At 71.4% G+C, this 223,965-nt stretch carries 207 protein-coding genes, 1 tRNA gene, 1 pseudogene and 1 riboswitch (1 of these 210 cut by a window edge); of the genes and pseudogenes, 114 read left to right on the top strand and 95 right to left on the bottom strand.

Annotated features, from left to right (window positions below; translation table 11 throughout):
• Positions 1–18 precede the first annotated feature (18 nt).
• The 3 genes from ACWD3E_RS15365 to ACWD3E_RS15355 all read right to left on the bottom strand — a co-directional run bounded on the left by ACWD3E_RS15365 (position 19) and on the right by ACWD3E_RS15355 (position 2,663).
• Positions 19–750 carry a nucleotidyltransferase family protein gene (locus ACWD3E_RS15365; RefSeq protein WP_451388025.1) on the bottom strand — a complete coding sequence of 244 codons (732 nt, stop codon included), beginning with the start codon at positions 748–750 and terminating at the stop codon, positions 19–21.
• Between the two features lie 133 nt (positions 751–883).
• Positions 884–1,345: a hypothetical protein gene (locus tag ACWD3E_RS15360; RefSeq protein WP_451388024.1), complete on the bottom strand. Its 462-nt coding sequence runs from the start codon at positions 1,343–1,345 to the stop codon at positions 884–886.
• Between the two features lie 181 nt (positions 1,346–1,526).
• Positions 1,527–2,663, bottom strand: coding sequence for an ABC transporter ATP-binding protein (locus ACWD3E_RS15355; protein ID WP_451388023.1), 1,137 nt, complete (start codon positions 2,661–2,663; stop codon positions 1,527–1,529).
• Between the two features lie 216 nt (positions 2,664–2,879).
• Here ACWD3E_RS15355 and ACWD3E_RS15350 point away from each other — a divergent pair.
• Positions 2,880–2,953, top strand: a tRNA-Thr gene (locus ACWD3E_RS15350).
• A 68-nt stretch (positions 2,954–3,021) separates the two neighbouring features.
• Here the strand turns inward: ACWD3E_RS15350 and ACWD3E_RS15345 are convergent.
• Complete coding sequence (locus ACWD3E_RS15345; RefSeq protein WP_451388022.1) at positions 3,022–5,436, bottom strand: N-acetylmuramoyl-L-alanine amidase; 2,415 nt, start codon at positions 5,434–5,436, stop codon at positions 3,022–3,024.
• A 277-nt stretch (positions 5,437–5,713) separates the two neighbouring features.
• On the opposite strand from ACWD3E_RS15345, the gene ACWD3E_RS15340 reads away from it, so the two are divergent.
• Genes ACWD3E_RS15340 through ACWD3E_RS15320 form a run of 5 tightly spaced genes read left to right on the top strand, consistent with a single transcriptional unit; the run spans position 5,714 to position 9,674 of the window.
• On the top strand, positions 5,714–5,926 hold the full coding sequence (locus tag ACWD3E_RS15340; protein WP_451350535.1) for a hypothetical protein: 213 nt from the start codon (positions 5,714–5,716) through the stop codon (positions 5,924–5,926).
• Positions 5,927–5,950: 24 nt separating this feature from the next.
• Positions 5,951–7,105, top strand: a complete 1,155-nt coding sequence (locus tag ACWD3E_RS15335; RefSeq protein WP_451388021.1) for a site-2 protease family protein — start codon at positions 5,951–5,953, stop codon at positions 7,103–7,105.
• A 16-nt stretch (positions 7,106–7,121) separates the two neighbouring features.
• Entirely contained in the window at positions 7,122–7,595 is a 474-nt protein-coding gene (locus tag ACWD3E_RS15330) for a hypothetical protein (protein ID WP_451388020.1), read from the top strand.
• 8 nt (positions 7,596–7,603) lie between these two features.
• Complete coding sequence (locus ACWD3E_RS15325) at positions 7,604–8,257, top strand: rhomboid-like protein (protein ID WP_451388019.1); 654 nt, start codon at positions 7,604–7,606, stop codon at positions 8,255–8,257.
• A gap of 10 nt (positions 8,258–8,267) precedes the next feature.
• Positions 8,268–9,674 carry an NAD(P)/FAD-dependent oxidoreductase gene (locus ACWD3E_RS15320; protein ID WP_451388018.1) on the top strand — a complete coding sequence of 469 codons (1,407 nt, stop codon included), beginning with the start codon at positions 8,268–8,270 and terminating at the stop codon, positions 9,672–9,674.
• 19 nt (positions 9,675–9,693) lie between these two features.
• On the opposite strand, the gene ACWD3E_RS15315 is transcribed toward ACWD3E_RS15320, so the two are convergent.
• Complete coding sequence (locus tag ACWD3E_RS15315) at positions 9,694–11,244, bottom strand: MFS transporter (protein WP_451388017.1); 1,551 nt, start codon at positions 11,242–11,244, stop codon at positions 9,694–9,696.
• Positions 11,241–12,239 carry a zinc-binding dehydrogenase gene (locus tag ACWD3E_RS15310; RefSeq protein ID WP_451388016.1) on the bottom strand — a complete coding sequence of 333 codons (999 nt, stop codon included), beginning with the start codon at positions 12,237–12,239 and terminating at the stop codon, positions 11,241–11,243. Before ACWD3E_RS15310 ends, ACWD3E_RS15315 begins: the two co-directional genes overlap by 4 nt.
• A gap of 157 nt (positions 12,240–12,396) precedes the next feature.
• Here ACWD3E_RS15310 and ACWD3E_RS15305 point away from each other — a divergent pair, with 157 nt between their 5' ends.
• Positions 12,397–13,074, top strand: coding sequence for a pentapeptide repeat-containing protein (locus ACWD3E_RS15305; RefSeq protein ID WP_451388015.1), 678 nt, complete (start codon positions 12,397–12,399; stop codon positions 13,072–13,074).
• Positions 13,075–13,096: 22 nt separating this feature from the next.
• On the opposite strand, the gene ACWD3E_RS15300 is transcribed toward ACWD3E_RS15305, so the two are convergent.
• Positions 13,097–13,597 carry a hypothetical protein gene (locus tag ACWD3E_RS15300; RefSeq protein WP_451388014.1) on the bottom strand — a complete coding sequence of 167 codons (501 nt, stop codon included), beginning with the start codon at positions 13,595–13,597 and terminating at the stop codon, positions 13,097–13,099.
• A gap of 53 nt (positions 13,598–13,650) precedes the next feature.
• Here ACWD3E_RS15300 and ACWD3E_RS15295 point away from each other — a divergent pair, with 53 nt between their 5' ends.
• Positions 13,651–15,042 carry a M1 family metallopeptidase gene (locus ACWD3E_RS15295; protein WP_451388013.1) on the top strand — a complete coding sequence of 464 codons (1,392 nt, stop codon included), beginning with the start codon at positions 13,651–13,653 and terminating at the stop codon, positions 15,040–15,042.
• A gap of 50 nt (positions 15,043–15,092) precedes the next feature.
• Here the strand turns inward: ACWD3E_RS15295 and ACWD3E_RS15290 are convergent, their stop codons facing one another.
• The 3 genes from ACWD3E_RS15290 to ACWD3E_RS15280 form a co-directional block, all read right to left on the bottom strand.
• A complete protein-coding gene (locus tag ACWD3E_RS15290) occupies positions 15,093–16,649 on the bottom strand; it encodes a M4 family metallopeptidase (protein WP_451388157.1) in 1,557 nt (518 codons plus the stop codon).
• A gap of 256 nt (positions 16,650–16,905) precedes the next feature.
• Positions 16,906–17,454 (bottom strand): GNAT family N-acetyltransferase, encoded by a 549-nt coding sequence (locus ACWD3E_RS15285; RefSeq protein ID WP_451388012.1) that lies wholly within the window; start codon positions 17,452–17,454, stop codon positions 16,906–16,908.
• Positions 17,455–17,547: 93 nt separating this feature from the next.
• Positions 17,548–18,123: a TerD family protein gene (locus tag ACWD3E_RS15280; RefSeq protein ID WP_451388011.1), complete on the bottom strand. Its 576-nt coding sequence runs from the start codon at positions 18,121–18,123 to the stop codon at positions 17,548–17,550.
• 187 nt (positions 18,124–18,310) lie between these two features.
• Between ACWD3E_RS15280 and arfB the strand changes: the two genes are divergently transcribed.
• Both arfB and ACWD3E_RS15270 read left to right on the top strand, forming a co-directional pair.
• The gene (gene arfB, locus ACWD3E_RS15275) at positions 18,311–18,739 is read left to right on the top strand and encodes an alternative ribosome rescue aminoacyl-tRNA hydrolase ArfB (protein ID WP_451388010.1); all 429 of its coding nucleotides are present in this window, start codon (positions 18,311–18,313) and stop codon (positions 18,737–18,739) included.
• 97 nt (positions 18,740–18,836) lie between these two features.
• Positions 18,837–19,676, top strand: coding sequence for a sigma-70 family RNA polymerase sigma factor (locus ACWD3E_RS15270; RefSeq protein WP_451388009.1), 840 nt, complete (start codon positions 18,837–18,839; stop codon positions 19,674–19,676).
• A gap of 120 nt (positions 19,677–19,796) precedes the next feature.
• Here the strand turns inward: ACWD3E_RS15270 and ACWD3E_RS15265 are convergent, their stop codons facing one another.
• Complete coding sequence (locus ACWD3E_RS15265) at positions 19,797–20,276, bottom strand: GNAT family N-acetyltransferase (RefSeq protein ID WP_451388008.1); 480 nt, start codon at positions 20,274–20,276, stop codon at positions 19,797–19,799.
• A 57-nt stretch (positions 20,277–20,333) separates the two neighbouring features.
• Positions 20,334–20,906: a flavin reductase family protein gene (locus ACWD3E_RS15260; RefSeq protein ID WP_451388007.1), complete on the bottom strand. Its 573-nt coding sequence runs from the start codon at positions 20,904–20,906 to the stop codon at positions 20,334–20,336.
• 306 nt (positions 20,907–21,212) lie between these two features.
• Here ACWD3E_RS15260 and cdgB point away from each other — a divergent pair, with 306 nt between their 5' ends.
• On the top strand, positions 21,213–22,862 hold the full coding sequence (cdgB, locus tag ACWD3E_RS15255) for a diguanylate cyclase CdgB (protein WP_451388006.1): 1,650 nt from the start codon (positions 21,213–21,215) through the stop codon (positions 22,860–22,862).
• 118 nt (positions 22,863–22,980) lie between these two features.
• Positions 22,981–23,913, top strand: a complete 933-nt coding sequence (locus ACWD3E_RS15250) for a carbohydrate-binding protein (RefSeq protein ID WP_451388005.1) — start codon at positions 22,981–22,983, stop codon at positions 23,911–23,913.
• Here ACWD3E_RS15250 and ACWD3E_RS15245 read toward each other — a convergent pair.
• The 3 genes from ACWD3E_RS15245 to ACWD3E_RS15235 all read right to left on the bottom strand — a co-directional run bounded on the left by ACWD3E_RS15245 (position 23,910) and on the right by ACWD3E_RS15235 (position 27,069).
• Positions 23,910–24,839, bottom strand: coding sequence for a 1-phosphofructokinase family hexose kinase (locus tag ACWD3E_RS15245; protein WP_451388156.1), 930 nt, complete (start codon positions 24,837–24,839; stop codon positions 23,910–23,912). The two genes, ACWD3E_RS15250 and ACWD3E_RS15245, sit on opposite strands and share 4 nt — an antisense overlap.
• Before the next feature lie 143 nt (positions 24,840–24,982).
• Positions 24,983–26,125, bottom strand: a complete 1,143-nt coding sequence (gene nagA, locus ACWD3E_RS15240) for an N-acetylglucosamine-6-phosphate deacetylase (protein ID WP_451388004.1) — start codon at positions 26,123–26,125, stop codon at positions 24,983–24,985.
• Positions 26,125–27,069, bottom strand: a complete 945-nt coding sequence (locus tag ACWD3E_RS15235) for an ROK family protein (RefSeq protein ID WP_451388003.1) — start codon at positions 27,067–27,069, stop codon at positions 26,125–26,127. Before ACWD3E_RS15235 ends, nagA begins: the two co-directional genes overlap by 1 nt.
• A 245-nt stretch (positions 27,070–27,314) precedes the next feature.
• On the opposite strand from ACWD3E_RS15235, the gene ACWD3E_RS15230 reads away from it, so the two are divergent.
• Together ACWD3E_RS15230 and otsB are read left to right on the top strand one after the other, a co-directional pair.
• Positions 27,315–27,539, top strand: coding sequence for a DUF3263 domain-containing protein (locus ACWD3E_RS15230; RefSeq protein WP_451388155.1), 225 nt, complete (start codon positions 27,315–27,317; stop codon positions 27,537–27,539).
• A 73-nt stretch (positions 27,540–27,612) separates the two neighbouring features.
• Positions 27,613–28,446, top strand: coding sequence for a trehalose-phosphatase (otsB, locus tag ACWD3E_RS15225; RefSeq protein WP_451388002.1), 834 nt, complete (start codon positions 27,613–27,615; stop codon positions 28,444–28,446).
• Here otsB and ACWD3E_RS15220 read toward each other — a convergent pair.
• Both ACWD3E_RS15220 and ACWD3E_RS15215 read right to left on the bottom strand, forming a co-directional pair.
• The gene (locus ACWD3E_RS15220) at positions 28,434–29,870 is read right to left on the bottom strand and encodes an alpha,alpha-trehalose-phosphate synthase (UDP-forming) (protein ID WP_451388001.1); all 1,437 of its coding nucleotides are present in this window, start codon (positions 29,868–29,870) and stop codon (positions 28,434–28,436) included. The genes otsB and ACWD3E_RS15220 overlap by 13 nt on opposite strands.
• Positions 29,871–29,969: 99 nt before the next feature.
• Positions 29,970–30,914, bottom strand: coding sequence for a glucosyl-3-phosphoglycerate synthase (locus ACWD3E_RS15215; protein ID WP_451388000.1), 945 nt, complete (start codon positions 30,912–30,914; stop codon positions 29,970–29,972).
• Positions 30,915–31,086: 172 nt separating this feature from the next.
• Positions 31,087–31,228, top strand: a riboswitch (SAM riboswitch).
• Positions 31,229–31,246: 18 nt separating this feature from the next.
• On the opposite strand from ACWD3E_RS15215, the gene thrC reads away from it, so the two are divergent.
• The 5 genes from thrC (at position 31,247) to ACWD3E_RS15190 (ending at position 36,725) form a co-directional block, all read left to right on the top strand.
• On the top strand, positions 31,247–32,542 hold the full coding sequence (gene thrC, locus ACWD3E_RS15210; RefSeq protein ID WP_451387999.1) for a threonine synthase: 1,296 nt from the start codon (positions 31,247–31,249) through the stop codon (positions 32,540–32,542).
• Positions 32,539–32,817, top strand: a complete 279-nt coding sequence (locus tag ACWD3E_RS15205) for a MoaD/ThiS family protein (protein WP_451387998.1) — start codon at positions 32,539–32,541, stop codon at positions 32,815–32,817. The genes thrC and ACWD3E_RS15205 overlap by 4 nt, the downstream gene beginning before the upstream one ends.
• Before the next feature lie 419 nt (positions 32,818–33,236).
• Positions 33,237–33,440, top strand: a complete 204-nt coding sequence (locus ACWD3E_RS15200; RefSeq protein WP_004929928.1) for a cold-shock protein — start codon at positions 33,237–33,239, stop codon at positions 33,438–33,440.
• A gap of 308 nt (positions 33,441–33,748) precedes the next feature.
• The gene (gene groL / locus ACWD3E_RS15195) at positions 33,749–35,371 is read left to right on the top strand and encodes a chaperonin GroEL (RefSeq protein WP_451387997.1); all 1,623 of its coding nucleotides are present in this window, start codon (positions 33,749–33,751) and stop codon (positions 35,369–35,371) included.
• 226 nt (positions 35,372–35,597) lie between these two features.
• The gene (locus ACWD3E_RS15190; protein ID WP_451387996.1) at positions 35,598–36,725 is read left to right on the top strand and encodes an NADH:flavin oxidoreductase; all 1,128 of its coding nucleotides are present in this window, start codon (positions 35,598–35,600) and stop codon (positions 36,723–36,725) included.
• A 10-nt stretch (positions 36,726–36,735) separates the two neighbouring features.
• Here ACWD3E_RS15190 and ACWD3E_RS15185 read toward each other — a convergent pair whose 3' ends face one another.
• The 7 genes from ACWD3E_RS15185 to ACWD3E_RS15155 all read right to left on the bottom strand — a co-directional run bounded on the left by ACWD3E_RS15185 (position 36,736) and on the right by ACWD3E_RS15155 (position 43,107).
• Positions 36,736–37,311 carry a hypothetical protein gene (locus ACWD3E_RS15185; RefSeq protein WP_451387995.1) on the bottom strand — a complete coding sequence of 192 codons (576 nt, stop codon included), beginning with the start codon at positions 37,309–37,311 and terminating at the stop codon, positions 36,736–36,738.
• Positions 37,312–37,331: 20 nt separating this feature from the next.
• Positions 37,332–37,691, bottom strand: a complete 360-nt coding sequence (locus tag ACWD3E_RS15180) for a Uma2 family endonuclease (RefSeq protein ID WP_451387994.1) — start codon at positions 37,689–37,691, stop codon at positions 37,332–37,334.
• Positions 37,692–38,189: 498 nt separating this feature from the next.
• Positions 38,190–38,480: a hypothetical protein gene (locus ACWD3E_RS15175; RefSeq protein ID WP_451387993.1), complete on the bottom strand. Its 291-nt coding sequence runs from the start codon at positions 38,478–38,480 to the stop codon at positions 38,190–38,192.
• Between the two features lie 1,092 nt (positions 38,481–39,572).
• Positions 39,573–39,788 (bottom strand): hypothetical protein, encoded by a 216-nt coding sequence (locus tag ACWD3E_RS15170; RefSeq protein WP_451387992.1) that lies wholly within the window; start codon positions 39,786–39,788, stop codon positions 39,573–39,575.
• Between the two features lie 31 nt (positions 39,789–39,819).
• Positions 39,820–41,226 (bottom strand): PTS transporter subunit EIIC, encoded by a 1,407-nt coding sequence (locus tag ACWD3E_RS15165; RefSeq protein ID WP_451387991.1) that lies wholly within the window; start codon positions 41,224–41,226, stop codon positions 39,820–39,822.
• Between the two features lie 16 nt (positions 41,227–41,242).
• On the bottom strand, positions 41,243–42,166 hold the full coding sequence (gene murQ / locus ACWD3E_RS15160; protein WP_451387990.1) for an N-acetylmuramic acid 6-phosphate etherase: 924 nt from the start codon (positions 42,164–42,166) through the stop codon (positions 41,243–41,245).
• A 35-nt stretch (positions 42,167–42,201) separates the two neighbouring features.
• Complete coding sequence (locus tag ACWD3E_RS15155) at positions 42,202–43,107, bottom strand: MurR/RpiR family transcriptional regulator (RefSeq protein WP_451387989.1); 906 nt, start codon at positions 43,105–43,107, stop codon at positions 42,202–42,204.
• Between the two features lie 55 nt (positions 43,108–43,162).
• On the opposite strand from ACWD3E_RS15155, the gene ACWD3E_RS15150 reads away from it, so the two are divergent.
• Positions 43,163–43,558 (top strand): hypothetical protein, encoded by a 396-nt coding sequence (locus ACWD3E_RS15150; protein ID WP_451387988.1) that lies wholly within the window; start codon positions 43,163–43,165, stop codon positions 43,556–43,558.
• Positions 43,559–43,568: 10 nt separating this feature from the next.
• Positions 43,569–43,847, top strand: coding sequence for a DUF4031 domain-containing protein (locus ACWD3E_RS15145; RefSeq protein ID WP_451387987.1), 279 nt, complete (start codon positions 43,569–43,571; stop codon positions 43,845–43,847).
• Here the strand turns inward: ACWD3E_RS15145 and ACWD3E_RS15140 are convergent.
• Positions 43,829–44,896, bottom strand: coding sequence for a GNAT family N-acetyltransferase (locus ACWD3E_RS15140; protein WP_451387986.1), 1,068 nt, complete (start codon positions 44,894–44,896; stop codon positions 43,829–43,831). The two genes, ACWD3E_RS15145 and ACWD3E_RS15140, sit on opposite strands and share 19 nt — an antisense overlap.
• 74 nt (positions 44,897–44,970) lie before the next feature.
• Positions 44,971–45,621 (bottom strand): HD domain-containing protein, encoded by a 651-nt coding sequence (locus tag ACWD3E_RS15135; protein ID WP_451387985.1) that lies wholly within the window; start codon positions 45,619–45,621, stop codon positions 44,971–44,973.
• A 255-nt stretch (positions 45,622–45,876) separates the two neighbouring features.
• Here ACWD3E_RS15135 and ACWD3E_RS15130 point away from each other — a divergent pair, with 255 nt between their 5' ends.
• Positions 45,877–46,569 carry a copper homeostasis protein CutC gene (locus tag ACWD3E_RS15130; protein ID WP_451387984.1) on the top strand — a complete coding sequence of 231 codons (693 nt, stop codon included), beginning with the start codon at positions 45,877–45,879 and terminating at the stop codon, positions 46,567–46,569.
• A gap of 43 nt (positions 46,570–46,612) precedes the next feature.
• Here ACWD3E_RS15130 and ACWD3E_RS15125 read toward each other — a convergent pair whose 3' ends face one another.
• Complete coding sequence (locus tag ACWD3E_RS15125) at positions 46,613–47,242, bottom strand: LppU/SCO3897 family protein (protein WP_451387983.1); 630 nt, start codon at positions 47,240–47,242, stop codon at positions 46,613–46,615.
• A gap of 54 nt (positions 47,243–47,296) precedes the next feature.
• Positions 47,297–49,285, bottom strand: coding sequence for a HelD family protein (locus tag ACWD3E_RS15120; RefSeq protein WP_451388154.1), 1,989 nt, complete (start codon positions 49,283–49,285; stop codon positions 47,297–47,299).
• Positions 49,286–49,644: 359 nt separating this feature from the next.
• Between ACWD3E_RS15120 and ACWD3E_RS15115 the strand changes: the two genes are divergently transcribed.
• Both ACWD3E_RS15115 and ACWD3E_RS15110 read left to right on the top strand, forming a co-directional pair.
• Complete coding sequence (locus ACWD3E_RS15115; protein ID WP_451387982.1) at positions 49,645–49,827, top strand: hypothetical protein; 183 nt, start codon at positions 49,645–49,647, stop codon at positions 49,825–49,827.
• 126 nt (positions 49,828–49,953) lie between these two features.
• Positions 49,954–51,021: a glycosyltransferase 87 family protein gene (locus ACWD3E_RS15110; protein WP_451388153.1), complete on the top strand. Its 1,068-nt coding sequence runs from the start codon at positions 49,954–49,956 to the stop codon at positions 51,019–51,021.
• Here the strand turns inward: ACWD3E_RS15110 and ACWD3E_RS15105 are convergent.
• Positions 50,973–52,622, bottom strand: a complete 1,650-nt coding sequence (locus ACWD3E_RS15105; protein ID WP_451387981.1) for a DNA repair helicase XPB — start codon at positions 52,620–52,622, stop codon at positions 50,973–50,975. The genes ACWD3E_RS15110 and ACWD3E_RS15105 overlap by 49 nt on opposite strands.
• An 82-nt stretch (positions 52,623–52,704) precedes the next feature.
• Positions 52,705–55,257 carry a helicase-associated domain-containing protein gene (locus ACWD3E_RS15100; protein WP_451387980.1) on the bottom strand — a complete coding sequence of 851 codons (2,553 nt, stop codon included), beginning with the start codon at positions 55,255–55,257 and terminating at the stop codon, positions 52,705–52,707.
• A 109-nt stretch (positions 55,258–55,366) separates the two neighbouring features.
• Here ACWD3E_RS15100 and ACWD3E_RS15095 point away from each other — a divergent pair, with 109 nt between their 5' ends.
• Both ACWD3E_RS15095 and ACWD3E_RS15090 read left to right on the top strand, forming a co-directional pair.
• The gene (locus ACWD3E_RS15095) at positions 55,367–56,422 is read left to right on the top strand and encodes a hypothetical protein (RefSeq protein ID WP_451387979.1); all 1,056 of its coding nucleotides are present in this window, start codon (positions 55,367–55,369) and stop codon (positions 56,420–56,422) included.
• 13 nt (positions 56,423–56,435) lie between these two features.
• Positions 56,436–57,092, top strand: coding sequence for an HAD family hydrolase (locus tag ACWD3E_RS15090; RefSeq protein ID WP_451387978.1), 657 nt, complete (start codon positions 56,436–56,438; stop codon positions 57,090–57,092).
• Here the strand turns inward: ACWD3E_RS15090 and ACWD3E_RS15085 are convergent.
• Positions 57,065–57,319 (bottom strand): hypothetical protein, encoded by a 255-nt coding sequence (locus ACWD3E_RS15085; RefSeq protein ID WP_451387977.1) that lies wholly within the window; start codon positions 57,317–57,319, stop codon positions 57,065–57,067. The two genes, ACWD3E_RS15090 and ACWD3E_RS15085, sit on opposite strands and share 28 nt — an antisense overlap.
• Positions 57,320–57,481: 162 nt before the next feature.
• Between ACWD3E_RS15085 and ACWD3E_RS15080 the strand changes: the two genes are divergently transcribed.
• Positions 57,482–57,865: a cold-shock protein gene (locus tag ACWD3E_RS15080; protein WP_451387976.1), complete on the top strand. Its 384-nt coding sequence runs from the start codon at positions 57,482–57,484 to the stop codon at positions 57,863–57,865.
• Between the two features lie 160 nt (positions 57,866–58,025).
• On the opposite strand, the gene ACWD3E_RS15075 is transcribed toward ACWD3E_RS15080, so the two are convergent.
• The 4 genes from ACWD3E_RS15075 to ACWD3E_RS15060 form a co-directional block, all read right to left on the bottom strand.
• Positions 58,026–58,910 carry a 1,4-dihydroxy-6-naphthoate synthase gene (locus ACWD3E_RS15075; RefSeq protein WP_451387975.1) on the bottom strand — a complete coding sequence of 295 codons (885 nt, stop codon included), beginning with the start codon at positions 58,908–58,910 and terminating at the stop codon, positions 58,026–58,028.
• Positions 58,888–59,619 (bottom strand): futalosine hydrolase, encoded by a 732-nt coding sequence (locus ACWD3E_RS15070; protein WP_451388152.1) that lies wholly within the window; start codon positions 59,617–59,619, stop codon positions 58,888–58,890. Before ACWD3E_RS15070 ends, ACWD3E_RS15075 begins: the two co-directional genes overlap by 23 nt.
• 29 nt (positions 59,620–59,648) lie before the next feature.
• Positions 59,649–60,125: a DUF2771 domain-containing protein gene (locus tag ACWD3E_RS15065; RefSeq protein WP_451387974.1), complete on the bottom strand. Its 477-nt coding sequence runs from the start codon at positions 60,123–60,125 to the stop codon at positions 59,649–59,651.
• 62 nt (positions 60,126–60,187) lie between these two features.
• Positions 60,188–61,579, bottom strand: a complete 1,392-nt coding sequence (locus ACWD3E_RS15060) for an MFS transporter (protein WP_451387973.1) — start codon at positions 61,577–61,579, stop codon at positions 60,188–60,190.
• Positions 61,580–61,929: 350 nt separating this feature from the next.
• Here ACWD3E_RS15060 and ACWD3E_RS15055 point away from each other — a divergent pair, with 350 nt between their 5' ends.
• Positions 61,930–62,856, top strand: a complete 927-nt coding sequence (locus ACWD3E_RS15055; RefSeq protein ID WP_451387972.1) for a DUF3027 domain-containing protein — start codon at positions 61,930–61,932, stop codon at positions 62,854–62,856.
• On the opposite strand, the gene ACWD3E_RS15050 is transcribed toward ACWD3E_RS15055, so the two are convergent.
• Both ACWD3E_RS15050 and ACWD3E_RS15045 read right to left on the bottom strand, forming a co-directional pair.
• Positions 62,847–63,356, bottom strand: coding sequence for a Uma2 family endonuclease (locus ACWD3E_RS15050; protein WP_451387971.1), 510 nt, complete (start codon positions 63,354–63,356; stop codon positions 62,847–62,849). The genes ACWD3E_RS15055 and ACWD3E_RS15050 overlap by 10 nt on opposite strands.
• 52 nt (positions 63,357–63,408) lie before the next feature.
• Positions 63,409–64,284 (bottom strand): helix-turn-helix domain-containing protein, encoded by an 876-nt coding sequence (locus tag ACWD3E_RS15045; RefSeq protein WP_451387970.1) that lies wholly within the window; start codon positions 64,282–64,284, stop codon positions 63,409–63,411.
• A 747-nt stretch (positions 64,285–65,031) separates the two neighbouring features.
• Between ACWD3E_RS15045 and ACWD3E_RS15040 the strand changes: the two genes are divergently transcribed.
• From ACWD3E_RS15040 to ACWD3E_RS15015, 6 genes are all read left to right on the top strand, one after another.
• Positions 65,032–65,577, top strand: coding sequence for a hypothetical protein (locus ACWD3E_RS15040; RefSeq protein ID WP_451387969.1), 546 nt, complete (start codon positions 65,032–65,034; stop codon positions 65,575–65,577).
• 341 nt (positions 65,578–65,918) lie between these two features.
• Complete coding sequence (locus ACWD3E_RS15035) at positions 65,919–66,329, top strand: hypothetical protein (protein ID WP_451387968.1); 411 nt, start codon at positions 65,919–65,921, stop codon at positions 66,327–66,329.
• Between the two features lie 115 nt (positions 66,330–66,444).
• Positions 66,445–69,576, top strand: a complete 3,132-nt coding sequence (locus ACWD3E_RS15030) for a sacsin N-terminal ATP-binding-like domain-containing protein (protein WP_451387967.1) — start codon at positions 66,445–66,447, stop codon at positions 69,574–69,576.
• Between the two features lie 111 nt (positions 69,577–69,687).
• Positions 69,688–70,446 (top strand): calcium-binding protein, encoded by a 759-nt coding sequence (locus tag ACWD3E_RS15025; RefSeq protein WP_451387966.1) that lies wholly within the window; start codon positions 69,688–69,690, stop codon positions 70,444–70,446.
• Between the two features lie 116 nt (positions 70,447–70,562).
• Positions 70,563–71,501, top strand: coding sequence for a hypothetical protein (locus tag ACWD3E_RS15020; protein ID WP_451387965.1), 939 nt, complete (start codon positions 70,563–70,565; stop codon positions 71,499–71,501).
• Positions 71,502–71,715: 214 nt separating this feature from the next.
• Positions 71,716–72,546 (top strand): hypothetical protein, encoded by an 831-nt coding sequence (locus ACWD3E_RS15015; RefSeq protein ID WP_451387964.1) that lies wholly within the window; start codon positions 71,716–71,718, stop codon positions 72,544–72,546.
• A 9-nt stretch (positions 72,547–72,555) separates the two neighbouring features.
• Here the strand turns inward: ACWD3E_RS15015 and ACWD3E_RS15010 are convergent, their stop codons facing one another.
• Positions 72,556–74,952: an HAD-IC family P-type ATPase gene (locus ACWD3E_RS15010; RefSeq protein WP_451387963.1), complete on the bottom strand. Its 2,397-nt coding sequence runs from the start codon at positions 74,950–74,952 to the stop codon at positions 72,556–72,558.
• 59 nt (positions 74,953–75,011) lie between these two features.
• A complete protein-coding gene (locus ACWD3E_RS15005) occupies positions 75,012–75,275 on the bottom strand; it encodes a DUF2530 domain-containing protein (protein WP_451387962.1) in 264 nt (87 codons plus the stop codon).
• 113 nt (positions 75,276–75,388) lie between these two features.
• On the opposite strand from ACWD3E_RS15005, the gene ACWD3E_RS15000 reads away from it, so the two are divergent.
• Entirely contained in the window at positions 75,389–76,840 is a 1,452-nt protein-coding gene (locus ACWD3E_RS15000; RefSeq protein ID WP_451387961.1) for an NCS2 family permease, read from the top strand.
• A 16-nt stretch (positions 76,841–76,856) separates the two neighbouring features.
• On the opposite strand, the gene ACWD3E_RS14995 is transcribed toward ACWD3E_RS15000, so the two are convergent.
• Positions 76,857–77,039, bottom strand: a complete 183-nt coding sequence (locus ACWD3E_RS14995) for a ribbon-helix-helix protein, CopG family (RefSeq protein ID WP_451387960.1) — start codon at positions 77,037–77,039, stop codon at positions 76,857–76,859.
• A 154-nt stretch (positions 77,040–77,193) separates the two neighbouring features.
• Between ACWD3E_RS14995 and ACWD3E_RS14990 the strand changes: the two genes are divergently transcribed.
• Genes ACWD3E_RS14990 through thpR form a run of 3 tightly spaced genes read left to right on the top strand, consistent with a single transcriptional unit; the run spans position 77,194 to position 79,596 of the window.
• Positions 77,194–77,631 (top strand): MarR family winged helix-turn-helix transcriptional regulator, encoded by a 438-nt coding sequence (locus tag ACWD3E_RS14990; RefSeq protein ID WP_351543776.1) that lies wholly within the window; start codon positions 77,194–77,196, stop codon positions 77,629–77,631.
• A 27-nt stretch (positions 77,632–77,658) separates the two neighbouring features.
• Positions 77,659–78,996, top strand: coding sequence for an MFS transporter (locus tag ACWD3E_RS14985; RefSeq protein ID WP_451387959.1), 1,338 nt, complete (start codon positions 77,659–77,661; stop codon positions 78,994–78,996).
• Between the two features lie 27 nt (positions 78,997–79,023).
• Positions 79,024–79,596, top strand: coding sequence for an RNA 2',3'-cyclic phosphodiesterase (gene thpR / locus ACWD3E_RS14980; protein WP_451387958.1), 573 nt, complete (start codon positions 79,024–79,026; stop codon positions 79,594–79,596).
• A gap of 164 nt (positions 79,597–79,760) precedes the next feature.
• Here the strand turns inward: thpR and ACWD3E_RS14975 are convergent, their stop codons facing one another.
• The 3 genes from ACWD3E_RS14975 to ACWD3E_RS14965 all read right to left on the bottom strand — a co-directional run bounded on the left by ACWD3E_RS14975 (position 79,761) and on the right by ACWD3E_RS14965 (position 82,164).
• A complete protein-coding gene (locus tag ACWD3E_RS14975; protein ID WP_451387957.1) occupies positions 79,761–80,756 on the bottom strand; it encodes an aldo/keto reductase in 996 nt (331 codons plus the stop codon).
• 43 nt (positions 80,757–80,799) lie between these two features.
• Positions 80,800–81,393 carry a Uma2 family endonuclease gene (locus ACWD3E_RS14970; protein WP_451387956.1) on the bottom strand — a complete coding sequence of 198 codons (594 nt, stop codon included), beginning with the start codon at positions 81,391–81,393 and terminating at the stop codon, positions 80,800–80,802.
• 96 nt (positions 81,394–81,489) lie between these two features.
• A complete protein-coding gene (locus ACWD3E_RS14965) occupies positions 81,490–82,164 on the bottom strand; it encodes an SGNH/GDSL hydrolase family protein (protein WP_451387955.1) in 675 nt (224 codons plus the stop codon).
• An 88-nt stretch (positions 82,165–82,252) separates the two neighbouring features.
• On the opposite strand from ACWD3E_RS14965, the gene ACWD3E_RS14960 reads away from it, so the two are divergent.
• Positions 82,253–83,215, top strand: a complete 963-nt coding sequence (locus ACWD3E_RS14960) for a WD40 repeat domain-containing protein (protein ID WP_451387954.1) — start codon at positions 82,253–82,255, stop codon at positions 83,213–83,215.
• A gap of 4 nt (positions 83,216–83,219) precedes the next feature.
• On the opposite strand, the gene ACWD3E_RS14955 is transcribed toward ACWD3E_RS14960, so the two are convergent.
• Both ACWD3E_RS14955 and ACWD3E_RS14950 read right to left on the bottom strand, forming a co-directional pair.
• On the bottom strand, positions 83,220–83,663 hold the full coding sequence (locus tag ACWD3E_RS14955) for a PPOX class F420-dependent oxidoreductase (RefSeq protein ID WP_451387953.1): 444 nt from the start codon (positions 83,661–83,663) through the stop codon (positions 83,220–83,222).
• A 122-nt stretch (positions 83,664–83,785) separates the two neighbouring features.
• Positions 83,786–85,264: a purple acid phosphatase family protein gene (locus tag ACWD3E_RS14950; RefSeq protein ID WP_451387952.1), complete on the bottom strand. Its 1,479-nt coding sequence runs from the start codon at positions 85,262–85,264 to the stop codon at positions 83,786–83,788.
• A 385-nt stretch (positions 85,265–85,649) separates the two neighbouring features.
• Here ACWD3E_RS14950 and ACWD3E_RS14945 point away from each other — a divergent pair, with 385 nt between their 5' ends.
• Positions 85,650–86,888, top strand: coding sequence for a glycosyltransferase (locus ACWD3E_RS14945; RefSeq protein WP_451387951.1), 1,239 nt, complete (start codon positions 85,650–85,652; stop codon positions 86,886–86,888).
• 30 nt (positions 86,889–86,918) lie between these two features.
• On the top strand, positions 86,919–87,425 hold the full coding sequence (locus tag ACWD3E_RS14940) for a carboxymuconolactone decarboxylase family protein (RefSeq protein WP_451387950.1): 507 nt from the start codon (positions 86,919–86,921) through the stop codon (positions 87,423–87,425).
• A gap of 132 nt (positions 87,426–87,557) precedes the next feature.
• On the opposite strand, the gene serC is transcribed toward ACWD3E_RS14940, so the two are convergent.
• The gene (serC, locus tag ACWD3E_RS14935) at positions 87,558–88,676 is read right to left on the bottom strand and encodes a phosphoserine transaminase (protein ID WP_451387949.1); all 1,119 of its coding nucleotides are present in this window, start codon (positions 88,674–88,676) and stop codon (positions 87,558–87,560) included.
• 157 nt (positions 88,677–88,833) lie between these two features.
• Here serC and ACWD3E_RS14930 point away from each other — a divergent pair, with 157 nt between their 5' ends.
• The 4 genes from ACWD3E_RS14930 to ACWD3E_RS14915 all read left to right on the top strand — a co-directional run bounded on the left by ACWD3E_RS14930 (position 88,834) and on the right by ACWD3E_RS14915 (position 94,867).
• Positions 88,834–91,773 (top strand): FAD-binding and (Fe-S)-binding domain-containing protein, encoded by a 2,940-nt coding sequence (locus ACWD3E_RS14930; protein ID WP_451387948.1) that lies wholly within the window; start codon positions 88,834–88,836, stop codon positions 91,771–91,773.
• A gap of 1 nt (position 91,774) precedes the next feature.
• Positions 91,775–92,542 carry a metallophosphoesterase family protein gene (locus tag ACWD3E_RS14925; RefSeq protein WP_451387947.1) on the top strand — a complete coding sequence of 256 codons (768 nt, stop codon included), beginning with the start codon at positions 91,775–91,777 and terminating at the stop codon, positions 92,540–92,542.
• A 141-nt stretch (positions 92,543–92,683) separates the two neighbouring features.
• Complete coding sequence (locus ACWD3E_RS14920; protein ID WP_451387946.1) at positions 92,684–93,805, top strand: lipid II:glycine glycyltransferase FemX; 1,122 nt, start codon at positions 92,684–92,686, stop codon at positions 93,803–93,805.
• Positions 93,806–93,946: 141 nt separating this feature from the next.
• Complete coding sequence (locus ACWD3E_RS14915; RefSeq protein ID WP_451387945.1) at positions 93,947–94,867, top strand: EamA family transporter; 921 nt, start codon at positions 93,947–93,949, stop codon at positions 94,865–94,867.
• A gap of 3 nt (positions 94,868–94,870) precedes the next feature.
• Here the strand turns inward: ACWD3E_RS14915 and ACWD3E_RS14910 are convergent, their stop codons facing one another.
• Positions 94,871–95,644: a class I SAM-dependent methyltransferase gene (locus ACWD3E_RS14910; RefSeq protein ID WP_451387944.1), complete on the bottom strand. Its 774-nt coding sequence runs from the start codon at positions 95,642–95,644 to the stop codon at positions 94,871–94,873.
• Positions 95,645–95,768: 124 nt separating this feature from the next.
• Here ACWD3E_RS14910 and ACWD3E_RS14905 point away from each other — a divergent pair, with 124 nt between their 5' ends.
• The 9 genes from ACWD3E_RS14905 (at position 95,769) to ACWD3E_RS14865 (ending at position 107,249) form a co-directional block, all read left to right on the top strand.
• Positions 95,769–96,563 carry a TIGR03084 family metal-binding protein gene (locus tag ACWD3E_RS14905; RefSeq protein WP_451387943.1) on the top strand — a complete coding sequence of 265 codons (795 nt, stop codon included), beginning with the start codon at positions 95,769–95,771 and terminating at the stop codon, positions 96,561–96,563.
• Positions 96,560–98,263 (top strand): acyclic terpene utilization AtuA family protein, encoded by a 1,704-nt coding sequence (locus tag ACWD3E_RS14900; protein WP_451387942.1) that lies wholly within the window; start codon positions 96,560–96,562, stop codon positions 98,261–98,263. The genes ACWD3E_RS14905 and ACWD3E_RS14900 overlap by 4 nt, the downstream gene beginning before the upstream one ends.
• Positions 98,260–99,858 carry an acyl-CoA carboxylase subunit beta gene (locus ACWD3E_RS14895; RefSeq protein WP_451387941.1) on the top strand — a complete coding sequence of 533 codons (1,599 nt, stop codon included), beginning with the start codon at positions 98,260–98,262 and terminating at the stop codon, positions 99,856–99,858. The genes ACWD3E_RS14900 and ACWD3E_RS14895 overlap by 4 nt, the downstream gene beginning before the upstream one ends.
• A gap of 8 nt (positions 99,859–99,866) precedes the next feature.
• Complete coding sequence (locus ACWD3E_RS14890; RefSeq protein WP_451387940.1) at positions 99,867–101,777, top strand: ATP-binding protein; 1,911 nt, start codon at positions 99,867–99,869, stop codon at positions 101,775–101,777.
• 7 nt (positions 101,778–101,784) lie between these two features.
• Positions 101,785–102,945, top strand: coding sequence for an acyl-CoA dehydrogenase family protein (locus ACWD3E_RS14885; protein WP_451387939.1), 1,161 nt, complete (start codon positions 101,785–101,787; stop codon positions 102,943–102,945).
• A gap of 50 nt (positions 102,946–102,995) precedes the next feature.
• On the top strand, positions 102,996–104,570 hold the full coding sequence (locus ACWD3E_RS14880; protein ID WP_451387938.1) for a 4-coumarate--CoA ligase family protein: 1,575 nt from the start codon (positions 102,996–102,998) through the stop codon (positions 104,568–104,570).
• Positions 104,567–105,301, top strand: coding sequence for an enoyl-CoA hydratase family protein (locus tag ACWD3E_RS14875; RefSeq protein WP_451387937.1), 735 nt, complete (start codon positions 104,567–104,569; stop codon positions 105,299–105,301). Before ACWD3E_RS14880 ends, ACWD3E_RS14875 begins: the two co-directional genes overlap by 4 nt.
• Complete coding sequence (locus ACWD3E_RS14870) at positions 105,289–105,921, top strand: TetR/AcrR family transcriptional regulator (protein ID WP_451387936.1); 633 nt, start codon at positions 105,289–105,291, stop codon at positions 105,919–105,921. The genes ACWD3E_RS14875 and ACWD3E_RS14870 overlap by 13 nt, the downstream gene beginning before the upstream one ends.
• 278 nt (positions 105,922–106,199) lie before the next feature.
• The gene (locus tag ACWD3E_RS14865; RefSeq protein WP_451387935.1) at positions 106,200–107,249 is read left to right on the top strand and encodes an isopenicillin N synthase family dioxygenase; all 1,050 of its coding nucleotides are present in this window, start codon (positions 106,200–106,202) and stop codon (positions 107,247–107,249) included.
• A 22-nt stretch (positions 107,250–107,271) separates the two neighbouring features.
• Here the strand turns inward: ACWD3E_RS14865 and pdxH are convergent, their stop codons facing one another.
• A complete protein-coding gene (gene pdxH / locus ACWD3E_RS14860) occupies positions 107,272–107,958 on the bottom strand; it encodes a pyridoxamine 5'-phosphate oxidase (RefSeq protein WP_451387934.1) in 687 nt (228 codons plus the stop codon).
• Positions 107,959–108,122: 164 nt separating this feature from the next.
• On the opposite strand from pdxH, the gene ACWD3E_RS14855 reads away from it, so the two are divergent.
• Together ACWD3E_RS14855 and ACWD3E_RS14850 are read left to right on the top strand one after the other, a co-directional pair.
• Positions 108,123–109,223 (top strand): citrate synthase 2, encoded by a 1,101-nt coding sequence (locus tag ACWD3E_RS14855; protein ID WP_451387933.1) that lies wholly within the window; start codon positions 108,123–108,125, stop codon positions 109,221–109,223.
• Between the two features lie 406 nt (positions 109,224–109,629).
• Positions 109,630–110,385: an SIS domain-containing protein gene (locus ACWD3E_RS14850; RefSeq protein WP_451387932.1), complete on the top strand. Its 756-nt coding sequence runs from the start codon at positions 109,630–109,632 to the stop codon at positions 110,383–110,385.
• A gap of 18 nt (positions 110,386–110,403) precedes the next feature.
• Here ACWD3E_RS14850 and ACWD3E_RS14845 read toward each other — a convergent pair whose 3' ends face one another.
• Both ACWD3E_RS14845 and ACWD3E_RS14840 read right to left on the bottom strand, forming a co-directional pair.
• Entirely contained in the window at positions 110,404–111,864 is a 1,461-nt protein-coding gene (locus tag ACWD3E_RS14845) for a PAS domain-containing protein (RefSeq protein ID WP_451388151.1), read from the bottom strand.
• A 99-nt stretch (positions 111,865–111,963) separates the two neighbouring features.
• Positions 111,964–112,413 carry a GNAT family N-acetyltransferase gene (locus ACWD3E_RS14840; protein ID WP_451387931.1) on the bottom strand — a complete coding sequence of 150 codons (450 nt, stop codon included), beginning with the start codon at positions 112,411–112,413 and terminating at the stop codon, positions 111,964–111,966.
• 195 nt (positions 112,414–112,608) lie between these two features.
• Between ACWD3E_RS14840 and ACWD3E_RS14835 the strand changes: the two genes are divergently transcribed.
• Together ACWD3E_RS14835 and ACWD3E_RS14830 are read left to right on the top strand one after the other, a co-directional pair.
• Positions 112,609–113,301: a metal-dependent transcriptional regulator gene (locus ACWD3E_RS14835; protein ID WP_451387930.1), complete on the top strand. Its 693-nt coding sequence runs from the start codon at positions 112,609–112,611 to the stop codon at positions 113,299–113,301.
• Between the two features lie 294 nt (positions 113,302–113,595).
• Positions 113,596–114,483 carry an alpha/beta fold hydrolase gene (locus tag ACWD3E_RS14830; protein ID WP_451387929.1) on the top strand — a complete coding sequence of 296 codons (888 nt, stop codon included), beginning with the start codon at positions 113,596–113,598 and terminating at the stop codon, positions 114,481–114,483.
• A 42-nt stretch (positions 114,484–114,525) separates the two neighbouring features.
• On the opposite strand, the gene ACWD3E_RS14825 is transcribed toward ACWD3E_RS14830, so the two are convergent.
• The 3 genes from ACWD3E_RS14825 to ACWD3E_RS14815 are packed head-to-tail and all read right to left on the bottom strand — an operon-like array spanning position 114,526 to position 117,606.
• Positions 114,526–116,112, bottom strand: a complete 1,587-nt coding sequence (locus ACWD3E_RS14825) for a transporter (RefSeq protein WP_451387928.1) — start codon at positions 116,110–116,112, stop codon at positions 114,526–114,528.
• Positions 116,109–116,885, bottom strand: a complete 777-nt coding sequence (locus tag ACWD3E_RS14820) for an ABC transporter ATP-binding protein (RefSeq protein WP_451350634.1) — start codon at positions 116,883–116,885, stop codon at positions 116,109–116,111. The genes ACWD3E_RS14825 and ACWD3E_RS14820 overlap by 4 nt, the downstream gene beginning before the upstream one ends.
• 55 nt (positions 116,886–116,940) lie before the next feature.
• The gene (locus ACWD3E_RS14815; protein ID WP_451387927.1) at positions 116,941–117,606 is read right to left on the bottom strand and encodes a bifunctional DNA primase/polymerase; all 666 of its coding nucleotides are present in this window, start codon (positions 117,604–117,606) and stop codon (positions 116,941–116,943) included.
• Positions 117,607–117,905: 299 nt separating this feature from the next.
• On the opposite strand from ACWD3E_RS14815, the gene ACWD3E_RS14810 reads away from it, so the two are divergent.
• Positions 117,906–119,288, top strand: coding sequence for a transcriptional regulator (locus ACWD3E_RS14810; RefSeq protein WP_451387926.1), 1,383 nt, complete (start codon positions 117,906–117,908; stop codon positions 119,286–119,288).
• 257 nt (positions 119,289–119,545) lie between these two features.
• Positions 119,546–121,339, top strand: a complete 1,794-nt coding sequence (locus ACWD3E_RS14805) for a hypothetical protein (RefSeq protein ID WP_451387925.1) — start codon at positions 119,546–119,548, stop codon at positions 121,337–121,339.
• Between the two features lie 53 nt (positions 121,340–121,392).
• On the opposite strand, the gene ACWD3E_RS14800 is transcribed toward ACWD3E_RS14805, so the two are convergent.
• Positions 121,393–122,718, bottom strand: coding sequence for an ABC transporter substrate-binding protein (locus tag ACWD3E_RS14800; RefSeq protein WP_451387924.1), 1,326 nt, complete (start codon positions 122,716–122,718; stop codon positions 121,393–121,395).
• Positions 122,719–122,835: 117 nt separating this feature from the next.
• Here ACWD3E_RS14800 and ACWD3E_RS14795 point away from each other — a divergent pair, with 117 nt between their 5' ends.
• Both ACWD3E_RS14795 and purU read left to right on the top strand, forming a co-directional pair.
• Entirely contained in the window at positions 122,836–123,336 is a 501-nt protein-coding gene (locus ACWD3E_RS14795) for an SCO4402 family protein (protein ID WP_451387923.1), read from the top strand.
• Between the two features lie 86 nt (positions 123,337–123,422).
• A complete protein-coding gene (gene purU, locus ACWD3E_RS14790) occupies positions 123,423–124,292 on the top strand; it encodes a formyltetrahydrofolate deformylase (RefSeq protein WP_451387922.1) in 870 nt (289 codons plus the stop codon).
• A gap of 26 nt (positions 124,293–124,318) precedes the next feature.
• Here the strand turns inward: purU and ACWD3E_RS14785 are convergent, their stop codons facing one another.
• Positions 124,319–125,536, bottom strand: a complete 1,218-nt coding sequence (locus tag ACWD3E_RS14785; RefSeq protein ID WP_451387921.1) for a zf-HC2 domain-containing protein — start codon at positions 125,534–125,536, stop codon at positions 124,319–124,321.
• Positions 125,533–126,126: a sigma-70 family RNA polymerase sigma factor gene (locus ACWD3E_RS14780; protein WP_451387920.1), complete on the bottom strand. Its 594-nt coding sequence runs from the start codon at positions 126,124–126,126 to the stop codon at positions 125,533–125,535. Before ACWD3E_RS14780 ends, ACWD3E_RS14785 begins: the two co-directional genes overlap by 4 nt.
• A 344-nt stretch (positions 126,127–126,470) precedes the next feature.
• On the opposite strand from ACWD3E_RS14780, the gene ACWD3E_RS14775 reads away from it, so the two are divergent.
• The 3 genes from ACWD3E_RS14775 (at position 126,471) to ACWD3E_RS14765 (ending at position 128,116) form a co-directional block, all read left to right on the top strand.
• Positions 126,471–126,863 (top strand): STAS domain-containing protein, encoded by a 393-nt coding sequence (locus ACWD3E_RS14775; RefSeq protein ID WP_451387919.1) that lies wholly within the window; start codon positions 126,471–126,473, stop codon positions 126,861–126,863.
• Between the two features lie 158 nt (positions 126,864–127,021).
• Positions 127,022–127,534: an EF-hand domain-containing protein gene (locus tag ACWD3E_RS14770; protein WP_451387918.1), complete on the top strand. Its 513-nt coding sequence runs from the start codon at positions 127,022–127,024 to the stop codon at positions 127,532–127,534.
• Between the two features lie 138 nt (positions 127,535–127,672).
• Positions 127,673–128,116: a hypothetical protein gene (locus tag ACWD3E_RS14765; RefSeq protein WP_451387917.1), complete on the top strand. Its 444-nt coding sequence runs from the start codon at positions 127,673–127,675 to the stop codon at positions 128,114–128,116.
• A 111-nt stretch (positions 128,117–128,227) separates the two neighbouring features.
• Here the strand turns inward: ACWD3E_RS14765 and fxsT are convergent, their stop codons facing one another.
• Positions 128,228–132,082, bottom strand: a complete 3,855-nt coding sequence (fxsT, locus tag ACWD3E_RS14760; RefSeq protein ID WP_451387916.1) for an FxSxx-COOH system tetratricopeptide repeat protein — start codon at positions 132,080–132,082, stop codon at positions 128,228–128,230.
• Positions 132,083–132,329: 247 nt separating this feature from the next.
• A complete protein-coding gene (locus tag ACWD3E_RS14755) occupies positions 132,330–133,826 on the bottom strand; it encodes a class I adenylate-forming enzyme family protein (RefSeq protein WP_451387915.1) in 1,497 nt (498 codons plus the stop codon).
• Positions 133,827–133,925: 99 nt separating this feature from the next.
• Between ACWD3E_RS14755 and ACWD3E_RS14750 the strand changes: the two genes are divergently transcribed.
• The 5 genes from ACWD3E_RS14750 (at position 133,926) to ACWD3E_RS14730 (ending at position 138,079) form a co-directional block, all read left to right on the top strand.
• Positions 133,926–135,119, top strand: a complete 1,194-nt coding sequence (locus ACWD3E_RS14750; protein WP_451387914.1) for an amidohydrolase family protein — start codon at positions 133,926–133,928, stop codon at positions 135,117–135,119.
• On the top strand, positions 135,119–136,252 hold the full coding sequence (locus tag ACWD3E_RS14745; protein ID WP_451387913.1) for an acyl-CoA dehydrogenase family protein: 1,134 nt from the start codon (positions 135,119–135,121) through the stop codon (positions 136,250–136,252). The genes ACWD3E_RS14750 and ACWD3E_RS14745 overlap by 1 nt, the downstream gene beginning before the upstream one ends.
• Before the next feature lie 2 nt (positions 136,253–136,254).
• Positions 136,255–137,136 carry an acyl-CoA dehydrogenase family protein gene (locus ACWD3E_RS14740; RefSeq protein ID WP_451388150.1) on the top strand — a complete coding sequence of 294 codons (882 nt, stop codon included), beginning with the start codon at positions 136,255–136,257 and terminating at the stop codon, positions 137,134–137,136.
• Positions 137,137–137,386: 250 nt separating this feature from the next.
• The gene (locus ACWD3E_RS14735; RefSeq protein WP_451387912.1) at positions 137,387–137,524 is read left to right on the top strand and encodes a hypothetical protein; all 138 of its coding nucleotides are present in this window, start codon (positions 137,387–137,389) and stop codon (positions 137,522–137,524) included.
• 18 nt (positions 137,525–137,542) lie between these two features.
• Positions 137,543–138,079 (top strand): ATP-binding protein, encoded by a 537-nt coding sequence (locus ACWD3E_RS14730; protein ID WP_451388149.1) that lies wholly within the window; start codon positions 137,543–137,545, stop codon positions 138,077–138,079.
• 253 nt (positions 138,080–138,332) lie between these two features.
• On the opposite strand, the gene ACWD3E_RS14725 is transcribed toward ACWD3E_RS14730, so the two are convergent.
• A complete protein-coding gene (locus ACWD3E_RS14725; protein WP_451387911.1) occupies positions 138,333–139,259 on the bottom strand; it encodes a cyclase family protein in 927 nt (308 codons plus the stop codon).
• 85 nt (positions 139,260–139,344) lie between these two features.
• Here ACWD3E_RS14725 and ACWD3E_RS14720 point away from each other — a divergent pair, with 85 nt between their 5' ends.
• From ACWD3E_RS14720 to ACWD3E_RS14705, 4 genes are all read left to right on the top strand, one after another.
• Positions 139,345–140,259, top strand: a complete 915-nt coding sequence (locus ACWD3E_RS14720) for an SDR family NAD(P)-dependent oxidoreductase (RefSeq protein WP_451387910.1) — start codon at positions 139,345–139,347, stop codon at positions 140,257–140,259.
• A 13-nt stretch (positions 140,260–140,272) separates the two neighbouring features.
• Positions 140,273–141,415, top strand: a complete 1,143-nt coding sequence (locus tag ACWD3E_RS14715) for an acyl-CoA dehydrogenase family protein (RefSeq protein WP_451387909.1) — start codon at positions 140,273–140,275, stop codon at positions 141,413–141,415.
• Positions 141,415–142,464 carry a Zn-dependent alcohol dehydrogenase gene (locus ACWD3E_RS14710; RefSeq protein WP_451387908.1) on the top strand — a complete coding sequence of 350 codons (1,050 nt, stop codon included), beginning with the start codon at positions 141,415–141,417 and terminating at the stop codon, positions 142,462–142,464. The genes ACWD3E_RS14715 and ACWD3E_RS14710 overlap by 1 nt, the downstream gene beginning before the upstream one ends.
• A gap of 64 nt (positions 142,465–142,528) precedes the next feature.
• A complete protein-coding gene (locus ACWD3E_RS14705) occupies positions 142,529–143,767 on the top strand; it encodes an MFS transporter (protein WP_451387907.1) in 1,239 nt (412 codons plus the stop codon).
• Here ACWD3E_RS14705 and ACWD3E_RS14700 read toward each other — a convergent pair.
• On the bottom strand, positions 143,764–144,765 hold the full coding sequence (locus ACWD3E_RS14700) for a GlxA family transcriptional regulator (RefSeq protein ID WP_451387906.1): 1,002 nt from the start codon (positions 144,763–144,765) through the stop codon (positions 143,764–143,766). The genes ACWD3E_RS14705 and ACWD3E_RS14700 overlap by 4 nt on opposite strands.
• A gap of 88 nt (positions 144,766–144,853) precedes the next feature.
• On the opposite strand from ACWD3E_RS14700, the gene ACWD3E_RS14695 reads away from it, so the two are divergent.
• Positions 144,854–146,161 carry an MFS transporter gene (locus ACWD3E_RS14695; RefSeq protein ID WP_451387905.1) on the top strand — a complete coding sequence of 436 codons (1,308 nt, stop codon included), beginning with the start codon at positions 144,854–144,856 and terminating at the stop codon, positions 146,159–146,161.
• Here ACWD3E_RS14695 and ACWD3E_RS14690 read toward each other — a convergent pair.
• From ACWD3E_RS14690 to ACWD3E_RS14675, 4 genes are all read right to left on the bottom strand, one after another.
• Positions 146,118–146,744 (bottom strand): flavin reductase family protein, encoded by a 627-nt coding sequence (locus ACWD3E_RS14690; RefSeq protein WP_451387904.1) that lies wholly within the window; start codon positions 146,742–146,744, stop codon positions 146,118–146,120. The genes ACWD3E_RS14695 and ACWD3E_RS14690 overlap by 44 nt on opposite strands.
• 58 nt (positions 146,745–146,802) lie before the next feature.
• Positions 146,803–147,600, bottom strand: a complete 798-nt coding sequence (locus tag ACWD3E_RS14685) for an enoyl-CoA hydratase/isomerase family protein (protein WP_451387903.1) — start codon at positions 147,598–147,600, stop codon at positions 146,803–146,805.
• Positions 147,591–149,810: an acetate--CoA ligase family protein gene (locus ACWD3E_RS14680; RefSeq protein WP_451387902.1), complete on the bottom strand. Its 2,220-nt coding sequence runs from the start codon at positions 149,808–149,810 to the stop codon at positions 147,591–147,593. The genes ACWD3E_RS14685 and ACWD3E_RS14680 overlap by 10 nt, the downstream gene beginning before the upstream one ends.
• A 123-nt stretch (positions 149,811–149,933) precedes the next feature.
• Positions 149,934–151,109 (bottom strand): flavin-containing monooxygenase, encoded by a 1,176-nt coding sequence (locus ACWD3E_RS14675; protein WP_451387901.1) that lies wholly within the window; start codon positions 151,107–151,109, stop codon positions 149,934–149,936.
• A 167-nt stretch (positions 151,110–151,276) separates the two neighbouring features.
• On the opposite strand from ACWD3E_RS14675, the gene ACWD3E_RS14670 reads away from it, so the two are divergent.
• The 3 genes from ACWD3E_RS14670 to ACWD3E_RS14660 are packed head-to-tail and all read left to right on the top strand — an operon-like array spanning position 151,277 to position 153,024.
• Positions 151,277–151,726, top strand: a complete 450-nt coding sequence (locus ACWD3E_RS14670) for a DoxX family membrane protein (RefSeq protein ID WP_451387900.1) — start codon at positions 151,277–151,279, stop codon at positions 151,724–151,726.
• A gap of 22 nt (positions 151,727–151,748) precedes the next feature.
• The gene (locus tag ACWD3E_RS14665; protein WP_451387899.1) at positions 151,749–152,144 is read left to right on the top strand and encodes a Zn-ribbon domain-containing OB-fold protein; all 396 of its coding nucleotides are present in this window, start codon (positions 151,749–151,751) and stop codon (positions 152,142–152,144) included.
• Between the two features lie 16 nt (positions 152,145–152,160).
• Complete coding sequence (locus tag ACWD3E_RS14660; protein WP_451387898.1) at positions 152,161–153,024, top strand: GNAT family N-acetyltransferase; 864 nt, start codon at positions 152,161–152,163, stop codon at positions 153,022–153,024.
• Between the two features lie 10 nt (positions 153,025–153,034).
• Here ACWD3E_RS14660 and ACWD3E_RS14655 read toward each other — a convergent pair whose 3' ends face one another.
• A complete protein-coding gene (locus tag ACWD3E_RS14655) occupies positions 153,035–153,703 on the bottom strand; it encodes a pyridoxine/pyridoxamine 5'-phosphate oxidase (protein ID WP_451387897.1) in 669 nt (222 codons plus the stop codon).
• A 135-nt stretch (positions 153,704–153,838) separates the two neighbouring features.
• Between ACWD3E_RS14655 and ACWD3E_RS14650 the strand changes: the two genes are divergently transcribed.
• The gene (locus tag ACWD3E_RS14650; RefSeq protein WP_451387896.1) at positions 153,839–154,813 is read left to right on the top strand and encodes a magnesium transporter CorA family protein; all 975 of its coding nucleotides are present in this window, start codon (positions 153,839–153,841) and stop codon (positions 154,811–154,813) included.
• Between the two features lie 12 nt (positions 154,814–154,825).
• Here the strand turns inward: ACWD3E_RS14650 and ACWD3E_RS14645 are convergent, their stop codons facing one another.
• Positions 154,826–155,992 carry a thiolase C-terminal domain-containing protein gene (locus tag ACWD3E_RS14645; RefSeq protein ID WP_451387895.1) on the bottom strand — a complete coding sequence of 389 codons (1,167 nt, stop codon included), beginning with the start codon at positions 155,990–155,992 and terminating at the stop codon, positions 154,826–154,828.
• Between the two features lie 76 nt (positions 155,993–156,068).
• Between ACWD3E_RS14645 and ACWD3E_RS14640 the strand changes: the two genes are divergently transcribed.
• Together ACWD3E_RS14640 and ACWD3E_RS14635 are read left to right on the top strand one after the other, a co-directional pair.
• The gene (locus ACWD3E_RS14640) at positions 156,069–157,256 is read left to right on the top strand and encodes an acyl-CoA dehydrogenase family protein (protein ID WP_451387894.1); all 1,188 of its coding nucleotides are present in this window, start codon (positions 156,069–156,071) and stop codon (positions 157,254–157,256) included.
• Between the two features lie 20 nt (positions 157,257–157,276).
• Positions 157,277–157,792 carry a nitroreductase family deazaflavin-dependent oxidoreductase gene (locus ACWD3E_RS14635; RefSeq protein WP_451387893.1) on the top strand — a complete coding sequence of 172 codons (516 nt, stop codon included), beginning with the start codon at positions 157,277–157,279 and terminating at the stop codon, positions 157,790–157,792.
• Positions 157,793–157,818: 26 nt separating this feature from the next.
• On the opposite strand, the gene ACWD3E_RS14630 is transcribed toward ACWD3E_RS14635, so the two are convergent.
• Entirely contained in the window at positions 157,819–158,439 is a 621-nt protein-coding gene (locus tag ACWD3E_RS14630; protein WP_451387892.1) for a LysE family translocator, read from the bottom strand.
• A gap of 82 nt (positions 158,440–158,521) precedes the next feature.
• Between ACWD3E_RS14630 and ACWD3E_RS14625 the strand changes: the two genes are divergently transcribed.
• The gene (locus ACWD3E_RS14625) at positions 158,522–158,974 is read left to right on the top strand and encodes an Lrp/AsnC family transcriptional regulator (protein ID WP_451350669.1); all 453 of its coding nucleotides are present in this window, start codon (positions 158,522–158,524) and stop codon (positions 158,972–158,974) included.
• Positions 158,975–159,059: 85 nt separating this feature from the next.
• Here ACWD3E_RS14625 and ACWD3E_RS14620 read toward each other — a convergent pair whose 3' ends face one another.
• Positions 159,060–159,707, bottom strand: a complete 648-nt coding sequence (locus ACWD3E_RS14620; RefSeq protein WP_451350670.1) for a TetR family transcriptional regulator — start codon at positions 159,705–159,707, stop codon at positions 159,060–159,062.
• A 122-nt stretch (positions 159,708–159,829) separates the two neighbouring features.
• Between ACWD3E_RS14620 and ACWD3E_RS14615 the strand changes: the two genes are divergently transcribed.
• Positions 159,830–160,582: a VOC family protein gene (locus tag ACWD3E_RS14615; protein ID WP_451387891.1), complete on the top strand. Its 753-nt coding sequence runs from the start codon at positions 159,830–159,832 to the stop codon at positions 160,580–160,582.
• Between the two features lie 179 nt (positions 160,583–160,761).
• Positions 160,762–163,131 (top strand): outer membrane protein assembly factor BamB family protein, encoded by a 2,370-nt coding sequence (locus ACWD3E_RS14610; RefSeq protein ID WP_451387890.1) that lies wholly within the window; start codon positions 160,762–160,764, stop codon positions 163,129–163,131.
• Positions 163,132–163,254: 123 nt separating this feature from the next.
• Here the strand turns inward: ACWD3E_RS14610 and ACWD3E_RS14605 are convergent, their stop codons facing one another.
• The 3 genes from ACWD3E_RS14605 to ACWD3E_RS14595 are packed head-to-tail and all read right to left on the bottom strand — an operon-like array spanning position 163,255 to position 165,643.
• Complete coding sequence (locus tag ACWD3E_RS14605; RefSeq protein ID WP_451387889.1) at positions 163,255–164,028, bottom strand: enoyl-CoA hydratase/isomerase family protein; 774 nt, start codon at positions 164,026–164,028, stop codon at positions 163,255–163,257.
• Positions 164,025–164,432 carry a Zn-ribbon domain-containing OB-fold protein gene (locus ACWD3E_RS14600; RefSeq protein ID WP_451387888.1) on the bottom strand — a complete coding sequence of 136 codons (408 nt, stop codon included), beginning with the start codon at positions 164,430–164,432 and terminating at the stop codon, positions 164,025–164,027. The genes ACWD3E_RS14605 and ACWD3E_RS14600 overlap by 4 nt, the downstream gene beginning before the upstream one ends.
• A gap of 56 nt (positions 164,433–164,488) precedes the next feature.
• Positions 164,489–165,643, bottom strand: a complete 1,155-nt coding sequence (locus ACWD3E_RS14595) for a lipid-transfer protein (RefSeq protein ID WP_451387887.1) — start codon at positions 165,641–165,643, stop codon at positions 164,489–164,491.
• 83 nt (positions 165,644–165,726) lie between these two features.
• On the opposite strand from ACWD3E_RS14595, the gene ACWD3E_RS14590 reads away from it, so the two are divergent.
• On the top strand, positions 165,727–167,340 hold the full coding sequence (locus ACWD3E_RS14590; protein WP_451387886.1) for a FadD3 family acyl-CoA ligase: 1,614 nt from the start codon (positions 165,727–165,729) through the stop codon (positions 167,338–167,340).
• A gap of 105 nt (positions 167,341–167,445) precedes the next feature.
• Here the strand turns inward: ACWD3E_RS14590 and ACWD3E_RS14585 are convergent, their stop codons facing one another.
• The 3 genes from ACWD3E_RS14585 to ACWD3E_RS14575 form a co-directional block, all read right to left on the bottom strand.
• Complete coding sequence (locus ACWD3E_RS14585; RefSeq protein ID WP_451387885.1) at positions 167,446–168,381, bottom strand: hypothetical protein; 936 nt, start codon at positions 168,379–168,381, stop codon at positions 167,446–167,448.
• Between the two features lie 67 nt (positions 168,382–168,448).
• On the bottom strand, positions 168,449–168,652 hold the full coding sequence (locus ACWD3E_RS14580) for a DUF397 domain-containing protein (protein ID WP_451387884.1): 204 nt from the start codon (positions 168,650–168,652) through the stop codon (positions 168,449–168,451).
• Entirely contained in the window at positions 168,633–169,484 is an 852-nt protein-coding gene (locus ACWD3E_RS14575) for a helix-turn-helix domain-containing protein (protein WP_451387883.1), read from the bottom strand. Before ACWD3E_RS14575 ends, ACWD3E_RS14580 begins: the two co-directional genes overlap by 20 nt.
• 119 nt (positions 169,485–169,603) lie before the next feature.
• On the opposite strand from ACWD3E_RS14575, the gene ACWD3E_RS14570 reads away from it, so the two are divergent.
• A complete protein-coding gene (locus ACWD3E_RS14570) occupies positions 169,604–170,251 on the top strand; it encodes an ATP-binding protein (protein ID WP_451387882.1) in 648 nt (215 codons plus the stop codon).
• A gap of 129 nt (positions 170,252–170,380) precedes the next feature.
• On the opposite strand, the gene ACWD3E_RS14565 is transcribed toward ACWD3E_RS14570, so the two are convergent.
• Both ACWD3E_RS14565 and ACWD3E_RS14560 read right to left on the bottom strand, forming a co-directional pair.
• Complete coding sequence (locus ACWD3E_RS14565) at positions 170,381–170,599, bottom strand: hypothetical protein (RefSeq protein ID WP_451350678.1); 219 nt, start codon at positions 170,597–170,599, stop codon at positions 170,381–170,383.
• Positions 170,600–170,805: 206 nt separating this feature from the next.
• Positions 170,806–173,772, bottom strand: a complete 2,967-nt coding sequence (locus ACWD3E_RS14560) for an AfsR/SARP family transcriptional regulator (RefSeq protein WP_451387881.1) — start codon at positions 173,770–173,772, stop codon at positions 170,806–170,808.
• Positions 173,773–173,971: 199 nt separating this feature from the next.
• Between ACWD3E_RS14560 and ACWD3E_RS14555 the strand changes: the two genes are divergently transcribed.
• From ACWD3E_RS14555 to ACWD3E_RS14530, 6 genes are all read left to right on the top strand, one after another.
• Positions 173,972–175,243 carry an amidohydrolase family protein gene (locus ACWD3E_RS14555; protein ID WP_451387880.1) on the top strand — a complete coding sequence of 424 codons (1,272 nt, stop codon included), beginning with the start codon at positions 173,972–173,974 and terminating at the stop codon, positions 175,241–175,243.
• Positions 175,244–175,248: 5 nt separating this feature from the next.
• Positions 175,249–176,166: an LLM class F420-dependent oxidoreductase gene (locus ACWD3E_RS14550; RefSeq protein ID WP_451388148.1), complete on the top strand. Its 918-nt coding sequence runs from the start codon at positions 175,249–175,251 to the stop codon at positions 176,164–176,166.
• 19 nt (positions 176,167–176,185) lie between these two features.
• Positions 176,186–176,956, top strand: a complete 771-nt coding sequence (locus ACWD3E_RS14545) for an SDR family NAD(P)-dependent oxidoreductase (protein ID WP_451387879.1) — start codon at positions 176,186–176,188, stop codon at positions 176,954–176,956.
• A 94-nt stretch (positions 176,957–177,050) separates the two neighbouring features.
• Positions 177,051–178,169, top strand: a complete 1,119-nt coding sequence (locus tag ACWD3E_RS14540; RefSeq protein WP_451387878.1) for an LLM class flavin-dependent oxidoreductase — start codon at positions 177,051–177,053, stop codon at positions 178,167–178,169.
• Between the two features lie 24 nt (positions 178,170–178,193).
• Entirely contained in the window at positions 178,194–179,924 is a 1,731-nt protein-coding gene (locus ACWD3E_RS14535) for an N-acyl-D-amino-acid deacylase family protein (protein ID WP_451387877.1), read from the top strand.
• Positions 179,921–181,375 carry an aldehyde dehydrogenase family protein gene (locus tag ACWD3E_RS14530; protein ID WP_451387876.1) on the top strand — a complete coding sequence of 485 codons (1,455 nt, stop codon included), beginning with the start codon at positions 179,921–179,923 and terminating at the stop codon, positions 181,373–181,375. The genes ACWD3E_RS14535 and ACWD3E_RS14530 overlap by 4 nt, the downstream gene beginning before the upstream one ends.
• Before the next feature lie 36 nt (positions 181,376–181,411).
• On the opposite strand, the gene ACWD3E_RS14525 is transcribed toward ACWD3E_RS14530, so the two are convergent.
• Positions 181,412–181,807 carry a nitroreductase/quinone reductase family protein gene (locus tag ACWD3E_RS14525; protein WP_451350685.1) on the bottom strand — a complete coding sequence of 132 codons (396 nt, stop codon included), beginning with the start codon at positions 181,805–181,807 and terminating at the stop codon, positions 181,412–181,414.
• A gap of 114 nt (positions 181,808–181,921) precedes the next feature.
• Between ACWD3E_RS14525 and ACWD3E_RS14520 the strand changes: the two genes are divergently transcribed.
• A complete protein-coding gene (locus ACWD3E_RS14520; RefSeq protein ID WP_451387875.1) occupies positions 181,922–182,392 on the top strand; it encodes a protease inhibitor I42 family protein in 471 nt (156 codons plus the stop codon).
• 218 nt (positions 182,393–182,610) lie between these two features.
• Here ACWD3E_RS14520 and ACWD3E_RS14515 read toward each other — a convergent pair whose 3' ends face one another.
• Complete coding sequence (locus tag ACWD3E_RS14515) at positions 182,611–183,939, bottom strand: carotenoid oxygenase family protein (RefSeq protein ID WP_451387874.1); 1,329 nt, start codon at positions 183,937–183,939, stop codon at positions 182,611–182,613.
• Positions 183,936–184,505 carry a hypothetical protein gene (locus ACWD3E_RS14510; RefSeq protein WP_451387873.1) on the bottom strand — a complete coding sequence of 190 codons (570 nt, stop codon included), beginning with the start codon at positions 184,503–184,505 and terminating at the stop codon, positions 183,936–183,938. The genes ACWD3E_RS14515 and ACWD3E_RS14510 overlap by 4 nt, the downstream gene beginning before the upstream one ends.
• A 118-nt stretch (positions 184,506–184,623) precedes the next feature.
• Between ACWD3E_RS14510 and ACWD3E_RS14505 the strand changes: the two genes are divergently transcribed.
• Positions 184,624–185,136 (top strand): PadR family transcriptional regulator, encoded by a 513-nt coding sequence (locus ACWD3E_RS14505; protein WP_451387872.1) that lies wholly within the window; start codon positions 184,624–184,626, stop codon positions 185,134–185,136.
• On the opposite strand, the gene ACWD3E_RS14500 is transcribed toward ACWD3E_RS14505, so the two are convergent.
• Positions 185,129–186,514, bottom strand: a complete 1,386-nt coding sequence (locus tag ACWD3E_RS14500) for a CehA/McbA family metallohydrolase (protein ID WP_451387871.1) — start codon at positions 186,512–186,514, stop codon at positions 185,129–185,131. The genes ACWD3E_RS14505 and ACWD3E_RS14500 overlap by 8 nt on opposite strands.
• Positions 186,515–186,557: 43 nt before the next feature.
• Between ACWD3E_RS14500 and ACWD3E_RS14495 the strand changes: the two genes are divergently transcribed.
• From ACWD3E_RS14495 to ACWD3E_RS14485, 3 genes are all read left to right on the top strand, one after another.
• A complete protein-coding gene (locus tag ACWD3E_RS14495; RefSeq protein WP_451387870.1) occupies positions 186,558–187,403 on the top strand; it encodes an LLM class F420-dependent oxidoreductase in 846 nt (281 codons plus the stop codon).
• Between the two features lie 67 nt (positions 187,404–187,470).
• A complete protein-coding gene (locus ACWD3E_RS14490) occupies positions 187,471–190,056 on the top strand; it encodes a bifunctional FO biosynthesis protein CofGH (RefSeq protein ID WP_451387869.1) in 2,586 nt (861 codons plus the stop codon).
• 84 nt (positions 190,057–190,140) lie between these two features.
• On the top strand, positions 190,141–190,707 hold the full coding sequence (locus tag ACWD3E_RS14485; RefSeq protein ID WP_451387868.1) for a hypothetical protein: 567 nt from the start codon (positions 190,141–190,143) through the stop codon (positions 190,705–190,707).
• Here ACWD3E_RS14485 and ACWD3E_RS14480 read toward each other — a convergent pair.
• The gene (locus ACWD3E_RS14480) at positions 190,700–191,227 is read right to left on the bottom strand and encodes a DUF2165 domain-containing protein (protein ID WP_451387867.1); all 528 of its coding nucleotides are present in this window, start codon (positions 191,225–191,227) and stop codon (positions 190,700–190,702) included. The genes ACWD3E_RS14485 and ACWD3E_RS14480 overlap by 8 nt on opposite strands.
• A 418-nt stretch (positions 191,228–191,645) precedes the next feature.
• Positions 191,646–192,107 (bottom strand): prevent-host-death family protein, encoded by a 462-nt coding sequence (locus ACWD3E_RS14475; protein ID WP_451387866.1) that lies wholly within the window; start codon positions 192,105–192,107, stop codon positions 191,646–191,648.
• A gap of 128 nt (positions 192,108–192,235) precedes the next feature.
• Here ACWD3E_RS14475 and ACWD3E_RS14470 point away from each other — a divergent pair, with 128 nt between their 5' ends.
• From ACWD3E_RS14470 to ACWD3E_RS14450, 5 genes are all read left to right on the top strand, one after another.
• Positions 192,236–194,734: a tetratricopeptide repeat protein gene (locus ACWD3E_RS14470; protein ID WP_451387865.1), complete on the top strand. Its 2,499-nt coding sequence runs from the start codon at positions 192,236–192,238 to the stop codon at positions 194,732–194,734.
• A 366-nt stretch (positions 194,735–195,100) separates the two neighbouring features.
• Positions 195,101–195,961: an SAM hydroxide adenosyltransferase gene (locus ACWD3E_RS14465; RefSeq protein WP_451387864.1), complete on the top strand. Its 861-nt coding sequence runs from the start codon at positions 195,101–195,103 to the stop codon at positions 195,959–195,961.
• Between the two features lie 213 nt (positions 195,962–196,174).
• Entirely contained in the window at positions 196,175–197,050 is an 876-nt protein-coding gene (locus ACWD3E_RS14460) for an ABC transporter substrate-binding protein (protein ID WP_451387863.1), read from the top strand.
• An 11-nt stretch (positions 197,051–197,061) separates the two neighbouring features.
• On the top strand, positions 197,062–197,961 hold the full coding sequence (locus tag ACWD3E_RS14455; RefSeq protein ID WP_451350697.1) for an amino acid ABC transporter permease: 900 nt from the start codon (positions 197,062–197,064) through the stop codon (positions 197,959–197,961).
• On the top strand, positions 197,958–198,698 hold the full coding sequence (locus ACWD3E_RS14450; RefSeq protein WP_451350698.1) for an amino acid ABC transporter ATP-binding protein: 741 nt from the start codon (positions 197,958–197,960) through the stop codon (positions 198,696–198,698). The genes ACWD3E_RS14455 and ACWD3E_RS14450 overlap by 4 nt, the downstream gene beginning before the upstream one ends.
• On the opposite strand, the gene ACWD3E_RS14445 is transcribed toward ACWD3E_RS14450, so the two are convergent.
• The 3 genes and pseudogenes from ACWD3E_RS14445 to ACWD3E_RS14435 form a co-directional block, all read right to left on the bottom strand.
• A complete protein-coding gene (locus ACWD3E_RS14445) occupies positions 198,640–198,915 on the bottom strand; it encodes a DUF397 domain-containing protein (protein WP_451387862.1) in 276 nt (91 codons plus the stop codon). The two genes, ACWD3E_RS14450 and ACWD3E_RS14445, sit on opposite strands and share 59 nt — an antisense overlap.
• Positions 198,912–199,127: pseudogene (locus tag ACWD3E_RS14440) on the bottom strand (Scr1 family TA system antitoxin-like transcriptional regulator); the annotation flags it as partial. The gene ACWD3E_RS14445 and the pseudogene ACWD3E_RS14440, both read right to left, overlap by 4 nt.
• Before the next feature lie 53 nt (positions 199,128–199,180).
• Positions 199,181–199,633, bottom strand: a complete 453-nt coding sequence (locus tag ACWD3E_RS14435) for an SgcJ/EcaC family oxidoreductase (RefSeq protein WP_451387861.1) — start codon at positions 199,631–199,633, stop codon at positions 199,181–199,183.
• 95 nt (positions 199,634–199,728) lie between these two features.
• On the opposite strand from ACWD3E_RS14435, the gene ACWD3E_RS14430 reads away from it, so the two are divergent.
• Together ACWD3E_RS14430 and ACWD3E_RS14425 are read left to right on the top strand one after the other, a co-directional pair.
• Positions 199,729–200,229: a MarR family winged helix-turn-helix transcriptional regulator gene (locus tag ACWD3E_RS14430; RefSeq protein WP_451387860.1), complete on the top strand. Its 501-nt coding sequence runs from the start codon at positions 199,729–199,731 to the stop codon at positions 200,227–200,229.
• Between the two features lie 129 nt (positions 200,230–200,358).
• On the top strand, positions 200,359–201,474 hold the full coding sequence (locus tag ACWD3E_RS14425) for an ADP-ribosylglycohydrolase family protein (protein WP_451387859.1): 1,116 nt from the start codon (positions 200,359–200,361) through the stop codon (positions 201,472–201,474).
• A 29-nt stretch (positions 201,475–201,503) separates the two neighbouring features.
• Here ACWD3E_RS14425 and ACWD3E_RS14420 read toward each other — a convergent pair whose 3' ends face one another.
• Complete coding sequence (locus ACWD3E_RS14420) at positions 201,504–202,292, bottom strand: SDR family oxidoreductase (RefSeq protein ID WP_451387858.1); 789 nt, start codon at positions 202,290–202,292, stop codon at positions 201,504–201,506.
• 80 nt (positions 202,293–202,372) lie between these two features.
• On the opposite strand from ACWD3E_RS14420, the gene ACWD3E_RS14415 reads away from it, so the two are divergent.
• On the top strand, positions 202,373–203,215 hold the full coding sequence (locus tag ACWD3E_RS14415; protein WP_451387857.1) for a hypothetical protein: 843 nt from the start codon (positions 202,373–202,375) through the stop codon (positions 203,213–203,215).
• Between the two features lie 31 nt (positions 203,216–203,246).
• Here the strand turns inward: ACWD3E_RS14415 and ACWD3E_RS14410 are convergent, their stop codons facing one another.
• Together ACWD3E_RS14410 and ACWD3E_RS14405 are read right to left on the bottom strand one after the other, a co-directional pair.
• Positions 203,247–205,139 carry an MFS transporter gene (locus tag ACWD3E_RS14410; RefSeq protein ID WP_451387856.1) on the bottom strand — a complete coding sequence of 631 codons (1,893 nt, stop codon included), beginning with the start codon at positions 205,137–205,139 and terminating at the stop codon, positions 203,247–203,249.
• Between the two features lie 140 nt (positions 205,140–205,279).
• Positions 205,280–207,871 (bottom strand): D-alanyl-D-alanine carboxypeptidase, encoded by a 2,592-nt coding sequence (locus ACWD3E_RS14405; protein ID WP_451387855.1) that lies wholly within the window; start codon positions 207,869–207,871, stop codon positions 205,280–205,282.
• Between the two features lie 195 nt (positions 207,872–208,066).
• On the opposite strand from ACWD3E_RS14405, the gene ACWD3E_RS14400 reads away from it, so the two are divergent.
• From ACWD3E_RS14400 to ACWD3E_RS14390, 3 genes are all read left to right on the top strand, one after another.
• Positions 208,067–208,831 carry a GOLPH3/VPS74 family protein gene (locus ACWD3E_RS14400; protein WP_451387854.1) on the top strand — a complete coding sequence of 255 codons (765 nt, stop codon included), beginning with the start codon at positions 208,067–208,069 and terminating at the stop codon, positions 208,829–208,831.
• Between the two features lie 304 nt (positions 208,832–209,135).
• Entirely contained in the window at positions 209,136–209,993 is an 858-nt protein-coding gene (locus tag ACWD3E_RS14395) for a helix-turn-helix domain-containing protein (RefSeq protein WP_451350713.1), read from the top strand.
• A 200-nt stretch (positions 209,994–210,193) separates the two neighbouring features.
• Positions 210,194–210,385 carry a DUF397 domain-containing protein gene (locus ACWD3E_RS14390; RefSeq protein ID WP_451350714.1) on the top strand — a complete coding sequence of 64 codons (192 nt, stop codon included), beginning with the start codon at positions 210,194–210,196 and terminating at the stop codon, positions 210,383–210,385.
• Positions 210,386–210,524: 139 nt separating this feature from the next.
• On the opposite strand, the gene ACWD3E_RS14385 is transcribed toward ACWD3E_RS14390, so the two are convergent.
• The 3 genes from ACWD3E_RS14385 to ACWD3E_RS14375 form a co-directional block, all read right to left on the bottom strand.
• The gene (locus ACWD3E_RS14385) at positions 210,525–211,379 is read right to left on the bottom strand and encodes a MerR family transcriptional regulator (protein WP_451387853.1); all 855 of its coding nucleotides are present in this window, start codon (positions 211,377–211,379) and stop codon (positions 210,525–210,527) included.
• A 79-nt stretch (positions 211,380–211,458) separates the two neighbouring features.
• Entirely contained in the window at positions 211,459–211,965 is a 507-nt protein-coding gene (locus ACWD3E_RS14380; RefSeq protein WP_451387852.1) for a glutathione peroxidase, read from the bottom strand.
• Between the two features lie 9 nt (positions 211,966–211,974).
• Positions 211,975–213,033 carry an ArsR family transcriptional regulator gene (locus tag ACWD3E_RS14375; protein WP_451387851.1) on the bottom strand — a complete coding sequence of 353 codons (1,059 nt, stop codon included), beginning with the start codon at positions 213,031–213,033 and terminating at the stop codon, positions 211,975–211,977.
• Between the two features lie 78 nt (positions 213,034–213,111).
• Here ACWD3E_RS14375 and ACWD3E_RS14370 point away from each other — a divergent pair, with 78 nt between their 5' ends.
• Positions 213,112–214,350 carry an MFS transporter gene (locus tag ACWD3E_RS14370; protein ID WP_451387850.1) on the top strand — a complete coding sequence of 413 codons (1,239 nt, stop codon included), beginning with the start codon at positions 213,112–213,114 and terminating at the stop codon, positions 214,348–214,350.
• Here ACWD3E_RS14370 and ACWD3E_RS14365 read toward each other — a convergent pair.
• Together ACWD3E_RS14365 and ACWD3E_RS14360 are read right to left on the bottom strand one after the other, a co-directional pair.
• Positions 214,265–215,131: a slipin family protein gene (locus ACWD3E_RS14365; protein WP_451387849.1), complete on the bottom strand. Its 867-nt coding sequence runs from the start codon at positions 215,129–215,131 to the stop codon at positions 214,265–214,267. The genes ACWD3E_RS14370 and ACWD3E_RS14365 overlap by 86 nt on opposite strands.
• A 233-nt stretch (positions 215,132–215,364) precedes the next feature.
• Positions 215,365–215,940: a hypothetical protein gene (locus ACWD3E_RS14360; RefSeq protein WP_451387848.1), complete on the bottom strand. Its 576-nt coding sequence runs from the start codon at positions 215,938–215,940 to the stop codon at positions 215,365–215,367.
• Positions 215,941–215,985: 45 nt separating this feature from the next.
• On the opposite strand from ACWD3E_RS14360, the gene ACWD3E_RS14355 reads away from it, so the two are divergent.
• The 4 genes from ACWD3E_RS14355 to ACWD3E_RS14340 all read left to right on the top strand — a co-directional run bounded on the left by ACWD3E_RS14355 (position 215,986) and on the right by ACWD3E_RS14340 (position 219,707).
• Positions 215,986–216,375, top strand: coding sequence for a hypothetical protein (locus tag ACWD3E_RS14355; protein ID WP_451387847.1), 390 nt, complete (start codon positions 215,986–215,988; stop codon positions 216,373–216,375).
• Positions 216,376–216,563: 188 nt separating this feature from the next.
• Positions 216,564–217,571 carry a DUF1259 domain-containing protein gene (locus tag ACWD3E_RS14350; RefSeq protein ID WP_451387846.1) on the top strand — a complete coding sequence of 336 codons (1,008 nt, stop codon included), beginning with the start codon at positions 216,564–216,566 and terminating at the stop codon, positions 217,569–217,571.
• Positions 217,571–218,776, top strand: coding sequence for a cytochrome P450 (locus tag ACWD3E_RS14345; RefSeq protein ID WP_451387845.1), 1,206 nt, complete (start codon positions 217,571–217,573; stop codon positions 218,774–218,776). Before ACWD3E_RS14350 ends, ACWD3E_RS14345 begins: the two co-directional genes overlap by 1 nt.
• A gap of 91 nt (positions 218,777–218,867) precedes the next feature.
• The gene (locus ACWD3E_RS14340) at positions 218,868–219,707 is read left to right on the top strand and encodes an SDR family oxidoreductase (RefSeq protein ID WP_451387844.1); all 840 of its coding nucleotides are present in this window, start codon (positions 218,868–218,870) and stop codon (positions 219,705–219,707) included.
• A 37-nt stretch (positions 219,708–219,744) separates the two neighbouring features.
• Here the strand turns inward: ACWD3E_RS14340 and ACWD3E_RS14335 are convergent, their stop codons facing one another.
• Positions 219,745–221,562, bottom strand: coding sequence for a glycoside hydrolase family 15 protein (locus ACWD3E_RS14335; protein WP_451388147.1), 1,818 nt, complete (start codon positions 221,560–221,562; stop codon positions 219,745–219,747).
• 219 nt (positions 221,563–221,781) lie between these two features.
• Complete coding sequence (locus ACWD3E_RS14330) at positions 221,782–222,420, bottom strand: TetR/AcrR family transcriptional regulator (RefSeq protein WP_451387843.1); 639 nt, start codon at positions 222,418–222,420, stop codon at positions 221,782–221,784.
• Positions 222,421–222,485: 65 nt separating this feature from the next.
• On the opposite strand from ACWD3E_RS14330, the gene ACWD3E_RS14325 reads away from it, so the two are divergent.
• Positions 222,486–223,965, top strand: partial view of an FAD-binding oxidoreductase gene (locus ACWD3E_RS14325; protein ID WP_451387842.1) — the 5' portion only. Its footprint extends 125 nt past the window's final position; 1,480 of the gene's 1,605 nt are visible here — the first part of the coding sequence; the start codon lies at positions 222,486–222,488; the stop codon falls past the right edge of the window.

The raw sequence follows: 223,965 nt of genomic DNA, 5'->3' as shown, positions 1-223,965 counted from the left end.
GGGCCCTTTTGGCGTCGCTCACCGACCCAGGGCAGCCAGTTCCTTGGCCGCTTCCGTCAGATCCTTGGCCGTATCGATGGCCCGCCAGTAGGCCCCCTGCGGAAGGGGGAACCCGGCCAGCTTCCGCTCCCTGGCCAGCCGGGGAAACGTGGTCCGCTCGTGATCCCCCCGCTCCGGCAGCATCGAGGCGAACTCGGGCGAGAAGACGTACACACCGGCGTTGATCTCGAACGTCGACGGCGGCGCCTCGATGAAGTCGGTGATGTGCCCGAAGCCGTCGGTCTTCACCGCACCCCACGGAATCCGCGGACGTGCCAGCGCCAGGGTCGCGACGGCATCCCGCTCCGTGTGGAAGTCGGCCATGTCCCGCAGGGAGAAGCGGGTCCAGATGTCGCCGTTGGTGGCGAACCACGGCCGGTCGGGGTGGGGGAGATGCGCGGCGGCGTACTTGAGGCCGCCGCCGCGGCCGAGGGGCTCGGTCTCCACCACGGTGGTGACGGACACGGGCAGGTCGGCCGTGTCGAGCCACTTCTGCAGGACCTCGGCGAGGTGGCCGCAGGAGACCACCACGTCCGTCACGCCCTCCTCGGCGAGCCAGGTCAGCTGGTGACCGATGATCGGCGTGCCCGTACCGGGGATCTCGACCATCGGCTTGGGCCGGTCATCGGTGTACGGACGCAGCCGTGAGCCCTGGCCACCGGCCAGGATGACGGCTTGAGTGGGGCGGAGGGCGGCGCTCGGATGGGTCATGACCGCACTGTACGTGGCGCCCCGACCGGGTCCGGCGGCAGCGGCGTGCTCCTTAAGGTGCCGTTACCGACTTCCCAACCGCCGCTTGCCCGGTACCGGAGCGGCATCGGGCAAGCAGGCGTCGTACCTCGGCTCAGCTGTGCGCGGCCAGCACGCCCGAGGCGAAGGCCGTGTCGCACACCGGGCGGGCGTACGACTGCGCGCGCGAGGCGCCGTAGATGCGCACCGCGGTCCGGCCGAGGGTGCGGGCGATGGACGTGCAGTGCCGGGCCAGCGCGGGGTGGCCGTTGACCGCCTGCTGGAGGTGGGTGAGGACCACCCCCGGGTTCTTGTGCTGCAGCTCGGCGACCAGCTCGTCGCGGAGCACGTCCTGCGGGGCGCGGGCGGCCGACTTGGCGGGGACCACCGTCGCGGAGACGTCCGTGGCGGTGAGCACCGAGCTGGAGGGGCTGCCCGTCCAGTTGACCCGGGTGACCGCGAGGGTCCCCGAGAGCACCAGGACGACGGGCAGGACGAGGGCGAGAGTGCGGCCGATCCGGCGGGCAGGGCCGCCCCGGTGGCCGCGTCGCGTCTGAGGAGTGGTGGAGTGCTTCACGCGTGTGAGGGTAGCGCCCGGTAATGACGTGGCGACATTGAGTCACTCTAATGGGGGATGAGATCGCGCCGCATTCTGGGTAGGGGGTTGACCTTTCTCCGCCCGACGGCCGCGCTACGGCCGCCCGACGGCAAAGCAAAGGACCCCGCAGCGATCTGCGGGGCCCTTGCCGTCACTTGCGTCAGTCGGAGAGACGGGCGCCCGTGGAGGTCGAGAACACGTGGATCTCGCCCGGCCGCGGTACGACGTGCAGGGTGGAGCCCTTCTCCGGCACCTGGCGCCCGTTCACGCGGACCACCAGGTCCTTCATCTCGCCGCCGACCTCGGCGGAGCCGTAGACGTAGCCGTCGGCGCCCAGCTCCTCGACGACGTTCACGGAGACGGCCAGACCGGCCGGCTGGTCGGCGCTGTCCTTGGACAGGGAGGCCGCGGTGGAGCCGTTCAGCTCGACGACGTCGAAGTGCTCGGGGCGGACGCCGACCGTCACCGTGCGGTCACCCTTGTCGGCGGCGGCCGTCAGGGCGTCGCGGTTGACCGGCACGACGCTGTTGCCGAACTTCACGCCGCCGTCGGTGATCGGGACCTCGACCAGGTTCATGGCCGGGGAGCCGATGAAGCCGGCGACGAAGAGGTTCGCGGGCTTGTCGTACATGTTCCGCGGCGAGTCGACCTGCTGGAGCAGGCCGTCCTTCAGCACGGCCACCCGGTCGCCCATCGTCATGGCCTCGACCTGGTCGTGGGTGACGTAGACGGTGGTGATGCCGAGACGGCGCTGCAGCGAGGCGATCTGCGTACGGGTGGACACGCGGAGCTTGGCGTCCAGGTTGGACAGCGGCTCGTCCATGAGGAACACCTGCGGCTCGCGCACGATGGCGCGGCCCATCGCGACACGCTGGCGCTGACCGCCGGAGAGCGCCTTCGGCTTGCGGTCCAGGTACTCGGTGAGGTCGAGGATCTTCGCGGCCTCCTCGACCTTCTGCCGGATCTCCGCCTTGTTGACGCCGGCGATCTTGAGCGCGAAGCCCATGTTGTCGGCGACCGTCATGTGCGGGTAGAGCGCGTAGTTCTGGAACACCATGGCGATGTCCCGGTCCTTGGGCGGCAGGTGGGTGACGTCGCGGTCACCGATGCGGATGGCGCCGCCGTTGACGTCCTCCAGACCCGCGAGCATCCGCAGGGAGGTGGACTTTCCGCAGCCCGACGGGCCGACCAGGACGAGGAACTCGCCGTCCTCGATCGCGATGTCGAGCTGGTCGACGGCGGGCTTGGTGGAACCCGGGTAGATCCGGGTCGCCTTGTCGAACGTGACAGTGGCCATGGTGAATGGGCCCCCTTCTACCGGCAGGAACGTGCCGGACGATCCGTTGTAGGAAGGTGGTTGATGTAGTCCACGCGAGTGAACAGGATCAGGACGGTACCTGCCGTTCACCAGGTATGTCAGTAGCCGCGCCCCTGTGAACTTCGCGGAAATTTTCGACAGGGCCGGGCCGGGACGTGGGTACACTGCACAGGCACACACCCCGGGTGGGTGCAGGCCTCCTTAGCTCAGCTGGTCAGAGCGCCGCTCTTGTAAAGCGAAGGTCGTCGGTTCGAATCCGACAGGGGGCTCTGAAAAAAGCCCTCTGCCCGCGGACTTCCCGCGGGCAGAGGGCTTCTTCGTGGGTGCGGCCGAGCGGTCAGCCGATGGTTGCGATGCCGTCGGTCGTGATGGTCGGGCGGCCCGAGGTGCCGACCACGACGATCTTCAGGGTGTGCTTGGCGGAGCTGGACCAGGTCTTGGTCCAGATCGCCTGGCGGTAGAGGGTGGTGGAGGACTTCAGGTCCACCGTGGTGACCTTGGTGCCGTCGACGTAGACGTACGCCTGGCCGGAGGTGGAGGCCCGCGAGACGATCCAGGCCACCGAGCGTCCGGTGAAGGTCCAGCTGATCGAGGCTGCGGCGGACGAGGAACTGTAGGAGTAGCCGCCGAGGTAGCTGGTGCCGCTCCGCTGTGCCCAGGTGCCGGTCCGGGTGGTGGAGGTCTCCTGGACGATGTTCGGCGTCCGGGAGACGGAGGTGCCGCCGGCGTTGCCGGCCACGTCGTACGCCTTCAGGGCGAACAGGTCCGAGGTGCCGGGCTTGGCGCTGGTCGGCCAGGAGGTCACCGTCGGGCCGAAGGTGGCCGAGGACGGCGAGGTCGCCATGACCTTGGCGAGCGCGGCGTTGTCGGCGGCCTTCCAGGTCACCGTGACCGGGACGGCGGTGGAGTTCACCGTGCCGGTGCGCACCTGCACGCCGGGGGCGGTCGGGAAGGTGGGCGCGGTCGTGTCACCGACCAGGGTGACCGAGCCGGACAGCGTGGTCGCCCCACGGACGTGGGTGGCGCGCACCTGGACGGTGTGGCTGCCGGAGGCGACCGAGATCGAGGCGGAGCGGGCGGAGCCGGAGGCGTGCGCCACGGCCTTGCCGTCGACCAGGACGTCGAAGCCGGAGATCACCGCGGACGGCGTGGCGGTCGTCCAGCTCACCGTGGCCGCGCCCTTGGTGTAGTAGCTCGTCCCGGACTTGGCCGCCCCGCCGGACATTCCGGTGACGGAGACCGCGCCGACCGGGCCGGCCGCGTAGGAGCGGATCGTGCTCAGGGCGTTGTAGAGCTGGTTGCCGGGGCAGTCGGTGGCGAAGCCGTTGCGGTGCCCGGAGATCGCGTTGAAGTTGTAGCTGTTGCCCAGGGTGAAGCCGTAGCTGTCGGAGGCTCCCTCGGGCAGCGACGCGGTAGCGGTGCCCGGGTTCACGCCGGTCATGCCGAACTTCCAGGCCGCGATGCGGGCGATGGAGCCCAGCATCGCCTGGCTCGGCGTGGCCCCGGGGAAGGTGCTGGCCGTGGAGTCGCCGCCGCTGAGGTCGGTGTACGTGCCGATGGCGGCCACGCCCATGCTGTTGGTGTTGAAGCCGTAGGTCTGGGCGCCCACGAGCGGCAGCGCCATCCCGCCGAAGCGGCCCTCGAAGATGGTGCCGCACTTGTCGACGAGGAAGTTGTAACCGAGGTCGCGCCAGCCCTGGTTGAGGTGCTCGGCGTAGATGCCGCGCACGATCGCCGGGGAGTCGGCGCAGGAGTAGTTGTTGGTGGTGTCCGTGTGGTGGACGAACATCACCTTCACCGCCGAGCCGTACATCGGGTAACCCGATTCCCGCGCGCACTCGTCCGCGCCCCAGCCGGCCCGGGTGACCACGGTGGGCGGCGCCACCGTCGAGGTGGTCGCGGCCGGCATCGGGTCCGGCGGGGTCGGCGACGCCGACGCGGAGGGGCTGCTGGAGGAGGTCGTGCAGGACGGGTACGCCTCGGACAGCGACGGGAGCTGGCTGGGCCAGGGTGTCGGAGACGCGCTTGGCGAGGTGGAAGCGGTGGCGGAGGCGGAGGTCCCGGTGGACGGCGTGCCGGATGCCGAGTCCGTGGCCGAGGCGGAGTCCGTGGGCGAGGCGGAGTCCGTCGCGGTGGGGGAGCCCGAAGCGTCGCTGCCTGCCGTGGCCGTCGCGGTGTCGGTCGGGGCGACGCTGTCCGTCGGCGTCGCGGTGTCGGTGGCTGCCGTGCCCATGGCGTATCCCGCCAGGCCCATGCCGGAGTCCTGCGTCCCGCCGGTGGCGGGCTTGCCCGGGTCGACCAGGTCCACCCGCAGCCCGGCGGGCAGCGCGGTCGTCCTGCCCGCGCCGGTCGCGCGTACCTGGATTCCGTTCGACGGCCCGGACCACATGGGCGACATTCCGCCCCGCACACCGGGACGGTTCAGCTCGGCGGCGTCGGGGATGTCGTCAGGCTGCTGCATCTTCAGCCATGAGGTCCAGTGGCCGCTCGTGGCGGAACGGGTCCGTACCTCCACCGTGCCGCGCAGCTTGGCGTGCGCGCCGTTCCAGGTGACACCCACCATGCTGAACGGAGCCGTGGACCGGGCCCCCAGCGCCTTGAGCGACGCACTGGCCCCGGCCAGGGACAGCGAGTGGACATGCGTCTTGATCGGTCCCGGCGTGCCCGACGCTCCGGCATGGCCTCCCGACCCGGCCATCGCTACGGTTGCCAACGCCGCGCCGCCGCCGGCGACGACCGCCCCCAGCGCCACCCACGTGCGTGTCTTCAGACTGACTCGACGACGACCGCGTCGAACCCTCTGTTCAGTTCTCATGCCCCACCTTGAAGCTCCGTCGTAGTCGTCATCACGGGTATCGCAGGGCACAGCTGTCACAGGAGCACCCAGGAATACCAGCGCGCGCGAACGTTGAAGCGTCACCGATCCCGGAGGGGCTTCACATAGGTGCAACCAAATGGGTACACAGGGGATGAAACTGTTCCCTGTAGGACGCCGTACGGGGGCTCTCCGAGAGCTGTGCGGGGGCGTCATGAAAGTCGAACTGCTCCAGCAGGCCGCCGATGTGCTCTACGACGTGCCGGACGAGACGCACCAGGAGATTCTCGCGCTCATCGGCGCGGTCTCCCACGACACCACGACACAGGAAGCGGACCTGTCCGCGGTCTTCGGCGAGTGGTGCTGGCTGGTCTACACCGTGCACGGCGACGTCATCGAGGTGCTGGACGTCGGCTGCGTGCGGTGAGCGCGCGGTAGGGAGGTGTCTGCCGTGGGGGCGACCTTCTCGCTGGGACGCGTGGCGGGCATCCGCGTCGGCGTGCACTGGAGCGTCCTGGTCATCTTCCTGCTGATCGCCTTCGGGCTCGCCGAGGGGCGGCTGCCCCACGCCCATCCGGGCAGCCCCGGCTGGGCCTACTGGCTGGCGGGCGTGACGACGGCGGTGGTGTTCCTGCTGTCCCTGCTGGCCCACGAGCTCGCCCACATGCTGGTGGCCCGCCGCAACGGGGTCGCCGGCGACGAGATCACCCTGTGGCTGCTGGGCGGGGCGGCACGCCTGCGCAGCGAGGCGCCCGGTCCGGCCGCGGAGCTGCGCATCGCCGGTGTCGGGCCGCTGGTCAGCTTCCTGCTGGGCGGGGTGTTCGCCCTGCTCACCTGGTGGGCGCACGCGCTGCGCGGCCCGGCGCTGCTCGTGGAGTCGCTCGCCTGGCTGGCCGGGATCAACATCCTGCTGGCGGTGTTCAACGTGCTGCCCGCCGCGCCCCTGGACGGCGGGCGGCTGCTGCGCGCCCTGGTGTGGTGGCGCACCGGCGACCGGCTGCGGGCCACCGCGGTCGCCACGGCCGCCGGACGCATGCTGGGCTGGCTGCTGGTCGCCGCCGGCCTGTACATCGCGATGACCCGCGAGTTCGTCGACGGGCTGTGGCTGCTGCTCATCGGCTGGTTCATGGTCGCGATGGCGACGCTGGAAGGCAGCCAGGCCAAGCTCCGCGAGCTGCTGGCCTCCGTACGCGTCCGGCAGGCGATGAGCGCCGATCCGGTGACCGTGGTCGCCGGGACGACCGTGGGGGAGTTCCTCGGCGGTCCGTCGTGGCGCTACCGGCACTCGGCCTTCCCGGTCGTCGATCCGGAGGGGCATCCGCTGGGGCTGGTCAGTGTGCGGCAGGCGGGCCAGGTGCCGGAGGCCGACCGCGGCTCGACCACGCTGGAGGCGGTGATGGTGCCGCTCGCCGACATCCCGGTCGCCGGCCCCGACGACTCCCTGGCCCAGCTGCTGCCGAACCTGGAGGCCGGCCCCGCCCGCCGGGCCCTGGTCGTCACGGACGGCCGTGTCGTCGGCATCGTCTCCAGCTCCGACGTCAGCCGGATCATCACCTGGCTCTCCTCCAGTGCGCCGCCGGGCGCGGGCGTGAGGGCGGCTCACTAGCAAGGGACCAGGGGCGATGGCGTGGATGGCCGCGGACGGCGACGAGCTGGTCGTACGACTGACGTGGCGGGAGCGGCTGGCCGCGCGGCGCGGTGAGGTGCGGGTGCCGCTGGCGGCGGTGTGCCGGGTGACCGTCGAGCCGGACTGGTGGCGTGCCCTGCGCGGGGATCCGGTGCGCGGGTTGTGGATCCCCGGGTTCCGGTGCATCGGCACGCGCTGCCACCTGGGCGGCGCGGATTTCGTCGTCCTGCGGCCGGGCCGGCCCGCCGTCTGCGCAGAGCTGTGGCCCTCCGCGCCGTTCCGTCTCCTCGCCGTCTGCGTGCCGACCCGTGCGGAGGCGGAGGCGACGGCCCGCTCGCTGGCCGGAGCCGCACCGCACCTCGACCTGTCCACGCCGTGCCGGCAGCCGCTCCCGGTCCCCGGGGAGGACGCCCGCCGGCCCGCCCTCCGGGGATGTCGGTCACGCCCGGGACGGCACCGGCGTGCGTGAATCGGCTCATGCGAATCAACCGGGGCCTGAGTGCGGTGGGGGCGTTCTTCCGCAGTTCTCCCGGCACGTACGTGTGGCTGGCGGTCCTGTTCGTCACGACCGTCGCCCTGCACCGCATGTCGCCGGAGTTCGAGGAGCACTTCCTGCGGCAGCGTTCGACGAACATCCACGAGCTGTCGCGCAATCCGGTGCGGGTGCTGGTGGCGAGCGCGATGTGGGTCGACACCGGGCACTGGTTTCCGTACGCCTTCCTGTACACCGTCTTCCATGCGCAGGTGGAGCGCTGGCTGGGCACGGCCCGCTGGCTGGGGGTGTGTGCGCTGGCGCATGTGCTGGCCTCGCTGCTCAGCGAGGGCATCCTGCTGAAGGCGATCCGGGACGGGATCGCCCCGCACTCGGCGGTCAACACCCTGGACATCGGGGTGAGTTACGCGCTGGCCGGGGTGATCGGGGTGCTGGCGTACCGGATCGCGCCGCCCTGGCGGTACGGGTACGTGCTGCTGGTGCTGGCGGTCTTCGGTCTGCCGCTGACCGATGGGGCGACCTTCACCGACTTCGGGCACTTCTTCTCGGTGCTCATCGGGCTTGCGTGTCAGCCGCTGGTCAGAGGCCGTGGAAAAGCATGGAATCCGAAGGAGACACTGGCCGCCCTGAGGGGTTAACGTCCCGCGCATGAGCAGCTCGGCAAGCAGTGCCGTCAACGGCGGCATCTCCTTCTGGTACGCGGACGACGGCCTTCCGGCGATGCGGGAGCCGCTGACCGGGGACGCCTCGGCGGACGTGGTGATCGTCGGCGGCGGGTACACGGGCCTGTGGACGGCGTACTACCTGAAGAAGGCCGCCCCCTTCCTGCGGATCACCGTCCTGGAGCAGAAGTTCTGCGGTTACGGCGCCTCCGGCCGCAACGGCGGCTGGCTGTACAACGGCATCGCGGGCCGCGACCGGTACGCGAAGCTGCACGGCCACGAGGCCGCCGTACGGCTGCAGAAGGCGATGAACGACACCGTGGACGAGGTCGTCCGGGTCGCCCGGCACGAGGGCATCGAGGCCGACGTCCACCAGGGCGGGGTGCTCGAAGTGGCCACCACGCCCGCCCAGTTGGCGCGGCTCAAGGCGTTCCACGAGCACGAGCTGTCGTACGGCGAGAAGGACCGCGAGCTGTACGGCGCCCGGCAGACGGCCGAGCGGATCAGGATCGCGGACGCGGTCGGCTCGGCCTGGACCCCGCACGGGGCCCGGCTGCACCCGGTGAAGCTGGTGAAGGGGCTGGCGGCGGCCGTGGAAGCCCTCGGCGTCACCATCCACGAGGCGACTCCGGTGACGGAGCTCCGTCCCAAGCACGCCGTCACCCCGTACGGCACCGTCCGCGCGCCCTACGTCCTGCGCTGCACCGAGGGCTTCACGGCGTCCCTGAAGGGGCAGCGGCGGACCTGGCTGCCGATGAACTCCTCGATGATCGCCACCGAGCCGCTGACGGACGAGCAGTGGGCGGCGATCGGCTGGGAGGGCCGGGAGACCCTCGGCGACATGGCGCACGCCTACATGTACGCGCAGCGCACCGCCGACGGCCGGATCGCGCTCGGCGGGCGCGGGGTGCCGTACCGCTTCGGCTCGCGGACGGACAACGACGGTCGTACGCAGGAGGCGACGATCGAGGCGCTGCACGAGATCCTCGTGCGCTTCTTCCCGGCGCTGGCCGGGGTGCGGGTGGAGCACGCCTGGTCGGGTGTGCTGGGGGTGCCGCGCGACTGGTGCGCGACCGTCACCCTGGACCGTTCGACGGGCCTGGGCTGGGCGGGCGGTTACGTCGGCTCGGGCGTCGCCACCGCCAACCTGGCCGCCCGCACGCTGCGCGACCTGGTCCAGCAGGACTCGGGGCAGGCCGGCCGCACCGAGCTGACCGACCTGCCGTGGGTGAACCACAAGGTCCGCAAGTGGGAGCCGGAGCCCTTCCGCTGGCTCGGCGTGCAGGGCATGTACGCCACCTACCGCGCCGCCGACCAGCGCGAACGCCTGCGGCCGGGCACGGAGTCGTCGCGCCTTGCGCGGGTGGCGGACAAGGTGGCCGGCCGGCACTGAGGGGCTGGGCCCTGTAGGCCTAGGTGGCCGGCTCCGCGACCGGCGCGTCGGCCGGTGCCCGGTTCTTGGGGGCCTTGGCCGTCACGAACAGGCCCGCGACCACAGAAGCCATCAGCATCACGCCGACCGCCCACCAGATGGCCACGGTGTAGCCGTGCACCAGGCCCGCCCGGACCACGGCGGCCTTCTGGGCGGGGTGGTGCAGGTGGGCGGTGACGTAGCGGTCGCCGGCCGTGGTGGCGATGGTGTTGAGCAGGGCCGTACCGATCGAACCGCCCACCTGCTGCGCGGTGTTGACCGTGGCCGAGGTGACGCCTGCGTCACGCGGCGAGACGCCGGCGGTGGCGGTGGCGAAGATCGCCATGAACGTCATGCCGACGCCGACGCCCATCGGCAGCAGGGCGGGCAGGACCTCGGTGGCGTACGAGGAGTGCACGGTCAGCCGGGTCAGCAGCAGCAGGCCGGTCATGGCGAGGAGTGTGCCGGGCACCATCAGCAGGCGCGGGGCGACGTGCGTGAGCAGGCGTGCCGAGATCTGGGTGGAACCGGCGAGGATCGCGGCGGTCAGCGGCAGGAAGGCCAGGCCCGCCTTGACCGGCGAGTAGCCGAGGACGACCTGGAGGTAGTAGGTCATGAACAGGAACAGCGCGAACTGGCCGATGATCGCGAGCATCATCGTCAGGACGCTGCCCGCGCGGTTGCGGTCCTTGATGATGTGCAGCGGGAGCAGCGGGCTGGTCGCCCGCTGCTGCCACGCGACGAACAGCCCGAGCAGCAGCACCCCGCCCGCGAACAGGCCAAGGACCAGGGAGTCGGTCCAGCCGAGCGCGTCGGCCTCGCTGAAGCCGTAGACGAGCGCGACGAGCCCGCCACAGCCGAGCAGTACGCCGAGCACGTCCAGCCGGGCCCCCGCGCTCGCGGTGCCGGGGCGCTCGCGCAGGAGGGCGAAGGCGCCGAGCACCGTGACGGTGGCGATGGGCACGTTGACATACAGGCACCAGCGCCAGCTGAGGTACTCGGCGGTCAGGCCGCCCACGACGAATCCGACCGCGGTGCCGCTGCCGCCGAGGGCGCCGACGATCCCGAACGCCTTGGCGCGCTCTCGTGGGTCGGTGAACGTCGTGGTCACCAGGCTGAGCGTGGCGGGCGCGAGGATCGCGGCGAAGACGCCCTGAAGGGCGCGGGCGCAGAAGAGCATGCCGGAGGAGGCGGCCGCGCCCCCGAGCGCGGAGGCGGCAGCGAACCCGATCAGACCGATGACGAAGCTGCGTCTGCGGCCGACGAGGTCGGCGATGCGGCCGCCCAGCAGCAGGAGCCCGCCGAAGGCGAGGGCGTAGGCGGTGATGACCCATTGCCGGTTGCCGTCGGACATGTGCAGGTCGCGCTGGGCGGAGGGGAGCGCGATGTTCACGATGGTCCCGTCCAGGATCACCATGAGCTGGGCGAGGCCGACGACGACCAGGCCCCACCAGCGGTAGGGGTCGGCTTCGCCGGGTATGCCGGGAACGGCTGCGCCAGGTTCACCTGTTCGGCCGGCAGTCGAGGGGCCGGCCTTCATGGCTCTCTTCATGGTTCCAGCACCACCTTTCCGATCGTGCCGCGGTTCTCCAGCGCCCGGTGGGCGGCGGCTGCCTCGGCGAGCGGGAAACGGGTGACGGCCGGGCGCAGCCGGTCCTGGGCGGCCTCGGCGAGGGCGCGCAGTTCGAGTGCGCGCAGCCCTCCTGCCTTCTGGAGCATGGCCGGTCCGAGGACGGACTCGGAGAGGCCCTCGACGTGGTGCCCCTGGCCGGGCCCGATCCCCTCCGCCGACCAGCCGAAGACGAGGTGCCGCCCGCCCGGCCCGAGCAGCGCGACGGCTTCCCGGGCGACCTCGCCGCCGACGCCGTCGTACACGACAGTTGCCGTCCCCTCTTGATGCGCGGTTGGCCTCGCGAGTCCGCCCAGGTGGGCGCGGACCTTCGCGGGCCAGTCGGGGTCGGTGTAGTCGACGGCGAGATCGGCGCCCTCGGCCCGGACGCGGGCGGTCTTCTCGGCCCCGCCCGCGAGCCCGATCACCACCGCTCCGGCGTTCTTGGCGTACTGCACGAGCAGCGTGCCGATGCCGCCGGCCGCGGCCGGTACGACGACCACGTCGTCCGGTCCCAGCTCGGTGAACTGCACGATCCCCAGGGCGGTACGGCCCGTGCCGATCATGGCGACGGCAGCCGCGAAGTCCAGGTTCCCGGGGATCTCGTGCAGGCGCTCGACGTCGGTGACGGCGAGTTCGGCGTAGCCCCCGGGCGCGAAGCCGAGGTGGGCGACCACCCGCTTGCCCAGCCACAACGCGTCGACGCCGTCGCCGAGCGCGTCGACCACGCCCGCGACCTCCCGGCCGGGCACGGTCGGCAGGGCGGGCAGTTCGGGCAGCGGGCCCTGGTGGCCCTCCCGCAGCGCCGTGTCGAGCAGGTGCACGCCGGCCGCACGGACCGCGACACGCACCTGCCCCGGGCCGGGCACGGGATCCGCGACCTCTTCGAGGACGAGGTTCTCGGCCGGACCGAAGGCGTGCAGGCGGACGGCGTGCATGGGCTCCCCCAGGGCTGTGCTGGCTGTGTGGCTGTGTGCCTGTCGCTGTGTCTTTGTCGCGACTGGTGCCCGTCCACTCTTCAACCTCAACCAAGCTTTAGGTCAAGGGGGAATCGGCCGAGGGGGACTGTCAGTGGCGGGGTGCAGCATGGAGGCCATGACGAGGAGAGCGACGGGCGGGGCGAAGGTGAAGGGCGTGCAGCGCCCGGAGCTGCGGCTGCCGCCGCTGGAACCGTGGGCCGACGGAGAGTTGGAGCCGGACGGCGACTACGACGGGCTGGAGTTCCGGGAGGCGGATCTGGCCGGGCAGCGCGGGGCGGGCGCCCGGTTTCTGGACTGTGCGCTCAGAGACTGCGCGGTGGACGAGACGGGCCTGCGCCAGGCCCGCTTCCTCGACACCGTGCTCAGCGGCCTGCGCGGGGTCGGCACCGATCTCGCCGAGGCCACCTTCCGCGACGCCGAGCTGACCGACGCGCGCCTGGGCGGCACCCAGCTGCACGGCGCCGTCCTGGAACGGGTCGTGGTCCGCGGCGGAAAGCTCGACTACCTCAACCTCCGCGAGGCCCGCCTCAAGGACGTCGTCTTCGAGTCCTGCGTCCTGGTCGAGCCGGACTTCGCGGGCGCCCGCCTGGAGCGGGTCGAGTTCGTGGACTGCACGCTGAAGGAGGCGGACTTCAGCGGGGTCACGCTGACGGACGTGGACCTGCGCGGGGCCGCTTCGCTGGAGATCGCGCGGGGGCTGGACCGGCTGTCGGGGGCGGTGATCAGCACGGGGCAGCTGCTGGATCTGGCGCCGGTGCTGGCGGCGGAGCTGGGGATCCGGGTGGAGGGGTGAGTCGTCGTGGAGAGGTGAGGCTTCAGGGGATGCGGGGGAAGCGCGCCTGAAGGGTCCAGATCGCCGGGTTCTCCGCCAGGTCCTCGTGGAGGTCGGTCAGATCGGCGATCAGGTCGTGCAGGAAGTCGCGGGCCTCACGGCGGAGTTCGGCGTGGGAGAAGGTGAGCGGCGCCTCCTCGGCCGGCATCCAGTCGGCCTCGACGTCCACCCAGCCGAAGCGGCGCTCGAACAGCATGCGGTCGGTGGACTCGGTGAAGTCCAGCTCCGCGTGCTGGGGCCGGGAGGCCCGGGAGCCCATGGGGTCCCGGTCCAGCTGCTCCACGATGTCGCACAGCGCCCACGCGAAGTCCAGCACCGGCACCCATCCCCAGGCTGTGGACAGCTCCCGGTCCGACTCGGTGTCCGCGAGATAGACGTCCCCGCAGAACAGGTCGTGCCGCAGCGCGTGGACGTCCGCACGGCGGTAGTCGGTCTGCGGCGGATCCGGGAAGCGGTTGGAGAGGGCGTAGCCGATGTCGAGCACGGGAGAGATGGTGTCATGCCTGGTGAGCGGGCGCCCCCTTTAAGATCACTGACATGTCCAGATCCGTGCGTGTTGTCCCGGCCGTCGCGGGCGTGCTCGCCCTCCTCCTCGCCGGCACCGGGTGCGACGGCGGCGTGCGCGGCACCCCGGGCGGTCCCGGCGTGCGGGACCCGTACTTCCCGAAGGCGGGCAACGGCGGCTACGACGTCGACCACTACGACCTCGCGCTGGACTACACCCCCGGCACCGGCCGCCTCACCGGCAAGGCCGTGATCACCGCGCGGGCCACGAAGGACCTGACCGCCTTCGACCTGGACCTCGCCGGACTGCACGTCGACTCGGTCACCGTCGAGGGCAAGGACGCCCTCGTCAGCCGTTCCGGACAGGAGCTCACCGTCCGCCCGCACGACGACCTGCGCAAGGGCGAGACCTTCAGCACGACCGTCCGCTACTCGGGCGTCCCGCGGACCCTCACCGACCCCGACGGTTCCCAGGAGGGCTGGCTGCGCACCGCCGACGGCGCGGCCGGGCTCGGCGAGCCGGTCGGCTCGATGGCCTGGTTCCCGGGCAACAACCACCCCTCCGACAAGGCGACGTACGACATCACGGTCACCGTGCCGAAGGGCCTCCAGGCCGTCTCCAACGGCGAGTTGACGAGCCAGAGCGACAAGGGTGGCCGTACGGCCTACGCCTGGCACACCGACCGGCCCATGGCCAGCTACCTGGCCGTGGTCGCCATCGGCCACTTCGAGATCACCCGCACCACCGGCCCGCACGGCCTGCCCATCGTCACCGCCGTCGACCCCACCCAGGCCAAGGCGAGCAAGGGGGTGCTCGCGAAGATCCCCGCGATCATCGCGTGGGAGGAGTACAACTTCGGCCCGTACCCCTTCTCCTCGACCGGCGCGATCGTCGACCGCCCGAAGGACTCCGGCTACGCCCTGGAGACGCAGAATCGTCCCTTCTTCCCCGGCGCCCCCGACACCGACACCCTCGTGCACGAACTCGCCCACCAGTGGTACGGCGACGCGGTCACCCCGAAGTCCTGGCGGGACATGTGGCTCAACGAGGGCTTCGCCACCTACGCGCAGTGGCTGTACGACGAGGACCACGGCGGCGACAGCGCCCAGAAGACCTTCACGGACCTCTACAAGGGGGACGACGAGGCCCTGTGGGCGTACCCGCCCGCGAAGCCGTCGAGCGCGGCGCACATCTCCGACACGCCCGTCTACGAGCGCGGCGCGATGGTCCTGCACAAGATCCGGCAGAAGGTCGGCGACGATGCCTTCTACGACATCATCCAGGGCTGGGTCGCCACCCACCGCTACGGCACGGCGAGCACCGCCGACTTCACCGCGTACGTCGAGAAGAAGGCCCCGGACAAGGACTTCGGCGAGATCTGGAAGGACTGGCTGTACAGAGACGGCAAGCCGGACCACCCGTGACGTGACGCGACGACGGATGGCCCGGCTGCGGAACCGGCAGTCAATAACTGCTAGTTGACGTTGACGGCCTTCCACGCCGCCGCCACGGCGTTGTACTCCACGCCGCCGGAGCCGTACAGGTCGGCCGCGGCCTGCAGGGTGGCGGTGCGGGCGCCCGCGTAGTTGGTGGTCGAGGTCATGTACGTGCTCAGGGCCTTGTACCAGATCTGGTCGGCCTTGTCCCGGCCGATGCCGGTGACCGTGGAGCCGTCGTACGTCGGGGAGTTGTAGGAGACCCCGTTGATGGTCTTCGCGCCGCTGCCCTCGGACAGCAGGTAGAAGAAGTGGTTGGCGACGCCGGAGGAGTAGTGCACGTTGAGGCGGCCGACCTTGCTGGACCAGTAGTCGGCGGAGCTGCCGTCCTTGCTGGGCTTGTCCATGTAGCGCAGCGGGGTGCCGTTGCCGTTGATGTCGATCTCCTCGCCGATGAGGTAGTCACCGGGGTCGGAGGCGTTGTTCGCGAAGAACTCCACCGAGGTGCCGAAGATGTCCGAGGTGGCCTCGTTCAGGCCGCCGGACTCGCCCCGGTAGTTGAGCTTCGCGGTGGCCGCGGTCAGGCCGTGGCTCATCTCGTGGCCGGCGACGTCGAGGGAGGTCAGCGGGTCGTTGTTGTTCGCGCCGTCGCCGTACGTCATGCAGAAGCAGCTGTCGTCCCAGAACGCGTTGACGTAGGCGTTGCCGTAGTGGACGCGGGAGTAGGCGGCCCGGCCGTCGCCAGCGATGCCGTTGCGGTTGAACGCGGACTTGTAGAAGTCCCAGGTGACGCCGGCGCCATAGGCGGCGTCGGCGGCGGCGGTCTGACGGTTGGTGTTGGTGCCGTCGCCCCAGACGTCGGCGGAGTTGTGGAAGAGGGTGCCGGTGCCGGTCGTGCCGCCGTTCAGGTCGTACGTCTTGTGGCCGCCGCGCAGGCCGTCGATCAGGTCGAAGCCGCCGGTGGCGGAGGCGGTGCTGTTGAGGGTGACGGTTCCGCTGTACCGGGTGTTGCCCGTGCCGGTCTCGATGGCCTGGTAGGAGTAGAGCTGCTTGCCGGTGGTGGCGTCGGTGATGACGTGCAGCTCGCTCGGGGTGCCGTCGTGCTGGACGCCCTTGACGACGGACTCGTAGGCGAGGACCGGCTTGGCGCCGTCCGCCCAGACGACCTTGCGGGAGGTCGAGGTGGTGGCCTTGGTGCCGCTCGCGGCCTTCAGGGCGCTCTTCTTGGCGTTCGTGGGGGAGACGGCGGCCGTCGTGGTCGGCACGGATATCCGGGCCTTGGTCGCCTTGCTGACGCCCTTGAGGTCGCCGTTCTTCGCCACGTGGGTGACCAGGTCGCCGCCGAGGACGGGCAGGCCCGCGTAGGTGCGCTCGTAGCGGGTGTGGACCGTGCCGTCGCGGTCCTTGATCACGTCCCGGACGACCAGCTTCTCCTTGCTGCCGAGCCCGAGTTCACGGGCCGCGGAACCAGCGTGCTCCTGGGCCGACTTCAGGGCGGCGACGCGGGCGGAGGTGCTGAGCGGGGCCGCGAGGGCACCGGGGGTGTGCTCGGGGGCTGCGGTGGCGGCGCCGTTCTGCAGTGCGAGGACGACCATCGCGGCCGAGCCGATCAGGGCAGCGGCGCGCACAGTGGCCTTACGGGTGACGTGGGGCTGACTCACTCGGTCTCCTTTGAGCTGGTCTCCGTGGGGCCGAAGACACAGGTGGGGCACAGCTAATGCACAGAGGTGCGGCGAGTGAGGAGAGGGTGGCACCCGGACCACCCTCTTTGACAGAGTCCCGACAGGACTTTACGTGTTTGTATCCGAAAGGCGTGCGGTCAGAACCGCTATACGGACGGCGAAATGATGATCAACTGCTGTTTGAACAGGAGGAATTGAGACACCCGTCCGCGCGGTGCAGTGGCTTGCGCAGGACGGCGCAGGGGCGGCCGAGGGTGCGGTCGGGGCGGTGGGCGATGGTCTCGTAGCCGAGGGCGGTCCAGAAGGCCAGAGCCTTGGGGTTGTTCTCGAGGACGGCGAGGCGTACGGCGCTGCGTCCCTGCGCGTGGAAACGGTTCTCGACGAGTTCCGCGAGCGTACGGCCGTAGCCCTTGCCCTGCTCGGCCGCGTCCACCAGCAGCAGCCCGATCCACGGGTCCGGGTCGGCGGGGTCCGGATGGTGGGCGCGCGTGCCCGCGAGACCGACGAGGCGTCCCTCCTCCGTGCGGGCGAGCAGCACCTCGGTGCCCGGCACGGCCAAGTCCTCGGCCAGCGTGGCCGCGACCTGCTCGGGGCGTACGTCGTCCGGGTCGGGGAAGTCGCCGCTGAGCCGGTGGAACTCGTGGTTGGACGCGTAGAGCGCGGTGAGTTCTGACAGCAGGGCTTCCGGCAGGGCGGGGGAGAGGGGCTCAAGAATCACGGGGGCAAGCTATCCCCGAGGGGCTGTTGCCCACCTCCGGTTTTGCCCGGCCGGCGCCGCGTTCATCGCGGCGCCGGCCCTGGACAGCGTTCGTCAGACGTTGACGCCGAAGTCCTGGGCGATGCCCACGAGGCCCGAGGCGTAACCCTGGCCCACCGCGCGGAACTTCCACTCCGCGCCGTTGCGGTACAGCTCGCCGAAGATCATGGCCGTCTCGGTGGCCGCGTCCTCGGAGAGGTCGTAGCGGGCGATCTCGGCGCCGCCGGCCTGGTTGACGATGCGGATGTAGGCGTTGCGGACCTGGCCGAAGTTCTGGCCGCGGTTCTCGGCGTCGTAGATGGAGACCGGGAAGACGATCTTGTCGACGTCGGCCGGGAGGGCCGAGAGGTTGACGTTGATCGCCTCGTCGTCGCCCGCGCCCTCGCCGGTGCGGTTGTCGCCGGTGTGGACGATGGAGTTGTCGGGGGTCTGCTTGTTGTTGAAGAAGACGAAGTGGCCGTCCGAGTAGACCTTGCCCTGCGTGTTCACCGCGATGGCGGAGGCGTCCAGGTCGAAGTCCGTGCCGGTGGTGGTGCGGACGTCCCAGCCGAGGCCCACGGTGACGGCGGTCAGGCCCGGAGCCTCCTTGGTGAGCGAGACGTTGCCACCCTTGGACAGGCTTACAGCCATGATCGGGAGTCCCTTCCTTGGTTTCCGTGCACCTTTGCCGACGCACTCTTGCCGACGAAACTAGCGTCACCGGGAAGAACGTCGAGGGGGGTCCCCGCGGTTCCTGATCCCTTTACCTTTTTTACCCGATGCACGCCGCCGGGAAATCCGGGTGACGCGGGGCGGGTCCGGCCGGGAACATGGAGGCATGGCCGGTCCTTATGTCATCCGTGGCTCCGTCTCGCTTCCCGAGGCCGAGCTGACGTGGCGTTTCTCCAGGTCGTCCGGGCCCGGCGGGCAGCACGTGAACACGAGCGACTCACAGGTCGAACTGCGGTTCGACCTGGCCAACACCGAGGCGCTGCCGCCGGTGTGGAAGGAGCGGGCGCTGGAGCGGCTGGCCGGGCGGCTGGTGGACGGCGTCGTCGTCGTACGGTCCTCCGAGCACCGCTCCCAGTGGCGCAACCGCGAGGCCGCCGCCGTACGGCTCGCCGCCCTCCTCGCGGAGGCCACCGCACCGCCGCCCAAGCCGCGCAAGCCGACCCGCATCCCGCGCGGCATCAACGAACGCCGACTGCGCGAGAAGAAGCAGCGCGCGGAGAAGAAGCAGGGCCGCTCCGGGCGCAACTGGGCGTAGTACGCCCGCAGTCGGGCTCCCCCGTGTCACGTTTCCGCGCTCCCCTTCGTCATCCTTGGGAGGCGTACGGATGCAGGCCGAAGGGGCGCCAGTGCCGATGAACGAGCAGGACTTTCTCGCCGAGCGGTTCGAGGCGTACCGGGAGCATCTCCGGGGTGTCGCCTACCGCATGCTCGGCTCGGTCACCGAGGCCGAGGACGCCGTGCAGGAGACGTGGTTCCGGCTGACCCGGTCCGACACCGGCGAGGTGGCGAACCTCGCGGGCTGGCTGACGACGGTCACCGGCCGGGTCTGCCTGGACATGCTCCGCTCCCGCAAGGCCCGCGCCGAACAGCCGCTGGACACCTGGCACCCAGCCCCCACCGCCGACCGGGACCCCGCGCACGACGCCCTGCTCGCGGACTCCGTCGGTCTCGCCCTGCTCGTCGTCCTCGACACCCTTACGCCCCCCGAGCGGCTGGCGTTCGTCCTGCACGACCTGTTCGGCGTGCCCTTCGACGAGATCGGCGGCATCCTCGGGCGCAGTCCGGCCGCCGCGCGGCAGCTCGCCAGCCGGGCCCGCCGCCGGGTGCGCGGCGCCGAGGTGCCGGACGCCGGCAAGGCCCGGCAGCGGCGGGTGGTCGACGCCTTCCTGGCCGCCGCGCGGGAGGGCGACTTCGACGGGCTGCTCGCGGTGCTCGACCCGGACGTGGTGGCCCGCAGCGAGGAGGGCGTGATCTCCGGCGCGGTGGCCATCGCCTCCGGTGCCTCGTCGTTCACCTACCCCAATGCCGTCGTGCATCCGGCGCTGGTCGACAGCGTCACCGGCCTGGTCGTCCTGGTCGACGACCGCCCCATCCGTGCGCTGTCCTTCTCCTTCGCGCAGGACCGGATCACCTTCGTCGACGTCGTCGCCGACCCGGCCCGGCTGGCCGAGCTGGCGATCGAGCTGGTCTGAGGCATGGTCCGGACGGCCCGGGGCGGGCTCCTGAGAGATCCGCGGGATCCGCGGGATCCGCGGGATCCGCGGGATCCGCGGGATCCGCGGGATCTGCGGGATCTGCGGGATCCGCGAGAGCTACGCCCCGACGTCGTCCAGGGCCAGTACCCCCACCGTCTGCCCGCCGCTGGTCTCCCCGTTCTTCCGGAAGCCCAGCCGGAGGTAGAACGCCTCGGGGCCGTCCGGTCCCGGGTGCCAGGTGACGTACAGCTCCTTGCCGCCCCTGCGGCGGATCTCCGCGGCGACGGACTCGACGGCGAAGCGGCCGTAGCCCTTGCCCTGCCCCTCGGCGGCGATGTTCAGGCGCCACAGGCCGGAGCGGAACACGCTGCCGTCGAGGTGCCAGTCGATGTCGAAGAAGGCCATCAGGAAGCCGACGGGACGCCCCGCGTCGGTGATCAGCCGGGGCCAGGCGACGCCGGGGTGGACGTACGCCTCGGCCAGAGACTTCACCACGGGCTCGACCGCGTGCTCCTGGTCGGGGCGGATGCGGATGCCGAGCGCGGCCTCCAGGTTCCCCGGGGATATCTCTTCCAGTTGCAGCGACTGGGATGTCATGCGCGCAGCGTAGGCCGGGGCCCTCCGGCGCCGCGACGCAATTCCGGCGGCGTCCGGTCAGCCCAGCTGCCGGTACCGGCCGCGGAAGTACATCAGCGGGCCGCCCTCCGCGCTCGGCACGTGTGCGGTCAGCACCCGGCCGATCACCAGGGTGTGGTCGCCGGCCCTCACCCGCTGCTCGGTGCGGCACTCCAGGGTGGCCAGTGCGCCGCCGACCAGCGGGGCGCCGGTGGTCTCGCCGCGGACGTAGGGGAGGTCCTCGAAGAGCAGACGGTCACTGATGCGGCCCTTCATCGCGAAGCGGCCGGCGATGTGCCGCTGGCTCTCGGTGAGGACCGAGACCGCCCACAGGGGCTGCTCGGCGAGCAGGTCGTCCATCCGGGACCCTTCGCGCAGGCTGACGAGCACCAGCGGCGGGTCCAGGGAGACCGACATGAACGCCGTGGCGGTCATGCCGACGTCCTCGACACCCGGCGCCCCGGGGTCGTCCGGGTCCAGCGGCGGCTCCTGAGCGGTCACCAGGACCACGCCCGCGGCCAGCCGGGACATCGCGGCCCGGAACTCGTCGTTGCTCACCCCCTCAGCATGCCCGGAGGAGAGTGTGGCGGTGAGGGATGAGGTCTTCAGCACGCCGGAAACGCTAATCTCCGCCTTCCGCGGTGCGCATCGGGCCTCCGCCCGAACCGAGTCCTAGGACCAGGGACCGGATCAGCGGCAGTTCGTGCATCATGTGGACACATCCGCAACGCCCGCGTTCAACAAACGGACAGGGAAAATGCGGAAACCGCGGAAAACTCACTCAATTGTTCACTTTTTCCTGTGACTTGAGTCACAAGGGGCGGGAATTGTTGACCCTGTGTACCGAGTGAGCAGCGCGCTGTGATTCAGTGGCTCGAAACCCTTGATTCGCTGCGAGGTCTCGGGGGGAGGGCGAGCATGGAGACCGAGTCGGAGCCGTACGTCCGCCTTGCGTCCCTGCGGCAGCTGCACCAGGCCATGGCCGACATGAACACGGCGCGCAGCCTGGCGGACACACTGCAGACCGTTGCCGACGGTGTGGTGGACGCCCTCGGATACGAGATGGCGTGCGTGAACCTCGTGCGTCCTGACGGCGACCTCGTGGTCGCCGCCTTCACCGGGAACCCCGCGGCCGAGGCCCTGATCACCGGCCGGGTCGGCTCGCGTGAGTCCTGGGAGCGGCGGCTGAACATGGGCGAGCAGTGGGGCGACCTGGTCTTCATACCCCACACCGAGGGCTGGGTCCTCGACGACGACGACGTCCCGCAGTGGTTCACGGACGGGCCCGCGCCCCGCTTCGAGGACGAGTGGCACCCCTCCGACCGGCTCTTCGCCCCGATGTACAAACCCGGCGTCCAGCGCGCCTCCTGCGGTGAACTGCTCGGGGTCATCTCCGTCGACCGGCCGCGCAACGGCCGCAGGCCCGGCGCCTGGGGCCGCGAGGCCCTCCAGATGTACGCCTTCCAGGCCGCGATCGCGATCAGCAACGCCCACCTGCGGGCCAACATGCAGCGTGCCCTGGTCCGCCTGGAGCGCGAGCAGCAGGCGCTCAGGGCCAGCGAGGAGAGCTTCCGGCAGGCCTTCGAGTACGCCCCCTCCGGCATGGCCATAGCGGAGATGGGCGGCGACCAGCACGGCCGGATCCTGCGCAGCAACGACGCCCTGTGCCGGCTGCTGGGCCGCCCGGCCTCCGCGATGCGCCGCTACTCCTTCTCCGACCTCGTCCACCCCGAGGACATAGGCACGCTGCTGCGGACCTCGGCGGAGGGCGGGCGCGCGGAGCTGCGTCTCGGCCGCCGCGACGGCACCTACGTGTGGGTGTCGCTGCGCAACTCCGTCGTCGCGGACGCGGCCGACGGCCCCCGCTTCCTCTTGACCCACGTCGAGGACATAGAGGAGCGCAAGCGCCGCGAGCTGCAGCTCGCCCACCGCGCCTCGCACGACTCGCTGACCGGCCTGCCGAACTCCGCCGAGCTGCGTTCGCGCCTGTCGGCCCGCCTGTGCCGGCGGCCCGCGCACGCCCTGGAGTCCCTGGACGCGGCCTACGGCCACCCCGCGTACGAGGCCCCCACCGGGCACGGCTTCGACTTCGCGCCCGGCGTGGAGGAGTTCGACGCCTTCGACCACCATGTGCACACCAGTGCCCCCGAGGACGGCCGCGACGACGGCACCAAGGGGCTCGCGGTCCTCTTCTGCGACCTGGACGGCTTCAAGTCGATCAACGACCGCTTCGGCCACAACGCGGGCGACGCGGTCCTGATCGAGGTGGCCCGCAGGCTCAGCAGGGGCGTGCGCGACGGGGACACCGTCGCCCGGCTCGGCGGCGACGAGTTCGTGATCCTCGCCGACGGCCTCGGCAAGGCCGACGCAGAGGACCTCGCCGTACGCCTGCGCAACGAGATCATCCAGCCGATCCGCGCCGAGGGCCGGGCCGTCCGGGTGGGCGCGAGCTTCGGCATCGGATGGGCACACTGCGGCATGACTGCGGACGAAGTGTTGAAGTCAGCCGACGAACGGATGTACGTAGAGAAACGATCTCGTCCCAAACAACACCGACGCGCCGGATGAGCCGCAGGTCAGCGCGCTGATGCCGTTCGGATCACCCGTTTGGGCGTGGGAGAACGGGTAGGCTCGCCATTCCAGCGACGTATCGCATCCGCCCGCACCTGTTGAGGAGTACCTAGGGATGACGCCCGGCGACAACGGCGCAGGCACGCCCGAGGACGACGACCCGTTCGGCTACCTGTACGCCGACGGTCAGGCCCGCGGAGCCCAACCGCCGTCCGGTGGCTACGGCTACCCGAACTCGGTCAGCAGGGTGCGCGCGGTCGGTGAGCGCCAGTACGGCCAGCAGCAGACCGCCCCGTACGGCCAGCCGTCCGTCCCGCAGCAGGGTGCCTACGGCCAGCCGAACGCGCACTACCAGGCCCCGGAGACCCTTCCCGGCGGTGGCTCCGCCGGCAGCCGGCCGGCGCCGCCCGCCCCCGGCCGCCGCGGCCCGAACACCAACGGCCTGCTGATCGGTGCGATGGCGGTGGTCGCCGCGGTCGTCATCGGCATCGGCGCCGCGATGATCGGCGGCAACTCGGGCGACAAGAAGGACAACGGGGCGAACCCCCCGCCCGCCCAGTCCCAGGCCGCCTCCCCGAGCGCGCCGAACAGCGCCTCGGCGAACCCGGGCGAACTCCCGAAGGCCGACGCCCAGGCCCTCCAGCAGGCAGGCGGAGCCACCAAGGCCTCGGACGTCACCGGCGCCAAGGCGGCGGGCGGCGTCTACGTGGGCGGCCTCAACGCCGTCGGCTCCTCGGTCACGTGGACGATCAACGACGTTCCCGAGGCCGGCGCGTACACGCTGTTCGTGAACTACAGCGCCGTCGAGGACCAGTCGATGACGGTCACCGTCAACGGCAAGGAGTTCGGCAGCAAGCTGGGCCTGGGCAACTACGCGCACGTCGCCGACGGCGACTTCGCCAAGGGCTGGACCACCACCTACGTGTGGCCGACCCTGAACAAGGGCTCCAACACCATCTCCATCTCCTGCCAGGCGGGCGACAAGTGCAACGTCCTGCTGGACCAGGTATGGCTGAAGAAGGGTCAGGTCAAGCGGGACTCGGCCTAGGCCGCGCCCGCCTCCCCGGTCACCGTGACCCGCTCGCGCAGCTCCTCGTAGACCGCGCGGTCGAACTCGCCTGCCACAGGGGCCCGTACGGTCGCTGTCGACAGGGCGATCGCGCGGGTCAGGCGGTCGGGCCAGGGGAGGTTCTCCACGAGGCCGGAGAGCAGGCCCGCGACCGCTGAGTCGCCGGCGCCGGTCGGGTTGCCGTGGACGAGGGTCGGTGGGGTGGCCTGCCAGCGGCCCTCGGGGGTGGTGGCGAGCAGACCCCGGGCGCCGAGGGAGGCGACCACCGCGTGGGCGCCCCGGCGGCGGGCGTCCTGGGCGGCCCGCAACGGCTCATGGGAGCCGGTGAGTTCGGCCAGTTCGTCGGCGTTCGGCTTGATGATGTCGGGGCGGGCCGCGACCCCGCGGCGCAGTGCCTCGCCGCTGGTGTCCAGCAGGACGGGGACGGCGGCGGTGCGGGCCGTGCGGACCAGGCTCGCGTACGCCCCGACCGGCACCCCCGGCGGCAGGCTGCCGCACAGGGCCACCGCCGAGGCGCCGGGCAGCAGTTCCTCGTAGCGGTCCAGGAAGGCGCCCCACTCGGCGGGCGCGATCTGCGGGCCCGGCTCGTTCAACTGGGTGGTGTCGCCGGACAGTTCGTCCACGACGGCGAGCGTGCGCCGGGTCGCCCCGGCGATCGGCACCAGCGCGTCGATCACCCCGGGCGTGCCCGCGAGCCGCTCGCGCAGTTCCCGGCCGGTGGTGCCGCCCGCGAAGCCGGTGACCGTCGTCTCGTGGCCGAGGGCCGCGAGCACGCGGGCCACGTTCACGCCCTTGCCGCCCGGCCGCTCGACGACCTCCTGGACGCGGTGCGAGGCGTGCGGGCGCAGCGACCGCACGCGGTAGGTGAGGTCGAGAGCGGTGTTCAGCGTGACCGTGAGGATCACCGTGCCGACCTCCTTCGTCGTGTCGCCGCGTACGCCGTGTTCGCCTCGTCGTCCGCTTCCGTTCTCCGGCACGATCATGCCAAACAGACGGCGGCCGGCCCAGATGCAGGTCGGCCGCTGTTCGGGGCGTATACCGGGAGGGATCAGCCCAGTTGGGGCGCCACGATCCACTCGCCCCGGCGCATCACGCCCTTCAGGTCGAAGCCGGCGTCCAGTACCACCAGGTCCGCGTCCTTGCCCGGCTCCAGCGAGCCGATGCGGTCGAAGAGGCCGAGGAGGCGGGCCGGGTTGGCGCAGAGGGCCGCCACCGCGTCCTGCACCGGGAGCCGGTCGACGGTCACCGCGCGCTTGAACGCCCGGTCCAGGGTGAGCGTGGAGCCCGCGATCGAGCCGCCCTGCACCAGCCGAGCCACGCCCTCGCTGACCTCGACCTCCAGGGGGCCCAGCATGTAGCGGCCGTCGCCGATGCCGGCCGCGTCCATGGCGTCGGTGATGAACGCGACCCGGCCGGCGCCCGCGTGATGGAACGCCAGCTGCAGCGCGGCGGGGTGCAGATGGGTGCCGTCGTTGATCAGCTCGACCGTCACCCGCTCGTCCTCCAGCAGGGCCGCGACCGGGCCGGGGGCGCGGTGGGCCAGCGTCGGCATGGCGTTGAAGAGGTGGGTGGCGACCGTGGCGCCCGCGTCGACGGCCTCGACCGTCTGCTCGTAGGTGGCGTCCGTGTGCCCGATCGCCGCGATCACGCCGTGCTCCACGAGGAGCCGTACCGAGTCGATGCCGCCCGGCAGCTCGGCGGCGAGGGTGACCATCTTCGCCTTGCCGCGCGCCGCGTCGATCAGCTTGCGAACCTCGGCGGGCTCCGGGTCGCGCAGCAGTTCCTCGGAGTGGGCGCCCTTTCGGCAGGGGGAGATGAACGGCCCCTCGAAGTGGATGCCCGCGATCTCGCCCTGCTCGGCCAGCTCGCTCAGCAGCCCGGCCTGCCGCACCAGCAGGTCCATCTCGTCGGTGACGGTGGAGGCGACCAGCGTGGTCGTGCCGTGCAGCCGGTGGGTGTGGATGGCCTTCAGCACCTCGTCCGGCGTACCGGAGAAGGAGGCTCCGCCGCCGCCGTGGTTGTGGATGTCGACGAAGCCGGGGAGCACCCAGTGGCCGGTCAGGTCGAGCACCTGGGCGTCGGCGGGCGCGGTGGCGGCGATGTGCCTGCCGTCCACGACCACCTGGCCGTTTTCCACCGTTCCGGTGGGCAGCACCACCCGAGCACCTGCGAGAACCAAGCTGGCAGCCATCAGGCGGTTACCTCCGCAGTCGTAGAAGTGGTCGTCAGCAGGTCCCGCGCAAGCAGCCCCGCGCCCAGGCAGCCCGCCGTGTCCCCCAGGGCCGCGGGGACGATCGTCGGCAGTTTCTGGAAGGTGACTCGCCGCCGGACGGCTTCCCGCAGCGGTCGGAACAACACTTCCCCCGCCTCGGCCAGCCCGCCACCGATGATCAGCGTGCGCGGGTCCAGCAGAGTGAGCGCGGTGACCAGCCCGTCGGCGAGCGCGTCCACCGCCTCCTGCCAGACCCGGACGGCGTTCGGGTCACCGGACGCGACGGCCTTGGCGCAGTCGGCCGCGTCCGCCCCGGGGTCCTGGCAGGCCTCGGCCCACGCCTCGCTGACCGCGGACGCGGAGGCGTACCGCTCCAGACAGCCGCGCTGCCCGCACGTGCAGGGGGTGCCCCCCGGTCGTACGACGACATGCCCGATCTCGCCCGCGAAGCCGTGTGCGCCGGACTCCACCCGCCCGTCCAGGCCGATGGCGCCCGCGATTCCGGTGCCGAGCGGCACGAACAGGAACCGGTCGGCGCCCTTGCCCGCGCCGATCCGGCCTTCGGCGAGCCCGCCGGCGCGCACGTCGTGGCCGAGGGCGACCGGCACCCCGAGCCGCTCGGCCAGGAGTGTGCGCAGGGGGACGTCCCGCCAGCCGAGGTTGGCCGCGTAGACGGCGATGCCGTTCTCGTCGTCGACGATGCCGGGGACCACGATGCCCGCGGCGGCGGCCGGTTCGCCGTAGCGCTCGGCGCCGTGGGCGCGCAGCTCGGCGGCGAAGTCGAGGATCGTCTCGACCACGGCATCGGGCCCGCGCTCGCGGCCGGTCGCCCGGCGGGCGCGGTGCAGCAGGGCGCCGCCGTCACCGACGAGGGCGGCCTTCATCCCGGTGCCGCCCACGTCCAGGGCGATGACATGTCTCATGGGAACAGTGTGGCCCTCGGACCCATGAGAGGTCTAGTCCACTCGTCTGGTGTAGACCTCATGTGTCCACACTCGACGGCCAACAGCTCCAAGAAGTACTGGGACGCCCTCGTCGAAGCGTACGAGGCCAAGTACCCCGTGTGAAGATCGACGTCAGCGTCTACTCCTGGAACGACGGCGGCGGCGGACAGCGCCGCCACCGCCGGCTGAGCCGGTTGTCGGTGCCCGGCGTTACGGTGGCCGACATGGAACTCGGCCACCGCGAACAGGCCATCCTCGCGCTGGAGCGCCGGGGCTTTACCGGCCCCGGCGCCAAGGAGCGCGCGATACGGGAGGAGCTGGGCCTGGCGCCGGTGCGCTACTACCAGCTGCTCAACGCCCTGCTGGACGACGAGCGGGCGCTGGCGCACGACCCGGTGACGGTGAACCGCCTGCGCCGGGTGAGGGAGGCCCGGCGAGGCGAACGCTGAACGGCTGGGTAAAGGCGGGGTCCAGGGGCGCAGCCCAGGCGTGAGACCGGCCCGCGCTGGATAGTGTCGCGGTATGGATCCCATCCCGACCCCGGCGACCCAACCCGGCCGGGACGGCCTCGCGGCGCTGCTGGCAAGCCCCCGTACCGCCACGGTCGCCTTCGACTTCGACGGCACGCTGGCCCCGATCGTCGCCGACCCGGAACAGGCCCGCGCCCACCCCGACGCCGTCCCCGCGCTCGCCGCGCTCGCCCCGAAGGTGGCCTCCGTCGCCGTCATCACCGGCCGGCCCGCGGGGGTCGCGGTGCGCTACGGCGGCTTCGCCGGGGTCCCCGAACTCGCACACCTCGTCGTCCTCGGCCACTACGGCGCCGAGCGCTGGGACGCGGTCACCAGCACCGTCAACGCACCGGCCCCGCACCCCGGCGTGGCCGCGGTCCGCGCCGAGCTGCCCGGCTTCCTGGACACGATGGGCGCCTGGCAGGGCGTGTGGATCGAGGAGAAGGGCCGCGCGGTCGCCGTCCACACCCGCCGCGCCGACGACCCCGAGGCCGCCTTCGAGGCCCTGCGCGAACCCCTCGCCGACCTCGCCACCCGGCACGGCCTGATCGTCGAGCCCGGCCGCATGGTCCTGGAACTCCGCCCACCCGGCACGGACAAGGGCGTAGCCCTCCTCGACCACGTCCGCTCCACCGGCGCCGAGTGCGTCGTCTACGCAGGCGACGACCTCGGCGACCTCCCCGCCTACGCGGCAGTGGACAAACTCCGCTCCGAAGGCATCCCCGGCCTCCTGATCTGCAGCGGAAGCACGGAGGTCACGGAACTGGCGGAACGAGCGGATGTGGTCGTGGACGGCCCGGAGGGGGTCGTAGCCCTGCTGAGGGCCCTGGCAGATCAGCTGGACTGATCGTCCAGTGCACCCAGCTGGTCCAGGAACCACCGAGCAGGCGGCAGCGCCGTAGCAGCAGCGGCCAACCTCTTGGTCCGCTCCGCCCGCTGATCCGTCGGCATGGTGAGCGCGGAGTGCAACGCCTCCGCAGTCCCCCCGATGTCATACGGGTTCACGACAACCGCATCCTCGCCCAGCTCCTCATACGCCCCCGCCTCCCGGGACAGCACCAGCACGCACCCCTCGTCGGAGACGACCGGCACCTCCTTGGCGACGAGGTTCATCCCGTCCCGGATGGGATTGACCAGGGCGACGTCGGCGAGCCGGTACGCGGCCAGGGACCGCGCGAAGTCGTCCTTGACGTGCAGTACGACAGGCATCCAACCCGTCGTGCCGTACTCGGAGTTGATCTCCTGCGCAACGCGCCGCACCTCCGCGGTGTAGTCGCGGTAGACGGCGAGATCCTGCCGGGACGGATAGGCGAACGCCAGGTGCACCACCCGCTCGCGCCACTCAGGGTGGTCCGCCAGCAGCTGCCGGTACGCCAGCAGCCCGCGCACGATGTTCTTCGACAGCTCGGTGCGGTCCACCCGGACGATCGTCCGGCGCCCCTCGCCGATCTCCTCCCGCAGCGCAGCCATCCGCTCGTCCACGTCCGGCCGGTGCGCCCGCTCCCGCAGGAAGTCCGCGTCCGCGCCGAGCCCGTGTACGCCGATCCGGGTACCCGAGGGGATCCCCGGCCCCAGCACGGCGTGACAGCAGTCGGTGAACGCATCCGCCCACCGGCGGGTCAGGAACGCGGCCCGGTCCGCGCCGAGGATGCCGCCCAGCAGCTCGGCCGCGATGTCGTCCGGAAGCAGCCGGAAGTAGTCCGGCGGGGCCCACGGGGTGTGCGAGAAGTGGCCGATGCGCAGGTCGGGGCGGAGCCGCCGGAGCATGCGCGGGGCGAGCGCCAGGTGGTAGTCCTGGATCAGCACCGCCGCACCCTCGGCCGCCTCCTTGGCCAGCGCCTCGGCGAAGGCCTGGTTGTAGGCCTCGTACGACGCCCACTGCCGCCGGAACTCGGCGTCGAAGACCGGCTCCAGCGGGGTCTGGTACAGCATGTGGTGGACGAACCAGAGCACCGAGTTGGCGATGCCGTTGTACGCGTCGGAGAACACGGTCGCGTCGATGTCCAGCATCCGGACCTGCTGTCCGCCGGTGTCCGCGCCCGGCAGCCGGCCGCCCTCGGCCCGCCGCACGGCCTCGCGGTCGCCGTCGCTCAGCGCGGCGCACACCCACACCGCGTCCGTGTCCGGCCCGATGGCCGACAGCCCCGAGACCAGCCCGCCGCCGCCCCGCTTGGCATGCAGCGTGCCGGCCCCGCCATCGGGGCGTACCTCGTACGAAACCGGGCCGCGATTGGACGCGACCAGTACCTCAGCACCGCGCACGGAAGCCATGGTCCTCAACCTAGCCCGGCCCGTAAACACTCAAACGTACGGTCCGCCCCGAAGAGCGGCCGTATACAGCCGATGCCCCGTTTTCACGCCACCCGGCGCTCACGCCACCCGCCGCGCCGCGTACTCCGCGATCTCCGTCATGGGCGGCCGTTCCTCCGTGTCCACCGAGTACGTGCGCGGCTCGAACCCGTCCTCGCCCCGCTCGAACTGGGTCAGCGACGGCCGGACGAGGTGCCCGCGGGCGAGCCTCAGCTGCGCCGTGCGGTAGATCGCGGCGGCCATCCGGCCCAGCGCCTGTCCGTCCTGGTGCCGGTGCTTGCGCACCCCCACATCCACCTGGGCGAGGGCGTCCAGGCCCACCAGGTGCAGCGCGTCCACCAGCATGCCCAGTTCCACGCCGTACCCGACCGGGAACGGCAGCTGCTCCAGCAGCGAGCGCCGGGCCGCGTACTCGCCGCCGAGCGGCTGCACGAAACCGGCCAGCTGCGGCCAGTGCATGTTCAGCAGCGGGCGGGCCATGAGTTCGGTGACCCGGCCGCCCTGGCCGGCAGCGCCGCCGAGCGGACGGTCGTACATGGCCTTGACCAGCTGTACGTCCGGCTCGGTCAGCAGCGGGCCGACGATTCCGGAGACGAAGTCGGAGGAGAACTCCCGCAGGTCGGCGTCGATGAAACAGATGATGTCCCCGCTGGTCACCAGCAGGGAGCGCCACAGCACCTCGCCCTTGCCGGGGACGGCCGGGATGCGCGGCAGGATGTCGTCGCGGTGGACGACCCGGGCGCCGGCCGCCGCGGCGACCTCGGAGGTGCGGTCGGTGGACCCGGAGTCGACGACGACGATCTCGTCGACCAGCGGCACCTGTTCCACGAGGTCGCGGCGGATCACCGCGACGATGTCGCCGACCGTTTCCTGTTCGTTCAGTGCGGGCAGCACGACGGAGACGGACTGGCCGGTACGCTGCTTGGCGGACAGGATCTGGTGGAGGGGCCGATCGGTCACGGACCAGGAGCGGGTGGCCAGCCAGCGCTCGACTTCTTCCAGCACGGTCTGCGACTCCTCACTGTCACGGCCACACGTCACCGTGTGATCCATCTCGCGGTTCGGACGACTATCTCAACTGTCCTGGCCTTCGGTTACAGTCTTGAACAACGTCGATGACCATCGCATGTCGGGGGTCGCGCGCGTTGACGGACAACCGCATCACACAACCGCATACCGCTCATCCAGAGGGGCAGAGGGACACGGCCCGATGAAGCCCCGGCAACCCTCCAGTCGGTTCTCGTTCTCCAGCGAGGCTCCCGGCTCGGGAAGGTGCCAAATCCGTCTCACGGCGAGATGCGTCGTGAGGAAGATGAGGAGAAAGGGCCTCGCCTCACATGGCTGCGCAGACAGTTGCAACCGCCAGCGATTCCGCCGGTACCTCCACCGTAGACCTCGGCCCCGCCGCGGCCCTGAGCTGTCGCGAGTGCGGTCACCGCGTGCCGCTCGGCCCGGTGTTCGCCTGCGAGGAGTGTTTCGGCCCGCTGGAGATCGCCTACGACTTCTCCGCCTACGACACCGAGGAACTGCGGGGGCGCATCGAGTCGGGCCCCGCGAACATCTGGCGTTACGCGCCGCTGCTCCCGGTCCCGGCGGACGTCGCCGACAAGCCGAACCTGAACCCCGGCTGGACCAAGCTCGTCAAGGCCGACAACCTCGCCCGCGAACTCGGCGTCACCGGCGGCCTGTTCGTGAAGGACGACTCCGGCAACCCGACGCACTCCTTCAAGGACCGCGTGGTCGCCCAGGCCCTGGAGGCCGCCCGCGCCTTCGGTTTCACGACCCTCTCCTGCTCCTCGACGGGCAACCTGGCCGGTGCCGTCGGCGCCGCCGCCGCCCGCGCGGGCCTGCGCTCCTGCGTGTTCATCCCGCACGACCTGGAGCAGGGCAAGGTCGTGATGGCCGCGGTCTACGGCGGTGAACTCGTCGGCATCGAGGGCAACTACGACGATGTGAACCGCTTCTGCTCCGAGCTGATCGGCGACCCGGCCGGCGAGGGCTGGGGCTTCGTCAACGTCAACCTGCGGCCGTACTACGCGGAGGGCTCCAAGACCCTGGCGTACGAGATCTGCGAGCAGCTCGGCTGGCGGCTGCCGGACCAGATCGTGGTCCCGATCGCCTCCGGCTCCCAGCTCACGAAGATCGACAAGGGTCTGCGGGAGCTGATCGAACTCGGCCTGGTCGAGGACCGGCCGTACAAGATCTTCGGCGCCCAGGCCGAGGGCTGCTCGCCGGTGTCGGCGGCCTTCAAGGCCGGCCACGACGTCGTACGCCCGCAGAAGCCGAACACCATCGCCAAGTCCCTCGCGATCGGCAACCCGGCCGACGGACCGTACGTCCTGGACATCGCGCGCCGTACCGGCGGTGCGGTGGAGGACGTGACGGACGAGCAGGTCGTGGACGCCATCAAGCTGCTCGCGCAGACCGAGGGCATCTTCGCCGAGACGGCGGGCGGTGTGACGGTCGGCGTCACGAAGAAGCTGATCGAGAACGGCGTCCTGGACCCGTCGCTCACCACGGTCGTCCTCAACACCGGCGACGGCCTCAAGACCCTCGACGCGGTCGCAGGCACGGGCCTGACCGCTACGATCCGCCCGAACCTGGACTCCTTCCGAGAGGCTGGTCTCGCATGAGTGTGACCGTTCGTATCCCCACCATCCTGCGCACGTACACCGGTGGCCAGGCCGAGGTCACGGCCGAGGGTGCGACCCTCGCCGAGGTCATCACGGACCTGGAGAAGAACCACACCGGCATCGCCGCGCGTGTGCTGGACGACCAGGGCAAGCTGCGCCGCTTCGTGAACGTCTACGTGAACGACGACGACGTCCGCTTCGAGCAGGGCCTGGAGACGGCGACCCCGGACGGTGCCGGCGTCTCCATCATTCCGGCGGTCGCCGGCGGCTGCTGAGGCCTGAGTCACACACTGTTCCTTGAATTGCCCCCTCCGTGAGAGAAACGGAGGGGGCAATTCTGCGTGATTGAGCGCGGTAGAGTTGGGGAACGCGCTCCTGGCCCTCGGGTCGGAAGCCCTGGATTCATGCCGCATGCCCGACAAGAAGCAGCCAAAATGCACGGGTTTTATGCGGCTTTTGTTGCCTTTACGGGGCCCGACTTGCCCTGAATTCAGGCGAATTCTCGCCAGATTCCGGATGCCGCTCGTCCAGATTTCTCGTCCGATTGACCTGTTGCAGACGGCAGTTGGACAGATACATTCAGCCGCGGTCGACGCGTTCCGGCGCACGCCCCCGACCAATTCTGGGGGGTGAGGTCTGACCCGGGTCCGCGAAGTGTGGATCTGTGCAAGGGCCAGTAATAGGGGAGTTAGGCATGGCTCAGGGCACCGTCAAGTGGTTCAACGCGGAGAAGGGGTACGGCTTCATCGCGGTCGACGGTGGTGCGGACGTCTTCGTCCACTACAGCGCCATTCAGATGGACGGCTACCGCACCCTGGAAGAGGGCCAGCGGGTGGAGTTCGAGATCTCGCAGGGCCAGAAGGGCCCGCAGGCCGACATGGTCCGCCTCAGCGCCTGAACGTTTCTTGCCGAAGGGCCCGCACCTCGCACAGGGTGCGGGCCCTTCGCTGTGCCCGGGGTTCGTCCGGGGTCCGCTGTTCGCGGGCGGCTGACGGGGGCTGCCGTACCCCGAGAGGCGCTTGCACTCTCCATGCCCGAGTGCTAATCATTGCGTTAGCACTCTGAAGGTGAGAGTGACAGTGAGGACCGGGTCGGTGAGGCCCGCAGGCCAAGTGGGGCAAGGAACCACGGGGCAGGCGAGCCGTCCGTCGCGGGCGCGGGCGCGGTCCGAAGGAATCACCCCCAGTCCTGGAGGGACCACTTCACATGGCCAAGATCATCGCGTTCGACGAGGAGGCGCGGCGCGGCCTCGAGCGCGGCATGAACCAGCTCGCGGACGCCGTGAAGGTGACGCTCGGCCCCAAGGGCCGCAACGTCGTCCTCGAGAAGAAGTGGGGCGCCCCCACGATCACCAACGATGGTGTGTCCATCGCCAAGGAGATCGAGCTGGAGGACCCGTACGAGAAGATCGGCGCCGAGCTGGTCAAGGAAGTCGCCAAGAAGACGGACGACGTCGCCGGTGACGGTACGACCACCGCGACCGTGCTCGCCCAGGCCCTGGTCAAGGAAGGCCTGCGCAACGTCGCCGCCGGTGCCAACCCGATGGCCCTGAAGCGCGGTATCGAGAAGGCCGTCGAGGCCGTCTCCGCCGCCCTGCTGGAGCAGGCGAAGGACGTCGAGACCAAGGAGCAGATCGCCTCCACCGCGTCCATCTCCGCCGCCGACACCCAGATCGGCGAGCTGATCGCCGAGGCCATGGACAAGGTCGGCAAGGAAGGCGTCATCACCGTCGAGGAGAGCAACACCTTCGGCCTGGAGCTTGAGCTCACCGAGGGCATGCGCTTCGACAAGGGCTACATCTCCGCCTACTTCGCGACCGACATGGAGCGCATGGAGGCGGTGCTCGAGGACCCGTACATCCTCATCGCCAACTCCAAGATCTCCTCGGTCAAGGACCTGCTCCCGCTGCTGGAGAAGGTCATGCAGTCGGGCAAGCCGCTGCTGATCATCGCCGAGGACGTCGAGGGCGAGGCCCTGTCGACCCTGGTCGTCAACAAGATCCGTGGCACCTTCAAGTCCGTCGCCGTCAAGGCCCCGGGCTTCGGTGACCGCCGCAAGGCCATGCTCGGCGACATCGCCATCCTCACGGGCGGCGAGGTCATCTCCGAGGAGGTCGGCCTCAAGCTGGAGAACGCCACCCTCGACCTGCTGGGCAAGGCCCGCAAGGTGGTCATCACCAAGGACGAGACCACCATCGTCGACGGTGCCGGTTCCTCCGAGCAGGTCGCGGGCCGCGTGAACCAGATCCGCGCCGAGATCGAGAACAGCGACTCCGACTACGACCGCGAGAAGCTGCAGGAGCGCCTGGCGAAGCTCGCCGGCGGTGTCGCGGTCATCAAGGCCGGCGCCGCCACCGAGGTGGAGCTGAAGGAGCGCAAGCACCGCATCGAGGACGCCGTCCGCAACGCCAAGGCGGCCGTCGAGGAGGGCATCGTCGCCGGTGGTGGCGTGGCCCTGCTGCAGACCTCCAACGTCTTCGAGAAGCTGGAGCTCGAGGGTGACGAGGCGACCGGCGCCAACGCCGTCCGTCTCGCCCTGGAGGCCCCGCTGAAGCAGATCGCCGTCAACGGTGGTCTCGAGGGCGGCGTCGTCGTGGAGAAGGTGCGCAACCTGGCCGTCGGCCACGGTCTGAACGCCGCCACGGGCGAGTACGTCGACATGATCGCCGAAGGCATCATCGACCCGGCGAAGGTGACCCGTTCCGCGCTGCAGAACGCCGCCTCCATCGCCGCGCTGTTCCTCACCACCGAGGCCGTCATCGCCGACAAGCCGGAGAAGGCCGCGGCCCCGGCCGGCGGCGGCATGCCGGGCGGTGACATGGACTTCTGATCGACCTGAAGGTTGATCAACGTCCTTGCCGAGGGCGGCATCCCCTGTTCCGACAGGGGGTGCCGCCCTCGGGCGTTTCCCGGGTAAGTGCGCGGTTCGAGTGTCCGGGATCACACCACGGTCCATAGGTGCGCGGAATGCGGGACGCCATACTTCGGTTACTTAAGTGCCTGCATCAATGCGCATGCACATACCAGCCGGTTGATCCGTTCCGAGGAGCCCCCACGTGACCGTCACGACGTCGTCCGCCTCCCGCGCGGCCCAGATCCTGTCCCGCCCGATCGCGCTGAACGGCCTGACCGTTCCCAACCGGATCGTGATGGCCCCGATGACGCGCATGTTCTCCCCGGGCGGCATCCCCGGCGAGGACGTCCGGTCGTACTACTCCCGCCGGGCCGCCGCCGGTGTGGGCCTGATCGTCACCGAGGGCACGTACGTGGGCCACGACTCGGCCGGGCAGAGCGACCGCGTTCCGCGGTTCCACGGGGAGGAGCAGCTCGCGGGCTGGGCGAAGGTCGCCGAGGACGTGCACGCGGCGGGCGGCACGATCGTCCCGCAGCTGTGGCACATCGGCATGGTCCGCAACCAGGGCGACGCCCCCTACCCGGACGCCCCCGCGATGGGCCCGTCCGGCCTCGTCGGCGCGGACGCCGAGGTCACCGGCAAGGCCATGACCCAGCAGGACCTGGACGACGTCATCGCCGCCTTCGCGGAGGCCGCTGCCGCCGCCGAGCGCATCGGCTTCGACGGCGTGGAGCTGCACGGCGCCCACGGCTACCTGCTCGACCAGTTCCTGTGGGCGGGCACGAACCGCCGTACGGACGCTTACGGCGGCGACGCGGTGGCCCGTACCAAGTTCTCGGCGGAGATCATCGCGGCGGTCCGCGCGTCGGTGTCCCCGGACTTCCCGATCATCTTCCGCTACTCACAGTGGAAGCAGCAGCAGTACGACGCCCGTCTCGCCGAGACCCCCGAAGAGCTGGAGGCCATCCTGACCCCGCTGGCCGCGGCCGGCGTCGACGCCTTCCACGCCTCCACCCGCCGCTACTGGCTCCCCGAGTTCGAGGGCGCCGACCTCAACCTGGCCGGCTGGACGAAGAAGCTCACCGGAAAGCCGGTCATCACGGTCGGCTCGGTCGGCCTCGACGGCGACTTCGTCAAGGCGTTCCAGGGCGAGGGTTCCCCGGTCAAGGCCATCGACAACCTGCTGGACCGCCTGGAGGCGGACGAGTTCGACATGGTCGCCGTGGGCCGCGCGCTGCTCCAGGACCCGGAGTGGGCGGCGAAGGTCCTGGCCGACCGCTTCGACGAGCTGAAGCCGTACGACGCGGCGGCGCTGAAGACGCTTAGCTGACCTTAGGCGCTCATAGGTTGCCCATGGGCTCGATATCGATGCGAACGGGGTTGCCCCACACCCGGAGCACCTCATAGTCGGTGAACTCATGGACCAGCCGGTAGGCCATCGCGGGCCGCGACCCGCGCCGCTGGGCGGCGAGATACGCCTCGGCCTCCCGCCGGTCCCGCCGGGGCGTCCCGCACAACTGCCATTCCTGCCCGTTCCACAGCTCCGGCAGCCACCGCTGCTGGGGCTGTGGCCGGTCGGCACGGACGCCGTAACGCGAAGGTGCGGACGCGGGGGCCTGCTCGGCCTGCGCCCGGCCGCCGCCCTGGAATTCGGACCGCCGGGCAGCCCGACGCCGGGTCTCACAGAGCAGACACAGATCGGGCGCACTCTCGTCCACGGGCCCCTGCGGGTGCTCCGGGCACCGGGTGGTGGGCGCCCCGGCCGCGACGCTCTCCTCCACCAGGTCGAGCGCGCGCCGCAGATCGGCCTTGACCTCGTGCAGCCGCGAGTCCGGCGTATCGGCGCTGAGCGCCTCCCCGTGCTCCCCGAGCACGCGAAGGGCCCGGCCTAGGGCGGTGAGCTGGGCGTGGTTCATGTGGTCAGTCCGTGAGTCCGTCAGTCGGCGTAGTCCTTCAGCTTCTCCGTCTCCAGTGTGATGCCCACCGGGGGCGGCAGTTCGACGGTAGCGCCCCACGGGTAGGACGGGGACTGCTGGTAGCGGCCGTCCTTGAGTTCGTTGTGCACGACGAGAGTGTCGTTGTCCCGGTCGATCAGGAGGTAGATGGGGATACCGGCTTCGGCGTAACCACGGACCTGGTCGATGCGGTCGCGTCGGTCGGTGTCACGATTCCTCGACGGACATCTGCGGGCGCTGGGCGGTGCTGGGGGTCGTGGCGTCGCCTCCTCCTCTCCCTCGTGCCCCGGGGCGGTGCCGGGTGTCCTTTCTTGGCGCCCTTGGAAGATCGCAGCACGCATCTCGGCCGCGTAGGCATGGACCGCAGACGCCGACAGGGGCGCATGGGGGTGTGAAGGGGGCGACGGGGGCGACGGGGGCGCGCCTGGCACGCCTGGCACAACCCGCCCGGCAACGCCTCCGGCCGCCCCGGCACACCGCACTTTGCGCACTCCAGGAGGCGCAGGGGACGAGGAACCGGCGGCCCGGGTACGGGTGGTGGGGCGGGCGGGAGCTTGTCGGTCAGGCGTCGGCGGACCAAGGCGGCCGGGTGGTGTACCGGGGAGGGCAGCCCGGCGGTGAGCGCCCGGACCACGTCCTCACCGCCGGCGCCCCGCGCGAACCACTCCATCACCAGCGGGGCGAGGGCCGCGCAGTCCGCGTCGGAGAGGGACAGGGCCGGGGCCGTACGACCGAGGGCGGCGAGGAGGACGTGGGCGCGGGAACGGGTCTGGCGGGGCCGGGAACTCTCCGGCGGCGGCTCCTCCTGCACGGCACCACGGGCGAAGTCTCCCCACCAGTCATCGTCGCGGCTCGGTGCGGGTGAACCACGATCGGGTGATCCAGCGGACGCCGTCGGTGCCGACCAGCCGCTCCCGCCCGCGCCGCAAGTGCCCTGCCCGCTGTAACCGGTCGAGGGCGGTACGCAGGGCGCACTGCCCGTACGGCAGGACGTTGGCCGGCGTCTTTACGGAGATGCCGGCACCGTCGGGAAGACGGTCGAGGTAGGCGGCGATGGCGGCTTCGCGGGGTGAGAGGTGGACGAAGTCGTGGTTGGTGCGGGGCGGTTGGCCGGGGGCGGACCGCTGCATATGCCGCAGGGTGGGAGGGCGGGTTGAGGCCCCTCCACCCATTCCTTGAAAAGGGCGCTCGAAGCGCGAGGCTCGGGGCTTGAGCTTCGGGGCCGGCGTTGGTGAAGTGACCGTTGGGCCGCCCGCTTCTTGGCCAGTGTCGTGCTTCCGCGAGGCGCGTAAAGGGCGCTCCCGTTCCGCTGCGCTCCACTCCCGCGTCGCCTTCGGCGATGGCCCTTCGGGCCACCCTTGACACGCCTCGCTCCAGCACGGGTGAGAAGCGAGCGGGCGGCCGGGGGAGCAGTGGGTGCCTGGCGGGGTTGGGCCCCTCTGCCTGTTGTCCAGGCGCTGTTGGTTGCGGGAGGCGCGGGCGGCGGGGTGGGGGCACGCCGGGTGGGTTTGGCGGCTCGCGGGCAGTGGGTGATGGGTGCGGCGGCGGCCGGTCGGGGGCGGAGCTGGGTCAGCGACCTCGTGCGTCACAGGGGCCTCACCCGCCCCCGCCCAGGCAGCAAGAGGCAGTAATTGGTGGATTTGGGCCAGGGGATTGCGGAAAGGGTCGCAGGTCAGAGGCCTGCCACAGGCTGAAAGGATGGAACAGATCCACCAATTCATGGCCCATTCCTTCCAATCGTCACCCGGTCGGTGACGGGGAGGACGGGAGAGGCGGGGTGCACCCGCTACCCGCAGGCCGCTGAACCGGCCCGGAGCGCCCCCCGCCCCGCTCTTGCGCCCCCAGCCAACGGTGCCTGGGCAACTTGCCGATGGGCCCCACGCCGGTCAGGACCACTGTCCTTCCGGGCCGCTCGCTCGCTTCTTCCCCGTGCTGGAGCGAGGCGTGTCAAGGGTGGCCCGAAGGGCCATCGGCGTAGCCGACGCGGGAGTGGAGCGCAGCGGAACGGGAGCGCCCTTTACTCGCCTCGCGGAAGCACGACACTGGCCAAGAAGCGAGTGGCCCAACGGTCACTTGAGAGAAGAGGTGGGGGCAGCCCAGGCGGCCTAGCTGAAGTGCAATGGACGGACGTGCTGCGGGCGCTGCCGGTCGGGGAGGAGCTGCGGGCCAGGGTCCGGAAGGTGAACCGGGAGAGCCGTAGCGGCTGAGGGTGGGATCGCGCTTCAGTGGCCGTGCTGGATCAGGCTTCCCGCGCCGCAGGCAGGGGCGGGGGCCGCCAGGGGCAGCGGGGACACGGTCTTGAGCGCGGGGATTACGGCGAGGCTGTTGACGCACCGCGCGGTGTCCTTGGTGGTCCAGTGGTCGTCGGCGTGCGCGGGGGCGGCCAGGGTGGCGGCGGAGGCGGTGAGGGCGGCGGTGGTCAGGAGCTTCTTCATCATGTCCGGGGAAACGACTGGTCAGGGTCGCCCGTCACGCTGAGGCCGCTGTATGGGGGCGCCGCGGAAGGCCAAAGGCGTATGTCGCCAGGAAGCCCACGATGTAACCGGTCGCCAGGCCGCCGGCGTAGATCGCTGCCGCCGGGCCCGGGCCTCTGTTACCCGCCAACAGCGGAAACAGGGCCCAGCCGGACGGGCCGATCGCCGTCGCCCCCACCTTGGTGCCCAGCATCGCGAAGAAGCCGATGAACGCGCCGCCCGCCGCCCCGCCCGCGCAGGCCGTCAGGAAGGGTCGGCCCAGGGGGAGGGAGACGCCGTAGATCAGGGGCTCGCCCACGCCGAGCAGGCCCGCCGGGAGCGCTGACCTGATCGTCGTACGCAACGACGTGTCGTGGCGCAGGCGGACGTACACCGCCAGTGCCGCGCCCACCTGGCCCGCGCCCGCCATGGCCAGCAGCGGGAGCAGGACGGTGTAGCCCTGCTGCTCGATGAGGGTGGTGTGGATGGGGATCAGGGCCTGGTGGAGGCCCAGCATGACCAGGGGGAGGAAGATGCCGCCCAGCAGCAGACCGGCCATCGCTCCGGTCGTCGTCAGGAGCCAGTTCGCCGCCGTGCCGATCGCCGTCGCCACCGTACCGGCCGCGTACATCAGGCCGTACAGCGTGATCAGGCCGGAGACCAGGACGGTCAGGGTGGGGGTCAGCAGGACATCCAGGGCACCCGGCACTCTCCCCCGGCACCACTTCTCCACCCGCGTCGCCAGCAGCGCCGCCGCCAGCGCGCCGAGCACACCGCCCTGCCCGGGGGCCAGGTGCACCCCGAACGCCGTCACCTTCGCCACCCCCGGATACACGACCACCGCCGCCACCGCCCCGCCCAGCACGGGCGTGCCGCCGAACTCCTTCGCCGTGTTGTGGCCGACGAACACCGCGATCAGCGCCATGAAGGCGGAGGAGATCGTGGCCAGTGCCGGAGTCAGGCCGGGCAGCCAACCGGCATTCAGGAGGAGGCCGTTGAGGCCTGCGAGGATGCCGCAGCCGATCAGCGCCGGGATGAGTGGCACGAAGACCGAGGCGATACGGCGCAGGGCCGTCTTGAAGGGGGTGGCGTTGCGCCGGCGGAGGCTCTCCTTCAACTGCGCGCCAGTAACGGCTGGTTGTTGCGCCACCAGCCCCTCCACCAGCCCCTCCACCTCCGCCGTCACCTCCGCCGTCACTTCCGCCACCACCCCCGGCCCCAGCACGATCTGGCACGACCCCCCGTCCGCCACCACCACCCCCAGCACTCCGGGCAGCGCCCGCAGCCCCTCCGCGTTCACCGGCCCGGGGTCGGCGAGGGTCAGGCGGAGTCGGGTCATGCAGTGGGTGACGGAGGTGACGTTCGCCGGGCCGCCGACGTGGGCGAGCACGGCCTGGGCGAGGGAGGTGGAAGCGTTGCGCACGTCCCGAGCGTGCGGGTCAGTGCGGCGCGATCGCCAGCGCGGCGCGCAGATGGCCGTCGGACTCCTCCAGAAGGCGGGTGGCCGTCGGGCCGTCCACGTCGGCGAGGATCGTCAGGATGGCGTTCTTCACCTCGCCGCCGGACTCGGTGAGCGCCTTCTCGATCTCCTCGTCGCTCGCGCCGGTGGCCAGCGAGACGATGCGGCGTGAGCGGGCCCGGAGCTTGGCGTTCGAGGCGCGCACGTCGACCATCAGGTTCCCGTACGTCTTGCCGAGCCGGATCATCGTGATCGTCGACAGCATGTTCAGGACGAGTTTCTGTGCCGTACCGGCCTTCAGGCGGGTCGAGCCGGTGAGCAGCTCGGGGCCGACGACGACTTCGATTCCGTGCTCGGCCGCCGCCGCGAGCGCGCTGCCCTCGTTGCAGGCCAGGCCGATGGTCAGGGCGCCCAGGGCGCGGGCGTGCTGTACGGCGCCGATGGCGTACGGGGTGCGGCCGGAGGCCGAGATGCCGACAACGCTGTCATCGGGGGTGAGCTTCAGCGCGTCGAGGTCCCTGCGGGCCAGTTCGGGGGAGTCCTCGGCGCCCTCGACCGAGCTGACCATGGCGTCGGGGCCGCCCGCGATGAGGCCGACGACCTGGGTGGGGGCGGTGTTGAAGGTGGGCGGGCACTCGGAGGCGTCGAGGATGCCGAGGCGGCCGGCGGTGCCCGCACCGGCGTAGATGAGGCGTCCGCCGCGTGCCATGCGGGCGGCCAGGGCGTCGATGGCGGCGGCGATCTGGGGGAGACGGGCGGCGACGGCGGCGGGTACGCCCGTGTCCTCGCCGTTCATGAGGCGGGCGAGGTCGAGGGTGGGCAGGCGGTCGATCTCGGCGAGTTCGGGCCGGAAGGCTTCGGTGGTCAGGGAAGCCAGCTCGGTGCGCAGGTCGTGCGAGGTCATGGGGGGGCGGCTCTTTCTGATTCGCGTGCTGTCACTCACCTGGGATGTGTGCGATGCCGGTGCGCCAGCGCCTCGTACGACGCGGCCAGCGCCGGCGCCGCCGTCTCGTACGTCCGCTGTGCCACGCCCACGAACAGGCAGTCCACGACGAGCAGTTGGCTGGTCCGCGAGGACATCGCGGCGGGGCGCAGCTCGGTCTCCCGGGAGGTGGAGGTGGTCAGCACATGGTCGGCGTACTGCGTGACCGGCGAGTCCGGGCGGCCGGTGATCGCCACCGTCGTCGCCCCGTGCTCGAAGGCGACCCGCAGCGGCTCGATGGCGTCTCCCGTCGAGCCGGAGTGGGTGATGGCTATCGCCACGTCGCCCGCCCGCAGCTGCACCGCGTTGGTCACGGCGAGATGCGGATCGCTGTGCGCGTGGGCTATGAGCCCTATCCGCAGCAGCTTCTGCGTGAGGTCCTGGGCGACCAGCCCGGACGCCCCGATGCCGTACACGTCGGTCCGCCGGGCGCCGGCCAGCGCGGTGACGGCCGCGCCGAGCTGGGCGGTGTCGAGTCCGGCGGCCGTGTCGGCGAGGGTCTGCTGCTCCTCGTAGGCCAGCTTGGCGACGACGTCGGCGACCGGGTCGTCCACGGCGATGTCCGTGGTGATGGCGGGCGCGCGGCCGGACTGCTGCTGCGCGGCCAGGCCCGCGAGGGCGAGGCGCAGGTCGCGATAGCCCGGGTAACCGAGCAGGCGGGCGGTGCGTACGACCGTGGCCTCGCTGGTGCCGGTGCGTTCGGCCAGGCCGGTGACCGTGAGGGCGGCGCAGCCCGCGGGGTCGCTCGCGACGGCCTCGGCCACGCGGTGCATGGACCGGGTCATGGACGGGGCGAGGGTGCGCACCTTGGCGGCGAGGGAGCCGCCCGGACTGCCGAAAGTTTCCTTCAGGTCCTGGGTCACATGTGAAAGATATTTTCGTTTCGATGGGGCGGTCAAGAGTGCGCACAATGGGACCATGGAGCCTGTGAGCGACCCCATCAGCCCCCTTGAACAGGCCTTGCACGCGGCGCGCGCCCTGGTGCTGGCCGATCTGGTCGCGCGCGAGGTCGCGGAGGCGGACGTGGTGTCGCTGGTCGAGGACTCCGTCACGCAGCGGCGCTGGTGGGTCGAGCAGTGGCCGGACGGCGCACCCTTCCTGGCCGGGCTGGTCGCGCAGGACGTGCAGGACGCGCTGCTGGAGCGGTACGGCCGCTGGCCGCTGTGCCCGGTGTGCGGCGCGGGCGACCCGCACGCGCTGGACGTGGAGCCGGAGCTGGGACCCGACCCGCACTGGGTGTGCCACAAGGCGGGTGTACGGGTGGCGGCGGTGGGCGCGTTGGGCCGGGCCACGGGCGGGACGACGTCCTCGTGAGGCGCCGTCCGTGACGATCTACATCGACCCCCCGAGCTGGCCTGGGCACGGCCGGATGTGGTCGCACCTGATCAGCGACGTCTCGTACGAGGAACTGCAGCGGTTCGCCGACGAGTTGGGCCTGCCCCGGCGCGCCTTCGAACGCGACCACTACGACATCCCCTCCCACCGGTACACGGACGCCGTACGGGCCGGTGCGGTGCAGGTCAGCAGCCGCCAGGTGGTGCGGCTGCTGCACGCCTCCGGCCTGCGCCGGCGCAAGGGACTGGCTCAGCGGCCCAGCTCGTAGACGTACCCGTCCTCGCTCTCGCCGGCCTTCCGCCAGCCCGCCCGGGTGACGACCGCCTGGGACGGGAGGTTGTCCGGCTCGATCGTCGCGCACAGGGTGTGGACGTCGTCCCTGGCGAGCGCCCACTCCGACAGCGCGCGCAGCGCCTCCGTGGCGTAGCCGTTGCCGCGGGCGGCCTCGGCGAGGTCGTAGCCGATCTCCACGCGGCCGTGCTCGTCCGGGACGCCGTGGAAACCCATGCCGCCGACCGCGCGGCCGTCCTTGCGGCGGACGAGGGCGAACACGCCGAACTCGGGGCGGTGCGTGCCCGCTTCGTACGCCTTGAGCATGAAGCCCGAGGCGTCCCGCGTGCCCTCGAACGGGCCGCCGTCGATCCACTCGAAACCGCCGTCGCCGCCCAGGCGCAGATCGCGGGCGGCGGCCGGGCGGACGCCGGTCAGGGTGAGGCGCTCGGCGGGGATGACCACGTTGTTGCGCCAGCGCCAGTCGGTGACCGGGGCACGGCCCGGCAGTTCGCCGCGGCCGGTCGTCCACAGCAGGGTCGGCCAGGGCTCGGAGCCGGGCTGGACGTGCGGGAAGATGCAGGCCAGGACGGACGCGACGAGTTCCGCGGGGGGCTCGTAGGAGAGGCCGAGACCCTGGGCGATGTCGTGCGTGTGCAGCAGCACCTCGGCGATGCCCATCGCCGCGAAGCCCTCGCGGTCGGCGCTGCGGAACGGGTACGGGTGGAAGGCGCGCACGCCGGGCGGGGTCGTGCGGACGGTGGTGGCGAGCAGGACGCCGGTCGTCTCGATCACGTGCAGCAGGCCGGCGTTGTCGGCGCCGTCCTCGAGGGTGATCTCGAAGGGGACGTAGGCGTCCTGGGCACGGCCCGCCAACTGCCCCGCGTAGGCGATGAGATCACTCGCGATGTGCTCGGCCGTCTCCCGGCAACTCCACTCCAGCCGCCCGGCCTTCACGCCCGCCCAGTCCCGCTCCACCGCAGGCCGCAGCGCCGCCAAACAGCTCGCCACGGCCTCGTCCACATGGTCCCCGCTCAATGCATGCATGGGCCGCAGGGTATGGGGGCGGGGGTGGTCGGGGCGACAGTATTTCCAGCTCGGGCAGGTGGGCAGGGGGCGCCTCAGGCCGACAGCAGGTCCAGCTCGGAGGTGAGGTTGTAGCGGGCCGTCGCCTCCCAGTGTTCCTGGCCGTACGGGGTGTGGAACAGGTGGGGCAGGTCGAGGAGTTGGCGGAGGATCGCCGAACGGCCCTCGCGGAAGGCGTCGTTCGGGACGAAGTGGTACTCCTCGCGGACCTCGATGGTGTAGACGGCGTACGCCGTCGGGGGCGAGGCCAGGATCGCCAGATCCGCGTCGCACAGGACCTGGCCGTTGCGGTCGTCGGCGGCGGGGGCGTGGGTGACCGTGAGGCGGACCAGGCGGGCCACCTCCGCCGTCTTCGCCTCGGGGACGCCGGCCTCCGGCAGGGCGCGTTCGGCCAGCCGCGCCGAGCGCTCCTCGTTCTCGGAGCGGTCGGGGAGGTAGACCGCGTCGTGGAACCAGGCGGCCAGACGTACGGCGTCCGGGTCGGCCGCGTGCTTCTCCAGGGTGTCGATGTGGTCGAGGACCGCGGTCAGGTGGGTCAGCGTGTGGTACCGGCGCTGCGGCTCCTGCCAGCGGGTGAGCAGGTTGTCGGCGTAGGGGGCGGGGTCGGGGCCGTCGCCGGGGGCGCGGGCGGCTTCCAGGGCGCGGGCGAAGCGGGTGCGCAGGGCGTCGAGGTCGAGGGCTGCCATGGGGTCCATTCTTTTCCGGCGGACGGCGGGACGCGCAGTGATCCACGTGCTTGGCGTGGCCCCATGACCGACGTGGCGAAGGAGCACCTGCCGCTGCACGCCGATCGGGAGGAGGCGGACGAGCCGCTGCGGTTCGGTGTCGCCCCGGCTGAACGGCCCTGGTGAAGCGCCCCAGGTTTGCGGTGCCCCGTACAGGCGTAGTCTTGGATTGGACTAGACCTCTAGCCGCCGATCGATGCCGACGAATGGGGTGCCATGAGCAAGCGTGCAGTCCTGGAGGTGATCGCCCTCGACGTCGAGGACGCGGTCGCGGCCCAGGCCGGAGGCGCGGACCGCCTGGAGCTGGTCACCGACATGGCGGCCGACGGGCTCACCCCGTCGCCCGCCACGGTCGCCGGGATCCGTGCCGCCGTCGACATCGACCTGCGCGTGATGCTGCGGCTGGCGGACGGGTTCGCGGCCGGTGACGTGGACCGGCTGGTCGCCGTGGCGGGCGAGCTGCGGGCCGCCGGGGGCGACCAGTTCGTGCTCGGGTACCTCGACGCCGGCGGCGGGGTGGACCTGGCCGCCGTGGAGCGGGTCGTCGGCGCGCTGGGCGGCTGCCCGTGGACCTTCCACCGGGCGATCGACCGGGCCGCCGACCGGGACGCCCTGCGCAAGCAGCTCGCCGACCTGCCCGGCCTCGACACCTACCTCACGGCGGGCGCCGCCACGGGTGTGGACGACGGCCTGCCGACGCTGGCCGCGGAGGCACGGCGGCGCGGGGAGCCCGGGTACGAGCAGACCATCCTGGTCGGCGGAGGCCTCCGTCTCGACCACGTCTCCCGGCTCAGGGAGTACGGCATCACGGCCTTCCACATCGGCGGCGCGGCGCGCCCCGAGGGGTGGGAGGGGCCGGTCTCGGCGGAGGCCGTCGCCCGGTGGCGGGCGGTGCTGGACACCCCGTGACCTCCTAGCGGCCCCCTGGCCTCCTGGCGGCGGTCCACGGGTTCTAGTTCCCGGCCAGCAGGCCGATGATCATGAGTATCGGTATGGACAGGACCGCGAGGCCCACGAGACTCAGCGGGATCAGGGCCACGATTCCGGCCGGCCGCCGGAAGACCGGCTTGCCGGGGTCCAGCGGCGGTCGCCAACCGGGTGCCATGGGGGCGGGGATGCGCCGGATGCCGGACAGGGCTGCGAGGTTGATCAGCAGGACGATGGGCGTGATGAACGCCGACATCGGACCCCACCAGCCCATCAGCATGGTGTCGGTCTGCATCTCACGGAACGAGGCCAGCGCGCAGGTGTGGCAGAACGTCCCCCGGCGCCGCAGGGACCGCATGATCACGATCATTCCCTGGTGACCGCGGATCGTCACCTGCGCCGCGGGCGCCGCCCCGCACACCTCGCAGCCCGGCCCGCCCGCCGGCATCCCGGCACCGTACTGCTGCGGCCAGGCCGACGCGGGTGCGGGCGCAGGCGCGACGGCCGCGTACGGCCCGGCGGGCTGCTGGTACGGCCCCGGGGCCTGCGGATAGCCCCCCTGGGGCTGCTGGTACGGGCCCGGAGCCGGCGGGGTCTGCTGATACGGCCCTGGAGTCTGCTGGTACCCGGGGTACTGCGGCGGTGGCGTGCTCAACTGAGGCCTTTCCAAGGGAACTTCTCAGAACGGCACGCACCTTACTAGGTGAGGTCAAGAGAGTTGCGAGGGCAAAGGTGCCGAGTGCGTCACGATCAGCCCCGACACCGCTCGGGTCAGCGCAACGTACAGGCGGCGCAGGCCCGTTCGCTCGTCCGGCTCGCCGTCGACCACCGCCTGCGGCTCGTCCAGGACCACGTAGTCGTACTCCAGACCCTTGGCGAGCGAGGCCGGGACCAGGGTCAGGCGGGTCTCGCTCGTCGTCTCCTCACCGGGGGCCAGGAAGCCGATCCCGGCCGTCGTCAGCGCCTCGGCGAGTACCGGGATCCGGGCGTCGGCGGCGATCAGGCCGGTCGAGCCCTCGTTGCGCAGCAACTCCTCGCAGGCGGCGATGGTTTCGGCCGTCTCCGTGGCCGTACGGACCTCGAAGAAGCCGGGGTTCTCACGGACGGAGGCCACCGGGGTGAGGCCGGGCGCGATGTGCGGGAGGAGGCGGGAGGCGTACGTGATCACGTCCGTCGGAACGCGGAAACCCGCCGTCAGCTCCTCGATGACCCCCTCCTGCTTGCCGAGGTGGGCGAGCGCCTCGTCCCAGCTGCGGGTCGCCCAGGGGGTGGTGCCCTGCGCCAGGTCGCCCAGGACGGTCGCGCTGCCGGTGGTGCAGCGGCGGCCGACGGCCCGGTACTGCATGGGGGAGAGGTCCTGCGCCTCGTCCAGGACCACATGGCCGAGTGAGTGCGTGCGCTGGATCAGGTCGGCGGCCTCGTCGATCAACACCGCGTCCGCCGAAGACCACTTGGCCGACTTCACGCTGCGCACCGGCTTCGACCAAAGGATCGTCTTGCGCTCGTCCTCGCTGAGGATCCCCTCGGCGTGCTCGGCGAGGAAGTCGGCGTCGGTGAGCAGGCGCAGCACGAGCTTCGCCGGGTCGACGGCCGGCCAGACCAGCTTCACGGCCGCCTTCACCGCGCTGTTGCGGGCCACCGCGTCCTGCACCCGGTCGTCCGGGGCCTCTCCGGCCCGCTCCATCTGGACCAGGACCGCGTGCGCGATGCGCTGCGGAAGAGCCTCGCGGGCGGCGCCGTAGCGGATGTCGCGGTCCAGCAGCTCCCGGACGATGCCCTCGAGTTCGTACGCCGGGACCCGCCAGCGGCGCGAGCCGCGCACGACGACGATCGGCTCGGTGGGCAGGGTCACGTGGGAGTACAGGGCCCGGCGCAGCACCTCCGCCATCCGGGCGTCGCCCTTGACGACGGCGGCTGCCGCCTCGTCCGTGCCGCGCACCTCCACATGGGCGACCAGGTCGTCCACGGTGGCCTGCTGCACGGTCAACTCGCCGAGCGCCGGGAGGACTTGCTCGATGTAGTGCAGGAAGGACCGGTTCGGTCCGATGACCAGGGTGCCGGTGCGGGCGAGCCGTTCCCGGTGGGCGTAGAGGAGGTAGGCGACGCGGTGCAGGCCGACGGCGGTCTTCCCGGTCCCCGGTCCTCCCTGCACGCACACGGTTCCGCCCAGCCCGCTGCGGACGATCTCGTCCTGCTCGGGCTGGATGGTGGCGACGATGTCGCGCATCGGGCCGACGCGCGGGCGCTCGATCTCCTGCTGGAGCAGCTTGCTGGTGGTGGCCCCCCCGGCGGAGCCGGAAAATGTCACTGCGGCCGGGTCGGACAGGGCCTCGTCCTCGTAGGCGGTGAGGTTGCCCCCGGTGTAGCCGAAGCGGCGCCGCAGTGCGACGTCCATCGGGTCCTTCTTGGACGCCCGGTAGAACGGCTGGGAGACCGGGGCGCGCCAGTCGATGACCATGGGGTCGCCGTCACCGTCGTGCACATGCCGCCGCCCGATGTAGAACTGCTCGCCCTCGGCCCCTTCGGCCTGCTCGGCCCCCGGCGCGTGGAGGTAGTCGAGCCGGCCGAAGAACAGCGGGGTGTCGCTGAGGTCGGCCAGCGCCTTGATGCGGTCCTCGATCTGCCGGGAGAGCACCGCGGCGTTGACCCAGTTCGCGGTGACGTCGCTGATGTCCAGCGACTCCACGTCCTCGCGCATGGCGCGCAGGGCGGCCCGGGAGGCGGCGAGGTGGGAGCGCTCTCGGGCGAGGGGGCCGTCGGCGGTCGTGGGCAGGGGCGTGGACAAGGGGGTGCCTCCGGTGGGCGTGCTCCTGGGTACGGCAACTACGTCGGTGCCGTCCGGTTTCCGGCCGGGCGGCGGCACTCCGTGGGGGAGGCGGGCAAGAGCGGAGATTTTAGACGGGGAGGAGGGGCGGGGGCGAATGGTTTTCTGTCCCCTAGGGGGCGAGGGCCTCCTTTTGTAAGGGGCGGGGTCCACCCCGAGATCTACGCGGAGGCCTCCGGGATTGGCCTCACAGACCGATGCGGCTGAGGGGCCCGGCGATCCACCATGGAGACATGAGCGCAGCAACCATCCATCCAGCCGGTGTCCGACCTCCGGCCGGTGCCACGGCCGTGGACGGCCCCCACCACCACTTCCTGGGCAACGCCCTGCGCGCCGTCAAGGTGTTCGCGGAGGCCGCGTTCGGCGTCGTGATCCTCGGCGAGTACGGCGAGGAAGCGGGCATACACCGCAAGTAACGGCATAGGGTCACCTCCGTGCGGAAACGGACGGTGGCGCCCTCCCTTCTCCTGACCCCTTCTCTCCTCCTTCTGACCCTCTCCCTCTGCTCCTTCGCCGCCCTGTGCGTCCTGCAGCGGGCCCCTATGGCCGACCTGCTGGTCTACCGGGCCGAGGGCGCCGCCGCGGCCCACGGCGGCGACCTGTACGGCTTCACCGTCACCCCGTGGCGGCTCCCGGCGACCTACCCGCCCTTCGCGGCGGCTCTGTTCGTCCCGGCGGCCTGGCTCCCCGTGCCGGCCCTGAAGGCCGTGTTCCTGGCGGGCAACACGCTTGTGCTGGCCGCCCTCGTCACCCTCTCCGCCCGCCTGGCGGGCCGCCCCCTGTCCCTGCCCGCGCTGTGCACGGCGACCGCCGTCTGTGTCTGGACCGAGCCCGTCTTCCAGACGCTGCTGTTCGGTCAGATCAACCTCGTCATCGTCTGCCTGGTCCTGTGGGACCTCACCCGATCCCCGGGCGCCCGGGGCAAGGGCGTGGCCCTGGGCCTGGCCACCGGGATCAAGCTCACCCCGGGCCTCTTCATCCCCTACCTCTTGCTCACCGGCCACAGAAAGGAGGCAGTGACAGCCACGGCGGCCTTCACCGGCACGGTCCTGCTCGGGCGCCTGCTGCTCCCGGCGGCGAGTGCGGACTTCTGGACCCGCCGCCTCTACGACACCGGCCGCGTGGGCAAGGCCTGGGTCGTCGACAACCAGTCCCTGCAGGGCCTGATCGCCAGGGCGCTGCACGACCCCGTCCCGGGCCCGGCCTGGGCGCTCCCGGCGGCGGCCGTCGGCGCGGCGGGGCTGTGGCTGGCGGCACGGGCGCGCGAGGACCGGCACGGAATCCTGCTGACCGCGTTCACGGGCCTGCTGATCTCACCGATCAGCTGGTCCCACCACTGGGTGTGGTGCGTACCGCTCCTCGCGGTGCTCCTGGCCGAGGGCCGCGTCCGCCTCGCGGCCCTCACGGCGGTGGCCTTCACCGCCCGCACCCTGTGGCTGCTCCCCCACGAGGGCGAGCGCGACCTCCACTTCCCGTGGTGGCAACAGCCGTTGGCCTCGCCGTACCCCTTCCTGGGGCTGGCGCTGCTGGCGGGCGCGGCGGTGCTCTGGCCGAGGACCGCTCAGGCCGTGCCCTCCGTCAGCAGCTCGTCCGCGTCCACGATCCGGTAGGCGTAGCCCTGCTCGGCCAGGAAGCGCTGGCGGTGGGCGGCGAAGTCCTGGTCGATGGTGTCGCGGGCGACGACCGAGTAGAAGTGGGCCTGGTGGCCGTCGGCCTTGGGGCGCAGGACGCGGCCGAGGCGCTGGGCCTCCTCCTGGCGGGAGCCGAAGGTGCCGGAGACCTGGATGGCGACCGTGGCCTCGGGCAGGTCGATGGAGAAGTTCGCGACCTTGGAGACGACGAGGACGCTGATCTCGCCTTCCCGGAAGGCGTCGAAGAGCTTCTCGCGCTGGGCGTTGGAGGTCTCGCCCTTGATGACGGGCGCGTTCAAGTGCTCGCCCAGCTCGTCGAGTTGGTCGATGTACTGGCCGATGACGAGGATCTGCTGGCCGGCGAAGCGGCGGACGATCGCCTCCGTGACCTTCCGCTTGGTGTCCGTCGTCGCGCAGTAGCGGTACTTCTCCTCCGTCTCGGCGGTGGCGTACGCGAGCCGCTCGGAGTCGGTGAGGTTGACCCGGACCTCGACGCAGTCGGCGGGCGCGATGTAGCCCTGGGCCTCGATCTCCTTCCAGGGCGCGTCGAACCGCTTCGGGCCGATCAGCGAGAACACGTCCGACTCGCGGCCGTCCTCGCGGACCAGCGTCGCGGTCAGGCCGAGGCGGCGGCGCGCCTGGAGGTCGGCCGTGAACTTGAAGACGGGCGCGGGAAGGAGGTGCACCTCGTCGTAGACGATCAGGCCCCAGTCGCGGGAGTCGAAGAGTTCGAGGTGGGGGTAGATCCCCTTCCGCTTCGTGGTCAGCACCTGGTAGGTGGCGATGGTGACCGGGCGGATCTCCTTCTTCGTGCCGCTGTACTCGCCGATCTCGTCCTCGGTCAGCGTCGTCCGCTTCACCAGCTCGTGCTTCCACTGCCGGGCGGAGACGGTGTTGGTGACGAGGATCAGGGTGGTCGACTTGGCCTGCGCCATGGAACCGGCGCCGACCAGCGTCTTTCCGGCGCCGCAGGGCAGGACGACGACCCCGCTGCCGCCGTGCCAGAAGTTCTCCACGGCCTGCTTCTGGTACGGCCGCAGCGCCCAGCCGTCCTCGCGCAGCTCGATGGGGTGCGCCTCGCCGTTCACGTATCCGGCGAGGTCCTCGGCCGGCCAGCCCAGCTTCAGCAGCACCTGCTTGATCTGGCCGCGCTCGGAGGGGTGCACGACGACGGTGTCCTGGTCGATCCGCGCCCCGACCAGCGGAGCGATCCGCTTGGACTTCAGCACCTCCTCCAGCACGGGCCGGTCCGTGGTGACGAGGACGAGACCGTGCGCGGGGTGCTTGGAGAGGGTGAGGCGGCCGTAGCGGTCCATGGTGTCGGCGATGTCGACCAGCAGCGCGTGCGGCACCGGATAGCGGCTGTACTGCACCAGCGCGTCCACGACCTGCTCGGCGTCGTGCCCGGCCGCGCGCGCGTTCCACAGCCCGAGCGGGGTGACCCGGTAGGTGTGGATGTGCTCGGGCGCCCGCTCCAGCTCGGCGAAGGGCGCGATGGCCCGACGGCAGTCATCGGCCCGCTCATGGTCGACTTCCAGGAGCAGGGTCTTGTCGGACTGGACGATCAGCGGACCATTCACGCGCAGCACACCCTTCCACTACAGCCAAACGTCCAGTGTGCCTCAAATACGGACGATCAAGCGTGGTCGCGGAGGATCGGGCTCAGTCCTGCGCCAGCTCCGCCACGCCCGTCACCCGGTGCAGCGGATAGGTGCGCACCTCGTCCGCCGTGTGGTCGTACGCCGTCACGAAGCCGCCTTCCACCCGGATCGGGGCGATCACGCGCTGGCTCGCTGCGCCCTCGGCGTTGACGTAGCCGATCCACAGGGAGTCGCCGGTCAGGACGGCGGCCTGCATGGTGGCCAGGGTCTCGGCGGAGGAGGTGCGGGGCAGCTCGCCGTGCGCCGTCGCGACCGGGTCCCCGGCGGGCTTGCGTGGGGCGGTGGCGGCCAGGTCCCCGGCCCGGATCGCGCGGATCGCCGCCGACAGCAGCGTGGCGTCGGGCGGCGGCGGCCCGTCCGGCACCGGCTCGGGAGCCGTACGCGGCGGGGTGCGGTGGGCGTGGGCGCGGGCGACGAGGACGTCGCCCTCGGCGGACTCGGCGGCGGGCGCGTAGCCCATGGCGCGCAGGCCCGCCAGCAGCGAGGCCGGGTCCGACTGCGCGGCCAGCACGGTCGGGGCCAGCCGGCGCAGCCGCAGCGCGGCGGCCCGACGGTCGGCGAGGATCTCGTTGAGCACGGCGTCGTCGTCGCAGCGCACATACGCCGAGGCCGCGCCCACCCGCAGATGCCCGTGCTTGCGCGCCACGTCGTCGATCAGATACGCGAGCGGCTGCGGGACCGGGGTACGGGAGTGCTGGGAGAGGAAGGCGTGCAGGTCGGCGGCGGCCTGCCCGGCGTCCAGCGCGCGCCGCACCGAGCCCGGGGTGAACCGGTACACGGTCGCCCCGCCCTTGGACTCGACGTCCGCGAGGACCCCGAGCATGTCGGCGAGCGGACGCTGGAGCGGGCCGGGGGCCACCGCCGTCAGGTCCGCCTGGAGCAGGACGTGGTCCAGCGGCTCGGGCAGCAGGGGCGCGAGCAGCCGGGCCGCGGCGGCGGTCGCGACGGACTGCTCGGCGGGGGAGAGGGGGGCGAAGGGCGCGAGCGGCGCGGGATGGTGGTGGTGCCGGACGGGCAGCTTGTCCCCGGGTCCGGCCGGCTCCGCTGCCCCCTCGGCCGGTGCTGGTGCCGGTGCGGGCGCCCCGAGCAGCGCGCGGCCGTGCGCCGCCAGCGCACCCCGCCCGGTCACGCCCAGCAGCTCCGCCTCCGTCAGGGCCCAGCGGGCGAGCCGGGAGCGCAGGTCGTCCTCGCCCTGCGGCCCGCGCAGGGGCCGTTCCCAGCGCAGCCGGGCCAGCACGGACTCGGCGGTGGGGGCCGCGCCTTCCGGGAGCCCGGCGAGCAGGGCCAGCACCCGGTGCCGTACCTCGGGCGCGGCGGAGCGGTCGAGGCCCGGGCCCAGCGCCGACAACGTACGGTCCTTCGCGTCCCGCCCGCCGACCAGCCCCGGTGTCCGGGTGGCCGCCAGCCAGGCCTCGGCCAGCCGGGCCCAGCGCTCGGCGGGAGGCTGCTCCAGCCACTCGTCGTAGGCGGGGGTGGCGGCGTACCGCTCGTCGGCCTCGCCGTCGGGGGCGAGCAGACCGGCCGCGTAGGCCAGCTCCACCCAGAACGCGGCGACCGGCTCGGGCACGTCGAGGGCGACGGCGGTCCGCTTCAGGTCGCGCACGCTCAGGCCCCCGGCCCGCAGCACGGCGGGGCCGCCCTCGTCCCAGTCCTTCAGCAGCTCCTCGACGGTGGCCACCGCCATGGACGCCTGCCCGGCCGCCGTGGCGTCCACCATGCGCGGGGCGTGCGCCGCGGCCGGTTCGACAGCGGGGGGCGCCGGCTCGGTCTCCCGGTGCGCGCGGCCCTCGCGCAGGTGCAGGGCGACCTCGCGGGGCAGGACGACCGTGCCGGGCGTGGTCGGCAGCAGCAGGCCACGGTCGAGCAGCCAGCGCAGATGAGCGGCCGGGTCCGGGGTGACCTGCCCGTACGGCGGCCCCCACACCAGCCGGGCCAGCACCTCGCGGGAGGCTTCCGGCGCGTCGGCGAGCAGCGCGCTCATCCGCTTGCGGTCCGTGAACAGGGCGGTGAGCGCGGCCAGGGCGGAGACCGAGTCGTGGGTCGAGGGCAGCCCGGCCGTCGCGATGATCTCCTGGATGCGCCCCGGCGACATGCCCGAGCCCGCCTCCTGCACGGTCGGCCCGAGGCCGGTCGGGGAGGGGTGCTGCGGGGACGGCGCGAGCAGCTCCAGGGCGGTCCGCACCAGCCGCAGCCGCTCGTCGTCGCCCCACACCAGGGCCTGCTCGCGCAGCGCCGCGAGCGTACGGGGCAGCGCGGCGGTGACTGCCGGGTCGCCCGCGTCGCCGGCCAGCAGTCCGAGCAGGGTGTCGTACGACGCCGGGTCCGGGGCCACGGCCAGCGCCTCCGCCGTCTGCAACGCGAACCGGTCCAGGCGCTCCAGGGCGCGCAGCACCGAGGCGCGGGTGCCGGCGCGGGTGGCCAGCTGGGTGAGGTCGGTCGGGACGGGCGTGATGAGGTCCGGTCGGCTGCGCAGCAGCGCGGCCAGGGAGGCGTCGTCCCTGGCGCGGAGCGCTTCCGCGAGGGAACGAGGGGCTGGGCGGGCCTCGGGGCTCATCCGACAAACGGTAGCGGACAAGCCGGTCCGTCCGGCGTTTGAGGACGGGGCATGCAGAAGCGGTACCGTCCTCACCGGGGTTTCGTCGGCAGCACCCCGGAGGGGTTCCGTGGGGATCGAGAGCGACAAGGTCGTCTACGAGTATCTGAGCCGTGTCGGAGACATCGCGCAGCAGCGCCAGCTGCCGTCGTCCACGCGGATGCGGCTCGTGTCGGAGCTGCGCAACGAGATCGACCGGCACCGCGCCAAGGTGACGGTGGACAGTCCCGCCGCGGTCCGCCGCATCCTGGACCGCCTGGGCACCCCGGACGAGGTGGTCGAGGCGGCGGGAGGCGCCACAGGCGCCACAGGCACCACCGGTACGAGGAGCGCTCCGAGGCCGCCGTCCGCCACCGTGCCGGAACAGCCCGCGCCCCGCGAGCGGGAGCCGGGGGCGAAGCCGGAGCTGCCGGACCTTCTCAAGGGCCTGCGCAAGGTCGTACCCCGCCCGCGCCCCGCCGAGCCGGAGCCGCCGGCCGCCCGCGCCGACGGGCCGTCCCCGCCGCACCTTGCCGCCCCGCACGAACTCGGCGACAGCGTCACGCAGCCCGACTGGTGGCGGATGGGGGGCGGCAGCAGTCCGCTCGGGTTCGGGACGGCCGGTGATGCCGTACCGGGTTTCGTGGGCGGAGTGGAGATCCCGGAGCTGCTCCGGCGCCCGCCGATGGAGGCGCCTCAGGAGAAGGACCAGGCCCCGAGAACAGAGCCGGAACCGGCCAAGGAGCAGGACCCCGAGGCGACCGCCACCCGCCGCTCCCTGCCGGCCCGCCTCCTGCCCCGTCCCGCCGCCGGCTGGACCAACCCGCTCCTGCTGCTGGCCGCCGCCGCGCTGGTCGCGGGGGCCCTGCTCGGCAACTGGTTCGCGCTGATCCTGGGCTGGCTGATCGCCTGGGGCTCCCGGCGCCTGACGCCCGCCGAGACCAAGTGGGCCGTCATGGTCCTGCCCGGCATGTCCGTCGCGGCCGGTCTGCTCTGGCTGTGGGGCCGCAACACCGGCCGCTGGGGCGCGCCCATAGCCCAGGGCCACATGAGTGACGCCGTGGCCGGCACCTGGCCGTGGGTGGTCCGGGGCGCGGCCACAGCCACGGCCCTGTTCCTGCTCTGGCGCTCCCAGCGCCGCCGCTAGCGGGCCAGGCACAATGGCCCACATGCCCGAGCTGAGCACGATCGCCCCGCGCCCGCTGACCGTGGGTTTCGACCTCGACATGACCCTGATCGACTCCCGGCCGGGGATCCGTGCCTGTTACGTGGCCCTGGCGGAGCGGACGGGGACGTACATCGACGCCGATCTGGCGGTGACGCGGCTCGGGCCGCCGCTGGTGGAGGAGCTGGTCCACTGGTTCCCGGCGGAGCAGATCGACCAGATGGCCGACCTGTACCGGGAGATGTACCCGGCGATCGCGATAGCCACGACGCCCGCCATGGCCGGAGCCCGCGAGGCGATCGAGGCGGTGCGGGCGGCCGGCGGGCGGACGATGGTCGTCACGGCGAAGTACGAGCCGAACGCCAAGCTGCACCTGTCCCACCTCGGCATCGTGCCCGACGTGGTCGTGGGCGACCTGTGGGCCGAGCAGAAGGCGGTGGCGCTGCGCGAGCACGGCGCGGCCGTGTACGTCGGCGACCACGTCGGAGACGTGCGCGGAGCCCGTACGGCGGGCGCGCTGTCGGTCTGCGTGGCCACCGGGCCCTGCCCGGCGGACGAACTGCGGGCTGCCGGTGCGGATGTCGTGCTCGACGACCTCTCCGCATTCCCCGACTGGCTCGACGGCTACCGCGAGGCGGCCTCCCGCGCCTGACGGCGTCCGGCGGCGACCGACCGCAGGACACCGGCGCCGGCCAGCAGGAAACCGACGCCCATGAGCATGCACAGTGTGTACATGTACCACGGGAACGGCTTGGTCCCGAGGAACAGCGGGGCCACCGTGACGAGGGTGGACACGGCCCCGATGAAGAAGACGATCGCACCGGCGCGGATCAGTCCGTCACCGGGCTCGGCGGAATTCGTTTGGGTTTTGTCAGGCACGGGACCAGGGTAGTTCCCAGCGCGTAGGAACAACCGGGGGACGTCTTGTCACCGGCCCGAAGACCATTAGCCTTGGTAGCGGCGGGTCATCGTGGACCCGCTCAGTGCTATCAAGAGCCGTTTCCGAAGCATTCCCCAACGAGTACGAGGACGAGGACAGACGTGCCTACCGGCAAGGTCAAGTGGTTCAACACCGAGAAGGGCTTCGGCTTTCTCTCCCGTGACGACGGCGGTGACGTCTTCGTCCACTCCTCGGTTCTCCCCGCCGGAGTCGATTCACTCAAGCCGGGACAGCGCGTGGAGTTCGGGGTGGTCGCCGGTCAGCGCGGTGATCAGGCACTTTCGGTGACGGTGCTCGACCCGACGCCGTCGGTCGCGGCGGCCCAGCGCAAGAAGCCGGACGAACTGGCCTCGATCGTGCAGGATCTGACGACCCTCCTCGAGAACATCACGCCGATGCTGGAGAAGGGCCGCTACCCGGAGAAGGCCTCCGGCAAGAAGATCGCCGGCCTGCTGCGGGCGGTCGCCGACCAGCTGGACGTGTGACCGCCCCGCAAGGGAACGTCAGGAAACGTCAGGGGAAATCGAGCGCGTTCGGGCCGAGGGGCGGCAGCAGCCCCTCGGCCGCCGCGCGTCGGGCAGCTGTGCCGGACTCGGTTCGGCTGATGTTGCGGCGGGTGTGCTGCGGTTGCTGTGTTCGCGAGGCTCAGGGAAACGCGAGCGCTTCGGGTCCGAGGGCCGGCACGAGGCCCTCGGCCGCCGCGCGTGTGAGCAGCCCGCGGATCGCCGCGTAGCCGTCCTCGCCGAGGTCGGCGGTGAACTCGTTGACGTACAGGCCGATGTGCTGGTCGGTGACGGCCGGGTCCATCTCCTGGGCGTGCTCCATGACGTACGGCCGGGAGGCCTCGGGGTCGTCCCAGGCGGCTCGCACGGACGCGGTGATGGACTCCGCGAGCCCGCGCAGCGCCTTGGCGCCCAGCGAGCGCTTGGCGATGATCGCGCCCAGCGGGATCGGCAGCCCGGTCGTGCGCTCCCAGTGCTCGCCCATGTCGGCGAGCTTGTGCAGCCCGTAGTTCTGGTACGTGAAGCGCGCCTCGTGGATGACGAGTCCGGCGTCCACCTTGCCGTCCCGCACGGCCGGCATGATCTCGTGGAACGGCAGGACGACGATCTCGCCGACCCCGCCGTCCTTCAGCGTGTCCGCGGCCCACAGCCTGAACAGCAGGTAGGCGGTCGACTTCTCGCTCGGCACCGCGACCGTACGGCCCGTCAGATCGACGCCGGCCTCCCGTGTGAGCACGAGCGGCCCGCAGCCCCGGCCCAGCGCGCCGCCGCAGGGCAGCAGCGCGTACTCGTCCAGGACGTACGGCAGGACGGCGTACGACACCTTCAGGACGTCGAACTCTCCGCGCTCGGCCATGGTGTTGGTGAGGTCGATGTCGGCAAAGGTCACGTCCAGCGCGGGCCCGCCGGGGACGCGGCCGTGGGCGAGGGCGTCGAAGACGAAGGTGTCGTTGGGGCAGGGCGAGTACGCGATCTGCAGGGGCTGCTCACCCTGCAACGGCTGCTCACTGCTGATGCTGGTGGTCATACGGGTTCCAACTCTCCAATGCGGGCGCGAGGTTCCCGAAGGCTCCGGTGAGGGCGGCCAGGGCGTCGCCGATGCGCCAGGCGGCGCGGTCGCGCGGGCCGACCGGGTTGGACACCGCGCGCAGCTCCAGCACGGGCACCTTGTGCGCGGCGGCGGCCTCGGCGACCCCGAACCCCTCCATGCCCTCCGCGAGGGCGTGGGGGTGACGGGCACGCAGCTCGGCGGCGCGGGCGGCGGTGCCGGTCACGGTGGAGACGGTGAGGATCGTTCCGGGGAGGGCGTCGGTGGCTTCGGCGACGACTCGTACGAGTGATTCCGGCGGCCGGTGGGTGACGGTCCCGAAGCCGAGTTCGGTGACCGGGAGGAAGCCGTCGGCGGTCTCGGCACCCAGATCGGCCACGGTGATCGCGTCGGCGACGACGAGCGACCCGACGGGCGCCTCCGGCTGGAAACCGCCGCCGATTCCGGCCGACACGACGAGGCCGTACGGGGCGCCGTCGAGAGTGGCGGCGGTCAGGGCGGCGGCGGTGGAGGCGGCGGCGAGCGCGGGCCCGACACCGGCGGCCAGCAGGTCGTACCCGGGGCCGGACCCGGCGGTGGTCCGCAGGACGGACCCCCCGGGCAGGGAGACCTCCTCGCCAGCCCCCGGGAACGCCCGTGCCACCGCGTCCCGTTCGGCGGGGACAGCGGTGGCCACGAGAACGCGTATGGGGCCGGTGCCGGAGCCGATCAGGCTGATCAGGCCTTCTTCAGCTTGAACGACCAGAAGCCCTTGATGTTCCCGGTCTCGCCCATCTGGATCGAGATGTTGTTGGTGTCGCCCTGGGTGCCGTACTGGGCGTTGAAGAAGGCGCTGCCCGGGATGGTGCGGTACGTCTTCTTGCTGACGTCGGTGAACTGGCGGCCGTTCACCAGGACGACCCAGCCGGCGTCCGCGATCTTCGGTTCGACGCCGAAGCGGACGGTCTCGTCCTGGTCGACCTTGATCGACTTGAGGTTCTCGGCGTTCTTGGCGCACTTCGCCAGCGACTTGGCGTCCAGCTTGTTGCCGTCGTTGTAGCAGAGGGCCTCGGAGTGGATCGAGCTGGAGCCGACGGTGATCGTCGAGATCGGGGTCGGCTTCTCGCAGGCCGTCAGGACGAGCAGTCCGGCGGTAACGGCGCCGGCGGCGGCGACGGCGCGGCGGCGTCGCACAGCGGAATGCATCGTGGTCATGGCCGAAGGCTATCGGGCGCCGGAAGGCGTCCGCCCGCGCGGGGTGCGGCGTGCCCGGTTCGTTACGCCACTCGCGCCCTGGGCCGGCCGCTGTGCCGGGCGGAGTCGAGCAGCCCGCGCAGGGTGGTCAGCCAGCCGGCACCCACCAGTGCGGCGGCCACGGCCATGCCGAGGGTGCCGTTGAGCGGCAGCACGATGCCGACCGCGCCGCCGAACACCCAGGCCATCTGGAGCAGCGTCTCCGAGCGGGCGAACGCCGAGGTCCGCACCAGTTCCGGCACGTCACGCTGGATCAGCGCGTCCAGGGACAGCTTGGCCAGCGCCTGCGCGAACCCGGCGACCGCGGCCAGGCAGGCCACCAGGAAGGCCCCGAAGAACACGGTGGCCACGAGCGCCGTCCCCAGCGCCAGCGCGACCACGGTGACGATGATGATCTCCGGTGCGCGTGATCTGAGCCACGCCCCCATCGCCGTCCCCAGGGCGTTGCCCGTGCCGGCCGCGCCGCCCACTATCCCGAGCGACACCGCCGCGCTCTCCCCGGTCAGCGGCTGCTCGCGCAGCAGGAAGGCGAGGAAGAAGATCAGGAAGCCGGACAGGCAGCGCAGGGCGGCGTTGGCGCCGAGCGCGTGCGTGACGGCGGGGCCGACGGTCCGCAGCCCCGGCCGCTTCGCCGTCTTGCGGAGCGGCCCGTGCAGATGCTCGGCGTCCGCGGCGAGCAGCGCCCTGCCCTCGCCCTTGGCCGAGTCCACCTTGTGCGGCAGGGAGAGGGACAGGAACGTACCCGCCAGGAAGATCACGAAGGCGCCGTAGAGCGGCCAGGGGTCCCCGATGGCGTGCAGCCCCGCCGCCACCGGCGCGGCCACGGCGGTGGCCAGCAACCCGGCGAGGGTGACCCGGGAGTTGGCCTTCACGAGCGAGAACCGGGACGGCAGCAGCCGCGGTACGACGGCACTCCTGACCACCCCGTACGCCTTCGACGCCACGAGCACGCCGAGCGCGGCGGGATACAGCTCCAGACCCCCGCTGGCCACGGCCCCCGAGAGGATGAGCGCGAGCAGGGCGCGGGCCAGCATGGAGCCCGCCATCGCCGCGCGGCGGCCGTGCGGCAGCCGGTCCAGCAGCGGGCCGATGACGGGTGCGAGGACGGTGAAGGGAGCCATGGTGATGGCGAGATACAGCGCGACGCGCCCGCGCGCCTCGGCGGTGGGCACGGAGAAGAAGATGGTGGACGCGAGCGCGACGGTGATCATGACATCGCCGGCGCCGTTCACCGCGTGCAGCTCGATCAGCTTGCCGAGCCCCGACTCACCGGCGCCGTGCGCGTGCGTGGCCTTCCGGATCCCGCGCGCCGTGCCGGTGAAGGGGGAGCGCAGGGCACGGCCGACCGCGCGGACGGCCCCTCCGAGACCCGCACCGCCACCTCGCCCACTCCCGCCACCCGCGGCTGCCACCACGCCATAGTGCCTTGAGAACCGTCCGAATAGTGCCGTCACCGCGCACGAGGCCGACCTTCTCCCCGAGGACCCTGCCCCGCAGGTGGTGTGTTTCGGCCGTCTGAACCCGTTTGTGACGGTGCGCTTCCAGCCGACCGGGACCGGCGGGCGGACGGGAAGCACCGCAGTGGAGCGGCGAAGAATCTCGTCGGTGTAGCGTGCATATCTCAGCCATAACGCAGAATGGATGGCAGAGGTGCGCCCGAGCGCGGTCGGATGCAGACGTCGATGCGGTCCCCAGGTCCGCTCCGTCCGCTTCACCGCCCAGGCAGCCGCACTCATTGAGACGGCGTAGGAGAGAAGCGATACCTGTGAGCGCAGCGACAACGCGAAGCCGCACCCCCGACCGCCTGTGCGCCGAGGCTGTCGACCTCGCCCGCGCCGCAGCCGAGGAGGCCGCCGCACCCGGCGTGGTCGGCGAGCACGTCGGCCTGGTGTCGGAGGGCGACCGCGTCGTCACGCACTTCTTCGAGTGCAAGGAGTCGGGCTACCGCGGCTGGCGCTGGGCCGCGACGGTCGCCCGCGCCTCCCGTGCCAAGATCGTTACCTTGGACGAGGTCGTCCTCCTCCCTGGCCCCGACGCCCTCCTCGCTCCGGAGTGGGTCCCGTGGAGCGAGCGGCTGCGCCCCGGCGACCTCGGCCCCGGCGATCTGCTCCCCACCGACCAGGAGGACCTGCGCCTGGAGCCCGGCTACACCGGCGAGGAGGCGGCGCCGCCGAATGCGCTCGTGTCCGAGGAGATGGCGGAGCTGGCGGATGCCGAGGACGCGGACGTGACCCCGGGCGCCCCCGCCGTCCAGCCGACGATCCCGTCCCGGGGCTCCATCGCGGCGGTCGCCGAGGAACTGGGCATGCGCCGCGCCCGCGTCCTGTCCCGCTACGGCCTGCACGTGGCGGCCGACCGCTGGGAGGAGGCGTACGGCCCGAAGACGCCCATGGCCCAGGCGGCCCCGGCGACCTGCATGACGTGCGGCTTCCTCAACCCCATCGGCGGCTCCCTCGGCCAGGCCTTCGGCGTCTGCGCCAACGAGTTCTCCCCGGCCGACGGCCGCGTGGTCTCGCTGGCGTACGGCTGCGGCGGCCACTCGGAAGCAGCGGTCATGCCGAAGCCGCCCCAGCCGGCGACCCCGGTCATCGACGAGACAAGGGTCGACCCCTTCCCCCTCCGCCCGGCCCGCGACTCGGGCTCGGTCCCGGAGGCGGGCGACGAGGAGACGGCGGAACTGGGTCACTCGTAACGCGGCAGGCCGTCCGTCGAGATGGTCCAGTCCGCGATGGTGACGTCCTCGCCGTACACGAACTCCTTGCGGGTCGCATAGCGCGGCCCGTCGGGGGTGGGGTGGATGTTGCTCACCCAGTCGTTGTCGGGGTTGGAGCGGGAGACGACTTCGACGGCGGCGATCAGTGTGCGGGGATCGAAGGAGCCGGGGCCCTCCATGTCCTCCCAGGTGATCACCATCACGTCGGGGCGGCGCATGATGCTTTCCGCTTCGTCCTCCACGTCGGGTTCACCCGTGTGGGCCACGATCTCGTCAGGCATCACCTTCTCAAGGCGTTTCCGCAGATGCAGAGTGGTCAGCTCGTGCGGACCGACGGGCGCCACCATGTCGTGGACGATCCCTTCTTTGGTGATCTCGAACTTGCCCGGGAGGGTGTCCTCCACGGACTGAACGAAGTCACGCATGGCCCGGTAGACGTGGGAGGCGCCCTGGCGCGCGTTGTCCGGTGCGATGGTCATGGCGCTCGCTCCTCGTCGTCTGTACCCAGGGGCAAGGATCGTCGCTCTCATGCTAGGCGGCGACGGCGGCGGGAACGCGGCAGTCGCGGCAGCGGCCCGGGGCCGGGGAGCGGAAGGCTCTGTCGCAGCCCTCGCAGTTCTGGAGGGGGTGCCGGGTCTCCGGCGCGGGTGCTGGGGCCCGGAACGGGGGCGGTGGCGGCAGTTGCGCGGCGAGGCGGTGGGCCAGGAGGGCTGCGGGGCGGCGCAGGGGCTCGGGTGGGAGGTCCGTCGTCAGGGCGTGGCGTACGGCCGTGGCGCTGACCTCGCGTTCCAGCCACGCGGCGACGCCCGGCGCCAGGTGTGCCGTGTCGCAGGCCGACAGCAGCAGGCGGGGATCGGTGCGGCGCAGGTCCGCGAGGAGGTCGGTCGCGAGCTGGAGCAGCTCGGGGGACGGGCAGGCCGGGCCCGGTACGACGGGGAGCGCCTTGCGGGGTGCCTGCGGCTCGCGGCGTGCGGGCGGCTTGGGCGCGGGCTCGTCGTTCTTGCGGTCCGTGCGGTCCCTACGACGTCCTGGCTGGTTGCAGGAGATCGTGCGGGAGACGATGCGGCCGTTGGGCAGGCGCTCCCGCTCGCGCCGCAGGTAGCCTTCGGCCTCCAGCTCCCGCAGCGCATTGGCCACCCGGATGGCACCTTCGGGGAAGCGGGCGGCCAGCGTCTTGATGTCCACGCGGGCCCCGGCCGGGAGCGACTGGATGTGCACGCCGATGCCGATCGCCAGGCCCGACAGCGTCGGGTGCTGGGCCAGGTCGTTGCCGACCACGGTGAAGCGGGTGGTGTGGCGCGTGTTGTCGTGGATCAGGCCGCCGGCGGCTGCCCGCCGGTTCGGGTGGTTGTTGGCGGCAAGCCGGGACCGGACGCGCGTGGGCGCGCTAGGGTTCTGGTTATCCATCGGGAAGGTGCTTTCTTCCTGGGTGGTCAGGCCCTCGATCGGGATCGCTACTCCCGGCCGGGGGCCGACGTCTTTGTGCGGTTCTGTCGCGCTGAGCGTAGAGCGAGCAACAGGTCGCCACGCCAGCCCAGTTGGCGATGTTCACCCTCGTGAGTGAGTTTGCGCTGCGGGCGGGAGGGGTGGGGCTTGGTGGGGTCCTTTCTCCCCGATGTTCCTTGGGAAAGGCGGCACTTGGCGCCGGAGCACGGGTTTCCGGGTCACGGTCGTTGGCCGGAACGGCCTTGTGGGCCCGGGTGTTTGGGGTGCGGGTGCGGTATGAGCCGGTGGCGTCCGCAAAGGCGGCGAAGACGGTGCCGGCCGGGGTGCGGCGGCCTGCGGGAGGGGCCGTGGAGAGGGGCTGGGAGTGGCCGTGGGAGGGGCTGCAGCGGCCGCCTCCAGCCATCGGGAGACCGGCCTCTCCTAACACGGCCCTCCTCGCCCCATCCGCAGCGACACGCCATGTCGGCGGGGGGTGAGCAGGCGTCAGAAGATCACCCAAAGGGTCTAATAGTATGCCAATCTGCCTTATTTTCAGGCGACTTGGCTCTCTCTCATTTTCTGAAAAAGCGGCACGTGAGCGCCATAAATGCCCCGATCGGCGCCCTGGAGCCCAGTTTCGATATGCCCGGCTTGAGGAGTCATGAGTACGTTTGTCACACACCGGCTGACGGGCCGGCATCTCTGAGAGCAAGAGACAGGAGAAGCACCATGAAGGTCTCCCGTTCCACCGTAGTCACGGCCGCTGCGGCAGCCGCCGCAGCTCTGGCCGCGACCGGCATCACCTACGCGTCGGCGGCCTCCGCCCCGGTTGCCTCCGCCCCCGTTGTCTCCGCCCCGGTCGCCCAGGAGGCCCCGGCTGCTGCCGCCGCCCCCCTCGGCGGCGGCGGTGGCGGCAATGGCAACAACAACGGCGGCAATGGCAACGAGCGCGGCAACGACAATGGCGGCAAGGGCCACGAGGGCGAAGAGTACGGCCGGATCATGATCAACGAGCGGTCGTACTTCGCTCACCCGGGCGACTGCATCACCGTGATCAGCGGCCTCGGCGCCAAGAGCCTGAACATCCGCAACGACAGCGAGAAGACCGTCGAGGTCTTCCGCGGGGCGGTCTGCGACAACGGCGCTCCCATCGCCACTGTCGGCCCGCACAGCCAGGCCGACGGCGTGCACCCGCACCACACCAGGGGCATCCACGTCGAAGACGGAGTTGTGGGCAGCTTCCGGGTGGTCCGCGGCCACCACGGCGACTACTGAGCCAGACCGGCTGCATGATGTGGGACCCCGGCCCGCCGGAATCGGGCCGGGGCCCCAGACACCAGCATTCTCCGACAACACACGCGCCGTGCGCACCCTGCCCGAGCCGGACACCAGGCGCCACGCACCTGGTGTCCGGGCGGCCGTGCACTCAGTCACCGGGCACCTGCCCGGTGACTCCCGTTCGAACGCCGTTTGTTGGCGCGCTCCCCCGCGCCATGGCCGCCGGCCTGCCTCTCTGCCTCTCCATCCCCCGAACGGGTGAGGAAGGCGCATGTCGCATGTCGGGGGCGGCTCCCTTTCCCCTGTGAGTGAGGTGAGTTATGCGCCTGGTGGAGGACGTGAGCGACGACTCCTATGTCCTGGACATCATCGACATCACATTGACTCCCGCGTGGCCGCGGCTCGGGCGTCAGGTCCGCTGGGAGATGCGCGGCCACCTCAAAGAGACCGTCGATCTGACCCGGGTCACCTGCAAGGTGACCATAAAGTTCGGCCCGATCAAGATGCTGGACCGGAGCTACCGGCTGCCCGAGCTGCTGGCGGGCATGGGCGCACGGCTGTCGGGCGACCCCGAGCCGCCCGCCGGGCCGTGGCAGCAGGCCTGGGACCTCCAGCTCCCCGAGGCGGTGCCGGTGGCCGAACACCGGATCCACCTGCGCGCGCGGACGGGGAACGGAAAGGACTTCTTCGCCCTGGACCTCCCCCTGAACTTCAGCCGCAGATCCCATCTGGCCACGGCGAGGGACTGACGAGGGACCGACGGGACGCCGGCGCGGGGCCGCAGCGGGCCCCGCGCAGCCGCCCCGTCGGACCGACGGCCGTACGCGCGGTACCTTCTTGCTCACCCCCACGAGGAGAGTGAACGTGAGCAAGTACGTGCGGCCGGCGGCCGAGGGCGCCGACCCCTTCGGTACCGCCCGTCTGCGCCGCGGTGTGCTCGACGCCTGGGCCACCAGCCCCGCCCGGTTCCGTGAGGACGCCAACGCCGAGGAGGACCTGGTCCTCGGCGGGTACCGGGACCGGCTCGTGGTCGAGCTGGCGCAGAACGCCGCCGACGCCGCCGCCCGGGCGAACACGCCGGGGCGGCTGCGGCTGACTCTCCGCGAGGGCGTGCTCGTCGCCGCCAACACCGGCGCCCCGCTGGACGCCGCCGGTGTCGAGTCGCTGGCCACGCTGCGGGCCTCCGCCAAACGGGACGCCACCAGCACCCACGGTGCCGTCGGCCGGTTCGGCGTCGGCTTCTCCGCCGTACTCGCCGTCACCGACGAGCCCGCCGTCGTCGGGCGGCACGGCGGTGTGCGCTGGGCGCTGGCCGAGGCGCGGGAGCTGGCCGCCGAGACCGCCCGGCACAGCCCGGGACTCGGCGACGAGATCCGTCGGCGGGACGGGCACGTACCGCTGCTCCGCCTTCCCTTCGCCGCCGAGGGGACCGCTCCCGATCCGTACGACACCGCCGTCATCCTGCCGCTGCGGGACTCGGCCGCCGCCGATCTCGCCCAGCGGCTGCTGAGGGCCGTCGACGACGCCCTGCTCCTCGCTCTGCCGGGGCTCGACGAGGTCGTCGTGGAGATCGACGACGAGGCACCGCGCACGCTCAGCCGCCGCACCGACGGCCCCTTCACGATCGTGGAGGACTCCCGGGACGGCATCACGCACTGGCGCACCTCCTCCGCGCACGGCCCGCTCACCCCGGAGCTGCTCGCCGACCGGCCGGTCGAGGAGCGGCTGCGCCCGCACTGGTCGGTGACCTGGGCCGTGCCCGTGGATGCCTACGGTGCTCCCGTCCGGCCGCGCACCAGCCCCGTCGTCCACGCGCCCACCCCCAGCGACGAACCCCTCGGCGTCCCCGCGCTGCTCATCGCCTCCTTCCCGCTGGACACCACCCGGCGGCACGCGGCCCCCGGGCCCCTCACCGGCTACCTCGTACAGCGGGCGGCGGACGCCTACGCCGAACTCCTCGCCGACTGGCGGCCGGTGACGGCAGGCGCCATCGACCTCGTGCCCGGCCCGCTGGGCAAGGGCGAGCTGGACGGCGCGCTGCGCGAGGCGATCCTGGAGCGGTTGCCGCGCACCCCCTTCCTGCCCCCGGCCCTTGAGCCCAAGGCGCACGACACGGACCTGCCCGAGGTGCTCCGGCCGCGCGACGCCGAGGTCGTGGAGGGCGCGGGCGCCGAGACCGTACGGGTGCTCGCCGAAGTGCTGCCCACCCTGCTGCCCGCCGGGCTGGAGCGGCGCGTCGAGCTGCGCACCCTCGGGGTCGCCCGGCTGCCCCTCGCCGACGCCATCGACCGGCTGGCCGGGCTGGAGAAGGACCCCGACTGGTGGTGGCGCCTCTACGACAGCCTCGCCGGCGTCGATCCCGACCGGCTCTCCGGTCTGCCCGTGCCCCTTGCCGACGGCCGTACGACCATCGGGCCCCGGCAGGTGCTGCTGCCCGTCGCGGACTCGACGGTCATCGACCCCGAGGTCCTGGCGCGGCTCGGGCTGAAGGTGGCCCACCAGGACGCCGCGCATCCGCTGCTGGAGAAGCTGGGCGCGCTGCCCGCCTCCCCGCGCGCGGTGCTGACCACCCCACAGGTGCGGGCCGCCGTCGCCGCCTCGCTGGACGACGAGGGCGGGATCGGCTGGGAAGAGGACGCCCTCGACGCCGAGGAACTGGCCGACACCGTCCTCGCCCTGGTCCGGGACGCGGGCCTGGAACCCGGTGACGAGCCCTGGCTGGGCGCCCTCGCGCTGCCCGACGAGGACGGGGAGCCCGCCCCCGCCGGTGAACTGGTCTTTCCCGGCAGCCCCTTCGCCCGGGTGATCCGCGAGGACGAACTGGCCGCCGTAGATGGTGAGCTGGCGGAGAAGTGGGGCGAACAGCCGCTGACCGCCTGCGGGGTGCTCGCGAACTTCGCGCTCGTGCGGGCCACCGATGTCGTGCTCGACCCCGATGAACTGGAGCCCCGCGAGGGCGACTTCGCCGAGCCCGACGACGCCGGGCTGCTCGACGCCGTCGACGTGTGGTGCGAGGACATCCTCGACCGATTCCCGGACAGCCCGGTGCCCCCCGTGGCCACCGAGCTGGTCGCCGTCCGCGACCTCGACCTCGTGGACGACGACCACTGGCCCGAGGCCCTTGCCCTGCTGGCCCAGCCGCCGCTGCGCGACGCCCTCACCCAGCCGGTACGGATCCTGCTGCCCGACGGCACCCATGAGGTCGTACGGCCCTACACCGCCTGGTGGTTGCGCGGGCATCCCGTCCTCGACGGGCGCCGGCCGGCCGGGCTGCTCGCCGCCGGTGGCGATCCGCTGCTGCACGGGCTGTACGAGGAGGCCGACGCCACCGGGTTCGAGGACGAGCAGGTGCTGCGGGCGCTCGGCGTGCGGACCTCCGTGGCCGCCCTGCTGGACGAACCCGGTGGCGCCGCCGAGCTGCTGGAGCGGCTGGCCGATCCGGAGCGGCCGGTCTCCTCCGCCCAACTGCACGGGCTCTACGGCGCCTTGGCGGACCTGGACCCCGAGCAGGTGACCCTGCCGGACGACCTGCGGGCCGTGGTCGACGGGCGGGTGGAGGTCGTGGACGCGGCCGAGGCCGTGGTGGTCGACTCACCCGACCTGCTGCCGTTCACCTCCGGGGTCCCGCTGCTGCCCGTCCGGCCGGCGCGCGCCGCCGAGCTGGCCGAGCTGTTCCAGGTGCGGCGGCTGAGCGAGTCCGTCACCGGCGAGGTGCACTCCGCGGGCACCGCGCACGACGTACCGGAGTCGGTGCGGGTGCTGCTCGGGCCGCGCACGCCCGGCACGTATGTCGAGCACGACGAACTGGTCGTGGACGGCGTGGAGATCGACTGGCGGCTCACCGACGACGGTGTGCTGCACGCGGCCACCCTGGAGGGTGTCGCCGCGGGCCTCGCCTGGGCGGCGGGGCAGTGGCCGCGCCGCTTCGAGGTGGCCGCCCTGCTCGAAGACCCTTCGCGAACCGAGGAGTTGGCCCGGGACCGGTGGTTCGACTGACCCCGACAACTCCCACACTGAATTCTTACCTCTAGTACAACCTTCTACGGTCTCCCCGGGTCACATGTGCAGGAGTCATAAGACTCCCCTGATGGAACGTGGGGACATCACATGCGCATTCGTGCCTCTGTCGCCGTCGTCACTGGCGCTCTGGCCCTGTCCGCCCTTGCCGCCCCGGCCGCCATGGCCGACGGCGGCCTGGGCGACACCGCGATCACCAAGGTGGTCGTGGGCAGCAGCAACAAGGTGCAGGTCGGCACCTACTACGCGAAGACCGTCACGGTCAGCGTGACGGCCACGGACAACTCGGGCATCAAGGGCATGGACAAGTTCGTGCTCGCCGGGCCCGGCGGCGGCTTCCTGCAGACGGGCCTGCCCGCCTGCAAGGCTGACAGCGCGACCACCTTCACCTGCAAGGCCTCCGTGACGGTCGACCCGAAGGTCGACTACCTCATGAACAGCAACGCCGGCACCTGGTACGTCGACGTCTGGGCCGACGCCAACGACGGGGACTACAACTGGCAGGAGAAGGCCGGTTCCTTCCTCCTCCAGCGCTCCTCCAAGCTGACGGCCAACGCCTCGCCGGAACCGGTGGCCAAGGGCAGGACGATCACCGTCACCGGCTCCCTCACCCGGGCCAACTGGGAGACCCTGAGGTACGGCGCCTACGGTTCGCAGCCGGTGAAGCTGCAGTACCTGAAGAAGGGCACCACCACCTGGACGACGCTGAAGACCGTCACCTCGTCCTCCACGGGTTACGTGAAGGCGACGACCACGGCGTCGGCCGACGGCTACTTCCGCTTCTCCTACGCGGGCAACACGACGACCGCGTCGTTCAACTCCGTCTCCGACTTCGTCGACGTGCAGTAAGTCCGCTCAGCAAGCACCACCCCCCACGTTTCCAGGGGGTCCGGGTGATCGGCAGGCCGACCGGCCTTCGACCACACGGACTCCGTATCCATCTCTCTCCACCTTGGGGAACGCACATGCGTATTCGCGCCACCGTGGCCGCCGTCTCCGGCGCCCTGGCCCTGTCCGCCCTCGCCGCGCCGGCCGCCCTGGCCACCGACGCCCCGCAGCACAGCCGTGCGGACCTCGTGAAGGCCGCCCACGCCGCCCACCAGGCCTCCTCGGGCAAGGCCGGGTTCAGCGGCGTCGCCGCCGACACCGGCGTGCCCTACGCGCTGAACCTGACCTTCTCCAACGTGAAGGTCAACAACGGCAAGCCGATCGTCGCGGGCATTTCCAACAAGGTCTCCGTGCCGACGAGCTTCACGGTCACGCACGACGCCGGCATCGACCTGCACGCCCCCGACATCATGATGGACGTCGACATCCACCGCGGCTCTCTGGACGACCCCAACACCCGGTTCCTGTTCGGCGACGACTGGCCGACCTGCACCGACACCTCGGCGACCACCGCCACCTGCAAGGGCACCATCGACGTCTACCCGGACGTCGAGCTGGTCAACGCCGATGCCGCCACCTGGAAGGCCGAGGGCTACATCTTCGACTGGAACGACCAGGACCCGATGTCGGACAACATCGACTGGAGCAAGGTCGGCTACGCCGGCCAGGACGCGCTGGCCGACGTCAAGCTCCAGCGCTACTCCAAGCTGACCGCCAACGCCGCCCCGGAGCCGGTGGCGAAGGGCAAGACCATCACGGTCACGGGCGCCCTGACCCGCGCCAACTGGGAGACGCACAAGTACGCGGGCTACACCAACCAGCCCGTGCAGCTGCAGTTCTTCAAGAAGGGCGGCACCTCGTACACCACCCTGAAGACCATCACGTCGTCCTCCACGACGGGCAGCCTGAAGACGACGACCACCGCGACCGTCGACGGCTACTACCGCTTCTACTTCGCGGGCACCCCGACCACCCCGGCGGTCAAGTCCACGGCTGACTTCGTCGACGTGCAGTAAGCCACCGACGTGCAGTAAGCACCCCATTCCGGCCCCGGCGCGGCTTTCCTCCGCCGGGGCCGGAATGCTTCCTCTCACTTATGCAACGGATCAGCAATCGGCGCACAAAATCTGGCTGCGGCGGGCAACGGCCGTACAACCAGTCGCATCCCCCCGTGATCTGATCGCTTGAGTCAACCGACTCCTTGATCACTTCTCCCTCCAAGGGACGCACATGCGCATACGTGCCGCTGTGGCCGCCGTCTCCGGCGCCCTGGCCCTGTCCGCTCTTGTCGTGCCGGCCGCGCAGGCCGCCACCGACTCGGGCACGCCGTACACGCTGAACGCCAGCTTCTCGAACCTTTCGATCGCCAAGGCGGTCAAGGTCGGGACCACCAACGAGGTCAGCGTCAAGTACACGTACACGCTGACCCACGGCTCCGACGTGAACATCGCCGCGACGGACTTCTACACGGACGCCTACCTCTACAAGGGCAGCTTCGACACCCCGACCGGTGAGCTGGACGGCGACAACCCGGCGACCTGCACGCCCACCTCGTCCACCACCGCCACCTGCACGGGCTACGTCAACATCTACCCGGCCGACCACTACCTGAAGAACGCCTGGTCCGGCAGCTGGAGCGTGGCCGCCGAGGCCATCGCCTTCAACGGCCAGGACCAGAACAACCCTGACATGAGCAAGGTCGGCTTCAAAGACCAGAGCGGCATGGCCACCACCCTGGTGCAGCGCTACTCCAAGCTCACCGCCGACGCCACGCCCGAGCCGGTGAAGAAGGGTGCGACCATCACGGTCTCCGGCAAGCTGACCCGCGCCGACTGGGAGCACGGCACGTACAACGCGGTCGGCGGCCAGTCGGTGAAGCTGCAGTTCCAGGCGAAGGGCAGCACCACCTGGACCACGCTGAAGACCGTCACGTCGGCCACCACGGGCGACGTGAAGACGACGACCACCGCCTCGGTCGACGGCTACTTCCGCTACAGCTACGCGGGCGCCACGTCGACGCCCGCCGTCAACTCGGCGTCCGACTTCGTCGACGTCCAGTAAGACCGAGCGCTAAGCCGGGACGCGGCGGCCGACCCACTTCCACAGGAACTCCAGGACGGCCGCCGCCACCACCGCCAGGCCGACCGCCGTCCAGGGCATGGTGACGCCCACCAGCTTCAGGGCGAAGAAGCTCTGCAGGGACGGCACGGCCAGGACGAAGACGAAGGACAGGCCCATCGCGGCCACCAGGGCGATCCGCCACCAGGTGTAGGGGCGGGCGATGATCGCCAGGACCCACATCGAGATCAGGAACAGGGTCAGCGTCGCCGCACTGGTCTCGGCGTCCAGCTGGCCGGGCCCGGTGTAGTAGTGCCGGGCGACCAGGTACATCACGAAGGTCGCCACCCCGGCCACCACGCCCCCCGGGATCGAGTACCGCATCACCTGCCGGACGAAGTGCGGGCGCGCGCGTTCCTTGTTCGGGGCGAGGGCCAGGAAGAAGGCGGGGACGCCGATGGTGAGGGTGGACAGCAGGGTCAGGTGCCGGGGCAGGAAGGGGTACTCGACCCCCCAGCACACCACCAGCACGGCCAGCAGCACCGAGTAGACCGTCTTCACCAGGAACAGCGTCGCCACCCGCGTGATGTTGCCGATCACCCGGCGGCCCTCGCCGACCACCGACGGCAGCGTGGCGAAGCTGTTGTTCAGCAGCACGATCTGCGCGACCGCCCGGGTCGCCTCCGAGCCCGAGCCCATGGCCACGCCGATGTCCGCGTCCTTGAGGGCCAGTACGTCGTTCACGCCGTCGCCGGTCATCGCGACCGTGTGCCCGCGCGACTGGAGCGCGCCGACCATGTCCCGCTTCTGCTGCGGGGTGACCCGGCCGAAGACGGTCGCCTCGTCCAGCGCGTCCGCCATCTCCGCCCGGCCGGCGGGCAGCCGCCGCGCGTCCACCGCGGAGCCCTTGAGCCCCAGCTTGACGGCGACCGCACCGACGGAGACCGCGTTGTCCCCGGAGATGACCTTGGCCCGTACGTCCTGCTCGGCGAAGTAGTGCAGGGTTTCGGCCGCGTCGGCGCGCAGCCGCTGCTCCAGCACCACGAGCGCGGTGGGGCGGGCGTCGCGGGCCGGGTCGGGCTCGTCCAGTTCGCGGGTGGCGCGGGCGAGGAGGAGGACCCGCAGGCCCTGTTCGTTGAGGCGCTCGGTCTCGGCCAGGGCCGGGTCGTCGGGGGCGAGCAGGACGTCGGGGGCGCCCAGCAGCCAGGTGCTGGCCTCGCCGTCGCCCTCGCTGAAGGCGGCGCCGCTGTACTTGCGGGCGGAGGAGAAGGGCAGCGACTCGATGCAGCGCCACTCCTCGCTGTCCGGGAAGGCGTCGATGACGGCCTGGAGGGAGGCGTTGGGACGCGGGTCGGACTCGCCGAGGGCGCCGAGCACCTTGCGCACGTACGACTCGTCGTAGCCGTCGAGGGTCCGCAGCTGGCTGACGTCCATGCCACCCTCGGTCAGCGTGCCGGTCTTGTCCAGGCAGACCGTGTCGACGCGGGCCAGGCCCTCGATGGCCGGGAGTTCCTGCACGAGACACTGCTGCCGGCCCAGCCGGATCACCCCGATCGCGAAGGCGACCGAGGTGAGCAGCACCAGCCCCTCCGGGACCATCGGGACGATGCCGCCGACGGTGCGGGCGACGGCGTCCTTGAACCCGTAGTTCTTGACGACGAGCTGCGTGATGACGAGTCCGATGGCCGCCGGGACCATCATCCAGGTCACGTACTTGAGGATCGTGGAGATGCCGGTGCGCAGCTCGGAGTGGACGAGGGTGAAGCGGGAGGCCTCCTCGGCGAGCTGGGCGGCGTACGCCTCCCGGCCCACCTTGGTCGCCTTGAAGGCGCCGCCGCCGGCGACCACGAAGCTGCCCGACATGACCGGGTCGCCGGGGCGTTTGACGACGGGGTCGGCCTCGCCGGTGAGCAGCGACTCGTCGATCTCCAGCCCGTCGGCCTCGGCGCACACGCCGTCCACGACGATCTTGTCGCCGGGACCTGTCTCGATGAGGTCGCCCAGCACGATCTCGCTCGTGGCGATCTCGACGGCGATGCCGTCCCGCCGTACGGTCGGCCGGGCCTCGCCGATCACGGCGAGCGAGTCCAGGGTCTGCTTGGCGCGCCATTCCTGGACGATGCCGATGCCGGTGTTGGCGAGGATCACGAAGCCGAAGAAGCTGTCCTGGATCGGCGCGACGCAGAGCATGACCACCCAGAGCACGCCGATGATCGCGTTGAACCGGGTGAAGACGTTCGCGCGGACGATCTCCCCGAACGACCGGCTGCTGCGCACCGGAACATCGTTGACCTGCCCGCGTGCCACTCTCTGTGCGACTTCGGCGGTAGTCAGCCCGGTCGGCCGGCCCTCGGGCAGGGCCATGGGATGGACGGGGTCGAGTTCAGCGCCCGCGTCTATGTGGGACATGCATTCGACGTTACGTGCGGTTCTGCCCGCCCGCCCACCGAATCGCTTGGATCAGAAGTTCAGCCCTGGCCGGAGCCCAGCGCGGCGGCCCGCTTGATCGCCGCGTCGCGCTTGCGGACGTACCAGACGCCGATCAGGCCGAGCCCGCCGCCGGCCAGGCAGGTCCAGAGCCACCACAGGTGGCCGTGGTCGTGGAACCAGCCGTAGAAGGGCAGCTGGACCAGGAAGAGGACGAACCACACGATCGTGCCGCCGGTGATGGTGGCGACCACAGGCCCCTCAAGGGGCTCCGGTGCCTCGTGCTTCGGGGTCCACTTAGCCATGGCAGACAGCTTACGAGGCGATCGGGTCTACGCGCGGAGATAGCGTGCGTCGAACTCATATGTTCATACTGAAACCGTTTGCGTCTGTCCACTTCTGCTCGTAGGAACCTCCAATGCCCACCTCGGCCCCCGCCAAGGTCCCCACCCCCGAACAGCACGGGCAGACGCCCGTTCTCGGCTTCCTCGACCGTTACTTCCGCATCTCCGAGCGCGGCAGTTCCGTGGCCCGCGAGATCCGCGGCGGTTTCGCCACCTTCTTCGCGATGGCCTACATCATCGTGCTGAACCCGATCATCCTCGGCAGCGCGAAGGACATGTACGGGCATCACCTGGACCACGGCCAGCTGGTCACGGCGACGGCGCTGACGGCCGCCTTCACCACCCTGCTCATGGGTGTCATCGGCAACGTGCCGATCGCGCTGGCCGCCGGCCTCGGTGTGAACACGGTCGTCGCGCTCCAGCTCGCGCCCCGGATGACCTGGCCGGACGCGATGGGCATGGTCGTCCTCGCCGGGTTCATCGTCATGCTGCTCGTCGCCACCGGGCTGCGCGAGCGCGTGATGAACGCCGTGCCCTACGGCCTGCGCAAGGCCATCTCCATCGGTATCGGCCTGTTCATCATGCTGATCGGCCTCGTGGACTCCGGCTTCGTCAGCCGTATCCCGGACATCGCCCAGACCACCGTCCCGCTCCAGCTCGGCGGCGACGGTCACCTCAACGGCTGGCCGGTCCTGGTCTTCATCCTCGGCTCCCTGCTCACGCTCGCGCTGATCGTCCGCAAGGTCTCCGGCGCCATCCTGATCTCCATCGTGTCGATGACCGTCCTCGCGATGATCATCAACGCGGTCACCAAGGTGCCGTCCTGGGGCCTGACCACCCCGAAGTGGCCGGGCAACCCGGTCTCCAGCCCCGACTTCGGCCTGATCGGCCAGGTCAGCCCGTTCGGCGGCTTCCACCGGGTCGGCATCCTGACCGGCACCCTCTTCGTCTTCACCGTGCTGCTGTCGTCCTTCTTCGACGCCATGGGCACGATCATGGGCGTCGCCGACGAGGCCAAGCTGACCGACGCCCAGGGCTACATGCCGGGCATCAACAAGGTCCTCTTCATCGACGGCATCGCCGTGGCCGCGGGCGGCGCCAGCTCCTCCTCGGCCACCACCTGCTTCGTGGAGTCCACGGCGGGTGTCGGCGAGGGTGCCCGCACCGGCCTCGCGAACGTGGTCACTGGCGCCCTGTTCGGCGCCGCGCTGTTCCTGACGCCGGTCGCCACGATGGTCCCGTCCCAGGCCGCGACCCCGGCGCTGCTCACGGTGGGCTTCCTGATCCTGGCCGGCTCCGTCAAGGAGATCGACTGGGCGGACTTCACCATCGCCATCCCGGCCTTCGTGACCATGGTGATGATGCCGTTCACCTACTCGATCACCAACGGCATCGGCATGGGCTTCATCACCTTCGTGGTGCTGCGCCTCGCCGCCGGCCGCGCCAGGGAGATCCCGGCGGCGATGTACGTCGTCTCGGCCGTCTTCGTCTTCTACTACCTGATGCCGGCCCTGGGTCTGACCTGATCGATCCGCTACGGCGTCAGGTGACGCCGTAGAACTTCTCCGTCTCCTCGACGGCGGTCTGGAACCGTTCGTCGAAGTCGTCCCGAATGAGCGTGCGGACCACATAGTCCTGCACGCTCATTCCTCTTTTCGCCGCGTGGTGCCGGAGCCTCTCGAGCAGCTCACCGTCTATGCGCAGGCTGAGCACACTGGTCGCCATGTCTACGAGGGTCGCCACATCCGGCCACTCCGCGGGTCACTTTCCGGCACCTCCTCACCCGTACGGGTGATCAGTGGGTTCAGTGACCGCCATCACGGGCATTCGGGCGCGTTCCGCTGGTCTTTAGAGAGGGTAATGAGTTACTCTAAAGAACATGCCGGACCTTACCCATGGCGACGACGCTGCCGCCGTGAACGCTCTTCGCTCCGCAGTGATGCGGCTGTCCCGTCGGCTCAAGCACCAGCGGGTCGACGAGTCGCTGAGCCCCACCGAGATGTCGGTGCTCGGCACCCTCTCCCGCTGCGGCTCCGCCACCCCGGGTGAACTCGCCCGCAAGGAGCACGTCCAGCCGCCGTCGATGACCCGCATCGTCGCGCTGCTCGAGGCCAAGGGGCTGGTCAGGCTGGAGCCGCACCCCGAGGACCGGCGCCAGAAGGTCGTCACCCAGACCGAGCAGGCCGAGGCGATGCTCGAAGAGAGCCGCCGCAAGCGCAACGCCTTCCTGGCGGGCCTGGTCGAGGGCCTCGACGAGGACGAGTGGGCCAAACTGCGCGCCGCCGCCCCCGTGCTGGAGAAGCTCGCGCACCTGTAAGCAGTCCCCGTAAGGAGGCGAACCCACTTGAGTACGGGATCCGGAGCACTTTCCGCCCCCGCACCTACCGCCCACAACCCCCGCAAGTCCTCGATGTTCAGCTCGCTGAAGAACCGGAACTACCGCCTGTTCTTCATAGGCCAGGCCGTGTCCAACACCGGCACCTGGATGCAGCGCATCGCCCAGGACTGGCTCGTCCTCAGCCTCACCGGATCCTCCGCGGCCGTCGGCATCACGACGGCCCTGCAGTTCCTGCCGATGCTGCTGTTCGGCCTCTACGGCGGCGTCCTCGTGGACCGCCTCCCCAAGCGCCCCACGCTGATGGTCACCCAGGTGTGGATGGCCGTCACCGGCCTCGTGCTCGCCGCGCTGACGCTCACCGGCCAGGTCCAGGTCTGGCACGTCTACGTCGCCGCGTTCGCCGTCGGCCTCGCCACGGTGGTCGACAACCCGGCCCGCCAGTCCTTCGTCTCCGAAATGGTCGGCCCGGACCAGCTGCAGAACGCGGTCAGCCTGAACTCCGCGAACTTCCAGTCCGCCCGCCTGGTCGGCCCCGCCGTCGCCGGTCTCATGATCACCGGCGTGGGCACCGGCTGGGCGTTCCTCGCCAACGGCCTGTCCTTCGCCGCCCCCCTCGCCGGCCTGCTGCTCATGCGCACCCGCGAGCTGCACGTGGTCGAGCGCGCCCCGCGCGGCAAGGGCCAGCTGCGGGAAGGCCTGCGCCATGTCGCCGGCCGCCCCGAACTGGTCTGGCCGATCGTGCTGGTCGGGTTCGTCGGCACCTTCGGCTTCAACTTCCCGGTCTGGCTCTCCGCCTACGCCGACGACATCTTCCACGCCGGTGCCGGCAGCTACAGCCTCTTCAACACCCTGATCGCCGTCGGCTCCCTGGGAGGCGCACTGCTCGCCGCCCGCCGCGGCACCGCCCGGCTCCGGGTGCTGACCGCCGCCGCGCTGGCCTTCGGCACGCTGGAGATCGTGGCCGCGCTGGCGCCGTCGTACTGGCTGTTCGCGCTGCTCATGGTCCCGATCGGGGTGTGCGGGCTCACGGTCAACGTCACCGCGAACACGGCCGTCCAGATGGCCACCGACCCGGCCATGCGCGGCCGGGTGATGGCCCTGTTCATGATGGTGTTCATGGGGGGTACGCCGCTGGGCGCGCCCCTCGTCGGCTGGGTCACCGACACCTACGGCCCCCGGGTCGGCTTCGCCGCCGGTGGCGCGGTGTCGGCCGCCGCAGCCGCCGTCATCGGCCTCGTCCTGGCCCGCGCCGGCGGCCTGCGCCTGTCCGTGGGCTGGCATCAGGGCCACCCGCGGGTCCGCTTCGTCCCGCGGGAGCGGGAGCAGCTGGCTACGGCGGCGTGATCCTCCGGGGTCTGCGATGGTGAGGGCATGAGACTCTTCGCCGCGGTGCTGCCCCCGGAGAACGTCATCCATGAACTCGCCGCGACCGTCGCCAAGTTGAAGCAGCTGCCTGGCGCGGAGCGGCTGCGCTGGACCAGCCGGCCCGGCTGGCACTTCACGCTCGCCTTCTACGGTGAGGTCGGCGAGGAGGTCGTACCCGAGCTGTCGGACCGCCTGGAGCGTGCGGTCCGGCACACGGACCCCTTCCCGCTGGCCCTGCGGGGCGGCGGACATTTCGGGCGCGGACAGGTGCTGTGGGTGGGCGCGGACGGGGACCTGCCGACGATGCGGCGGCTGGCCGACCGCGCGGAGGCCGCGGGCCGGAAGTCCGGCCTCGACATGGGCGACCACCGCCGCTACACGGCCCACCTCACGGTGGCGCGCAGCCGGCATCCGGTGCACGTACGACCGTACGTCGACGCGCTCGCCGAGTTCACCAGCCCGGCCTGGACGGTGGCCGACCTCGTGCTGATGCGCAGCAACCTGCCGAAGTCGGGGGTGGCGGGGGAGCAGCCGCGGTACGAGGCGGTTGCCCGCTGGCCTCTCGGCGGCGTTGGTTAGGCTCGGTCACGTGGACCCGAAAACCCGGAACCGGATCATGGCCGGTGTGCTTGTGCTGTTGTTCGTGGTGGTGGCTTTGTCCTCCGCGGTGAAGTAGACGCCGGGGCCGGGGAACTACGGCCGGCTGTGGCTGGTCGCGAGTTCCCCGCGCCCCTGTCTTGGCTCTACCAGGCGAAGGCCTCCGGGGACGGCCCCGGTCCCGGGAAGATCTCGTCCAGCCCTGAGAGCAGCTCCTCGCTCAGCTTCAGCTCGACCGCCCGCAGCGCGGACTCCAGCTGCTCGGCCGTACGCGGACCGACGATGGGCCCTGTCACGCCCGGCCGGGTCAGCAGCCAGGCCAGGGCGACCTCGCCGGGCTCCAGGCCGTGCTTGTCGAGCAGGTCCTCGTAGGACTGGATCCGGGCGCGGGCAGCGGGGTCGGCGAGGGTGTCGGCGGCCCGCCCGGAGGCGCGGCGACCGCCCTGGACCTCCTTCTTGATCACCCCGCCCAGCAGACCGCCGTGCAGCGGCGACCAGGGGATGACCCCGAGGCCGTACTCCTGCGCGGCCGGGATGACCTCCATCTCGGCGCGGCGCTCGAAGAGGTTGTACAGGCACTGCTCGCTGACCAGCCCGATGGTGCCGCCGCGCCGGGCGGCGATCTCGTTGGCCTGGGCGATCTTGTAGCCGGGGAAGTTGGAGGAGCCGACGTAGAGGATCTTGCCCTGCTGGACCAGTACGTCGATGGCCTGCCAGATCTCCTCGAAGGGAGTGTCACGGTCGACGTGATGGAACTGGTAGACGTCGATGTAGTCCGTCTTCAGCCGCTTCAGGCTGGCGTCCACCGCGCGCCGGATGTTGAGGGCGGAGAGCTTGTCGTGGTTGGGCCAGGCCTGATCGCCGTCGGGGGCCATGTTGGCGTACACCTTGGTGGCGAGGACGACCTTGTCGCGCCGCTCACCGCCCTTGGCGAACCAGTTGCCGATGATCTCCTCGGTACGGCCCTTGTTCTCGCCCCAGCCGTACACGTTGGCGGTGTCGAAGAAGTTGATGCCCGCGCCCAGCGCCGCGTCCATGATGACGTGGCTGCCGTCCTCGTCGGTCTGCGGGCCGAAGTTCATGGTGCCGAGGACAAGTCGGCTGACCTTGAGTCCCGTGCGTCCTAGCTGCGTGTACTTCATGGTCCATTAGCCAACGGCTTGGAGTGGGCTCTAGGCAAGCAACCTAGTCGCGGGGGAAGTCGTCGGTTTTGAGGGTGAGGTCGACCACCGTGCCGGTGAGGTCGATGTCGGTGCCGAAGTCCACCGACGTCCTCATGGCGTAGTCGCCGTCCTTGGGGTGGGTGTAGGCGTAGCACCGCCCTTGGTAGGGATCGGCGATGACGTAGACGGGGACCTCGGCCATCGCATAGGCAGTCTTCTTCGGGCCGTAGTCGTTGGCGGCCGTACCCGCGGAGATGACCTCGGCGATGAATTTCACGTCCTGGTACTGCCAGTGGCCGTCGTCGTCTGCCCTCGCCTCGTCGCTGAGCATGGCGACGTCCGGGCAGAAGCCGTTCTCGTGGCCCGGGAAGTCGATCCGGACGTCCGTGAACGCTGTGACCTCCCTTCCGAACCTGTCCTCAAGGGCCCACAGGATCCGGCGGATGATCTGCCAATGCGTGTTCCGCTGCGGCGTCATATGGACGTTGCCCCCGACGATCTCGACCCTGAATCCTTCGGGGACGGGCATCCGCTCAAGGCGCTCGAACCACTCGTCCAAACGCTTGGTGTTGGCGTCGGCGTCGGCCATCTCGATCCTGTCTTCCAGGATGGTCATCGTGGCGCTCCTCCCCGGCCGCCCACGGACGTGTGCAGCCGCGCAGTTCAACGATACGCACGGTGACCAGGAGTCGCCGGAATCAGGTCAACTTGTTCAGGCCGCGTACGCCTGTCCGACCCCCCACGCCTCCCACATCGCCCCCGCGAACGCCCCCGCGATCCGGTGCTCCCCGCTCGCGTTGGGATGCGTGCCGTCGTAGGTGTCGGCGTGGATGTCGTACGACTCCGGGGGCGAGGCCAGCAGGATCGGGGAGCGGGGCTCGTCCAGGTCGGCGACCGCCTTGGCGAGCAGGACGTTGAAGCGGTCCACCTGCTCGGCGAAGGGCGGATCCGCCTGCGCCCGTATGTTCGGGATCACCGGCAGCAGGACCATACGTATGTGCGGCTCGGCCTCCCGCGCCCCCGCGACGAAGGCGCGCACGTTCTCCGCCGTCTGCTCGGCGTTCGTGTAGAAGCCCAGGTCGATCAGGCCCAGGGAGACCAGCAGTACGTCCGGACGGTGTTCGCGCACCGCCTCCCCGATCAGCGGGGCCATGTGCAGCCACCCCTCGCCCCAGCCTGCGAGGTGGAAGCGGGGGAAGCCGGGGTCGGCGTAGGCGTACGACGTCGGGGCGTCGGCGCCCTTGTCGTACAGCTCCTCGCGCGGGCCGACGAAGGTGAACGGGCCACCGTACGTCCCGCACAGGTGTCGCCACAGCCGGTAGCGCCACGTGTGCTCGCCCGCACTGCCGATCGTCATGGAGTCACCTACGGGCATGAACCTGAGCATCCGCACATCATGGACGATCACCGCCCCCGGTGGCGTGTGAGGCCCACCACGCCCGCCGAACCCCCGGCGGGGATGGCAGGCTTGGGGCATGCGTCGATCGTTCGCTCTCCTCGCCGGGGCCCTTCTCGTGGGCGCGTTCGCCGTGCCCGCCTCCGCCGCGGACGGAGACCAGGGGTTCACGATCAAGGATCCGCGGATCGCCGAGTCCAGCGGCCTGGCCGCCTCCCATCTGCACCCCGGCATCTACTGGACGCACAACGACAGCAACGACGGCCCGTACATCTACGCCGTGGACAGTGCGACCGGGAAGACCGTCGCCACCGTGACGCTGCGCGGCATCGGCTCCCCGCGGGACGTCGAGGCCATCTCCATCGGCCCGGACCACCAGATCTACGTCGGCGACATCGGCGACAACCTCGGCGGCAAGTGGCCGTACGTGTGGATCTACCGGCTGCCCGAGCCGAAGGTGCTGAAGGACCAGACGGTCACGGCCAAGCAGTACGTGGTGAAGTACGCGGACGGGCCGAGGAACGCCGAGTCGCTGATCGTCCACCCGAAGACCGGGCGTGTGTACATCGTCGACAAGAAGGAGGACGGCGGGCACCTCTACGAGGGCCCCGCGACCCTCTCGCCGTCCGGTACGAACGTGTTCAAGCCGGTGGCCACCGTCGACCTCTGGGCCACCGACGCCGCCTTCTCGCCGGACGGGCAACAGCTCGTCGTGCGCGGCTACTTCGGCGGCATCTACTACGACTGGAACGGCGGCCGGATCAAGCGCGAGGGCCGGCTCGACGTGCCCTTGCAGCAGCAGGGCGAGTCGGTCACCTACTCCGCCGACGGTACGAAGCTGCTGTTGGGCAGCGAGGGCGCGGACAGCCCGGTGCAGGTGCAGGACGCTCCGGGCGACCATGCTGGCAAGTCGCAGTCGGGCGGCGGTAGTTCAGCTGCGGCGGGCGGCGGCTCCGGCGGTGTCAGTGTGAAGGTCGGCGCCGCCGTCGTCGCCGGGGCGCTCGCCCTGTTCGGGCTGCGGAGGCTGCGGCGGAGAGGCTGAGCGATCACCGGTCGGTGGGCTCCGCCCACTTTCCGACCGGCGGTTCCTCCCCGCTGGGCCGCAGCTCGTAGTGCAGCGTTTGTGCGCGCATCAGCTTGTGGGCGAGTGGCACCACCACCCCTTGCGCAATGGGGTACTTGTGCCGAAGCAGCTTGGCCGCGTGCTGTTCCTCCGGGCTGCCGTGCTCCAGCAGCCGTGCCCGTGCGTGGATCTGCGGGCCGGTGGGGGCGCCGCGCACGGTGGCGGGGGCGAGTTCCACCTCGGGGTTGTTGTGGATGCGCCTGACCTTCCGGGCGGATGCCGCGGTGCGGACGTAGGCGTGGTCTCCCTCGACGGCGATGTTCATGGGTGTGCCGATGCCGGTGCCGTCCTTCTTGTGGGTCGTGAGGAGGGCGGCGTACTGCTTGACGAAGGGGGCGAGCACGGAGCTCGTACGCGAACTGGTCATACCTCCCATACAGGCATCAATAGCCGCACTTGTCACCCTGACGGGTCCGTCGGGGCCCTGCATGGGAGCGCTCCCGCAAGGGGTGCCCCGAACAGCGGGTCTGCCGGGGCCACCCGTCTGCCTCACCGCCTCCCTTGGGGCCGGGCGTCCTTGCGGGGGCGTTCGAGGGTGAAGGTGTCCACAGGGGTGAGGTCGGCGTAGGGGCCGTCGAAGGTGTAGTAGGTGACGTGTATCCGGGTGCGGCCGGTGCGGCGGTCACCGGGATCCACGTCGAAAGCCGCGAAGCCGTGGGTGTGGACGCGGTCCTGGACGGCGCGCCAGGGGGCGTCCTCGGTGATGTAGACCGGCTTGCGGTGGCGACCCTGCATCTCCGTGCTCAGGTCGACGACGACCCGGCCCTTGGGCTCGTCGAACAGGGCGTCCTGGTTGGTTGCGAAATTGCCGCCGCCCCCGATGATCATGTGGACGGTGCCCTTGCTGCTGTCGATGACATCGGTGCTGGTGGAGACCGGAATCGGGGTGAGGCCCTCGCTCGGCAGGGCACCGCGGACCGGCAGTGACCGCTCGTAGTAGTGCTCGTGCCCGCAGAGCACCAGGTCGACCTCGTACGTGTCGAAGAGCGGGCCCCATGCCTTGCGGATCCCGAGGTCGCTGCCGCTGCCGGTGAGACTGCTGGAGATCATCGGGTGGTGCATGAAGACGACGATCCAGTCGATCCCGTCGTTCCCCCGTGCCGCCTTCAACTCCCTTTCGAGCCAGCGGCGTTGTGCCCCGTCGGAGTATCCGTTCACATAGGTGTCGCCGGAGTCCTGGATCGCCACGTCGTCATTGGCCAGGCTGATGAAGCGCACGGAGCCGACGGTGAAGGCGTACCACAGGCCCTCGGTCTCGGGATCGGCGGCGGCCGTCGACTCGGGCAGGGTGAAGTAGGTCTGGTAACCGCTCACCCCCAAAGGGCCGTTGCCCTTCTCGTTCTCGCCGTTGCCGACGCAGGGCATCCACGGGCGCAGCCGCGTCGAACGGCTGTTGCTGATGAACCAGTCCGCCCAGGTCGCCACGCGGTCCTCACCGATGACGCCGGCCGCACCGGCATAGCACAGGTCGCCGTTCAGCAGGTTGAACAGCGGATCGACCCGTTCCACCGCGGCCACGATGTCGGCGGAGGCCGGAGTGCCGGCCTGGGTGCTGGTGTAGAGCGGGAAGTGTCCCGCGGGCGAAGGGGCGGGGGCTCCCGCAGGCCACTGGACGACCCGCCGCAGGTTGGGCGTGCCCTGGTCGCCGAAGCTGGTGAAGGTGAACGCGGTGCGACCGCGCGGCGCCGTGGTGAACGAACCGCTCTCCGGTACGGCCCCGTCGTGCCCGGCCGAGTACAGGTAGGTGGTTTCCGGCCGCAGCCTGCTGAGGCGGGCGTGGTGGACGTACACCTCCTGTCCGGAGAGCCCGTCGCGGTAGGTGCGGGTCTCGGCGTCGACCACCTGCCCGTCGCCTCCGTCCGGGCAGCCCAGGCGCACCTGCGGGCGGCGTACGGACTGCGGGCTGATCCAGGAGACGGTCATCTCGGTGGCGGGGTCGGCCCCGAACTGGAGGTGCAGCCCTGTCACGCCGGGCACGCCGAGGCTGCCCGGTGTGCGCTGGAGCAAGGGGAGTGGAGCGGACTGTGAACGGCCGGAGGCTTCAGCGCTCCCCGCGGTGCCGAGTGCGGTGGTGGCCGCGGCAACCGTCGAACCGGTCAGTAATGATCTGCGTGCGATCGGCATGTAACGCCCTTGTGAGGTAGCGATGTTGGTCCGTGCACCCTAACAACGGCCGCCACGCTCCAGCGGGCGCATGCACTGGCCGCCCAACACACAGAAAAAGGCAAGGAGTTCGCCCACTCCTTGCCACTCTCAACGTATAGCGCACGGGGGGCCTTGCGGCAAGCCCCCGCCGGTGCCGCAGAATCGTCGGCCGAAGCCAGTTGGAGCTGCGGAAATGGGGGATCACATCATGCGTGTGCTGTTGTCCACGTTCGGGTCGCGCGGGGACGTCGAACCGATGGCGGGGCTCGCCGTGGCGCTGCGGGAACTCGGCGCGGAGGTGCGGGTGTGCGCGCCGCCGGACGAGGACTTCGCTCAGCGGCTGGCCGGTGTCGGCGTGCCGATGGTGCCGGTCGGCCCGTCCGCACGGGCGCTGACCAAGGCGGCGCTGCCGCCGTCGTCCATCTCCCAGCGCGCTGCCGCGATCATCGCCGGGCAGCTGGACACGGTCACCGCGGCGGCCGAGGGATGTGACGTGCTGGTGGCGACCGGCATGCTCCCGGCCGCGGCCGGTGCCCTGACGGTGGCCGAGAAGCTGGGCATCCCCTCCGTGTCGGTGACCTTCCAGCAGGTCACCCTGCCCTCGCTCCACCGCCGGCCGCTGGCGTATCCGGGCCGGCCGCTCCCGTCGGAGGTGACCGACAACAAGGTGCTGTGGGAGCAGGACGCCCGGACCGTCAACGACCTGTTCGGGGCGGCGCTCAACACCAACCGCGAGTCGATCGGCCTGCCCCCGGTGGACGACGTCCGCCACTACGTGGTCGGCGACCGGCCGTGGCTGGCGACGGACCCGGCCCTGGACCCGTGGCAGGGGATGGCGGACCTCGACGTCGTACAGACCGGCGCATGGATCGTGCCGGACGAACGCCCGCTGCCGGATGAGCTGTTGGCCTTCCTGGAGGCCGGTGAACCGCCGGTGTACGTCGGCTTCGGCAGTATGCCCATGCACGCGTCGGGGGACGTCGCCCAGGTGGCCGTCGAAGCGGTGCGCGCGCAGGGCCGCCGTGCGGTCCTCTCCCGCGGCTGGGCCGACCTGACCCTGATCGGCGACCAGGACGACTGTTTCGTCGTAGGCGAGGTCAACCACCAGGCCCTGTTCGGCCGGATGGCCGCCGTCGTGCACCACGGCGGCGCGGGCACCACGACGACGGCGGCCCGGGCCGGTGCGCCTCAGGTGGTGGTACCCCAGCTGGCGGACCAGCCGTACTGGGCCGGCCGGGTGGCCGAGCTGGGCATCGGCGTGGCCCACGACGGTCCGACCCCCACCTTCGACTCCCTGTCGGCCGCGCTCAAGGCGGCCCTGACGTCCGAAGTCCACCACCGGGCGAAGGCCGTTGCGGGCACGGTCCGCACCGACGGTGCTGCGGTGGCCGCGAGGCTGCTGTCCGACACTGTTACCTCTCTCCGCCGCGAACCGTCAGGGCAGTGAAGGCAACACGAAAGCCCGAAGGAGACGGCGATGGAAGCACGTTCGATCACGGCGGAGGTCCCGATGGTTCCGCGGATGTCCGAGGACCCCGCGGAGCTCGTCCCCGAGCTGGCGGAGGTCTCCGCGGCGCTGTTCAGGGCCGCCGGCAACGGTTCGGTACCGCGCTCCACGATCAGCCTGGTCCAGCTGCGCGCCGGCCAGATCGTCGGCAGTACCTACCTGACCGTGCTGCACACGGGCTTCCTGCGCAAGGCCGGGGAGTCGGAGGAGCGGATCACCTCGGTGGCGTCCTGGCAGGACTCGCCGTACTTCACCGGTGCCGAGCGTGCCGCGCTCGCACTGGTGGAAGCCGTGCTCCAGCCGTCGGTGGACGGCGAGCGAGTCTCCGACGAGCTGTACGCGCAGGCGGCCGAGCACTACGAGGCCAAGGCGCTCGCCACACTCATGTTCGCGATCGGCCAGGTCAACTTCTTCATCCCCATAGCGCTCATCGCCAAGCCGGTGCCCGGGCGGTCGTTCACCGACCCGTGGAAGTGAAGTAACCCGCCGAAACGACCGATCGAGCAAGGGCGCCCCGCGGTACTCCGCAGGGCGCCCTTCACCGTCGTACGACCGCAACAGTGATCAGAGGTTCTCGGACGGGAGCTTCTCGGATGAGAGCTTCTCGGATCAGAGCTTCTCGATCACGTAGTCGATGCACCGCGTCAGCGCCTCGACGTCCGCCGGGTCGACCGCCGGGAACATCGCGATGCGCAGCTGGTTGCGGCCGAGCTTGCGGTACGGCTCGGTGTCCACGATGCCGTTGGCGCGCAGCGCCTTGGCGACGGCCGCCGCGTCGATCTCGTCGGAGAAGTCGATCGTGCCGATGACCTGGGAGCGCTTGGCCGGGTCCGAGACGAACGGGGTGGCGTACTTGCTCTCCTCCGCCCAGGTGTACAGGCGGGTGGACGAGTCCTTCGTACGGGCCGTGGACCAGGCCAGGCCGCCCTGGCCGTTGAGCCACTCCAGCTGCTGGTTGAGCAGGAAGAGGGTGGCGAGGGCCGGGGTGTTGTACGTCTGGTTCTTGCGGGAGTTGTCGATCGCCGTGGGGAGGCTGAAGAACTCCGGGATGTGGCGGCCGGACGCGTGGATGCGCTCCGCGCGCTCGATCGCGGCCGGGGAGAAGAGAGCGATCCACAGGCCGCCGTCGGCGGCGAACGACTTCTGCGGGGCGAAGTAGTAGACGTCGGTCTCGGCGACGTCGACCGGGAGGCCGCCCGCGCCGGAGGTGGCGTCCACGAGGACGAGCGCGCCCTCGTCGGCGCCGGCCACGCGCTTGATCGGCATGGCGACACCGGTGGAGGTCTCGTTGTGCGTGTAGGCGTAGACGTCGACGCCCGCCTCGGCCTGCGCCTCGGGGTGGGTGCCGGGGTCGGTGGCGATGACGGTGGGCTCGGCCAGCCAGGGCGCGAGCCTCGCGGCCTTGGCGAACTTGGAGGAGAACTCGCCGAAGCTGAGGTGCTGGGACTTGTTCTCGATCAGACCGTGGGTGGCGATGTCCCAGAAGGCGGTGGAGCCGCCGTTGCCCAGGACGACCTCGTAGCCGTCAGGGAGGGAGAACAGGGAGCTGATGCCTTCGCGGACCTGGCCCACCAGGTTCTTGACGGGCGCCTGACGGTGGGAGGTGCCCATGAGGGAGGTACCGGTGGCGGCGAGGGCGTCCAGCGCCTCGGTCCGCACCTTGGAGGGGCCAGCGCCGAAGCGTCCGTCGGCGGGCTTGATGTCAGCGGGGATCTGGATGTCGGCCACGAGTCGGAGGGTATCCGCTGGGCGAAACGGGGAGGAACCGTGTCCGTCGGATGAGACAAGATCGCCGGTTCAATGGACCTGTGAGGTCGTACGACGATACGTGCGGGGCTGTGGAAAAGTCGCGGTGACTGTGTGTGAGCGGATGCATCCTGGACGCATGACGGATCTCTCGGGCCTTGAAGCGGAGCTGCGCAGGGTCGTCCGGGGCGAGGTCGGGTTCGACACGACGTCCCGGGCGCTGGTCACCATGGACGCGTCCAACTACCGGCGTGTCCCGCTGGGAGTGGCCGCGCCGAGAGACGAGGACGACGTGGCCGCCGTTCTGGAGGTGTGCCGGGCGCGCGGGGTGCCCGTGGTCGCGCGCGGCGGGGGTACGTCGATCGCCGGACAGGCGACGGGTACCGGTGTCGTGCTGGATTTCACCCGGCACATGAACGGGCTGCTGGAGCTGGACCCGGGCACCCGCACCGCCGTCGTACAGCCGGGCCTCGTCCTCGACCGGCTCCAGGAGGCCGCGGCCCCGCACGGCCTGCGCTTCGGCCCCGACCCGTCCACACACAGCCGGTGCACGCTCGGCGGGATGATCGGCAACAACTCCTGCGGTTCCCACTCGGTCGCCTGGGGGACCACCGCGGACAGCGTCCGCGAACTGTCGGTCATCACCGCGCGCGGGCGGCGGCTGCGGCTCGGGCAGGACTGGGCGGGCGCCCCGGACGGGCTGCGCGCCCTGGTCGAGGGCGACCTGGCCCGGCTGCGCACCGGCTTCCCCGAACTGCCGCGCCGCATCTCCGGGTACGCGCTGGACGCGCTGCTGCCCGAGAAGGGGGCCGACGTGGCCCGCTCCTTCTGCGGCTCCGAGGGCACCCTGGGCATCCTCACCGAGGCGGTCGTACGGCTGGTGGAGACGCCACGCGCGCGTGCCCTCGCCGTCCTCGGGTACGCCGACGAGAGCGCCGCGGCCGAGGCCGCCGCGGGCCTGCTGGCGTACAGGCCGCTGACCGTGGAGGGCATGGCGGCCGACCTGGTGCCCTCGTCGGCCGGGCTGCCGCGGGGCGGCGCCTGGCTGTTCGTGGAGGCCGACGGCGAGTCGGCGACGGAGGCACGCGCGCATGCGGAGGCCATCGTCCGCGCGGCCGACGTGGTGGATGCCGCCGTGGTGACGGACCCGGCGGCCCAGCGGGCCCTGTGGCGCATTCGCGAGGACGCGAGCGGCCGGGCGACGCGGATGCCGGACGACGGGCGCACCTCCCTGTCCGGGGGAGAGGCCTGGCCCGGCTGGGAGGACTGCGCGGTGCCGCCCGCCCGGCTCGGCGCCTATCTGCGGGACTTCCGCGCGCTGCTCGCCGCCCACGGTCTGCACGGCACGCCGTACGGCCACTTCGGCGACGGCTGCATCCACGTCCGCATCGACTTCGACCTCCTCACCGACGCCGGCGTCGCCCGCTTCCGGCGCTTCTCGGAGGAAGTGGCCGACCTGGTCGTGGCCCACGGCGGCTCGCTGTCCGGGGAGCACGGCGACGGACAGGCGCGGGCCGAGCTGCTGCCGAGGATGTACGGGGACGAGATGGTGCGGCTCTTCGAACGGGCCAAGGGCATCTGGGACCCCGACGACCTGCTCAACCCCGGCATGCTGGTCCGCCCGGCCCCGCTGGACACCAACCTCCGCTTCGCCGCGCTGCCCCGCGAACCCGTGCCGGTGGCCTTCGGCTACCCGGCCGACGGCGGTGACTTCCGTGCCGCCGTCCGCCGCTGCGTCGGTGTGGCGAAGTGCCGTACGACGACGGTGTCCGGCCCCGCCGTCATGTGCCCGTCCTTCCGCGCGACCGGCGAGGAGGAGCACTCCACACGCGGGCGGGCCCGGCTGCTGCACGAGATGCTCGCCGGTGAACTGGTCACCGACGGCTGGCGGTCCACAGAGGTCAGGGACGCCCTCGACCTGTGCCTGTCCTGCAAGGGCTGCCGCTCGGACTGCCCGGTCGGCGTCGACATGGCCACCTACAAGGCGGAGTTCCTGCATCACCACTACGCGGGCCGCCGCCGCCCCGCCGCGCACCTGTCCATGGGCCGGCTGCCGCAGTGGCTGCGCTGGACGGCCCGGCTGCGCATGGCTCCGCTGCTCAACTCGCTGGCTTCGCTACGGCCGTTGGCGTGGGCGGGGAAGCGGCTCGGGGGGATCGCGCCCGAGCGGGAGATCCCCCGGCTGGCGTCGGAGACGTTCACCCGCTGGTGGCGGCGGCACAAGGCACGCCCGGACGAGGACGGGAACGGGAACGGGAACGGCGACCTGGTCGTCCTCTGGCCGGACACCTTCACCGAGCACCTCTCCCCCTCCGTCGGCCGGGCCGCCGTACGCGTCCTGGAGGCCGCCGGGCTCCGGGTGGCGCTCCCGCCGACCCTGCAACTGCCCAGGGGGCACCGCATCGGAGACGGAAGGTCGAGATCCCCGCTCTCCCTGCTGCCGGCCCGCCGGGCCCGGGTCTGCTGCGGCCTGACCTACGTCTCCACCGGCCAACTCGACCGCGCCCGTACGGTGCTGCGCCGCACCCTGGACCTGATGGAACCGGTGCTGGAGGCCGGGGTACCGGTGGTCGTCCTGGAACCGAGCTGCGCGGCGGCCCTGCGCACCGACCTCCCGGAACTCCTCCACGACGACCCCCGCGCGACCCGGCTCGCGGCAGCGGTCCGCACCTTCGCCGAGACGCTGGAACAGCACGCCCCGTACTGGACCCCACCCTCCGTGAACCGCCCGGTCGCCGGCCAGACCCACTGCCACCAGCATGCGGTCCTCGGCGACACGGCCGACCGGCGACTGCGCGAGTCGGCGGGCCTCACCGGGGAACTGGCCGGCGGCTGCTGCGGCCTGGCGGGCAACTTCGGCTTCGAGAAGGGCCACTTCGAGGTGTCCCGGGCCTGCGCGGAGGAACAGCTCCTGCCGACGGTGCGGCAGGCCCCGGAGGGGGCGGTGATCCTGGCGGACGGTTTCTCGTGCCGTACGCAGCTGGAACAACTGGGGGGCGTACACGGGCGACACCTGGCGGAGGTGTTGGCGGAGGCGCTGGAGAAGGAAACGGAGGAGCGAGGTGACTCGGGGGAGTGAAGTGACCGAGGAATACGGCCGGGTGGCCGTCCTGTCCGACATCCACGGCGTACTGCCCGCCCTGGAGGCCGTCCTGGCCGAGCCCGAGGTGGCCGCGGCAGACCGCCTCGTGCTGACCGGCGACATCACGGCGGGCCCACAGCCGGCGGAGGTGCTGGACCTGCTGCGCGAACAGGGCGACCGGGTGCTGTGGCTGGCGGGAAACGCGGACCGCGAACTGGTGGAGTACCGCCGGGGCGCACGCACCGCAATCCCGGACCCCATAGGCCCGTTCGCGGCGCAGGCGCTCCGCGGGGAGCAGGTCGACTTCCTCGCCGCCCTCCCCAAGACCCTCACCCTGCGTGTCCGGGGCCTGGGCAAAGTGCTGTTCTGCCATGCGACCCCGCGCGACGACGAGGAACTGGTGCTGGTGGACTCCCGCCCGGCCCGCTGGGCCGAGGTCTTCACCGGCCTCGCCCCGGACATCGGCACGGTGGTCTGCGGCCACACCCACATGCCGTACGTCCGCCTGGCCCACGGCCGCCTCGTCATCAACCCCGGCAGCGTCGGCATGCCCTACGGCCGTCCCGGCGCCCACTGGTGCCTCCTCGGCCCCGGCACAGACCTGCGCGTGACGCCGTACGACATCCCGGCGGCGGTGGCCCGGCTGGTGCGCGAGTGCGCCTACCCGGACATGGCCGAGTGGGCCGACTACTTCCTGCACGCCCGGGCCACGGACACGGAGGTACTGGAGGCGTGGGGCCCGAAGGACGGGCGGCCGGACGGGTGAGTGGACGGTCGGGCGGACACCTGGGCTGCCGCCCGCCAGGCCGTCATGTCCGCTGTGGTCCGGTGAGGTGATCAAGATCGTCCGCCTGGAGGTTGCTCCTCGTAGGGTGACGGGACCGACGACCTCGAAGGAGTCCTGCGTATGACCCTCACCCTGCGGCCCATCAGCCGTGCCGAGCATCTTGAGTTCGTGGCGGCCCGGGCCTCGGTCAGTCATATGCAGCTGCCGTCGTGGGGCGATGTGAAGCCCGACTGGCGGGCGGAGAGCGTGGGGTGGTTCGAGGGGGACGGGCGGGTCGTCGGGGTGGGGCTGGTGCTGCTGCGGCCGTTGCCGAAGGTGAAGCGGTATCTGGCGTATCTGCCGGAGGGGCCGGTCATCGACTGGGACGCGCCCGATCTGGAGCGCTGGCTGGAGCCGATGCTGGCTTACCTGAAGGACAAGGGCGCGTTCTCGGTGAAGATGGGGCCGCCCGTCGTCGTACGGCGGTGGAACCCCGGGGCGGTCAAGGCCGCGATCGCCGACCCGGACGCGCGACGGCTGCGGGACGCGGAGGCGACGTCGTACGAACCGCGGGCCTTCGACCTCGCCGACCGGCTGCGCCGCATGGGCTGGCAGCAGACCGAGCCGGGGAGCGAGGAGGGGTTCGCGGCCGGGCAGCCCCGGTACGTCTGCCAGGTTCCGTTCGGTGGGCGGCCGTTGGAGGACATTCACCGGGGGCTGAATCAGCAGTGGCGGCGGAACATCAAGAAGGCCGAGAAGGCCGGGGTGAAGGTCGTACGCGGGGGGTATGACGAGCTGCCGCTCTTCTATGAGCTGTACCGGGAGACGGCCGAGCGGGATCGGTTCATTCCGCGTCCGCTGCCCTACTTCCAGCGCATGTGGAGCGCCCTCGCCGCCGAACACCCCGACCGCATGCGGCTGTACCTCGCCCACCACGAAGGCGACGTCCTGGCCGCGGCCACCATGCTGATCGCCGGCGGGCACGTCTGGTACTCCTACGGCGCCTCCACCAGCCGCAAGCGCGAGGTGCAGCCCAACAACGCGATGCAATGGCGGATGATGGCCGACGCCCACGAGCTGGGCGCCCATGTCTACGACTTCCGGGGCATCACCGACACCCTGGAGGAGTCCAACCACCTGCTCGGCCTGCTCCGCTTCAAGGTGGGCGCCGGCGGCGAGGCCGTCGAGTACCTGGGGGAGTGGGACTTCCCGCTGAACCGGCTGCTGCACAAGGCGCTCGACGTCTACATGGCCCGGCGCTGATCCAGCACCCGGCATCTGACACGCCCGATTCCACCATCCGGGACAGTTCCATAAAGGGTTCACGCTCCTGTCCAAGTCCATTACCCTGGACCTGGTAGTACATCGCGATGAACGAACTCGATCGAGCAGCTGGGACCGCCCGTGACCACCTCAAGCACCGCCACGCCGACCCCGGTCGCCCCCGTCGGAACGCCGAGCAGGTCCGGCTCGCTCGGGCCGGTCGGGCTGGTGCTCGCGGGGGGTGTCTCGGTGCAGTTCGGCGGGGCGCTCGCGGTGACCCTGATGCCCCGGGCCGGTGCCCTCGGCGTCGTCACCCTGCGCCTGTTCGCGGCGGCCGTCGTGCTCCTCCTGTTCTGCCGCCCCCGGCTGCGCGGCCACTCGCGCTCCGACTGGGGCACGGTGATCGTCTTCGGTATCGCCATGGGCGCCATGAACGGCCTCTTCTACGAGGCGGTCGCCCGCATCCCGCTGGGCCCCGCGGTCACCCTCGAAGTGCTCGGCCCGCTGGCCCTGTCCGTGCTGGCCTCGCGGCGGGCGATCAACGCCGTGTGGGCGGCGCTGGCCCTCGCCGGTGTCTTTCTGCTGGGCGGCGGAGGCTTCAGTGACCTCGACCCCGTAGGCGTCGGCTTCGCCCTGGGCGCGGGCGCCATGTGGGCGGCCTACATCGTCTTCAGCGCCCGTACGGGGCGCCGCTTCCCACAGGCGGACGGGCTGGCCCTCGCCATGGCGGTCGCGGCCCTGCTCTGCCTCCCCGTGGGCATCGCCGAGGCGGGCACCCGGCTGCTCAACCCGACCACCGCGGCCCTCGGCTCGGCGGTGGCCCTGCTCTCCTCGGTCGCGCCCTACACCCTCGAACTCCTGGCCCTGCGCCGCCTGCCCGCCTCCACCTTCGCCGTCCTCATGAGCCTGGAACCGGCCCTCGCGGCCACGGCCGGCCTTCTGATCCTCGGCCAGTCCCTCTCCGCGACCGAGGCCGCCGCGATCGCCCTGGTCATCGCGGCGAGCATCGGCGCGGTACGGACACAGGTGGGCCGGGGGAAGGCTGTCGTACCGGAGGCCTGACGGTCAGCCGGCGGGCTTCTCCCAGACCGAGACATGGCTGCGGCTCTCGCCGGTGAAGGGCCGCCGCGTCCAGTCCTCCCACCGGTCGCACAGCCGCATCCCGGCCAGCCGGGCCATCAGGTCCAGCTCGGCGGGCCACACGTACCGGAACGGGATCGAGCGGTACGAGCCCCGGCCTTCCGCGACCCTGACATGGTGCGAACTCATCGACTGGGTCGCGACGTCGTACACGTCGAAGCCGAGCCGGTCGCCGCCCACATGGAACGGCACCGCGGTCTGTCCGGGCGGAAGTCTGCGCAGGTCGGGGACCATCACCTCCACCACGAACCGGCCGCCGGGCGCCAGCTGGTCCGCGACATTGCGGAAGCAGTCCACCTGGGCGTCCTGTGACGTCAGGTTCATGATCGTGTTGAAGACCAGGTAGGCCACGAAGAAGCCGCCGCCCACCCGGGCCGTGGCGAAGTCGCCGATCGTCACCCCGATCGCCTCCCCGCCCGGCTTGGCCCGCAGCCGGGCCACCATCGCCCGGGACAGGTCGATGCCGTGCACCTCGACGCCGCGCCGCGCCAGGGGCAGCGCGATGCGCCCGGTGCCGATGCCGAGTTCCAGCGCCCGGCCGCCCGCGGCCAGCTCCGTCAGCAGGCCGACCGCCGGCTCCACGACTCGCGCGTCGAACATGTCCGCCGCCGAGTCGTCGTACGTCCTTGCGACGGACTCCCCGAAGTAGCCGTCGCCGTTCACGTCCTCACTGCCAACGTCCTCGTCGTCATCGAGCATCCGACGACCGTACGGCCCCCGCCCGTCCGGGGCGCCCGATTTTCCGGCGGCCCTCCGCAGCCTTGTCGGCCAAATTCATGCAAGCATGCTTGATTGTTTCTGGCCTCACTGACATGCTCCCCCCATGTCTGAGCCGACGCCCGTCTTCGACGACCTGCGCGAGGAAAGTGGAGAACTCGACCGTTTGGTGGCCGAGTTGAGCGAAGAGGAGTGGGGACTCGCGACGCCCGCCGCTCGTTGGAGCATCGCCCACCAGATCGCCCACCTGCACTGGACGGACCGGGCCGCGCTGCTCGCCGTCACGGACGAGGGGGGTTTCCAGGAGGTCGTGAAGCAGGCGCTCGCGGCCCCCGGCTCCTTCGTGGACGACGCCGCCGAGGAAGGCGCCCGGATCCCGGCCGCCGAGCTGCTGTCCCGGTGGCGCGAGGGACGCGCCACGCTGGACCGGGCGCTCCGGGCGGCCCCGCACGGCGCCCGCTTCCCCTGGTTCGGGCCGCCCATGTCGGCCGCCTCGATGGCCACCGGCCGCCTCATGGAGACCTGGGCCCACGGTCAGGACGTGGCGGATGCGCTGCATATGGTGCGCCCACCCACCGACCGGCTCAGGCATGTGGTCCGCATCGGGGTGCGCGCCCGGGACTTCGCCTTCGGCGTGCACGGGCTGCCCGTGCCGCAGGAGGAGTTCCGCGTCGAGGTGACCGCTCCATCCGGTGACGTGTGGACGTACGGCCCCGAGGACGCCGCGCAGCGGGTCACCGGCCCCGCCCTGGACTTCTGCCTCCTCGTCACCCAGCGCGCCCACCGCGCCGACCTCGCCGTACGCGCCGAGGGCCCGGACGCCGACCGCTGGCTCGACATCGCCCAGGCCTTCGCAGGACCGGCCGGCACCGGCCGCCCGCCCAAGGAGGCCGGGCGGTGACGGCGGGCGGCCCCCTGCGCATCGGCAACTTCTCCGGCTTCTACGGCGACCGCTTCGACGCCCTGCGCGAGATGCTCACCGGCGGCGAGGTCGACGTCCTCACCGGCGACTACCTCGCCGAACTCACCATGCTCATCCTGGGGCGGGACCGCCTCAAGGACCCGGCCGCCGGATACGCCCGCACCTTCCTGCGGCAGCTCGAAGACTGCCTCGGGCTCGCCCACGAGCGCGGCGTACGGCTCGTCGTCAACGCCGGCGGCCTCAACCCGGCCGGACTCGCCGAAGCCGTACGGGAGTTGACGCAAAGGCTCGGCATCCCCGTCCGGGTCGCGCACGTCGAAGGTGATGACCTCACCGCCGCCCACCCGGGCACCCTCGCCGCCCACGCCTACCTCGGCGGCTTCGGCATAGCCGAGTGCCTGCGGGCCGGTGCCGACATCGTGATCACCGGGCGGGTGACCGACGCCGCCCTCGTCACCGGGCCCGCCGCCGCCCACTTCGGCTGGCAGCCGGGGGAGTACGACCGGCTGGCGGGCGCCGTCGTCGCCGGGCATCTGCTGGAGTGCGGGCCGCAGGTCACCGGCGGCAACTACGCGTTCTTCGGGGAGCACGGGGCGGGGGCCGTGCGCCGGCCCGGCTTCCCGCTCGCCGAGATCCACGCCGACGGCAGCAGTGTCATCACCAAGCACCCCGGCACCGGCGGCTTCGTCGACGTCGGCACGGTCACCGCGCAGCTGCTGTACGAGACCGGCGGCGCCCGGTACCTCGGGCCCGACGTCACCACCCGGCTGGACACCGTACGGCTGAGCCAGGACGGGCCGGACCGGGTGCGGGTCGACGGCGTGCGCGGGGAGGCCCCGCCGCCCACGCTCAAGGTCGGGCTGAACCGGCTCGGCGGCTTCCGCAACGAGGTCGTCTTCGTCCTCACCGGGCTCGGCATCGAGGACAAGGCGGCGCTCGTGCGCGAGCAGCTCACCGACGCACTCGCCAAGTCACCGCCCGAGGACGTCCGTTGGGATCTCGTGCGCACCGACCGGGCCGACGCCGACACCGAGGAGACCGCCAGCGCCCTGCTGCGGCTCGTCGTACGGGACCCGGACCAGCGGACCGTCGGGCGGGCGCTCAGCGGGGCCGCGATCGAGCTGGCACTGGCCAGCTACCCCGGCTTCCATGTGCTCTCCCCACCTGGGAAGGGCGCCCCCTATGGGGTCTTCGACGCTGTGTACGTCCCCCATGGTGCCGTCGACCATGTGGCCGTCCTCCACGACGGACGCCGGGTCACCGTGGCCCCGCCCCAGGACACCCTCGCGCACGACGTCGTACCGCAGCCCCCGCTCCCCGAACCCCTCCCGCCCGGCCCCACCCGCCGCGCCCCCCTCGGCCTCATCGCCGGGGCCCGCAGCGGGGACAAGGGCGGCAACGCCAACGTGGGGGTCTGGACCCGCGCGTGCGCGGACGACGCAGCTTGGCGTTGGCTCGTGCACGAGCTGACCGCCGAACGGCTGCACGAGCTGCTGCCCGAGACCCGGCACCTGTCGGTCACCCGGCACGTGCTGCCGAACCTCCGTGCCCTCAACTTCGTGGTCGAGGGCATCCTCGGTGCGGGCGTCGCCTCCCAGCACCGCTTCGATCCGCAGGCCAAGGCCCTCGGCGAATGGCTGCGCTCCCGCCACCTGGACATCCCGGAGGCCCTGCTGTGACGGTTCTCCAGACCGCCCTCGACACCACCAGCCCCGACTACCAGTCCCACCGCGAGACCATGCTCGCCAAGCTCGCCGACCTGGAGGCCGAGCACGCCAAGGCCCTCGCGGGCGGCGGCGAGAAGTACGTCCAGCGGCACCGGGGGCGCGGCAGGCTGCTCGCCCGCGAGCGCATCGAGCTGCTGCTCGATGCGGACACCCCGTTCCTGGAACTGTCCCCGCTGGCCGCCTGGGGCAGCGACTACACCGTCGGCGCCTCCGTGGTCACCGGCATCGGCGTGGTCGAGGGCGTGGAGTGCCTGATCACCGCCAACGACCCGACCGTGCGCGGCGGCGCCAGCAACCCGTGGACCCTGAAGAAGTCCCTGCGCGCCAATGACATCGCCCTCGCCAACCGGCTGCCCTGCATCAGCCTGGTGGAGTCGGGCGGTGCGGATCTGCCGTCCCAGAAGGAGATCTTCATCCCGGGCGGCGCCGTCTTCCGGGACATCACCCGCCTCTCCGCCGCCGGCATCCCCACCGTCGCCGTCGTCTTCGGCAACTCCACGGCCGGTGGCGCGTACATCCCCGGCATGTCCGACCACGTGATCATGGTCAAGGAGCGGGCGAAGGTGTTCCTCGGCGGTCCGCCGCTGGTGAAGATGGCGACCGGCGAGGAGAGCGACGACGAGTCCCTGGGCGGCGCGGAGATGCACGCGCGCGTGTCCGGTCTCGCCGACTACTTCGCCGTGGACGAGCTGGACGCCCTGCGCCAGGCCCGCCGCGTGGTCGCCCGCCTCAACCACCGCAAGGCGTACGGCGATCCGGGCCCGGCGACACCGCCCAAGTACGACCCCGAGGAACTGCTCGGCATCGTCCCCGGCGACCTCAGGACGCCCTTCGACCCGCGCGAGGTCATCGCCCGCCTGGTGGACGGCTCCGACTTCGACGAGTTCAAGCCCCTGTACGGCACCAGCCTCGCCACCGGCTGGGCGGCCCTGCACGGCTACCCGGTCGGCATCCTGGCCAACGCGCAGGGAGTCCTGTTCAGCGAGGAGTCTCAGAAGGCCGCGCAGTTCATCCAGTTGGCCAACCAGCGCGACATCCCGCTCCTCTTCCTGCACAACACCACCGGCTACATGGTCGGCAAGGAGTACGAGCAGGGCGGGATCATCAAGCACGGCTCGATGATGATCAACGCGGTCAGCAACAGCCGGGTGCCGCATCTGTCGGTGCTCATGGGGGCCTCGTACGGCGCCGGGCACTACGGCATGTGCGGGCGCGCCTACGACCCCCGCTTCCTGTTCGCCTGGCCCAGCGCCAAGTCGGCCGTCATGGGCCCGCAGCAGCTCGCGGGCGTGCTGTCGATCGTCGCCCGGCAGTCGGCGGCGGCGAAGGGGCAGCCGTACGACGACGACGCGGACGCGGCCCTGCGCGCCATGGTGGAGCAGCAGATCGAGTCCGAGTCGCTGCCGATGTTCCTGTCCGGGCGGCTGTACGACGACGGCGTCATCGACCCGCGCGACACCCGCACCGTCCTCGGCCTGTGCCTCTCCGCGATCCACACCGCCCCCTACGAGGGCGCGCGTGGCGGCTTCGGCGTCTTCCGGATGTGAGGAATCACGTGATTTCGACTGTGCTCGTCGCCAACCGCGGCGAGATCGCCTGCCGGATCTTCCGCACCTGCGCCGAGTCGGGCATCCGGACGGTCGCCGTGCACTCGGACGCCGACGAGAACGCGCTCCACGCGCGCGTGGCCGACACGGCCGTACGGCTGCCGGGCGCGACGCCCGCCGAGACGTATCTGCGCGGCGACCTGATCGTGAAGGCGGCCCTGGCCGCCGGCGCGGACGCCGTCCATCCCGGCTACGGCTTCCTGTCCGAGAACCCCGACTTCGCCCGCGCCGTCCTCGACGCCGGCCTGGTCTGGATCGGGCCGCCGCCGGAGGCGATCGAGGCGATGGCGTCCAAGACGCGCGCCAAGCAGCTGATGGGCCTCGCGCCCCTGGCCGAGGCCGAGGTCGCCGAGGCCGACCTGCCGGTGCTGGTGAAGGCGGCGGCCGGTGGCGGCGGGCGCGGCATGCGGATCGTGCGCCGTCTGGACGAGCTGCCCGCCGCGCTGGAGGGCGCGCGCGCCGAGGCCGCGAGCGCCTTCGGTGACGGCGAGGTCTTCGTGGAGCCGTACATCGAGCACGGCCGCCATGTCGAGGTGCAGATCCTCGCGGACGCCCACGGCACGGTGTGGCCGCTCGGCACCCGCGACTGCTCCCTCCAGCGCCGCCACCAGAAGGTGATCGAGGAGGCCCCGGCGCCGGGACTCCCCGAGGCGCTCACCAAGGAGCTGCACGCGCTGGCCGTACGTGCCGCGCGCGCCGTGTCCTATGTCGGCGCCGGCACGGTCGAGTTCCTGGTCGCCGACGGCCGCGCCCACTTCCTGGAGATGAACACCCGGCTCCAGGTCGAACACCCCGTAACCGAAGCGGTGTTCGGCCTCGACCTGGTCGCCGAGCAGATCCGCGTCGCCGAGGGCCACGCCCTCCCGGCCGAACCGCCCCGCGCCCGCGGGCACGCCGTCGAGGCCCGCCTCTACGCCGAGGACCCCGCCCGCGACTGGGCCCCGCAGACCGGCACCCTGCACCGGCTCGCCGTACCCGACGGCGTCCGTCTCGACACGGGCTGCGCCGACGGCGACACCATCGGCGTCCACTACGACCCGATGCTCGCCAAGGTCGTCGCCCACGCCGCCACCCGCGCGGAGGCGGTCCGCAGGCTCGCCGGAGCCCTGGAGCGGGCGGCGATCCACGGTCCGGTCACCAACCGTGACCTGCTCGTACGCTCCCTGCGCCACGAGGAGTTCACGTCCGGCCGCATGGACACCGGCTTCTACGACCGCCACCTCGCCCGACTGACCGAGCCCGCCCCCGAGCCGTACGCCCACCCGTCTCCCACCACCGCCCTCAACGGAGTCGCTGCGCGACCACCTCTAGTTGCGCTGGCCGCCGCCCTGGCCGACGCGCACGGCCGCTCCCGCTTCGGCGGCTGGCGCAACGTGCCCTCGCAGCCGCAGGTCAAGCGGTACCAGGTGGGCGGCGAGGAGCACGAGGTCCGCTACCGGCACACCCGCCAGGGCCCGGCGGCCGACGGGGTCCGGGTCGTGCACGCCGACGCCCGTCTCGTCGTCCTCGAAGTGAACGGCGTCCAGCGCAAGTTCGAGGTGGTGCGGTACGGCGACCAGGTGTACGTCAACTCCACCGCCCTCACCGCCCTGCCCCGCTTCCCCGACCCGGCCGCCCAGCTCGTCCCCGGCTCCCTGCTCGCCCCGATGCCCGGCACGGTCGTCCGCGTCGCCGAGGGCCTGACGGAGGGAGCCGTCGTCCAGGCCGGACAGCCGCTGATCTGGCTGGAGGCGATGAAGATGCAGCACCAGATCTCGGCACCGGCCACGGGCACGCTGACGTCCCTGAAGGTCAAGCCGGGACAGCAGGTGGAACCAGGCATGTTGCTCGCCGTAGTGCAGGAAACCCCTTCTTCCTAGGAGTCCCATGACCGCCGTCATCGAATCCGAAGAGCACAAGGCCCTCCGCGCCGCCGTCGCCGCCCTCGGCAAGCGCTACGGCCGCGACTACATCACCCGCACCATCGCCGAGGGACGCCGTCCCACCGAACTCTGGTCCGAGGCGGGCAAGCTCGGCTACCTCGGCGTCAACCTGCCGGAGGAGTACGGCGGCGGAGGCGGCGGCATCGCCGAACTCTCCATAGTCCTCGAAGAGCTGGGCTCCGCCGGCTCCCCGCTGCTCATGCTCGTCGTCTCGCCCGCCATCTGCGGCACGGTCATCTCCCGCTTCGGCACCGAGGAGCAGAAGCGCGAGTGGCTGCCCGGACTCGCCGACGGCTCCCGTCTCATGGCCTTCGGGATCACCGAGCCCGACGCCGGTTCCAACTCCCACCGCATCACCACGACGGCACGGAAAGACGGCGCCGACTGGCTGCTCACCGGCCGCAAGGTCTTCATCTCCGGTGTCGACATGGCCGACGCCGTGCTGATCGTCGGCCGCACCGAGGACGCCCGCACCGGACGCCTCAAGCCCTGCCTGTTCATCGTCCCGACCGACGCCGAGGGCTTCCAGAAGCGGCCCATCGACATGGAACTCAACGCCGCCGAGAAGCAGTTCGAGCTGGTCCTGGACGACGTACGGCTGCCCGCCGACGCGCTCGTCGGCGACGAGGACGCGGGCCTGCTCCAGCTGTTCGCCGGGCTCAACCCCGAGCGGATCATGACGGCCGCGTTCGCGATCGGCATGGGCCGCTACGCGCTCGCCAAGGCCATCGAGTACGCCCGCGAGCGCAGCGTCTGGAAGACCCCCATCGGCGCCCACCAGGCCATCGCCCACCCCCTCGCCCAGGCGCACATCGACCTGGAACTGGCCCGTCTGATGATGCAGAAGGCCGCCCATCTCTACGACGCGGGCGACGACATCGGTGCGGGCGAGGCCGCCAACATGGCCAAGTACGCGGCCGGGGAGGCCTGCGTGAAGGCGGTCGACCAGGCCGTGCACACCCTCGGCGGCAACGGCCTGACACGCGAATTCGGCCTCGCCTCGCTGATAACGGGCGCGCGGGTGGCTCGTATTGCCCCGGTGAGCCGCGAGATGATTCTCAACTACGTGTCCCACCAGACCCTGGGCCTGCCCAAGTCCTACTAGACCGACAGGGCCCGGCCCTCGCCACGTTGCCGCAGCCGCTTGGAGGAACCGTGTTCCGCAGCGCGTACGCAGACGTTCCGCCCGTAGAACTCCCCATCCACGAAGCCGTGCTGGGCCATGCCGCCGACTTCGGCGACCAGCCCGCCCTCGTCGACGGCACGGACGGCACCACCCTCACGTACGAGCAAGTGGACCGGTTCCACCGGCGGCTGGCCGCCGCGCTCGCCGACGCGGGCGTCCGCCACGGCGACGTCCTCGCCCTGCACAGTCCCAACACCATTGTCTACCCGACCGCCTTCTACGCCGCCACGCGCGCGGGTGCCTCCGTCACCACCGTGCACCCGCTCGCCACGCCCGAGGAGTTCGCCAAACAGCTCGGCGACAGCGCGGCCCGCTGGATCGTCACCGTCTCCCCGCTGCTCCAGACCGCCCGCCGGGCTGCCGAACTCGCCGGCGGGGTACGGGAGATATTCGTCTGCGACAGCGCCCCCGGACACCGGTCGCTGATCGACATGCTCGCCACGACCGCGCCCGAGCCCGAGACGGCCATCGACCCGGCCGAGGACATCGCCGCGCTGCCGTACTCCTCCGGCACCACCGGCATCCCCAAGGGCGTGATGCTCACCCACCGGCAGATCGCCACCAACCTCGCCCAGCTGGAGGCCGCCGTCCCGGCCGGCCCCGGCGACCGCATCCTGGCCGTACTGCCCCTTTTCCACATCTACGGCCTCACCGCCCTGATGAACGCCCCGCTGCGCAAGGGCGCCACGGTCGTCGTCCTGCCACGCTTCGACCTCCAGACCTTCCTCGCGGCCATCGAGACCCACCGCATCACCCGCCTCTACGTCGCCCCGCCGATCGTCCTCGCCCTCGCCAAGCACCCGGCGGTCGCCCGCTACGACCTCTCCTCCCTGAAGCACGTCATCAGCGCCGCCGCCCCACTGGACGCGACCCTCGCCGCCGCCTGCGCCGAACGCCTCGGGCTGCCCCCGATAGGCCAGGCCTACGGCATGACCGAACTGTCCCCCGGCACCCACGTCGTCCCCCTGGACGCCCTGCACGAGGCGCCCGCCGGGACCGTCGGCAGACTCATCGCCGGCACCGAGATGCGGATCGTCTCCCTGGACGACCCCGGCAAGGACCTCGGCACCGAAGAGGCCGGCGAGATCCTCATCCGCGGTCCGCAGGTGATGAAGGGCTACCTGGGCCGCCCCGACGCCACCGCCGACATGATCGACACCGACGGCTGGGTGCACACCGGGGACATCGGCCGGGTCGACAAGGACGGCTGGCTGTTCGTCGTCGACCGGGTGAAGGAACTGATCAAGTACAAGGGCTTCCAGGTGGCCCCCGCCGAACTGGAGGCCCTGCTGCTCACGCACCCCGGCGTCGCCGACGCCGCCGTGATCGGCGCCTACAACGACGACGGCAACGAGATCCCGCACGCCTTCGTCGTCCGCCAGCCCGCCATCGACCTGAGCGAGAACGAGATCATGCTGTACGTCGCCGAACGCGTCGCCCCCTACAAACGCGTCCGCAAGGTCACCTTCGTCGCGAGCGTGCCCCGCGCGGCCTCCGGGAAGATCCTGCGCCGGGAACTCCGCGAACTCCCGGAGCAGCCGTGACCTTGATCGGACGCACGCGCGCGCGTGCCGTGGAAACCCTCAGCCTCGACTCCGCCGACACCCGCAACGCGCTCTCGGCCGCCCTCGTCGGCGAACTCGCCGAGGCCCTGACCGACTGCGCCAAGGACCCGGAGGTCCGCGCCGTCGTCCTCACCCACACCGGCAACACCTTCTGCGCCGGCGCCGACCTGCGGGACCCGCCCGACCCGGACGCCCTGGTCGGGACGCTCCGGCAGATCGTCGAGCTGCCCAAGCCGGTCGTCGCCCGGGTCACCGGACACGTCCGCGCCGGCGGCCTCGGCCTCCTGGCCGCCTGCGACATCTCCGCCGCCGGCCCCGCCGCCACCTTCGCCCTGACCGAGGTCCGCATCGGCGTGGCCCCGGCGGTGATCTCCCTGCCGATCATCCCGCGCGCCGACCCGCGCGCCCTGGCCCGCTACTACCTCACCGGCGAACGCTTCGACGGCCCGGAGGCCGTACGCACCGGCCTCCTCACGCTCACCGCGGACGACGTCGACGAAGCCCTCGAACCCGTCCTGGACGGCCTGCGCCGCTCCGCCCCCGAGGCCCTGGCGGAGACGAAACGGCTGCTCACAGCTAGGGTGCTGGAGACATTCGACCGGGACGCGGCGGACCTGACCGCGCTCTCGGCCCGGCTGTTCGCCTCCGCCCAGGCCCGGGAGGGGATGACGGCCTTCCTGGAAAGACGGGACGCGGCATGGGTGGTGTGAGCGGCACGGGCGGTGCGAGCGGCACGGGTACGGCCGAACGCGACCGCCTGCCCAAGCAGGACCGCAGCCGGGCCACCCGGCAGCGGCTCCTGGAAGCCGCCGTGGCCTGCCTCGCCGAGCACGGCTGGGCAGGCTCCACCGTCGCCGTCGTCGCCGAGCGCGCCGGAGTCTCCCGGGGCGCCGCCCAGCACCACTTCCCGACCCGCGAGGACCTGTTCACGGCCGCCGTCGAGTACGTCGCCGAGGAACGCTCCACCGCGCTGAGGGGACTCTTCACGGAGGGCGCCGCCGACCGCCGCGCCGTCGTCGCCGCCCTGGTCGACCTCTACACCGGCCCCCTCTTCCGCGCCGCCCTGCACCTGTGGGTCGCCGCCTCCAACGAGGAGCAGCTGCGGCTGCGCGTGACCGAGCTGGAGGCCCGCGTCGGCCGCGAGACCCACCGGATCGCCGTCGAACTCCTCGACGCCGACGAGACCCGGCCCGGCGTCCGCGAGACCGTCCAGGGCTTCCTGGACATGGCCCGCGGCCTGGGCCTGGCCAACCTCCTCACCGACGACACCGGGCGCCGCGCACGCGTCGTCACCCAGTGGGCCGACCTGCTGGAACAAGCCTTGGGCTGAACACGGCTGAACACGGCCCCCGCACTCGGCGCCATGCCCCCGTGAGGCGGGCCACACCCGTATCCGCCACGGGGCAGTACCCTTGCCCCCATGCCTCTGCTGCTCGTCCGCCGCCGCCACGTGGACTACGTGCGCGTCACGAGCATGGGCTGTCGGCCTTCGGCCTGATTCAGCCTCTTTTCTTCCGCCTTCTTACGGCATCTTCTTACGGCATCCGGGGCGCCCCGCCCACACCCGCGGCGGCCTGCCCATGGCCCACACACCCCGTGGACGCACCCATGACGACGCACACCGCATCGACGTACCCCACGACGACCCCGTCGTACGACCAACTCCCGGTCATCGACCTGTCGGCGGCCGACCGCGGCCCCCAGGCCCGCGCCCTGCTCCACGCCCAGTTGCACAGCGCCGCGCACGACGTCGGCTTCTTCCAGCTCGTCGGCCACGGCGTGACCCGGGCCGAGACGGACGCGCTCCTCGACGCCATGCGTGCCTTCTTCGCCCTCCCCGAGGCCGACCGGCTCGCCCTCGACAACATCAACTCGCCCCACTTCCGCGGCTACACGCGCACCGGGGACGAGCGCACCCAGGGCGCCCGCGACTGGCGCGACCAGCTCGACATAGGCGCCGAGCGCCCCGCCCACGTCCCCGCCGAGGGCGAGCCGCCGTACTGGTGGCTGCAGGGCCCCAACCAGTGGCCGGCCGCCCTCCCCGAGCTGCGCACCGCCGCCCTGGCCTGGATCGACAAGCTGAGCGCGGTCGCCGAGCGCCTGCTGCACGAACTGCTGACCGCGATCGGCGCGCCCGCCGACTTCTACGACCCGATCTTCGGCGCGCACGCCCACCCGCACCTCAAGCTCGTCCGCTACCCCGGCAGCGCGGGCGACGGCACCGAGCAGGGCGTCGGCGCGCACAAGGACTACGGCTTCCTCACCCTGCTCCTGCAGGACTCCGTCGGCGGCCTCCAGGTCCAGCGCGAGGACGGCCGCTTCCACGACGTCCCGCCGATCGACGGCGCCTTCGTCGTCAACCTGGGCGAACTGCTGGAGGTCGCGACCAACGGCTACCTGCTCGCCACCAACCACCGCGTGGTCAGCCCGCCCGGCGCCACCGAGCGCTTCTCGGTGCCGTTCTTCTACAACCCCCGCCTGGACGCGAAGGTCGAGCTGCTGCCCTTCCCGCACGCCTCCACGGCCCCGGGCATCACGACCGACCCCGCGAACCCGCTCTTCGCCGAGTACGGCTACAACGAGCTGAAGGGCAAGCTGCGGGCCCACCCGCTGGTGGCGGAACGGCACCACGCGAACCTGCTGACGCCGGCGGCCTGACGGGCACCGGCTTGCACGGGCCTCAGGGGCTGAGGCGCTCCACGGCCCAACTGCCGTCCGGCTGGGCCACGTAGCGCAGCCGGTCGTGCAGCCGGTTCTCGCGGCCCTGCCAGAACTCGACCGTCTCCGGAGCGATGCGGAAGCCGCCCCAGTGCGGCGGCACCGGGACCTCCTCGCCCTCCGGGTAACGGGCGCCCAGCTCGGCATAGGCGGCCTCCAGCTCGGCGCGGGAGGCGATCACCGACGACTGGGCGCTGGCCCAGGCGCCGAGCTGCGAACCGTGCGGACGGCTGCGGAAATACTCCGTGGTCTCCTCCCGGCCGGTGCGGCGGGCGAGGCCGGTGACGATGACCTGGCGGGCGACCGGGTGCCAGGGGAAGAGCAGCGAGACGTACGGGTTCTCGGCCAGCTCGCGCGCCTTGCGGGAGTCGTAGTTGGTGTAGAAGACGAAGCCGTCCGTGTCGAACTGCTTCATCAGGACCGTACGGGAGCTGGGCCGGCCTCGCTCGTCCGCCGTCGAGACGACCATCGCGTTGGGCTCGTACAGCGTGCCGTGGAGGGCAGCCCGCGCGGCGTCCTCGAACCAGCGCGTGAACTGGTCCATCGGGTGCGCGGCGAGGTCCGTCTCTTCGAGCCCCGCGGCCCGGTACTGCTTGCGCATGGCGGCGGGATCGATGGCCGGGTCGAGGAAGCGGTCGCGGTCGGTCACGCGGTCATCTTGCCGTACCGAACTCCTGGCACTCAGTGCCGCATGGTCTCCCCAACCATGGCACCCGGGGTTATCGTGCAGGTCTGCACGCGGTTTTGGGTGACCACCGGCCGATCGGGGCATCACCGGGGTGACCGCCGCCGACACATGACGAGGAGCCGCTGATGTCCGACTTCGTACCCGGACTCGAAGGAGTCGTCGCGTTCGAGACGGAGATCGCCGAACCGGACAAGGAGGGCGGCGCCCTGCGTTACCGGGGCGTCGACATCGAGGACCTGGTCGGCCACGTCTCCTTCGGGAACGTGTGGGGGCTGCTGGTCGACGGCGCCTTCAACCCCGGCCTGCCACCCGCCGAACCCTTCCCGATCCCGGTCCACTCCGGCGACATCCGCGTGGACGTACAGTCCGCGCTGGCCATGCTGGCACCGGTCTGGGGCCTGCGCCCCCTGCTCGACATCGACGAAGCACAGGCCCGCGACGACCTCGCCCGCGCCGCCGTCATGGCCCTGTCCTACGTCGCCCAGTCCGCCCGCGGCCAGGGCCTGCCGATGGTGCCGCAGCGAGAGATCGACAAGGCGAACTCGGTGGTCGAACGCTTCATGATCCGCTGGCGGGGCGAGCCGGACCCGAAGCACGTCGCCGCCGTGGACGCCTACTGGACGTCCGCCGCCGAGCACGGCATGAACGCCTCCACCTTCACGGCGCGGGTGATCGCGTCGACGGGCGCGGATGTGGCCGCAGCGCTCTCGGGCGCGGTGGGCGCGATGTCCGGCCCCCTTCATGGCGGAGCACCGTCCCGAGTCCTCGGCATGATCGAGGAGATCGAGCGGACGGGCGACGCCGAGGCGTACGTCAAGAACGCCCTGGACCGCGGCGAGCGTCTGATGGGCTTCGGCCACCGGGTGTACCGCGCCGAGGACCCCCGCGCCCGCGTCCTGCGCCGCACGGCCCGTGAACTGGGCGCCCCCCGCTTCGAGATCGCGGAGGCACTGGAGAAGGCGGCCCTGGAGGAACTCCACAACCGCCGCCCCGACCGCGTCCTGGCCACGAACGTGGAGTTCTGGGCCGCGATCATGCTGGACTTCGCCGAGGTCCCGGCCCACATGTTCACCTCGATGTTCACCTGCGCCAGGACGGCCGGCTGGTCGGCCCACATCCTCGAACAGAAGCGCACGGGCCGCCTGGTCCGGCCTTCCGCCCACTACGTGGGACCGGGGCCGCGCGGCCCGCAGGAGGTCGAGGGCTACGCGGACATCGCGCACTGACCGGGTCCCCTGAACGCAGACGACCCGCGAGCTCGGTTCCTCCGCCTGCTCGGCGGGGGAGCCGGCCGGACGTACCGGCGAGCTCGCGGGTCGGGTGACTGCTTGGGATTGGGCCGACTGCGGCGTGCTTTGCACGCACGCTGGTCCGGCACCGCACATGTTGTGGTGGCGAGCCGCTAGCCCGCAGCCACCTCACGCGTCCGGTTCTCATACATCTGCCGAACCACCTCCCTTCTCGTGTACCTCACACCCTAGGAAGTCGTCGGGAGAGGCTCAACTGTTTTTTTACGCACCAGGTCTCCGGCGCCCCGACACGGGAACCCCGGAGCCCCAGCCGCCGTATTGACACCGCATTGGTCCAGACCGCAGGGTGATCCGCGACACAGACGCTGCGAAGGGGCACCGCATGAGCGACGGCACGCCTGCCGACCTGTTCTTCGACGCCGCCATCGGCCTGCTGCAACGGGTCCGCGAGGAGGAGGCCGAGGCGATCACCGCGGCCGGCGCCCTGCTCGCCGACACTGTGGCGGCCGGTGGCCGCCTGTTCGCCTTCGGCGCCGGGCACTCCTCCCTCGCCGCCCAGGACGTCGTCTACCGCGCGGGCGGACTCGCCCTCATGAACCTGCTCGCCGTCCCCGGAGTCGTCGGCGTCGACGTCACCCCGGCGACCCTCGGCTCCGCCCTCGAACGCGTCGACGGGCTCGCGAGCGCCGTCCTGGACACCTCCCCGGTCCGTGCCGGAGACGCCCTGGTGATCATCTCCCTGTCCGGGCGCAACGCCCTGCCCGTGGAGATGGCCATGAACGCCCGCGCCCTCGGCGTGAAGGTCATCGGCGTGACATCGGTGGCGTACGCCGCGGAGACGAGGTCCCGGCACGCCTCGGGCACCTTCCTGAAGGACCACTGCGACCTCGTCCTCGACTCGAAGATCGCGGTCGGCGACGCGGAACTCACCCTCGAGACCATCCCGGCCCCCTTCGCCCCGGCCTCCACGGTCGTCACCACCGCCCTGATGCAGGCCGTCCTGGCCACCACGGCCGCCGCCCTCGCCGACCGCGGCATCGAACCCCCGCTGCTGCGCTCCGGCAACGTGGACGGCGGCCACGAGTGGAACAGCCGGGTCATGGAGGAGTACGGCGACCGGATCTTCTACCGGCGCTGAGCCCCCTGCTGCCTCCCCTTATTGCTTCGCCATCTGCGCCAGATCCAGGGCCGTGGCAATACGGGCCGCCACATCCTCCGCGTAGGCCGCGTCCGCGCGCTCGAAGCGGCTGCGGCCCGCGCCGCGCAGGAAGGTGACCACGCCCACCGTCCGCCCCCGGCTGCGCAGCACCGCGCACAGGGCGTGCACGGCGTCGTCGGGCCACTGGCGGGCCAGCGCCCACTCCCGGGCCTGCTCGGCCGGCGCCGAACCGGCGTCGGCACGCACGGTTCCGGCCCGCTCGACGCAGCTCAGCGCCGGGTGCCCCGGCTCGTAGCGCAGCGGCAGCCCGGCCGCGCCCGTGAGCAGGCTGGGGCCCGGCGCTCCGGCGGGCGTGGCGGCGAGCCGTACCAGCCGTACCGGGGCCGTCTCGTCGCCCTCCGCCCGCGGGGCGCCCGCCACGCGGTCGAGCAGGGCGTGGTCGGCGAAGCCGGCGAGGGCGAAGTCCAGGTGGACGGTGGCCGCCTCGGCCGGATCCTCGCACTCGGCGGCGGCGCGTGCCGCGCGGTGCAGCTGATTGGTGCGGAAGCGCAACAGCGCCGACTCCTGCTCGCCCTGCTTGGCCTCGGTGACGTCCTGGAAGAGCCAGCCGACCCCGAGCGGCACCGGTTCCTCGGCGAGCGGCGAGGCCAGCCGCACGAACCCGCTGCGCCAGCAGCGCCGCTTCTCGCCCTCGGGCGCGCGCACGGTCACCCACATCTCGGCGGGCGCGGGCGGGGCGCCCTCGGCCAGCACATGGGTGAGGGCGCCCTCCAGCTCCTCCACGCCCTGGGCGATCAGTTCGCCGAGCGGCCTGCCCAGCGCCGAGGTGCGGCCGGTGCCGAGCGCGCGGGCCGCGTGCGCGTTCACCACGGCGGGCCGCAGGTCGGCGTCGACGAGCACGACACCCCAGGACGCGTCCTCCAGCAGGGCCTCGCTGAGGGCGATGGACCGCTCCAGGTCGATCTGCGCGTGCACCTCGCTGAAGGCGCAGTACACGCCCGCGGGCCTGCCGTCGGGCCCGCGCACCGCGGCCGACTGGGTCCGCACGAGCACCCGGCCGCCGTCCTTGGTGACCAGGGCGAACTCGTGCACCTGCCGGCCCGGGGCATGCATGGCCGACATCAGCCGCGCCTCGACCTCCGCGGCGTCGGCGCTGCGCACCGCCCACCCGGCGAACCCGGGCCGGCCCACCGCCTCGGCCGCGGTCCAGCCCAGAATGCGCTCGGCCTCCCGGTTCCAGTGGGTGACGACCCCTTCGGCGTCGAAGGCGCACAGGGCCGCGTCCATCCCGTCGAGCAGCGCGGCGAGCAGGTCGGAGCCGCCGGGCTCCTCCGGACCGTGCGGGTCCGCAGGACCGCGCGGCTCGGGCTCGTCCGGCCCCAGCTCATCGGTGGTCCCACTCCGCCGGGATGCACTCACCTGGACCCCCTGGAGGCTGCGTCGGCGCGTGTACGGCATACGACGTACGGCGCTCGGTTCGCTCACTGGCCTTCATTCAACTCGAACGTGACACAGCCCACATCCTGTTCCCGCAAGATTGAAGGAATCAGCAAGGAATCAGCCAACTGTCGCCAGGCGCAGATCCACCCATTCGTCCCGCTCGCCGTCCAGCACGTACCGGTCGGTCTCCACGAACCCGTTCCGTACGGCGAACCGCAGCCCGTCCTCGTTCACCGCCAGCACACACGTCTCGATCCCCCCGGCACCGAGCCCGCGCGCGCGGGTGAGCCCGTCCTCGTACAGGGCGGCGCCGAAGCCGCGCCGCCGGTACCCGGGCAGCACACGCGCGATGACGGTCGCCACGGCCTGCTCCCCGGCCGGCGGGCGGACGGTGGAGCAGCCGACGAGCACGTCACCGAGGTAGGCGTTGGCCAGCCGGTAGCGCTCGTGCCGCTCCCGGGCCTCGGCCGGCGACATGGCGGCGGGCGGAACGATCACGTTGTGTACGTACCGCCACTCTTCGAGCATGAGGTCACCGTCGACGGGGGCGATTCGCAGGTCTGCCATGCGACGCAACGTACGGCCGGAAAAACCACCCCGTCCACCGCTTTCGGCGCCGGCTGCGCACCAGGCACTCGATGGGCTCGCAGCTGCGCGGGTTTACGCGGCGGCGCCCGCTTGTCAGTGGGATCCGGCAGAATTGGTGACAGGGCCAGCGCACGCGCCGGGCGAGCTTCCGGCAGAGGTAATCGAGGGGCACGTATGTCCGGACTGATCGACACCACGGAGATGTACCTCCGCACCATCCTCGAACTCGAAGAGGAAGGTGTCGTCCCCATGCGAGCCCGCATCGCGGAGCGGCTCGACCAGAGCGGGCCGACGGTGAGCCAGACGGTGGCACGGATGGAGCGCGACGGACTCGTGGCCGTGGCGAGCGACCGGCATCTGGAGCTGACCGAGGAGGGCCGCCGACTGGCCACCCGCGTGATGCGCAAGCACCGGCTCGCGGAGTGTCTGCTGGTCGACGTGATCGGCCTGGAGTGGGAGCAGGTGCACGCGGAGGCCTGCCGCTGGGAGCACGTGATGAGCGAGGCGGTGGAGCGGCGCGTGCTGGAGCTGCTGCGTCACCCGACCGAGTCGCCGTACGGCAACCCGATCCCGGGCCTGGAGGAGTTGGGCGAGAAGGACGGGGCCGACCCGTTCCTGGACGAGAGCATGGTGTCGCTGGCCGAGCTGGACGCGGGCAGCGACGGCAAGAACGTGGTCGTCCGCCGGATCGGCGAGCCCATCCAGACGGACGCGCAGCTCATGTACACGCTGCGGCGGGCGGGCGTGCAGCCCGGCTCGGTGGTGAGCGTGACGGAGTCGCCCGGCGGGGTGCTGGTGGGCAGCGGCGGTGAGGCGGCCGAGCTGGAGCCGGAGGTCGCCTCGCACGTGTTCGTGGCCAAGCGCTGACATGAGAGGGCCCCGGCGCTGTGCGGCGCCGGGGCCCGTCCTCCCCTGTGCTGACCCGGAGCCCCGAGCTCTCAGGGTCATCCCCCTCGGACCGTTTTTCCCCGAGCGGTCCGCCTCCCGCCAGAAAGATCCCCTTGGCGGCGGCGATCATTCCTTGAGGGGTGTCACTCGAACGAGGGGTGTTGTCCGCAGAGACAGATTTTTCGAATAGCTATTCGATAATCTGCGGCGGCAGTACGACACCGGCAGAACACCGGTGCGAGGCAGGCGGCGGAGCTGGGGGGTGCCAGGCCCATGGCGCGGCGTATCGATGTGACGGGAGCGGGCGGGGTGCGGCTGGCGGCCTGGGAGTTCGCCGACCCTCCCAAGACGGATCCGGGGGACCCCTTGGACCAGGCGGGTCCGGAGCCGGGTACTCCGGGCGTGCTGTTACTCCACGGGCTGATGGGACGCGCCTCCCACTGGGCGCCCACGGCCCGCTGGCTCGCCGAGCGCCACCGCGCCGTCGCGCTCGACCAGCGCGGCCACGGCCAGAGCGACAAGCCCGCACAGGCCGCCTACACCCGCGAGGCCTACGTCGACGACGTCGAGGCCGCCCTCGAACAGCTCGGCCTCGCCCCCGCCGTCCTCATCGGCCACGCGATGGGCGCCCTGACCGCCTGGCAGCTCGCCGCCAAACGCCCCGACCTGGTGCGCGGCCTGGTCATCTGCGACATGCGCGCCTCCGCGCTCGGCGCCGCCTCGCAGCGCGAGTGGGCCGACTGGTTCCGCTCCTGGCCCGCCCCCTTCGCCACCCTCGCCGACGTCCGCAAGTGGTTCGGCGAGGACGACCCCCGCCTGGAACGCCCCAACCCCTCCCGCGGCGCCTTCTACGCCGAGGTCATGCACGAGGCCGCCGACGGCTGGCGCCCCGTCTTCGAACCCGACCAGATGCTCCGCTCCCGGGAGACGTGGGTCTACGACGCCCACTGGGAGGAGCTGGCCCAGGTGCAGTGCCCCGCTCTCGTCGTCCGCGGGCTGGACGGCGAGCTGGGCCGCGCCGAGGCCCAGGAGATGGTCCGCGTCCTGCCGCACGGCGCCTACGCCGAGGTCGTCGACGCCGGGCACCTCGTCCACTACGACCGCCCGGACGCCTGGCGGTCGGCGATCGAGCCCTTCCTGGACCGGGTCCTGGTGGGCTGACGGCGGCGGCCCAGGAAGCGTTCCTGTCGCGGACGGGCGGCGCTACCCCTTGCTCACAGCCGTGAGAATCTCCGGCAGCCGGGCCGCCGTCCTCGGGGCCGCGAGCCGCAGCCCGAGCCACGTGAACCCCGCGCCGTACGCCGCGCCCACCGGCAGCAGCAGCCAGGTCCAGTCCGCGCCGCCGGCGCTCACGTGCAGCCAGACGGTGAGGGCGATGACCGGGGAGCTGATCAGGGCCGCCGCCACCATGCCGCCGAAGATGGAGATCCAGGCGATGCCGGCCTGGCCCGGGACCACGTTCTTGTGGCCCTCCTGCGGGATGGAGTACGGGAAGTGGGCCGAGGTCCACGCGCCGGTCGCCAGCATCGCCCCGAGCAGCGCGAAGGACAGCCCGAGCGCCTCCGGGATCCGGTCCCAGCCGCCCAGCAGCGCGGTCGTGAGCGCCGTGACGAGCACGGCGTACGGCAGGGTGATCAGCAGCAGGGCCAGGGCCCGTCCGCGCAGTTCGGTGTAGGCGTCCCGCGCGGAGGAGATGGTCATGGCCACCATCCAGAACGCGGAGCTGTCCTGCCCGAACTGGTTGTACATCTGCATGCCGAGCATCCCGGCGGCGAAGCACGCGAAGTAGACCGAGCCCGTGCCCTGCACCGCGTTGAACACCGGGATGATCAGCCCGATCGCCAGCGACGTCACCCACGCGGCCTTGGTCTTCGGGTCCCGCCAGATGTAGCGCAGGGTGCGTTCCATGACCGTACCCGCGCGCCCGTCCGGCAGCAGCCGCCCGAGCCCGGCCGACGTACGGTCCTGTGCCCCGGCGTCGGCGGCCTGGAGCGTGGAGCCGTCGGGCGCGGTCATCAGCCGCGTCAGGCTCCGCGCCCACACCACGACCAGGGCCGCCAACCCGGCCGCCGAAAGGGCCAGTTGGGCGGCGGCCATGCCGTACGACCCCTCGCTCGCCGCGTGCACCGCGCCCACCGCCGAGGCCGGGGGCACCCACTCCAGCACATCCGCGACCGGGTCCAGCTGCCCGAGGCCGGCCGAACCCAGCCGCTGCAGGCCGAAGTTGACCAGCTGCGCCCCGATCGCGATCACCAGACCGCTCAGCACGGCCAGATCGCGGCCCTTCCTGCTGGTCAGCAGCTGCACGTTGGCGGCGGCGACGGCCCGCGCGAGCGCCACGCAGACCAGCAGCGCGAGCACGACGGCGACGACCGCGACGGCGTACCCCGCAGCCCCGTGCGCCACGGACACCACGCATCCCACCAGCACCAGCAGCGTGAACAGCGGCCCGATGCCGACCAGGGAGGCGGCCAGCAGGGCCCGGACCAGCGGCCGGGGCCGCAGCGGCAGCATGACCAGCCGGGTCGGGTCCAGCGTCTCGTCACCGCTGGGGAAGAACAGCGGCATCACCGCCCAGCCCAGCGCCAGCACGGCCGTGCCCGGCACGGTGACGGCCGCGGCGTGCGCATTCCCGCGCAGCGCCAGCAGGCCCAGCAGTTGCAGCAGCGCGATGATCAGCGCGACGACGGCGGAGGTGACGAACGCGGCCCGCCGGCCCGCCGACTGCCTGAGCCCGTTCCGCAGCAGCGACAGCTTCAGCCGTACGACGGTGGAGGTGACGTTCGTCATCGGGCCGCCCCGCCGCCCAGCCAGTCCAGATCGGACCCCGCGTCCCGCCCTCTCGCCCCCACCAGCTCCAGGAACGCGCCCTGGAGCGTGGGATGCGCCCCGCGCACCTCCGCCAGGGTTCCGGTGGCGCGGATCCGTCCCGCGGCCATCACGGCCACCCAGTCGCACAACGACTCGACCAGCTCCATCACATGGGAGGAGAAGACGACGGTGGCGCCGGAGGCGGTGTAGCGCTCCAGGACGCCCCGGATGGTCTGCGCGGAGACCGGGTCGACCCCTTCGAACGGCTCGTCCAGGAAGAGCACCTCGGGGTTGTGGAGCAGCGCCGCGGCGAGCCCGATCTTCTTGCGCATGCCGGTCGAGTAGTCGACGACGAGCTTGTGCTGCGCCCCGGCGAGGTCGAGCACGTCCAGCAACTGCGTGGCCCGCTTGTCCACCTCGTCCCCGGGCAGCCCCCGCAGCCGCCCCGAGTAGGCGAGCAACTCCCGCCCCGACAGCCGCTCGAACAGCCTCAGCCCCTCGGGAAGCACGCCGATCCGCGCCTTGACGGCCACCGGGTCCCGCCACACGTCCTGCCCGACGACCTCGACGGTCCCCTGATCCGGCCGCAACAGCCCGGTCACCATGGACAACGTGGTCGTTTTTCCCGCCCCGTTGGGCCCGACCAGCCCGATGAACTTGCCGGCCGGCAGATCGAGATCGATCCCGCCGACAGCAACTTGCTGCCCGAATTGCTTCCAGAGCCCCCGTACATGAACTGCAACATCGGTCATGCATGAAGCCTACGGCGCCTGCAACTGCCTGTAGGGGCGCGGGAAAACAGGGAGGTCAGCGGTCCCTGCCGCACGCGTAGGCAAGTGGCGAGATCAACTCCTCCGCGTCCGGCAGCCACCGGTTGGCCGGCGTCGGCCGGCAGGCCCACTGCACGGCACCGCGCGAGGCGAAGCGGGTCGGCGGGGCGGCTACGTAACTGCCCTCCCCCAGCGGCGCGAGATCCAGCGACGCCAACGACCAGCCCAGCGTCCGTACCGCCTCGGGGACCTTCGTCGAGGCGCCCGGCAGCACGAAGAAGTACATCCGCCGGTCCGGGGTGAGCGTCACCGGCCCGAGGGTCAGCTCCATCCGCTCCATCCGGGCCAGCGCCAGAAACCCGGCGCTCTCCGGGACGGACAGCGCGTCGAACGTCCGTCCCGTCGGCAGCAGAATCGACGCGGTCGGCTGCTTCTGCCACATCCGGCGCGCGACGGTCGCACTGCCGGTCGCCTGGGCCGCCCAGTCGGGGCGCGCGGGATGCGCCCCCGGTGTCAGGCAGGCCGCGTCGCCGCACGAGCAGCGCTGCACCCCGTCGACGGCCTCCAGCCAGGCCCCCGGGAACACGTCCCAGTGCCGGTCCTCGACGTAGCGTACGGCGGTCTCCAGCAGCGACTCTCCGCGTTGCTGGGGAATCTGACCGGCAATCTGAGTGTTTTCGGCGCCCGCGATGGTGTCTTCCACGCTCCTCTCAACTCCCGCACCCACCCCGGGTTACGGCCCGGGTCCCGCGTCTCGCGCGCGCGGGAAGGAGCATCGATTCGGCAGCCGGGGCGCACGGGTGCACGGGCGGGGGCGCGCAGGAGGGGTCGGGGCGTCGGCTGGGTAGCCAGGAAGGGGGATGGCATCAGCCTTTACCCCGGCAAACCGCATATGTCACGCATTGACGGTATGCCAGCTGGGCAGTGATCGTCCGACCGGATCTTCCCGACCGGATCAACCGGCCGGATCTTTACGCTCCAGGGGTTCGCAGGGGGTAACACATGGCCGCAAGGCCTCTCGTTGCGAGGCAGCCGAACGAACGGCTGCAGGCTCTCATCCAGGAAGCGGGGTGCTCGAACGCCGGGCTGGCCCGGCGGGTCAACATGTGCGGCGCCGAGCACGGTCTCGACCTGCGCTACGACAAGACGTCCGTGGCCCGCTGGCTGCGCGGGCAGCAACCGCGCGGCCGGGCCCCGGCGATCATCGCGGAGGCGCTGGGGCGCAAACTCGGCCGTACGGTCACGATCGACGAGATCGGCATGGCCAACGGCAAGAACCTCGCCTCGGGCGTCGGTCTCCAGTTCTCGCCGACGGTACTGGGGGCCATCGAGCAGGTCTGCGAGCTGTGGCGCAGCGACGTGGGCCGGCGGGACTTCCTGTCCGGCTCCTCCGTCGCCGCCTCCGCGCTGGTCGAGCCCAGCCGCGACTGGCTGATCTCGGCGCCGGACGCCGCGGTCGCCCGGCAGGCGGGGCCGCGCGTGGGCCAGGCCGACGTGGCGGCCGTACGGTCCATGACCCAGGCGCTCGTCGACCTCGACCACCGGTTCGGCAGCGGGCATGTGCGGCCGGTGGTCGTGCACTACCTCAACAGCGTCGTCTCCGGGCTGCTCGCGGGCTCGTACCGGGAGGCCGTCGGCCGTGAACTCTTCGCCGCCGTCGCCCGGTTGACCGAACTCGCCGGGTACATGGCGGTGGACACCGGGCAACCGGGCCTCGCCCAGCGGTACTACATCCAGTCGCTGCGCCTCGCGCAGGCCGCCGGTGACCGCGGTTACGGCGGCTACGTCCTCGCCGCCTCCATGAGCCACCTCGCCGCGCAGCTCGGAAACCCGCGGGAGATCTCGCAGCTGGCGCGGGCGGCCCAGGAGGGTGCGCGGGGGCGGGTGACTCCGCGCGCGGAGGCGATGTTCCACGCGGCCGAGGCGCGCGGGCACGCCCTGCTCGGCGACGTACGGGGCGCGCAGGCGGCCTCCGGGCGCGCGCTCACGGCGATGGAGGCGGCGGACGCGGCCTCCGGCGACGACCCGGTGTGGATCGCGCACTTCGACGAGGCCTATCTGGCCGACGAGTTGGCGCACTGCCACCGCGACCTCGGGCAGCCCGAGGCGGCGGCCCGGTACGCCGAGCAGTCGCTGGCCGGGCACCCCGAGGGCCGGGCGCGGCGCCGCGCCATCGGCTATGTGCTGCTCGCCACGGCCCAGGTGCAGCAGCGGGAGATCGAACAGGCCTGCCACACGGGCCTGAAGGCGGTGGAGCTGCTGGAATCGCTCCGCTCCAACCGGGGCGCCGAGTACCTGGACGATCTCCAGCAGCGGCTGGAGCCGTTCCGGGACGAGGCGGTGGTGCGGGAGTTCGGCGCCCGCCTCGACCTCCAGGTCGCCTGATCACCGGCCTTGAGGCCGCCCGACCACCGGCCTCAAGATCACCGGAACGCGGACTCCAAGATCACGTGAACACCCGGAAAACGGCAGCCGGATGGGAGGCGGTTGCCGCACGGCAGCCATAAACAGCGTGCGGCGGGGTGGTTTTGTTACCGCTGTCACAGGGAACAAGATCGCGCCCCCGGCTGCGTGGCACCCGGCTCGGGGGACCCGGTAGCGTGAGCCGACGATTCCGAAGTCCCCCATACGTAGGAGTCCCGGTGACGCAGAGTGGACAGGGCGAGGAGCCCTCGGCGCAGCCCGCGCACGAAGGCATCGTGCTGCCCTCGGACGGAGGCGAGCCCGTGCTGCCGGGCATGACCGGCGCACCCGCCTCCTCCACGGCGCCGCCCGGCGGACAGGCCTGGGGCGGCTCCTGGGGCCCCGGCGAGCAGGCACCCGAGCCCGGCCAGGGCTGGTCCCCGGCCGAGGGCCGCCACTGGGGCACCGACCAGCAGCCCCCGTCCGCCACCGGTCCCGGCCCGCTGCCCCCGGAGGGCGCACCGGCTCCGGCGTACGGCGGCCAGGCGTACGGCTCCGGCAGCCAGGCCCCGGCGTACGGCTCCGACGGCTCGGGACAGACGTACGGCTCCGGCGGCCCTGGTCAGGGCTACGGCGCGGGCGGCCAGGACCCGGCCTACGGTGCGAACGGTCACGGCCCGGCCTACGGCTCGCACGGTCACGACCCGGCGTACGGCGCCGGTCAGCAGCCCGCGTACGGCGCCCCCGACCCGGCCCCGTACCAGCATCAGCAGCACCAGCAGCCGTACGGCGCCCAGCGCCAGCAGCAGTACGACGCGCCCCCCGCCGCCGCGCCCCTGCCGCCCGCCCACCCGGACGGCTACCCGGCGCAGAGCGCCCCGCTGCCCCCGGCGGCCGACGGCGCCACCCAGTACATCCCGCCGGTCCCGGCTGCGGCCCCCGCCCACGAGGGCGCGGCCCCGTATCTGCCGCCCGCGCAGGCCGCCGCGGCCGACGGCGCCACGCAGTACATCCCGCCGGTCCCCGCGGCGCCCGCCGACGAGGGGGCCACGCAGTTCATCCCGCCGGTGACGGCGGGCGCGCTGCCGACCGAGGCCGGCGCGGACCAGACGCAGTTCCTGGGGCTCACCCCGCAGCAGCCGCAGCAGCAGGCGCCCGCCTCCGCCACGGACGCCACCCAGCTCATACCGCCGTACGGCGGGGACCCGCAGCCGCCCGCCGGCTTCGAGAACCTCTTCCGCAGCGGGCCCGCCGGCGGCGGCAGCCCGGCCGGCTCCACGCAGCAGCTTCCGCGCGTCGAGGCCGACGCCTACCCGGGCCCGGCCCAGCCGCCGTACATCTCGCCCCGGGAGTCCTACAACTCGCGCTACGACGACGATGACCACGACCGGCGCGGGGGAGGACGCAGCGGTTCACGCGTGCCGATGATCGCCGCCATAGGCGTCGGCATCGCGGTCGTCGGGATCGGCGCCGGCGCGCTGCTCAGCGGCGGTGGCGGTGGCGGCGACAAGGTCGATGGCGACAAGAACGTCGCCGCGTCGACCCCGGCCCAGAACTCCGCCTCGCCCGCCGCCGACCCCGCCCGGCAGCAGGCGGTCGCCCTGGACCAGCTGCTGAGCGACAGCGGCAGCAGCCGCGCCTCGGTGATCAAGTCGGTGGGCGACGTGAAGCAGTGCGACAACCTCGACGACTCCGCCTCCAACCTGCGCGACGCGGCCAAGCAGCGAGGCGGGCTGGTCACCAGCCTGGGCAAGCTGTCCGTCGACAAGCTGCCCGCCGGCGCGGAGCTGACGGCCGCCCTCACCAAGGCCTGGCAGGCCTCCGCGTCGGCCGACAGCCACTACGCGGCATGGGCCGACCAGGCGGGCAGACACCACGGCTGCCGCCACGGCCACCCCCGCTACACCAGCGAGCGCAAGGCCGGCGACCGGGAGAGCGGTGTCGCCAGCGGGCAGAAGCTGAAGGCGGCGGCGCTGTGGAACGTGATCGCCAAGAAGTACGGCCTGACCGTGCGCCAGCCGACCCAGCTGTGATGCCTGACGTGTGTTACGTGTGAACGGGGCCGCGGGCGCGGGAGGCGCGGGCGTCAGCCGATGTCGGCGTTCTCCAGCGTCCCCGTCACGTCGACGCGTCCGGAGCTCCCGCCGATGCCGGTGTTGACCGCGACCAGCCGGCCGTCCTGGACCACCTGGAGGGTCACATCGGCGTTGACCAGCCGCGGGAGGCCGACCGCGGCGAGCTTGCCCTCCTGGGGCCAGCTCAGCGTGGGGGTGAGGCCGCCGGTGGAGACCCTGAGGCCGTCGTCGAGCGTGTGCCGGACGCTCTCGGCGCTCACCTCGCCGTCGCCGATCTTCTCCAGAGCGGCCTTCAGCACGGTGTAGGCGATCCAGGTGGTCTGCACTCCGGCGTCGGCGGGGTCGATGTCGTTGTCGCCGAAGGCCTCCTCGTTGACGACCTTCTTCATCGTGTCCCAGCGGGAGTTCGAGGCCGGCGGGTACCAGCTGGTGATGTACGAGCCCTCGTAGGGTCCGGCCGCCCCGCCCGTCGCGTTGATCACCGTCTGGTCGACGCTGCCGATCGAGGTCGCCGTGCGCACCTTCGGGAAGTTCTGGCGGTCGCGCCGGAAGGAGTCCATGAAGGTGTCGGTACGGTCCCCGAGCGCGGGCACCACGCACCCCCTGCGCGCCGGGTTCCCGGACGCGTAGGTGAGCGCCTTCTGCGCCTGCTCGCCGTACTCGGTGGCGTCCTCGGCGGCCAGCTCGTCGTCCGCCGCCGGGTGTCTGCCGGCCTTCAGCCCCGAGTCGAGCACCATGGGCAGCTCGTCGCCCGCGATGCTGTCGGGGCGGACCAGGGCGACCGGGCCGCAGGTGGTGGCGAGGGCCCTGCCGAGACCGGCCAGCAGGACGGGCTGGCCGCCGTTGACCGGATACGACATGTTGCCGGTGAACTCGTCCTTGGTGACGCCGTAGCCGCCGATGTAGGGAATGCCGGCGCTCTCCAGCGGGGCGAGGAAGGAGTCGCCGAACTGGCTGTAGGAGCCGACGACGGCGACCACGTTCTGGTCGGCCGCCCACCGGGCGCACTTCGAGGCGCCCACGTTGTCGTTGTGGTCGTTGCAGGTCAGGACCTGGAGCTTGCGGCCGTGGATGCCGCCGTGCGAGTTGATCCACTTCGCGTAGGCGCGGGCCATCTTGGGCATGCCCGGCTTGTTGGTCGCGTCGGTGTCCTGGGGTGCCCAGGTCATCACCTTGATCGGGTCATCCCCGGAGCCCCCCGTGGCACCGGGGATGACCCCGCATCCGGCGGCGAGTGACGCAGACAGGGCCACTGCGCTCACGGACAGAGCGGTTCTGCGGCTGGTCCGAGGGAGGGCGGGGAAGAAGGTGCTGCGGATGCGTCGCCTGCCGGTCATGAACATGCACGATTCCCTCACACCACTAACCCGGGAGTGACCCTTGGGCAACAGAAGGTGACATCCGGGTGAATTGCAGGGGCCGGTGAGGCTGGTGGGACAGGGAACGTACGATCGATGACCGTGCAAGGTTCGGAGAACTCTTCCCGTCGCGGCCGTCGCTCCTCCACCATGGGCGGCATGCCACTGAACGACATGCCGTGGTGGCGCTGGCGCAGCAACGTGCGCTCCGCGCTGCACATGCTCTCCGACCCCGCGTTCCAGCGGGACGTCTGGCTGGCCGGCGCCGACGGCTTCGGTGACGTCACGGACGCGGTGTACCGGCTGGTGGAGGACACCTGGCTGGACAGCTGGTCGGCGGAGAAATACGTCGGCACGATCTTCCGGGACTCCCAGGAGGCCGCGCTCGTCGACACCGCCGTGCTGCGGGTGCTGCGGATCATGCACCAGGTCGGCCCGGACGCGCCGGTCGCCGCCTACCTCGACCACCAGGGGTGGCCGGAGGCGGTGCGGGCCGCGCGGGACGCCCATGTGCGCATGGCGATGAGCGACGGGGACGATCCGGACGCGCGGCCACAGAGCCTCGAGGTGCTGCGAATACTCACGCGGTCCGCGTAGGCCGGCGTGGACCCGCGCATGCCGGCGTAAGTCCGCGTGGCGGACGGGAACGGCTCGGGCGGGCCCGGCGTGAGACCCTGTGGTGCATGAACGAGCAGCCCGCCCCGGCCGACCAGTACGTCCTCACGATCTCCTGCCCGGACAAGAAGGGCATCGTGCACGCGGTGTCCAGCTACCTGTTCATGACGGGCTGCAACATCGAGGACAGCCAGCAGTTCGGCGATCACGACACGGGTCTGTTCTTCATGCGGGTCCACTTCTCGGCGGAGGCGCCGCTGACGGTGGACAAGCTGCGGGCGAGCTTCGCGGCGATCGGTGACTCCTTCCACATGGACTGGCAGATCAACCGGGCCGACGAGAAGATGCGCATCGTCCTGATGGTCAGCAAGTTCGGCCACTGCCTGAACGACCTGCTGTTCCGCGCCCGGATCGGCGCCCTCCCGGTGGAGATCGCGGCCGTGGTGTCGAACCACACCGACTTCGCCGAGCTGGTGGGCTCCTACAACATCCCCTTCCACCACATCCCGGTGACGAAGGACACCAAGTCCGAGGCCGAGGCGCGGCTCCTGGACCTGGTGCGCGAGGAGGGCGTCGAACTGGTCGTCCTCGCCCGCTACATGCAGGTCCTCTCGGACGACCTGTGCAAGGAGCTGAGCGGCCGGATCATCAACATCCACCACTCCTTCCTGCCGAGCTTCAAGGGTGCCAAGCCGTACCACCAGGCGCACGCGAGGGGCGTCAAGCTGATCGGCGCGACGGCGCACTATGTGACGGCCGACCTGGACGAGGGCCCGATCATCGAGCAGGAGGTCGAGCGCGTGGGCCACGACGCCACCCCGGACCAACTGGTCGCCGTGGGCCGCGACGTGGAGTGCCAGGCGCTGGCGCGTGCGGTGAAGTGGCATGCGGAACGCAGGATCCTGCTCAACGGCCGCCGGACGGTCGTGTTCGCCTGAGCCCCCGGGCCGGCTTCGTCCGGCGCCTACATCCTGCTGAGGGACGCCGCCGCGGCCAGCACCTCCCTGATCGCCTCCCGGTCCCCGTCCTGCCCCGCCGCGGCCTCCTCCGGCGAGACGTGCCCGGCGGCCAGCCGGCAGAACTCCGCGCCGTCCAGGGCGACATGGGCCACCTCGAACTCGGCGGAGCCCACCGCGGCGGGTGAGTCCAGCGGGATCAGCCACTGGCCGCCCGCCGCGCCCTCGATCTCCAGACGCAGGCTGCGCCCCGGCGCGCCCGCCGGGACCAGGTGCGGGCTCCGGCCGGGCGCGGACAGCCCCGCCCGGCGCCGCTCGGCGAGCGCCGCCGGGAGCATGCCGGCCGCCAGGTCGATCATCTTGCCCAGATGGCGCGGCGCGGGCGGCTCGTACGGGTAGTCCACCGCCTCCGCGATGTCCTCCGCGTGCGCCCAGCACTCGAAGGCGCGGTCCAGCATCGCGTCGTGCAGCGGCAGCGTGAAGTCGCCGTACGACACCGTGAGCCCGCCCGTGCTGCCGCCGGTGAAGGACACCGTCCGCACGAGGGCGTGGCTCTGCTCCCGCCAGGTCTCCCGCACCGACCGGGTCGGCGGGAAGCGGCCTGCCCGCCAGTACGCCTCGGTGCGCGCGGCGGGCCCCAGCGGTCCCCGCTCCGCGGCCTCGGCGGCTTCGGCGACCTCCGGGACCTCGGCCAGCGGGTCCGTCAGGCCGAGCGCCGCCGCGACCAGCCCGTCCACCGCCAGCAGGTGCGCGATCACCCCGGCCACGGTCGTACGACGGCTCATCGCCGCGCCCGCCTCGAACCACCGCAGCCGCACCGGCGCGTGCCACTCGGCCTCCCCGAAGTCCTGCAGCAGCGCGTCCAGCCGCGCGGTCTCGGAGTCGTACGCCGCCGCCCACGCGGGCACCGGGATGCGCGGCGGCCGACGGTCCAGGCAGCTCTCCAGGACGCGGTTGCGCAGCGCCGGATCCAGGTCGAGGCTCTCCGGCTGGTGCAGCAGGCCGACCGCCGCGCGCAGCCGCAGCGCCTCCTCCGCGCAGGCTCCGCAGGTGCCGAGGTGCTCCTCGACGGCCGCGGTCTCGGCGGCGGAGCAGGCGGCCAGCGCCCAGGCGCCGAGGAGCGACTTCAGGACGTCGTGCGACAGGTCGAGCGGCACGGGCGCGAGTTCCCCCAGGTCGGCGAGGTCGCTGTCGTCGTGCGCCTCGAAGCGTCCCACCCCGCTCACACCGCACCCCCGAACCCCGGAGGTGCCCCCGCGTCGTGGGCGGTGGACAGCAGTTGCAGGCCGAGGCGGAGCCGGCGGCGGGCCTCGTCCTCGGTGACGCCGAGGTCGACGGCGGTCTGGCGGTAGTCGCGGCGCTGGAAGTAGGCCAGCTCCAGGGCGGCGCGCAGCGGGGCGGGCATGGAGTGGACGATGTAGTCGGCGCGGGCGGCGACCGAGGCGCGGCGCACCTTGCCCTCCAGCTCCCGCGAGGCGCTCTCCCGTTCGCCGTCGGCCCCGCTCCCGCTCCGGAGCAGCGCGGCGGTCTCGCTGTCGCGCAGCCGCTGCACGGCCAGCCGGTGGGTCACGTCGGCGATCCAGGAGCGCAGCGGGCCCTGCTTGGCGTTGTAGGTCTCGGGGTGTTCCCAGAGGTGCGCGAAGACCTCGCGGGTGACGCTGTCGGCGCCCTGCTCGTCGCCGAGGACACGGTGGGCGAGGCTGTGCACGAGAGAGGCGTACCGGTCGTACAGCTCGCCGAGGGCGGCTGCCTCACCGCGGGTGAGCCGCTGCTGCATCTTGCGGTCCCAGCGGGGCGGTACGTCCTTGTCGGCCATGCGGTCCTCCCCTCGCCCGTGTCCGGCCCGTTCAGCCTCTCTGCACCTTCATCTCGAATGTAGTCGGCACGTCTGACAGCGCACGCCCCTTTGTGTCAATGTGCGCCCCCTGTAGCGCCGCAGGTGATAGTGCCCTCTTCACACATCCTTCACGCGGCAGGGGTCAAATCCTGATCGAATACTGATCGAAGCGGATCGATAGTGACTTGAACAAGTCCCTTGCCGATCGCCCCCGGTTTGTCGCCCTACGTTTCAGGGAACGGCCGCTGGGCAGCCGCGCGGAAAGAATCGTAGGAACTGCTTCCGTTTCCGGGCGGTTCCGGATATCCGGCGAGCGGAGGGGCATGGCTGTGGCTTTCAAGGTGACCGGCGGGGAACACGGCGACTGGGCCGTGCTCAGGGTGTCGGGAGAGCTGGACCTGATGACGTCGCCGGTCCTGCGCCAACGGGTGCACGACGTGGTGGCCGAGGGTCACCACAGCCTCGTCCTGGACCTATCGGAGGTCTTCTTCTGCGACTCCAGCGGGGTCGGCGTCCTCGTCGCAGCCCGCAGACTGATCCGCTCCTGCCAGGGGCGGCTGCGGCTGATCCTGCCGGACCGGGGCGCGGTGGACGGCTCGCACGTCAACCGGGTCCTCGGTGCGCTCGGCGTGCGACGCCTGTTCGATGTCCGTGCCGACGTCGAGTCCGCGACGGCGGACGAGGCGACGGACGAGGCGGGCCCACTCTCGGCCTGACCGCCGGACACCCCCTGTCTCTGCGACACGGCCATACAGTTGTCGCAGAATTCCCCCGGTCTTGGCACAAGCGCGGTTTTCCCGCCATCTGCCCGCCCTCTGCGTCGTACGCTCCGTGCCAGGTCAACCCACGCACACGTAAGGCGGCCCGAACAGACATGGTCAGCACCGAGTACGAGCGCAGGATCGCAGCCCGGTTCGCCACCTTCGACCAGGACGGCAACGGCTGGATCGACCGCGAGGACTTCAACGCGGCGGCCAAGGCGCTGCTCGCCGAGTTCGCCGTGACAGCCCGGTCCGACAAGGGCCAGGCGCTGTACGCCGGTGCGGAGGCGTTCTGGCAGGGCATGGCGGGGATCGCGGACCGGGACGGTGATCAGCGCATCACCCGCGAGGAGTTCGTCACCGGCGCGGTCAAGCGCCTGCGCGACAACCCCGAGCGCTTCGCCGAGATCGCCCGCCCCTTCCTCCACGCGGCCCTGGCGGTGGCGGACTCCGACGGGGACGGTCGGGCCACGGTGGCGGACACCGTACGCGTGCTGCGGGTGTTCCACGTGCCGGAGGAGATCGCCCCGACGGCAGCCGCCGCACTGGACACCGACGGAGATGGTCTGGTGGGCGAGCCGGATATCGTCCCGGCCCTCGCGCGGTACTTCACGGTCCCGGAATAGGGCCGTCTCATAAGGGAGTTTGCAGAGGTCGTCCCTCATGTGCAGGCGTCGGAGGTCCTGCAAGACGACCGCGCGGTGGTGTCAGTGGTCGCTGATAGCGTCCGGCCGTTCTGGCAGAGCTGCGTGGGGAGGGGCCGTATGGGAGCGTCGGAGTGGAACTACTCCGTGCCGTATCAGGAAGACCTCGTAGGGGCGTTCGAGGGGCTGCGGCGGAAGGTCTTCGAGGAGCGGGACTACTACTGGGGACCCGGTGCCGACTGGAGGCCGTTGGAAGATCGCCTGCCGTGGCCGGAGACCATGGACGAGCTGTGGGAGCACGAGCTCGTCCAGCACGACGGGACGCATTCGATCCTCGACATCTTCCGGATCATCGGGCGGGATGAGAAGCCGGACTACTGCACGATGAAGCAGGTGACCGAGGAAGAGGCGCTGCGTGTCCTGGGCACGCGGAAGCTCACCCGGGCTCACGTTCCGCGGTTCGAGGAGTTCGACCACTGGCGCTGGTACGGCCGGTGCGCCGTGCTCCATGACGAGCAGGGCGAGCCTCGGGAGATCTACTTCTGGGGTTACTCCGGCGACTGACCCGGGGCAAGGCCTCCGGGGCAAGGCCTCCACCACCTCCAGCCGTTCCGGGAGTTTGTGCACGGGCAGCCGTTCGCGCGGTACTTCACGGTCCCGGAGTAGCGCTCCCGGTCAGCCCACGTACGGTTCGAAGTCCCAGTGCGGCCGGGTGCGGGTGCGGGCCCAGGTGGTGAGCACGTGATCGTCGGTCAGGGTACGGCTCAAGCTGAGCAGAGCCTCTCTCTCAAGCTTCTCGGCCTCATTGTCCTGCCCTGCGGCAACGAGGTCGGCGACGAGTGCCACCTGGCACGACAGTGTGAGCGGATGCTGGTCTCCGAGGGAGCGCGCGGCTTTGGGGTACGTCACCCGGCTCAGCTCCAGGGCCTCCTCGTCGCGGCCGGTGCGGCTGCGTGCACAGGCGGTGTTCAGAGCGCAGCCCAGGGCCCAGGGGTGATCGGCACCCAGGGTGGTGGTGAGACCGGCGAGCGCGGCCTCGAGCAGTGCCATGGCTTCGCCGTGTTCACCCATGGCCTGCATGACCAGACCGGAACTGGAGAGCATGCCGACCACCACGGGATGGGCCGAACCGAGCAGGGCGCGGTAGCCGGACTCGGCCTCCACGATCAGCTCGCGCGCCCGGCTCGGCTCGCCGTGCTCACGCAGGAAGTCGGCGTAGGCGGTGACACAGGCCAGGGTGCGGTGGTGCGCCCGGCCGTGCACCTGCTCCAGCTGTGCCAGGAGGTCTGCCAGCTCGTCCTCCACGTCCTGGGTGGGGGCGTCACCGCGGCGGCACAGGGCCAGCTGCAGTCGGGCGTCCAGGGTCTGCGGATGCCGTGCGCCGAACTCCTTTTCATGGCGGCGGACCAACTTTTCCTGGCGGCCGGCCGCCGCACGGTAGCTGCCCAACAGTCGCAGGCTCTGGTTGACGGCGGTGCCGGAATCGAGGGTGCTGATGTGCCGTTGGCCGAGGAGGCGTTCCCGCAAGGACAGAGTCGTCATGTCCCGGTCGTACGCCTCCTCGTACTTACCGAGGAGTCGTAGGCAGACGCCGAGTTCGTGCCGGGCGTCCAGCGTGGTCGGCTCGTCAGGGCCGAGTAACTCGGTGCGGCCCCCGAGGACCTCCCAATGGAGTTCGTACGCCTCCTGGTACCGCCCGAGGTGACGCAGACCGCGGGCCACGGCGCTCTTGGCGGCGTACTCGTCGAGGAACCTGCTCGGCGGGCGGGCCTCCCATTTCTTTCGTTTTTCCAGCCTTTCCAGAAGACCGCGGTCCTGTTCGTACGCGTCACGGAACCGGCCGTTGGCCATGAGCAGGGCGCTCTCCTGAGCGGCCAGGTCGAGCATGGGCGAGGCCACGGGGCCGGTGTTCGCCGACCAGGCGTCGCGAACGCGTCGGGCCAGGTCCAGCCCGGCCCGGATCTCCCCGCTGTGGTGGCAGTACCGCAGGCTGTTGAGGATCGCCTCCCGGACCTGCGGTCGCGTGCTCTCCAGCGCTCCAGAGGGCTCCAGATGGGGGAGCAGCTCCGCGTAGCGGGGCCAATGCCGGCTGTCCTCCGGATGGCCGGGGTCGGCCGCCGTGAGCAGTGCGCGTGCCGCCCGCCGATGCTGCTCCCGGCTGTCGTCGCTGGCCAGTTTGAACACGATGTCCTGGACGAGCCGGTGCATGTGCACGGATTCCGGAAACGGGCCCGCCTCGGCGGGTGCACCGGTGTCCCGGGCCAGGACCGAGTAATTGACCAGGGTGTCCAGGGCACGGCTCCAGGCAGGCTGGTCGGTGGCCATCCAGCGCAGTTCCTCGGGCAGTTCGGCCTGCGGGCAGGTGTGGACGAGTCCCAGGGGGATGCGCCCGGGCGCGAACGCGGTACACAGCTTGAGCACGTCCATGGCCTGGGGCTGGGAGCGGCGCAGCCGGTTGAGCAGTATCGACCAGGAGGTCATGGAGGACTGCGGGAAGCCCTCGCCGGTGGCGGGCTCGTCCACGGTGGAGAATTTACGTTCGCGGATCATACGCAGGTATTCGGGCACCTCCATGCGGGACTCGCCGAGCCAGGAGGCGGCCTGCACCAGCGGCAGAGGTACGTCGCCGAACTCGGCGGCGACCTCGTCGGCCTCGGCCGCGGTGATGTGCGGGGCCCGGCGCATGAGATAGGCGGTGGACTCCGCGCGCAGGAAGCCGGGCACCTCCAGGACGTCGGTGTACTCGGTCCAGGCCCGGTTGCGGGAGGTGATCAGGACATGGCCCGACCCTTCCGGGAGCAGCGCGTTGATGCCCTCGCTGTCGTCCCACCCGTCGAAGACGACCAGCCAGTTGGCGTAGGGCTCGCCGCGCCGCAGGGCATCCCGGACGGCACGGATGCGCTCGCCCGGCTCGCCGTCAATGGGCAGGCCCAGCTCCGCGGCGAGTTCGCCGAAGCGGTCGCGCCGGACTTCGTGGTCGTCGGAGTTGACCCACCACACCAGGTCGTAGTCGGTGCTGAAGCGGTGCGCGTACTCGGCGGCGAGCTGGGTCTTGCCGATGCCGGACATGCCGAGCAGGGTGCAGGCGGCGGCGCCGCGCTCGGCGCCGGACAGACGCTCGTGGATCACACCGAGCACGTCGTCGCGGCCGGTGAAACGGGGGTTGCGGCGCGGCACCTCGCCCCAGATCTCGCAGCGCAGCTCCGGATAGCGGACCAGAGCACGCGTGGCATCACGCTGTCCCAGACCGAGCCGGCCGAGCAGCCGTTCCTCGGCAGCCTCCTCACTCAGCGCCCACAGGCTCGCCGGTTGCAGCACCGATGCAGCCGGAAGCAGCGGCCGGTTGGTGAGGTTGACGGCGGCGAACCGGTCGACGTTGGCGGCGACGAAGCCACGCAGCACGTCGTTCCACTCGCCCGCGGGGCGCGGGCCGAGCTCGAAGAACCAGTCATTGAGGACGAGCAGCACGCGAAGGCTGTCCAGCAGCAGGTTACCGAGCGAGTCCTCCAGCGGTGTCTCGCGCGGCGGATCCCACAACCGGAGGGTGACCTGGTGCCCATGGCGTTGCAGGACCTGCGCGATCCATACCGCCCATGAGCGGTGGTAGCCCGGGAAGACGATCGCGAGGCCTGACACGACGGACGTCTGACCAGGGCTGACGACCGGCCATTGGCGGCCCCCCTCGGGCCCGGCCTGCTTCCCGTTTCCCTCCGCCTCGGCCCGCTGCCCCTCACGTTGCTCCTCGGCGGCCATCGCCGCATCAGCCGCTTGGAGCTGGTGTTCCAGGTCGTCAACGCGTTGCTCGGCCAGCGCAACACGTTGTTCGGCCCCTTCGAGGGCTCTTTCCAGTTCGGACACCCGCTGTCGCAATGCATCCCGCTCACTGCGCACGCGCTGTTGCTCCTCGCGCAACAGGTCCAGCTCGACTGCGGTGACCTGACTGGCCGATACCTGCTGTACGAGCGCCTGCCGCTCCGCCTCCAGGTCCGCGACCCGCGCCCGGGACTCGTGCAGGGCCGTCGCCACGACGTCGGCCTGCGTCCTGGCCACCTCCTTCTCCCGCAGGGCCACGACCAACTGGTCTTCCAGGTCCTGCACCTTCCATGCGCGGCTGCTGGTCGCCTTCAGCGCCACGCTCTGCATGCGGGTCAGACCTGTCTGCGCCTCCCGGGCCAGTGGACGCCCCAGTTTCCTGCCGACGTCGTCCATCAGCCTGGCAAGGAAGTACCGCGGTGCGACCGTCTCGCCACTGAGATACCGGCTCACGCTGCTCGCGCTGTAGTCCCGCGTGACGGCGTACCCGCGCACCGAGATGTCGAGTACCAGGAAGAGCCGGCGCAGAGCGACAGCCAGCTCATGGCGCTCCGGCCCGACGTCATCGGCGATGGGCTTCAGCCCTCGGTGCACGCCCGCGGCCCCCGCCGCATCTCCCAGGGGGAGCAGCTCACCCGACAACGGCTCGTCCGCCGCACCGGACCGGTCTGCGTCGCATGCCTCGACGGCGTCGCTGTTGTCGGGTCGCTCGTCCACGTGCCGCTTCCCCTCCGGGATGTCCGGGATGTGCTCCGGTCGTGTCCCACAGCATCCGCAACGTGTAGTGCTTGGCGCAACAACCCGGCATTTCCAGAGAGTTGAGGCATTCAGCCGCTCGGCTCCGAAAGGGTCGGATCATGAACCGTAAGGACTGCCTCAAGGCGATGCTCACGCTGCTGGGCGCAGCTGTCTCGGGCGCGACACGTGCCGTCGTGGCATGGCTGCTGCGCGAGGGAACGGGGGGTCAGGAGTAGCGCTCCCGCAGCCTGTACTTGAGCACCTTCCGCAGGGTGTCGTTGCGCGGCAGGGCGTCCACCACCTCCAGGCGTTCCGGGAGCTTGTGAACGGACAGCCCTTCCGCGCGGAGGTAGGAGACGGCCTCCGGCAGCGTCAACCCATCGGTGCCCGGCGGCTGTTCCACCACCGCGCAGACCAGCTCCCCCCTCTCCGTGTCCGGCAGGCCGATCACCGCCACGTCCGCCACCGCCGGATGCGCGGCGAGCAGGTCCTCGATCTCCTTCGCGGAGATGTTCTCCCCCTTGCGGATGATCACGTCCTTGAGGCGGCCGGTGAGGATCAGGTGGCCCGAGTCGGTCACCCGGCCGAGGTCGCCGGTGCGAAGGAAGCCGTCCTCGTCGAAGGCCGCGGCCGTCTGGCGGGGGTCCAGGTAGCCCTGGCAGACGGCCTCGCCGCGGAGCCGTACCTCGCCTTCGACGACGCGGATCTCCATGCCCTGAGGGGGGCGGCCCTCGGTCGTCGCGAGGTTTTCGGGGGTGTCCTCCGGGTCGCCCATGGTGATCATCGGGACCTCGGTCATGCCGTATCCGTGGGTGAGCTGGACGCTCAGCTCGCGGACCACGCAGTGATAGACCTCGGGCGGCTTGGGCGCGCCCCCGCCGGCGAGGAGGCGCAGGGTGGGGATCACCTTCTCGCCCGGCTGCTTGCGCTGCTCGGCCAGGAACATCGAGTAGAAGGCCGTGGAGCCGCCCGCCACCGTCACCCCGTGCCGCCGGTACTCCGCCAGCGCGTCCGGCAGCGCGAAGTGCTCGAACATCACGGCCGGGAAGCCGTAGAGCAGGAGCATCACCGTGTAGTCGGGGCCCGCTATGTGGGCGTAGGGGAAGGCCATGGAGCCGACGTCGTCCGGTGACAACCGCAGCGCGTGCGCCAGGCAGGAGCCGCCCGCGATCAGGGAACGGTCCGTGTGCAGGACGCCCTTGGGGTCGGAGGTCGTCCCCGAGGTCCAGTAGATCCAGCGCACCGAGGTGCCCTCGGCGGGGGGAGCGGGGAGGACGGACGGGTCGCCGTCGGGGAGGCTGTCGTACGCCTCGAAGACCCCCTTCGCGCCCAGCCGCCGGGCCATCTCCGTGTGGTCGTGGCCGCGCCACACGCCCGGTACGGCGAAGAACTCGGCCTTGGACTCGCGCAGCGCGAAGCCGACCTCGCGGTCCCGGTAGAAGGGGATGACCGGGGACTGTACGGCGCCCAGGCGGGCCAGGGCGAAGGAGAGCAGGGCCGTCTCGATGCGGGTGGGCAGCTGCCAGGCCACCACCGTGCCGGGGCGGACGCCCATGCCGTACAGGCCCGCCGCGACCCGCTCGGACCGTTCGCGCAGTTCGCCGAAGGTCAGCCGGCGCTCGCCCTGGAGGAGGACGGGCCGGTCGGGGGTGAGGCCGGCGCGGCGTACGACCAGGTCCCACAGCGTGCGGGAGGAACTCAGGGAGTGCGGGGTCTCGCTCACGTATGCCCCCTGCTTGGCTGACGACTCGTCAGGTGACATGCTATCTGACGGGTCATCAGATAAGCACTGTCCGGCGGAGGGGAACACGGAGGGGAAACCATGACCGAACTGCCCCGCATCATCAGCGTCGACGACCACGTGATCGAGCCCGCCCATCTCTTCGAGACCTGGCTGCCGGCGAAGTACCGGGACCGGGGGCCCAAACCGCTGACCGCCGGGATCGGGGAGCTGGCCTACGTCGGCGGGAAGTACCAGATCACCATGGATCCGCAGGGCCAGCCGACGGACTGGTGGATCTACGAGGACCTGAAGTTCCCGTACAAGCGCAACATCGCCGCCGTCGGCTTCGACCGGGACGAGATGACCCTGGAGGGGATCACCCGGGAGCAGATGCGGCGCGGGTGCTGGGATCCCGTCGAGCGGCTGAAGGACATGGATCTCAATCACGTGGAGGCCTCGCTCTGCTTCCCGACCTTCCCGCGCTTCTGCGGGCAGACCTTCGCCGAGGCGCACGACAAGGACGTCGCGCTCGCGTGCGTGCGCGCCTACAACGACTGGATGGTGGAGGAGTGGTGCGGGGACAGCGCAGGGCGGCTCATCCCGCTCTGCCTCATCCCGCTGTGGGATGTCGAGCTGGCCGTCGCCGAGATCCGGCGCAACGCCGCGCGCGGCGTGCGGGCCGTCACCTTCTCCGAGATCCCCACCTACCTCGGGCTGCCGTCCATCCACTCCGGGTACTGGGACCCGTTCTTCGCCGTGTGCCAGGACACGGGGACCGTCGTCAACATGCACATCGGCAGCAGCTCCCAGATGCCCGCCGCCTCCCCGGACGCCCCGCCCGCCGTCCAGGCGTCGCTCAGCTTCAACAACGCCATGGCCTCGATGATGGACTACCTCTTCAGCGGAGTCCTGGTGCGCTTCCCGACCCTCAAACTCGCCTACTCCGAAGGGCAGATGGGCTGGATCCCGTATGCCCTCGAGCGCGCCGACGACGTGTGGGAGGAGCACCGGGCGTGGGGAGGGGTCCGCGACCTGATCCCGGAGCCGCCGTCGACGTACTACTACCGGCAGATCTTCTGCTGCTTCTTCCGCGACAAGCACGGGGTGGCCTCCCTGGACGCCGTCGGCCGCGACAACGCCACCTTCGAGACCGACTACCCGCACGTCGACTCGACCTTCCCGCACACCAAGGAGGTCGCCCTCGACCATGTGAAGGGCCTGGACGACGAGACCGTCCACAAGCTGATGCGGGGCAACGCCATCCGCATGCTCGGCCTGGACCTCGACCGGTAATGGACCTCTCGTGCACGGCCGAGGAGGAGGAGTTCCGGGCCCGGCTTCGCGACTGGCTCGCCAAGGTGCTGCCCGCCCTGCCCCCGAAGCCGTCCCCGGACGACTGGCCCGGCCGCCGCGCCTACGACCTCGGCTGGCAGAAGATGCTGTACGACGCCGGGTACGCCGACGTCCACTGGGACGCTTCCCCCACCCTCCGGCTGATCTTCCTGGAGGAGACGGAGAAGGCCGGGGCGCCCTATGTGGGGGCGAACTTCGTCGGGCTGCTCCACGCGGGGCCGACCATCGCCGCCGAGGGGACGGCGACGCAGCGGGACCGCTGGCTGGCGCCGATCCTGCGCGGGGACGAGGTGTGGTGCCAGGGGTTCAGCGAACCGGGCGCGGGGTCCGACCTCGCCGCGCTGCGCACGCGCGCGTGGCGCGACGGCGACGACTACGTGGTCAGCGGCTCCAAGATCTGGACCTCGCACGCCGAGGTCGCCGACTGGTGCGAGCTGCTGGTCCGCACCGATCCGCACGCGCCCAAGCACCGGGGCATCACCTGGCTGGCCATGCCCATGGACGCCGACGGCATCACCGTACGGCCGCTGCGCACGCTAGCGGGGTCGGCGGAGTTCGCCGAGGTGTTCCTGGACGAGGTGCGGGTGCCGGCGGCCAACCGGGTGGGGGCGGAGAACGACGGCTGGCGCGTGACCATGGTGACGCTCTCCTTCGAGCGCGGCACGGCGTTCGTCGGCGAGGTCGTCGCCTGCCGCCGGGTGCTGGCCGAACTCGCCCGTACGGCCCGGGAGAACGGCCGCTGGGACGACCCCGTGCTGCGCAGGCGGCTCGGGCGGCTGGGCGCCGAGTTCCGCGCGCTGTGGCGGCTCACCCAGTGGAACGTGAGCGAGGCGGAGGCGAGCGGCGGGGTCCCGGGTGTCGGCGGCTCGGTCTTCAAGCTCCGCTATTCGCACGCCCGTCAGGAGCTGTACGACAGCGCCGCCGAAGTCCTCGGGCCCGGCTCGCTCGACCTGGCCGCGCCCTGGACCCTCGACCGGCTCACCTCCCTCTCCTACACCATCGCCGCCGGCACCTCGCAGATCCAGCGCAACATCGTGGCCGAGCGCATCCTCGGCCTGCCCAAGGGGAGATGAGCGTGCGTTTCCAACTGACCGAGGAGCAAGGGGCGTTGCGGGACGGGATGCGGGAGCTGCTGGACCGGCGTTTTCCCCGCGAGGCGTTGCGCGCTGCCGTCGAGGGCGGCCCGGCCTCCCTCGGCCGGGGGCTGTGGCGGGCGCTCGGGGATGCCGGGTTCTTCGCCCTGCGACTGCCGGAGGCCGACGGCGGGGTCGGACTGGGTCTGGCCGAGGCGGTGTTGGTGTTCGAGGAGGCGGGGCGGGCGCTGGTGCCGGGGCCGCTCGTGGCCACTCACCTCGCAGCCGGAATGGTGCCCGGCGCGGCCGAGGGGGAGACGGTCGTGGCGGCCGTCGACGGGACGCTGGTGGAGTGGCTGGACGCGGCGGACGTCGTCCGCGGGGACGCCTCCGGGGCCGTACCGCTGCGCTCGGTCGACCCGCTGACGCCTTTGCATCGGGTGCCGGGTGCGAGGGCGACCGAGCGGGCGGACCCGGTGGTCGTGCTGCTCACCGCCGCGGAGCAGCTCGGTACCGCCGAGCGGGTGTGCGAGCTGGCCGTGCAACACGCCCGGAGGCGCGAGCAGTTCGGGCAGCCGATCGGGGCCTTCCAGGCCGTCAAACACCTGTGCGCCGACCTGCTGGTGCGGGCCGAGACCGCCCGCGTGGCCGTCTACGCGGCGGCCGTGACCGCCGACCCCGCCGACATCGCCGCCGCCCGGCTCCTCGCCGACGAGGCCGCCGTACGCGGTGCCCGTGACTGCCTCCAGGTGCACGGCGGTATGGGTTTCACCTGGGAGGCGGACGTCCATCTGCATCTGAAGCGGGCCTGGGTGCGGGCCGAACGAGGCGGCGGGGCTACGGAGAGTGAGGAGGCCCTTGCCGCGGAGCTGCTGCGCCGATGACGGAGCGTCGATATCGGGTTGTGTCCTACGGGCGTCTCGTCACGGCCCGGAGTCGGGTGCCCCCTCCGGTACCTTGTGTGAGATGCGAGTGGTTCCGAGCGCGAGCCGTACCGGTGGTGCCTGTTCGACTCCCCGGCACAAGCGTCGCACAGTATGCCTCAGGCGTACTCCTTCGCGCTGGAATATGCCCGAAGCGCTTGTTGGCGTGACTGTACGTCAACCATGCTGTCTCATAAGGGAATCACGTTCCGTGACCCTTGCTCTGGCCGTTGTTCTGGCCATGCAGAAAATGGCTACGATCGTGACCCTCGCCGTGATCGTCGCCGCGCAGACCGCGGTGGCGTTCGGGCGGCGTGGCGTCATGTATCCGCCGGTTCGGATGGTGTGAGCGGTGCAGGTGCTTGAAGTGCAGCTGGAGATCCGGCCCGACCCCACGGAGGTGGGGCGGGCGAGGAGATGGGCCCGCTCCCGGCTTGCCGGGTTGGGCGTGGCGGCCGACGAGCCGCTGGCCGAGACCCTGATCCTGCTCGTCTCCGAGCTGGTGACCAACGCCGTGGTGCACACCGGCCGCCCGGCGGTGCTACGGCTCCTTCTGCCGGGCGTGGGGGCGGAGTCGGCCCCCGCGGCCCCCTCGACCTCCTCGGCCCCCGAGGCTTCCTCAGCCCCCGAGGCCTCCTCGACTCCCTCGGCCACCGTGCGTCTGGAGGTGGCCGACAGCAGCACCCGCGCGCCCGTCCCGCGCTGCGCCGGCGGCGACGCCACCGGGGGCCGGGGCCTGGCGCTGGTCGACTGCCTCGCCGACCGCTGGGGCTGGAGCCCCGAGGGCGCCGGAAAGAGCATCTGGTGCGAGCTGGACCGCTGCTCGCAGCCCAGGGAGGGCGCAGCGGTGGCGTACGGGGGCGGACTGTCCGCGTACGAGGATCTCGCGTTCGAAGCCGTGTAGTTCCGACAGTGCGGTGGTGCGCCCGGAGTGCACCCGTGCGCGGTCGCCGTACACGGGGCATAAGCAATAAATCGCCGTACCGGTGTTGACGGCTTGTGACCGTATGAACACGCTTATGGGCAACGATTCGCCGTGAGGGGACGGCGAGGGCGCGGTGACGGCAGCCCTTGTCGAGGGCGGGTCGCGGCCGGGCGGCGGCGCGAGGGGAACCGGCAAGGGGGGGCGCGCCGCCAACCGGACCAACCGGCCGGGCTCAGAGGATCGCCACCGGTGCCACCGGGGTGCCGGTCGCGCCGACGAACGGCTCGGGCATCGCCGACAGCAGGAACGCGTACCGCTCCTCTTGTCCACAGGCTGTGGACAACTTTTCGAGATTCCAGTTCTGCCCCTGGAGCATCCCCATCTCCACCAGGTGCAGCGCGTGCACGGGCAGCCACAGATTCTCGATCTCGGGCGGAAATATCTCAAACGTGAGCGTGTCGTTCGCGACCGCCGCCACATCGCGGGCGTGGAACCACTCCGGGCAGCGCACCGAGAGCCCCGGCGATGGATAGCCGTACGCATGCTTGTCCCCGGCCAGATACACCTGCACCTGCCCGGTGCGTACGAGCACGATGTCACCGGCGCGGACGCGGACACCGCCGTACTCCTCGGCCGCCTCCAGGTCCTCCGGCGTGACCGCGTGACCCCCCGCCAGCCGGTCCACGCCCCGCGCGCGTGCCACGTCCAGCAGCACCCCGCGCGAGACGAGGTGCCGCGCCTTGTCGATCCCGCTGAACTCGGCGCCGCCGTGCGCCGTCACGGTGTGCGCCGGGCGGCCGTTGTACAGCTTTCCCGAGTGCGAGACATGGGTCAGCGCGTCCCAGTGGGTGCCCGCCTGCAGCCCCATGGTCACCGCGTCGTCGCTGCACGCCACCGTGCCCGGCCCGAACAGCTCCTGGTTGACCTGCACCATCGCGTGCAGCGGGTTGACCCGCCCCGGGATCATCCCGGTCTGCACCCCGTCCTGCTGGAGCGGGAGGGCGAGTGGGACGCGGCGGCCCGTGCGGACGCAGGCGGCGGCCTCCCGTACGACCTCGTCGGTGATCAGGTTCAGGGTGCCGATCTCGTCGTCCGCGCCCCAACGCCCCCAGTTGTTGACGCGCTTGGCGATGTCGTGGAACTCGACGGGCAGTGACATCCGTGCCTCCCCGGGGCTTGTGTCCGCACATCCGACGCGCCATAAAATCTAACGGTCCGTCAGAAACCGCGGGAAGGGGCCGGGCGTGGGGAACTTCTTGGCAGGCAAGGTGGTCGCCGTGACGGGCGCCGGCCGGGGCATCGGACGCGCGGTCGCCCGAGCGGCTGCCGCCGAGGGGGCGAAGGTCGTCGTCAACGACTACGGCGTCGCCATGGACGGCGCCTCGCCGACCAGCGAGGTCGCCGAGGCCGTCGTCAAGGAGATCGAGGCGGCGGGCGGCGAGGCGGTCGCGGTCGCCGACGACATCTCCACGATGGCCGGCGGACAGCGGGTCGTGGACACCGCTCTGACGACGTACGGCCGTCTCGACGGGGTCGTCTGCGTGGCAGGGATCCTGCGCGAACGCATGCTCTTCAACATGACCGAGGAGGAGTGGGACCCGGTGGTCGCCACCCATCTCAAGGGCACGTTCACCGTCTTCCGGGCCGCCTCGGCCGTGATGCGCAGGCAGAGGGCGGGAACCTTGATCGGGTTCACCAGCGGCAATCACCAGGGATCCGTTTCCCAGGCCAACTACAGCGCCGCGAAGGGCGGGATCATCTCGCTGGTGCGCAGTGCTGCGCTCGGCCTGCACAAGTACGGGGTGACCGCGAATGCCGTCGCACCCGTGGCCCGTACGCGGATGTCCGCGAACGTTCCCATGACGCTGGCGGAGATCGGGGAGCCGGAGGACGTCGCCGCGCTCGTCGTCTACCTGCTGTCGGACCGGGCGAAGGAGCAGGGGATCACGGGGCAGGTGTACACCGTGGCCGGGCCGAAGATCGCGGTGTGGGCGCAGCCGCGTGAGCTGCGCTCGGCCTACTCGGAGGGGGCCTGGACGCCGGAGCGGATCGCGGAGGTTTTGCCGGGGACGGTGGGGGTGGATCCGATGCCGATGCTGTCCCAGCTGTCGGCGATGGAGGAGGCGGCGCGCGGTGGCTCTCGGCCGAACGCCCAGTAGTTGAGGAGGGCCCGTGGACTTTGAATTCACTGCCGGGGACGAGGCGTTCCGTGTCGAAGTCCGTTCGTGGCTGGCCGCGCACGCCAATCCCGCGGCGGACCGGCGAACTTGGGAACGTACCCTCGGTGCCGCCGGCTGGATCGGGCTGGGCTGGCCGGAAGCCGGGTACGGGAACCGGACTGCCTCGCTCACTCAACAGGTGGCCTGGGCCGAGGAGTACGCCCGCTCTCCCGCACCCCCGCGCTCCGGGCACATAGGGGAGAACCTGCTCGCCCCTACCCTCCTCGCGCACGGCACGGCCGAGCAGAAGGACCGGTTTCTGCCGCCGATCGCTGCCGGTGAGGAGCTGTGGTGCCAGGGGTACAGCGAACCGGGCGCGGGGTCGGATCTGGCCGGCGTACGGACCTCGGCGGTGCGTGCGGGCGCGTCGTACCGCGTCAGCGGGCAGAAGATCTGGACCTCGCTCGCCCATGAGGCCGACTGGTGCTTCGTGCTGGCCCGTACCGATCCGGACTCCCGTCGCCACCACGGACTGAGCTTCCTGCTCGTCCCCATGGACCAGCCGGGCCGGATCGAGGTGCGGCCCATCCGGCAGCTGACCGGCGACAGCGACTTCAACGAGGTCTTCTTCGACGGGGCGCACGCGGAGCATGTCGTGGGAGGAGAGGGGCGGGGCTGGCGGGTCGCGATGAGTCTGCTCGGTTTCGAGCGCGGGGTGTCCACGCTGGCCCAACAGATCGGGTTCGCCGAGGAGTTGGCGCAGGTCGTCAAGGCGTCCATGAAGGCGGGCGCGGTCTGCGATCCCGTGGTACGGCAACGGCTCGTGCGGCAGTGGGCCGAGCTGCGCACCATGCGCTGGCACGCCCTGCGCACCCTCGGCGGCTCGGGGGACGCGGGTGCGCCCAGCGTGGCCAAGCTGTTGTGGGCCAACTGGCATCAGCGGCTGGGGGAGTTGGCGGTCGAGGTGCGGGGCGCGGCGGCGGGCGTGGGGCCCGTGGACTGGTCGGCTTCGGCGCCGTACGAGCTGGACGCGGCCCAGCGGCTGTTCCTGTTCTCCCGGGCGGACACCATCTACGGCGGCTCGGACCAGGTTCAGCGCACGATCATCGCCGAGCGCGTGCTCGGTCTGCCGAGAGAGCCGAAGGGGGTCGGGTGATGCGTGGCGTGGTGTTCGACGGCAAGCAGGTCCAGGTGGTGGACGACCTGGCGGTACGGGAGCCGGGGCCCGGCGAGGTGCTGGTCGGGATCAAGGCGGCCGGGCTGTGCCACAGCGACCTGTCGGTGGTGGACGGCACCATCCCCTTCCCGGTGCCGGTGGTGCTGGGGCATGAGGGGGCCGGGGTGGTGGAGGCGGTGGGTGTGGGGGTCACCCATGTTTCTCCCGGTGACCATGTGGCCCTGTCGACGCTCGCCAACTGCGGCACGTGCGCGGAGTGCGACCGGGGGCGCCCGACGATGTGCCGGCAGGCGATCGGACGCCCCGGGAAGCCGTTCACGCGGGGCGAGCGGCCGGTCCACCAGTTCGCCTCCAACTCGGCCTTCGCGCAACGCACGATCGTCAAGGCCGTCCAGGCGGTGCGAATCCCGAAGGACATCCCGCTGACCTCCGCCGCCCTGATCGGCTGCGGGGTGCTCACGGGTCTGGGCGCGGTCCTGAACCGGGCGCGGGTGGACCGCGGGGACAGTGTCGTCGTCATCGGCACGGGCGGGATCGGCCTGAACGTGCTGCAGGGCGCGCGGCTCGCGGGTGCGCTGCGGATCGTGGCCGTGGACGCGAATCCCGCGAAGGAGGCGGTGGCGCGGCGCTTCGGCGCGACGGACTTCCTGACCTCGACGGAGGGCGTGCGGGAGCTGCTGCCGACGGGTGCCGACCATGCCTTCGAGTGCGTCGGCAGGGTGGAGCTGATCCGCGGGGCGATCGACCTGCTCGACCGGCACGGGCAGGCCGTCCTGCTCGGGGTGCCCCCGGCGACGGCCGAGGCGTCCTTCCTCGTCTCTTCCATGTTCCTGGACAAGTCCATCCTGGGCTGCCGCTACGGCTCCTCGCGCCCCCAGCGCGACATCGCGCTGTACGCCGAGCTGTACCGGCAGGGGCGGCTGCTGCTCGACGAGTTGGTGACGGCGACCTATCCGGTGGAGGACTTCGAGAAGGCCCGGGCGGACGCGGAGGCGGGGCGGGTGGCACGAGCGGTGCTCACGTTCTGAGGAGTTATCCACAGGCCGGGGAAATTGCGGGCCGGTTGTCGGTGCCGCCGCCTACCGTCGACGCATGAGTTATCGCGAAGTCGCCTCCAAGCAGGTGCTGACCTGGGCCTGTGTGGCCGTCGGTGCCCGCATGCCGGTGGCCATGACTCCGCTCGCGCTGGTCTTCCTGGTCCGGGACCGGCCGGGTGGCTACTCCCTGGGCGCCGCCCTGGCCGCGGTCTACGTCATCGGCGAGATCGTCGGCGCTCCGGTCCTCGGCATGCGCCTGGACGCCCGCCGGGCCCGCCCGCACCTGGCGGCCGGGCTCGCCGCCGGTACGGCCGGCTTCGCGGGCCTCGGGGCACTGCCCGGGGCGCATCCGGTGATACTCGGGGCGTGCGCGTTCCTCGCCGGTGCCGCACCCGCGGCGGCCTCGGGCGCCCTGCGCGCCCTGCTCACCTCGCTGGTCCCCGAGGACGCGGTCGCGCAGGCCCTGTCCGTCGAGTCGATGCTGACCTTCGGCATCTGGGCGGTGGCCCCGGCCACGGTCACGGGCCTCGCGCTGGGCGTCGCCCCAGGGCTCCCGCTGCTGCTCGCGGCGGCGCTGATGGGCTCGTCGGTGGCGGGACTGTGGCTGCTGCCGGAGGGCTGGCAGGCGCAGGAGCGGGAGGCGGCGGAGCGGGGCGCGGGCGGATCACGGCTGCGGGTGCTGGCGGGAGCGTGGCCGGCGTACGTCACCGGGGCGGCCGGCCTGTCCCTGCTGGCCCTCGCCGAACTGGTCCTGCCCGCCCTGCTGGAACAGCGCGGTATCGGCGTCGGCTGGGCGGGCCCGCTGCTGCTGGGCATGTCGGTGGCCTCGATGCTGGGCGCGTTCGGGTACGGGCTGAGGTCCTGGCCGGGCTCCCTGGCCACGCGCAGCGTGCTGCTGCTGTGCGGGATGTCGGCGGCCGTGACGGGGGTCGCGCTGATACCGGGCGCCGTCGGCATCGGAGCCGGACTCGCCGTGGCGGGTGTGCTCCAGTCGTGCGCGATGCTCACCCGCAACCTGTCCCTGCGCGAGTCCCTGCCCCCGGACGCGCTGGCCGCCGGCTACTCGGTCATGTACGCGGCCGTGGGCGCCGGTTACGCGGTCACGGGCTCCCTGGCGGGCGCCTTGCTGGGCGTGACGACACCGTCGACGGCGATGCTGGCGGGGGTCGGCGTGACGCTGACGCTGACCGGGGTCGGCTGGTGGGGGGAGAGACGCCGGGCGGGCCGCAGGCCAAAAACCCATCCGCCCACGGACTGCCGTACCTCCGCGACCCCGACCTCGACGGCCGGCTAGGGCGCCCCGCCCACCCCCGTCCGGAACGTCCGCCGGTACGCCGTAGGTGTCACCCCCAGTGCCTGCTGCAAGTGCTGCCGCATCGACTGGGCCGTGCCGAAGCCCGCGTCACGGGCCACCTGGTCCACGGACAGGTCTGTGGACTCCAGGAGGTGGCGGGCGCGTTCGACGCGCTGCTGGGTGAGCCACTGGCCGGGGCTGATGCCGACCTCCTCGCGGAAGCGGCGGGTGAAGGTGCGCACCGACATGGCCTCCTGCTCGGCCATGTCGCGCAGCTGGATCGGCTCGTGGAGGCGGCCCAGGGCCCAGGCGCGGGCCGCCGTGGTCGTGGCCACCTGCGGGTCCGGGACCGGGCGCTGGATGAACTGGGCCTGGCCGCCGGCCCGGTGGGGCGGTACGACGGTGCGCCGGGCCACGTCGTTGGCGACGGCGGTGCCGAAGTCGCGGCGCACGATGTGCAGGCACAGGTCGATCCCGGCGGCCACCCCGGCCGAGGTCAGCACGTCCCCGTCGTCGATGAACAGCACGTCCGCGTCGACCTGGATCTTCGGGAACATCCGCTGGAAGCGCTCGGCGTCGGACCAGTGCGTGGTCGCCGGGCGGCCGTCGAGGTAACCGGCGGCGGCGAGGACGTACACCCCGGTGCAGATGGAGGCGAGCCGGGTGCCGGGGCGGATGTGGGCGAGCGCGGCGGCCAGCTCGTCGGTGAGCCGGCCCTCGTCGTACAGCGGGCCGAGTTCGTACGAGGCCGGGACGATCACCGTGTCGGCGGTGGCCAGGGCCTTTGGGCCGTGCGGGACGTCGATCGCGAAGTCGGCGTCCGTCTCGACGGGGCCCGGCGGCCGGACCGAGCAGGTGACGACCTCGTACAGGTGTCGCCCCTCCGCGTCCTTGGGGCGCCCGAAGATCCGGTGCGGGATGCCCAGTTCGAAGGGGAGCAGGCCGTCCAGCGCGAGGACGACGATCCGGTGCGGGCGGAAATCCTGGCCGGCAGTCATGCCCGATCCTCAGTCATGGCCAGATCCTAGCGAATGCTGTCCCTCGGGCCACTCGTTGCGCGGGGCCGGGTCCCGGAAGCTCTATGACGTGACTCAGACAAGCCCAGCCGCAGCCCCCGTCCAGGCCCCGCCCGCCCGGCGCAGCCGTGTGCACCGTGCGTGGTTCGTCGCCGCCGTCACGTTCGTCACGATCCTCGGCGCGGCGGCCTTCCGCTCCCTGCCCGGCCTGCTCATCGACCCGCTGCACCAGGAGTTCGGCTGGTCACGCGGCACGATCGGCGCGGCCGTCTCCGTCAACCTCGCGCTCTACGGGCTCACCGCCCCCTTCGCCGCCGCCCTGATGGACCGCTTCGGCATCCGCCGGGTGGTCGCCGTCGCGCTGACCGTGATCGCGCTCGGCTCCGGGCTGACCGTCTGGATGACGGCGGCCTGGCAGCTGATGCTGTGCTGGGGCCTGCTCGTCGGCCTCGGCTCCGGCTCCATGGCGCTGGCCTTCGCCGCGACGGTCACGAACCGCTGGTTCACCGAGCGGCGCGGCCTGGTCAGCGGCATCCTGACGGCCGCCTCCGCCTCCGGCCAGCTGATCTTCCTGCCGCTGCTGTCCTGGATGGTGGAGAAGCACGACTGGCGCCCGGCCGCCGTGACGGTCGCCCTGGCCGCCCTTGCCGTCGTCCCGTTCGTCTGGCTCCTGCTGCGCGACCACCCGGCCGATGTCGGCCTGAAGCCCTACGGCGCCCAGGAGTTCATACCGAAGCCGCCCCCGGTCACCGGCGCCGCCCGGCGTACGCTCAACGTCCTGTCCTCCGCGGTCCGCACCGGCCCCTTCTGGCTGCTCGCCGGCACCTTCGCGATCTGCGGCGCCTCCACCAACGGCCTGGTCCAGACCCACTTCGTGCCCGCCGAGCACGACCACGGCATGCCGGTCACGACGGCGGCCTCGCTGCTCGCGGTCATCGGCGTGTTCGACGTGGTCGGCACGATCGCCTCCGGCTGGTTCACCGACCGCTTCGAACCGCGCCGCCTGCTGGCCGTCTACTACGCCCTGCGAGGCATCTCGCTGCTGTTCCTGCCCATGCTGCTGGGCCCGGCGGTCCACCCCCCGATGATCTTCTTCATCGTCTTCTACGGCCTCGACTGGGTGGCCACCGTCCCGCCCACCCTGGCCCTGTGCCGGGAGCAGTACGGCGAGGACAGCGCGATCGTCTTCGGCTGGGTGCTCGCCTCCCACCAGGTCGGCGCGGCCCTCGTCGCCTTCCTCGGCGGTGTCGCCCGCGACGCCTTCGGCAGCTACGACATGGTCTGGTACGCCTCCGGCACCCTGTGCGCAGCAGCGGCCCTGATGGCCCTGGTGATCAGGCGGACCCCGACGGCCACGGCTCCCGCACCGGCCGTGTGAACCGCCCCCGGTGGAAGAGCAGCGGCTCGCCCGCCCCGTCCGCGCCGAGGGCGTTCACCCGGCCCACGACGATGAGGTGGTCACCGCCGGTGTGCACCGCGTAAATCGTGCAGTCGATCCATGCGGTGGCGCCGGTCAGGCGCGGGGCGCCGGAGACGGGGGCGGCGTCGTACGGCACGCCCGCGAACTTGTCGGCGCCGCTGACCGCGAAGGCGCGGCACAGCTCGGCCTGTCCGGCGGCGAGCACATTGACGCAGAAGACACCGGCGCGGGCGATGCGCGGCCAGGTCGTGGACGTACGCCCCACCAGGAAGCAGACGAGCGGCGGATCGAGGGAGAGGGAGGAGAAGGACTGGCAGGCGAAGCCGGCGGGGCCCTGTTCGCCCTCGGCGGGCGGCGCCGTGATCACCGTGACGCCGGTCGCGAAGTTGCCCAGCACCCGCCGGAACTCGGCCTGGTCCACCGGCGCCCGCTCGTCCTCCCGGACACACCGCAGCTCCGGCCGCGGCAGCGCCTCGACGGGCCCCGCACCGGGAGCCCTGAGATAACGGACGGCGGCGGAGGCCGCCCCTGCGTGTCCCATCACCCCTCCATTGAACCTGACGGAGCGTCAGCTGAGAAGCCTCGTGCAGTGGCCAGAATCAGCGCCCCCGGAAATCCGGGTTCCGGCGCTCCACGAAGGCCCGCAGCCCCTCCCGCGCGTCCTGGGTCGTCATGTTGATCTCCTGGGCCGCGGCCTCCGCCGCGAAGGCGCCGGCCCGGTCGCCGTCGAGGGAGGCGTTCACGAGCTGCTTGGTGAGGGCGAGCGCCCGGGTGGGCCCCGCGGCCAGCCGCGTCGCCCACTCCCGGGCCGTCTTCTCCAGCTCCCCGTCCGGCACCACCCGGTTGACCAGCCCCAGCCGCTCCGCGTCCGGCGCCGCGAGCGCGTCCCCGAAGAACATCAGCTCCTTCGCCCGCTGCGGACCGATCAGCCGGGGGAGCAGGTAGGCCCCGCCACCGTCCGGCACGAGTCCGCGCCGCACGAACACCTCGATGAACCGGGCCGACTCGGCCGCGAGGACCAGGTCGCAGGCGAGCGCGAGATGGGCGCCGAGCCCGGCCGCCGTGCCGTTCACGGCGGCGATCACCGGCTTCTCGCAGTCCAGTACCGCGGAGATCAGCCGCTGGGCGCCCCGGCGGATGGTCCGCGCCACATCGCCGGCGACGCGCTCCCCGCCGCCCGTCCCGCCCCGCAGGTCCGCGCCCGCACAGAAGCCGCGCCCGGTGCCCGTGAGCACGACCGCCCGTACGTCAGGGTCGGCGGACGCCTCGCCCAGCAGCTCGATGAGCCGCTCCCGCCCGGCGGGGGCGAGGGCGTTCAGGGCCTTTGGGCGGTTCAGGGTGACGTACGAGACGTGCTCGCGGAGCTCGTGCCGTACCGAGTCGTCGCTCACCGGCACACCACCAGCGCGTCCAGCGCCACCGCGCCCTGCCCCCGGGGCAGCACCATCAGCGGGTTGATGTCCAACTCGGCTATCGAGTCGCCCAGTTCGAGGGCCATGCGCTGCACGCGCAGGATCACCTCCACCAGCGCGTCGAGGTCGGCCGGCGGGCGGCCCCGGACGCCGTCCAGCAGGGCCCGGCCGCGCAGCTCGGCGAGCATCGCGCGGGCCTGCTCCTCGCCGAACGGCGGCACGCGGACAGCGGCGTCGCGCAGCACCTCCACCAGCACCCCGCCGAGCCCAACGGTCACGGTCGGGCCGAACAGCTCGTCGTGCGTGACCCCGACGACCATCTCCACACCCTGCTCGACCATCTGGCACACCAGGACGCCGTCCAGCGAGACGCCCTCGTAGCGGGCGATGTCGGTCAGCTCGCGGTAGGCGTCCCGGACCTGGCTGGCCGAGGTGAGCCCGATCTTCACCAGCCCCAGCTCGGTCTTGTGGGCGATCTGCGCGCCGGACGCCTTCATCACCACCGGGTAGCCGACCTGCCCGGCCGCGCGTACGGCGGCTGCCGCGCTGGTCACCAGCTGCTCGCGCGGCACCCGGATGCCGTAGGCGCGCAGCAGCTGCTTGGCCGCGTGCTCGCTGAGCTGCTGCCCGGGGCTCAGCAGGGCCTCGGCCTTGCGGAAGGAGGGGGAGGGGGTGCGCGGGGCCTCGTCGAAGGGGGAGCGGTAGCCGCTCACGAAGCGGTGGTGGCCGAGCCAGGCGCGGACGGCGGTCAGGCAGTTGCCGACGGTGCGGAAGGTGGCCACGCGGGAGGAGCCGAGCAGGACCTCCCGGTACGCCGGCTCGGTGCCGACCGGCGACCCCCACACCACGCACACCAGCTTGTCCGTCTCCTCGGCGGCCTCCACCAGGTCCTTGACCAGCTTGTCGCTGAGCGGCGGGAAGGGACCGGTGATCGGGCAGACGAGCACGCCGACCTCGGGGTCGGCGAGGATCGCGTCGATGATCTTCCGGCCGCGCTGGTCGCCGACCGGGTGCCCGCCGTTGTCCACCGGGTTGGCCACGCTCAGGTACTCGGGGATCCACTGGTGCAGCTCGGCCTGCTTGGCGGGCGACAGCCTCGGCAGCGAAAGCCCCAGCCCGGCCGCGAGGTCGGCGACATGGGCTCCCGTGCCCCCGGAGATCGAGTAGACGGCCACACCCTGCGCCAGCGGGGCCCGCGCCCGCGCCAGCAGGGCGGCGGTGTCCTGGAGTTCGTCGAGGCCGTCGACGCGCACGACGCCGTACTGCCGCATCGCCGCGTCCACCACGTCGTCGGCGCCGGTGAGCTTGCCGGTGTGCGAGGCGGCCGAACGGGCGCCCGCCTCGGTGCGGCCCACCTTCACCGCGACCACCGGCACCTTGCGGCGGGCGGCGCGGTCGGCGGCGAGCAGGAAGGCACGCCCGTCCTTCAGTCCCTCCAGGTAGGCGGCGATGGCGCCGACCTCGGGCTGTTCGGCGAACCAGGAGATGAAGTCGGCGCTCTCCAGGTCGGCCTCGTTGCCGGTGGGCGCCCAGTGGGAGAGCCGGATGCCCAGCTCCTGGAGGGCGAAGACGGGCCGGCCCTGGTGTCCCGACTGGGTGACGAGCGCGATCGCGGGCCCCGCCAGATCGTCCCGGAACCGCTCGAAGGCGTTCAGGTTGGTGTTCGGCCCGAGCAGCCGCAGCCCCGACCGCCGTACGGCGTCGGCGAGTTGCTCCTGCGCCTCGGCCCCCTCCGCGCCGCTCTCGGCGAAGCCGGAGGCGAAGGCGACGGCGAACTTCACCTTGGCCTCGGCCAGTTCCCCGATCACCGGCAGCGGATCGGCCACCAGCAGCACGGCCAGGTCGACCGGTCCGGGCAGGTCGGCGACGGAGGCGGAGCAGGGGACGCCGAAGACGGCCGGCCGGGTCGGATGCACCGGATGCACCCGCGCCCCCACCCGCTCGGCCCAGCCCAGCAGTTGCCGGGTGATCCCGGTGTTGGGGCGCCCCTCGGTGTCCGAGGCGCCGATCACGGCCACCGACTCGGGCCGGAAGAACCGCGCCAGGTCAGGTACGTCCGCGTACAGCGGCCGTCCGCTGACGTCGAGGTCGTCCACCTGATCGTGGACGACGGGTCCGGGCCGCTGCTCACCGCAGGCGATGACCCGGGCCCGGCGGGAGTCGGTGGTGAGGGTGCCGTGGGTTGATCCAAGCATCGTTCCGCCCGCTCCTGTGTGGACGGCACTGCGCGACAGCGCCGTGTGACAGCAGATTTCAACTGACGCAGTGTCAGATTACTGAACTGACGGAACGTCAGGAACGGGTCGGACCGGCAAAAGTTACCGCCGGGTGCTCACGGCCTTCGCGATCTTCCCGGCGTCGATGGCCAGTTCCCGGAGCATTCCGCTGATCGGGTTGGTGTACCCGGTGAAGTACAGGCCGGGCGCCCCGTCGGGCGTACGGCCGCCGTGCACCACCGGCTTCCCGCGCCCGTCCAGCACCCCGAGATGCCCGACCAGCCCCTCCAGGGCTCGCTCGTACCCGGTCGCCGCGATCACCGCTTCCGGCTCGATCCGGGTGCCGTCGGCGAGGACCACCTTCCCGTCCTCGAAGGACTCGACGGCGGCCACGATCTCGACCTTCCCCTTACGTACGGCGTCGATCAGGCCGACGTCCTGGACCGGGATCGCGCCCTGCCTGACCCTGCTGTACAGGCCGGTGTCCGGGCGGGGCAGCCCGTGGGTGGACAGGTCCGGCACGCCGGCCCTGGCCTGGAGCCGGCACAGCCGGTCCACGAGCCGTACCGGCAGCCGCCGTACCAGCACGCCCGAGTACTGCGCGGGCCAGCCGAGGGTGGAGCGGCGTACGAGGTGCGGGACGGTGCGCACGGCCAGCCGCACCCGCGCGGCCCCGCCCTCCACCAGGTCCACGGCGATCTCGGCACCGGTATTGCCGACGCCGACGACGAGCACGTCCCGGCCCGCGTAGGGCTCGGCGTTGCGGTACGCGCCGGCGTGCAGGAACTCCCCGTCGTACCCCTCCCGGCCCGGCCAGTCGGGCACGCGCGGGGTGTGGTTGTAGCCGGTGGCGACGACCACCGCGCTGCCGGTCAGCTCCCGCCCGCCGGAGGCGTGCAGCAGCCAGCCCTCCCCGTCGGCGGCCCGCTCGATCCGGTACACCTCGACGCCGGTGACCAGCTCCAGCTCGTGGTGCTCGGCGTACTTCTCCAGGTAGCGGACGACGTTGTCCCGGGACACCCAGCGCCCGAACCTGCGGGGTATCGCGAGGCCCGGCAGCGCGGACAGCCGGCGGGTGGTGTGCAGGTGCAGCCGGTCGTAGTGGCGCCGCCAGGACGCCCCGACGTGGTCGGCCTTCTCCAGGAGCACCGCCCGTACGCCCCGCGCCCGCAGCGCGTACGCGGTGGCGAGGCCGCCGGGGCCGGCGCCGATGACGTAGACGGGTCGGTCGTCGGTGGTCCGCGCCAGGGCTGCGGGGGAGGAATCGGGGGCTGCCATGAGCGCGAGCGTAATCACGCACCCGGTTGATGGGTCTCGGTCAAGACCGGAATTGGTTGCGGATTGATCACGGCTGTTCGGGAATGGCGTGCGAGTGGTGAAGAAGTGCGACGCCCGGCCTGCCGAACCTCTCGGCAATCCCTTCTGTCTGACGTACCGTCAGATTCATGGATGCGATAGGGCTCGACGGTGCCCAGTGGCTGGCGGTGCTGCGGATCGGCCTCGGACTGTGGTGGCTGGAGAGCTGGCGGCACAAGGACAAGAAGGCCTGGTTCGAGCGCGGGACCGGCATCGCCTGGGCGGCGGACGTGGCGGCCAAGCACCGCTGGGCCCCGGTACGGACGGGCTTCGCGACGGTGGTGCAACCGCGGCCGAAGCTCATGGCGTACGTCGTGGCCTACGCCGAGCTGGCCCTCGGCCTCGGCCTGATCCTTGGCTTCCTGACCCCGGTCGCCCTGGTCGGCGGCCTGCTGCTGAACGCCGTCTACTTCGTCCTCATGATCCACGACTGGGCGGAGCAGGGCCAGAACTCGATGATGGCGCTGATCTCGGCCGTGGGTTTCTTCGGTATGGCCTGGCAGAGCTGGTCGGTCGACGCGTGGCTGGGGTGGTTCTGATGCGAGCGACGGGACGGTTGTGATGAGCGGGGTCCGCTACGACCTCCCCGAGGCCGATGCCTTCACCCGCCCCTACTGGGACGCGGCGCAGGCGGGCCGCCTGCTGATCCGCCGCTGCGCGGCCTGCGGCCGGGCCCACCACTACCCCCGCGAGTTCTGCCCGCACTGCTGGAGCGAGGAGGTCACCTGGGAGCAGGCGACCGGCCGGGCCAGCCTCTACACCTGGTCCACGGTCCACCGCAACGACCTCCCGCCTTTCGGCGACCGCACCCCGTACGTCGCCGCGGTCGTCGAACTCGCGGAGGGGCCGCGCATGATGACGGAACTGGTGGAGTGCGACGGGTCCGGGCTGACAGCGGGGATGGAGCTGGAGGTCACCTTCCGGGAGGAGAAACCGGTTTTCAGACCGAGGGGCTGAACGGGACCATGCCCGCATGCCTTCCTCTTCCTGGCGACTGACCGAAGACCTGGACGACTTCCTCTCCCGCGCCGGAGAATTCCTGCGCTCCCGCCCGGCCCTGCACACGGTGCCGCTGACGGTGACGGACGCGCTGCGCAGGCGCGGCCTGCACGCGTACGGCGACCGGGCCCCGCTCTTCGGCACGCTCGGGGAGGCGGAGGGCGGGGTGCGAGCAGTTCTGCTGCACACCCCGCCGCACCGCGCGTACCTCACGCGGCTCACCCCCGAGGACGCCGAGGGCCTCGTGGACCGCCTCGCCGCCCCGGGGCATCCGGTCGCCGGTGCCTGCGCCGAACGGGACACGGCCGCGGCGTTCGCCAAGGCGTGGCAGCGGCGCACCGGAGCGACGGGCAGGCTCCATGAGCGTCAGCGGCTCTACCGCCTGGGCGAGTTGACCGCGCCGAAGCCGGTGCCGGAGGGCCGTGCGCGGGTCGCCGGGGCCGGTGACCGGGAGCTGTTGACGCGTTGGCACGTCGAGTTCGTCGAGGCGGCGGGGCTGTTCAGTGTCCAGGACCCGGCCGCGTGGGCGGACTCCCGCCTGGCCTACGGCGGCATCACCCTCTGGGAGACCCCCGACGGCATCCCCGTCTCCATGGCCGGCGCGACCCCCGAGATCGCCGGCCAGGTCCGCGTGACACCGGTGTACACCCCTGCGGCCCTGCGCGGCCGGGGCTACGCGGGCGCGGTGACGGCCGAGGTGAGCCGGGCCGCCCTGGAGCGGGGCGCTGCGGAGGTCCTCCTCTTCACGGACCTGGCGAACCCGACGAGCAACGCGCTGTACCAGCGGATCGGATACCGGGAAGTCGCCGACTTCGCCGCCTACGAGTTCGGCGGCTGAGGCGCGAACGTCACGGCCACAACAACCCCCTGCTCCAGCCGGACTCCGTACGCCGGTACTCCAACCGCACGTGCCGTCGCTCGGCATCCCCCTGGAAGAACTCCACCGTCTCCGGGCGCAGCCGGTACAGGGTCCAGGTGGGCGAGGGTTCCGTGGGATGGCTGCGGGCCCGCTCCCAGGCAGCTTCCGACGCCTGCCGCAGTTCCTCCACCGAGGACAGCTCCTCGCTCTGCCGCCCGGTGAGCGCCGCCGCCAGCGCCCCCGTCGACCGTGCGTGCAGGTCCGCCTGGCTCTGTGCCGAGGGCGCCGCCGTCACCGGTCCGCGCAGGCGGACCTGGCGGCCCAGCACCGGCCAGTAGAAGGCGAGGGCCGCGTACGGGTGGGCGGTCAGGGCCCGGCCCTTGCGGCTGGTGGCGTGGCCGGCGAAGGACCAGCCGTCGGCTTCGGCGCCGTGCAGCATCACGATCCGTACGTCCGGCTTCCCCTCCGCGTCCGCCGTCGCCAGCGACATCGTGTGCGGCTCCGGCTGCCCCGCCTCCACCGCCTCCGCGAACCAGCTCGTGAAGAGGGGCAGCGGTGCCGGGGGAGCCGTGTCCGGGTCGAAGGACGGCAGCCGCGTCGCCTCGGGAGCCCAGACGCGCAGAGTCCGGAGCAGTTCGTGGAGATCGGTGTGTGCCATGGGCCGAGTATCCCGTTCCCGGTCTCCCTCACCCGTTCGGGTCGCCCGGCGACCCGCATGAGCGCATCGGAGTGCGGGGCCGCCCGACCGCGAACACGCTGGGACCGTGGGCGACGGGACCGACGGTGAGGACGGATGATCGTAACGGCGGTGTCGATGCCGGAGGGGACCGGCACCCGCGTGGACGTGTCGGAGGCGCGTCGGCGCCTCGCCACCGCTCGCTTTCTGCTCGTCGACATCGAGCTGCCGGCACACGGCCCGGAGCAGCCCGAGCCGCTGGCCCGGACGCTCGGGCTGGGGACCGAGGAGCTGCCCTGGTTCGGCAGGGCGGAGGAGCCCGCCCGGGCCGACTTCCTGGGAGACGTCCTCGGCCTCGTCGTACCGGTGGTCCATGACACCCGGGTCGCGTACGTCCACGCCGTGACGACCGAACGCTTCCTGGTCACCGCGCACCATGGCCCGGCGGTTCTGGGGCCGGACGTCTTGGTGCAGGTACGGCGGGAGAAGCCGCACGATGCGGTGGATCTGCTGTTCTTCCTGCTCCAGGAGTCCCTGGCGACCTACCGCCGGGCCGCGGTGGCGGCGCTGCTGGAGGTGGAGGAGCTGGAGGACGCCATGTTCCAGCAGCGGCGCCCCGAACAGGTCTACCGGCTGGCGCAGCTGCGTCGCCGCTCCGCCCTGCTGCACCACTCGCTGCTGCCCTTCCTGCAAGCGGTGGACGAGGTCATCACGCGCAGGCTGGTGAGCCGCGACTTCCCGGAGGAGCGGCAACGGCTCGCCAGGGAGTTCCAGCAGGCGTCGCGGCTGGTCCTCGCGACCGTCGAGTCCCTCCAGGAGGCCGCCCGCCGGGCCTTCGCCAGCTACTCGTCCCTCGTCGCGGGCGAGCAGAACACGGTGATCAACCGGCTGGCCATCGTGTCGGTGATCTTTCTGCCGCTGTCGTTCCTGACCGGGTTCTTCGGTATGAACTTCACGTTCCTCACGAACAAGCTGGAGAGCAGGAGCGAATTCTGGCTGCTCGCCGTGGGGCTGCAGGTGGTCGCCCTGTTGGGCTCCGTCTACCTGCTGCGCCGCACCCGGATCTGGCGCAGCCTGCGCGAGGACGACTAGCGAGTGCGAGGTTCATCGGCCCAGCACCACCGTCCCCGACGAGCAGAACCACCCCCCGGTCCCGGAGGCGACGCCGAGCCGCGGCAACCCGCCGTCCCGCCGCCGTACCTGTCGCTCGCCCGCCTCCCCGCGCAGCTGCCGCACGGCCTCCACCAACAGGAACAGCCCGCGCATGCCGGGGTGTTGGGCGGACAGGCCACCCCCGTCCGTGTTCACGGGGAGTTCTCCGGACACCAGCAGCCGGCCCTTCTCCACGAACGCCCCGCCCTCGCCCTTCGCGCAGAAGCCCAGGTCCTCCAGGGTCACCAGGGTCATGTAGGTGAAGGCGTCGTAGATCTCCGCGAAGTCGATCTCGGCCGGGCGCACCCCGGCCCGTTCGAAGGCCAGCCGACCGCTCACCGCCGCCGGGGAGACGGTGAAGTCCGGCCACTCGGACATCGTGGCGTGGGAGACGTGCTCGCCGGTGCCGAGGATCCAGACGGGGGCCGTACGGCAGTCCCGTACGTACTCCTCGGCCGCCAGCAGCACAGCCGCGCCGCCGTCCGAGCGGATGCAGCAGTGGAGCTTGGTGAAGGGGTCGGCGATCATCGGGCCGGACAGGACGTCGTCGACGGTGACCGGGTCGCGGAACATCGCCCCGGGGTTGAGGGCCGCGTTGGCCCTCGCCTGGACCGCGACCTCCGCCAACTGCTCGATCGTCGTGCCGTGTTCGATCATGTGCCGGCGGGCCGCCATCGCGTACTTGGCGATCAGCGTGTGGCCGTAGGGGACCTCGAACTGGAGGGGGCCGCCTGCGCCGAACGACAGGTTGCCCGTCCTGCGGCCGGCCTTGACGTCCGCCCGCGCGGTCGAGCCGTAGACCAGCAGGACGGCGTTCGCGTGGCCCGCCGCGATCGCGTCCGCCGCGTGGGCCGCCATGACCTCCCAGGTCGAGCCGCCGACCGAGGTGGAGTCCACCCAGGTGGGGCGCAGGCCCAGGTACTCGGCGACCTCGACGGGCGCCAGGGTGCCGAGCCCGGCGGAGGCGAAGCCGTCGACCGCCGTGCGGTCCAGGCCCGCGTCGGCCAGGGCCCGGCGGGCGGCCTGGGCGTGCAGGGCGTACGCAGTCGCGTCGTCCACGCGTCCGCAGTCGGACAGGGCCACGCCGACCACGGCGACTTTCCGGCTCCCGCGCGTCATGAGAGGGCTCCTCCCCCTGGGCATCTCGTTCCGGCCCTCCTAATATGACGGTCCGTCAGATGCGGAGGGAAGAGCCATGGACACCCGCCTCACCGCCGAGCAGGACGAGATCCGCCGTACCCTGCGCGAGCTGCTGCACAAGCGCTGTGGCTCCGCCGAGCTGAGGGCCGCCGTCGACAGCCCGGCCGGGTACGACCCCGCCCTGTGGACCGCCCTCGCCGAACGCCTCGGCCTGCCCGGGCTCGCCCTGCCCGAGGCGTACGGCGGTGTCGGCTGCGCGGTCACCGAACTCGCCCTCGCCTGCGAGGAGGTGGGCCGGGCTCTTGCCCCCTCCCCGCTGTTCGCCACCGCCGTCCTCGCCGCCCCGCTGATCCTTGCCCTGGGCACCGAGGCCCAGCGCGCCGGCCTCCTGCCCCGGCTGGCCGCCGGCACCCGCACCGCCGCCCTCGCCGTTCCCGGGCCCGCCCTCGCCGCCGCGCTCGCCCTGACCGGCGGCAACGGCGGGCAGTGGGCCGGCGGTGGGCGGGCCGGGGGAGTGCAGGCCCGGCGCACCGCTGACGGATGGCGGCTGTACGGGCAGGCCGACCAGGTGCTGGACGGGCACAGCGCGGACCTGCTGCTCGTCGCCGCACACACCGGCGGCTTCGCCCGGTACCGCACCCTCCTCTTCCTCGTGGCGGGGGACGCGGAGGGGGTCGTACGGACCCGGCAGACCGCCCTCGACGCCACCCGGCCGCAGGGCAGGATCCAACTCCGGGACGCACGAGTCGAGTTGCTCGGAGAGGGCGAGGAGGCCGACGTACTCGGCGCCCTCGCCCGGCTCGGAGACGGCGCCGCCGCCGTGCTGGCCGCCGAGGCCGTGGGGGCCGCCGACCGGGTGCTGGAGCGGACCGTGGAGTACGTCGGGCAACGCGAGCAGTTCGGGCGGCCCGTCGGATCCTTCCAGGCCGTGAAGCACCGGCTGGCGGACGTGTACGTGGCCGTACAGGCGGCGCGGTCGGCCGCGTACTACGCCGCTTGGGCGACGGCGCAGGGTGAGTCGGTGGGAGGGCTCGCGCTCGCCCAGGCGCTGCAAGCGCTGCGGCTCGCCTCCGCCGAGGGCATCCAGCTGCACGGCGGCATCGGGTTCACCTGGGAGCACGACGCCCACCTGTACTTCAAGCGGGCCGCCGGTGACGAGCTGCTGTTCGGCCCGGTGCACCGGCTGCGGGACCGCGCCGCCGAGACCGCGGGGCTCTTCGCGCACGGGGAGGTGGCGGTGTGAGGGCCGGGAGAGGTGACGGCGTGCGGGCCGGAATCGGCGTGCGAGCGGTTCAGAAGGTGTCGTCCACCCGCCTCTTCGCGAAGACCGCCCCACACGTCGTCCCCGCCCTGGACCGCGCCGTACACCGCCTCACCCGGGGAAAGGTGCTGCTCAGCGCCCAGCTGCTGCCGGGCCTGATCCTCACCTCCACCGGCGCCCGCAGCGGGCAGCCCCGCCGGACCCCGCTGGCCTGCCTGCCGGAGGCGGACGGCCGGAGCTGGATCCTCGTCGGCTCCAACTTCGGGCGCACCGGCCACCCCGCCTGGACCCACAACCTGCTCGCCCATCCGCAGGCCTCCGTCAGCTGGCGGGGCGAGGACATCCCGGTCACCGCCCGCCTGCTCACCGGCGAGGAGCGGGCCACCGCCTGGAAGGCCGCCCTCGCCTTCTGGCCGCCGTACGCCGCCTATCAGGCCCGGGTGGAGCGCGAGATCCGGCTGTTCCGGATCACCCGGGACGAGGGGCCTCCGCGCACCGGGCAGGGTCACGCCGGGTAGGGGGCACGCGGCGTTGTCGGTGTCGGCTAAAACGTCGCCAGCCGCTCCACCAGCAGGAACGCCCCGATGCCGAGCATCGCCGCACCCGAGGTGCGGGTGACCGCGCGGGCCGCGGCCGGGCGGGCGGCCAGCAGGGCGCGGGCGAGGGCGCCGACGGTCAGGTAGACGGCCGCGCAGCACGCCATGTGCAGCAGGCCCAGGGCGGCCGTCTGCGCGGGGACGGGCAGGTGGGCGCCGCGCAGGGTGAGGAACTGGGGCAGCACGGAGAGGTAGAGCAGCAGGCCCTTGGGGTTCAGGCCGCTGATCGTGGCGCCCCGCAGGAAGAGCCGCCGGTCGGTGCCGGGAGTCTCGGCCGCCGCGTCCGGGACCGCCGGGCGGCGCAGCACCCCCCACCCCAGCCACAGCAGATACCCGGCGCCCGCCACGGTCAGGGCCGTCAGCAGTTGCGGCGAGCCCGCCACCAGGACCGCGAGGCCCGCCGTCGCCAGGACCGTGTGCAGGGCGTACCCGCTGACCAGGCCCGCGACCGCGCGGGTCACCGGCCGGCCGCGCAGGGCGGTGGCGATGACGTACGCCCAGTCGGCGCCCGGCACGCACACCAGCAGCAGGTCGACGGCGAGGAAGGAGAGGAGCAGTCCCGAGTTCATGACGGGGACATTAGGCGTGAATGGCCCAAAGGTGTTCCTGAAGTTTGCCCACGATCGCGGGATCTGGGCAAATATCTTCCTCATGGACGACGTGGACCGGAAAATCCTTGCCGAGCTGCAACAGGACGGGCGGCTGACCGTGACCGAGCTGGCCGCGCGGGTGCGGCTCAGCGTCTCGCCGTGTCACCGGCGGCTGCGCGAGCTGGAGCGGTCCGGCGCCATCCAGGGCTACCGGGCGATCGTGGACCCGGGTTCGCTCGGGCTGAACTTCGAGGCGCTGGTCTTCGTGTCCATGCGGCAGGAGGACCGGGACACGGTCGCCGAGTTCGAGCGGGCCATCAGCGAGCTGGAGCACGTCCTCGACGCCCAGCGGCTGTTCGGGGAGCCCGACTACCTGCTGCGGGTGGCCACCGCCGACCTCGCCGCCTTCCAGCGACTGTACGACGAGCGGCTCGCGACCCTGCCGGGGGTGCAGCGGCTCACCTCGACGCTGGTGATGAAGCACGTGGTGCGGGACCGTCCACTGCCCGCATAGCAGCGCAGGCGGCGGCTCACCGAGAGTGAACCACCGCCTGCCAGACAGGACTTGGAACCGGACGAAAAAATGGTGTTGCTTCGTCTTATTTCGTCGGCTTCTTGCCGGTCACGCCCAGGTGCACCAACAGCGCCAGGTTCGGCTTCAGTTCGGCCTGCTTCACACCCCAGGTCTGGAAGCCCTTCTGGTGCGAGGCGACCGCCGCGAGCATCGCGACCAGTGAGCCGGCGATCGCGGCCGGGTTCACGTCCTTGTCGACCCTGCCCTTGGCCTGGAGTTCGGCGATGGCTTCGGCGAGGGAGTTGTTGACCGAATTGAGGATCTTCATGCGGAGCTTGTAGAACCGTTTGTCCCCCTCTGCGGCGCCGAGATCGACCACGCGCAGGATGGCGTCGTGCTTGCGCCAGAACTCCAGGAACCCGTCCACGAGTTCCTGGGCGGTCTGCCAGCCCGCCTTGCCGCCCCAGGTGCGCCCTTCCAGGAGTTCGGTCAACCCGGCGCCCTCGGCGGCCATTTGATCCGCGATCTCCAGGACGGCACCTTCGACGTCCGGGAAGTACTGGTAGAAGGTCGCGGGCGAAGTCCCCGCCTTCCGGGCGACATCGATGACCTTGACGTCCCGGTAAGGGGAGGAGCTGAGCATCTCGCTGAGGCAGTCGAGCAGCTTCTGCCGGGTCGCCTGCCCTCGCCGACCGGCCACGCGGCCGTCGACGGTACGCACTTGTCCTGTCATGCCGTCAGCTTACCGAGGGGTGATCGGAGCGCGATTCGGCCGACTGCAAATGGGGTGCGCGGGCGCACTGAGGGTGGTGTGGCTGGTCTGCGCGGTGCGGGCGGCCCGGTTACTTTGGCGGCATGGCCGAAAACAGGGCATCCGTGAACGAAGAGGCGTACGGACGGGCCGGGTCGTACGGCGAAGGCGTCCCCTGCTGGGTGGACGCCCGGCTTTCCGACGTCGAGGCGGGCAAGCGGTTCTACGGTGAGCTCTTCGGGTGGACCTTCGAGGACGCGTACGGCTCCTCCGTGTGGGCCCGGCTGGCGGGGGAGCCCGTCGCCTCGCTGGCCCCGAAGACGGACGGCCGCATGCCCACCGTCTGGACGGTCTCCTTCGCCACCCCGGACGCCACGGCGCTGTGCCGGCGGATCACCGAGGTGGGCGGGCAGGTGGTCATGGCTCCGTTCCCGGTGGGCGACCTCGGGGTCGCCGCCCTCGCCGCCGACACCGAGGGTGCGGTGTTCGGCCTGTGGCAGGCGGGCAGGCACCGGGGCTTCGGGCGCCGGCACGCCCCCGGCACCTTCGTCTGGGCCGAGCTGTACACCCGGGACACCGCCGCCGCCAACACCTTCTACGGCAGCCTCTTCCACGACGCCCTGTTCGGCACCGACGCCGAGCCCGACTTCGGGCGCGCGCACGTCACCGAGGTGTTCCCGGCCGAGATGCCCCCGCACTTCCTCACCCACTTCCGGGTCACGGAGCTGGACGACGCCCTCGGGGCCGTGCAGCGGCTCGGCGGGCGGGTGCAGGCGCCGCCCTTCGAGACGTCGTACGGACGGGTGGCCGTGGTCACCGACAATCAGGGGGCGTCGTTCGCGCTGCTGCAGCGCTGATACGTCCACTCTGTCCGGAGACATCCGCAGACACCCCGATTTCTCACCGGGTTCGCAACCGGGGCCCCGGCCAGGAAGAATCAGGGTGCGTGCCGCCATGGCGGTGCGGTGGTGAGACGCTGCACTTCGGCCGCGTCCGGATATGGGTGGCGCGGCTTGTACGGGGAGGTGGCAGGCAAGTGGTGGATCAGCTGACGCAGCACGATCCGCGGCGGATCGGGCCGTTCGAGGTGCTGGGCCGGTTGGGCGCCGGCGGCATGGGGCTGGTCTATCTGGCACGCTCGGCGTCCGGCCGGCGCGTGGCGATCAAGACGGTGCGCACCGAACTGGCCGAGGACCAGCTCTTCCGCGTCCGCTTCACCCGCGAGGTGGAGGCGGCCCGCGCGGTCTCCGGCTTCTACACGGCGGCCGTGGTGGACGCCGACCCCCGGGCCGCAGTGCCCTGGCTGGCCACCGCCTACGTCCCCGCGCCCTCCCTCGAAGAGATAGTGAACGATTGCGGGCCGCTCCCGGCCCAGGCGGTGCGCTGGCTCGCCGCGGGCGTCGCGGAGGCCCTCCAGTCCATCCACGGCGCGGGCCTGGTCCACCGCGACCTGAAGCCCTCCAACGTGCTCGTGGTCGAGGACGGCCCCCGGGTGATCGACTTCGGTATCGCCTCCGGCGTCTCGAACACCCGCTTGACGATGACGAACGTCGCCGTCGGCACCCCCGCCTACATGTCCCCCGAGCAGGCCAAGGACTCCCGCAGCGTCACCGGCGCCAGCGACGTCTTCTCGCTCGGCTCCATGCTGGTCTTCGCCGCCACCGGCCACCCGCCCTTCCACGGCGCCAACCCGGTCGAGACGGTCTTCATGCTGCTGCGCGAGGGCCCGGACCTCACCGGCCTCCCGGACGAGCTGCGCCCGCTCATCGAGCTCTGCATGCAGATGGAGGCGACCGGCCGCCCCAGCCCCGCCGACCTCCAGGCCCAGCTCGCCCCCCACCTCTTCGGCTCCGGCTCCGACGACAGCGGCACCGCCTCCGCCTGGCTGCCCGAGAAGGCCGTCGCCCTGATCGAGGCCCGCCGCGGCGGCCGTCCCGCCGCCAAGCCGGCCCCGACCGCGCCGGGCCCGCGCAGCGGCGGCATCGGTGGCGGCGGCAGAGGGCCTGTCCCCCCGCCGCCGTCCTACGACCCCGCCGTCTCGGTCCCGGCCCCCGCACCGGTCGGTGTGGGCGCGCCCGACACGGGTCCGGTCCGGCTGGCCGGCGCCCAGGTGCCCATCGGCCCCGGCCCCCGGGTCGCCGACGCCCGCGCCGCCGCCGTCAAGGCACCCCCGCCGGAGGCAGGCCTGGTCGCGACCTGGTCCCGCCCCCGCCCCGGCGTGGCCGCCGCCGACCCCGTCGTACCGCCCGCCCCGGCGGCGCCCCCGGAGTCCCCCTCCGGCTGGCGCCCCTGGCGTTTCCGCATGTCCAACGACGTCTGGGGCACCCCCGCCGTCGACGACGACCTCGTCTACGTCACCTCCTTCGAGGTGCACGCGCTGGACGTGTCCACCGGCCGCCGCCGCTTCAAGACCCGCGACGTCGCCTGGTCGATGGCAGTCGCGGACGGCCGTATCCACGCCTCCGACGGCCCGACCCTCTTCGCCCTGGACGCCCGCGAGGGCACCGACCTGTGGCGGCTGTCCACGGACTCCTGGGTGTACTCCCTCAACGCCGACCACGGCACCGTCGTCACCGGCACCCGTGGCGGCGGCGCCCAGGCCTGGGAGGCATCGAGCGGCCAGAAGCTGTGGGAGATCTCCGGCTGCCAGACCGACTTCGAGTCCCCCGAGGCCGGCCCGCTCGTGCACGACGGCACGGTCTACGTCTGGCAGGACGCCCGGCTGCGCGCCCTGGAGGCCCGCACCGGTGAGGAGCGCTGGTCGTACCCCATCGGCGACGCGGCCTCCTGCGGCGGCGTCCCGGTCCGCATCGCCCCGGCCCCCGACGGCTACGTCTACGTCTCCGCCGGCACCCGCGTCCTCGCGATCGACGTGGCCAGCGGCATGGTGCGCTGGCACTTCGAGGCCCCGGCGGTCTTCCTGTGCCCGCCCGCCTTCGTCCCCGGCCCCGCGGTCACCGGCGGCGGCGTCTACCTCGCCGACTACCTCGGCACGGTCTACGCCCTCGACGCCACCGACGGCCGCGACCGCTGGCGCATCGCCACCGAGGCCCGCTCGTCGATAGAGCCGGTCCTGGTGGCGGCGGGCCACGTCCACGTGGGCAGCGGCAAGGGCCTCTACACCCTGGACGCGGTCACCGGCACCCCGAAGTGGCGGTTCCAGGCGGGCGGCGAGGTCGTCGGCGCCCCCGCGGTGGCCGAGGGCCGCATCCACTTCGGCTCCACCGACCACCTCCTCTACACCCTCAAGGCCGACGACGGCCGCCTGCGCTGGAAGCTGGCGACGGGCGGCGAGATCACCGGCTCGCCCGTGGTGCAGGACGGGGTGGTGTACGCGTGCAGCAAGGACCGGTGCGTGTACGCGCTGGACGCGGAGAAGGGCACGGGAACGGCACGTACGGCCTGATAGACCCCCTGGGGGACGGCCGTCGTACCGGTTCATACGGAAGGGCCCCGAACGGCGGCCGTCTCACGGCTGACGCTACCTCCGGCGCGGGACACCCGCCAGGGGGTTCCACGGGGCGGACGGTCAGCGCAGCCGGAACCCCGCTCGCCGCCCCGTGAACAGCTGGGCCTGCCGCTCGACCGGCAGATTGCCGAGCGCGATGAGCTGCGGCGCCTGCGCGTAGGCATGCGCACGCGCGGCCTCCTTGGCCGCCCACAGCGCCCGCACTGTCCCCTGCACGGCCTCGGCGGGATGCCCGGCGATGACGGCGGCACACCGCAGGGCGACGTCCAACGCCGCGCCTTCTTCGGCGACTTCGGAGACGAGCCCGATCTCGTAGGCCCGCTGAGCCGAGATCCGCTCGGCGCTCCCCATGAGCATCATCCGAGCGACCTCTCCGTACGGCATCCGCTGCTGCATCAGCACGGACTCATAGGCGCTGACCATGCCGTACGTCGTGTGCGGATCGAAGAAGGTGGCGGTACCGTCGGCGACGACGAACTCGCTCTCCCCGAGCAGATAGAAGGCCCCGCCGCAGGCCATGCCCCGCACGGCGGCCACGACCGGCTTCCACAGGTCGTTCGCCTTCGGCCCGACGGCGAGCAGCGGATCGTCCTGCATGTACGGCGACGAGGGCTGCGGCACGACGACGTCCCGGTCGATCCCGGTACAGAAGGCCCGCTCCCCGGCGCCGGTGAGGACGACGGCGCGGACGGAGTCGTCGAACCGCAACGCCCGCCAGACATCGGCAAGTTCGCGCACCATGACCAGGTCGATGGCGTTGAGCCGCGAGGGCCGGTCCAGGGTGACGACCGCGACGCCGGTGTCCTTGTCGACGGTGAGGCGGAGGGTGCTCACGCGGGCACCCACTGCGGAAGCCCGTCGCGGAAGACCACCTGAACCCGGGCGCCGATCCTCAGACCGTGCGGATCAAGGGAGTTGAGCTCCGCTCCCGCCTCGCGCACGACGTTCCCCACGAGCCGGATGCCCGGGGCGTCCTCCAGCTCCACGAGGACGACGTTGTACGGGGCCTGGACCGCGTAGTCGGGCAGCAGCGGAGGATGCGGCACGACGTACGACCACACGCGCCCGCGCCCCGAGACCGGCCGCCACTCGCCGGCGAAGGACTGGCAGTGCGGGCAGCAGGGCCGGGGCGGGAAGCGGGGTACGGCGCAGTCGCCGCAGACCTGGACGCGCAGCTCGCCACGGGCGGCGTACTCCCAGAAGGGAGCGCCGTCGGTATCGGTGACGGGAGTCAGCATGCTGGGGTTCAACTCCTCGGTTCCTCAGTTCCTCGGTTCCTCAGTTCCTCGGCTCCTCAGTTCCTCAGCAGGAGGGCGGAGGTGGGGACGCCTTCGCCGGCGGTGACGAGGCAGGTGGCGGCCCCGGGAACCTGCGCGGTACTGGTGCCCCGCAGCTGCTTCACCCCTTCGTTGATGAGGTTGAATCCGTGCACGTAGGCCTCGCTGAGCCCGCCGCCCCCGGTGTTGATCGGCAGCCGCCCCCCGATCTCCAGCGCCCCCTGCTCGGTGAACGCCCCGCCCTCCCCGCGCCCGCAGAACCCGTACCCCTCCAGGGAGAGGGGTATGAGGGGGGTGAACGCGTCGTAGATCTGGGCCACGTCCACGTCGTCGGGCGTGAAGTCGGCGTGCTTCCACAGGTGTCGGGCGGCGGTCCAGGCGGGCCCGGTGAGCGGGTCGTCGGTCCAGTAGTTGACCATGCCGTGGTGCTGTGCGGGCAGCCCCTGGGCGGCGGAGTGGACGTACACGGGCCTCTTGGCGCAGTCCCGCGCCCGCTCCCTGCTGACGAGTACGCAGGCGAGGGCGCCGTCCGTCTCCAGGCAGTTGTCGAAGAGGCAGAGGGGTTCGCTGATCCACCGGGAGGTCATGTACATCTCGCGGGTCAGCGGCCGTTCGTACATCACGGCGGCGGGGTTCTGGTTGGCCCGGTTCCGGCAGGCGAGAGCGACGTTGAACAGATGATCCCGGGTGGCGCCGTACTCGTGCATGTAGCGGCGGGCGAGCATGGCGATCTCGTCGGCGGGCCGCAGCAGCCCGAAGGGCCGGGTCCACTGGGCGGGAGTGGGGAGTTGGGCGCTGGTGTTCGTCCAGGGCCGGGGCCCGGATCCCCGCTTCCGCGACCGCCAGGCGACGCCGACGGTGGCCTGCCCGGAGGCGATGGCGGCGGCGAGATGGGCCACGGTGGCACATGAACCACCGCCTCCGTACCCCACCTTGCTGAAGAAGGTCAGATCCCCGAACCCGACGGCCTTGGCCAGCTCCACCTCATCCGTCTCCTCCATGGTGTAGGAGGCGAGGGCGTCGACCTCGCCGGGGGCGATCCCGGCGTCGTCGAGGGCGGCGAGGACGGCACGGCAGGCGAGGGTCTTCTCGCCTTCGGGAAGGTGCTTGGCAAATGCGGTCTGCCCGATCCCGACGATGGCAGTGGCGTCCTTCAACCCGGATCCTGCCATGGTGTGGCCCCCTTCCACTGGCTGACTGTCCGTCAGATTACAGCTAATCTGACGGACAGTCAGCTATGCCGTAGGGGGCTGCTATGAGTGACTGGGACACCATCCCGGAGCTGATCCAGTGGTCGGCCGAGCGATACGCGGACACCGAGGCGGTGGTGGAGGGCCGTACGCGGATCACGTACGCGGAACTGGGCGCCCGCGTGGAGCGCGCGACGGCGGCGTGCATGGCGAGCGGGGTGGCAGTGGGCGACCGGGTGGCGATCTGGGCCCCCAACTCCCTGGACTGGATGGTCGCGGCGCTGGGCGCGGTGTCGGCGGGCGCGGTCCTCGTCCCGCTGAACACCCGCTTCAAGGGTACGGAGGCGGCGGACGTGCTGCGCAGGAGCGGCGCACGACTCCTGTTCGTGACGGGAACCTTCCTGGGCACGTCGTACGTGGCGTCGCTGAGGAGGGCGGCGGGTGCGCAGGGTGACACGGGCGCCCGGGGTCCACTTCCGGGCCTGCCTGCCCTGGAACAGGTGGTGGTCCTGTCGGACGACGCCCCCCAGGACTTCCGCACGTGGAAGGACTTCCTGGCGGGAGGGGAGGGGGTAGCGGGACCCGAAGTGCGCGGCCGGGGCGCTGATGTGGACGGCGACTGCCTCTCGGACATCATCTTCACCTCGGGCACGACGGGTTGCCCGAAGGGCGCGATGATCACGCACGCCCAGACCCTGCGAGCGTACGAGATCTGGTCGGACCTGGCGGGTCTACGCACCTCGGACCGCTACCTGATCATCAACCCCTTCTTCCACACCTTCGGTTACAAGGCCGGGGTGCTCGCCTGCCTGATGCGCGGGGCGACGATGATCCCGCAGCCGGTGTTCAACGTGGACACGGCGCTGGCGAACATAGCGGCGGAACGCATCTCGGTCCTGCCGGGCCCACCCACCCTCCACCAGTCCCTGCTGGACCACCCCTCCCGGAACGCCCACGACCTCTCGGCTCTCCGTCTGGTGGTGACAGGCGCGGCGGTCGTACCGCTCCGACTGGTGGAACGCCTGCGCGGCGAACTCGGCGTGGACACGGTCCTGACGGCGTACGGCCTCTCGGAGGCGAGCGGCATCGTCACGATGTGCCGCCGGGGCGACGACCCCGAGCTGATCGCGACGACGTCCGGCCGCGCGATCCCCGGTACGGAACTGAAGGTGGTCGACCCGCAGGGGACTTCAGTACCCCCCGGCACCCCGGGCGAGGTCCTGGTCCGGGGCTTCAACGTCATGCGCGGCTACTACGAGGACGAGCAGGCGACCAGGGAGGCCGTGACCCCGGACGGCTGGCTGCACACGGGCGACGTGGGCGTCCTCGACCCGGCCGGCAACCTCCACATCACCGACCGTATCAAGGACATGTTCATCGTCGGCGGCTTCAACGCGTACCCGGCGGAGATAGAACGCCAGCTGGGCCTCCACCCGGAAGTGGCCGACGTGGCGGTCATCGGCATCCCCGACCCCCGCCTCGGCGAGGTCGCCAAGGCCTTCGTGGTCCGCCGCCCCGACTCCCCCCTGACCGCGGACGACCTGATCGCCTGGTCCCGCCGAGAGATGGCGAACTACAAGGTGCCGAGGGCGGTGGAGTTCGTAGGGGAGCTGCCGCGGAACGCGAGCGGAAAGGTGACGAAGGCGGAGTTGCGGGGGCGGGGGTGGGGGCGGGGGTGAAGGGGGAGTTACGGAAGGGCGGTGTTGGTGAAGTGACCGTTGGGAGCGCCCTTTACTCGCCTCGCGGAAGCACGACACTGGCCAAGAAGCGGGCGGCCCCAACAGTCACCGGGAATCACCGGCCAGGTCAGTCAGGGCGGCCCTGATCTCCTCAACCATGTACGCAGGTCGGTGGAAAACATCCTCGGCGCTGAAGCGGAGGAGGCTGCGGATCTCCGGGCAGCGGAGGAGCTGGTTGTAGCGGTTGATGTCCCGGCGGTGGGCGTCACGAGTGCCGTGATAGGCGTACCCCTCGATCTCCACTCCCAGCCCTGCCGCCCGGAACAGGAAGTCGACGACGCGGCGGCTGCCATCTGGGGTGCGCAGCTCGGCCTGACTCTCGGGATGGAGGTCAGCGTCGTGCATGCGCAGTCGGGCAAGGGTCTCCGCAGGAGAACCGGCGAGCGGATCGCTCAGGCGCAGCCAGCTCCGGGCGCGGACCGATCCCTGTGCGGCCGACTGCAGCGCGGCAGCGATCTCGTTCTGCGTGGCCAGCGGCGCACGTCGGACGTGTCCGACCCGGCGGTACGTCAGCGCCGAGTCCACCGCGACGATCGCCTCGTCCCTCGGGCCACGTCTGAGCAGGTCGGCGAGCGTGCGTGCCGGGGCGGTGAGCCGTAACCCCTGTCGTTCCACGATGTCCCTCACGCTGAGCGGAGTCCGGTGCACGCGTACGCCGCTGGCCACGCGGCGGATGGTGAGCTGCGGGTCGATGAATTCCAATGGCGCCTTGCGGCCACCGCCGAGCATCTCGATCCTCCAGAGGGCAGCCGCTGAGCCATGGCTCACGACGAGCCGGGGTTCGCGGAGCAGCACGGGCCGGAGCCGAGTGATCAGGTCCGGCTCCCGCCCCGGCTCGGCCCAGGCGCCCTGCCGAAGCTGGGTCCAGCCCTCTGCCCGCAGCGCCCGCGTGAGGCTGCGCCGAGGCCAGCCGGCCTCGACGGCACGTGAGGTGAGCAGGACGCCCCTGTCCGCCAGCGCCCTCAGGTCCCTTCGCTCCACCCGGGCAAGATCGCAGAAACCGTGAGCTGCTGCTTGCCCTGTGGATAACGGGGCGGGTCAGGCCGGGTCAGTCCTTCAGCGAGCCGAGGAAGGCGCTCCAGGCGAGAGGCCGGAAGAGCAGCACGGGCCCTTCCTGGGCCTTCTTCGAGTCGCGGACGGGGACGACGCCGGGGTGGGCGTCGGAGACTTCGACGCAGTCGCCGCCGCTGCCGTTGCTGTAGCTGCTCCTGCGCCACACGGCGGTGCTCAGGTCAATCCCGGTGCTTGCCATCTCGGTAGTCCTCTGCCGCTCGTTCGACCATGGCCAGGGACGCCTCTGGCGGGAGTGCCGCGGCCCTGAGCAGATCGTACGACCTGCGGTAGTCCTTCACGAGCGCTGGATAGTCGATGAGTTGGCCATTGTGGAGGCCCTCGGTGTAGGCCACCGGCGGGGCGTCCGGGAAGGTCATCACCTTCATCATGCCCATCATGAACGGGTAGGCGGCTGCCGTTTGCGGGAGGATCTGCAGAACGCCCTGCGTGGAGCGGATCACGTGAGCGATGTGCTCCAGCTGAACCGCCATCGCCCTGGGCGGCAGGAGAGGCTTGCGGACGAGGGATTCGTGCAGCACTGCCCAGAACGAGGGCCGCTCCTCGCGCTTCCAGATCTCCGCGCGCTTCAGCCGGGCCCGGACCTGCTTGTCGACCGTGTCGGGCGGCAGCCAGTGCAGCGAGGTGTGCACGACGGCCTCGGCGTATGCCTGGGTCTGCAGCAACCCCGGAACGAGCATCGGAGCCCACTCCTCGATCGTCTCCGCATGCTGCTCCATCTCGGCCACATCCGCGAAGTACTCCGCATGCCCCGACTGCCGTGCCCTGCGCGCATCTTCGCAACGCCGCTCGAAAAACCCGTCCGTCCCCAGCACCTTGTCGACGTGCCGGGCCAGATCCATCGGCATGCGTCGCTCACCGCGCTCGATCTGGCTCAGGAAGGGAACGCCTCGGAAGCTTCCCTCGGCCAGTTGTTCCAGTGTGAGGCCTGCCAGCTCCCGTTGGTAGCGCAGCTCGGCGCCGTAGAAGGAGGGGACGTTGGCCGATGCGTCGGGGTCTTTGCGTGGGGGCACAATTCATCACCGCCGTTTGCCAGTTGTGCTGCGTAGCCGAAACCTCTTCAAAAGGTACCGGCGATGGCGTCAGGGTGTGACTGTTTCATCACAGAGAGCACAGGAAGGCGTACGCAACCGTGTCGTCCTCGAATCCCCCCACCCGCCGCTCCGCCGGCTCCGCCTACGACACCACCCTCTGCGTGGACGACCTGCGTGCGGCGCTTTCCGCCCGTGGGATCACCCTCCCCTCCCTCCGGGTCGACCTGCCGAGCTTCGCGGGCCGGTACGAGCCCCCGGCCGGCCTGGTCGCACTCGGCAACTGCAACATGGCGACGGCACGCAAGCTGGCGGAGGTGCTGCGCGGTGACGGCCGGATGCCGAGCCTGCCGCCTCTGGACGTCGAACTCGTCGCCGTACCGAAGGCGCTCCAGGGCCTGCGCCGCACCGTCCGCCGTTATCTGGGCGGCCCCTGCGCCGAGGTTCAGCTCTGCGTCACCGAACTCGTCACCAACGTCATCCGGCATGTGGGAGAGGGGACTTCAGTCCGTGTACGGGTGGCCCGGACGGTGGATGGGAACCGTATCCGCGTCGAGGTCACGGACCCGGCCGAGCAGGCCCTCCCCGTACTCCTGCCCACCGTGGACGCCGACGAGAACGGACGCGGCCTCGCCCTGATCGGTGCGGTGGCGGTGCGGTGGGGCGTGGAGCAGGGCGCGGACCACAAGAAGGTGTGGTGCGAGCTGGGTGGGGTGGATGCTGCCAAGTCTCCGAGGGCTGCCAAGTGACAAGGCAAGGGGTCGAATATCCGCTCGGCCCCTCATATGACCTGGACCGCCCCCTTGACGCGCCTCGGCCGCGACGGCTCCCCCTCCGCGCCGCCGCGGCCGATCTCCCCCGTGTGACGGAAGGCCCTGTCAGGCCTTCTCGTCGGTGGCGTGCGAGTTGTCCGGCGTCGCCGTACCAGTGGTGGCCTCTGTGGTGGAGGCGGTGATCTTCGGCGAGCCGATGGTGGCGTGACTGTTCATGGTGGTGATCTGCGCCGGCTCGATCGTGGCATGGCTGTTCATGGTGGTGACCTCAGCCGGCGTCTCGGTGTTTGCCGGCGCGGCCTCGTTCGGCTTGTCGTTGCTCATGACTCCGCTCCCCTGAAAGTGCGTTGCGATGGGTCTTGCAAGGCCCGTCCGGCAGCTCCCCCGAGGGCCGCCGGACGGGTGTTCTAGGCCGGTACACCTTACGGCGCGGCCACGTGACGACCCGTCTGCCCCCCGACACGACGGATCGACAGAAACGAGAGTGCCCTGGGGCGATAAACGAACGATGAACGCATCCCTCCGCCGCCTCAGGCAATGGCGTGCGACCCGAGAAGGATGCGAACCTCCTTCGCCTCTGCGGCGTTGAGGGCCTCGAAGATCTCGAGTGCCTCCTGCCAGCAGACCTGAGCGCGGCCGGACTGGCCGATGCCGCTCAGGGCGCGGCCCAGAAGTGTGAGCGCGTTGCCGCGCCGCCAGTCTCCGCCGATGCCACGAAGCAGAGCCAGTGCCGTCTCGGCGTTGGTCGCGGCGTCGGTCGGGCGGCCGGCCGCGAGGTCGAGTTCGGCGAGACGGAAGAGGGACATGCCTTCCCACAGGCGTTGTCGGCTGTCCCTGAACACCACCAGTGCCTCCCCGAGGCGCTCGGCAGCCTCCTCGTACCGACCGCACTGGGTGAGCGCGAGTCCCAACGCATAGCGCCCGTTGGCCGCCTTGAACCCATGCCCCATGTCGTCGTACATGTCAGTGCCCTGCTCAGCCAGTGAAATGGCGCTTGCCGTCTGTCCCATGGCCAGGTGGATGCGCGAGAGGTTGCAGAGAGCGCTGGCTTCCCCGGGGCGGTCACCGCAGGCGCGGAAGCTGTCGATGGCGCGACTCAGGTGCTTCTCGCCGTCTTCGAGTCGGCCGTGGTAGAGCGCGATGATGCCCAGCATGTTGGACGCCCAGCACCTGGGAAGTGGATCTCCCGCGGCATCCGCCAGTCGCAAGGCCTCCGTGGCTCGTTCGTCGGCCAGCTCGAAACGCCCCGTCAGATGGTGGCCGTTGGCCAAGGTGACGAGGGCTCGGGCCTCGGTGCGCTGATCGGCCGCAACGCGCGCGGCGTCACGGATCGACGACCCGGTTGCCAAGTACTCCCGGGAGTTGGCGCCTGACTCCGTCAAGTCGATGGCGGCCCACAACAGGTCCACAGCTCGCCGAAGGCGGTCAGGAGACGTCGACTGACGTACACACGCCAACAGGGTCATGGCCTCCGAGTACAACCAGTCCTGGGCGCGATGCCGGTCCTCGAAGGTCAAGCCCGGGTACTCGGCAGCCTCCAGGTGATCCACCAACCGGTCCCCCGGGCGCTCGATCGCGTAGACCTGAGCTGCCGTGGCCAGATAGAAGTCCAGCAACCGCGACATCGCAGCCTCCCGCTCACTCGGCGGCTGCTCGTCCCGCTCCGCGCAAGCACGCGCGTAGAGCCGGACCAGGTCGTGGAAGCGGTAGCGGCCCGGCGCGGCCGACTCCAGGAGGGACGTGTCGACGAGGGCCTCCAGGAGGTCCTCCGTCTCCTCCGGGGGCAGGTTCAGGACCGCCGCCGCAGCAGCCAGCGACATGTCCGGGCCGTCCGCCAGGCCCAGCAGCCTGAACGCCCGCGCCTGCGCGGGCTCCAGCTGGCCGTAGCCCAGTTCGAAGGTGGCCTTGACCGCCAGGTCGCCGGCCTGGAGTTCGTCCAGCCGACGCCGCTCGTCCGCCAGCTTCGCCGCCAGGACCGACACCGTCCAGGTGCGGCGCGCCGCCAGACGGGAGGCTGCGATGCGGATCGCGAGGGGCAGGAAGCCGCATGCTGCCACCACGTCCAGCGCGGCCTCGCGCTCCGCGGTGACCCGTTCCTCGCCGACGATCTTCGTGAACAGCGACAGCGCCTCGTCGGGGGACATCACGTCCAGGTCCACCAGGTGGGCCCCGGCCAGGTCCAGCATGCGGACCCGGGACGTGACCAGGGCCGCGCAGCCCGGCGTCCCGGGCAGCAGGGGACGTACCTGTGCCGCGTCCTTCGCGTTGTCCAGCAGGACCAGTACCCGGCGGCCGTCCAGCACGGACCGGTACAGGGCCGCCCGTTCCTCCAGGGAGTCCGGGATCGCCGAGTCGGCCGTGCCCAGGGCGCGCAGGAACGAGCCGAGTACCGTCTCCGGTTCCGCCGGGCGGGGGCCCGCGCCCTGGAGGTCCACGTACAGCTGGCCGTCCGGGAAGGCCGGGCGGGCCCGGTGGGCGACGTGCACCGCCAGCGTCGTCTTGCCCACGCCGCCGATTCCGGCCAGCGCCGAGACCGCCATCACCCGGCCCTCGGCCTCCGACGCCGAGGCCAGTACGTCGCTCAGTTCGCCCACGAAGGCCGTGCGGCCGGTGAAGTCCGGGACGGACGCGGGGAGCTGGGCCGGGCGGACCGGGATCACGGACGGTTCCGCCACCGGGGCCGAGGGCTCGGCCAGGGCCGGGTCCGCCTGGAGGATGCGCTGTTGCAGTTCGCGCAGGCCCGGGCGCGGGTCCACGCCCAGCTCGTCCGCCAGGAGGCGGCGGGTGTCGGCGTAGACCGCCAGGGCCTCCGCCTGGCGTCCGCTGCGGTACAGCGCCAGCATCAGCAGCTCGCGCAGGCGCTCCCGCAGGGGGTGCGCCGCCGTCAGGGCCGTCAGCTCCGAGACCGCCTCCGCATGGCAGCCCTGCTCGAGGTCCATGTCCAGGCGGGACTCCAGCAGCACCAGGCGCCACTCCTCCAGCCTGGCCCGCTGCCCCTCCGCGTACGGGCCGGGGACCCCGGCCAGGGGTTCGCCGTCCCACAGGGACAGGGCCCGGTTCAGTACGGACCGCGCATGGCCCAGGTCGCCGGCGCCCCGCGCCTTCTCCGCCTGGGCGGCCAGGTCCTGCGCCTCCGCCAGGTCGAGGGCGCCCTCGCGCAGGCCGCGCACCGCGTAGCCGCCCGACTCGCTCACCAGGACCCCGGGGTCGAGGATCTTCCGCAGGCGGGAGGCGTACGTGCGCAGTGCCGCCAGCGCCTGTGACGGCGGCTCGGTGCCCCACAGCGCGTCGATCAGCTCCGCCGCCGTCGCCGTACGGCCCTCGCGCAGCAGCAGGGCGGCCAGCAGGGCGCGCTGCTGGGGGGAGCCCGTGCTGAGCGCCTCCTCGCCGCGCCGGGCCCGCACCGGACCGAGCACGCTGAAGCGCAGCGCCGCCGGCTCCGCAATGGTCACGGAGTCGGCGCGCCGCTGCTCCGGCACTCGCGGCCCACCGTCCATGCGTTGGCCCCCCTTAGGCACTCGAACAACTCCGCCAGTTTGCCTTGTTCCGGACGGTTGCGTCAGCCGTGCGAGACGTCGATCACAGATGGGCGCGCATCGGTCCACAAGGCCCTCACACGGTCTTTGCACCGTGGTTGCCAATGAGCGGCCGACACGACAGCTGACGGGTCGTCAGATCAGCGCTACCGTGAGCGCCATGGACACCCAGAGCGACAGCCGAGAAGCCATGGAAAGTCCGTTCCCGAAGATCATCTCCGTGGACGACCACACCGTCGAACCGGCCACCGTCTGGCAGGACCGCCTCCCGAAGAAGTACCTGGACGTGGGGCCGCGGACCGTCCGCGCCCCCCTGAAGGAGATGACCTTCCTCGGCGGGCGGTTCAAGCCCGTCATGGGCGAGCCCGGCAGCACGGACGGTCCCCTCGGCGACTGGTGGGTCTACGAGGACCTGCGCCGGCCGCTCACCCGCCTCGACACCGCCGTCGGGTACGACAGGGACGAGATCAAGCTCGAAGTCATCACCTACGAGCAGATGCGCGCCGGGTCGTACGACGTCCCCGCCCGCCTCGCCGACATGGACCTCAACCACGTCCAGTCCGCCCTCTGTTTCCCCACCTTCCCCCGCTTCTGCGGCCAGACCTTCACCGAGGCCCGGGACCGGGAGCTCGCCCTGCTCTGCGTCCGCGCCTACAACGACTGGATGGTGGAGGAGTGGTGCGGGCCCGAGGCGCGCGGGCGGCTCATACCCCTCACCCTCATCCCGCTCTGGGACGCCGAGCTGGCGGCCCGGGAGGTACGGCGGAACGCCGCGCGCGGGGTGCGGGCCGTCGCCTTCTCCGAGATACCCCCGCACCTCGGACTGCCGTCCGTCCACACCGACGACTGGGACCCCTTCCTCGCCGCCTGCGACGAGACCGGCACGGTCGTCGCGATGCACATCGGCTCCAGCAGCCGTATGCCCTCCACCTCCGCCGACGCCCCGCCCGCCGTCGGCTCCACCATCACCTTCGCCAACTGCTGCTTCTCGATGGTGGACTGGCTGATGAGCGGCAAGTTCGAGCGCTTCCCGAACCTCCGGATCATGTACGCCGAGGGGCAGATCGGGTGGATCCCGTACATCCTCGAGCGCGCGGACGTCGTGTGGGAGGAGAACCGCGGGTGGGGCGGGGTCGCCGACAAGGTGCACCGGCCGCCGTCCGAGCTGTTCGCGGACCACGTCTACGGCTGCTTCTTCGACGACGCCTTCGGGCTGAGGAACCTCGACTCCATCGGCGTCGGGAACGTCCTCTACGAGACCGACTACCCGCACTCCGACTCCACCTGGCCCAAATCCCGCCAGGTCGGCGAGGCCCAGATGGGGCATCTGGCGCCGGACGTGGTCGAGCGGATCGTGCGCGGGAACGCCATCGAGCTGCTGGGGCTGACGCCGGACGGGCTCTGGCCGGGGGCGGGAGCGGGGTCCCGGTGAGCCGCCTGGCGTACGGCATCCAGCTGCCCGTCCAGTCCGGGAGCACCCTCTACACCGAGGGCTGGGAGGCCGTCGGGACCCCCGCCGACCTGGTCGAGGTCGCCCGCGCCTGCGACCGCGCCGGGTTCGACTACGTCGCCTGCTGCGACCACGTGGCCATCCCGCGCCGGCTGGCCTCGGCGATGAGCACGGTCTGGTACGACCCCGTCGCCACACTCGCCCATCTCGCCGCCGTCACCGAGCGCGTCCGGCTGCTCAGCCATGTCGCCGTGGTCGGCCTGCGCCACCCGCTGCTCACCGCCAAGCAGTACGCCACCCTCGATCACCTCTCCGGCGGGCGGCTGGTCCTCGGGGTGGGCGCCGGGCATGTGCGGGAGGAGTTCGAGGCGCTGGGGGTCGACTTCGAGCGGCGCGGGGCCGTGCTCGACGAGGCCGTCGACGCGCTGCGGGCCGCCCTCGGGCCCGAGGAGTTTCCCGAACACCACGGCAAGTACTACGACTTCGAAGGGCTCGGGCAGCGGCCCCGGCCCGCCCAGGCGCACATCCCCCTCTGGGTCGGCGGTTCCTCACCCGCCGCCGTGCGCCGGGCCGCGCTGAAGGGCGACGGCTGGCTGCCGCAGGGGGATCCGCGCGAGCGCCTGCCCGCGCAGATCGCCACGCTCCGGCGCATGCGTGCGGAGGCCGGCATCGAGGCCCCCTTCACCGTCGGCGCCATCACCGAGCCGCTGTACGTCGGCCGGGCCGGCTGGGACGTCGGGCGGCGCACCCTCACCGGCGCGCCGGAGCAGCTCGCCGAGTCGCTGCGGGCGTACCGCGCGATGGGCGTGCACCAGATCCAGGTCCGCTTCCGCAGCCGGAGCCGGGCCGAACTCATCGACCAGATCACCGCGTTCGGGGCGGAGGTCGCGCCCCGGCTGGACTGAGGAAGAGGAGCGAGCAGACATGGGCAAGCTGGACGGGCGGGTCGTCATCATCACCGGGGCGGCCCGCGGACAGGGCGAGCAGGAGGCGCGGCTCTTCCGGCAGGAGGGCGCCCGCGTGGTCGTCGCCGATGTGCTGGACGACCTGGGGGAGGAGCTGGCCAAGGAGATAGGGACGTTGTACGTCCACCTCGACGTCGGTACGGAGGAGGGGTGGCGGGAGGCCGTCGGCACCGTCAAGCAGGCGTACGGGCGCATCGACGGGCTGGTCAACAACGCGGGCATCCTGCGCTTCAACTCCCTCGTGGACACCCCGCTGGACGAGTTCATGCAGGTCGTGCAGGTCAACCAGGTCGGCTGCTTCCTGGGCATGAAGACCGTGGCGCCGGAGCTGGCCGACGGCGGCACCATCGTCAACACCGCCTCCTACACCGCGCTCACCGGGATGGCCGCCGTGGGCACGTACGCCGCCACCAAGCACGCCGTGCTGGGGCTGACCCGGGTGGCCGCGCTGGAGCTGGCGGGCCGGCGGATCCGGGTGAACGCCATCTGCCCGGGCGCCATCGACACCGCCATGTCCAACCCGGCCCGGCTGGACCCTGACGCCGATCCGGAGGAGATGAGCCGGGCCCTGGACGAGCTGTACCGCAAACTCGTGCCGCTCGGCCGCGTCGGGCAGCCGGAGGAGGTGGCCCGGCTCGCCCTCTTTCTCACCTCGGACGACTCCTCGTACATCACCGGACAGCCCTTCGTGATCGACGGTGGCTGGCTGGCGGGGGTCAGTGTGATCTGAGGATCTGACGGGTCGTCACCTATTGACGGATCTGACGCAACGTCAGAAAGTTCGTAGCACTCGTGAGTACCTGAACCGGGGAAGGTGAACCGCCGTGGAATTCGGGCTCTTTGTACAGGGATACGTGGGCAAGCGCGCCGAGACCGACCCGCTCGCCGAGCACAAGGCGCTGATGGAGGAGACCGAGTACGTCATCCAGGCGGACAAGTCCGGGTTCAAGTACGCCTGGGCCTCCGAGCACCACTTCCTGGAGGAGTACTCCCACCTGTCCGCCAACGACGTCTTCCTGGGGTACCTGGCGCACGCGACCGAGCGCATCCACCTCGGCTCCGGGATCTTCAACCCGCTCGCCCAGGTCAACCACCCGGTGAAGGTGGCCGAGAAGGTTGCCATGCTCGACCACCTCAGCGAGGGGCGCTTCGAGTTCGGCAGCGGACGGGGCGCCGGCAGCCACGAGATCCTCGGCTTCCTGCCCGGCATCACCGACATGAACTACACCAAGGAGATCTGGGAAGAGACCATCGCCGAGTTCCCGAAGATGTGGCTCCAGGACGAGTACGTGGGCTTCCAGGGCAAGCACTGGCAGCTCCCGCCGAGGAAGATCCTGCCGAAGCCGTACGGCAGGTCGCACCCGGCGATGTGGTACGCGGCCGGGTCGCCCCCGTCGTACGCCATGGCGGCGAGGAAGGGGCTCGGCGTGCTCGGCTTCAGCATCCAGAAGGTCTCCGACATGGAGTGGGTGCTGGAGCAGTACAAGACGGCGATCGTGAACGCCGAGCCGATCGGGGACTTCGTCAACGACAACGTGATGGTGACGACGACCGCGATCTGCGCGCCGACGCACGCGGAGGCGATCGAGATCGCCGTGAACGGCGGGCTGCACTACCTGCCCTCGCTGGTGTTCCGGTACCACGACACCTTCCCCCGGCCCGAGGGCTTCCCGGTGTGGCCGGAGACGCTGCCCGAGTACACCCCCGAGTTCGTCGAACTCCTCATCGAGGAAGAGCTGCTGATCTGCGGGGACCCGGACGAGGTGCTGCGGCAGTGCAAGCGGTGGGAGCAGGCCGGGGCCGATCAGCTGAGCTTCGGGCTGCCGGTGGGGGTGCCGAAGGAGGAGACGCTGCGGACGATCCGGCTGATCGGGGAGCACGTGATTCCGAAGATCGACACGGATCCTGTGCACCGCACGTCCCGGTTCCGGGCCGCCGCGTAAGCGGCACGGCAGAAGGGAGCCCCCATGCTCGATCACCTCATCAAGGGCGCCACCGTCGTGGACGGCACAGGGGCGCCCGCGTACACCGCCGACATCGGCATACGGGACGGCCGTATCGCCGCTCTCGGCAAGGTCACGGACGAGGCCCGGACCAGCGAGGACGCGACCGGCCTCGTCCTCGCCCCGGGCTTCGTCGACCCCCACACCCACTACGACGCCCAGCTCTTCTGGGACCCGTACGCCACCCCCTCCCTCAACCACGGGGTGACGACCGTCGCCGCCGGGAACTGCGGGTTCACGCTCGCCCCGCTGCACCCCGAACGGCCCGAGGACGCCGACTACACGCGCCGCATGATGTCCAAGGTCGAGGGCATGTCGCTGGTCGCGCTGGAGGAGGGGGCGCCCTGGAGCTGGCACGGCTTCGGGGAGTATCTGGACGCCCTGGAGGGGCGGATCGCCGTCAACGCGGGCTTCATGGTGGGGCACTGCGCGCTGCGGCGGTACGCGATGGGGTCGGAGGCGGTCGGCGGGCAGCCCAGCGAGGCGCAACTGGCCGAGATGGTACGGCTGTTGCACGAGGCGATGGACGCCGGGGCCTGGGGGCTGTCCACCACCCAGTCCAGTACGCACTCGGACGGGGACGGGCAGCCCGTGGCCTCCCGGCACGCCCGGCCGGCGGAGCTGCTGGCGCTGGCGAAGGCCGTCGGCGAGCACGAGGGCACCCAGCTGGAGGCGATCGTCGCGGGCTGCCTGGACCAGTTCAGCGACGCCGAGATCGATCTGTTCGTGGAGCTGAGCGCGGCGGCCGGACGCCCCTTGAACTGGAACGTCCTGACCATCGACGCGGCCGTCCCCGAGCGCGTGCCCCGGCAACTGGTCGCGAGCGAGCGGGCGCGGAAGGCGGGCGGCAGGGTCGTCGCCCTGACCATGCCGATCCTCACGCCGATGAACATGTCCCTGGGCACCTTCTGCGCGCTGAACCTGATCCCGGGGTGGGGGCCGGTCCTGGGCCTGCCCGTGCCGGAGAGGATCGCCCGGCTGAGCGACCCGGAGGTGCGGGCGGAGCTGCTGCGGCGCGCCCGGTCGAAGGAGGCCGGCGTCTTCCGGCGGCTGGCCGACTTCGGGCGGTACGTCATCGGGGACACCTACAGCGAGGCCAACCGGGGGCTGACCGGGCGGGTGGTGCGCGACATCGCCGAGGAGCGGGGGCTGGACCCCTTCGCGTGCCTGGTCGAGATCTGCGCGGCCGACGACCTGCGTACGGTGCTGTGGCCGATGCCGAGCGACAACGACCCCGCCTCCTGGGCCCTGCGCGCCGAGACCTGGCAGCACGAGGACGTCCTGCTCGGCGGCTCCGACGCGGGCGCACACCTGGACCGGATGTGCGGGGCGCCGTACACCACCCGGTTCCTCGGGGACTGTCTGCGCGGCCGGAAGCTGGTCGGGCTCGAACAGGCGGTCAAGATGCTGACCGACGATCCGGCGCGGCTCTTCGGGCTGCGGGAGCGGGGGCGGATCAGGGAAGGCTGGCATGCCGACCTGGTCCTCTTCGACCCCGAGCGGATCGACGCGGGACCGGCCACCCTGGTGCACGATCTGCCGGGCGACAGCCCCCGGCTGGACTCCAGGGCGCTCGGGGTGCGGGCCGTGTGGGTCAACGGGGTCGAGGCGATCCGGGACGACGTGGTGCGCGGTGCCGTACCGGGGAAGGTGCTGCGGTCCGGGCGGGACACGGAGACGGTGAGCACGCGATGAGCGACGAGCAGCAGCGGCTGTTCATCGGCGGGGAGTGGGTGGAGCCGGCCTCCGGGTACTACCCGGTCTTCGACCCGGCGACCGAGGACACCGTCGGCCTGGCGCCGGAGGCCTCGCCGGAGCAGGTGCGGGAGGCGTGTGCGGCGGCCCGGGAGGCGTTCGGGGCGTGGTCGCGGAAGCGGCCGGAGGAGCGGGCGGCGGTGCTGGGCCGGGCGGCACAGATCATCCGCGACCACCTGGTGCCGTACGCCGAGCTGGCCCGGGCGGAGACCGGGGCGACGACCGGTACGGCCCGCGCGATGCAGGTCGGCGTGGCCGCGGCACGCTTCCGCCGCTACGCCACGGTCGAGCCGTCCGAGTGGCCGATCGCCCCGCAGATCAACGAGGCCGGGCCGATGAGCAGGGCGGGCGTGATGGGCGCGCTGGCCGTGCGGCAGCCGGTCGGGGTCGTCACCTGCATCACCTCCTACAACAACCCGTGGGCCAACCCGGCCGGCAAGGTCGCCCCGGCGCTGGCGATGGGCAACACGGTGGTGGTGAAACCGGCCCCGCAGGACCCCTTGTCGGTGTACCGGATGGCGGAGGCGCTGGAGGCGGCCGGGGTGCCGCCGGGGGTGGTGAACGTCGTCTCGGGGCGGGACGTGGCCGTGGGCGAGGCGGCGGTGGAGTCCGACGACGTCGACATGGTGAGCTTCACCGGCTCCACGGCCGTCGGGCGGCGCATCGCCGAGGTGTGCGGGCGGGACATGAAACGCCAGTTGATGGAGCTGGGCGGGAAGGGGGCGGCGGTCGTCCTCGACGACGCGGACCTCGCCTCGGCCGTGGCCGGGATCGGCACCACCTTCTCCTTCTACAGCGGCCAGATCTGTACGGCCCCGACCCGGGTGCTGGCCCAGCGGGGCGTGTACGACCGCGTGGTCTCGGAACTGGCCGCCTACGCAAGCCGGTTGAAGGTAGGAGATCCGCGCGAACCGGACACCGTCGTGGGCCCGGTGATCTCGGCGGAGCACCGGGCCCGGGTGGAGTCGTACGTCGAACTGGGCCGCAAGGAGGGCGCGACGGTGGTCGCGGGGGGCGAACGCCCTCCGCTGGAGCGGGGGTTCTACGTCTGTCCGACCCTCCTCGCCGACTGCACAAACGACATGCGGGTGGCCCGGGAGGAGATCTTCGGGCCGGTGGTCGCGGTGATCCCCTTCGAGGACGAGGACGAGGGAGTGGCCCTCGCCAACGACTCCGATTACGGGCTCATCGACTACGTCTGGTCCGGCGACGTGGCCAGGGCCTTCCGGGTGGCGCGCCGCCTGCGGGCCGGAGGCGTCGGCGTCAACACGGTCGGCCGCAACATGGAGGCCCCCTTCGGCGGCTTCAAGAAGAGCGGCGTCGGCCGGGACGTGGGCTCCTACGCCCTGCACGCCTACAGCGAGGTGCAGGCGATCGTGTGGCCCGGGTGACCGGCGGGCTCAAGCCGCTCAGTCGGCTCAGTTCGCTCAGTCCGTGAGGTCCACGCGCACCGTCAGCAGGTCCGCGCCCAGCGCCCAGACCGCCGCGCTGTTGAGGCGGGGCAGGGTGCGCAGGCGGGCCATGGGGTCGTCGTCGGGGAGGAGATGGGCGGTGCCGTGGTGCCAGCGGCCGGCGATGCGGACGCGCACGGACGGGTCGGCCTGGATGTTGCGGACGTACTGGGACTTGTAGCCGTACTCCGAGACGAGCCAGAAGGAGTCGCCGACCCGGCGCCCGCCCACCGGTGTCTGCCGGGGCCGGCCGGACTTCCGGCCGGTGGTCTCCAGGAGGACCTGGAAGGGCAGGCGCCGGTTCAGCGGGTTGGCGACGTGGCGCTGGAAGCGGGTCACGATGCGCTGCTTCAGGCCGGGGGTGCTGGGCATGTCCGGGGTTCTCCTGGTCTCGGTCCGCCGTGAGCGGTTTCGGTCAGCCATGAGCGGTGATGCGGGCGCGTGCTAGCCTCCCGGCGATCAAGACCGTTCGCAACAGGACTGACCGTGCGCATACCGAAATCGGCCCGCCACTCAGCGGTTTGGGCTCTCCTCCCGCTCGCCCTGACCGGCTGCGGCTTCGGCGGTGCGGGGCAGCACGAGTACGGCGTCCAGCAGCGCACCGTCGCGGTCGACGCCGGTGCCAGGTTCACCCTCAAGGTCCCGGCCAGGCCCTTCATGGGCGAGCACTGGTATCTGGCCTCCCCGCGGCCCGACGCGGGCGTCATCGAGTACCGCGGCATGCGGGAGGACATCCACGGCAGCCCCGAGGGCGTCGCCGGCGGCGGTGACGGCACGGCGTACTTCGACTTCACCGCGGTCAAGAAGGGCACGACGACGGTGAAGCTGCTGCACTGCGCGATGGGCCGGTGCGCCGACCCCACCCGGCCCGCCCCCTCGACGAGCCCCGTCCCCACGGCCACCGGCAGCCCGGACGGCACCCCCGCCTACTACCTCTACACCGTCACCGTCCGCTGACCCGCACCCCCTAGGCCCTGTCGGCAAATTCCCGCCTGCCCCGCGACGCCTGGCACGCACTCCCCCACTGCCTCAAGGGCGTGGGGGGAGCCCCAGCCGCGTTGCCGGAGCGCCCACGTGACTCCTCCCCCACGCTCGAACACGCTCGCGCGGGGGCACCCCCATCGCCGCCGCGGGGCCCGTCCTTCGGGCGGACGACGGGAATTTGACGACAGGACCTAGGCCCTGTCGGCCCAGCCCTCCAGGTCGGCGAGCCAGTTGCCGTGGAAGCCGAACGGCACCCGGGCCGGGAGGTGGACGGTGGCGACCGGGGGTGCGGCGAGATCGCCGGCGTCCAGGACGACCAGGTCGCTGCGGTCGGTGGCGGCGTCGTGCACGTACGTCAGCAGCCAGCCCGGGCCGCCCGGAGTCCGGTCGGCGGGGGCGAACGCCGCCTCCCCGGGAGTGCGGCCGGGGCCGAAGTCGTGCGTGGCCGCGGAGCCGGTGGCCAGGTCGTAGCGGACCAGCGAGGTGCCGCAGGTGATGTGCCCGTGGCCGGAGTCGAGTCCGGTGAGCCGGTCGTCCACGCGCGGGAACTCGCCCGGGCGGTCGTCGACCTGCTCCTCGCGGACCGTGCCGCGGACCGGGTCGACGGTCCACTTCCACAGCACGGCCTGCTGCGGCCGGGTGCTGCCGTCCGGGTCGCGCCGCCACATCTCGGGGTAGCGCATCACGTGCAGGACGAGCGTGCCGTCGGGCGCGTCGTGGGCGTTGAGGGTGTGGAAGACGTAGCAGGGGTCGATGGGGAACCAGCGGACCTCGCCGTAGGGGTCGTCGCGGCGCAGCACGCCGAGCCGGGCGCCGTATCCGGCGTCCCAGCTGTAGGGCATGGTTCCGCCGGACAGGGCGAGTTCGACGTCGAAGACGACCGGCAGGTCCATGAAGACGACGTGCCCGGCGGTGAGGGCGAAGTCGTGCAGCATGGTCGGGCCGGGCACCTCGATCGGCCTGCTGACCGTCAACTCGCCCTTGGCGTCGGCGCGGTGGTAGGTCAGGCGGGTGGGCTCCACCATGCCGTACCCGAAGAAGTGCAGTTCGCCGGTGGCCGGGCAGGTCTTCGGGTGGGCGGTCATCGCGGTCCGCAGCCGGCCGTCGAAGTCGTACGCGCCCGTGGTGTCGAGGTCGCAGGTCAGCTCGTAGGGCAGGGCGGTCTCGACCAGGGCGAGGGTGCGGCCGGCGTGCCGGACGACGTGGGTGTTGGCCGGGCCGGCCGTGAGGTCCCGGCGGCCCTGGGCGTCGTACATCGGCGTCCGCTCGGTGAACTGTGTGGTGCGCACCCAGCGGTTGCGGTAGGAGACGGCACGTCCGCCCTCCAGGCGGACGCCGTGGACCATGCCGTCACCGAAGAACCAGTGGCCGGAGGCGGCGTCGGCGGGGTTCGGGCCGTTGCGCAGGTACCAGCCGGACAGCTCGGGCGGGAGGGTGCCGGTCACGGGCAGGTCGTACGCGGTGAGTTCCTCGGCGACCGGCGCGTAGTTGCCCAAGAGGTGCTTCGGCGCGGTGGTCATCGGGTCGCCTGCCCGGCGGCCTGAGCCTTCGCCTGGACGTGGGCGACGTAGCGGGTGGTGAAGAGCATCGGCGCGACGAAGCCGGCGATCTGGACCAGGGTCGCGGGCGTCGAGTGGGCGTGCCCGGCGTGGTCCAGCAGGGCGAGCACGCCGGCGGTCACGGCGAAGCCGGCGGTCCAGACGGCGGTGATGATCACGTTGGTCCGGATGAACGGCTTCAGGCCCCAGTACTCGCGGGGTGTGGTCCGCTTGGCGATGCCCAGGGTGAACGGCCGGCCGATGGCCAGCGAGACACCGGCGATGACGGCGAGAGTGCCCGAGGAGAGGGCCGCGGAGTAGTCGTGCACGCCCGAGTGCGGGTCGGCGAAGGCGATGGCGGCGAGGGCCGCGAAGAAGACCGCCGAGCCGGACTCGATGATGAGCGCGTCAAAACCGGTGCCGGACTTCTTTTCCTGGGCGATGATCCCCAGTGACAGCGCCAGGGCGGCGAGCGCGCCCCATTGCCAGTCCCCCGAGGGGATGACGGCGAAGACGATCCACGGCAAGAACGAGCGCAGGTACGACATGGGGTCCCCCGTTGGTCTGGGTGTGGCTGGTCCTGGTGTGCGCCGAGTTCCTCTCTCGACATGTCAAAAGTAGAAGGTCGACTCGTGACATGTCAATCCTGGAATGTAGAGTGAGGGCATGAGCCTCAGACATGCACTGCTGGGCCTGCTCTCCGAGCGTCCCGCCAGCGGCTACGACCTGCTGAAGACGTTCGAGACCTCGCTGGCCAACGTCTGGCCCGCCACCCAGAGCCAGATCTACACCGAGCTGACCAGGCTGGCGGGCTCCGGGCTGATCGCGGTGACCGCCGAGGGGCCGCGCGGGCGCAAGGAGTATGCCCTCACCGACGAGGGCATGAGCGAGCTGCGCCACTGGCTGACCGAGACCAAGCCCCAGCGCAACGCCCGCAGCGACATCCTGCTGCGCGTCTTCTTCCTCGGTGTGCTGCGGCCCGAACAGGCGCGCGACTATCTGACCGAGCTGACCGAGATGTCCCGGGAGGGGTACGAGCAGCTGCGGCAGCTCGCCGACTCCATCGACTGGGACGACGACAACCTCTCCGTCTACGGCCGGATCGCCCTCGAATACGGCCTGCGCTTCAACGCGATGCGACAGGAATGGGCCGAGTGGGCGGCGAAGCAGATCAAGTAGCCCCGAGGAACACGGGATTCGTGAACGCGGCCAGCGCCCCCGGCACCGGCCCGGCCGCCGTTTCGTGCCTCAACTCCGCCCGTACGTAGGCGGCGTAGGAGGGGGTCGTGTGCCACTCGACCACGCCCGCGCCCGACACCGGCAGCGGGCCGCTCGTGAACAGCACCCCCTGGTCCGTCACGAAGCGGACCATGCAGCGAGGGGCGCCGGAGACCTCCAGGCGGACGGTCACCGGGGTGCCGTCGTCCGGCACCGCCAACCGTTCGCCGATTCCCGCCTGTTGGCCGGTCTCCGCGGTCACGCCGAAGTCCAGCCGCACGTACTGCGACTCGGCCACGTAGGAGCGGCCGGCGCGCAGGCCGTCCTGGATCGCCTCCCGGGTCAGATCCTCGGCGAGGACGACCGTCTGGGGCAGGCCGACCTGGTCCGGGTCGCGGTGGGCGTCGCTGTTGCCCATGGCCGGCAGCCATGCCCGCTGCCCGCGCGCGGAGGCGGCGAGCCCCGCGTCCCACGCGGCCAGGGCCAGCTCGTCGTCGGGCGTGTACGGCCCGTTCCACACCTCGACGACGTCCGCCTCCGCGAACCCGAACTTCCAGGCGCACCCGACGCACGCGCCGTACGGATGCGCCGGTACGACCAGGCCCCCGGCGCGGCGGATCTCCCGCGCGAAGTGGCCCCAGCGGCCGTCCCGGGCGCGGTAGCGCCAGTCGACGAAGGTCCCGGGGTCGGTCCCGAGGGCCAGCGCATGGCCGTTGCGCGTTGTGACCTCCTCGCCGAGCAGGACGAGCAGGTCCTCGCCCGCCACGTCGGCCCAATGGGCGTGCGAGGACGTCGTGTTGTGCTCCGAGCTGTTGATGAAGTCCAGCCCGGCCGCACGGGCCAGCGCGGCGATCTCGGCCGGGGTGCGGCGACCGTCGGAGTGCCAGGAGTGCAGATGGCAGTCCCCCCGGTACCAGTCCCGCCCCCGGCCCGCCGCCCGCGCGGGCGGATACACCGGGCGGGGGGTCTCGCCGGGCTCCCCTTCGGTGAGCGTGACGGTCAGTTCGTACGACAGGCCCTGCGGGGCGACGGTGTAGGGGCCGAGCGCGATGTGCCAGGTGCCGGGGGTGAGCGGGCCGGGCAGATAGCCGGGCGTCGCATCGTCGGCCCGCACGAAGAACTCGGTCCGGGCGCTCCCCGACCAGCCCCTGAACCCCGCTTCGACGCCGCGCTCGTCGAAGAGCCCGATGTCGAGGGCGTTGCCGGGGGTGCCGGGCGGTACGGCGGGCTTGTCGTAGCTGTACGAGACCCGCAACTCGGTGATGCCTGGTGGTACTTCCACGGGTACGTAGACATAGTCCGGTGAACCTGGAGCGAGAGTGCCGCGCAAGGTCGTCACACCTCCAAGGTAGGTACCGAAAAGGGGCGGGTACAGATAGCCCATGCGTATCGCCGTCACAATCTTCCTCACCGACGAGACCGTCACCCCCACCCGGCTCGCCCAGGAACTGGAATCGCGCGGCTTCGCGGGGCTGTACCTGCCCGAACACACCCACATCCCCGTGGAGCGGAGCACCCCGTACCCGGCCGGCGGCGAGTTGCCGCGCGAGTACGGCCGTACCCTCGACCCGTTCATCGTGCTCGGACAGGCGGCGGCCGTGACCGAGCGGCTGGGCCTCGGTACCGGGATCACACTCGTGGCCCAGCACGACCCGATCGACCTCGCCAAGCAGGCCGCGACCCTCGACCACCTCTCCGGCGGTCGCCTCACCCTCGGCGTCGGCTTCGGCTGGAACGCCGAGGAGGCCGCCGACCACGGCGTGGAGTGGCGCACCCGAAGGGAGCTGGTCCGCGACCGGATGGGCCTGATGCGGGCGCTGTGGTCCGAGGAACCGACCGGCTACGAGGGCCGGTTCGGGAGCGTACGGCCGAGCTTCGCGTTCCCCAAGCCGGTGCGCAAGCCGCGCGGAGGGGTCGTCGGCCCGCGCATCCTGGTCGGCGGCTCCGCCGGGCCCGGGCTGTTCGCGCACATCGCCGAGTACGCCGACGGCTGGCTGCCGATCGGCGGACGCGGGCTGACCGAGTCGCTGCCCGTACTGCGCTCGGTGTGGGCGGACGCCGGCCGAGACCCGGCCGCCCTCCAGTGCGTGCCGTACGCCGTCCACCCCACCCCCGGCAAGCTCGCGCACTACGCCGAGTTGGGCATCGAGGAGGTCGTGGTCCAGCTGCCGCCGGAGGGGGAGAGGGAGGTGCTGCGGGCGCTGGACGAGTACGCGGGCATGCTCTGACTCCTCATCCTCGACCGGCCGTCCTCCGGCTCCTCAACCCTGATCATCGCGAACGTATCCTCGAAGGATGACGACTTCCGCGACCTCCGGAACCGGCCCCACCGAGAACTCCATGCGTCGCGCCCTCAAACGCGCCCGGGACGGCGTCGCCCTCGACGTCGCCGAGACAGCGGTACTTCTCCAGGCCCGCGGCGAGGCCCTCACCGACCTCGCCGCGTCGGCCGCCCGGGTACGGGACGCGGGTCTCGAAGAGGCGGGCCGCCCCGGTGTCATCACGTACTCGAAGAGCGTCTTCATCCCCCTGACCCGGCTGTGCCGGGACAAGTGCCACTACTGCACGTTCGTCACCGTCCCCGGCAAGCTGCGCCGGGCGGGCCACGGGATGTTCATGTCCCCGGACGAGGTGCTGGACATCGCCCGCAAGGGCGCCGCGCTCGGCTGCAAGGAAGCCCTGATCACCCTCGGCGACAAGCCCGAGGACCGCTGGCCGGAGGCGCGCGAGTGGCTCGACGCGCACGGCTACGACGACACGATCGCCTACGTCCGCGCCGTCTCCATCCGCATCCTGGAGGAGACGGGCCTCCTGCCCCACCTCAACCCCGGCGTCATGAGCTGGACGGACTTCCAGCGGCTCAAGCCCGTCGCCCCGTCGATGGGCATGATGCTGGAGACCACCGCCACCCGGCTCTGGTCCGAGCCCGGCGGCCCGCACTACGGCTCCCCGGACAAGGAACCGGCCGTACGCCTGCGCGTCCTGGAGGACGCGGGCCGCTCCTCGGTCCCCTTCACCTCCGGCCTGCTGATCGGCATCGGCGAGACGTACGAGGAGCGCGCGGAGTCCCTCTTCGCGCTCCGCAAGGTCTCGCGGGCCTACCACGGCATCCAGGAGCTGATCATCCAGAACTTCCGCGCCAAGCCGGACACGGCGATGCGCGGCATGCCGGACGCCGAACTGGACGACCTGGTCGCCACGGTGGCCGTCGCCCGGCACATCATGGGCCCGTCCGCCTGTCTCCAGGCCCCGCCGAACCTGGTCGACAGCGAGTACGAGCGGCTGATCGGCGCCGGCATCGACGACTGGGGCGGGGTCTCCCCGCTGACCATCGACCACGTCAACCCCGAGCGCCCCTGGCCGCAGATCGAGGAGCTGGCGCAGAAGTCGGCGGCGGCGGGCTTCGAGCTGCGTGAACGTCTCTGCGTCTACCCGGAGTTCGTCCGCCGCGGCGAGCCCTGGCTGGACCCGCGGCTGCGCCCGCACGTGAGCGCGCTGGCCGACCCGGAGACGGGCCTGGCCCTCCCGGACGCGGTGGTCGAGGGCCACCCGTGGCAGGAGCCGGAGGAGGCGTTCACCCCGTCCGGCCGTACGGACCTGCACCGCACGATCGACACCGAGGGCCGCACCGCCGACCGCCGCGACGACTTCGACGAGGTCTACGGCGACTGGGAGGCGCTGCGCGAGGCGGCGGCCCCCGGCATGGCACCGGAGCGCATCGACACGGACGTACGCCAGGCCCTGCGCACGGCGGCCGACGACCCGACCCGCCTGACGGACGCCGAGGCCCTCGCCCTGCTGCACGCGGACGGCCCGGCGCTGGACGCCCTGTGCCAGGTGGCGGACGACGTGCGCCGGTCGGTGGTGGGCGACGACGTGACGTACATCGTCACCCGCAACATCAACTTCACGAACGTCTGCTACACCGGCTGCCGCTTCTGCGCCTTCGCGCAGCGCCGGACGGACGCGGACGCGTACACGCTGTCGCTGGAGCAGGTCGCGGACCGGGCCCAGCAGGCCTGGGACGTGGGCGCGGTCGAGGTGTGCATGCAGGGCGGCATCCACCCGGACCTGCCCGGGACGGCGTATTTCGACATCGCCAAGGCGGTGAAGGGGCGGGTGCCCGGGATGCACGTCCACGCGTTCTCGCCCATGGAGGTGGTGAACGGCGCGACCCGCACCGGCATGTCGATCCGCGAGTGGCTGACGGCCGCGAAGGAGGCCGGCCTCGACACGATCCCCGGCACGGCGGCGGAGATCCTCGACGACGAGGTCCGCTGGGTCCTGACCAAGGGCAAGCTGCCCACGGCCACCTGGATCGAGGTGGTCACGACGGCCCATGAGCTGGGCATCCGCTCGTCCTCCACGATGATGTACGGCCATGTCGACCAGCCCCGCCACTGGCTGGGCCACCTGCGCACGCTGGCGCGCATCCAGCGGGAGACGGGCGGCTTCACGGAGTTCGTGACCCTCCCCTTCATCCACACGAACGCGCCGGTGTACCTGGCGGGCATCTCCCGCCCGGGCCCGACGACGAGGGACAACCGGGCGGTCACGGCGATGGCCCGCCTCCTCCTCCACCCCTGGATCCCGAACATCCAGACAAGTTGGGTCAAACTGGGCGCGGAGGGTGCGGCGGAGATGCTCCGCTCGGGCGCGAACGACCTGGGCGGAACCCTCATGGAGGAAACGATCTCCCGCATGGCGGGCTCGTCCTACGGCTCGTACAAGTCGGTCCGTGACCTGGTGGCGGTCGCGGAGGCGGCCGGCCGCCCGGCGAAGCCGCGTACGACCCTGTACGGCGAGGTCTCCGAGGAGCGGCAGCGGGCGGCGGAGGCCTCCGACGGACACCTGCCGGAGCTGCTGCCGGTCCTGGACTGAGGGTCTGGACCGAGCGGGGACTGAGTACGATGATCCGACCCCGGTGCTGAGACGGGGGACCCGTAGCGGAGGAGATGCGTACCCGTGGCTGCCCGACTGCCCTCGTGGGCCTGGGTCTCCGGACTGACGGTCGGAGCGACCGCCGCCGTCATCGCCCTGGCCGTACAGGCGGACCACGGGCCGCATCCCACGGCCTCTAAGTCCGTGAAGTCCCGACCGTCGGCGTCTGCGGGTGCGCACGGGCCCGCCAAGCCGGGGCCGTCGGCGACGCCTGCGCTGCCGGACGGGTCGGGCACGGGCCGCCGGATCGTGTACTCGCTCGGCGAGAAGCGGGTGTGGCTGGTGGACGCGACCGGCAACGCGAGCCGGACGTTCACGGTGTGGCCGGGCACGGTGGGACCGCAGCCCGGCCGCTACTCGGTCACCCTGCGCACCCAGTCCCTCAAGGGCTCGGACGGGGTCCAGATCGAGCACATCGTGTACTTCACCAAGGCGTCGGGCGTGAACATAGCCTTCTCCAACGCCCTCGACGGCGCCTCGCCGCCGCCCACGAACGGGAAGAAGCTGGGCGGCATCCGTATGCACAAGGAGGACGGCGCCGCCCTGTGGGCCTTCGGCGATCAGGGCACGAGGGTGACGGTCGTCAAATAGCGTCGCCCTGCCGGGTGGGCAGCTGGTTGACGATCAACGCGACCCCGCTGAGCAGGAACACCCGGGTCGCCGCGTCCAGCCCGTTCCAGGTCTTCGACTGCCACATCGAGAACCACTCACCGCCGATGGCGATGAACCCGGCGCCGAAGAGCAGGAGCAGCATCAGCAGCCCGTAGGTGGACCAGCGCCGGGCCTGGTCGCTGTCCCGCCGCGCCCAGAGATACGTCCCCCAGATCAGGACCAGGGCAGCCACCGACTCCCACACGATGATCGCGACGTACGCGGTGTCCTGAAGTCCCTTACTGGTGATCGCCCGCCACATCAGGTCGTCGTCCTTGAACGTGGTGTCCATGGCGAGCACATGCCGTACGAACTGCTGGTTGGTGCCGAAGTCGGTGATGTTCCCGAGTGCGACGAGGGTGATGTAGAGGGCGAGGATGCCCGTGAGCACACCGGCGGCGAGACGGAGGCCGCTCTGACGTGTGGAGGTGACAGTGGTGCGTGTGGGGGTGGTGGTCATGGCGGGATTCTCCCCTGGCAGGAGCCGCCAATTCCCGTTTGCATTGCGCCAGATCGCGGCTGGCTGGAGTTACTCGGTGTCCTTGGGATGGCGGGTAGCCGCGTACACGAGATGGACGGTACGGCGTGCCTCGTCGACGAGGTACCGCACGCGACCGCCTGCCGTCACCTCGTACTCCCATTGGAATACTCCTGGCCGCCGAGATGCCCCGTGGCCAGACGGCCGCGCAGCCGGTGCTGACGGTCTGGATCTGCGTGGGACAGAGGGGCACGGCGCAGTGCCTCGAAGCAGCGCCGTGTGTTCCCCGGCGCCTCTGCGCCCAGCTCACCCCATCCTTTCGCTGCCTCGTTCGTTGCGAATCGGAGGCGCCATTCCTCGCCCACCGGAGGTGGGGCGACGTCGTCGCCGCGCTTTGGGCTCACGGCGCGGTCACCTCGCCGTGATCCTCGTCCGGCAGCCGTCGGGTGAGCTGTCTGGTGAGTTCGGGGTCGGCGAGGATACGTGCTGTCGCCCGCCACTCCACGACGACTCGGTGGAGATTGCCGTGGACGTCCAACTGGGCCGCGTCGTACGTGGCGTCGATGAGCTCGGCCACGAACTGCTTCTGCTCGTCGGCCGACAAATGACGGACCCATGGGAAGACCGAGGGCAGTGCGCGCACTATTGCCCGCTCACCGGCGTCGCTGCGGACGAGGGCGGCGAGAAGGCGGGCCGTGATGTCCGCCGTCTCCTCGCGCTGCTGGTCATGGCGTGCCGTCGTCAGGTAGAGGTCCTCGCCGTCCCGACGCGTGATGTGCACACGCTGAGCCCGGTCGAGCGTCTCGGCGACACGCTTCGAATTCTTCGACAGCTCGGAGAAGGCGACCGTGGGAGTGGACATGGTTCGACGGTACTTCGGAACGTATTCCGAAGTCAATCGATCGGTGGCTGTCCGGGTGCTCAAGCCTCTGCCAGACTTCAGACGGACCGGCTATGGGGGTGGGGCGGATGGCGCAGGCAAGGCCATCGATGCAGGAGCTGATCGGGCGGCGGAGGCGGGCCGGCTTCGTCGGCCGTCGTGACGAACGGGCGGCGTTCCGGGAGAACCTGGATCTCCCGCCCGAGGATGAACGCCACCGCTTCCTCTTCCACGTCCACGGCAACGCCGGTGTCGGAAAGACGTTCCTGGTGCGCGAGTTGGAGCAGGTCGCGCGGGAGCGGGGGGCGCTGACGGCGTACGTCGACGAGGGCGTGGGGAGTGTGCCGGAGGCGATGGCGGCTATCAGTCGCGAATTCCTGCGGCAGGGCCGGGAGTTCAAGAAGCTCGACAAAGCGTTGGGCATGTACCGGCAACGGCGGCACGAGGCCGAGGTGGTGCTGGCCGGGCTGGAGCCGGAGTCGGATTCGGAGCCGGAGAGTCCCTCGGCGGTGACTGCGACGGCCGTACGGGCGGGGCTGGCCGGCCTTGGTCTGCTCCCGGGAGCCGGTCCCTTCGTGGGTGCGGTCGACGCGGCGCAACTGGCCCAGTACGCCGACAGGTTGCGGCGAGGCCTCAGTGCCCGGTTCGGCAGCCAGGAGGACGTGCAGCTGGTGCTGTCGCCCGAGCGGGAGCTGACCCCCAGACTGCTCGACGAGCTGGCCGCCGTGGCGGCCTCCGTGCCGTGGGTCGTCCTGTTCTTCGACACGTACGAAAGGACGGGGCCGTTCGCCGACAGCTGGCTGCACGAGCTGATGACGACCGACCGGCACGGGGCGCTGCCCGCCAATGTCGTCGTGGTCACGGCCGGCCAGCGGCCCTTCGACACCGCCCGCTGGGGCGGCTTCGCGGACTTCATGACGGACCTGCCGCTGGGGCCTTTCACGGAGGCGGAGGCCCGGGGACTGCTCGCGGACCGGGGGGTCCAAGACGAGTCGGTCGTCGAGGAGGTCCTGCGGCTGACCGGCGGGCTGCCGGTGCTCGTCTCCACCCTCGCGGAGGCGCGGCCCGCCGATCCGGACGACGTGGGGGATCCGAGCGCGGACGCCGTGGAGCGGTTCCTGAAGTGGGAGCGGGATCCGGTGCGGCGGGGCGTGGCGCTGGCCTGTGCGCTGCCCCGGCGGCTCGACGTGGACGTGTTCCGGGCCGTGGTGGAGTGCGACGAGACGGAACTCGACGCACTCTACGGGTGGTTGAGGCGGCTGCCGTTCGTCGACGGGCGCGGTGACGGTGTGCGGTACCACGATGTCGTACGGGCCCCGATGCTGCGGCTCCAGCGGGCACGCTCCCCCCGGGGCTGGGGCGAGGTGCAGCGGCGGCTGGCGGGGGTGTTCGGGCAGTGGCGGAGTGAACTCGAAGGGGCCCGGGACACCGAGGAGTTGTGGGCGGAGGAGGAATGGCGGGAGCTTCGGCTGGCCGAGTCGTACCACCGGCTGTGCGCGGGGGACCGGGACGCGTTGCCTTCGGCGCTGCGGGAGTTCGTCCACGCCTGCGTCGCCGGTGACGCCACGGCCCAGCGGTGGGCGCGGGCCCTCGTGGACGCGGGCGAGGATGCCGACCTGGGGTCGGTGGCCCGCTGGGGAACCGACCTGACGCAGGCCCTGGAGAACGGCGGAGTGGCCGCCGCACTCGCCCGGCTGCTGCACCGGGCGGCGCTGGATGACCCGGAACGGGCGCTCGCCCACGTGGCACGGGGCAACGCACTGCGGCGCGGCGGGGCGTACGACGAGGCGCTCGCCGCGTTCGAGCGGGCCATCGCGCTGGACCCCGAGCTGGCCGGGATCTATCGTGGCCGGGCGCTGACCCACGGCGAACTGGGCGACTACGAGTCCGCACTCGCGGACATCGAACAGGCCGTGGCGCTCGCCCCGGACGACCCCTGGAGCCACGCGGTGCGCGGCGAGTACCACCGCATGCTGCGCAACCAGGACGAGGCGATCCAGCACCTGGACGAGGCGATCCGGCTCGACCCGACCAGCGACTTCGCCTGGGCCTCCCGAGGCGCCACCTGCCTCGCCCGCGGCGAACTCGACAGGGCCCTCGACGACCTGAACCACGCCCTGGAACTCAACCCGGACTACGCGTGGGCGCTCGCCCGCCGGGCCCGCGTATGGCGCGCCCGCGGTGAGCCCGCCCGTCGGCTCGCCGACCTCGACCGTGCCCTCGCCCTCCATCCGGACTGGGCCTGGGGCCGCTGCGAACGCGGCGACGCGCTCCGCGTGGCCGGCCGCGACGAGGAGGCCCTCGCCGACTACGACCGCGCGCTCGCCCTCGACCCCGAGTACGCGTCGGCGTACGCGAGCCGGGGGGTGTCCCGGTTCAACCTCGGCCGTCACACGGAGGCGCTGGCCGACCTCGACCGCGCCGTCCAGCTCAAGCCGGACTACCCCTGGGCACAGTGCCGACGGGGAATCGTCCTCCTCGAGCTGGGCTCCCACGACGCCGCCCTGGCCGCGCTGGAAACGGCGAAGACCCTGTCACCGAACGACGAATGGATTCTCACGTGGCACAGCAGGGCGCTGGAGGCACTGGGCGATGTCCCTCGATCATGAGCGGTGCCAGTTGAGTCAGCTGGTCACCCGGTTCGCACTCGCCAACGCGGTCCCTGCCGGTCGGCCCGCGCAGTCCCTCCCCACGACGGTCCCGGTCCGCATGCTGGTCAGGGTGGACCGGGCAGGCGTTTGCGGTGCTAAAGTCCCGTCCATGCAGCGCACCACCACCCTCGCCATGATGCGAATGATGCCCCGAATGTCGGAGGCGCTTCGCTAGCGAAGCCGTGTGCGCGCAGGACGCGACGGACCCTCCGGCAACGGGGGGTCCTTTTTGTTGTCCCCGTTGCCTCCCGCGCTCCTTCCCCACCCCCAGTCGTCCCCGTGGCTGCCGCGTGCGGCCGACTCCATCCGCAGGAGAACCTCGTCATGACCCACCCCCCGGTCATCTCGCTCACCGATTGCGCCGACCCCAACGCGGTGGCCCGACAGTCGGCCAGGATCGCCGCCCTCTTCGGGGCCACGCCGAGTGTCCTTCCGCTGACCGGGCCGGACCCGGAGGGCGTCGCCGCGCTCACGCTGCTCGACCTGCTGCGCGCCACCGATCTCGTCGGCGGGCCGACGCACCCGGTCGTGGTGCTGGTCAATATCGCGCCGCGGGACGGCTCCTGGCCCAACGGGGCGCCGTTCTGCTACTTCCGCCACAAGCAGCACCTGGTGATCAGCACGTTGAATCCCCGGGTCCTCGCGCCCCTGTCGACCTACCTGGAGCTGACGGAGGTTCAGGTCACCGACGTGCGCGAGGTGGTGGAGGCGGCAGCCGCCCAGTGGGCCGAGCTGTCGCCGGCCGAGGCCGAGGAGATCGGACGGACCCAGTTCCGCAGCCTCTGGTACGTGCCGCTGCTGGCCCGCTGGCTGGTGGACGGTCGCCCGGTCCCCGCGCAGTCGCACGTCGTGGGCGGGCCCGACCAGCGGGCGGTGGACGCCGAGGCGGCCGACGCGGTGCGGGTCGCCGTGGTGGACAACTTCGGCAACTGCAAGCTGGACCGCCCCGTTGCCGCCATCCCCGGCCACCGGGCGGCGGCTGGTCTGTCCGTCCACAGCGCCCGTGACGGCCGCCGGGTCCAGGTGCGCTGTTACGACCGGCTGCCCGATGTGCCGTACGGCGAGCCGGGCATCACCACCGGAAGTTCGGGCCTGGGATTCGCCGAACTCGTGGTGCGGGGCGGTTCAGCAGCCGAACTGTTCGGCCTGCGCGAGGGCGACCGGGTCCTCCATCCCACCAGCTGACGCGTTGTCGCGGCGTCTCGAACGACGGCCGCCTCGATTGACACCGCACCGCACCGCCCGGAATGCTGAAGCGCATGTCCGGAATCCTCCGCCTGGTGCGCCGTCGCCACGTTGACCACGTGCGTTGCGCCGCCGATCTGTGTCGCTGAGCGCACTGCCCCCGGTTTTTCTTTCGCACCGTCCGTTCCGGACAGCATTTCCAAAGGAACCGCCATGTCCCTTTTCCGTACGTCCCTCGCCGCCTCGCTGGGCGCCGTCGTGGTGCTGGCAGCCGCAGCCTGCGCGCCCCAGCCCCAGCCCCAGAGCAAGGCCACGGCCACCGCGACGGCCTCCGGCAACTGCGCGACCAGCCCGAGCCTCCACCGGCAGGGGCAGCTGACCGTCGCCACCGACTCCCCGGCCTACACGCCGTGGTTCGACAACAACGACCCGTCCGACGGCAAGGGCTTCGAAAGTGCCGTGGCCTACGCGGTGGCCGGCAAGCTCGGCTTCAGCCGGAGCCAGGTGAAGTGGGTGGTCGAACCGTTCGACAACTCCTACGCCCCGGGACCGAAGAACTTCGACTTCGACATCAACCAGATCTCCAAGACCCCGGAGCGGGCGAAGGCGGTGGACTTCTCCACCAGCTACTACACGGCCAACCAGGCCGTCCTCGTACTGAAGAAGTCCAAGTACGCGGGCGCCACCTCACTGGCCGCGCTCAAGGACGCCAAGATCGGCGTGCAGGTTGCCACCACCAGCTACCAGGCGGTGCTCGACGAGATAAAGCCCGGCCACCAGCCGAGCGTCTTCAACACCACCAACGACGAGGTCCACGCCCTGGAGAACGGCCAGATCGACGCGCTCGTCACCGACCTGCCGACGGTGTTCTACCTGGCCGGCGCACAGGTGCAGGGCGGCAAGATCCTGGGCCAGTTCAATTACGACCATGGCACGCCGGAGCAGTTCGGCCTGCTGCTGGGCAAGGGCAGCGGGCTGACCCCCTGCGTCAACCAGGCGCTCGCCGCGCTCAAGGCCGACGGCACGCTGGGCAAGATCACCTCCAAGTGGCTGTCGGCCTCGGCCAACGCCCCCGAGCTCAAGCCGTAACGGGTCGCACAGTGGAGCACGAGACCACGGCCGAGCTGGAAAAGCAGGCCAACCCGCAGGACGAGCAGTACCGGCCGAGCGAGCGGCAGCGCGAGCGGGAGCGGTTCCGCCGCGCCCGCCAGCGGCGCAACAGGTGGATCGCGACCCTGTGCACCCTGGTCAGCCTGGTGGCGGTGGCGGCGGCCGTGGTCGCCTCGCCCGGCTGGGACCGGCTGCACAGCCGGTTCCTGGACGGTGCGGAGTTTCGCAAGACGTTCCCCGCGATCCTGGACGGCTTCTGGCTCAACGTCCAGATGTTCCTGGTCGCCGAGGTGCTGATCCTGGTCCTGGGCCTGCTGATCGCCCTGGTGCGGGTCACCCGGGCGCCCGGCCTGCAGCCGTTGCGCCTGGCCGCGACCCTGTACGTGGACGTCTTCCGCGGGGTGCCGACCCTGCTGCTGGTCTTCCTGGTCGGCTTCGGCCTGCCGGCGCTCCAGCTGCAGGGCACCCCCTCCCAGCCCTGGCTGCTCGGGGTGATCGCGCTGGTGCTCTCCTACACCGCCTACGTCGGTGAGGTGCTGCGGGCCGGCCTGAACTCGGTTCACCCCGCGCAGCGCAACGCCGCGCGGGCGCTCGGGCTCAGCGAGTCGCAGACCCTCCGGCGGGTGATCCTCCCGCAGGCGGTGCGCAACGTCCTGCCGCCCCTGCTCAACGACTTCATCGCGCTGCAGAAGGACACCGCGCTGGTGGCCGTCCTCGGGCCGTTGGAGGCGCTGAGGGTCGCGCAGATCAAGGCGGACTACGACTTCAACTACACCCCCTACCTGGGGGCGGCAGCCCTGTTCATCGCGGTGACCATCCCCTTGACGAGGTACGCCGACCGACTGCAGCGCCGCGCCGCGCAGCGCACCTGGGCGGAGGCGGGACAGTGAACGAGCCACTGCTGCGGATCAGCGGCCTGCGTAAGGCATACGGCTCGCGCCTGGTCCTGCGCTCGATCGACCTGGATGTCGCCGAGCACCAGGTGGTCTGCCTGATCGGCGGATCGGGCTCGGGCAAGTCCACCCTGCTGCGCTGCATCGACCTGTTGGACGTCGTCGACGACGGCACCATCCATCTGGGCGGGACCGAGCTGACCGATCCCCGCCTGGACGCGAACCTGGCCCGCCGACGGATCGGCATCGTCTTCCAGGCGTACAACCTGTTCCCGCACCTGAACGTGCTGGACAACATCACGCTCGCCCCGCGCCAGGTGCACAAGGTGCCGCGCAGGCAGGCCGAGGAGTCGGCCCGCGAACTGCTCGCCAGGCTGGGCCTCGCGGACAAGGCGCACGACTACCCGGACCGGCTCTCCGGCGGCCAGCAGCAGCGGGCCGCGATCGCCCGGGCCCTGGCCACCGACCCGCAGGTGCTGCTCTTCGACGAGATCACCTCGGCGCTCGACCCCGAACTGGTGGGTGAGGTGCTGGACGTGGTCACGGACCTGAAGGAGCGCGGCCTGACCATTCTGATGGCCACGCACGAGATGGGCTTCGCCCGGCAGGCCGCTGACCAGGTCTGCTTCCTCGAGGACGGCGTGATCCGCGAACAGGGCACCGCAGAGCAGGTGCTCACCGACCCCCGCCACGAGTCGACCCGGCGCTTCCTGTCCCGCGTGCTGGAACGCTAGCGCCCTGAAGTCCTTGATCGGAGAGACTGGCCCAGCGATCCGCCGCGAAGGCCAGGAGCTCCGTCCACGAGGTGCCCTTGACGGCGAGCTGGGCGCGTTCCTTGTCCTTGGAGTCGCGGATGTGGATGGTGGCGGGGGTTACGGCCACTTCGACGCAGTCGGGGCCGTCGGCGCTGCTGTAGCTGCTCTTGAACCACGTCAGAGTGGCGGTGGTCATGCTTCTTCTCCCAGCACATTCTCGATGAACGCCATCGACTCCCGGGGCGAGAGAGCCTGTGCTCGGATCATTCCCTAGCGCATATCAAGGATCTGGACCTCCCGGGGGTCGCTGATCACTCGGCTGTGCAACTGGACTTCCAAGTGTCCCAGGGTCTTGCCGTTCTGGAGCTTCAGCAGCCGGATGGGTCCGCTCAGCCCGGCGTGATCCTGTTGGGAAACCTGCGCCCGCGCTCCACGGAGGAGCGGATCGCATCGCGCTGGGCTCACCTCTGCGCGGACGGGATCAGGGCCGGGGCGAAGCGGTAGGAGATCGACTCCATCAGCGGCTTGCGCTTGGTGTTGTGGAAGGCCGCGATGCGCCACTCGCCGTCGGGTCGGCGGACCAGGGTGTACGTCTGGATCTTGCTGAGCTTGCGCGGTCGCTTGCCTTTGTAGGTGTCGCCGCGGCCGTTGACCACCGCCAAGTCCGGTGCGGGGAAGCGGATGTCGAGGACCTCGTCCGCGAGCTTGGTGCCTTTGAGGAAGGCCCCGAACAGGGCGCGGTGACTTTCCACGATGTCCCGGCGCCCCCGGTAGAAGGTGCCGACGAAGGTGACGTAGGTGGCGTCCTCGGTGAACAGGCTGCCGTATGCGTCGGCGTCGTGCCGCTCCCAGGCGGCGACGAGTTCGTCCAGGACGGAGGTGATGGCGGCGACGTCGGTCGTGGTGGTCGACATGGTGCAGGTCCCCTCTGCTCGCTAGACTGCATGCAGATTCTGAACGTAAGCAGTATCTGCGTCCGTGCAGATAAATTTAGGAGAGGGCTCCGGCGATGGCAACCCCTTTGCACGGCGGGAACGAGCACGTGATCTTCCGTCAGTACCTCGACGCGGTGGGCCTCCAGGGCCTGGCCAGCGCGGAGGCCGCCGGTCTGCACACGTCGGAGTGGTACGCGCTCAGCCTGATCGCGGCGGAGGGCGGGCTCACCTCGGGTGAACTGGCCACCAGGACCGGGCTGACCACCGGCGCCACCACGCGCCTCATCGACCGCCTCGAACGGGCCGGGTACGCGCGCCGCGCCTCGGACCCCAAGGACCGCCGGCGGGTGATCGTCGAGCCGGTCCCGGACGCGCTCACCCACCTCGAGGAGGTCGTGGGCCCCGCCCGCCGCCACATCGCCGAGGTCCTGGCCCGCTACACCCCCGAGCAGCGGGCGTTGCTCTTCGACTACTTCGAGCACGCCGCACCCGCGTTCCGCGCCGCCACCGAGGAGATCCGCAAGGCCGTGGCGCCGAGGCGGAAGAGGGCGGCCCGGCCTCGAAGCGACGGCTGACGCGGCCGAAGCGCTCATCGCTTGCAGGAATGACACCACCGTGGCCGATTTGCCCCAGTGAACCGTTCGCCTCCGGTCGATTACAGTGCTGAGCGTCGTACATACGGACGGTGCCGCGGGGAGGTCTGAGTGGGTGCGACGACCGGGGCCGTCTGGGGCCGGGCCGAACAGCAGGACTTCCGCAGCAGGGTGCGCGGCACGCTGCTCGGCGGTGCCGTCGGGGACGCGCTCGGCGGGCCCGCCGACGCGCTCGCCCTGGAGGAGATCCGCTCCGTGTACGGCGGCGAAGGCCTGCTCGACCTGGCCTTCGGGCACGGCGAGCGCGGCACCGTCACCCACCACACCCAGCTCACCCTCTTCACCGTGGACGGGCTGATACGCGCCCAGGTACGCCGCGACACCGGCGCCTGGCATCCGCCGACCGACCTGCACCGGGCGTACCGCCGCTGGGCCGCGACCCAGCGGGACTGGGGGCCCGACGAGCGTCGCAAGGACGACGGCTGGCTGGCGCGTGAGGAGTGGCTGTACGCCCGCCGTGCGCCGACCCGGGCCCTGCTCATCGGCTTCGGGGACGACAACATGGGCACCCTGGAGACCCCCAAGAACCCTGGCGAAATGGGCCCGGAGGCGGTCGTCCGTTCCGCGCCCTTCGGGCTGCTGGTCGGCTGGGAGCCGCAGCTCGTCGTGCAGCTGGCCGTGGAGTGCGCGGCCCAGACCCACGGGCACCCCGTCGCCTACCTGTCGGCGGGCGCGTACGCCGTGATCGTGCACGCGCTGGCCCGCGGCGAGAGCCTGGACGGCGCCGTGCAGCGCGCCCTCGCCCTGCTCACCGCCCGCCCCGGCCACGAGCCCGTGACCGACGCCCTCCAGCACGCGCTCGGCGCGGTACGGCAGGGGCTGCCGACCCCGGCGCGGGTGGAGGAGCTGGCAGGGGACGGCACGGCGGACGGTCTGCTCGCCGCCTCCGTCTACTGCGCCCTGGTCGGCGAGGACGTACGGCACGGCCTGTGCCTGGCGGTGAACCAGAGCGGCCCCTCCGCCGCCGCGGGCGCCCTCACCGGCGGACTCCTCGGCGCCCTGCACGGTGAAACCGCCCTCCCGCCGGGCTGGCTGGCCGAACTGGAGGGCCGCCCGACCATCCTGGAACTGGCCGACGACTTCGCGATGGAGCTGACCCAGGGCCCTGCGCTGCACGGTCCCGCGGGGGCGTCACCGGGCTGGCTGGCGAGGTATCCGAGGGGTTAGCCCGTCACCGGTGCCCCGGCCGGATCGGCCTAGCGCATCAGCTCCCCCGCGTTGACCAGCAAGGACTGCCCCGTGATGGCACGCGCCCGGTCCGAGGCCAGGAACACCGCCGCGTCCGCCACGTCACCGTCCGTCGCCAGCTCCGGCAGCGCCATCCGCTCCGTCAGCCGCCCCAGCACCTCCGCCTCCGGCACCCCCTCCGTCTGCGCGGTGAACCGGACGTACGCCTGGACCGGCGGACCCCACATCCAGCCCGGCAGCACGGTGTTGACCCGGATCCGGTACGGGCCCAGCTCCCGCGCCAGCGAGTACATGGCACTCGTCAGCGCCCCCTTCGAGGCGGCGTACGCGGCCTGCTTCACCTGCGAGGGCGCGGCGACCGCCGACTGCGTCCCGATGAAGACGACGGACCCGCCCCCGCCCGCTTTCAGCGCGGGCAGGCAGGCCCGGGTCATCCGCAGCGTCCCCAGCAGGTTCACGTCGAGGACCGACTGCCAGGTCGCGAAGTCGGCGTCCTCGACCCCGCCGAAGTACGAGTCCCAGGCCGCCACGTGCACCACGGCGTCGACCGAGCCGAAGCGCTCCCGCGCCAGCCCGGCCAGCGCCGCGCACTGGCCCTCGTCCGTGATGTCGGTCGGCCGGTACGCCGTGCGCGTGCCGTCCGGGTCGATCTCGGCCGCGCTCTTGGAGAGGTTCGCCTCGGTGCGGGCGCCCAGGACGGCGTTCCCTCCGTCCCGTACGACCGCGGCGGCGACCTGGTGACCGAGCCCCGCGCCGACTCCGGAGACGACGACGGTCTTGCCCGCGAGCAGAGACATTCCGGCCTCCCGGCCCCTGGTGCTCCATCTGATGGAGCGTCAGAGTATGGGCGACCGCAGGAAGACGGAAGGGGACCGGTATGAGCGACGACACCCGCAGCGAGCTGTACGCCGAACTGGCCGCCGTCGGCCCGTACGGCGTCCGCCCCGGCCACGCCCTGATCACCATGGTCGAGCCGCACCCCGGCCACGAGTACGCGTACAACCGCTGGTACGAGGACGACCACTACTACGCCGGCGCGATGGCCATGCCCTGGATGTACGCCGGGCGCCGCTGGGTGGCGACCAGGGAGCTGCAGCTGCTCCGGTACCCCGAGAAGTCGGCCGTGGCCCAGCCGGTCACCGCCGGCTGCTACCTCTCCACGTACTGGATCACCGACGGCCGCTACGACGAGCACATGAAGTGGACCGTCGCCATCAACAAGCGCCTCAACCGGGACGCCCGCGTCCATCACGCCCGCACCCACGTCTTCACGGCGTTCCAGGACCACGAGACGACCGTCTACCGCGACGGCGCGGCGGGCCCGAGGGACTTCCACGCCCTCGATCACCCCTACGCGGGGCTCGTGCTGGAGGTGATCGACGCCGAGTCACCGGAGCAGCGGGTCCAGCTGCTGGAGTGGCTGAGCCGCCGCCATCTGCCCCGCCGCCTCGCGGGCTCCCCGGCGGCCCTGGTCACCGTCTTCCGCCCGACCCCGCTCCCCGGCGACCGCATGACCTACGTCAAGCAGGTCGAGGGCACGGACACCCGCCTGACCCTGCTGTGGTTCCTGGAGAGGGACCCGCGGGAGTGCTGGGCGGAGCACTTCACGGGGCTGGACGAGCGAGTGGCGGAGGCGGGGCTGGGCAGGGTGGAGCTGGTGGCACCCTTCATCCCCACGATCCCGGGCACGGACCGTTACGTGACCGAGCTTCGCAGCTGAAACGGGGGTCTGGGGGCGCAGCCCCCAGAGTTCACTTCAGCTCGTCAGGGCACGGCGTGCCGCGAGGCAGCTGATACGGCGCCGCCAACCGATACGTGCCGGCCCGCGGAGCGAGCAGCATCGTCCACTTGTCGCCGTTGAGGTCCTCCGGCGTCTCCATCAGGCAGCCGTTGACGTTCTTGTACGTCCGTCCGTCGGAGAGCTTGCGCGGGGGCTTCAGGCTCTTGCCGTGATCGTCCACGATGCTCAGCCAGGGCGAGTACGGGATCCGGATGAGGATCCGCCCGGCCTTGTGCACCTCGATCGTCAGCTCGCCCTGATCGGCCCGGTCGACCGCCGCGTGCGGCTCGGCGAGCGGCGTCGGGTCGGTCACCTGGAACAGCTGCCAGTTGGCGTCGCCCCAGATCTGGCTCAGATACGGCATCCCGCGCTGCAGCAGCTGCCGCTCGCGCTGGCCGCCGTCACCGTCCGGATTGTCCTTGGGCAGCACCACGAAGTGAACGGCCCAGCGCTGGAGCCACTCGTGGTAGTTCGCCGAGTTGAGCGTGTCGTCGTAGAAGAGCGGGTTGCGCTCCATGTCGGCCTGGCGGTTCCAGCCGCGCGCCAGATTGACGTACGGCGCGAGCGCGGAGGCCTCGCGGTGCGAGCGGGCCGGGACGACCTCGACACGGCCCTTCTCGGCGCCGACCTTCTGCAGCTCGTTCACCAGCGGGGCGAGTTCCCGGGCCCAGGACGCCGCCGGGGTCGTGTGGATGATGTCGTCCACCGACTTGACGCCGATCCAGGCGACCATGCCCAGGAAGGCCAGCACGGTCAGGTACCACTTGCGCGACTTCCGTACCTGGAACGGCAGCGCCGCGATCAGCGTCGCACCCGCGAACAGCATCGGCAGCCGCGAGATGTTCGACCCGATCTGCGAGCTGATCAGCCACACCAGGACGACGCCGACGCTGTACACGGCCGCCGTCAGCCGTACGGTGATCCACTCCTTCGGCACGAGGAAGAGGACCAGCAGGCCGTACAGCAGGGGCAGGATCACCGAGAAGATCGTCATCGGCTGGGTGCCGGAGAACGGGAACAGCCACGCCGAGACGCCGACCACCGCCGAGGGCGCGACGCCCAGCGCCCAGGCGGCCGGCCGCCGCTTCTGGAGGAAGAGCGCGACCGCGACCAGGCCCACGAACAGCCCCGCGACCGGCGAGCCCATGGTGGCGAGCGCGGCCAGCGGGGCGGCGACCAGGGCCTTCGCCCAGCGTTTGTGGCGCCAGCGGTACGGCCAGCAGAAGACCGTCGCGACCGCGCCGAGCGCGAACATGGTGCCGAGCCCGAAGGTGACCCGCCCGGAGATCGCGTTGCATACGAACGCGAAGAGCCCGGCGAGCGAGGCCCACAGCGGGTTCTTCACCGCGCGGCTGCGGATCAGGATCAGGGTCAGCAGGCCCGCCGAGACCGTGCCGGCGATCACCATCGTCGTACGGACGCCGAGCAGCGACATCAGATACGGCGACACCACGCTGTACGACACCGGGTGCATGCCGCCGTACCAGGCGAGGTTGTACGCCGAGTCCGGGTGCCGGCCGACGAACTCGGCCCAGGCGTCCTGGGCCGCGAGGTCGCCACCGCTGTTCGCGAACGTGAAGAGCCAGATGATGTGCAGTACGCCGGCGAGGGCCGTTATGGACAGCACGGGGTGGACGAGCAGCCGCTGCCGGAGGGGTTCGGCGGCGGTGAGGAGACGCGCGAGCGTGCCGCCGTGACTGTTCGCGTCCGTTGCGTCGGTCGCGTCAGTGGTGTCGGTTGCGTCCGTTGCGTCGGTCGCGTCCGTCGTGTCAGTCGGCGACAGGCGTATTCGCGGGCCGGACCCGGGCATGGATCCCGAGCCCGGATCGGTGTCGTCGGCGCGTGTCGGCTCCGCAGTGGCCACCTGAAGGCACTCCCCGTGTCCCGTCTTCTGTTCATCCCGGCCGCGTCCCGGCGACCTGCCCCGATTCGTGACGCTAGCACGCACCCCGCCGCGGGGCCCCCGGGTGGGGGCTCCGACGACGGGGTGCGCGGGCGCTCTGGTCAGCCCAGACGGGTCAGCTTGGCCGCGAAGCCGGGCTCGGTCAGCGCCTGCTTCAGGGCCACCGGCACCTTCACCGCACTGGCCGAACCGTCACCCACGGTGAGCGTGCCGACCTTGGTGCCGGCCTTCGCGGTGTGCGGTACGTGGTCGGCGGCGAAGGACAGCTTCACCTTCAGGCCCGCCCAGCCGGCCGCGGTGACGTCCTGGGTGACGACGACCGGGGTACGGCCGCCGAGACCGTCGTCCACGTACCCGACGACATCGCCCTTCTTCAGGATCGTCGCCGACTTCAGGGCGCCCTGCGCGGCCCGGATCAGCTTGTCGCTGCCGTCCAGGGCGGCGCTGAGGATCGTGTGCTCCGGGCCGCCCGCGGGCTGGCGCAGCACGGCGCCGACGATGATGCGGGTCTCGCCGCCGGTCTGCTGCTTCGCCGCGAAGACGAGGTTGCCGAGGGCGGAGGTGGTGGTGCCGGTCTTGATACCGACGACGTTGTTGTGGCCGACCAGCTGGTTCCAGTTGGAGTGGTAGGCGCCCTTGTAGTCGGTGTACGACATCATCGCCGCGACCTCGCGGAAGGCGGGCAGCGTCATCGCGGCCTTGGCGAGCTTCACCTGGTCCACGGCCGTGCTGACGGTGGAGTTCGTCAGGCCCGAGGGGTCGGTGTACGTCGTGTTCGTCATGCCGAGCTTCTTCGCGGCGGCGTTCATCTTCGCCACGAACGCCTGCTCCGAGCCGGCGTCCCAGCGGGCGAGGAGGCGGGCCACGTTGTTCGCGGAGGCGATCAGGATGCCTTCCAGGGCCTCGCGCTGGGTGATCGAGTCGCCCTTGGTGACGTGGACCGTGGACTCGTGGCCGGCGATCGACTGGTCCTCGGCGGGCTGGTCGATCTTGATCTTCGGACCCTCGGCGCCGCTCTTGAGGGGGTGGTTGCTGAGGATCAGGTACGCGGTCATCACCTTGGCGACGCTGGCGATCGGTACGGGCTTCTGGTCGCCGGAGCTGCCGAAGGTGCCGATGCCCTGGACGTCGAGGGCGGCCTGGCCCTGGGAGGGCCAGGGGATGTCCGTCTTGGCGCCGTCGAAGGTGTACGTGTCCTTCGCGGTGAGGTCGAGGGTGGGCTGGGGGAGCGGGCGCAGGGTCTGTACGACCGCGAAGATGATCGCCAGGAGGATCACCAGCGGGGTCCAGATCTTGACCCGGCGGATGAGCGTGCGGACCGGGGTCTGCGGCGGCGGAGGCGTGTTGGTCAGCTCGGCCAGCAGGTCCAGCGGAGGCCTCGGAGGGAGCGGCTGCTGGGTGGTGCGCTCGGGGCCGACCTGGGGGAGGTTGGTGGTGACGTCGGGCTTGAGCGCGACGAACTTGCTGGTGCGCTCGGGGTCGGTGGACTTGGGCGCCTTGGGGGCGCGGTCGACCTTGAGCATGGTGGTCGGCTGATCGACGCCGGGCTTCTTGGGCCGGAGGGCCTTGAAGGCGGTGGTGGGCTGATCGATGCCCTTGGCTCCGCCCTGGGCGCCGGACGCCTTCGCCTCGGCTTCGCCTTCGGCGTCCTCCGGCTCGTCGCCGGACGCCTTCGCCTCGGCTTCGCCGTCGTCCGTCTTCGCCTCGGCTTCGCCTTCGGCGTCCTTGTTCCCGCCCGCACCACCCGTGCGGGCTTCGTTGTCGGCTGCGGGTGGCCCCTGCGGGGCGTCCTCGCCGTCGGCGGCCTCCGGCTCGTCGCCAGACGCCTCCGCCTCGGCTTCGCCGTCGCCCACTTCGGCCTCGGCTACGCCCTTGTCCGCCTCGGCTTCCGCGTCTGCGCCCGCCTTCGCTTCGGCGTCCGTCTTTGCGTCTGCGTCTGCTTCTGCGCTCGCCTCGGCCTCCGCCTCAGCAATCTCCTCGGCCTTCGCCCCAGCCTCGTCGCCGGCCTTCGCCTCAGGGGCGTCTTCAGCCTTCGCCTCAGCGTCGCCCTCGGCCTCCGCCTCGGCGCCCGCGTCCGCCTTCGCGTCAGCGTCCGTGCCCGCCTCGGTGGCCGCCTCGTCCTCCGCCTCAGCGGTCTCCTCGTCCTCCGCCTCAGCGGTCTCCTCGTCCTCCGCCTCAGCGGTCTCCTCGTCCTCCGCCTCAGCGGTCTCCTCGGCCTCCGCGTCAGCGTCGCCCTCGGCCTCCGCCCCGGAGACGCCCTCAGCCTCCGCCGCAGCGGTGCCGTCGGCCTTCGCCGCAGCGGTGCCCTCGGCCTCCGCCCCAGTGCCGCCCTCGGCCTCCGCCTCAGTGCCGCCCTCGGCGTTCGCCTCGGTGTCGCTCTCGGCCTCCGGCCCGGCGGTGTCCTCGACGCCCGCCTCAGCCGTCTCCTCGGCACCCTGGTTCGGCCTCGCCGTGCGGACCCAGGCCGAGACTGCCTCTCGGAGGTCGGTGTCCTCCGTGGAGGCGGGTATGGGCTTCGGGGGGTGTACCGAGAGGATCTTTGTCGCCGTGTCCGCCTTCGCGGCGGCGGTGTCCCGTTCGCGGGACATCGCCAGGCGCGGATCGCGCGCCTCGGGAACCGGAACCGCGCTCCCCGACGTCGGTTCCGCCGACGACTCGCGCTGCTTCGAACTGTCGGGGGACTCGCCCGCCACCAATGCCTCCTCCTGCGCCGCACGGCCACTCGTGCGCCCTGTCCGAACCATGTACCAGTGTCCTGTGTGAGGACTTGGCCCCTGCGGTAGACGAGAACGACATACCTGCCGGTTCCCTCACGAACCGGTCACGTGCCCTCGACAGACCAATGTGAGAGGGGTCACCCTGTCATTCATCCACGCGGGGAGGCATGGATGGGCAGGAGCCGCAGAACACTTCCGGAGGAGCTTCTGCTGCTGGCACTGGACCCGACCACGGGTACCACTGCACAGCCGCAGTCGCTCGACCTCGGTCTGGCCGGAGCACAGCTAGTAGAGCTGGCGTTGGCCGGACGGATAGCCCCAGACGGGGATCGTATCGCCGTGGTGGTGCCACGGCCGACAGGAGATCCGACTCTGGACTGCGCGTTGGAGTTGCTGCGAAGGCGTGGCGCTCCCGTACGGGCAGTTCATTGGATTGGCGGGCCGCGTCTCGGGCTGCGCCAGACCTATCTCTCGCATCTGGAGCGGTGCGGCATGGTTGCCGCCGTACCGGGACAGATGTGCGGAGTGCTGCCGACGACGCGGTATCAGGCGACGGACACCGCCATCAGCCGGGAGATCCGATCCCGGCTGGATTCCGCGATCCGCACCGGCGTTCCGCCGGACCCGCGGACCGCGGCGCTCGCCGCACTGGCCCACGCCGTCGGGCTCGGCAAGCACCTGTATCCGGGGAACGAGGGACGGTCGTCCCGGTCCCGGTTGCGGGATCTGATCCGCCACGACCCCATGGGCGGGCTGGTCGCACATGCCGTGATGGACGTTCAGAACGGTGTGGCCGCACAGCCGCGCCGCGGGCCGGCGGCAGCCGGCCGGCAGGCGGGGCCCGGAGTCAGGCCGGCCGCGGCGGAACCCGCCCGCGGTGTGCCGATGCAACCACACCACGGCCACGGGTCCATGGCACGCGCCGTGGTCCACTGAGGGCCGCGCGAGCAAGCCGGGATTCACTGAGCCGCCGCACGCAACACCAGTCCCCAACGCCCGTTCCACACACGTTCGGGAGCCGCTGGTTCGAGCGGAGTGGTGAGGCCGTATGGTCTCGCCGCTCCGCTCGAACGCGTTAGGGCGTATCAGTTCGATGCATCGCGCTTCCGCGTCCGAACCGTTGCACCCAATTCGCATATCCACCGTTTCCCAGCGGTAGAAAGCACCTTGGTGGCAGTCTGCTCAACAGCAGATACGCAAAGTGTTAAGGACCAGGCAGACAGCCGGAGGTGCACGTCCCGTGGCGTCCAATGTCAATCCCACCGTCAGGCGGCGCCGGCTGGGCCAGGAGCTGCGCAGGCTCCGCGAGCTCAAGGGCATGACGGCCGAGGAGGTTGCGGAACGACTGCTCGTTTCGCAGTCGAAGATCAGTCGGCTGGAGAACGGCCGTAGAAGCATCAGCCAGCGGGATGTGCGCGACCTTTGCGGCGTGTACGAGGTCGAGGACCAGCGGATCGTCGACTCGCTGATGGAGATGGCCCGGGATTCGCGACAGCAGGGCTGGTGGCACACCTTCGGCGACATCCCGTACAGCGTGTACATCGGGCTGGAGACCGACGCCGAGTCGCTGCGCGTGTACGAACCCCAGCTGGTGACCGGTCTGTTGCAGACCCGCGCCTACGCGGAGGCCCTGGTGCAGGGCGCGTTGCCGGAGACCTCGGCGGCGGACATCGAGAAGCGCGTACAGGTGCGCATGCGCCGACAGGAACGTATCACCGCCGAGAACAACCCGCTCCGGCTGTGGGTCGTGCTGGACGAGGCGGCGCTGCGCCGGGTCGTCGGCAGTCGGCTGGTGATGCGCGAACAGCTGGAGCACCTGATCGAGATGTCCCAGCTGCCGCACGTCACCGTGCAGGTGCTGCCCTTCGACGTGGGCGCGCACCCGGGGCTCAACGGGCAGTACGCGATCCTGGAGTTCACCGACGCGGCCGACTCCAGCGTGGTGTACCTGGAGGGCGTCACCAGCGACCTGTACCTGGAGAAGGCGCAGGACGTGCAGAAGTACGCCGTGATGTACGAGCACCTGCGGGCGCAGTCCCTCAATGTGGAACAGTCCCGGCAATACATCGCCAAAGTGGCCAAAGAGTACGCCGATTGAGCTGTAGCGCCCGCCGTCGGCAGGGGGCGCCGGATCGTACACCGTTGATCCGATTCAGTGGAAGCCTCGCCTGGAATATGCCATCCGGTCGAGTGAACGACCACTCCTCCAGGGGCAGTTGCCCGGTAGCGTCGATCACGCCAATCAGACGACACGGTTGGCGTGAACCGCACCACCAGCAACTCGCAACAGGAGTGGACATGGCACTGATTCAGGGCGCTTCGGAGACGTGGATGAAGTCCTCCTATTCCGCGGGCAACGGCGCCTGCGTCGAGGTCAAGTCTTCCAACGCCGCCGAACTCGCCGTACGCGACTCCAAGGCGCTCGAAGGCCCGATCCTGGCGTTCCCGGCCGACGCGTGGAACGCGTTCGTGGCCTCGGTCAAGGCCTAGGGAGCACCTCCCTGACCTTCGTCCGTAGACGCGTACGACAACAACTGCACAAGCACCACCAGCAATACCAGCACCACGCAGTGAGCCCTCTCGACCGGTCGCCGTCCTTGCCGAGAGGGCTCGCTCGTTCCCCGGGGTCCTACCGGGGTGTCACCGGGAACGCCACGTCGCACACCGGGTCCTGTGCCCCCGACGCCTCCCAGTCCGCGAAGTACACCTCCCGGCAGGGCCCGGCCGGCTCCAGCCCCTGCTGGTCCATCCACTGCTCCACCGCCCCGAAGGCGGCCAGGATCTGCGGATGGGCCACCTGCGCCTTGGCGATCCGGGTGTAGGCCAGCCGCCGGGCCGGTTCCACCCGCACCTTCGTCTCCCAGGCCCGTCCCGCGCGCTCGGCCCACGCCCGCGCCGCCGCCTCGTCCGCGACCGGCACGCACGACTCGGCGGGCCCGTCGCTCTCCATCGACACCTCGGCGTGGTAGACGACGAACGGCGCCCCGGCCACGCCCCCGCACTCCCGGGCCGCCGCCTCCAGCCGCCCCAGCGAGGCGCCGATCCACGACGGCAGCTCGTCCGCCAGGGTGTGCCGCGTCTCGGTGATCACCACCTGCGCCGGCACCTCCACCGTCTCGACCACGAACTTCCCGTACATATCGGAACTCCTCCCCGACAGTCGTCCACGGAGGTACTCCGCGAGGGTCCGCTGCCCGGCCACCCGCGCCTCGACGTCCGCCCAGTAGGCGGCGAGCAGGCCGGCGGCCTCGTCACCCTCGGCCCCGATCACCTCGGCGATCCGGGCGAGCGGCATGTCCAGCTGCCGCAGCAGCGCCACGAGCCGGGCGCGTTCGACCTGGTCGGCGCGGTAGTAGCGGTAGCCGCTGGCCTCGTCGACCTGCGCCGGTGCCAGCAGGCCGAGCCGGTCGTACAGCCGCAAGGCCTTGGCCGAGAGCCGGGCCCGTGCGGCGAACGCGCCGATGGTGAGCAGTTCGTCGTCCACGCGAGCATCCTCCGTCACCGGGCGCGGTCCGCCCGGTGACAGGGACGCTCTCCCCTGCCCCAGGGGCAAGGTCAACCGGTCAGCTCAGCTGGCCCTCGATGGCCGAGACGACGGCGGCCGCCTCCGGCTCGGTCTGCGGCGAGAACCGCGCCACGATCTGGCCGTCGCGGCCGATCAGGAACTTCTCGAAGTTCCAGCGGATGTCCCCGCTGTGCCCCTCGGTATCGGCGAAGCCGACCAGCCGCTCGTACAGCGGGTGCCGGCCCTCGCCGTTCACCTCGATCTTCTCGGTCATCGGGAAGGTCACGCCGTACGTCGCCGAGCAGAACTCGGCGATCTCCTCGGCCGTGCCGGGCTCCTGCCCGAGGAACTGGTTGCAGGGCACCCCGAGCACGGTGAAGCCCTGCCCGGCGTACCGCTCCTGGAGCTTCTCCAGACCCGCGTACTGCGGGGTCAGGCCGCACTTGGAGGCCACGTTCACCAGCAGCACGGCCTGGCCGGCGTACTGCGACAGCTCGGCGGGACCGCCCTGAAGGGCCCCGATCTCGACGTCCAGCGGGGAACCGTTGTATGCGTCAGTCGTCATGCTCGGATGCTAGGCCCTGTCGTCAAATTCCCGCCTGCCCCGCCCGGTGACGGCTCCCGGGCCGCCCCGAACCGCCCTGGTCGGCCCCGGGGGCGCCTGGGCCCCGCTGCCGGCCTCCACGACCACGTCCCCGGCCGCCGTCCGCGCGTACAGCACCGACCGGCCGGCCCGCCACCGCTGCACCAGCCCCGCCTCCCGCAGCACCCGCAGATGGCGGCCCACCGAACCCAGCCCCTGCCCGGTCACCGCGGTCAGCTGGGTGGTGCTCATCGGGGAGTCGAGCAGCACCAGTACCCCCGCCCGTGCCGGCCCGAGGAGCGCCCCCAGGCCCGGCGGTACGGCCCGGTCGCCGGAGCCGGCCAGGGCCCCGGTGCACGGGTAGATCACGGCGTACCGCTTCCGCTCCTCCCACGCCACCCAGCCGTGCCGCTGCGGGGTCACCGGCACGAACACCAGCTCGGCCCCGGAGATCTCGCGCGGCGGATACTCGTGCAGATTGACCTGGAAGCGGTTGTCCCCGAGCCACCGGGTGCCGCCGGGCCGCAGGCAGTCCAGGACCCCCGCCCAGCCGCCCCGGCTCACCTGCGCGGTCCGCGCGACCACGTCCGCCTCCAGCACCCGCCGACGCCGCTCCCAGTACGGCCGTACGGTCTCCTCCCACACCCACTCCAGCAGCGAGGCCGCCCGCTCCGGCAGGTCGTCGCGGTCCAGCACGGCGGGCAGCGGACCGGCGAGGGCCATCCGCAGATGGTCCCGCGCGGCGCCCGGATCCGTTGCCCGCACCCGGGCGACACCGTCCGCAAAGCTCTCGCCGTCGCGGGGCGTGGGCGTGAGGAAGTCGGCGATCCACTCCCGCCCGAGCCCGGCCCGCAGCAGTCGCGCGGCCACCGGATCGGCGCCCAACAGGGCGTGGTAGCAGGGCAGATGGGCCTGTAGCCACTCCTGCTCACCAGGGTGGGCGCCCTCGCCGGCGTGCAGGAGCTTCAGCCCCGCGAAGGTCTCGGCGAGCGGGGAGATCACGAACCGACTCCGGGCGAGCGTGTCGGCGTTGAGCTGCCACCACCCCAAGGCCCCTACCCCCTACGACGTTTCGCGCCTCGGCGAAACAATAACGACCGCACCGGCGGCCACCCCACACTCCGAGCCATGCCCAGTTACCGATCCCTCTTCGGCACGCGGGAGTTCACCCCGCTCTTCCTCGGCACGGCGGCGCAGACCGCCGCGATGACCGTCGGCGGTCTCGCGCTGGCCACGCTCGTGTTCCGGGCGACCGGCTCCCCGCTGCTGTCGGCCGTGAGCATGTTCGGCCCGTCGCTGGCCCAGGTGCTGGGCGCGACCGTCCTGCTCTCCGGCGCCGACCGGCTGCCCCCGCGTACGGCCCTGTCCGGCATCGCCCTCGTCTTCGCGGCCGGTACGGCCCTGCAGGCGCTGCCCGGGCTGCCGGTCGGCGCGGTCTTCGGTGTCGTACTCCTGCTGGGACTGGCGGCGTCTCTGGGCGGCGGGGTGCGCTGGGGCCTGCTGAACGAGATCCTGGCCAAGGACGGTTATCTGCCGGGGCGTTCGCTGTTCAACATGATGAGCGGCCTGATGCAGATCACGGGTTACGCGACGGGAGGCGCGCTCCTGGCCGCGCTCTCCCCTGGGGCGTGCCTGCTCCTGTCGGCGGCGCTGTACGCGACGGCCGCGCTGGTCCTGCGCCTGGGCCTGACCGCGCGCCCGCCCCGGGCTGCGGGCCGCCCCTCGGCGGCGGAGACCTGGCGCACCAACGCCCTGCTGTGGTCGGACCGCAGGCGCCGTCTCACGTACCTGGGCCTGTGGCTGCCCAACGGCCTGGTGGTCGGCTGCGAGTCCCTCTACGTGTCGTACGCCCCCGACGCGGCCGGCGCCCTGTTCGCCTGCGCGGCGTTCGGCATGTTCGTCGGGGACGTGACGGTGGGCCGCCTGCTCCCGCCCGCAGTGCGGAGCCGCCTGGCGACGCCCCTGCTCCTGCTCCTGGCGGCGCCGAACCTGGCGTTCTTCGCGCACCCGCCGCTGCCGGTGGCGGGGGTCTGCGTGATGCTCGCCTCGGCCGGCTTCGGCGCGAGCCTGGTGCAGCAGGAGCGGCTGATGGCCCTGACCCCCGCCGAACTCGCCGGACACGCCCTGGGCTTGCACTCGGCGGGAATGCTGACCCTGCAGGGCGTGAGCGCGGCTCTGGCGGGGGCGATGGCCCAACTGGCCTCGCCGTCCTGGGCGATGACGGCGATGGCGACGGCGTCGATCGCGGTGACGGTGACCCTGGCGGCGGCTACGGCCAGGACTACGGCTGCTGCTCGCCGAGCTCCTGAGCCGCAGTCGCAACCGGAGCGGGAGCGGGAGCCGGAACGGGGGCCTTCTCGCCGCTGACGACGTCGAGGTCGGCCGCGATCTTCTGGGTGGCCTTGTCGAAGTAGCGCAACAGCTCGACGGGGAACGGCATCACGAGCGTGGAGTTCTTCTCCGCGGCGACCTCGACGACGGTCTGGAGCAGACGCAGCTGCATGGCCTCGGGCGTGTCGGACATGATCCTCGACGCGTTGGCGAGCTGCTGCGCGGCCTGGAACTCACCGTCGGCGGTGATGACCCGGGCCCGCCGCTCCCGCTCGGCCTCGGCCTGCCGGGACATGGACCGCTTCAGCGACTCGGGAAGCTGGACGTCCTTGATCTCGACGCGGTCGATGTGAATGCCCCAGCCCGCGGCCGGGCTGTCGATCATCAGCGCGAGCCCCTCGTGCAGCCGCTCCCGGTCGCTCAGCAGGTCGTCGAGGTCGCTCTTGCCGATGATGGACCGCAGGGAGGACTGGGCGACCTGCCCGACGGCGAAGACGTAGTCCTGCACCTCGATGGCGGCCCGCACCGGGTCGGTGACGCGGAAGTAGACGACGGCGTCCACCTTCACGGACACGTTGTCCTTGGTGATGCCCTCCTGGGTGGGCACCGGCATGGTGACGATCTGCACGTTCACCTTGCGCATCCGGTCGGCGAACGGGATGAGGAAGGTGATGCCCGGCTGCCGGTGGGCCGGCAGCGCCTTCCCCCACCGGAACACGACCCCGCGCTCCACCTGGTTGACGACCCGCATCCCGCTCTTCAGCACGAACAGCAGAAGCACGACCACGACGACCACTGCGACGACGGTGCCTTCCATGGCACTCCATTCTCCGACGCGATTTCTTGTCCGGTTCCGGACAAGGGTGAGGACACCCCCGAGGGCATACCCGGATCCAACCGCGGTGTCAGGGATCCGTAAAGAAACCGTGCACGCCCAGCCGGGCCAGGTGGCGCATGATCGAAGTGCGGTCGGCGTCGCACGCCTCGACGATGGCGCTGAAGGGCGGAGCGCGAAGCTTGTGACAGCCGAGCACTCCGCTGAGTCATGCGTCAAAGAAAGAGGGAACCATGACGGCAGCGACGGAGACTCCCACTCGAGAAAAGGCCGGCGTAGGCCAGGAAGAGTTCGGCGAGGAATCCGCCTTCGGCCCGCTCCTGCTGGCAGCGATGCTGGCCCGGCGTGAGGAGCGCGGTGAGGAACCGATCATCGAGCACCCGCTTCTTCTCGCTGCGCTCGCGCGCCGCCGTGAAGAGGGCGGCGAGGAGTCGATCATCGAGCACCCGCTTCTCCTGGCTGCGCTCATGCGCCGCCGTAAGGAGCGCGGTGAGGAGTCGATCATCGAGCACCCGCTTCTCCTGGCTGCGCTCATGCGACGTCGCCGTGAGGAGCGCGGCGAGTCGCTGATCGAGCACCCGCTTCTCCTGGCTGCGCTGATGCGCCGCCGTGAGGAGAGCAGTGAGGAGTCGGGCATCGAGCACCCGCTTCTCCTGGCTGCGCTCACGCGGCGTCGTCGTGAGGAGCGCGGCGAGTCGATCATCGAGAACCCGCTTCTTCTTGCTGCGCTCATGCGCCGTTAGCAGGAAATGGCGACGCCCCTGCCCCCCGATCCGTGCAGTTGCCGGCATCGGGGGGCAGGTCCCGTAGGGCAATCGAAGACTTGAGGAACCACAATGGCAGCTGAGTCCGACGGACAATCGGGACGGGATCCCTTGGAGGCCTTCATCGACGAGATCTTCGAGGAAATGGTGCGTGATGCTGGATTCCCGCATACCGGCACGGGTTTCAGGCATGGAAAGGACCCACTTGGGGGAGCCCTGATGGAAGCAGCCGTGGCGTCCCTTTCCCAGCCGCCCTCCCGTTCCTCCGAGCTGGAAAGGGTGCTGTTCGCGCAGACCCTCGCGACCGCACTGGCAGATTCTCTCGCGCCCGCTCTGGCGGATGTGCTGGCCGCGGAGATCATGAAGGTGCTGACCCACCATGCCGCCACTCAAAGAGGTGGCAGCCAGGAGACCGTCGGTGGGGCCGACCGCGGTCACCGCTCTGCCGGCGAACGTTCCTAGCGGGCCGTCTCACCACCGGGCGAACACAAGGGCCGGTCTGGGAGGAAAACCTCCTGGACCGGCCCTTCTTCTTGTGCCCCCGTGTCACGTCGCCGCCGACAAGTATTAGTCCGCCTGCGGGATGTGACTGCGTCGGTCACTGGGTGATCCGGATTCCGGTGCTTCGATCGGGTCAGGAGGCATCTGCCATGGCTGACGAGCGACAGCAGGACACCCGATCCCGACTTTCCATGTCCCGGCGCCGTGTGCTGGCCACGGCCACCCTTGCGCCCGCACTCACCGGTGTGCCGGCCCGAGCCCGCGCCCTGACCGCCGGCCGGGAGGACCGGGAGGACCGTAATTTGGTCCAACCGGTGATGACGAAGCTGGCGGACTGGGCGGACGTGGGCGCGGCCCTGGGCCGACCCGGTGACATGAGGCGATTCATGTACCACACGGCCTTGCCGCGCCGAGACCTCACGGTCGTCTCCCGCGGCATTCTGATCAACCCCGCGCTCGCCCTGGGCACACACGTGTCCTTCGTCCGGTACGCGGACCACAGCACGCTCCTGATGGGCGACGCCGTGGTCACCGAGCGCGAACTGCAGCACTTCTGCGACGTCCTGCAGGAGCACGGGATCGCGCAGACTGCCATTCATAAGCACCTGCTCGCCCACGAACCGGATGTCTGGTGGGTGCATGTGCACGCCCACGGTCACGATCCGGTCGCCGTTGCCCGTGGGCTGCGCGCCGCATTCGACCGCACCGGTACTCCACCTGCCGGATCCGCCGCTTATTCGCCGCCCCTCGACCTGGACACCGCCGCCATCGACGCCGCACTGGGCGTCAAGGGCGTCGCCGATGGTGAGATCCACAAATGCACCTATGTCCGTCGCGAGACGGTCACCGACGGCCATGTGGTCCTGCCTCCCGGACTGGGCTCCACCACCTCCGTCAACTTCCAGCCGCTCGGCGCGGGAAGGGCCGCCCTCAGCGGCGACCTTGTCATGATCGCCAGCGAAGTTCAGCCCGTCCTCACGGCTCTGCGACGCGGTGGCATCGAACTCGTCGAGGTGCACCACCACAACCTCACTGACGAACCACGCCTGTTCTTCGTCCACTACTGGGCCGTCGGCCAAGCCGTCAGGCTCGCCGAGGCCGTTCGCAAGGCCGTGGACACCACCAACGTCGCACCCATGCCCGGAGGAGTCGGCTAATGACCGCGGACAACGAGACACACGTCTGCCCGTTCGATTTCAGCGAAGCCCTGGGTTTCGACCCCGCGCTCGCCGCCCTGATGCAGCGCGGTTCACCCGGGCGCATCCGGCTTCCCTACGGCGACGCGGATGCCTGGCTGATCACGGGCTTCGACTCCGTCAAGCAGGTGACCACCGACCAGCGGTTCAGCAGGGCGGGCATCATCGGTCACGACTACCCCCGGATGACGCCGGAGCCCATCGTGTCGCCGGAATCGATCAACGTGATGGACCCACCGCACAGCAGCCGCGTCCGTCACCTGGCCTCCCAGGCCTTCACGCAGCCACAAGTCGACGGTATGCGGCACCGGATCGTCCAGCTTGCGGACCGCCTGCTGGACGACATGGAGGAAGAAGGACCGCCGGCGGACGTGGTCCCGCACCTGTCCGACAAGCTCCCCCAGCACACCGTCCTGGACCTCCTCGGTATCGAACGGGAGGATTGGCCCTGGGTCGAGGAGGCCGTACGCCAGCTGCTCGTCGTCGGCGCGGGCAACAAGGAGGCCGCCGCGACAGCCAAGGCCGATCTGGCGGCCTACTTCGCCAAAATCGTCGCACAACGCCGGAACTCACCCGGCCCCGACCTCATCAGCGCGATGGCCGCAGCGCGGGAAGGGGAAGAACAGCTTGATGACAAGGAACTGGCGGTCATGACGCTGACGCTGGCTCTCAGCGGCCAGGACACGGCAACCTGCCAGATCAGCAATATCACCTACCTGCTCCTGACACGTCCCGAGCTGCTGCAGCACCTCAGGCGCAAGCCCGAGACCATGACCGACGTCTTGCATGAACTGCTCCGCTACATCCCGTTCCGCAAGGGGGTAGGAATCCCCCGGGTGGCTCTCGAGGACGTGGAACTCGACGGTGCGCACATCCGGGCGGGCGACTTCGTTCATGTGTCGTACTTGACGGCCAACCGTGACCCGGAGCGCTACCCGGACCCCCATGACATCGACCTCGACCGTCAGAGCGCTCCGCATATGACCTTCGGCTGGGGCGGACACCGGTGCATCGCGGTGCCCTTGGCCATGGCGGAGCTCGAAGTGGCCATCGGCCGGCTCGTGGAGAGATTCCCCGGTCTGCGGCTCGCGGTGCCGCCAGAGGAGGTGCGGTGGGACACAAAGACGATCAGACGGTTTCCGCTGGAGTTGCCAGTGGCTTGGTAGAGACACCTGGCAGCGCCGACCCGTTCGGTTCGGTCCGTGCTCAGGAGCCGCATGAGGTCGTGAGGGCAGCCACTCGAGAAGGAGGACCGGCGTGAGCGTGACTCAGGGGGCCCCTCAGGGCGTCATTCCCGCACAGCTGCTGAAAGGCCAGAAGGCGCTCGTCACCGGCGCGAACTCGGGCATCGGCAAGGCGACGGCCATCGGCCTGGGGCGTGCCGGAGCCGACGTGGTCGTGAACTACGTCGCCGGGCGCGAGGAGGCCGAGCGGGTGGTCGAGGAGATCTCCGGTTTCGGGGTGCGCGCGATGGCGTACGAGGCCGATGTGTCCCAGGAGGACCAGGTCGTCGCGATGATCGAACGGATGGTGCAGGACTTCGGGACCATCGACATCCTCGTGGCCAACGCCGGGCTGCAGCGCGACGCTCCGTTCACCGAGATGACGACGGCCCAGTGGCAGAAGGTGCTGGACGTCAACCTCACCGGCCAGTTCCTCTGCGCGCGGGAGGCGGTAAAGGAGTTCTTGAGGAGGGGGGTCGTCCCCGAGGTGTCGCGCGCGGCCGGGAAGATCATCTGTATGAGCTCTGTGCACCAGCTCATCCCTTGGGCCGGTCACGTCAACTACGCGTCCTCCAAGGGCGGTGTACAGATGATGATGGCGACGCTCGCCCAGGAACTCGCGCCCCACAGGATCAGGGTCAACGCAATTGCTCCGGGAGCCATCAGAACGCCCATCAATCGCAGCGCCTGGGAAACCCCCGATGCCGAGAAGGCCCTGTTGGCGCTGATTCCTTACGGGCGGGTCGGTGATCCGGAGGACATCGCCCACGCGGCCGTCGGGCTCGCCTCGGACCTCATGGACTATGTGGTGGGCACCACCCTCTACGTGGACGGCGGCATGACCCTCTTTCCCGGTTTCGCCACCGGCGGCTGAACCGCCACGCGACCTCGGGCGACAGCCGGGACCGTTCTCAGTCGCGCTGCTGGTCGAGGGCGTCGTCCAGGGTGGTGGCGGCCATGATCAGCGACAGGTGCGTGAAAGCCTGCGGGAAGTTGCCCAACTGCTCGCCACTGGGGCCGATCTCCTCGGCGAACAGGCCGACGTGGTTGGCATAGGTCTGCATCTTCTCGAAGGCATAACGTGCCGGACGAATCCGTCCGGCGCGGGCGAGAGCGTCCACGTAGAGGAAGGTGCAGAGGCTGAAGGTGCCTTCGGAGCCTTGCAGACCGTCCGGGGAGGCCGCAGGGTCGTAGCGGTAGACGAGGCTGTCCGATACCAGCGTGCGTTCCATCGCGTCCAAGGTCGACAGCCAGCTCACCGTCTTGGGCGCCAGGAACCCGACGCGCGGAACGAGCAGCAGCGAAGCGTCGAGGACATCGCTTCCGTAGTGCTGGACGAGGGCCTGCTCCTTCTCGTTCCAGCCTCGCGTCATCACCTGTTCGAGGATCGCGTCGCGAGCCGCGGTCCAGCGAGGAGCGTCGGCGGGACGGCTGTGCTCCCTCGCCAGGCGCAGCCCCCGGTCGAAGGCCACCCACGCCATCACGCGGCTGAAGGTGAAGTCCTGGCGCCCGCCACGGGTCTCCCAGATGCCTTCGTCGGGGCGATCCCAGGAATCGGCGAGCCAGTCCAGCGTCCGCGCGAGGTTCTTCCAGCCGTGGTAGCTGCCTCCCACCGCGATCTCACGCCCTTCCGACAAGGCATAGAGCGCCTCTCCGTAGATGTCCAGCTGCAACTGATCGGCCGCCGCGTTCCCCGCCCGCACCGGATACGAACCCCGATAGCCCTCGAGGTGAGAGAGAACCTCTTCCGGCACCTCGGGGTCTCCGTCGACGCGGTACATGATCTGCAACGGCTCGCCATCGACGCCCTCCCGGGCCTGGAGGCGGTCGCTCAGCCAGCGCGTGAACTGCGTCGCCTCCTCCGCGAACCCCAGGTCGAGCAGGGCACGCACGGACAGGGAGCCGTCGCGGACCCAGGTGTAGCGGTAGTCCCAGTTGCGTTCACCCCCGATCTGCTCGGGCAGACCCATGGTCGCGGCGGCGACGGGCGCACCTGTGGGCGCATAGGTGAGCAGCTTGAGCGTGATGGCCGAGCGGTGCACCACACCCGGCCACCGGCCGCGGTACCGGGAGGAGCGCACCCAGCGCTGCCAGAAGTCCGCCACGTCCCAGAACTGATCCATCGCCCGGTCCGGGGTGACCGGCGGCGGGGGGCCGTCATCGGGTCCGCCGACGGTGAACACCGCCGCGGCCATCTCACCCGCCCTCAAGGTCACCGCACCCCGCACGTCCGTGCCGTCCTGCTGCAGGGGGAAGGTGCTTTGCAGACAGGCGGTGGCGTTCGGTGCCCGGAACGTGGCGGTACCGTCCTGCAGGTCGAGACGGTGGGTGGCCCGGCCGTAGTCGAAGCGCGGACGGCACTCCAAAGTGAAGTGCACCGTTCCGCGCACCGCCCGCACACCGCGCATCAGTACATGCCTGTCGGTGGGGGTGCCGGTGCGATCCGGTGGCATGCAGTCGAAGACTTCGCCGACCCCGTCAGGCGACATGAACCGTGTGACCAGGACTGCGGTGTCGGGGTAATAGAGCTGCTTGCAGGTGGTGTTCCGGCTTTCCGGCGCGAACAGGAAGTAGCCGCCGCGGTCGTGGTCGAGCAGAGCGGCGAAGACACTGGGCGAGTCGAACCGGGGAGCCGCGAACCAGTCGACGACCCCCTGGGACGACACCAGAGCAGCGGTCTGCAGGTCACCGACGAGGCCGTGGTCGGCAATGGGCGGGTAACGGTCCATGCTCACCTCGCTTCCCGGATGCCTCTTAGTCCACTGTCCGCCCTGTGCGGCGAGGCTGCCACGGGATGCGGCGCGAGGGGCGAGGGGGCGAGGGGCGAGGGGGCGAGGCCACGCCCGATGTCCTTCAGGCCGCGCATCTCCACGAGAACTCGCTGCTGAGGACCAACTGCCGGTGATAGCCCATGCACTTTGCGGCGGAGGGTGGGGCGTCGGTCCGGCTCACGTGCTGGCGTCACCGCTGGTGAGGATGGTGTGGGCGGCTCCCAGGAGCCGTGCGCAGCGCCGGGTCATGACCTCGGGTGACTGGTCGGGGTGGTTGATCCACCAGCGGACCAGGGCGGTGCACAGGCCCCGCCATGCGTGTTTGAGGGCGTCGGCGTCGAGCGGGTCGCTGGTTCCGGCGGCGTGCAGGAGGTCGGCGGTGCCGGTCGCGGCGAGGTCGTCGATGGCGTCGCGGTAGTACGCCGCGCGGTGGGCGGCCTCGCTGTCGGGCGGCAGCGAGGGGTCGTAGAGGACGAACCATGCCTCGCGCTGCCCGTCGAGGGCGGTGAACAGGGCGTGCAGCACGCGCAGGGGCGTGGGCGGCGCGCCGGCGTCCTGTTCGGCCATGGCGGCGCGGATGGCGCCCAGCAGCCGGTCGCCGACCGGGTCGAGGCAGGCGAGGTAGAGGTCCTGCTTGCTGCCGAAGTACTGGTGCACGAGTGGTTTGGTGACGCCGACGCGGGTGGCGATGGCGGCCACGGTGGTGGCCTCGTAGCCGTGGCGGCCGAACTCCTCGGTGGCCGCGGCCAGGACCTGTCGTTCGCGCGCGGCCCTCGGCACGCCCTTGGTGCCGGCCCTGGAGGAGAGCATTGTCATGGAACCAGATCTTACCCTAGGGTAATTTACCGACGGGTAAATTCCTTGGACCCTGGAGCGCATCCATGCCTGCCGCCGCGACCGACCCCCGCAGCTCCCGCACCCGCTCCTGGTGGGGCTGGGGCTACGCCGACGCCCACCCCGACGACGCCGAATGCGCCGCGATGGGGTCCCTGCTGCCGGGCACCCTGGCCCACCCGCTGCCGGTACCCCGCATCGCCGACCTGTCCATCGGCCGCCCTGCCGCGACGCCCCCGCCCTCCCTGGCGCACCTGGTCACCGCCGACCCGCAGGCACGCGCCGCCCACGCCATGGGCAAGGCGTACCGCGACGTCATCAGGGCCCTGCGCGGCCGGCCCGGCCGGATCCCCGACCTCGTCGCCCACCCGGCCGGCGACCAGGACGTGGCCGACCTGCTGGACTGGGCCGGCGGGCACGGCGTGGCCGTCATCCCCTTCGGCGGCGGCTCCTCGGTGGTCGGCGGCGTGGAGTACCGCGGCGACACCCACCACGCAGTCCTCTCGCTCGACCTGACCGCGATGGACCGCGTCGTGGAGATCGACACCACCAGCCGCTCAGCCCGTATCCAGGCCGGAGCCCTCGGCCCCGTGCTGGAAGACCAGTTGCGGCCCCACGGCCTGACCCTGCGCCACTTCCCGCAGAGCTTCGAGTTCTCCACCCTCGGCGGCTGGCTGGCCACCCGGGCCGGCGGCCACTACGCCACCGTCCACACCCACATCGACGACTTCGTGCAGTCCCTGCGCGTGGTCACGCCCGCCGGAGCCGGCACGTCCTGGCGCCTGCCCGCATCCGGCGCCGGACCGTCGCCCGACCGGCTCTTCCTCGGATCCGAGGGCACGCTCGGCGTCATCACCGAGGCATGGATGCGCCTGCAGGAACGCCCCCGCCACAAAGCCTCCGCGGCCATGGCCTTCGCCGACTTCCACCGCGCGCTGGACGCCGTGCGGGCCATCGCCCAGTCCGACCTCGCCCCGGCCAACTGCCGCCTGCTCGACCCCGGCGAGGCGCTGCTGTCCGGCGCCTCCCACGACGGCTCCGCCGTCCTGGTCCTGGGCTTCGAGTCCGCCACCACCCCCGTCGACGACCGCCTCACGGCCGCCGTGGACCTGGTTCGCGCCCACGGCGGCCGCGGCAAGGCTCCGGCAGCGGACCGCGACGCCCCGGCCGACACAGCCGTGAGCGCCTGGCGCTCGGCGTTCCTGCGCATGCCCTACCTGCGCGACGGCCTGGCCCGCATGGGGGCCGTCGTCGAGACCTTCGAGACCGCCGCCACCTGGGACACGATTCCCGCCCTGATCGACGCCGTCCGCACCGAGGTCGGCGCCGCCGCCTCGAAAGCCACCGGACGCCCGGCCACCATCAACTGCCGCCTCACCCACGTCTACCCCGACGGCGCCGCCCCCTACTTCACCGTGGCCGTCGCCGGCCGGCCCGGCGACGAGGTCGAGGTCTGGGACGACATCAAAGCCGCCGCGACCGACGTCCTGCACCGCCACCGCGCCACGATCACCCACCACCACGCCG

The sequence above is a fragment of the Streptomyces sp. NPDC002676 genome (genome assembly GCF_053592455.1).
The sequence above is the reverse complement of the archived record's forward strand: the minus strand, read 5'-3'. Positions and strand labels throughout refer to the sequence as shown.

What these genes read in the sequence shown, in the direction of transcription:
- ACWD3E_RS15365 (WP_451388025.1), bottom strand. Translation starts at nt 750, where the DNA reads ATGACCCATCCGAGCGCCGCCCTCCGCCCCACTCAAGCCGTCATCCTG.
- ACWD3E_RS15355 (WP_451388023.1), bottom strand. Translation starts at nt 2,663, where the DNA reads ATGGCCACTGTCACGTTCGACAAGGCGACCCGGATCTACCCGGGTTCC.
- ACWD3E_RS15340 (WP_451350535.1), top strand. Translation starts at nt 5,714, where the DNA reads ATGAAAGTCGAACTGCTCCAGCAGGCCGCCGATGTGCTCTACGACGTG.
- ACWD3E_RS15330 (WP_451388020.1), top strand. Translation starts at nt 7,122, where the DNA reads ATGGCGTGGATGGCCGCGGACGGCGACGAGCTGGTCGTACGACTGACG.
- ACWD3E_RS15325 (WP_451388019.1), top strand. Translation starts at nt 7,604, where the DNA reads ATGCGAATCAACCGGGGCCTGAGTGCGGTGGGGGCGTTCTTCCGCAGT.
- ACWD3E_RS15320 (WP_451388018.1), top strand. Translation starts at nt 8,268, where the DNA reads ATGAGCAGCTCGGCAAGCAGTGCCGTCAACGGCGGCATCTCCTTCTGG.
- ACWD3E_RS15315 (WP_451388017.1), bottom strand. Translation starts at nt 11,244, where the DNA reads ATGAAGAGAGCCATGAAGGCCGGCCCCTCGACTGCCGGCCGAACAGGT.
- ACWD3E_RS15310 (WP_451388016.1), bottom strand. Translation starts at nt 12,239, where the DNA reads ATGCACGCCGTCCGCCTGCACGCCTTCGGTCCGGCCGAGAACCTCGTC.
- ACWD3E_RS15305 (WP_451388015.1), top strand. Translation starts at nt 12,397, where the DNA reads ATGACGAGGAGAGCGACGGGCGGGGCGAAGGTGAAGGGCGTGCAGCGC.
- ACWD3E_RS15295 (WP_451388013.1), top strand. Translation starts at nt 13,651, where the DNA reads ATGTCCAGATCCGTGCGTGTTGTCCCGGCCGTCGCGGGCGTGCTCGCC.
- ACWD3E_RS15290 (WP_451388157.1), bottom strand. Translation starts at nt 16,649, where the DNA reads ATGGTCGTCCTCGCACTGCAGAACGGCGCCGCCACCGCAGCCCCCGAG.
- ACWD3E_RS15280 (WP_451388011.1), bottom strand. Translation starts at nt 18,123, where the DNA reads ATGGCTGTAAGCCTGTCCAAGGGTGGCAACGTCTCGCTCACCAAGGAG.
- arfB (WP_451388010.1), top strand. Translation starts at nt 18,311, where the DNA reads ATGGCCGGTCCTTATGTCATCCGTGGCTCCGTCTCGCTTCCCGAGGCC.
- ACWD3E_RS15270 (WP_451388009.1), top strand. Translation starts at nt 18,837, where the DNA reads ATGAACGAGCAGGACTTTCTCGCCGAGCGGTTCGAGGCGTACCGGGAG.
- ACWD3E_RS15265 (WP_451388008.1), bottom strand. Translation starts at nt 20,276, where the DNA reads ATGACATCCCAGTCGCTGCAACTGGAAGAGATATCCCCGGGGAACCTG.
- cdgB (WP_451388006.1), top strand. Translation starts at nt 21,213, where the DNA reads ATGGAGACCGAGTCGGAGCCGTACGTCCGCCTTGCGTCCCTGCGGCAG.
- ACWD3E_RS15250 (WP_451388005.1), top strand. Translation starts at nt 22,981, where the DNA reads ATGACGCCCGGCGACAACGGCGCAGGCACGCCCGAGGACGACGACCCG.
- nagA (WP_451388004.1), bottom strand. Translation starts at nt 26,125, where the DNA reads ATGGCTGCCAGCTTGGTTCTCGCAGGTGCTCGGGTGGTGCTGCCCACC.
- ACWD3E_RS15235 (WP_451388003.1), bottom strand. Translation starts at nt 27,069, where the DNA reads ATGAGACATGTCATCGCCCTGGACGTGGGCGGCACCGGGATGAAGGCC.
- ACWD3E_RS15230 (WP_451388155.1), top strand. Translation starts at nt 27,315, where the DNA reads ATGGAACTCGGCCACCGCGAACAGGCCATCCTCGCGCTGGAGCGCCGG.
- otsB (WP_451388002.1), top strand. Translation starts at nt 27,613, where the DNA reads ATGGATCCCATCCCGACCCCGGCGACCCAACCCGGCCGGGACGGCCTC.
- ACWD3E_RS15220 (WP_451388001.1), bottom strand. Translation starts at nt 29,870, where the DNA reads ATGGCTTCCGTGCGCGGTGCTGAGGTACTGGTCGCGTCCAATCGCGGC.
- thrC (WP_451387999.1), top strand. Translation starts at nt 31,247, where the DNA reads ATGGCTGCGCAGACAGTTGCAACCGCCAGCGATTCCGCCGGTACCTCC.
- ACWD3E_RS15205 (WP_451387998.1), top strand. Translation starts at nt 32,539, where the DNA reads ATGAGTGTGACCGTTCGTATCCCCACCATCCTGCGCACGTACACCGGT.
- ACWD3E_RS15200 (WP_004929928.1), top strand. Translation starts at nt 33,237, where the DNA reads ATGGCTCAGGGCACCGTCAAGTGGTTCAACGCGGAGAAGGGGTACGGC.
- groL (WP_451387997.1), top strand. Translation starts at nt 33,749, where the DNA reads ATGGCCAAGATCATCGCGTTCGACGAGGAGGCGCGGCGCGGCCTCGAG.
- ACWD3E_RS15185 (WP_451387995.1), bottom strand. Translation starts at nt 37,311, where the DNA reads ATGAACCACGCCCAGCTCACCGCCCTAGGCCGGGCCCTTCGCGTGCTC.
- ACWD3E_RS15180 (WP_451387994.1), bottom strand. Translation starts at nt 37,691, where the DNA reads ATGCGTGCTGCGATCTTCCAAGGGCGCCAAGAAAGGACACCCGGCACC.
- ACWD3E_RS15175 (WP_451387993.1), bottom strand. Translation starts at nt 38,480, where the DNA reads ATGCAGCGGTCCGCCCCCGGCCAACCGCCCCGCACCAACCACGACTTC.
- ACWD3E_RS15170 (WP_451387992.1), bottom strand. Translation starts at nt 39,788, where the DNA reads ATGATGAAGAAGCTCCTGACCACCGCCGCCCTCACCGCCTCCGCCGCC.
- murQ (WP_451387990.1), bottom strand. Translation starts at nt 42,166, where the DNA reads ATGACCTCGCACGACCTGCGCACCGAGCTGGCTTCCCTGACCACCGAA.
- ACWD3E_RS15150 (WP_451387988.1), top strand. Translation starts at nt 43,163, where the DNA reads ATGGAGCCTGTGAGCGACCCCATCAGCCCCCTTGAACAGGCCTTGCAC.
- ACWD3E_RS15140 (WP_451387986.1), bottom strand. Translation starts at nt 44,896, where the DNA reads ATGCATGCATTGAGCGGGGACCATGTGGACGAGGCCGTGGCGAGCTGT.
- ACWD3E_RS15135 (WP_451387985.1), bottom strand. Translation starts at nt 45,621, where the DNA reads ATGGCAGCCCTCGACCTCGACGCCCTGCGCACCCGCTTCGCCCGCGCC.
- ACWD3E_RS15130 (WP_451387984.1), top strand. Translation starts at nt 45,877, where the DNA reads ATGAGCAAGCGTGCAGTCCTGGAGGTGATCGCCCTCGACGTCGAGGAC.
- ACWD3E_RS15120 (WP_451388154.1), bottom strand. Translation starts at nt 49,285, where the DNA reads ATGCGCGAGGACGTGGAGTCGCTGGACATCAGCGACGTCACCGCGAAC.
- ACWD3E_RS15115 (WP_451387982.1), top strand. Translation starts at nt 49,645, where the DNA reads ATGAGCGCAGCAACCATCCATCCAGCCGGTGTCCGACCTCCGGCCGGT.
- ACWD3E_RS15110 (WP_451388153.1), top strand. Translation starts at nt 49,954, where the DNA reads ATGGCCGACCTGCTGGTCTACCGGGCCGAGGGCGCCGCCGCGGCCCAC.
- ACWD3E_RS15100 (WP_451387980.1), bottom strand. Translation starts at nt 55,257, where the DNA reads ATGAGCCCCGAGGCCCGCCCAGCCCCTCGTTCCCTCGCGGAAGCGCTC.
- ACWD3E_RS15090 (WP_451387978.1), top strand. Translation starts at nt 56,436, where the DNA reads ATGGCCCACATGCCCGAGCTGAGCACGATCGCCCCGCGCCCGCTGACC.
- ACWD3E_RS15075 (WP_451387975.1), bottom strand. Translation starts at nt 58,910, where the DNA reads ATGACCACCAGCATCAGCAGTGAGCAGCCGTTGCAGGGTGAGCAGCCC.
- ACWD3E_RS15065 (WP_451387974.1), bottom strand. Translation starts at nt 60,125, where the DNA reads ATGACCACGATGCATTCCGCTGTGCGACGCCGCCGCGCCGTCGCCGCC.
- ACWD3E_RS15050 (WP_451387971.1), bottom strand. Translation starts at nt 63,356, where the DNA reads ATGACCATCGCACCGGACAACGCGCGCCAGGGCGCCTCCCACGTCTAC.
- ACWD3E_RS15045 (WP_451387970.1), bottom strand. Translation starts at nt 64,284, where the DNA reads ATGGATAACCAGAACCCTAGCGCGCCCACGCGCGTCCGGTCCCGGCTT.
- ACWD3E_RS15040 (WP_451387969.1), top strand. Translation starts at nt 65,032, where the DNA reads ATGAAGGTCTCCCGTTCCACCGTAGTCACGGCCGCTGCGGCAGCCGCC.
- ACWD3E_RS15025 (WP_451387966.1), top strand. Translation starts at nt 69,688, where the DNA reads ATGCGCATTCGTGCCTCTGTCGCCGTCGTCACTGGCGCTCTGGCCCTG.
- ACWD3E_RS15020 (WP_451387965.1), top strand. Translation starts at nt 70,563, where the DNA reads ATGCGTATTCGCGCCACCGTGGCCGCCGTCTCCGGCGCCCTGGCCCTG.
- ACWD3E_RS15015 (WP_451387964.1), top strand. Translation starts at nt 71,716, where the DNA reads ATGCGCATACGTGCCGCTGTGGCCGCCGTCTCCGGCGCCCTGGCCCTG.
- ACWD3E_RS15010 (WP_451387963.1), bottom strand. Translation starts at nt 74,952, where the DNA reads ATGTCCCACATAGACGCGGGCGCTGAACTCGACCCCGTCCATCCCATG.
- ACWD3E_RS15005 (WP_451387962.1), bottom strand. Translation starts at nt 75,275, where the DNA reads ATGGCTAAGTGGACCCCGAAGCACGAGGCACCGGAGCCCCTTGAGGGG.
- ACWD3E_RS15000 (WP_451387961.1), top strand. Translation starts at nt 75,389, where the DNA reads ATGCCCACCTCGGCCCCCGCCAAGGTCCCCACCCCCGAACAGCACGGG.
- ACWD3E_RS14995 (WP_451387960.1), bottom strand. Translation starts at nt 77,039, where the DNA reads ATGGCGACCAGTGTGCTCAGCCTGCGCATAGACGGTGAGCTGCTCGAG.
- ACWD3E_RS14990 (WP_351543776.1), top strand. Translation starts at nt 77,194, where the DNA reads ATGCCGGACCTTACCCATGGCGACGACGCTGCCGCCGTGAACGCTCTT.
- thpR (WP_451387958.1), top strand. Translation starts at nt 79,024, where the DNA reads ATGAGACTCTTCGCCGCGGTGCTGCCCCCGGAGAACGTCATCCATGAA.
- ACWD3E_RS14975 (WP_451387957.1), bottom strand. Translation starts at nt 80,756, where the DNA reads ATGAAGTACACGCAGCTAGGACGCACGGGACTCAAGGTCAGCCGACTT.
- ACWD3E_RS14970 (WP_451387956.1), bottom strand. Translation starts at nt 81,393, where the DNA reads ATGACCATCCTGGAAGACAGGATCGAGATGGCCGACGCCGACGCCAAC.
- ACWD3E_RS14965 (WP_451387955.1), bottom strand. Translation starts at nt 82,164, where the DNA reads ATGCTCAGGTTCATGCCCGTAGGTGACTCCATGACGATCGGCAGTGCG.
- ACWD3E_RS14960 (WP_451387954.1), top strand. Translation starts at nt 82,253, where the DNA reads ATGCGTCGATCGTTCGCTCTCCTCGCCGGGGCCCTTCTCGTGGGCGCG.
- ACWD3E_RS14955 (WP_451387953.1), bottom strand. Translation starts at nt 83,663, where the DNA reads ATGACCAGTTCGCGTACGAGCTCCGTGCTCGCCCCCTTCGTCAAGCAG.
- ACWD3E_RS14945 (WP_451387951.1), top strand. Translation starts at nt 85,650, where the DNA reads ATGCGTGTGCTGTTGTCCACGTTCGGGTCGCGCGGGGACGTCGAACCG.
- ACWD3E_RS14940 (WP_451387950.1), top strand. Translation starts at nt 86,919, where the DNA reads ATGGAAGCACGTTCGATCACGGCGGAGGTCCCGATGGTTCCGCGGATG.
- ACWD3E_RS14930 (WP_451387948.1), top strand. Translation starts at nt 88,834, where the DNA reads ATGACGGATCTCTCGGGCCTTGAAGCGGAGCTGCGCAGGGTCGTCCGG.
- ACWD3E_RS14920 (WP_451387946.1), top strand. Translation starts at nt 92,684, where the DNA reads ATGACCCTCACCCTGCGGCCCATCAGCCGTGCCGAGCATCTTGAGTTC.
- ACWD3E_RS14910 (WP_451387944.1), bottom strand. Translation starts at nt 95,644, where the DNA reads ATGCTCGATGACGACGAGGACGTTGGCAGTGAGGACGTGAACGGCGAC.
- ACWD3E_RS14905 (WP_451387943.1), top strand. Translation starts at nt 95,769, where the DNA reads ATGTCTGAGCCGACGCCCGTCTTCGACGACCTGCGCGAGGAAAGTGGA.
- ACWD3E_RS14885 (WP_451387939.1), top strand. Translation starts at nt 101,785, where the DNA reads ATGACCGCCGTCATCGAATCCGAAGAGCACAAGGCCCTCCGCGCCGCC.
- ACWD3E_RS14870 (WP_451387936.1), top strand. Translation starts at nt 105,289, where the DNA reads ATGGGTGGTGTGAGCGGCACGGGCGGTGCGAGCGGCACGGGTACGGCC.
- ACWD3E_RS14865 (WP_451387935.1), top strand. Translation starts at nt 106,200, where the DNA reads ATGACGACGCACACCGCATCGACGTACCCCACGACGACCCCGTCGTAC.
- ACWD3E_RS14855 (WP_451387933.1), top strand. Translation starts at nt 108,123, where the DNA reads ATGTCCGACTTCGTACCCGGACTCGAAGGAGTCGTCGCGTTCGAGACG.
- ACWD3E_RS14850 (WP_451387932.1), top strand. Translation starts at nt 109,630, where the DNA reads ATGAGCGACGGCACGCCTGCCGACCTGTTCTTCGACGCCGCCATCGGC.
- ACWD3E_RS14845 (WP_451388151.1), bottom strand. Translation starts at nt 111,864, where the DNA reads ATGCCGTACACGCGCCGACGCAGCCTCCAGGGGGTCCAGGTGAGTGCA.
- ACWD3E_RS14840 (WP_451387931.1), bottom strand. Translation starts at nt 112,413, where the DNA reads ATGGCAGACCTGCGAATCGCCCCCGTCGACGGTGACCTCATGCTCGAA.
- ACWD3E_RS14835 (WP_451387930.1), top strand. Translation starts at nt 112,609, where the DNA reads ATGTCCGGACTGATCGACACCACGGAGATGTACCTCCGCACCATCCTC.
- ACWD3E_RS14830 (WP_451387929.1), top strand. Translation starts at nt 113,596, where the DNA reads ATGGCGCGGCGTATCGATGTGACGGGAGCGGGCGGGGTGCGGCTGGCG.
- ACWD3E_RS14825 (WP_451387928.1), bottom strand. Translation starts at nt 116,112, where the DNA reads ATGACGAACGTCACCTCCACCGTCGTACGGCTGAAGCTGTCGCTGCTG.
- ACWD3E_RS14820 (WP_451350634.1), bottom strand. Translation starts at nt 116,885, where the DNA reads ATGACCGATGTTGCAGTTCATGTACGGGGGCTCTGGAAGCAATTCGGG.
- ACWD3E_RS14810 (WP_451387926.1), top strand. Translation starts at nt 117,906, where the DNA reads ATGGCCGCAAGGCCTCTCGTTGCGAGGCAGCCGAACGAACGGCTGCAG.
- ACWD3E_RS14800 (WP_451387924.1), bottom strand. Translation starts at nt 122,718, where the DNA reads ATGACCGGCAGGCGACGCATCCGCAGCACCTTCTTCCCCGCCCTCCCT.
- ACWD3E_RS14795 (WP_451387923.1), top strand. Translation starts at nt 122,836, where the DNA reads ATGACCGTGCAAGGTTCGGAGAACTCTTCCCGTCGCGGCCGTCGCTCC.
- purU (WP_451387922.1), top strand. Translation starts at nt 123,423, where the DNA reads ATGAACGAGCAGCCCGCCCCGGCCGACCAGTACGTCCTCACGATCTCC.
- ACWD3E_RS14780 (WP_451387920.1), bottom strand. Translation starts at nt 126,126, where the DNA reads ATGGCCGACAAGGACGTACCGCCCCGCTGGGACCGCAAGATGCAGCAG.
- ACWD3E_RS14775 (WP_451387919.1), top strand. Translation starts at nt 126,471, where the DNA reads ATGGCTGTGGCTTTCAAGGTGACCGGCGGGGAACACGGCGACTGGGCC.
- ACWD3E_RS14770 (WP_451387918.1), top strand. Translation starts at nt 127,022, where the DNA reads ATGGTCAGCACCGAGTACGAGCGCAGGATCGCAGCCCGGTTCGCCACC.
- ACWD3E_RS14765 (WP_451387917.1), top strand. Translation starts at nt 127,673, where the DNA reads ATGGGAGCGTCGGAGTGGAACTACTCCGTGCCGTATCAGGAAGACCTC.
- ACWD3E_RS14750 (WP_451387914.1), top strand. Translation starts at nt 133,926, where the DNA reads ATGACCGAACTGCCCCGCATCATCAGCGTCGACGACCACGTGATCGAG.
- ACWD3E_RS14745 (WP_451387913.1), top strand. Translation starts at nt 135,119, where the DNA reads ATGGACCTCTCGTGCACGGCCGAGGAGGAGGAGTTCCGGGCCCGGCTT.
- ACWD3E_RS14725 (WP_451387911.1), bottom strand. Translation starts at nt 139,259, where the DNA reads ATGTCACTGCCCGTCGAGTTCCACGACATCGCCAAGCGCGTCAACAAC.
- ACWD3E_RS14710 (WP_451387908.1), top strand. Translation starts at nt 141,415, where the DNA reads ATGCGTGGCGTGGTGTTCGACGGCAAGCAGGTCCAGGTGGTGGACGAC.
- ACWD3E_RS14705 (WP_451387907.1), top strand. Translation starts at nt 142,529, where the DNA reads ATGAGTTATCGCGAAGTCGCCTCCAAGCAGGTGCTGACCTGGGCCTGT.
- ACWD3E_RS14700 (WP_451387906.1), bottom strand. Translation starts at nt 144,765, where the DNA reads ATGACTGCCGGCCAGGATTTCCGCCCGCACCGGATCGTCGTCCTCGCG.
- ACWD3E_RS14690 (WP_451387904.1), bottom strand. Translation starts at nt 146,744, where the DNA reads ATGGGACACGCAGGGGCGGCCTCCGCCGCCGTCCGTTATCTCAGGGCT.
- ACWD3E_RS14680 (WP_451387902.1), bottom strand. Translation starts at nt 149,810, where the DNA reads ATGCTTGGATCAACCCACGGCACCCTCACCACCGACTCCCGCCGGGCC.
- ACWD3E_RS14675 (WP_451387901.1), bottom strand. Translation starts at nt 151,109, where the DNA reads ATGGCAGCCCCCGATTCCTCCCCCGCAGCCCTGGCGCGGACCACCGAC.
- ACWD3E_RS14670 (WP_451387900.1), top strand. Translation starts at nt 151,277, where the DNA reads ATGGATGCGATAGGGCTCGACGGTGCCCAGTGGCTGGCGGTGCTGCGG.
- ACWD3E_RS14665 (WP_451387899.1), top strand. Translation starts at nt 151,749, where the DNA reads ATGAGCGGGGTCCGCTACGACCTCCCCGAGGCCGATGCCTTCACCCGC.
- ACWD3E_RS14660 (WP_451387898.1), top strand. Translation starts at nt 152,161, where the DNA reads ATGCCTTCCTCTTCCTGGCGACTGACCGAAGACCTGGACGACTTCCTC.
- ACWD3E_RS14655 (WP_451387897.1), bottom strand. Translation starts at nt 153,703, where the DNA reads ATGGCACACACCGATCTCCACGAACTGCTCCGGACTCTGCGCGTCTGG.
- ACWD3E_RS14650 (WP_451387896.1), top strand. Translation starts at nt 153,839, where the DNA reads ATGATCGTAACGGCGGTGTCGATGCCGGAGGGGACCGGCACCCGCGTG.
- ACWD3E_RS14645 (WP_451387895.1), bottom strand. Translation starts at nt 155,992, where the DNA reads ATGACGCGCGGGAGCCGGAAAGTCGCCGTGGTCGGCGTGGCCCTGTCC.
- ACWD3E_RS14640 (WP_451387894.1), top strand. Translation starts at nt 156,069, where the DNA reads ATGGACACCCGCCTCACCGCCGAGCAGGACGAGATCCGCCGTACCCTG.
- ACWD3E_RS14630 (WP_451387892.1), bottom strand. Translation starts at nt 158,439, where the DNA reads ATGAACTCGGGACTGCTCCTCTCCTTCCTCGCCGTCGACCTGCTGCTG.
- ACWD3E_RS14625 (WP_451350669.1), top strand. Translation starts at nt 158,522, where the DNA reads ATGGACGACGTGGACCGGAAAATCCTTGCCGAGCTGCAACAGGACGGG.
- ACWD3E_RS14620 (WP_451350670.1), bottom strand. Translation starts at nt 159,707, where the DNA reads ATGACAGGACAAGTGCGTACCGTCGACGGCCGCGTGGCCGGTCGGCGA.
- ACWD3E_RS14615 (WP_451387891.1), top strand. Translation starts at nt 159,830, where the DNA reads ATGGCCGAAAACAGGGCATCCGTGAACGAAGAGGCGTACGGACGGGCC.
- ACWD3E_RS14600 (WP_451387888.1), bottom strand. Translation starts at nt 164,432, where the DNA reads ATGCTGACTCCCGTCACCGATACCGACGGCGCTCCCTTCTGGGAGTAC.
- ACWD3E_RS14595 (WP_451387887.1), bottom strand. Translation starts at nt 165,643, where the DNA reads ATGGCAGGATCCGGGTTGAAGGACGCCACTGCCATCGTCGGGATCGGG.
- ACWD3E_RS14590 (WP_451387886.1), top strand. Translation starts at nt 165,727, where the DNA reads ATGAGTGACTGGGACACCATCCCGGAGCTGATCCAGTGGTCGGCCGAG.
- ACWD3E_RS14580 (WP_451387884.1), bottom strand. Translation starts at nt 168,652, where the DNA reads ATGGCAAGCACCGGGATTGACCTGAGCACCGCCGTGTGGCGCAGGAGC.
- ACWD3E_RS14565 (WP_451350678.1), bottom strand. Translation starts at nt 170,599, where the DNA reads ATGAGCAACGACAAGCCGAACGAGGCCGCGCCGGCAAACACCGAGACG.
- ACWD3E_RS14560 (WP_451387881.1), bottom strand. Translation starts at nt 173,772, where the DNA reads ATGGACGGTGGGCCGCGAGTGCCGGAGCAGCGGCGCGCCGACTCCGTG.
- ACWD3E_RS14555 (WP_451387880.1), top strand. Translation starts at nt 173,972, where the DNA reads ATGGACACCCAGAGCGACAGCCGAGAAGCCATGGAAAGTCCGTTCCCG.
- ACWD3E_RS14545 (WP_451387879.1), top strand. Translation starts at nt 176,186, where the DNA reads ATGGGCAAGCTGGACGGGCGGGTCGTCATCATCACCGGGGCGGCCCGC.
- ACWD3E_RS14535 (WP_451387877.1), top strand. Translation starts at nt 178,194, where the DNA reads ATGCTCGATCACCTCATCAAGGGCGCCACCGTCGTGGACGGCACAGGG.
- ACWD3E_RS14530 (WP_451387876.1), top strand. Translation starts at nt 179,921, where the DNA reads ATGAGCGACGAGCAGCAGCGGCTGTTCATCGGCGGGGAGTGGGTGGAG.
- ACWD3E_RS14525 (WP_451350685.1), bottom strand. Translation starts at nt 181,807, where the DNA reads ATGCCCAGCACCCCCGGCCTGAAGCAGCGCATCGTGACCCGCTTCCAG.
- ACWD3E_RS14515 (WP_451387874.1), bottom strand. Translation starts at nt 183,939, where the DNA reads ATGACCACCGCGCCGAAGCACCTCTTGGGCAACTACGCGCCGGTCGCC.
- ACWD3E_RS14510 (WP_451387873.1), bottom strand. Translation starts at nt 184,505, where the DNA reads ATGTCGTACCTGCGCTCGTTCTTGCCGTGGATCGTCTTCGCCGTCATC.
- ACWD3E_RS14505 (WP_451387872.1), top strand. Translation starts at nt 184,624, where the DNA reads ATGAGCCTCAGACATGCACTGCTGGGCCTGCTCTCCGAGCGTCCCGCC.
- ACWD3E_RS14495 (WP_451387870.1), top strand. Translation starts at nt 186,558, where the DNA reads ATGCGTATCGCCGTCACAATCTTCCTCACCGACGAGACCGTCACCCCC.
- ACWD3E_RS14490 (WP_451387869.1), top strand. Translation starts at nt 187,471, where the DNA reads ATGACGACTTCCGCGACCTCCGGAACCGGCCCCACCGAGAACTCCATG.
- ACWD3E_RS14480 (WP_451387867.1), bottom strand. Translation starts at nt 191,227, where the DNA reads ATGACCACCACCCCCACACGCACCACTGTCACCTCCACACGTCAGAGC.
- ACWD3E_RS14475 (WP_451387866.1), bottom strand. Translation starts at nt 192,107, where the DNA reads ATGTCCACTCCCACGGTCGCCTTCTCCGAGCTGTCGAAGAATTCGAAG.
- ACWD3E_RS14470 (WP_451387865.1), top strand. Translation starts at nt 192,236, where the DNA reads ATGCAGGAGCTGATCGGGCGGCGGAGGCGGGCCGGCTTCGTCGGCCGT.
- ACWD3E_RS14465 (WP_451387864.1), top strand. Translation starts at nt 195,101, where the DNA reads ATGACCCACCCCCCGGTCATCTCGCTCACCGATTGCGCCGACCCCAAC.
- ACWD3E_RS14460 (WP_451387863.1), top strand. Translation starts at nt 196,175, where the DNA reads ATGTCCCTTTTCCGTACGTCCCTCGCCGCCTCGCTGGGCGCCGTCGTG.
- ACWD3E_RS14445 (WP_451387862.1), bottom strand. Translation starts at nt 198,915, where the DNA reads ATGACCACCGCCACTCTGACGTGGTTCAAGAGCAGCTACAGCAGCGCC.
- ACWD3E_RS14435 (WP_451387861.1), bottom strand. Translation starts at nt 199,633, where the DNA reads ATGTCGACCACCACGACCGACGTCGCCGCCATCACCTCCGTCCTGGAC.
- ACWD3E_RS14430 (WP_451387860.1), top strand. Translation starts at nt 199,729, where the DNA reads ATGGCAACCCCTTTGCACGGCGGGAACGAGCACGTGATCTTCCGTCAG.
- ACWD3E_RS14420 (WP_451387858.1), bottom strand. Translation starts at nt 202,292, where the DNA reads ATGTCTCTGCTCGCGGGCAAGACCGTCGTCGTCTCCGGAGTCGGCGCG.
- ACWD3E_RS14415 (WP_451387857.1), top strand. Translation starts at nt 202,373, where the DNA reads ATGAGCGACGACACCCGCAGCGAGCTGTACGCCGAACTGGCCGCCGTC.
- ACWD3E_RS14400 (WP_451387854.1), top strand. Translation starts at nt 208,067, where the DNA reads ATGGGCAGGAGCCGCAGAACACTTCCGGAGGAGCTTCTGCTGCTGGCA.
- ACWD3E_RS14390 (WP_451350714.1), top strand. Translation starts at nt 210,194, where the DNA reads ATGGCACTGATTCAGGGCGCTTCGGAGACGTGGATGAAGTCCTCCTAT.
- ACWD3E_RS14380 (WP_451387852.1), bottom strand. Translation starts at nt 211,965, where the DNA reads ATGACGACTGACGCATACAACGGTTCCCCGCTGGACGTCGAGATCGGG.
- ACWD3E_RS14370 (WP_451387850.1), top strand. Translation starts at nt 213,112, where the DNA reads ATGCCCAGTTACCGATCCCTCTTCGGCACGCGGGAGTTCACCCCGCTC.
- ACWD3E_RS14365 (WP_451387849.1), bottom strand. Translation starts at nt 215,131, where the DNA reads ATGGAAGGCACCGTCGTCGCAGTGGTCGTCGTGGTCGTGCTTCTGCTG.
- ACWD3E_RS14360 (WP_451387848.1), bottom strand. Translation starts at nt 215,940, where the DNA reads ATGCCGGCAACTGCACGGATCGGGGGGCAGGGGCGTCGCCATTTCCTG.
- ACWD3E_RS14355 (WP_451387847.1), top strand. Translation starts at nt 215,986, where the DNA reads ATGGCAGCTGAGTCCGACGGACAATCGGGACGGGATCCCTTGGAGGCC.
- ACWD3E_RS14350 (WP_451387846.1), top strand. Translation starts at nt 216,564, where the DNA reads ATGGCTGACGAGCGACAGCAGGACACCCGATCCCGACTTTCCATGTCC.
- ACWD3E_RS14345 (WP_451387845.1), top strand. Translation starts at nt 217,571, where the DNA reads ATGACCGCGGACAACGAGACACACGTCTGCCCGTTCGATTTCAGCGAA.
- ACWD3E_RS14335 (WP_451388147.1), bottom strand. Translation starts at nt 221,562, where the DNA reads ATGGACCGTTACCCGCCCATTGCCGACCACGGCCTCGTCGGTGACCTG.
- ACWD3E_RS14330 (WP_451387843.1), bottom strand. Translation starts at nt 222,420, where the DNA reads ATGACAATGCTCTCCTCCAGGGCCGGCACCAAGGGCGTGCCGAGGGCC.